This is a genomic window from Leptospira sp. WS58.C1 (genome assembly GCF_040833995.1).
GTDB lineage: Bacteria > Spirochaetota > Leptospiria > Leptospirales > Leptospiraceae > Leptospira_B > Leptospira_B cinconiae.
In genome coordinates this window covers 288358-519043 of record NZ_CP162137.1, presented here as the reverse complement: position 1 = coordinate 519043, position 230686 = coordinate 288358, and the positions used below count along the sequence as shown (strand labels likewise).

Here is a 230686-nt window from a genome sequence, read left to right as displayed (position 1 = left end):
CCTTGTAATGTCTCCGAACGCGTTATATACGAAGGTATCTACCCCTAGATCCGGATCACTTTGTACTTTCAGATTTCCGAAAGCGTCATAGAGTCGATAAAGCTGATTTTTCCCGGAAGTATCCTTTGCTGCAATACCCGAAGAAAGATCCGAGCAATTTAAAGGAGATCCGTTATTCAGATCCGCCTTCTTAACCATATTGCCGGCTGTATCATAACAAAATCCTACTTTTGCTTGGGTCCCGTCAGCTCCGAAATCTTCCACATAAAGGATATCGTCCCCACCGTTATGAATAGTACGCTTACTTGTTCCCCCGCTATGGTATTCTACTGTTTCATACGGATCATTATAGGTTACCGTTGTGTAAGTCGCCTGTGTTTCACCGGCTGCAATCGGAAAGGTCGATTTTTTAATCCTACCAATTGGATCGAACTCGAAGATGGTCGGATTTTTTTCTTCCAAATGAAGAACGAATCGATCCATATCGCCCCCATTTGTCCAATCGGCCTGCCCGACCCGAACTAAACGACCGGCTGCGTCATAAGTCATTTTACCGGAACGAATGTATTTTCCTTCCGAACCGGTTTTAACATTATGTAATGGTCTTCCGAGCCCATCTATATAAGTCTTGGTGGCAAAGTCCGGATCCCCTGATCCGGAAGGAAGTACCGTTTTACCTCCTAAAGGAAATCCGGAATCGTAAGTGTTGATGGAGGAAACAGAAATGCCATTGTCCGTATCCGCACTCGTTTGTACCGTTCTCCCATAAGAATCGTACTGATAATATACCTTGTTCCCGTTTTGATCCCTTACTTCCAAAGGCTCGCCAAAGGCTGCCCCGAAATCGTACGTTGTTTTTGTGGAAAATCCGGTAGATCCCCCGAAATCGACTGTCTCGGTCACAAGCTGGTGTAATTGATTATCGTATGTATATGTCGTTCCTCTCGCAGGAGAACTGCTTACATCCTTTTTTTCCGTTTGGTTCCCATAGGAATCATATTCATATTCTTCGATTTGAGGAGCAACTGCAGGAAGCCCGCTGCCTGTGTAGGATGTTACACTTCGTATACTATTTCCACGAGAATCGTATGTACTTGTCTCTGTTAATTCGGCATCCGTTCCGGCAAATGTAATATTCTTCTTTTCCCTGGTTTGGTTTGTGGAATCTACAGTTTCATATTCCGTAATTTCCGTTACTGTATCGCTAGCATGCGCGGAATCGCGGAAATGGTCTGTTTCCGTTTCTGTTTTTTTGACAACCTTATAACCATCCAACACTACTGAGTCGGTTGAAGTCTCGACCAATACACCTTTCTTATATTTCTGAGTCTTAGTATTTAATGGAAAATACGTAATGATGCTCGGGACAGTTTCTATGTGTTTAATTTCATACGTATTGAATACAGAACCGTATTCCTGGTTATCCGAACCGATTACATGTGTTTCTTTTACAGCGCCGCCAAGAGCTCGGTTATCCATAAAATTTGCAAATGGTTGGCTATAATGTGTTTCTATCGTTCTGGAACCGTAGGCATCTTTTTCTATAAAATTGGTAAATCCGAAGGAATCGGATTCCAACTTTCCGTTTATGAATGCGGAAAAAGCGACTCCTCCGGAATATTCATAGATCTTCGGGATCCGATTCCCGAATCCGTCATCCAAAGTTATTTTAGTACAAGCCCGAAGATTAGCAGGAAGATCCGGGATCTCATCCCCTCCCGTATTGTCGAATTTTGTTGAATTCTCATATTCAAATTCGTATATTCCACCTATCCCGTTCTTGACCTTTTCTATCACATCCGGAACCGATCCGGTAGACATTGCAAAGTACCAAGTGGGTTCTTTTAGATTTATAAATCCGATGTCGGTAAGCCCGTCCCCGTTGTAATCTCCTTGGAGCCATTGAAATACATAAACTTGTTCGATCAGATCGGGACGATCTAAAGATACACTTACCAAATAAGCCGGAGGAACTATAAGTTTACCTTGGGAAAAGTCGAAAATTTTAGTTTGTCCTTCCGATTTCACGATAGGATTACCCAAATGATCGAAACTCCCCGTAAAATTGGCGATAGAAGTCGACTGTATGGATCGGGCGATGGAACTAGAAGTAATCGTAAATTTATAGAAAGAAGTACCGTTATCCGTACTTTTACCGATAATGACGGATTTTCCTCCCGTTCCCTCCGGATAAAGACCATAGGAGATCCCAGCCGGATTAGAAGTATTAAACTCCGCAGCGGTTAAAGGAAAACTAACGTCTCCGGAAAGTTTTTTAATTAGGATCTTATTACCGCTTTGTAAAGTACCCAGATACCATTTATGTGTGCTTAACCTTCTGTCCAGTAGCAGTAACTGAGGAGTTGTTCCGGCAGGTCCTGTAAAATTCCCGGAGAATAAACTGAAATTTTTCCGATTTTGTCTGTTTACAAAATCTCCCGATCGGAAGATCCCTAACAGATTCTCAGAGATTGTTGGATCGCTTCCTTCTGCCAGGGTGAGGATCTTTTTCGTACTAGAGGGTCCTTGTCCGCTAATCAATACAAATCTGTCGGTTCCATCTAATGCCTGGTCGTCTATTGCAAGTAACGATTTATAAGAAGGACTTTCAAAATTGTCGACTACATACCCGCTTTCGTACGCACTAAAATTTGCAAGATCCGAATCTGCAAAAACTGAAAAATTTTGGATCTCGAACGCATTTCCGGAAGTATGCCTAACGCTAAAAAGTCGCTTTCCGCTGGATCCTTCATTTCTATAAAAAAGTATTTCATCCCGATCGGATCTCGTAAATCTTCCCGCTTTGCCTCCATATAAAGATTGAAAAGCGGGATCTTCCGGATTTAAACCGGAAAGTACAGAGTTCGTAAAAGCGCTTCCTTTTTTTAAATCAAAAGTGTTCGCTTTTCTATCGTAAATTAGAAGTTCAGGAGAAGCGGAACAATCGTTTACAGTAAAACACCCAGGATAAACAAGCTCTCCTTTTCCAGGATTAATATTCCCATCATAGGTATAATCTAAACTAACAGTTTTGGAATCGGAAGATGCAAAAAAACTAGCGGAACCTTCCTTTAGCGAAACCTCATCCTTTGGTAGAGGAGTTTTCATAACTCGCTCTTGGCTCGGACCGTATTGCATATCGCTATATGCTTTGTATCTGAATCCGGAATTTGTTGCTTCTCCGATCCAAAACTTACCATCGGTAGCCGAGTAAAAACCTATGTCGGTCCTTCCATCCCCGTTAAAATCTCCCTGGAGCCATCTTGTGATTTCCTTAAATTGAGGAACTTTAGACCAAGTGCGAAAATTGATCGTACCATTTCCGGTCTCTCCTATAATCCAATCTCCTTTAGAGCGATCTAATAGAAGAAAGTCCGAGAATCCATCTCCGTTAAAATCTCCGGAAAAACGATCATTACCGAAAAGCGCTTGTTCGGGCGCGGAGAAAGTTTTGTACAATCTCCATTGCATTTTAAATAAAAGGGGATCCGTTTTGTCTTCGTTTCTATGGTTTTCGCCGACATACCACTTTCCGCTTCTGGCATCGTATAGGGAAATATCAGTCCGACCGTCTCCGTTATAATCCCCTACAAGAAAGTTAACGTTATATTTTCCTTTTCCTTCTTCCGAGGTGTCCGTCGTACTCACACTATCCCAATTAGAATTAGGAGAATAATCCCCTCTGTAAACATTTTGGAATTTTTTTGCAAATTTTAAGAATTCGAAGCGACCGCCCTTATTTAACATTAGGGTCCATTGGCCTGTAGGTTCGTCAAATAGAACGGAATCTGATAGCCCATTCCCGTCATAATCTCCGGAAAACCATTCCATTCGAAAAATATCCGGAGCACTATTCAACATACGTCCGTAGTTCTTAAATTGGAAAATCCGCCCGTCGTGTTCAGCTACGATAAAGTCTCTTGTCTCAGGAAGATAGAATGCTAGATCCGCTCGACCATCCCCGTTAAAATCTCCGCTCACATTTCCCTTAAAAAAGCGGATCTTTTCTTCTCCTTTATATCCTTTATAACGATTCCCATAAAGTTTGAAGTTATAACCGCCCTCTTTCCTTCCTTCTGCAGCTTTCCAATTTCCGTTTTCAGGATTGAAAAATACGATATCGGAAAGGCCGTCCCCATTAAAATCACCTTCGAAATATTCTGTAGAATTAGGAGTAATCTCCGGCTCATTTACTGCTTGGTTCGCAAAGTTTTTCCAGACTAAATATCTGTCTGAAGTTTGGTATTGAAACTCGGGCTTCGTAGTATGACGATTGGATTCTACCGTTTTTAGGATCGGCCTTCCAGAATCGGGAGAGACATCATATACCATTTCATATTCCCAAAGTTTTCCTCCATCCCAGCCGATTTCTATCGTATCCAGCATACGGTCCATTTTCATAAAAAATCCTGAGACCATACTTACGTATGCGTCCTCTCTAGCTTTCGTATGAAAACGAACGTATTGTTTCGGATTATGACCGGTTTTACTGTTTCCAGTGTAGCGGATTTCTTTTAGGAAAAGTGAGCGATTTTCCGAATAGCCGGAAGTATCGTAGGAAACCTGCATATAGTTTCCGTTTAAATCTTCGGACTTACTCAAATACCAAGCATAAGTACGGGTAATTTTTGCCGGATCGTAGATACGGGAAGAAGCGCTATCTCCGTAAACGTTCTTTTTACCGGAAGGCTCTAATACTTCCCAAACACCACCATTCTCTATATTTGATAATTTTAATATTGGACTGTCTCCTCCGGTAATTTCCGGACGATATGTACCGTTCTCGTTGGAGGAAGAACCGGAGACCTTAACCAATCTCTGACCGTTCCAAAGGAAACTATCTCGGTTATCGTAAAACAATGCACCGAATTCGGGGGTTCTCGTAATTCCTCCGAGCCCTATATCCCAACCGACTCCTACCCAGCCGTCTCCCCCGGTCGATGAATAGGAAATGCTCAAATCAGGCTCCATCCCGGCCCTTCCTTCCGGGATATCTAAATCGTAAGATAAGGAAATCGTTCCGAAACTATTTGGCTCAGGAGGAGGAATAAATACTGCACTATCCAAGGGATCCGCTTTTCCTTCCGGATCGTCCACCTCCCCGCTATAATTCGTAGAGATTGAGAAAAGGTCACTTCCTTCCGGAGCAGGAGCAGACCCCGGAGAAAGAAATCCAAACCCAGAAGGAGCTGCATTTGGAAACATCCTAGAAAGGAAGTTCGCACCTCCTTGGCAGGAAGCGAAAAACAAAAGGCTCCCTGTTGAAATCCCAAGGATCATTCTACGAATTTTTGGCGGCATGTATTTCACTCGTTCCTAATTCTCTAATATCACCTTCCGTTCTCTCCTTACTAACGAGTGGATATACTCGCTTTCAGGATATAGTCTCTTTCAATTAAAGGAGCAACGAAGAAGTTATTTTCCTTATATATCAATTTATTCTGATTTTCTAAATCGATCGAAGCGCTTCTTACCACAGGTTTTGCAGGATCAGCAGAAAGCCAGGAAACAAAGACCCCACCCCCAACTGCTGCCCCTTGCCCTGGTATAACGGAAACCCCCGCTGCCGCAGTAGGACTCGTTTGGTCATACTCATTGGAGGCACTCACATATACTTCTGAAATTCCCTCCGGTTTTGTCAGATCCGCTAAACTTCCAAATCTTCCACGAATACTTTTCTTCCCGGAAATTGAATCAGTATGTTCCCAGAAACTGAAGAACTTAGGTGCAGAATTTGTAATGGAATAGACGATACCACCTGACTTCTTAGCGCTCGCACTTGTAGCCATATCCATTAGGACAGGACTTCCGACAGCCGTCGCATCTAGGAAGGAAATCGGTCTCATGTATATGCGATTTCCTCTAGTATAAGAGGCTAACGCATAATCATTACTCACCGTCGTAATCCTGAAGTCGAAGATCTTATTTGTAGAAGTATTGTCCGGATCGATTTGATATTTTGCACCTAAAGCAGAGCCAGCGGTACCTCCTCCTTCAATTAGGGAACGTCCTCTAACCCAGGCGATTCCGTTTCCATCTAACCAACCTGTGATACCGCTCGTATAAGTTTGTAATCTAATTACATCATTCGCAATTAATGTAGTAGGGAGACCTCCGACAGTACAAGAAGAACTACAGGAATCTATTAATAAAGGAGTCCTAATCCCACCGCCAGGAAAGTCCATAAAGCCGGTATTAATATTATAGTTATTCCCTGTAGAAGTCAGAATACTCACCATACCCATATATCCGCTGCTCGCGAAAATTTGAGATCTATTGTAAGCAGTTCCGGTACTCGCAGCGATAGAAATATATGTGCTATTACTCGGAGTATATATAGTAAAACCTCCGCTACCATCCGGACTCAAGAGCCTGTATTGTACTGTTTGAGCGCTTATTGCAGTGGATGCATGATTCCAGAATACAAGATACCTTCCATCAGCACCACCGGCAATATCGATCGAAGAAGTAACATTCGTAGCAGGGTAGATCCTTCCCGTAGTAACCGTACCACTCGTTCCTAAGATGATATAGGTCTGATTATTTGATGGATTATTCGTATCCTCGTACGATTCCACCTTAATCGAATGATATACCAAAGAGCCGTTCGTTGCCAAAACCCCAGTTTCATACATTAACATAACTTCCCCCGTAGAATTGTCCGGGATACTCTTTGCAACGAATTTTCCGGATGCGTTTGCCGTTATGCTGACGACTTCGGAGGAAGTTCCCAGGCGAGGATCATACGCTCTTCCTTTCAACTCCTGTCCTATTTTCCAAATCGTTAATATTTGACCTTTTCCATTTGAAACGTTAATTACTTCCGTAGGAATATTTGCCGTAGAATTCAAACTAAAATCGAAATCCTTATTCGTTGCCTCTATCTTGAATACTTTTCCTGTATTCGAAGTAAGAGCCGGTAAAACTGTTCCTGCGAAATTTGTTAAGTCAGAACCGTCTGCCCAGGAATTCCAATGAGCGACCCCTTTATTATAACCTCCCATCCAGTTGATCACATTGAAGTCCGGAGAGAATCCTAAACAAGCGGAATGAGATGGATTGGTTGAACAAGTAATCGATCCATTTCCAGTCATAAGCTGTAAAAATTGAGGAGTTTCCCATAAACCGTCAGCCGGTAGACTCGTATACTGTGTGTTCCAGCTCTCGTAAAAACCGCTTTCGACAGTTAGTCTCATTTCCGGAGCGGTTAATCCTGCATGCACATATACGGTAGTTGTTCTTTCGGATACTTTCTTGATCGCAGGAGATACGGTAATTTCCGTACAATAAGGCGCCACGGTGCTATTCGGTTCACACGATTTGCTGACCGGACTAGTACTGATCGTATAAGCTTGGCTATCTCCTGGTATGCGCAATACATCATTTTGAGCAAAGGATCCTGCAACTGAAGCATGAATAGTGTCATTTGCTACAAGTATTGTAGTGTCATTGATTGCAATCGGAGCATAGAGATTTCCCTGTACTTTTCTCACTTCCGAATATCTTAAAGGCCATGCGGTTTTACGATATGCGTTATTTAAAGAAGGCCGGATATACAATTTTACGATCGCACCATCTCCGTCTACGAACGGATGTTGTGTAGGCAATTGGAAACAAAGTTTGAATACTTGGGCTTCGAAATCTATACTCTTTCCGCAACTTTTCAGTTTATACGGATCAGTTCCATTGCTCGGTATCAAATCTCTTAAGACATGATACCAGTCTGATCGAGTTCCCCCGAATCCCAAACTTATCTCTATATCTAATGCTTCTTCTGCAGTGAATTTTTTATCCTGCTTCAAAAGATTATATGTAAAATTCGTAAAATACTGCATCAACCCGCTAGTTTGCGGTGTTCCAAAATTCGGAGTAAGGTAGTTGGTGCTGTCCAGCTTTACTTCCAACTGTATTTTTTCCCCAAGTCCAGCATCACCCAAGAACCAAGAACGGCTGTCCGCATAATAAGGGTGTTTTCCAATAGACTTGAGATCCCAAAGACTATTCATTTTGAATGTCTTACCTGTCTCCAAAGGATTCGTCCCAAACTGATTCTGTTTCTGGACCAAGTCCTTTACGGAAACATAAACTAAGTCGTAATTATCCCCCGGCCAAATAATCGAATTGATCCCTTGGAGCATATAAGCGGCATTGGGAGAACTTGCATCGAACTTACGGTTTACTTTTTTTGTAGAATCATTCGGATCTGGATCTTGTATATAAGAGCTAGGGGCATAATATCTTCCTTTGGAATAAACAGCCCAAACCCCTGCTTTATCCATTTCTTCCTGAGTCCATTTGCTTACAGGTTTTTGAACACAGGCTTTACGCACCACTCCATCGGAACCTGTATAGGGAATATAATTTCCTTGTGCATCCTTCTCACATGGGATCGATGTTTGTATTCCCCCGATAGATTTGATTCCTCGCATATGCACCCTGGATTGGCCTAGAGTCGGAGCCACTTCCGTGTAATCGATTACGTAGTCATCAAATTCAATCTCTACTCCTGAACAGGCTATCTTTTGTAGAGCTCTTTCTAGGGTAATCCCTGGGGTTAAACTAACAGCAGAAGTAGTTTTACAAGGATCGGAATTATTTGCGTCACTTGCGTCAAAGGCAGCCACACGGAACATTTCGCGCTTACTTGGTCCGATAATTTTAACTAAAGATGTTCTACCTTTAGCATTCTCTTCTATTATCTTTAAATTATCTCCGGAATAATTTAGTAACGCGGATCTGTAATTCGAATCCTCCACATGGGTCATCTCATAATCTACGATGTAGATCTTAGGAGTAAATCCTCCAGCAATCGCTCTCTCAATCTCGACACTATTCAAGTTGGTTCGTTCGATCACATATGGTCCAAATTCGGATCCTCCATATACTTCGATCTCGAATACACTTCCATCCGCATTATATAACTCGAAACTTTCTACAGGAACTAATTCTCCTGTTGGTGATTCAAACATCAAAGAACAAAGTATATGTTTAAGTTTTACGGGCATATTCACGGATTGATTCTTAATGTACAATGCCGCCCTAACATAACCTCCATTCGGCTGAGTCGTCACTTTATTCTGTGTATTGCCGGATCGATCGGATCTGTATTGCCTTGCCTTTTGGCTGGAAGCATTGGACTTAACGGAAGTCGCATCAGAATCGATATTGTTTTTAAATGGTCTATCTGCCCATTTTGTAGTAGTACTAGACATGGAATTGCTTGCTTCCCAGCTTGCACTATAACTTGCCCCATAATTGGCTCCTCCAGAGGCAACTGCAGTATCCACCGAAACGCTCGCTGAAACACTACCGCTTACACTCGCACCAGCACTAGCCGAAGAACTATATTGATCCTGGAATTGTACGGTTTTTAAATTCAATTCACTCTGATGAATTTTTTCGGTTCCTTCATCTTTAGTGGACTCAATATCATCTGAATTTAATTCGCTCTCAACATTGTTCGCCGTCGTTTGGCCTTCTTCTAAAACGGCTACTTTCATAGTAATTGGCGGAGCAATGAGCGAATCCACCATCGGATAATCGGCCACCCAAACATTGGTAGTAGTCTCGTACTGGTTCAGTATTCCGTCCCCGTCGAAATCGTTTACGATTGTCGTTCCTGTAGGATCGATCGCTCCCATCAACGCAGCAGCTTTCACTTTCGTTCCAGGAGGAACACTAAATAGATCATTGATCGGGATTACCGGAGTCCCTCCACCTGGAATCCCCCCTCTATCCTTGATTAAAGGGACTGTTCTAGTTGCAAGCCAAGTAGCCTTGGATAGATCTACATCTCCTCCTCTCCAAAGATTAAAATCACCGAAACAACTGATCGTGGAAAATATTCCAAAGCCAACGAGAAAACGGGATAAAATTTCTACGCCTAATCCGTATTTATTTAAATTTTTCATAATATTCTAATACCTATTTCAGAGTTTTCTCGTATATTTCAGAAGGACAATTTTGCCTTGAGAGAATATTCCCTTTCAATTAATGGAGAAACGAAGAAGTTGTTCGCGCCGTAAGGAAGGATGGAAGAATTAACCAGATCCAAAACCTGGCCTTTAACAATCCCCGGACTTGTCTCTTGAGACAGCCAAGTCACTAAGGCTTTACGATTATAAGTAACTCCCCCATCTGTTGACCAAATCTTATAACTGGTCACAGGAGAAGTTTGGTCACCTACATTCGAAGTACTTAATATAATTTCAGAAAGTCCCTCAGGCTTCGCAAAGTCGTTTAGCCTTCCGATCCTTCCTCTGATCGTTTTTTTGGATGTTGAAGCATCTGTATGCTCCCAACCCACCAAATATTTCAAATCCGAATAAGCCGTAGACCCGTAGAAGATCATTGTGGAAGTCGGCTTCCTTGAGGAAGCAGTCGATGATGAATCCAGGGCGAGAGCATTAACGAATGAATTTCCTTCCTTAATGTTTATAGGCCTAACGTAAACCCTGGTTCCTTTCGTATAAGTGAGAATGGCCGTTTCCACAAATGACAACATCGCAAGTTGTAAATTCGAGTTTTGCCCTCCCGTAGCATCGCTCAGAACTATATTTGCCGAACCGATTGGTGCCGCGTTCTGGCCGGAAGCCATATCGAATCCTCTTCCGGTGATAATTCCATTTCCATCCAACCAAGCGACAAAGCCTCGATAATATGGGTTAGTGACTACATACAGACCCACGTAAGCTCCTCCAGTTACCAAGCTGGAGATTGAGCCTGTGCCAGATCCTACAGCTACAATCTGCCGATTATATACAGGTAAAAAAGGAGCTGTCCCTGTAGTTAAAGTGACAGGAGGGGAACTGATCAATCCAGCACTGTTAATATCGTTCGTTGAGAAAGCAGCAATCCCATAGGTATTACTTGCAGTAACCTGGGCGTAGGAAATTATTCCAGTATTTGTCCCGTCTAAAGCAGAAGCAGAAATAAGTAATTTAGAGCCGTTTGCTACGTTCCAATTACTTAGGAAAGTAAATTCGGTCCCGGAATTAGGTACGGCATTTCCATTCCCCGCTATACTAACAATCTTACCGTAACCAGAATGATAGGTATTCGAACCACCATTTGCAGCGGTAGCATTCCAAACCAAAACATTATGGTCACCATTCGGAAGAAGATCTATGGAAGATTGAGTCCCAGCAAGATAGGATCGATTGCTCACCATCGTCGCTCCAGGAGTGGTAGCTAATGTACCATCCGGATCGATCTTAATTCTATTCACTATGATAGTATCATTCGGGTTCGTTGTTTGAGATTCATAGGCGACAAGCACGATCCCGTTCGTATTATCTTTTGCCACAACCTTAGAATTCGCCATCAAGGCAGAAGTGTTCAACTGAACCACCGAGGAGAAAGTTCCAGTAGCTATATCATAAACCCTTCCGAATAAGTTGACTCCATTCTTCCAAATCGTAAGACTCTTCCCTCCTATAGTAAGATTGATAGGTTCAGTACCAGTACTAGTACTGATACTGAAATCACTTGAATTCGGTTCTAGTCGATAAGATCTACCAGTATTCGGAGTTACCAGATAAGGAAGGCCTCCTTGCACAAAGCTGCTAAGATTTCCTCCATCCGACCAAGAATTCCAATGAGCTACTCCTAGATTATCTCCACCTAACCAATTTAAAATGGAGTAATCCGTTGTTATTCCTAAACAACTAATGCTAAACGAATACGTGGCGCAATTAACAGGCGTATTGCTCGTAAAAAGAGTAAGGTATTGTGGAGTTTCCCAAAGGCCCGGAGTCGGAGAACTCGTAAAACTTGAATATTGCGTATTCCAATCCGTAAAAAATCCGTTCTCTACGGCAAGTCTTACGTTAGGCTGAGTCAGTCCCGCCAATACATAAACAGATGTAGTTCTCCTAGCAGGTAGCTTAATAGGAGTGCTAGACTGCAGCGTAATGAGTCTGCATAAAGAAGGATTAGAAGTTCCTGGCTCGCATTGAGAATCGGTGGAAGCAACTGCTTGGATTGTGTATGTATTAGAATCTCCGAAAACTCGTAAAGAATCCCCGGCAGCAAACGATCCTCCACCGTCGGAAATAATACTAGACGAAGAGATTAGTAAACTCGTATTATCTTTTGCTATCGGAGCATATAAATTTGCTTGAACCTTTCTTACTTCAGAATACTTCAAAGGCCAAGCCGCTCTGCGATAAGCACTATTCAAAGTTGGACGAATATAGAGTTTCACTAAACTGATTTCTGGATCTGCAGATACATGTTTTTTAGGAAGCTGAATGCAAACTTTAAAAATCTGGTTCGTGTGATCCAAAGATTTTCCACAACTCATTAATTTGTATTTATCTGTTTCGGATGGAGAAGATGTGTAAGGAATTACTCCTTTCCGAATATGCATCCACTCGGACCGTTCTCCTCCAATCCCCAAGCTGATCTCAAAATCCATCGCCTGGTCCATGTCATAACGATCTTCCGTAATTTTTCCGTAGGAATATGAGAAATCCGTAAAATACTGAAATACTCCTGCAGTCTGCGGAGTTCCAAAATTTGCTTGGAGATAATTTGTGCTTTCTAACTTGATTTCAAGCTGAACCTTTTCTCCGAAACCTGCGTCTCCGAGAAATAAAGATTGAGTGCTTGGATAATACGGATGAGCCCCTACTGATGCAAGGTCCCAAGTTGTATTAAGTTTATAAGAAGTATCAATCGTTTCTAAAGGATTTGTTCCGAACTGTTGTTGTTTTTTTAAAAGATCCTTTAAGGCAACATAAACTATATCGTATGTATCCCCGGCCCAAACGGTAGATTCTACCCCTTTCACCATAAAGGCTGGCAAAGTGGTCGCTGAAGCGTCAAAGATACGTTTAGTTTTATTCTGCCCTTCTCCATCGTAATAATACGCAGTCGGAGAATAATACTTCCCCTTGGAATATATCGCCCAGATTCCGGCCTTCTCCTCCTCTTCTTTCGTCCATTGGCTAATAGGCTTCTGAACACAGGCAGTTCTAGTCTGCCCATCCGATCCGATTTTATCCACTCTTGGAGTTTCACAAGGAACTACAGTCTGAATCCCCCCTAAAGATTTTATACCTTTAATATGAAGTTTAGATTCTCCTAATGTAGGAGCAATTTCTGAAAAATCGATCACGTAATCATCGAATTCTATATCCATGATCCCGGAACAAGAAATTCGCATTAAGGCATTCTTCAAAGAAATACCCGGAACTAAAGCACCTGCAGTTTTAACTTTACAAGGATTCGAATCATTTGTATCGATCGCGTCAAAAGCAGTAACCCGATACATTTCTCGCTTATTCGGTCCGATAATTTTAACTAAGGCTGTTCTCCCTTTTGCATTTTCTTCTATTACTTTCAAATTATCGCCAGAGAAGTTTAAGAGTGAGGATTGATAGTTCGAATCCTTCACGTGAGTCATTTCATAATCTACGATAAAAATTTTCGGATTGTATCCGAGAGCGATTGCTCTCTCCACTTCAAAACCGTTTAGTCCGGTCTTTTCGATCACGTAAGGTCCGAATTCGGTATCCCCATACACTTCTATTTCAAACGGACTCCCATCTCCCTTTAACAAACGGAAACTTTCCACAGGGATCAATTCACCAGTTTGTGTCTCGAACATCAAAGAGCAGAGGATGTTTTTCAATTTAACCGGCATATTCACCGAATTATTTTTTATATAAAGGGCTGCACGAACATAACCACCATCAGGCTTAGTGGTCATTTCACTTGCCGTCTTTACTGATTTATCTGCTCTATATTTTCTAGATTTTTGGCTAGAGGCATTCGCCTTTAGATTTTGAGAGTCGGAGTCTAAATTATTCTTAAAAGGACGATCCGCCCATTTAGTCGTGGTTGCAGAGACAGAGTTACTTGCTTCCCAACTGGAGCTTGCACTCATTCCAAAATTCATACCCGCCTCGACCGGACCAACCCCTCCCTTTACCCCGTACTCTACACTAGCACTAACGGAGCCTGATCCTGAGACAGTACTGCTGTATGAATCCTGAAACTGAACTGTCCTAAGATTCAATTCCGTTTGGTGTATTTTTTCAGATCCCTCTGAAATTCCAGATTCAAGATCATCCGCACTAATTTCATTCGCCAAATCATCTTGCAGAGTGGTGCCCTGTTTCCAAACTGCTACTTTCATCGTGATTGGAGGTGCAATAGATGCTTCTACAACTGGATAATCAGCTACCCAAACATTTGTCGTAGTTTCATTAACATTTAAAATACCATCCCCATCGAAATCATCTCCGATGGTAGTTCCAGTTGGATCAATTGCTCCTCCGAGCGAACTAATGCTTACTTTTGTTCCGGGGGCAAACTTAAATAGTTGGCTTACAGGAACGGGCGTCGAACCTCCTCCAGGCAATCCACCACGATCTGTAATTAGAGGAACTTTCTCAGCAACCAACCAAGTCGCTTTGGATAAATCCACATTACCACGATTCCAAAAATTCATATCGCTTAAGCATGATACGAATGGCAGAAAAAAAATAATCAGAAGATAATACCTAGTTATCCTAACAAACTGTTTCATTAACAGGAACCTCCGGTTCTCATCACTTTTGAAAACCAAATCCAAAATACAAAATGCGCCGGACAAATTTCTCAAACCAGGTCTGACTTTTTTGACCAGGTGCAAAATTTTATTCACAGTTCTGCCCGATTCGTCTTTGAACCGAAACATAACTTTGGCGTTTGAATGGACGTTTCGAAAAAGTTCCCTTTTTTGTCTAATTTTTTGTGTGAAACTTAAAAAATATTCTGAAAACGTTTAGAAAATAGGCAGTGATTCTTCTTAAATGAAACTAACGGATAAAATTTTTGGAACTTTTTCTCCCAGTTGGGAGATTCTAGAAAAATTAGAACGTATCCCATAACGGATACTTTATGTTATTCTAATACGGGATATTCCTCCCGGAGATTTCCAACAAAAACAGGAACTTAATATTTTCATAATGTCATTATTGCTGCGTTTGGAAATTATTTATTTATAAAATGATCATGCTGAATACGGATAACTCGGAAATCAAATTATAAAATCCTCCCACTCCTCTTGATCTATAACATGAATATGTTTTTTATCAAACTGTTCCACCTTGAATCCAATCTGTCCCTTATTGGATGGGAATATCTCATTTGGGATAAGGAAAGTTCGCATATAAATCTGAAAATCAGCTTACGTTCCTCGATCATCCAGATGTTAATTTTATAAAAATCAAAAATCCATTGTCTCCACTTATTACTATATAATTTATTTATAATATAACTAAATTATATCAACCCTCTGAGACCGTTATCCGACTAAAAAATGAGACATATCTTTCCTTCATCATTCTTGCGAAATCCAACTATGATCCGTTTAGAAGTTGCGAACAAATGTTCAACAAAAACGAACACTGTTCCAAAGGCGGATATTTCCTGGAATTTTCCTTGTCGGGAATCCGGGCAGAATCCATCTTTTACCAGAACAATCGTTCTACTTTAAACGGATCGAGACCTTTCCAATACGATCCGATGGTTCAAAATTTCGTTATACGAGGACATAAGAGGGATCCAAATGGCAAAACAATTCGAAGGTAAAGTTGCATTAGTCACGGGAGCTGCATCTCCCAGAGGTTTAGGTCGCGCTATCGCCAATACGATCGCAAGAGACGGTGGAGACGTGGTTGTAGTAGACTTAAATAAGGAACAGATCGAGCAGGCTGCTGCCGATATCGCGAAAGAATTCGGCGTTAAAACCTTAGGCTTTCCGGTAAATGTCACTAAGCCGGAAGATTGCGACGCTGCGATTAGCGCCGTTAAAGAAAAATTCGGAAAACTCGACTTCTTAGTAAACAATGCGGGAGTTTTAAAAGATAATCTTTTTATCAGAATGAGCGAGCAAGAGTTCGATTTTGTGATGGATGTGAACGCAAAAGGTGTGTTCCTGATGACCAAAGCAGCATCTAAACTTCTTCTGAAAGCTCCTTCCGGTAGAATTGTGAACATATCTTCTCTCTCCGGTCTTTCCGGTCAACCTGGCCAAGCGAACTATTCTTCTTCTAAGGCTGCGGTAATCGCTCTTACTAAAGTTGCTGCAAGAGAATTTTCAGGCAGAGGTGTTCTTGTAAACGCAGTCTGTCCTGGTTATGTACAGACAGACATGACTGCTTCTCTTCCGGAAGAAGTTCAGAAAAAACTTACCGACCCTATGTTCATTCCTTTGAAGAGACCTGGAACTCAACAAGAGATCGCTGACGCTGTAGAATTCTTCCTTTCCGACAAAGCATCTTATATCACCGGTGTTTTCTTGAGGGTAGACGGCGGCGCCGGTATCGGAATGTAAGGAGTTAGTTATGAGAGAAGTAGCAATCATCGGGGCCTATGAAACGGTCCACGGCAATCATAAAGACAGAACTCTTCGTGACCTAGTCACCGAAGCGGGTAACGGAGCCATCAAGGATTCCGGTATAGACAGAAAGGAAATCCAAGCTGTTTATGTTGGGAATTACGCCGGAAATGAGTTTAATGCGCAAAACACCATGGGATCTTACGCAGCCAACTTACTTGGATTAGGCGATCGTCCTGCGATCCGTACAGAAGGAGCCTGTGCTTCCGGCGGGATCGCGATGAGACAAGGTGTTCTTGCCGTTGCATCGGGCCTGTACGATACAGTTTTAGTTCTGGGTGTGGAAAAAATGAACGGCCTTGATCCCGAAACTACGATGGAGATCGTAGCAAGAGGGCAAGACCAGGATGTAGAAGGCGGTTATTGTATTTCCGGTCCTTCCGGTTTTGCGTTAAATGCGATCCGTCACATGCACGAATTCGGAACCACCAAGGAAATGTTAGCAACCGTTGCCGAAAAAAACTATTTCCATGGTAGCCTAAATCCGTTCGCTCATAAACAAAAAGAGATCTCCTTCAATAATATTATGAGAGCAAGAATGGTTACTACTCCATTCGGTTTTCATGATGTTTCCTTGGTTACGGATGCTTCTGCGGCAGTTGTGATCACTACGAAAGAAAGAGCAAAATCAGTCCGTAAAGACTATGTGGTAGTAAAAGGTTCCGGGATCGGTGGAGATTACTTCAATGTGGCTCTTAAAAAAGATTCCGTTAGCTTCCCCGCTTCTGTGCAAGCAGCTACTGAGGCTTTTAAAATGGCCGGCGTGGAAAGAAAGGATATCGACGTTTTAGAATGCCATGACTGTTTCACTATCACAGAGATCATCAATATAGAAGATCTTGGCTTTGTAGAAAAGGGAAAAGGCGGCCAATTCACCAAAGACGGCCATACTCGATTGGGCGGTAAACTCCCTGTAAACACTTCGGGCGGTTTAAAAGCTAAAGGCCATCCGGTCGGAGCTACAGGTGTAGGTCAGGTTGTGGAGATGACTTTCCAACTCAGAGACCAATCCGAAAAACGCCAAGTTGCAAATGCTCGCACGGCCTTAACCCATGTTTTAGGCGGCCCGGGTGCCGTTAGTATCGTGCATATTCTGCAGAGGGGGGAATAATGGCGGAGATTATGGAAGCTCATTCTTTGACGGGAAAAAAATGTAAGTCCTGCGGATTCGAGGCTACGGATCCCGTAGTATCCTGCACGAATTGCGGATCGGAAGACGTGGAAGTTAAAACTTTTTCAGGAAAAGGAAAAGTATATACTTACACCGTTGTTCATGTCGGATTCGGACATTTGGCTCCGAGAGCGCCTTACGTTCTTGCCGTTATCGAGCTGGAAGAAGGTGCTAAAACAATGAGTATCATCGAAGGAGAATACCAAGGCAAACCGGTCACTGAATCTGTGGCGATCGATATGCCTGTTCTATTCGATAGAACGGAAACTTCGACGGGATTTATTTTTAAACCTGCTTGATCAAAAAAGGAAAGCGGGGTGGGACTTCCCCGCTTTTGTTTTACAAAAAACGAATAAGTCCGATTCTCTCCCATTCTTAGAAATCGATATTAAGAATCAGCTCCGGATAGTTTGACAAAAGTCAACGTACGTCCCCTTCTCCCTGGGAATGAAATTATTTGCGGATTTTCTCCCGACAATACCGTGACAAAAAGTTCTTTGCTTTCTCTTTCTAAAAAAGAAACTTGGAACCAATATAAAGGAGTAATCCATGAAAACTCGGGCAATCCTGATTTCCCTTTTTGTTTCCATTCTCTCCCTCACTTTTTTATTGAACTGCGGAGATAAAGAAAAACCGAAAGAAGAAGCTGCACCTGTAGCAAGCGCAGCAACTTTAAGTCCGGAAATAGAAGAAGGTAAAAAACTTTTTCTTGAAAACGGATGTAACGCATGCCACGGAGATACTGGTGCCGGAGACGGAGCAGCTGCGGCTAGCTTGAATCCAAAACCTAGAAATTACAAGGCGCCGGCAAATGAATGGAAAAACGGTCCAACAGAAGCTGGAATCCTGAAAACTTTGAACAACGGAATTCCAAGCAACCCTGTGATGACTTCTTACAAGTTCTTAGGCGACGAAAAACTTAAGAAAATTGCTAAGTACGTAATTTACCTGAACCAAAATTAATACCGATACTTTGGGGGTCCGAAAGGACTCCCACCTTGATTTTTTCCCACTTTTCTTCTGGAAGTTTTCCACCCCCATTTCAACCTAGCTTTGTGAGCCAATCCACTTCTTTACCACATTGCGATAGTTGCGGAACGGACAGAAAATCCCCTCTTTCGAGAGAGGTGAAAACCTACGGAAATTGGGCCTGGTTTTTGATCCTTTTCGGGATCTCTTCCAAACCTACTACTGTTTCTTTTCAATGTTCCCGATGCGGCCAAATTTTCGACAGACTTTCTCCGGAGGAGCTAGAGCACTACGTTTAACGGACGAGTTCCCTTAAGCAGACGTTTTTCCTCAGGAAACGGGATTGACTGTCTTCGGGAGGGAAGGTCTTTTGTGCTAAATAAGGCAGATGTCTGACGAATTCAAAATAAACGTGGATCTTGAACCCAATGTCCCGGTGATCCATATCTCTGGAGAAATTACTTCCGAGGCGGATGACGAAATTTTAGGGAAATACCAATCCATACCGGAACAACGTAGGACCAGAGTGATTTTGAATTTTCACGGAACGTCTTACATCAATTCCGCGGGACTTGCAACCTTGATCAGTTTGATTACCAAAGCAAGCGAGTCCTCTTCTAAGATCGAGTTTGCAGGCCTAAACGACCATTTTAGAAAAGTGATGGATATAGTCGGTCTTACGGATTTCGTTTTAATCCACAATACTCTACAAGAAGCTCTTAGTTAAGGGATCAGTCCCTTCTTCTTAAAATCTTCCACAACTAATTCCAGATCCTCGGGTGTGTCCACGCTTAATGCGGCACGACTTGTTATGTACACTCCGATAGAATACCCTGCTTCCATTGCTCTAAGTTGTTCCAGTGATTCCGATTCTTCTAACGCGCTAGGAGGAAGTTCCGGATATCCAAGTAAGAAGTCTCTATCGTATCCGTAAATCCCAAGATGTCTATAAGCAGGGACCGTTTTTTTGAATTGGCTAGGGATTGCAGAACGGGAGAAGTAAAGCGCCTTACCGTTTTTGTCTAAAACCACTTTCACCCGATTCGGATCCGAAATTTCCTTTTCTTCCAATCGGACAGCTGCGGTGCTCATCGCCCAATCGGGCCTTTCCAGTTTGAGTTTCGCTACTCCGTCAATGAGTTCGGATTCTATCCCGGGTTCGTCGCCTTGGATATTGATTATAATTCCGGAATCCGGATATTTTAGTGCAACTTCTCGAATCCTATCCGTACCGGAGGGATGATCAGGAGAAGTCATTATCGCCTTACCACCGTTATCCGAAACGATTCGGGCGATTCGTTCGTCGTCGGTAGCAACTACAACTTCGTGAAGAAGAGAAGACTGGACAGAATTCTTATATGTCCAGGCGATCATCGGAAGGTCCCCGATCTTGGCTAACGGTTTGCCGGGAAATCGGGAACTTCCATATCTTGCGGGTATGACCCCTAGGATTTTCGGTTTTGTCATCAGTTGACGATAAATTCTGTGAAGTACACTTCTTGGATCTTTCCGTCGGAGAGAATGTGATTGATCTGAGCCTTAATTTCTTCTCTCAAATCCAACTGATCTTCCACATCGATCAGATCGTCCTTGGTTTTTCTTCCTATGATCAGGTTCACCAAATCCCTCATCTGAGCGATCCTTTCCGCAAGTTCCGCTGTGATCTTTGCGTCGTCTCTTGCCACTCCGAAAGATAATTTCATCTTCACGAAATGTGTCTCTCCCTTATCCGCAGTATTGATCCTGAACTCTTCCTGGAATTGGAAGGTCATGAGTGGCGGAGGAGGTTTTACCAAAGCCACGTTTTTCATCTCACGGAAAGTGCTAGTTGCCGCCTGTTTCGCTACGAACATGGAAACAAGTACAACTATGATAATTCCGAATACGGCACCGGCAATATAGATCAGCCATTTGATGAGCGGAGACGAGCCGGCGCCGGCATCCGCCGCGGGTAAACCGCCTTCTTCCTCGTCTATTTCGGGATCGCCCATGGGTATTCTCCTTTTACTCTTCTATAATCCACTTTCGGTGGAAGTTTCCGAACCCGGAACGCGGCTCTTAGGTAGGCCGAAATTGGATTCGTATTCGCTTCGTTTAGTGGATTTTTCCGTTAAAATTACGATATCAATTCTTCTGTTGAATGCTTTTGCTTCCGGAGTTCCTTGGTTCTCCACAACAAGCGGTCTATAAGATCCAAAACTCACAGCCTGGAACCAACTAGGGTCCAATTTTCCTACACCTACGATATAGTCAGTGGAGTTGATCGCTCTTGCTCCCGCTAGGTCCCAATTATTCAAATAAGTCCTCTCTTCCCTACTGGGATTGGCGCCGGGAAGTACTGCATCAGCATCGCAGTGACCTTCTACCCTAACGAATCTTTCCAATCCTTTGATGAGTCCACTAGCTTTTTTTAATGTACTTTTGATCGGTTCCTGCAAGATCGCGGAGCCGGGATTAAAATAATCCGCTCCTACCAGGCTTATAACAAGACCTCTTTCGTCTTCCGTTACTCGCACTTTCCCTGCTTCAATCTCAGGTTTGAATAATTCCGTGGCAGTCTTTTTGGATTTAGAAAGCGCCTTCCCCGTGGTCATGGAAGGAAGACTTTCTATGTTCATTCCCATCTCTTCCAATTTTCCTTTGGAAAGAGTTTGGCCTCCGTCAAAAAATCCGGTAGTGGTTTTGAACGCAGATAGAATGATCTGCATCTCTATCGCATTCGTTTTACCTGTACGATACAACATGATGAAGAAGCAAAGAAGAAGTGTAACCATGTCTCCATAAGTAAGCATGTACTCTGGAATATTCTGGATACATTCTGGACATTTGGATTTTGCCATATTCTTCTACCGAAATAAATCTTAATCGTTTTCGTCTTTTAATACGCCGCGTTCGCCAGGTGGCAGATAACTTGCGAGTTTATCTTTCACGATACGAGGGTTATCCCCGGATTGGATGGAGAGTGTACCTTCTATCATGATCTGTCTTATTAATAGTTCGTCCGAGGATTTACGCATGAGCTTTTTCATAATGGGAATAGCTATGATATTCGCCCCCATGGATCCGTACAATGTGGTGATCAATGCGGCCGCCATTCCCGTTCCGATCGCACTCGCGTCTCCCGATCCGAGGTTCTTCAACATTTGGACCAATCCGATCAGAGTTCCAATCATCCCGAATGCGGGAGCAAGAGCTCCCCAGTTTTCCCACCAGGATTTTCCGGCATTATGTCTGGAGGCAATATTACTCATTTCGGTTTCCATAATATTCCGAACAAGTTCCGGGTCTGTACCGTCCACGACCAGGGTGATTCCCTTTCTTAAAAATTCTTCCGGAAGTTCGTTCACGTCGTCTTCCAAAGCGAGTAGACCCTCTCTTCTTGCTTTCTCGGAGAAGGATACTAAAGTTTTTATAAGTCCTATGAGGTCGCTTTTTTCTTCTCTAAAAGCCTTACGAGTTACCTTTCCCAAGTCTAAGGTATTTTGCCAAGGGACCGCCATAACCGTACAAGCGGTCGCTCCTCCGAATGTGATCAATACGGAAGGCACGTCCACAATATCGATCGGATTTAGTCCGGCGGAAAGAACCCCGAAAGTGAATACTACGATTGCGGAGCCGAAGCCTATGATTGTAGCTATATCCATTGTAGTTTAATCTGCCCTCTTAAATTGATCCGGCGCGGAACCAAAAGGAAACACCAGCACTCGTTTTTTGAACTCCAAAATTTTTTCGATCACTTCAGGTATACTTTCTTGGACCACATATTTTCTATCATTAGACAAAGTGATCGTTGTATCCGGATTGGCCTCGATACATTCTATATGAGAGGCGTTTAGAACGAATTCATTTCCTTTCAATCTATGTAAAGTAATCAAACGCCCCTCCTTTTTCCAGAGTTCTTGTTTATAGTCTCGACCGTCTTTTGGATTTGGATGATGAATTTTTCCTCCGTAAAACGGTTTACCGAGGCCTGAAAGTCCTTGGATTTCCATTCTTTTCGGTCGGATTCCTCTAAGCTAGCGTTCAATGCTTCGACCGTTTGCTCTCGGAAGAATAGCCCGGTCTTTCCGGAGACCACCGTCTCTAAGGCTCCTCCCTTTCCAAATGCCAAAACAGGGGTACAATAGCCTTGCGCTTCAACCGGTGCGATCCCGAAATCTTCCATTCCGGGAAAAATGAATGTTTTGGCCTTGGCCATATACTCTTGCACTTCATTCCTTGGCCTATGAGGCAAGATCTCCACATTCGGCGGAAGTTCTTTTACGAGTTTCTTATATTCTTGGCCGCTTCCTAAAATTTTTAGAGGTCTCCCGTTCTTTCTGTATGCCTCTATTGCCAAATCGATCCGTTTATATGGAGCAAATGCGGAAACGATCAGATCGAAATTTTCCTTCTTCTCAGTTTTAACCTTAAACCCTTTTGGCAAACAAGGAGGATAAACTACCTTGGAATTCCTTCTATAAAACTTTTGGATCCTTCTGGAAACGAATTCCGAGTTGCATAAAAAAGAATCCACTCTATTGGAAGAAACGGAGTCCCAGGTACGAAGATAATTGGAAACAAATTGGAAGGCAAAAAACTTCAATCCGCTTCTGGCGGGAAAATAATCATAGTACAAATCCCAAACGTATCTCATTGGAGAATGTACATAACTAATATGGATCGCATCAGGATCGGGGATCACACCTTTTGCAACACAATGAGAAGAAGATACTATCAGATCATACCCTCGAAGATCCAAGGATTCGATTGCGGTCGGAAATAAAGGAAGATACCAACGGTATTTGGACTTGAAAGGGAGCCTATCGGTGAATGCGGTTATGATCCTTCTGTTTTCGATCCTTTCGTTTAATTTTCCTTTTTCATAAAAAAGGGTAAATAGATCGGCATCCGGAAATACTTTCAGGATGGAATCGAGTACGATCTCTCCACCCCTCATTCCGTTCAGCCAATCATGGATCACTGCGACTTTCATAGATACTAGGATCGGCAGGACGGCTTAGTTTGTCCTTGTCTTTTCAAGGAGGTTTAAGTCGGTCCAGATAGAAATCGCTGGAAATGTCCCCAATCAAAGTGGTCCTTCTGTACAGATTAATGGAGAATGGAATAGGTGCACTTCTTTCCATCTTACGGTATCCTTCCACGTACCTTCTGGCATCATCTCCTAAAATTCTCATGTCCGTCAAAGTTTCGGCTAGGTTGTCGTACGTATCTATATCGTTGATAAACCTAGGGACCGATCCGCTAGTTCCGTTGAGTTTGTAAGAGATCTCTTTTAAGTTCCCGAATAGCAGATTGATATCTTCTTTATTCTCTCGGATCACGCCGGTGGAAGCCGCAAAAAAGTCGTCATAGTATCTGGCGGAAGGAGCGAAGTCTGGACGAAAACCGTCTTCTTCCTTGTATGTAGGTTTAAAAAACGCCTGCTTGGAATCTTCCTCAGCGTTTCCAGGATTGATGTCGATGGTCCTTCCGGAAAGTACGGTAGCAGTCCTAAAACTTATATCGTAATTTGAATACAGTGTGATAGGTTCAGCTAGGCGGATCGTGATCTCTACCGCCTTTGTCCTGTTCTTATCCAAAAATCTTTTGTCGGGAACTTCTTCGATCCCAACCACATCCACTTCTCTTACGATCCCTCTTTCCAGTCCTAAAATACTGACCGGAGTTCCAGGGCGTATACCTTGGGACTTTGGATAATAAATTTTTAAAGTATAAGGATAATCTTCTTCGGAACCGGATCTTTCGATCACCGATTGGTAAAGAAGAACAAAAAAAGCACAAAAGAAAACGAAACCTAGATGTATGGGAGAAGGGATCGGGAATTTCATACTTTCTTCTATTAGAAACTTCGGCTTTGGATTCGGATCAACTAAATCCCTAACAAATCAAAAATAGATGGGCTAATTTTTAGAGAAATTCCCGATAATTCTAAGGGAAAGGAAGAAAAAACCCTCTCCAAACGCCTATGAGACATAATATAATTGACTTTTTGAAAGAATCCGTTCAAAAAAGAACGAGTTGGTGGCTTCTGGCCTTCCTCTTTCTATTGGCTAGCACTTTAGGCTGGGGATTTAGAAGGGGTTCCCTTCCCCAGGAGTTGAATAAACTCATACTGACAGGACACGAAACTCTTAGAACGGAAGAAATAGTTCAGATCATGGGTATCCAACCGGGAACCTCTTTCGAAAATTACGACCTCGGCCAAATGGAACACCGACTTACCTCACATCCCAGAATCAAATCCGCTCACTTGGAAAAAAAAACGGACGACCAATTGCTCGTAGAGATCACCGAAAGAAAACCGAATTACCTCGTGAACTCCGACGGTCATCTTTTCGAGATAGATCCCGAACTTAAGATCCTTTCCATGGATGATGTAAGAAGCCAAGGACTTACAATTCTTTCCGGGACATTCTCCAGAGAAAAAGGAGAAGTGGTAGGCGCAGCATTCAAGGACCTTCACACTTCCGTGGAGAACGCATTTCGTTCTTATCCCGCTCTGAAGTCCAGGATCTCCGAAGTATCCTTACATGAAGACGGAGAAATTTTTGTCTACGCAGACACTCCTCTTCCGGTTCGTGTGCAGGTAGGGACATTATTCCAAACGGAACAGGTCAGAAAGTTATACGCTGTATTAGCATATCTTGAAAAAGAAAAAGTCCGCCCCAAACTAGTGGACATACGGGGAGAAGACGCGGTCTACCATTAAGAATATGGAATCTTCTGAAAGAATCATAGTCTCTCTGGATCTGGGATCAGCACTTACAAAAGTGGTGGTAGGACGCCCTATCTCCGAATACGAAACTGAAATTATCGGAACAGGGATGTTCCCTTCTTCCGGGATCAAGAACGGTTCCATCATCAATATAGAAGCGACTACTCGTTCCATCATAGAAGCAGTGAGCGAAGCGGAACTCATGTGCGGCCAAGAGATCGGTTATGTTGTGGTAAATGTTACCGGCAAATCCGTTCGTGCGGACAATTCCAAAGGAGTGGTTGCCATCACCAATAGGGATAGAGTGGTGACCGAGCCGGATATAGTCAGAGTGATAGAAGCCGCACAAGCGGTCCGAGTTCCCGCGGACCAGGAAATTTTACACGTTCTTTCCAAAGAATTTTCCGTAGACGATCAAACTTCCATCAAAGACCCGATCGGAATGACAGGAGTACGATTAGAAGCGGAAGTACATATAGTCACGGCAGGTCTAACAGCACTTCATAATTTAGAAAAATGTATTGAAGCAGCCGGCCTTGCGGAGGAGACGAGGGTCCTTTCCAGTTTGGCTTCTTCCGATGCTGTTTTAACCTCCGGAGAAAAAGATCTGGGAACAGCGGTCCTGGATATAGGCGCAGGTATCTGCGATCTGATCGTTTATGTGGACGGAGGGATTGCCTATTCTTCCGTGATCCCGTTCGGCGGTTATAATGTGACTTCCGATCTTTCCATCGGCTTAAAAACCACGATTGAAACCGCAGAACTTGTGAAAAAAAGATTCGGTCATTGTTCTTTAGAAGAAATAGATCCTACGGAAACAGTGGAGATCCCTCCTATCAGCGGAAGACCTGCGAGAACCGTTCTGAGGGAAGAATTAGTCCATGTAATCGAACCTCGTATGAGAGAAATTTTTGAGATGGTCGATGCGGAACTCGTCAAGTCCGGAAAAAAATCCTTTCTTGCCGGAGGAGTTATCCTCACAGGAGGAGGAAGCCTGCTGGAAGGAATAGAAAGTCTGGCAGAAGACGTATTTCGTCTAACGGTAACCCGCGCAAGACCTGCGGGTCTTTCCGGACTTTCGGATAAAGTATCTTCTCCTGAATTCGCCACTGCAGTAGGGCTTATTAAATACGCCTCCAGATTAGGGGACATGGAAAGAAAATCCCAGGATAGAAGCGAAACCTGGGGGAAAAAAATTCGGAGATGGATAGAGGAAAACCTCTAAGGAAGTGAACCATGTTACGTTTCGAAGAAGAAGATAGATCAAACCCTGCAATTATTAAAGTTTTAGGGATCGGCGGCGGCGGAATGAATGCAGTCGCTAGAATGGCAAATTCCAGCCTGAGAGGCGTGGAATATGTCATCATGAATACCGACGAACAGGTATTAAAACGTTCCGAGATAGAAAATAAGATCGCATTAGGTTCCAAGACTACAAGAGGAATGGGTGCCGGTGGCGACCCTGAACTAGGCGCAAGAGCTGCAGAAGAAGACAGAGAAAAGATCGCATCCGTGATCCAAGGTGCGGATATGGTTTTTGTAACCGCCGGAATGGGAGGCGGAACCGGAACAGGGGCCGCACCGATCGTTGCAAAGATCGCAAAAGAGCAAAAATGTCTAGTTGTCGGAGTGGTTACGATCCCTTTTTCTTTCGAAGGAAAAAGAAGAATGGAACTCGCCAAAAGAGGAGTGGAACAACTTCGCTCTTACGTTGATACTTTAATTTTAGTGAATAATGAGTCCATCTTCCAAGTAGTGGAAAGAGATACTCCGATCGACCAAGCATTCAGAGTGATAGACGACATTCTTTTGAATGCGGTGAGAGGGATTAGCGATATCGTTAATAATCCGGGTATCATCAATGTGGACTTCGCGGATGTAAAAGCGATCATGAGAGATACCGGCGACGCGGTCATGGGAGTAGGAGAAGGTTACGGAGAAAACAAAGTCTCAGAAGCCGTGAACTTTGCCATCGATAATGCATTATTGGATTCTCGTTCTATTGCAGGAGCAACTTCTCTTTTGATCAATGTTACAGGAGGAACCGATCTTACAATTTCCGATTGGAACGAAGTATCTCAGATCATCACTTCTCAAGTGGATCCTAACGCAAATATCATCATCGGTTTGACGGAAGACGCTGATTTGGAAAAAAGGATTCGTATCACTGTGATCGCAACCGGGTTTAATAAGAGAGCTGCAGGAATCGGATCTGTTCCTAAGTCACAATCCCAACCTCAAAGAAAAGTGGTAGGGCTTCCTGAAATGGAAGAGCCGCGTCCGACTTTTAAAACCGAACCGGAAAGGATCAGCAATGATCCGGAAGCATACAGGACTCTTAAGTCTAAAAATCCTTCCGGAAACATGAAAGAAGATTATGATATTCCCGCTTTCTTACGAAGAGGAGAAAAAGGAAGAGGGTAATTATTTTTCTTAAAAGTTTACTTCGGACTATTTTTTGGCCGAACCTGATTTTTTAGAGGGGACTGACTTTTTTTTAGAAGAACTTATAGGGTTCTTATTTTCCGAACTTCGAACATAATTCGATTTAGAAAGTACGTTAAAATTTCCGCTGGGCTCTTTTAATAAAGTCTTTCCTGAATTTGCTTTAAGGACTCCTATTTTAATTCTTTTACCTATATTTGCTCTTACTTTAACGGCCCGTTTTTTCTTATAAAGAATAGCGGCCTTTAAAGTCTCCAAAGTAGCACGCTCCTTACCTTCTCCATCAATTACATATGGTAAAGCGCCTTCATGGATCATAGTAAAAAGATTCTGCTTTTTAATACCCGTTTTTTGAGCTATACTTTCAATAGATAAAATTTTAGCGGCGGGGGTAATTAGAGAATCAGCTTCTGCTATTTTTCTAGCCCGAGAAATTTTCAGGATTTTTATAGATTTAATATCCAAAAAACCTTCTCCACAAACCTTACAATATTGACCGCTCAATCCACGCACTGTGAAAGGTCCTGTTCTAGGACTCGAAATTTTTAAGGACTGCGAAATTCTATTTTCCATAGAACCAATCGTACCGCATACCGGACAATCTTTAAATAATTTATCCCTCATTTATCTTCTTCTCCATCTCACTTATACTCATGAAAGGAAATGATCTGTGCGATTACTGCAAATCCCCGGTCATCCAAGCTTAATTTAATATACGCGTCAAAGTGCGCGCCCTGAATTTTCTTTCTATATACGTCGAAAGCCAATCCGTTTTTTCCTTTTGTCTTCTCAGTCAAATGTCCAAATTGAAATTCGCTATCTTCAAGTGATAGAATAACTTCCTTGATTTTATCTATGTCCAAATCAAACAAACTAGACGCATCGATTAAGGCTCTATTCGTGATTCTGAAATACTCTTCCCACTTAGAAAGAACTTCTTTAATTTGATTTAGTTCAAAGTACGGTGCTTGAAAATTCTTTTCAATTTCACTCACACGCCAATATACCAATTGGACATGACAAAATCATAGAAATAAATAATATTTTTTCATACTTTTACTAGAATTTTTATTCCGGGACCGGAGGAGGCGCCATCAATTCCTTCAGCTCTTTTAGATAATCATCTTCCGGGCCGCCTAAACGGATGGCTTCATCGTAAAATTTGATCGCCTTTTGGTAATCCCCTTCCGAAAAATAATACGTAGCTAAATTCGCTTTCGCTGCCCAAGATTTTCCTTTTGCCTTTTGATCCGCTTTTTCCCAAGCGATCTTAGCTCTTTGGAAATTCGGATTTTCTCCGGTAATCTCTTCGTATCCTTCCAAAAGAAGCGCTTCTACTTCCGGATTTTCGTCTTCCGTAAAAATCGAAATATCTTCCGATTCGACTCTTGGAGAAAGTTTTCTTTGAATTTCGGAAATAGATTCATCTAACGCAGTGGAAAGAGAAGGAAGTATACTAGGACAACTAACGTCTCCCACACCGTTATATATGATAGAAGGTTTACTGATGACGGTTTTCATCATCTCTCCGGAATCTATCCGGATCAAATTCGCTTCTATAGGAATAAAAACTTTTCGAACACCTGTAGGTTTTATGATCGGATCCTCAACCAGAGAAGCCGCTGCTCGACTCAATTGCCTGTTTCTATCCTTTCCTGCGGCAGCTACCCTAAGAACAGCCATTCCAAGAGCAAGATAATCCATTTTTCTCTCTACATAACATTGGGACTCGGGTTCTCTGACGGAAACATATAAGACTGCATCCACGTCCAAAACTTCTCCGATCTTCTTCCTGTTCTTTTGTATCCCTTCTATCGAAAGATCTTTTTCTTCCAGAACATCCGGTCTATCTTTCAGGTCTAAAACTTTAAAATAAGAATCTTTAGATATACTTTCATACAATTTCCTAGGAACCAACAACACGAAAGAACGATTACTTTCGTGGATCCAGATTTCGGAATTCATAGGTTCCAGAGAAAATGCGACTGTCTTCACCCCGTTTAAGAATTGTTTTAAGTCCCTTCCCTCTTTTGTGGAAGGATACATAGGATATTCTACGGTTACGGATTGGCAGGTGATAAAAAACGCAAGCAAACAGAATAGAAGGACTGACGTTAGCCGCATATCGGATCGGACCTTTTCTCAATAAATTTTAGATCCCGTTTTTTACGGTTTCTTTTGCGGAATTTGCTGGTAGAAGCTCCAACAAAATCAAATGAGGTCTTGCACCGAATCGAATTCTTGGAGCCACATGACCTTCTGCCCCTAAACCTCTACTGACTATAATATCCGTATTTTCATACGTGTTCAAACCGCCGGCTGCTATATGGCGAGGAACTCTGGAAAGAGTTAAAATAGGTCCAAAAAACGGGACTTGCACCTGTCCGCCATGCGTATGTCCCGCCAAAATCAGATCCACTTTTTCATTCGGTTGGTGCAAAACGGAATCAGGATAATGGCTGATCATAATAGAATAAATATCTTCCGGGATCTCTCTTTTCAAACTCCAGATCAAAGTTTTGTTCCTGTAATCCGGCAAACCTAATCCGATCAAACCGATCTTATTTTTTCCGATCCGGAGAACTTTAGATTTACGATCCAAAAGAACGGATCCGGATTTAGAATAAAAATCGGTATGGCGTAAGATATGATCCACATCTCCGGTAACAAAATAGAATCCATTATTACTTTTGAATTCTTTTAAATATGAAGTTACGATCGGATACAAGGAGGAATGATTCATCACATCTCCCGTAAACAAAATAAGATCGGGTTGAAAACGATTCGCTTCTTCCCTAACTTCCAAATGTAGATCTCGAATATCGTCCGTCTGTAGATCCGAAATATGTACAATCTTTATGGGAGAATGTATCTTCTCCGATTGGATTCGAATACGTTCCACATCTAGAAAATTCGGCTCCCATACTTCTGAATAAAATTTGATAAAAACTAAGGAAATAGAAACGAATAAGAAAATAATTCTTTTGGAAAATACAAAATGCACAAGACCTAATATGGGAAGTGCAATTGTCAAAACAGTCCAAGCGATCCTGACCCGGATAAAAGAACTTATATCCAAAAAGAAGGGAACAGTAGACGCAAGAGCCAAATAGATCAATGTAAGAATTAGAATTCTTTTATAAAAGGAAAGCTCCCATTCTTTAGAAAAAATAAACCTCCTCTTATCCAGTAAGAATACGAGGAGAAATACGGTAAAAGTAATGATTACAAGAACATCTATTTTGAAATTGGTTTTCGAATATACATTTAAATAAAAATTCATATTTGGATCTTCTTCTTTCCATTCCAAAATTCAGCTGCAATTGCACTCAATAAATACATTACAGTCCCGTACATAAGAATAGTAAGTAAGGTCTCACTTTGTTTGATATGAAGTTCCGCAAGAAGTAGGGCCAAGGATAAACTTCTGATCGCGGAAACCATAGACAAGGAAGCTTTGACTTCCTGGGTGGAATTCAATAAAAAGATCCCAGGAAGGAGGGAAAAACAGACAGCTACGCAGGCAGCGATCCACACCAGCCAACCCAGGCTTAGCGCATATTCTCCGTACTGAAAGATCAAGAGTAAGATCGATAATACCAAACAGAAAGTGCTGAATCTTTCTACCCAAGGAGCAATCGGATCGAAAATTTTAGGGAAGAAGTATTTACTCAAAAATCCTAAAAGTAAGGGCAATCCCTGCAAAAAAGTCCCAATCAAAAAAAGTTTTAAGAACAGATCGAAGTTGAATCCGGAATCGCCTTGGTAAATGGAAAAGATTAAGGGTGTGAGGACCGTATTTGCCCCGTTCAATAGTGCAATCAGGATTCCGCCTAACGCAGGATTGCCCTTTGCCCTTAATACGAACAGCCCTCCTGAAGCTCCCCCCGGAGAAGCAGCACAAAGAAAAATTGCCGTAAAGGTAAGTTCGGAAACGCCCAAAAATTTTCCGGCAAAAAAAACGAAAACAGGAAGTATCACGAAATTCCAAAAGAATGCGAATATAAGGATCGGAACAAATTTAGCCCAGGAACCCAGCTCTTTTTTTTCTATCCTTAGTCCCAAACCGTACATAGAAGAAAGGGACAGAAGAATGAGTGCGATTCGTATTAACATTTTTTAATTTTGTGAGAGAATTTTTTTAAGGAAACTTCTCTCTTTAATCGTTTGGGAGATAAAACTGGAAATCGCGAAAAAAAATGCGAATCCTAAGAAAAAGTAAGGGGCTATAGAAACCTGTTCTTGTGGAATATTATTCTGCACTAGCATACCATAGAACACTACCACGAATAAGGCCGCAGGAACAGTCATCACAGAACCTATATTAATGAACAATTTATATTGGATGGAGCCGTTCTCCGCCTTCTCGGCATAACCGAAAGACCATAACCAATTTCTATGTTTTGCCAATTGAGAAGCGTTTTGAAACAGAAGTTTTTCCCCTACTGCTTGGACAACATATCCTGCTTTGCCGAATTGAGAAGAGGCCGAATTCAAATCCGACTTTAATTCTCCGGACAAAATAGCCGGGAAGAAGGAACCGAAATTTTTTTTGGAAAAAGTTTCTTTCTGCTTTCTATCCCAAATAGAAAGAGCAAATACTAGAATGAAGATCAGGATAGGTATTACGTTCAAAATTATGGTAATCATCTGTTTTTTATGCCGCTGTAAGTATAATAGGTCCGAAGTCCGTAACAACTACTGAATGTTCAAACTGAGCAGTAAACGAACCGTCAGGAGTTTTTAAAGTCCATCCATCCGATCCTTCTACAAAATCTTCGGCTCCGGTTGAAACGAAAGTTTCCACCGCGATGACCTGCCCCGATCTTAAAATTCGCTTATCTCTAGGCTCGTAATAATTACAAATATTGAATGGTTCTTCGTGGAGAGATTTTCCCACTCCATGTCCGCATAAGGTCCGGATCACCTTGTATCCATTCCTCTTTGCAGTATTCTCTATGGTTTTGCCGATAGAGTTCAGTTTTTGTCCCGTTCTTACTCCCGAAAGAGCACGTTTTAACGCTTCTGAAGAGACATCCAATAATTTGGTTAAACCTTTCTCATCTTGACCAACTATTAAAGTATAACCGGTGTCTGCAAAATACCCGTTTAATTCCAAAGAAACATCTAGATTCAATAGGTCCCCTTCTTTCAAAATACGATCGTTTGGAATTCCATGAGCAATCTCAGTATTCAAGCTGATACATGTGTTACCGGGAAATTTGTACATGAGTTGGGGAGCACTTTTCGCTCCGAACTTAGAGAAATAAGAATGAGCGATACGGTCCAGTTCTTTGGTGCTGATCCCCGGCTTAGCAGCTTCTCTCATCTTGACCAAAGTCTCGGCAGTAATTCTGCCTACTCTTTTTAATGCTTTCAGATCTTCTTCATTACGAACCGTCATAAATATTAATTCTACAGAGAGAAACGATCTGGCAAACTATAAATATAGGAATTCCTACAAGAACCTAAAGAATCTCAAAGTTTCCGTTTTACTTCCCGGAAAGTATAAAGAAGTTCGGAAGAGATCTGATCGCAAGTTTGCATATATTTCTCTAACGGATTTTCGGAATCGTCAGCAATTTTAGGATCTTCGAATGGAAGAGAGATCCTTGCTTCCGCTCCCGGAACATAGGGGCAGGATTCATCCGCTTGGGAACAAACCAAAACCGCAATGAACTCGGAGACAGGATTCGGAGCATCTTGGAATTTTTTGGAATAAGCGGTTAAAGCAGGAGTCCCATCCGCCCACCAAATTGAATATTTAGGATTGCGAGGGGGGCCTTGGTTCTCCAAACGAAATCCGCAATTTCCTAAAACGTTTACTACATTCGGATGTAGCTCGGTGATACTCGTTCCCCCGGAAAAAGATTTGATCCCGGGAAAATCAAAATAATGAGGAATGCTTGCTGCGAATGCCTGAGCGATCTGGCTCCTTCTCGAATTATGAGTGCATATAAATACTAAATTCGCTTTTTGTTTGTTCTCAAAAGATTGGAGAATAGAATCCGCCAACGAAGAAAGTACCGCCTTTCTTTCCTTAGTGATCTTATCGACCAAAGAAAGTTTTGCATCCAAATATGTTTTTAACGGTTGGAATAAAGGAGACATTCCGGAAACTCTAAGTTCCTTTTTCCATGGAGCAAGCTAGATTTTTCAGGTTTTGAAAGGCTTTGACAGATTTCAGAACTTAGGGGATCTATTGCGAAATCGAAAAGGAAATTAAATGAAAACGAACATCAATCAAAAAACAGCGCTCATTACCGGAGGTTCTTCCGGAATTGGTAAAGAACTTTCTCTCCTATTATACAAACAAGGTTATCAAGTACTAGTGGTCAGCATTTCCAAAGAAGAATTAAAACTTCTGCATAAAGAATGCAAAGACGTAAACCCTTCCGGAAAATTAGAAACCTTAGAAGCGGATCTAACTCAAACAGAAAGTATTCCTAAAATTCTAAAATGGATCTCCAAACTGAATTTAGAAGTAGATGTCCTGGTCAATAATGCGGGATTCGGGCTTTGGGGAAAATCCTGGGAACTTTCTCCGGAAAAAGTGGATTCCATGCTTTTACTAAACGTGAATGCAGTTACCAGACTTTCCAACGAATTTTCTAAAAGAATGATCGAACGTAAAAACGGTTTTATATTGAACGTTGCATCTACAGCTTCTTTGCAGCCTCTATCCTATATGGCGGCTTATGCAGCTAGCAAAGCGTATGTGGTTAGTTTTTCGGAAGCATTGGCTGCGGAACTTTCTCCTTATAGGGTCAAACTTGGGATCTTATATCCGGGAACCACTAAGACAAACTTTCTTTCCGTAGCAGGAATTCATAAAGAAAACAAAAAGGGATCGTTAGGAAATCTTGCCTACTCTATCGCGATGGATCCGAAAGATGTGGCCAAGGTTGCATTTAACGCGATCCAAAACGAGACCAAAAGATCCGTCCCGGGATTTATGAATCAGGCACATTATTATTCTACGAAAATATTTCCCTCTTGGATCGTTAAAAGGATAGCGGATCGGATCTTTAAAAAAGAATAAATTACAGTCTACCCCAAATATAGGTTATCGTTCAATACCAAGTCGCGGACTTCAAGAGCCTGATCTTTTGGGACGGGCTCTTATACTTTTACGTTTACGCCGTAAAACTCTAGAGCATTCGTATATAATACTTTTTGTAATAATTCTCCATCGAAAGTTTCCGTTACGAGATGTAGATCCTCTTCGGTAAAAGGAGCAGGAGAACGAGTGGAAGGAAGATCCGTCCCGAACATCAGGGCATCCGGATTGATATCTGAAATATCCGCTAGGGCCGATCTTATATCCATATTGGTCCGTCCGAAACCTGTAGCCTTGACTCTTACTCCTTTCTCCACCAATCTTAAAGTAGTGGAAAATCCTTGTTTAGATAATCCTAAATGATCTATTGAAACCTTAGGTAGGGACAATAAGACTTCTTCCAAAAATTCGTCGATCTCTTTGGCATCAATATACAATTCCACATGCCAACCGGCTATATCATAGACTCGGGCTCCCATCTCCTTGATCTTGGAAATTTCCTCAGACCCCCCCCTTCTTACGTTAAATCGTACTGCCCTCACTCCCGATTTATGAAGAGATAAAATTTCGGAATCCTTAGTGTTTGCAGGAAGCTGGGTCACACCTACATAATTTTTTCCTAATACGGAAAGCGCATCCAATAAGTAAGTCTGATCGAACGCCTGAAAAGAACCGGAAACGACTGCACCTCCTTTGATCCTGAGCCAATCCGCTTGTTTATTATAGTCCGAAACCGTAAAGGGTTCGGGCAAAAAACCGTGATTTGGCACCAAAGGAAATCTTGGATCTATGATATGGAAGTGAGAATCGAAGATCCGCATTTTTGTAGTATAACATTTACGGAATATGAGTCAAGAGATTGTAGAAAGGAAATTTATTTCATTATTCGGCCATATATCGTCATTCCGCTCTATAACGAAATACCCTGGTCCCTGCAAAAAGGTCGTGTAATGCCGTCCTTTTGTGAGAAAAGAAGATATAAATCAACGAAATCCCATAATATACGATCGAATCCCAAAAGGTAAAATTATCCAAAGGATTCCATTTATTCAAGATCCTATGAACGCCTGCCAATGGCAGACCTTCCATTTCAGCCTGGTGTTCCATGAAAATCCTAGAATCATACACTGCACTCACGATAGTTACTAATGACAAAGCAAGTTCGGGCAAGATCCTGATAAAAGATCTACCCCAACCTAAACGCCCTTTGTTCGAATCGGTAACGATTATCCCCGCAAAGGCCTTACCAAACGTCCTACCGAATAAGGCGTGCATCACGAATCTATACCCTATATACAGGAGGGAATGTAAGGCGGTATAGAACGGAAACACCGCGTATACCATTTTATTATGGTAATAAAAAACAAGGACTTGCGGGATTAAAACAGGACATAAGATCAAAAAATCCAGGAATTGAGCATAAACCCGCCTGCTCAAACTTGCGTAAACCAAATGTCTTTCTTCAATATCAATTTTTTTGAATATACTCTTCATCTGCGAGATAGTTATAGGATATTTCTAAAATGAAAAACGAACCATCTAAGTTCCTTGCCGCTTTCGCAAAGATAAAACCCGTCTTTGTCTTTATGAGATACAACAGGGATATCCTTGAAAATTTCCGCCCAAAATCCATTGGGACAAGGTTCCCACCAGTCCGGTTTACAATTTCCCTGATCAAAATTTTCAGGCCAATCCTTTGGATAAGAATCGAATCTGCGGTTCAACCCTGGATGGTTTTTGAATCGTTCCAAGAGCGACTTCCTGAACTCGGAACTTTCTACCTTATATTTGGAATAAACCACCCAAGATTCTTTATAACCGCAACGTTTGATAAAGTAATTCGTTACACCATTGGGAATACCTAAGACCCCAAACTTCTCCGCCTCTGCCCTTGTTAGGTTCTTAAACTCGAAACGATCCGTAAAGACCGGAACACCCGAACCGTTCCGGAGGAAAGAATATAGAAAAATCCCGAAAACAATAACAATAACCGCGATTCCGCACGTTAGATAAATCTTAGAAAGAGGGTATTTCGTCATTTTTTCGCCGGGATCGGATCGGCCGAATCTTAACGGTAGAATATGGAAACCAAAAGTAAGGAATCAAGGAGAATTTAGAAAAGCATACTCACGCTTCTCCCCGTCTTGAAACGTACACTTTTCAATATAAATCCTTAGTATATCGGAATAAAATCCCGGAGCTCTCTGACCCTTTTTATCCAAGAGCATAAGTTCGGAAAATCCGAAACAGGAAAATGACCTTCTTCCGCCACATGTGTATATGCAAAGAGGGAAATATCAGCAATGCTCGGCTTCTCAAAGCCGAAATATTGATTCTTAACAAGATGATCATCCATGATCTTAAGAGCCTCCAATCCTTTCGTATGATTTCCAGGGATCCTTGGGTCATCCTTTTTATTTTGAAAATGGATCAACCAGCGATTAACGGCAATATATGGCTCGTGACTATATTGTTCAAAGAACATCCATTGTAATATTCTAGATTGGACTAAAAGATCTTCCGGAAAGAAACTACTTTCATTAGCTAAGAAGTATAAGATCGCGTTCGACTCGGAAAGAAAATCCCCGGAGTCCAATTCCAAGAGAGGTACTTTCCCTACGGGATTTTTAAGAAGAAATTCCGGAGTCCTGGTCTCGCCCTTTCTGGTGTCGGTCTCGATCCATTCATAAGGGATTTTCAATAAATGAAGCAATAGTTTAATTTTATAACAGTTCCCGGAAACGGAAGTACCATAAACTTTCATCTGTGATCGCCTAAATAATTTAAATTCCAACGAACCTAAATGTTAAGTTAGGAACCGCAATGAAAAAATTTATTTCGAAACTCCCAACAACTCCAAGGTACGTTTCAAACTCTCTCTTCCGCCCCAAGCTTGATGTCCAGGAACTATGATAGAAATTTTCGGAAACATCTTCTCCAACTTACGAATGGTTTTGGGCCATTCTTTGAGATCCGCGTCCTTAGTGTTACCGATATCATCCGCTTCGACACTTTTTACCAAACAACCCCCGAATAAAATTCGAGATCCGGGAAGCCAGACGACCAAATTATCCTTAGAATGACCTGCGCCGGGGAAAAAAGTCTCAATTTTAGTTTTACCGAATACCAATAGATCCTTGTCTTTTAGGACTTTTTCCGGAACAGATTCACCTTCCTCTTTCAAAATAGAAATAGTTCTTTTCCCGGCATAAGAGGGAATATTTTGTTTTTTTAATATATCTATCCCACCCGCTCTATCCTCATGGAAATGGGTAATAATGACGGCAATCACCGGCTTTTTCAGATTATTAGAGATCCAATCCAAGAGTTCGAAGGTTTGTTCTTCTCCCCAGGCAGTATCCACGAGAACGACACCTTCTCCCGTTTCGATCAAAAGTCCGTTAGAAGGAAAATAACCGTCTTTTAGAAGTTTATAAGAAGTGTGTACGTAAATATTTTTACCGATCTGAGAAACCAGGAGCTTAGGTCCTTCTCCGTAAATCGAAACAGAAAATAGAATTAAGAAAAAACTAATATATTTCATTTTGGATTTTTGGCCAGAACCTGGATATCGTCTTTCCATTGCCCTTCGAAAATCGGATTCCCTTCCGGATCGGATAATTTACCGAAGCCGTTCCTTTTATTCATTTTCCATTCACCTTCGTAAACGGTACCATCCGCATATTTATAAGTGCCTTTGCCTTCTTTATTTCCCCGATCCCATTCCCCGTCGTAAGACTCCACTCCTCCTAATATAAGTTTGCCTTTTCCATGAGCTAGACCATTTTGGAAACTACCGTCATAACGATACGATCCGGACATGATCTTGGTCCCGGTCCCGTTTTTACAATCGCCTGAAACACAACTAGGAGAAAAGAAGTAATACGCGAAAAACAGTACAACGGGGATGATCAGGATAGGATAAAAGTTCTTATTCATTGACCTCAGAAACCGATTCGAATGTTAGGATTCCATAATATGGAAAAATAAACTAATAACATCGGATTTCAATCTTCCGATTTGGAAAATTCTTTAAAATTCCTTTTGCGAACGATCGAGTTTAACCTTTTCAGCAATCTTTTGAGATCGTCCTCCCCCATCGCCTCGGTAACCGCTGCCTGAGCCTCTTCCCAGATCGGATAAGCGACCCTCAAAGCTTCCAACCCTTTTTGGGTTAAGATCACCTTTCGAGCCCTTTTGTTTTCGGAAGGAACATCCGCGACATAGCCTAATTCTTCCAAAGGTGTCAAGTTACGGATCAAAGTTGTTCTATCTAAAACAAGAAGGTCCGCTAATTCGGCAAGGGCAAGACCGTCAGTGGCGCCAAGAGTATGCAATAAACTGAATCTTTGAGAAGTAAGACCCGCTTTCTCCAATTCTCTATCGTAAAATTGAGTGACCGCCCGAGAGGCCCTGCGCAGATTGAAGTTCACACAACTTAAACCTGCGCTAAGCATATCCGCTTTGCTCGGAAATTTTTCGGACTTCCGAGCCATAGTGTTTTGAGACTTCTTGGACATAAAAGATAAAAAAGACTATCAGTCTTGGGAATATTTTCCCTCCGATACTTGTTTTCGCAACTGTTTTACCCTATCTTCGAAAGAACCATCTTCCAAACCGGGCTCATCAAATAAGAAGTTCCCTAAAAAAGACATCATCTCTTGGTCATGACGAACGGGACGCCCTTTTTGAAGATCAATAAAGGAGAACTGAGCTCTCAAAACGGCCTTCAAACGATTTCCTTCCTTATCTAGAAGTAAGTATTCATTATGGATCGTGGCCGGAGTCAGTCTGATCAAACGAGTCACTATTTTCACAACGTCATTCTGTTTGACCGGCTCCAAATATTGGGTCTCCACCTTACTCACCACCCAGGATTTACCCGAACTAGAACCGTATTCATAAAAATCGAAATTAGCGGTCTCTCTCAACTGCTCCGAACGAGCCTCCAAAAAGTAATCCATATACCTTGCATTATTCAAATGGCCGAAAGGATCACAATCCTGAAAACGTATCCTTGCAAAACTATAAGGGGAAAGCACCGGTTTACCTATCGTCAATTCCATACAGAATCTCCTAAGAGAATTAATGTGCACTTGCATATATGTAATTACACATGTGTAATTACATCATTTGGACTTCTCCGGATCTTGGTCAAGGCAAAAAATCCCCTTTCGATATGTTGGAATTCCAACAAAAGACCGTATTTTTTAGCCTTGGCCGCGTCCTTGATTTGCTCGGACCGGGCTCTCACCTCCGGTCAAAAAATCTCTTCCGCGATTTTTTGACCCCGGCTCGATCCCTCGCGGTATGATCTAAAAATTTCAGTCCAACTTTGAAGGTAGGCGATCCAACAATTCGGACCAGTGTGTTTTATCTTCCGGCCCTATTTTCCCTCTTTTATCGTAACGAATATTATAAATTCCGAATTCTCCTCTGTACAATTTGGAAACCTGAGAAGAAGTAGGTTGTTTACCACAACCGGAATGTTCCCAAGAATAAGAAATTTTTCCGGATTTCTCCGATTCCAGGCTCCAAAGAATATTCGGACATTCTTTCTTCTTACCGGATTCCAACAGCGAATAAATTTCAGTAGGGGAAGAGACTCTCACCTTATAAATATGAATGGAAAGCATCTCGCTCCAAAACAATAGAGACTCCTGTTTAGGAATATATTGCAATAATGCCTGATCCATCCTATCCACATCGGAAACCAATTTCCATTCTCTTCCGTCCAAACGAATGAACTCTCCTTCGGCCTCCAAAGAAAGATCTTTTCTAAATTGTTTCTTATCCGATTCGTGGATAGAAATTTCAGTTTGCAGATGAGTGATCTGTCCATTATCGTTTTTTAAAACGATTGCTATCCATTTACGAGTGGTCCCGACTTTTCGGATCCAATCCTTGTTCTCCGGAACTTCTACATTAAATCTTAAAAGAACAGAGCCTACTGTAAGCGGTTTTTCGTGCTGAAACAATAAAGTATCGGAAGAATTTTCATTTAATTCGAATGCTTCCAAACTCGCTAAAGACGGATTTTTTACGGTACCTTTTAGAAAGATCTCGATTTTCCTAGGTTCCGTTTTGTAATAAACCTTCTCTAATTTAAACCATTCGTTCTCAGTTCTTTTTTTGCGGACCATATCCGGAAAACAAGAACCAAACAGGAACATGCAAATAATAGAAATTACTATTTTAGAATATGATTTTCCGAAAGTAAGATACAAAGTTATTCTGCGACAATTCTTCTTCGAATGGAAACAAAATGAGCGAATAGAACGGAAGGAACTATAAAAGAAGGCAGCCATACGTATGGAAATTGGAGAATCGCTCTGTTCGGTATATCAAAGGACAATTTTTGAAATGGCCCCGGTGCGGATAAGATCCCCAGGATCACTATATTCAATAAAAATAAAAGGCCAATTAGATTCCAAAACAAAATCCAATTTTTAGAAGAAGTAGGTTTATTTAAAATGAAATAGGCCGCGATCGGTGCGGTTAATCCGATTAGAATATCGAAATTCCAACCTGCAAACGTCATATTGACGGGCACCAAACCGTACATTGCCAGCCAGTATAAAACAAGCTCCACGGGTATCCTTGCCAGATGTAAGTAGAGTAAATTCTCCCCTGGGATCTGGTCCATCCAAGCCCTGCTAGACGGAAAAATAAAAAGTAAAACTAAGAACAAGATCGGAGGAACCACCATACAAAAAAATCTGGGAGGAAAAGAGTCCGTTACCAAATAAAATCCGGACCAACTTAAGACAGCTTGCAACAAAAGCCAGACAGCCAACGCTAATAGGATTAAAGAAGAACCGATCCAATTTTTTCGAGAGCCTAGTACAAGAGAGAAAAAATATCCCAAAATGGCAAATACCGTAGAACCGAAAACAATGGGAACAAATGGTGGAAGATGAGGAGACATTTACGATATCCGAAATGAGGCTCAAATCATTGGATTTTCGGAAAATTAGGCAATCATTTTCCACGAAATTCCGCCTGATTCTTGCATCTCCTTTTTCACCTAAGCAGCGTATTTTGTTGGAATTCCCAAAAGATTCTCTTCTAATGATAGAATAGAACTAGTTTCCAGGATAATCTATGGCCTTCCAGAATTTCCCTTTTTCGATCTCTCGATCCAAACTTTTTCATATTTTTGCAATCTTACTCATTTCCGTTTCTTTGATCGGTTTACTCGCAGAACCTAAAAAAGGAGTTCAAGAAGACGTTTTCGAATACAAGGTAAAAAAGAATGATACCTTATCCAAGATCGCTAAGGAATTCCTACAAGATCCGAGAAACTGGAAAGAATTATTAAAATATAATGAAATTCCAAATCCTTCCTTGATTAGAGAAGGAACTACACTTTTGATCCCTGGGTTCTTAAGAAAAGATACCATCTCTGCAACCGGAGAAATTATCAAACCGAATGCAGGTCCTGTGGCAGTCGCAGATTTCCAAAAAGGCCAAGTTCAATTCTCCAGAGATTTTACTCCGACAGGACTTCCTGCAAGCTGGTCCAAACTTTCCAAGGACCAGTTATTGAATATGGACGATTGGATTCAGACAGGGCAAGCCTCTTCTTCCAAAATTATCTTCACTAAAAACGGAACCGTAGTAGAGTTAAGAGAAAAAACCTTAACTAAGATCGTAAAAACAAGTTCGGAATCCATTTCAGAATACAAACTGAATAAAGATGGAGGGATTCTGGAACTCAAGTCAGGCTATCTGGAAGCCAAGGTCCCTCCTAAAAAACCGGGTGACGATACCCGCAAATTTATGGTTGTAACTCCTACAGCGGTAGTCGGAGTGAGAGGAACAGAATTATACGTAAACGCTCCTGATCCGGAGAACACTATGGTGGGATGTTACAAAGGAGAATTAGAAGTCTCTGCGGAAGGAAAAACGGTAGCAGTCCCAGCGGGATTCGGTACTACCGTGGTCAAAGGACAGGCTCCTTCCAAACCGGAAAAACTTCCCGAGAAGGTTGAGTTAGAGTGAGAATTCTGGATCAGAATATTATAAAATTAAAATTTTCATTTTTATTATCTTTTCTGCTTTTTCTCCCGGGAGAAACGTTTTCCGAACAACAACGGGTGAGCCTTCGTTGGAAACCCAGCCAAGGAGCCGAAAGTTATCTGATCGAACTTTCGGAAGACCGGGAATTTTTAAGAGTCCACCATTTTTATAAGACCAAAAACTTCCGTTACGAATTTAATTCACAAGATTCCAAATTTTACGTGCGTGTAGTCGGGATCAATGTGGACGGGGTAAGAGGAGTTTCTTCTCCTATCATTTCCTTATCGGAAAAATTCGCCGCGGCTCCGAAAGTTAAGGTGGAAAGACCTTCTACAGTCGTTGCTTCTTCCGAGGAATTACGGATCTCGCTCGGCGATCCTAAAACCGGCGGACCTTCTTCCAATTCGATGGGATCTCCAAATTCTCAAAAACAAGTTCCTGTCTCAACTTATTATAGAGTGAACGGAGGCGAATGGCAAAAGTATGAAGGTTCCATTTCCCTTTCCCAAGAAGGTTGGAACGAGGTGGAATTTTATTCAGAAGATATATTAGGAAATAAAGAAACGCCTAAAAAGACAAAGTATCTGAAAGACACCACTGCCCCCCAGGTCCGTTTAATCGGAGAGAAAAAGGGGCAATCTGGTCTGATAGAGATCAAATCCGGAGCGGAACTTACATTACAAGTTACTGAAGAAGGTTCCGGATTGGAAGAGATCACTATCAACCTTACCGCAAGAGACGGAAGCGGAGCGGAAGTAAATCTAACTCTATCCGGAGAGGAAGCTAAGAAGCCGATCAAAATATCTTCCCTAGGTATAGATGGTCTTTCTATTCTTCGTTGGGAAGCAAATGATAAGGCGGGAAATTATATCCAATCGGAGATACCCTTATTGATAGATGCAAAACATCCAGTATGCGTATTTGCTCCGTCGGAAGGTAAACTCCGAGAAGACGGTATCTATTATTTAAAGGAAAACGGGTTGATCACGATCCGTTGCGAAGATCCGGGAACCGGATCAGGGATTTTCAAATTGGAATATAAGATAGACGATACCGCGGTTCTACCATATCAAAATCCGATAGGATTCAATAAGGGAATTCATACGGTTACGGTTTATACTTCGGACAGAGTTGGAAACCAAGCGGAGTACAAGATCAAAGTGAACGTATTAAAGCCGAACTGGCAAAAGACCGGATCCGAACTCCAGGAAAATTAGTTTATTAGATTTTTATTAAGAGAAAAAGAAGAAGGGACCTGCTTTATTAGCAGATCCCTTTTGGCGGTTTCTAATTTTCTGTGCTTGGTGAATTGGAAGAACTTGTAGGCTTAGCTGCCGGAACAGGAGAGCTCGGTTTGTTATCCACTTTTTGGATCTTAGTTTCAGGAGGAGTGGTATCTACTATAAAAGCGATCTTTTTGACCTCACTTTCGTTACCTACCGAATCCACTGATTTAGCTTCGATCGTATGATTCCCTTGTGCTTCTACGGAAACGGGATCAGAATACGCTTTCCATTCTCCAGAATCCAATTTATAGAAGATCTGTTTAATTCCTGATAATGTGTCGGAAGCCTTGATGGTAAAAGTATTCCCGCTTTTTACGAAAATTTTATCTTTTACGGTCACAAGTGCAGACCCGAAAAGTTCTACTAAAGGTTTTTCTTGATCTACCGTTACTGCCAAAACGGAATCGGTAGAAGAGTTTCCGGACTTATCGGTTGCAGAAAACTTAATAGTATTCACTCCTGCTTTTTCTAACTGTATCGGTTTACCGTCATACACTTTTGGCTCTGAGCCGTTGATTGAAATTTTGATATCCTGAACTCCGGCCAAGTTATCCTGAGCGGTAATAGAGTAAGTCAAACCCTTTGTGGCATAGTTCGTATTCTCATGAACTACAAGTGCGGCACTCGGAGTGATCTTTGTAGAAGGAGGAGTATTATCGACTAAAACGTTAAAATGTTTTTCAGGCTCTTTGTTTCCCGCCTTATCCACCGCCCTATACGTGATCTTAGTCAGACCTTCCTTGACCAATGTAATAGAAGAAACGTATTTATTATAATCGCCCGATCCAATCTTATATTCGATGTAATCCACAGTGGAGCCTTCATCCTTGGAGTTAAACTCGAAGGAAGATTGGGAATTGATATATAGATCCGGTTTTTCTCCGGAAGACGATTCTCTATCTGTAGCGGACGGTTTCGTAGTCTCCGCCTTAGGAATAGTGGACTTAGGAGCGGTTGTGCTTGGTGAAGTTTGAGCGAGAATAGCGCTGGAGACTAGCAAAGTTGCCAGAGGGACCCATAAGGGATTGCGATTCATTCTTTTCTCCATTGGAAAATTAGTGTTATCACTGTTTGACGATAAAAAATCCACGGAATCTTTCCATTTCTTCGTGAGAATTTAGAAAAAATTCCGACTAAATTTCGTCACCTTGACGGAGAAAATTATCTACTTCTTCTTTTCCTTTTGGGAGAAGGACCCAGCTTTCCAAAATTTATAAACCGGTAAAAAACTGCCCAAAACTGGTAATAACATTAAAATAGCGTAGGTTTTTGAAAACAAACTTGTGGTCCCACTCTGGACCACATTAGCGGTGTTATATAAAGTCAGATCAGAAACGATCACTACACATAAATCCTGATTTTGTAATGTAGAATATACGAAATAAACGGGAATATAAGCTAGATAAAAATACAAACAGATCAAAAATGGAAAAGTAACAAGCGCCTGTCCCACCAATCCTCCGGACGGAGTTCCGTACCATACTAAAAAAAGGCATAACATAGAAACTGCGAAAGACACCTGGGTGAATAAAAGAAAAATACTATCATCACCTTGAGTACAGGTTCCGGTTTCTGCTAAAACGATACATATTGGAATGAGTAGGAATAGAAGATCCCCGGACCAGAACAGAATTTTTTTGAGTATATTCATTTATTTCGACAAAAGTTCCTTTAAAGCGATCGCATTATTATATTCCAAATTTTTAAAAGAATATAAAAATGTGATCACTTTTTCAGCCAAGGAAGTTTTTAATTTATTCAGACTTTCCGAATTTGAACTTTATCCGCATCGAGTCGTTTATACGATAAAATCTTTCGGATCTCTTCTGGGACTATAATAGTGATAATCACTTTTTCCCAAGCGAACCAACATTTGGATCTTTTCTCCAGGTTTTAAACTAGCTTCGAATTCTTTTCTGAGAAGATCCATTTCAGAATATTCTTGTAGTATTTGGCTCAATGGATGAAGAGAAAATCCGTTTTTAGTCGCAGCCAATTGAAGACGAAGGTAATCTCTTCCCGCCTGGACCCAATCGATGATCTCGTTATGATCCGTTTTCAAAAAAATAAATCCTTTCGAACTTTCTACCTGAGAAGTAAACATATCCATCCCGGCTTTTTTATTTTCCGGTGAATGCCAACTTTCTGCTCCGGGTTTTAAAAAAAAGTTTCGAGCAAAGTAATATTTCAAACCGGAAACTCCTGTCGCTCTAAGGGAAAGGCCGTCTTTAAATTTTCCGATCTCTTCGTCATTATAACGAAACCAAATTCTGGATTCTTCGTATGTATTATAAGTATCGGTTTCCGCCTGCATAGCGGCGATCAATTGGTTTCTCAATTTTTCTGATCCTGCTTTTGGAACAAATTTCAGTTCGGAATACAAAACTGCGGAGTCTTTGCGAATCTTCTCAAAATCTTGCCAAGTAAGATCTTCTCCTTCATAAATACTTCTTCGAGTTAATCTCTCCGAAATAAATTCCGATAGGGGATTTTGGACCAGATCATCTCGTTTGATCAGAACGATTTTAGCGATCGGTTTTTTGCCTATGTCCGCAATCGTATATTTTCCATCCGGAAAAAGAGAAACTTCTGCAGAATATCCCAATATCTGAATTCCTAAACTTAAGTTCTCTAAAAAGGTACCTTGGCCAATATGGATTTGCCGATACGTTGGATCCGTATCTTTTAATAAACGTTTTTCATCCACATACAAAAGTGCAGAATAATCATCTATAAGTTTGAATTTCCAAGGCTGAACATTATGTGGATTCGGAGCAGTAATCCCGATACGGATCGCTTTCAGAATGGGAGAGATATTTTCGGAAAGAAATTCGGGATCGAAAGGATTTTTTCTTTCGTAATCATATCTATCATTAGGAGAAGTTTTACAATACTGTAAAACTTGAGAAGCAGATAGAAAGATTCCGAAACGAATACCGGATTTCAGAAACGTTTTTCGACTCATGGAAACCATGGCCGAAAAAACTAAGGGAAATCAAGTCCCAGTCAATCCAATTCGAAGGAATTATTCCCAATAATTTATCATCAATTCTTTGGACCAATCCGGCTGAGTGATCCCAGACATTGGTAGGAATTCCCTCATCACAGGTTTAATATCCACAACAGGAGTTCCATCTATCGCATCCAAATATTTTACCAAAAGTTTTTTGCCGTCCCTTCTCAGAAGTTCTACGATCGTAGAACCTAGATGGTTTGGACGATTTTTCTTTCTTTGGACAAAAATCCCTACCTTTGGCCATTTTTTATTTTCTCTGGGGTGTTCGCTGCCTAATATAGGCTCCGATCCGATCGATTTATGAAAGATATAGATGATCTCTAAATGGGAGAATGTTTCGATCCCATCCAAGGACTCAGCGGGAATATTATCTTCTAACTCGATCTCGGAAACAATTTCCGCCCAGTAATCGTCCTGGATTTCTGATCTTGAGTTCGAGACCTTTGCGATCGGCCGAATCGTAAATTCCATAAAAGCCTCTTTCATCTGAAAAGATGTTTTAAGAGACGAATTAAATTACACTTAGGCAAGAAATTAATAAGCGAAGTCGATTAAAATATTGAGAGAATACGGGAACCGACTAATAACGTCGGCCCGCGTTAGGTAGGTTTAGTTTCCGGCTTCCGGTTTTGCAGTTAGGAATTTTTTCAGAGTCTCCAAATCATCTTCCGCAAATGAAATCGTGATCGGCTTAGTCCCAGAATAAAGTCTTATAGCGAAAAAGTCAGAAGCCAATATTTCAGCTTCTTGCTCTTTCGTTAATAAAAATGTCCCAGTGAGTTCCTTATGAGTGCGACTAGTGGTATTCATAGAGGTCTTCGTCTCTGTAGATTGATTTTTGCCAAACGAGCTAGTGGAACTGGAATGCCCTGTGGAATTATTTCCCGTGGTTGTAGTAGTTACGCTTGTGTTATATGTAGTGATCGCTTGAGAATCCAAGTTTCCCAAGACCAAAGTTGAATCTTTAGCTCCAATTCTGATGAATCCGCTTCTCTCCAGAGGATGACTATTCGCTTCTGCGGTAACCTTAAATCTTGCCACTGTTGGATTTATTTTTGTTTCATTAACCTCTCTTGAAAAATCAAAAATAGTATTATATCTTGCCCACGAATCTTCCTCTTTAGACAATTTCCACATTTTCATCGTGATGATATGAGATTTTTTGAAATCATCCTTTATAATGATCACTTTTCCGTAAGTGCTACACCCTACGAGAATTGCGAACAAAAGAAATACAGATATTTTTCTAAACAAGTTGTTTCTCCAATTAGTATATAGAATCCTATCCCCTGCAAATCTGCGACAGGTCAAGAGAGTATTTTTGAAATTTATGATAATAAGTTGAATAAGGAACATTATCTCATTTTGGATAACGTTCCTTTAGTGATAAACGTAGTTAGTTTATTCTAAACGGATAATATAGAACAAGATCATTCCAATTCCATTCCAGGTCGAGCAAGCAAAAAGTTTTTAAGATAATTGGAATTTTTCTGATCGAACGTGAATGTCAAAGGGTAAGATCCCATATATAAGCGAATACTAAAAGGTTTACCTTCCAGTATAGCCTGTTCGTCTTCCCTTTTTAGCAAAAACATCCCACTCTGTTCCTTGCTAGTGTGCGTCCGAACGGAAGTTCTCGTCTGGGTATTTGTTCCTCCAGTCTGCTGGACTTTCGTAAAATCTACAAATCCACCTTTTGCATTCATGATCGCATTTGCATTCGCAGAGCCGATATTCGCAGAATTTACGGAAGTCGTAGTAGTAACGGAACTATTCGTAACTAGTTGACTATCGGAGTTACCGATCACAAGGGGACTGATCTTCTCACCTATTTTCAAAAAACCGGTCTTAGCAATTGGAGCATCGTTAGTCTCGCCATGATATGAAAATCTAATGGAAGTAGGGACCGCCTTATTATCAGGTCCTATCTCCCTTGTAAGATCGAAATAAAAGTAATACTTTAAATAGGTAGGTGCGCCGAAATAATCCAGATACGGTTCGTTTGATAAAAGCAATAACTTCATCTTTACGATATGAGTATTCTTAAAATCGTCTTTAATAATATTTATATGCCCAAAACGAAAAGTCAGGCAACTTTCGAAAAATAGAGCAAAAACAAAGAACCAAACTAAAGTCAAAATCCTAAACAAATTTAAACCCCTTACCTATATTGATACACATATTAAACTTATCTCCTCGTCAAGAGAAACCGGCCAGGTTTCTCAAACGAAACCAGACCCCGCTATTTCATTGACAGGGGATGGGTACCGAGATCCACTCTAATTGTGGACCGAAATCGTATCGCATTAGCAGTCACCTTTGTTGTCACCATTCTCTCCCTGTTCGTCGGACTTATTAATTTAGTTTCCAACGTTTCTTCTTCCAAACTCACGAAAGTGGATGCAGGTTCCGGATTCGGGACCGACAGGTTGGGAGCGGCTCTGATCAAAATAGAAGGAGAGATCCATTCCGGTCATTCCAGCTATGATTCTGCAGGAGCTCAAACCGTATTGGATCAACTTAGATCGATTGAAGATGATTCGAATATCGTTGGCATCTTGGTAGAGATCAACTCTCCCGGTGGATCCGTCGGTGCTTCTCAAGAGATCTATAAAGAACTAATGTATCTCCGAAAGGAAAAAAACAAAAAAGTCGTGGTATCCATGAAGGATATCGCGGCTTCCGGCGGTTATTATATAGCTTCCGCTGCGGATAAAATTTTCGCGTTAGGGGGAACTTTGACCGGCTCTATCGGAGTGATCGCGATCGCACCGAATATAAAAGGACTTTTAGAAAGATACGGAGTAAAGGTCCGTACATTTAAAGAAGGAAAATATAAGGACTCACTTTCTCTTTTTAGGGACAATACTCCGGAAGAAGACGCGATGATCCAAAAAATGCTCTCCGATACCTACGAAGAATTTATCGAAGATGTAGCTAAAGGAAGAAACCAAACCGTAAAATTCGTGGAAGCATTGGCAGAAGGTAGGATCTACTCCGGTCAGGACGCATTCCGAAACAAACTCGTGGATGATATCGGCGGCAGAAGAGAAGCGTTGGCCGAACTTTCCAAACTTTGTAATTACGACGGGACTCTTCCTTTATTCGAAGAAGAAGCAAATCCATGGGATAGGTTCTTCCGATTAATGCAGGCAAAGTCAGGCGGATTTCTCGGCGGAGAAAAAGTATTTCTTCAGGAGCTCAAACGTTCTCCTGTTTTAGTTTTATACCCTCACTCAATGGCATGGTAATTATCCCGTGTTGAAAGAATTATTCGGCAGATTTATAGATCTTTTAGACGCGGTGCTATTCGAACCGTTTCGTGTGGAAAATGTAATTTCTTCTTGGGGAACTTATCCGCTTAAAATAGTCGGTTTCTTAGTTCTGCTGCTTGCTTCCGTAAGCGCAGGAGCGGGTTATGTTTTCATCACTCCTCCGTTCACAGGAAGAAGTTTCGGACAATTCCTTATTGCGGCACTGACTCATTTATTGTTCTTCATACTTTTACCCTATACGATCGCATTCATCGTGGATGGATTAGCCCAATCCAAAGGGAAGAAGGGAAACGCAAATACCACTCTCAGATTTGTGAACCTTTCTCTTTCTATATTTATTTCCAATGCTGCTTGGGCCATTCTACTTGCTCAGCTGGGATTAAAAGGAGGATTTGGAGTTTTTACTTTATACTCGATCCATTACGGATTGTTCATGGTAGTATTGGTTCGAGGGACTTCTTATATTTACGATCTAAAGTTTAAGGATTCCTTATTCATCAATATTTTCACATTTATCGTAACATTCTTCCTGCCTTTGGCGATGTATTCGGCCGTGATCACATCGTTTAATCCTTCTCTTCCGTAACATAGTATATGAATATTCTAATCACTAACGACGACGGGATCTCTTCCAACGGGATCCTTGCTTTGGAAAAAGTTTTAGGCAAAGAACATAATACCTATTTAATTGCTCCTCTTAAAGAACGCTCTGCAACTTCTATGGCATTGAGTATCTACGATTCTTTGAGAGTAGAGAGAGTGAACGAGAATCATTATATCGTAGACGGATACCCTGTAGACTGTGTGAACATCGGACTTCATGGGAAGATTTTTCCTAACATTGATTTGGTTCTTTCTGGGATTAATCGCGGAGTGAATATGGGACATGACGTACATTATTCTGGAACGGTTGGTGCGGCAAGGCACGGCGCTATTCATAATAGAAAAAGTTTGGCAGTCAGTTCCGGAAACTTGGACAAAAACTACGATTATATCAAGGAAGCGGAACTGGTCCACGAAATCCTCGGCTCATGGGTTGAGGAGTTTATCCCGGGAATAGTTTATAATATAAATATTCCCGAAAAATTTGAGGATTCGTTATCTGCTATTGAAATTGCTAAGTTAGGCAGAAGAACCTATATAGACACCTACGAATCTAAACCTATCATAGGAGGTATTTCGGACTTTTTCTTAGGAGGATCCCACTTGGGATATGTTCCTGAAGAAGGTACCGACTTCGATACATTCTTCCGTGGAAAAATACCGATCACACCTTTAAGTTTGGATCAAACTTCTCCACTTGAATTGGAAGAATTCAAAAAAAGGATCCGGGTAAAATCGAAGTAAATGGAAAAGAAAACTTCCAGAAAGATCCCAGCCAAAAGAAGGATTTTTACGGAAATCCTAAAAGAGAATTATACGATCGCACTCACATTGATCGATCGGGAAATGTCCGAAACCGGAAAAGATCCGGAACTACTTTATAATTTTGCAATATGCTGTTCCAGGACCGGAAACCATAAAAAATGTGTCTCCATTATCGAAGAATTGCTGGAAGAATTCCCTAAATTCTCGGAAAGAGACAACGCATTCAGAATGATGATCTATTCTCTTATCAGGACTGGAGATTACAAAACCGCTCTTGCAAAAACGGATGAACGTCTCAAACTTTCTCTGGATGATATCATTCTTCTTTCCCTAAAAGCATCCGCATTGGAAAAGTCCGGCGACACGAAAGCCGCAATCGAAACTCATTTAAGAATTTTACGACTGAGACCGGAACAGAAAAACAGCCTAAATTCGGTGGCATATCTTCTTTTAGAGGGAAAGGAACCGAAACCGGAAGAGCTAAAACTGGCAATGGAAAATATCAAGCGGGCTCTACAATTGGATCCGGAAAATCCTGCTTATTTGGATTCTTTCGGAGTACTTTTGAGCAAATTGGGAAAAATGGAAGAAGCCAGAAAGGCCTTTGAAAAAGCCATTACCAAAGCTCCCAACGAAGATATAATTTTGGAACACCTGAAAAAACTGACCCAAACAAATAGACAAGCGACTTGACACCTCGACCTTTCGCGAAATCATGGACTTCGATCCGGGATGTAGCGCAGTGGTAGCGCATCTGTTTTGGGTACAGAGGGTCGCTGGTTCAAATCCAGTCATCCCGAATCCCTCTTTTACAAAACAAAAGACTCGGTAGCTCAGTTGGATAGAGCAACTGCCTTCTAAGCAGTGGGTCGGGGGTTCGAATCCCTCTCGGGTCACCAAACATGGTGAGCGTAGCTCAGTTGGTAGAGCTCCAGATTGTGGTTCTGGCTGTCGCGGGTTCGAGCCCCGTCGTTCACCCCAAACTCTTCCAAACCATAAAAATCAAATTAACTTAATCGGAAAAATTGGGGATCGAAGCTTTTGCACGCAAGCGTTTGCAGCGATCCATAGAGAGCGTCGCAAACGCGCCGCAAGCCAGGGATGGCGAAGCGAGTGCAAAAGACGCCGTGGAGCCAAGTCGAGCAGGATGCGAGACTGCGTAACGGCGAGCCCAATTTTGCGACCCATAGGAAGCAAAATTCCCATCGGGTGCCGAGCGGAGCGAAGGCAAATCTGGAATGAAACTATCTGCATCCGAATTAACACGAAAGATCGTTCACCCCAAAGTTCTTCCAAACTATAAAAATCAAATTAACTTAATCGGAAAAATTGGGGATCGAAGCTTTTCGCTAACGAGTCAAAAACAGCACGATCGCAGCTATTGTAATATCCGCAAAAAAATGCACCAACACGGGATAATAAATTCCCTTACTCAAAATTCGGATAAGCCCGGTCATCAAACCATAAATTCCGGCAAGTCCGACTCCCACCCAACCTCTTGGAAATCCGTGTAAATGTAAGATCCCAAAACTTAAAGCTTGGAAAACAAGAGCCCAAAAAAGGGGAAGTTTTGCAGTCAATAAGGCCTCGAATAAAATCCCCCTGAATAAAAATTCTTCCGCAATCGCATTCACTATTGCAAAGCCGATTCCTGCCGCAATAAGCAAAGGAATATCTCCCTTTGGAAAATTCTCTTTGATATCGCTGATATCGGGATCCAAAAGATAAAACCAAAGAATCAAAGCGATACTTGCTGATAGAACAAATAGAACGGAAAGTCCTAGGACTTGTTTGGTAACTTCTCCCTTAGCCCACCAACGTAATAACCCTAAATTTCGAATTTTAGAAAAATTCAAAAAGTAAAAACCTAAAGCCACAATCAACGTAGCGGGCCAAAAATTTTTAGCAAAAGGAAAAGTATTAATAAAAGATAATGTAACCAGAGGGATATTTAGATAGAATAAGGACCTCCATTTAAATTGAAATCCGATCAGTAAAAGTAGAAGAAGTACGATCGGAACGATATAAAGACTCCTGATTTCTTCGAAAACGGCTGTCCCGAAAACAACAATGGATAAATAGATAAGATAACTTTCCCAAGTATTTGCTTTGTATTCAGGTACATCGATTCTTCCTGTTTCCGAAAAGTTCATATTATCGCCGGAAGATCTATTCGTAGAGTTGGATATCCTTAATGCAGGAATCCGGCCCAAGGCTTTGGAAAGTCCCCTGCACTGCCCAAATCCAGATCCCATTCGGATATTCTTTTTGAGGGACAGAGCTCCCGTCCTTCTTCAAGGGAACTGTCGCAGTTTCAGACCCGCAAAAATCCAAAACGATCGAACTATATTCCGTATCGTCGGGAAGTCTGGATTCCTTATCCACGTTGATCGCTTCTCTTTCTAAAACTTTAAGAGAAAGAGCCGGAGTATTTCTAGAACACGCGATAACTTTTAATCCTTTCCAGTTGGTCGGAACATAAATCCCGGACTTCAGCCGATGAGAAAGTCGTAACTCCAGATCAAAATCCACCTTCATGGAAGAAGGCCTCAACTTTCTCCACTCCGTATCCAAATTCCCATCCGCCAGATAAGGAGCCTGTGAAGAACGATCTACTAAATAGGAATCAGTGAAATCAAAACGTAAAAAAGGAGGCTCGGATTTATAAGACTCCAACTTGGAATTGGTGGTAGAGTATAGATAAAAATTGGAAAAAACCAGCCCGACAATGAAAACGGCTGCCCAAATTTTTGAAACGGCGTTCAATTTTAAAAAATCCACTGCATCCAAAGATGTCGATTTCCTAACCGAGAAGCAAGAAGGATTTCCTTTCTTCTTGTCGAAAGAAAACCGATTTCGAATCATGATTCTCGGAAAGAAATTTCAAAAAAGGCGGTTCGCGAAATGCTTATTGGAATTACCGGCGGCACGGGACTCATAGGATCCATGTTGGCGATCCGCTTGAAGGCAGAAGGACATAGAGTCCGCATTTTTAGCCGAAGTGGAAAATTGCCGCCTAGACTCCAAAGAATTTCAGAATGGGACGTTCGAATCGGCTCGCTCCCAACCAGAGCGGATTTAGAAGGAGTCAACGTACTCATCAACCTGGCGGGTGAACCGATTGCGGGAGTTCGCTGGACGCCTGAATACAAACAAAGGATCCGTTCTTCTCGCGTAGATTTCACCAGGGATTTAGTCGCAAGACTCACCTCCTTGGGAGAATTCGCTCCCAAAACATTATTCAACTCTTCAGCGATCGGGATCTATGGATCTTATGACGCGGGAACCCCGCCTTTCGACGAAGATAGTCCCGCAGCGGATGACGAGTTAGGCACCCTTTGTAGAGATTGGGAAGAAGAAGCTTTAGAAGCGGAAAAAGCAGGTATAAGGACCGTTCTACTAAGAACAGGAGTCGTATTAACCACGGAAGGGGGAGCACTCGCCACCATGCTCCCTGCATTCAAATTATTCGCAGGCGGTCCGATCGGAAGCGGAAACCAAATCCTTTCTTGGATCCATATCGAAGACCAACTCTCCGCAATCATGTTCCTGATCAGAAAAGAAGAGGCAAGAGGGGCATTCAATCTGGTATCTCCTGAACCTCTTTCCAACGAGCAATTCAGTAAGGTTCTGGGAAAAACTCTAGGACGTCCATCTTTCACAAGAATGCCTTCCTTTGCACTTTCTCTCGCATTCGGCGAAGGAGCCATCGTAGCAACGCATGGCCAAAGGGTAGTGCCTAAACGACTCCAAGAATTGGGTTATAAATTCAGATACCCGAATCTGGAAGCGGCGCTTCGAAATTTATTGGGCTAAAACCTGTTCGGATTCTGAAGCCCGCGCCTCGGGCGGACTAAAAAGTTTTTTGAAAAATTCTCCAAACCTTTAAAAACGGATTGTCCGATCCGATTTAGAATGGGTCTAATCTTTGTATGGAAAACACAATGCCTGGTTCATTCAACGAACTACTCAAAACACATGATAAACCCATCCTAGTGGATTTCTGGGCCGAATGGTGCGGTCCTTGTAAAATGGTAGCCCCTGAGTTGGAAAAATTTGCACAAGCTCACCAAGGGCAAGTCACCGTAGTGAAAGTCAATATAGACGAAAAACCTGAATTGGCTCAACAATACGGAGTTCAATCCATTCCGACCTTGATGTTATTCAAAGGCGGAGAAATCGCCGAAAAGGTGGTGGGAGCAATTCCACAGGCACATATGGAGAAAGTTTTTGCCCCTAAATTGGTTTAAAATTTTGTTCACTCTACGGGAGGAAACTCGCAACGTATTGGAGCGGTTCCTTCCGCAGCGATCTTTTGGGCGACTCCCTCGCTTACCCGAGGGCCGCGCTACTCCGGACTACGCGTTCGCTCCGGTCTCGGCAAATCGCATTCAATATTCTGAATATAGTTCCTATCGGCCGTGACCGCTTCGCGTCCTACGTATCGCTGTCGCGATTACCAATTCACAATCTCATCTACTTCTTCTTGATTTAAACGGAAAGACTCATAGTCTCCCGAAGTTTTAGGAAGAGTCCGAAATAAGAACGCACCGAATCCTTTTGCAAAAGAATCGAATCTGGATCTTTTAGAACCGGATACTCGATCAAACACCGCCTGCTCCAAAAACTCGGAAAGAACCAAAGCGCCATAAGCCTGATCGGAAAGATCCACTCTATACGTTTCCTTCCATTCTCTTGGTTTTTCCTCTATACTCTTATTCCAATCCGATAGGAGATCCTCTCCTAACTGAGAGATCTCTTTTAGCTCGGGATATTTTTTAGCAGAGTCGAAATTCTTCTTCAATTCCGAAACGAAAGAATCTCTGATCTTTGCCCGATTCATAGCGCCAAGCGCATGATCCGTAATGATCAAGTGGGTTCCTTCCCAGGTCTCGTTGATAATACAATCATTATGAAGTCTTGGCAAACAAGTGTAATCCCCGATAATGCCGGAACCGCCCAGAGCCATAATCGCTCTATGAGTGATCTGAGAAGAGAGGGAAGATGATCTATACTTCATCAGAGGAGTGGAGATCTGTTCCGCTAAAACCCCTTTTTGGGTCCAATCTATCCCGCGGAAAATCGGCATAACCAAAGCAGCATACAAGATCCTCATCTCTGCAAGTTCTCTGGAATATGCAGGAAAATCCTGGATCTTCTTTCCGTAAGCAGTTCTATATCGAGAATATTCTCTGGCTTCCATGAAAGCCCTTCTGGACATTCCGGAAGCGGCAAGACCTACATGGACCCGTGAAGTCCGGATCACGTAACGGATCAGGTTTGCGATCCCGTGTGCAGGCCTTCCCAAGGCTTCGGCTTCTAGATCCTCGTAAACGATCTCTACGGTGAGTTTTCCTTTAGAACCAATAATATCTTTTTTTCTTAATATATGATGTCCATTCAGTTCTCCGTTATCCTTTATACGAGGAACCAGGAATAACCCTACCGTTTCGGTATCTTCTATCTTCGCCGTGGTGACCCAAAGATCTCCCGGATTGGAGCAAAACCATTTTTCTCCGTTCAGGATCCATTTCCCATTCTCACCCTTGCGTGCGATCGTGCGGTTGGCGCCTACGTTACTGCCTCCAACTCTTTCGGTCACATACTGTCCCGCCATAAAATGGGAGAAGGAACCTTTTCCTGCCACCAATGGAAGATATTTCTTTTTCTGTTCTTCCGTTCCGATCCCTTGTAGAACTCGGATCATACCTTCGGTCATAGCCAAAGGACAGGTTACTCCACCTTCTCCATTCTGGTTGGCTAGATAAGTTAAAGCCTGTCTATGAAGATCCGTAAAAGGAAACTTCCATTCATCATGAAAATCTAAATTAACAATTCCGTAATCGTAAGAGATCTTTCTGGAAAGTTTTTGTTCGTGGGAATAAACGATCTGGTCTATACGATTTCCCGTTCGATCGTATTTGACTACTTCTCCGTATTTACCTTCCTTATGAGAGGCTTCCGTGAGTTCGTCTAAAATACCCCCGACCAATTCTCCATAACCCTTGAGATGGTCCAACATCGCTTTTTTATGATCCGGTTTATAATCGGAAGAGTACCTTTCCACCACTCTCTGGAGGACCTTGTCCTCTTCATAAAAATTTTTACCTCTATTTCCCTTATAACCGGTTAAGTCGTAAGAAGATAAACCTGGGTTTTCGGCTAAGCGTAATGGATGATTCATATAATTCCCTAATAATCTTACTTAAAACTATATTAGGGTAAATCATACGAACTGCGACTATTTTTTTGAATTTTCTAATATAAGCAAAATTCGTTAAACGTTGTTCGTTTTAAATGGATTGGATCGGTTTAAATCTGCCTTTTTCCAATACGTATTTTTTCTTGTTCAATTCAATTATTTGACCTTCATTCAACTCCATCAGATTTTCCAAATCCTCTTCGATTGTATGAACAGATCCTTTAGTAATTCTAGCTAAATCCAGATATTCAGTATTAATCCCTGCGTAGGAACCGCATAACACTACTCTTACAGGTTTTTGAATTTGGCTCATCAAAGAATAGTCCCGCATATTGGAGAAATTATCCGCAATCAGGATCAGCTCTTTACATTCGGGACAGACTGCCTGTGCTTTGATCAAAGCCTCAATATCATTTTCCGGGCTGTCGCCTCCGTATCCTCCGCTAATGGCAGCTTTCGCTAATTTTTCTAGTTCCTCATAATTTTTCAATTTTTGGAAATAGATCCCTCCGGTCTTTCCGGTTACTTTTTTTTCATCGGGAGTACGGTCTCCATCATTAAAAAAAACGAATGCTCTCTCGATCCTCTTAAGGGTCTGCAATTTAAAATAAAGGAATAATTGCTGTGTGTAAGGAAACATACTTCCGGTAAGGTCTCCAACAATCGCCCCGTTCCATTCCTTCTTTCTTTCCAAAACTTTCGAAACGATTTCGTCTTTTTGAAATTGTGGAGAATGTTTCGATACGGTAACACAAGATTCAGAACGACTTTCGACGGAGATTTCCGGTTTCTTTCCGAATAGGATCTCTTTTTCCTTCTTCCATGTTTCGCCAGACGGTTTTTGTCTGTAATTTATAGCAAAGCCGTGAAATTTATCCGAAGTATTTTCTTTTTCACCGCAAGATTCGTATTTCTTTTCTTTCCATTCCACTAACAAGTTGTTTTCCAGTGTAGGGAATATTCTCAATAATTCTTTTCTTCTTTCCTTATCCAATCTTTGTTGATCGTAAAAAGAATTTTTACAAATCGAATGAATATACGTAACTGTTATGAAGGTCCCTTCCTTTACTTCGGTGGGGATTTTTACGTTTTTGACTTTGGATTTCATAAAATCCATAGAGAGTAAGAATTGTTCCTCGTTCTCCCTTTTCAAAATTAATGGATCTTCTCGTTTTGCCAAATCCTTTGCCGGTTTTGAAGGTAAACTTTCCGGTTCAATACAGGTTGATGTGGGAGATGCGTCCTGGGCCAAAAGAACGATGTGGAAAAAAAAGAAGAATAAAACGGCTAAAAATTTCACTCGAAAACCCTCTAGTATAAGAGTTATTCCGAAATCTTAACTTTAAGCCATGAAAACGATCAGAATTAGGAATAAATAGAAACCGAAAACAAGGAAATAGTCGTAAAAAGCGGAGAAGACCCCGTTTCCCTAGGATTTTAAACCATTAATATTCTAAAACCAAACCTTCATAAGGTGCGATCTCGAATACCACCGGAATTTCCATCTTCTCCGGTTTTCTATGCGTGGAGATAAGTATCTGAGCGGTGCGGTTCGCATTTGCTACGATCTTTTTGGACTCATTCTCAAAGTTCAAAATAATCAGGCATTTTTTCTTTTCGAACTCTCTGGTGTATTGCAGAACTCCAGGAGGAGAATCGTAATCCAAGGCGAGTGACCCTTTTTTCAGGATCTCGTTCCCTTTTCTTAGCCATATTAACTTTTTATAAAAATTTAATAAACTATCGATGGATCTGGATTGGGTTTCCACATTTACGGATTCGTATTTGGAAAAAACGGGAAGCCAAGGTTCACCCTTGCTAAAGCCTCCGTTCACATCTCCGGACCAACACATCGGGAGTCTACAGTTGTCTCGGCTCGGATAAACAGGCCAGTATCTGATCCCTACCGGATCTTGGATGCGATTTTTAGGGACTCGTTCGTCCATCATTCCCAGTTCTTCCCCGTAATATAAGAAAGGAGTTCCTCTCAGGGTCAAAAGCATTAGAGCGGCTATCTTAGCTCTAGCGGTCGTCTCTTTTCCCTTTGAATATCTGGTGATATGTCTGCGGAAATCATGATTACTTAATGTATAATTCGGCCATCCCTTATCTCGGAGATACTTCTCCCATTCTTTGATCACATCCCTGAATTTTTCGGCCTTCCAAGGTGTGTAAAAGAAAGCAAAGTTGAATGCCAGATGAAGTTCGTCCCCCTTCGCTCCGTAATAAGAAGCGGGGAGTGCGCTTGTACCGGGAGGTTCCATCATCACTTCACCTACGGACATTCTATCTCCGTACGAATCCAAAAGTTTTCTGAGGTCTTTCAGAATGTCGTGCATTTCAGGACGATCACGATCGTAAATATGGTTTTGCTGATCGAAAGGTCTTGCGATCCATCTTTTACGAGGATTACTTCTTAATTCCGAATCCTTAATGAATAGATTCACAACATCCAAACGGAAACCGTCCACCCCGAGATCCAGCCAATTTTTGACCATAGAGAAGATCGCTTTTTTAACCTCAGGATTTCTCCAATTCAGGTCGGGTTGTTCCGCTAAAAAGGAATGATAATAATATTGACCTGTGGTTTTGTCCAAGGTCCAAGCCCTTCCCCCGAAAGTGCCCATCCAATTATTAGGAGGTTTTCCATCCACTGGGTCCTTCCAAATATACCAATCTCTTTTAGGATTGTCTTTGGAAGATCTGGATTCTAAAAACCAAGGATGTTGATGCGAAGTGTGGTTCGCAACCAGGTCCATAATGATCCTGATTTTCCGTTTATGAGCTTCTTTTAATAAACGTTTGAAGGTGTCTAAGTCGCCGAACACTGGATCGATACTTTCGTAATCCGAAATATCGTATCCGAAATCATACATTGGAGAAGGATAGATAGGAGAAAGCCAGATGGCATCGATACCCAGAGAATTCGGAGTCCCATCATTTAGATAATCCAGTTTTTGGATGATACCTTCTAAGTCGCCGATTCCGTCCCCGTTTGTATCATGAAAACTTCTAGGATAGATCTGATAAACTACCGCGTTCTTCCACCAGTCGGCGTCTATTTTTTTGCCCCGGCGTGGAGAATTAGGTTTTTTCATCAACCTAACAGATGCCGCGGTTTCTTTTTTTCTTTTAGAAGTGACTGTGGAACGACTACCCGAATCCATACTGGGAACCATTTTTAAAAAACGAGTTCCCCTGTCATCCTTTCCACCGGCTGGATTATCAAGATCTTATCTTCCAAGGATTTTAACAATTCTGCATCTTTTACCTGTTCTCCGTCCTTGGTCTGGAGATAGAATGAGTCATAAGCATAGTCCGCAGAAGTCGAGACCCTCAAATGAGAAACTTTTAAACCGAAATCGAATACTTTTCGTAATATCCGATACACTAAGCCTACCATATCAGGCATACGGACTTCCATAATGGTGGTATCCGTAACATCTTCGTTGGAAAAACGAACGGAACGATTGACGATACTTTCCGGGATCGTCTTACGTGGATTCCACTCCGTTCTTTCGAAAGCGATACTGTCTCTTTGTAATTCTCCGGAAGCCATCAGTCTAAGTTTGCCTTCCATCCTGGAAAGTCTTTCGGAAGAAATATTACCGCTCCCTTGAGAATCCGTTACTTGAAGAATATGGATCTGGAATTCTTCGAAAGTATAACTCTGCATCCCAACCAGATTTAATCCTTCGGAAGAAACGGAACAACAAAGATCCAATAAGATCTCGGGAATATTTCGACTTACTACTTCAACAGTTACGAAAGCAGGGTCTTGTTCCAAGTCCAAGAGTAGATCGGAGTTAAGGTCCTGGCTCAGAGAAGTAATCGATTTAAAATATTTTAATATTTTTCTATTCGACACTGTTTTCAAAAAACTTACCGGGATAACCGAATACGCAAAAGAAGCGATCGTTTTGGCGATCTTAGGATCTTGTCCTTCTTTTTCGGTTAAATATGCAACTAAGTCTTTTGCAAGTGCGATCCGTTCTTCTTCACCATGAGCATCCTCATGGTCTGTTCGATTTGTAAGGAAGAAGTTTATGGAATTTTTATAAAGTTCGCTTAAGATGGCTTTTTTCCAATTCGTAAGAACATTCGTACCGACTGACTTGGTATCGATAATGGTCAGAATATATAAAAGTTTGAGTCTGTCCGGGTTAGAAACAGTTCTCACAAAGTTACGTATCAAGATCTTATCCGAAATATCTCTCTTAGAAGAAAGTTCCGACATCAGGATATGTTTTTCTACCAGGAAACGGAATAGATCCGTATCTTCTTCCGATAGACCTAAACGAGATCCGACAGAAACGGCAAGTTCCGCACCGTATTCCGAATGATCGCCTTCTTTCACTTTTCCGGCATCATGAAGAAGAATTGCCAAAGCCAAAATTTCGGTCTTATCACATTCTCCGTAAACTTCGAGGATCTCTCTGTCTTCGAACTCTCCCTTATCCAAACGATCCAATTCATGTAGGATCAAAAGGGTATGTTCATCCACAGTGAACTCATGATGATAACTAAACAAAGGAAAATTCGTACATGCACCAAACTCAGGCAAAAGCGCTCCGAGCACCTGGCATTCATGCATTAACTTTAATATCCTTCCTCTATCTTTTTTATTCTGTAGAATTCGGATAAATTCCCCGTTCACTTCCGCAGAATATCTGAAGTCGTCGTCCAAAAAGTGAGAAGCGAATCTGATCTCGCTGAGTAATCCGCCGGAAACCTCTAAACCCGTTTCTTGGAACATTCTGAAGGTTAGTAAAAGATCCTTGTATAATGTATGAGGATCCGCGAATAAATTTCCTTCGTTAGGAGGAAAGATCGTATTCCCAATCTTCAAGAATCGGATCCCTTCATATTCGAAATTTTGGGCCTCTTCTTTTTTTTGAGCCGCTAACAAAGAATCCAAATAGATACGAACGATAAAAAATATATTCTTCTGATGGCTATAGAGAGTGTTCATAAACTTCTCTATAGTTTGCATATCTTCTTTTTTACCGAAGCCAAGATACTCAGCCACTTCAGGTTGAAGATTCAGATCCAAACGATCATGTTTTCTGCCTGTAAGAATATGAAGCGCTGTCCGGACGCGGATCAAAAAATCGTAAGCTTCTTCTAGGGCCTGGACTTCTCCACTTTGAAAAAAGGGCAGAACTGCAAGTCCGCCCAAAGAACGGATCGGGCTTCTGGATTTTTCGGTCCAGTACAAATATTGGATATCCCTCAACCCGCAGAGATCCGTTTTTAAATTCGGTTCCGAAAGAAGAATAGGTCTTCCTTCTCTTAAGAACCTTTCCGAAAGTTGCTCCTCTTTAGCCTGGTTGTATCTGGTTGCAAACTTTGGAGGAAGTTTCGCCAAAAATTCTTCCTGGTATTTTTTGAATAATTCCTTGGAGCCTGTCAGGAAACGACTGTCTAAAATCGCATGAAAACTGGACATATCATCCAAATAACGAAACGATTCTTTGATGGTCCTGCATGTATGCCCTACTTCTTTTCCGGAATCGTAAAGGTACGTATTAATGGACGAGATAATCTCCGATAGTTTGGAATCCGGAACTCCATTATGTAAATATAATATATCTACGTCCGAATGAGGCGCCATTTCCATGCGGCCATATCCGCCTAGGGCGATAACCGCGACTTCTTCCCCTTTTTTTAAAATGCCGGAAGACTTTTCAAACCTGGTCCTCAAAAAGGAATCTATAATAAATGTGAGCTGACGAGAGACCAAGCGACCGGAAGCGACCGCCCTACTTTTTTCCAAAAGCCTTTGAAAACTATAGGAGATGTCTAATTCTAAAGGCAAGTCTCGTTCCTACTAGCTGTTAGACTAAGTTTACTTCAATTTATCGCCAGGGTTAGCACCTCTATGAGGCACAAAAAGACTGAGTCTATCGCCTTCACCGGAAGCCAAAAGCATAGCTTCCGAAACCCCGAACTTCATCTTTCTAGGTTTCAAGTTGGCAACCGCAACAATCGTCAACCCTATCAGATCCTGAGGTTGATAAGCGGCTTTAATACCTGCAAAAACGTTCTTAGTTCCAAGAGGACCCAGATCCAATTTTACTTGGACTAATTTATCCGCACCTTCCACAGGACCGGCCTCTATAATTTTACCGACTCTCAGATCTACCTTGCTTAGATCCTCGATAGAAATTTCCAAAATTCCTTCTGCCTTAGTAGGAGCGGACGGAGTTGCAGGTGGAACGGATTTAGTTTCCAAAGCGTTTTCTTCTAACATGGTTTGAATCGATTTTTCCTCTACACGTTTGGTGATCATTTCGTAAGCGGATACTTTTGTTTTTTCCAGATCGGAAGAAAGATCCGCAAACTCGGGCTTTTTATTTAAACCTAAAATTTTATACACCTTCTCCCCTGATTTAGGAAGAACAGGATACAGATAAATGGAAAGAATTCTGGCTGCATTCAAAGCGACGGTTACCGTTTTTCGAGCAGCTTCCGCATCCGATTTAATCTGGATCCATGGGGCAAGATCGTTTACGTATTTATTCGCAATATCCCCTAAACGAGAACATTCCTTCATTACTCTGGTATAATTTCTGGTTTCATACCATTCTTTGATCTTGGATTCGGAGCTTCTAAGTTCGTCCAAGACCTTCTTTCCTTCCGCATCCAAACTACCCAAAGTTCTATCAAGTTTATCTAATATAGAAGTAGCTACCCTGGAAACCAGGTTTACAAAATTCCCTACAAAGTCCGAATTTACCTTCGCAGTATAATCGTCGAAAGAAAGATCCAGGTCGTCCATTCCTTGCCCGAGTTTCCCAGCCAAATAGAAGCGAAGATGTTCCGGATCCAAATGTTTTAGGTAACCTTCCGCCTTGATGAAAGTGCCTCTGGACTTGGACATCTTTTCTCCGTTCACGGTTATAAAACCGTGGACATGGACCTGAGTAGGAGAACGATATCCGCTTCCTTCTAAGGTAGCAGGCCAAAATAAAGTATGAAAATATAATATATCTTTTCCGATAAAATGGGAGATCTCCGCCTTCTCGTCTTTCCAGAAGGAATCGAATTTTTTACGATCCCCCTTGAAATGATTCAAACTGGAAGCCATATAGCCGATAGGAGCATCTAACCAAACATAAAAATATTTTTCGGTCTCGCCGGGGATCTTAAAACCGAAATAAGGCCCGTCACGAGAAATATCCCAATCCTGAAGCCCCGTCTCGAACCATTCTTTCAGTTTTTTACGAACACCGTCCGCAACGTGGGAATCCTTTTCGACCCAGTCGGAAAGATATTTTTCGAAATCACCCAACTTAAAAAAGATATGTTTAGAATTTCGACTAACGGGTGGGTTACCGCATAAGGAGCAATGAGAATCTTTTAGATCCTTAGGAGAATAAGTTGCTCCGCAATTCTCGCAGCTATCTCCGTATTGATCCTGGGTCCCACAATTCGGACAAGTCCCCTTGATAAAACGATCAGGAAGGAACATCTTATCGGTATCACAATAGGCCTGCTCGATCTCTCTTTCCGATATATGCCCCTTTCCCTTCAAAGAAAGATAAATTTCCTCGGAAAGGATTCGATTTTCTTCCGAGTTAGTGGTATAATAATTATCGTATCCCACTAAAAAGCCGGAGAGATCCCGGTAATGTTCCGCTCTGACTCGGTCAATCAATTCTTCCGGGCTAATCCCTTCTTTTCTTGCAGCAAGCATGATGGGTGTGCCATGGGTATCGTCCGCGCAGAAAAAATAGCACTCATTGCCTATAGATTTTTGATAACGAACATAAATATCAGTCTGGATCGCTTCCAGAACATGGCCCAAATGAATGGGACCATTCGCGTAAGGCAAAGCGGAAGTAACTAGGATCTTTCGTTTTGTTTCGGAACTCACATAGTCAGGTTGAGAAAAATTCCCCCAAAATCAACATGGATTTTCATTGCAAAACCGCAGGTTGGGTTAAAATACATCGGAAAAACGGGATCGCCATCGTAAGGAAGGCATTAAAATGGAAAGGGTTTCATCCTTGGCTAGTAAAGTTCTGCCGGGTCATGAGTTTTACGAAAAATTTCAGAAAAGTCTGGATAGAGAGTCCGAGATTTTTCAACTCAAGATGAATTACGCCAAAGTGTTAGTCAGTCTTTGGTCTTATTCTTGTCATGCAGACGGAGTCTTTCATAGAAAAGAAGGAAACCTAGTCGGACAAATGGTAAAAGCTATGTTCGATAAGGATTGTATCTTTGATCATCATCAAGACCAAAAGGCCGAGATCATAGAAGAATTATCCGAAGTGTTCGAATCTCCACTTCCGATTAAGATGATCACTGATTTTGCGGAAGGAAATCCGGTCTTAGCCGCGAATTTTTACGAAGATGCAGTATGTATCGTAACGAGTGACGGCAAATTTACGGATAGAGAAAAGGAATTTTTAGAAGATCTGGCCAAGGAGTTGGAAATTTCTTCCATGGATAAGAAAAACATAGATAATAAATATACGGACGGCGACGAGGACTGACTCAAGTCGCCCTCTCTCCCATGCCTTTTCCGATCCTATTAGTATTATTCGGCTACTTAGGCCTTCAGTTCATTCTAAGCGGCCCAATTTTACAGCTTCTCGTAAATATAATATCGTTTAGGTTGTTCAAGTTCAGATGGTTGACACCCGGCATCATACTGCCGGGACTTTGGGTTTGGGCCAGACATTTCGTACTATTCTTCCCAGGAGAACTCGGAACGGATATCGTTCATGCGAAAGGTAGTTTTGTTCATTTCAGGATCTCGTTTTCCAATCTATTTAAAGGAAAGCTAATATTCAGAGGAGTGAATGTCCGCTCATTCCATATGGATTACACCAACAGAGTAGAATCCCGGAAAAAAATAGAATACCTTCCCAAAAGAGGAAGGATCCAATTCAAACTGGAGAAGGTATCCCATTCCAGTATAGATATAGAGGACAAGACCTTAACTCCGGTATTTAATATACAGATCCGGGACATCAAAATAGAGAACGGGGTTTTGGATGCAGGCTCTCCGTTAGAGATCCTTTTTAGAAGCAGAATGGGCTCTTGTAGGCTCGGAAGAGAAGGACTACTTAGAACCGGAACGCTTAAAGGTGGAGACAGGGGATATCTGACGTTGAGCGGCATCACCTGGGGGGAACTTGCCGGGCTGGAAATTATCCCATTACCTTTATTCAAAAAGCAAGTGCATCTTACTTTAGAATTTCGGCATATAGACGAACATCATACCGACTTCGAAGGCACTTTATTACATACCGGCCTTGGAGAAGAAGAGGAATCCGAATCTTATCCATTCCGATTCGGAGTTGATTGGAACGATTTTAATCTCCCTTTCGATCTGGCCCTCAGAAAATTGATCATGGAATTATTCCTTCAAACCAAGCTGGAAGGTTTGATGGCCAGAACCTTGCAAACGATAGCGAAAGGGATCCGCTTGTTTTTGGGGAAGGATTGATAGTTAAGCGAAATTTTCGCTCTTACCTAACCCTCTGCCCCGCACCCTCTACGATGCCGTTCAATTTAATCAAACCGGAAATCATATCTTTCATAGCGGAACGAAAAGCCTTCTTTTGATCTTCGTCTACTCTTTGTGAAGCTATATCCGCTTTCATGGATTCCAGAGTATCACTCACCAAAGCGATAATGCCATACATAGGCTCATCTTTGTTGGTGGAGTTAATGATAAATTCTATATTATTTTTATACATCTTTTTCCCTTTTCGCCTTATCGAGAATGATCTAGCTCTTTCTCGAAGTAGTTCTTTCCATAGAATCTATTCCTTAGAGAATAAGGATTCAAGCCGAATTTGTAATGTTTGATAAATTTATAAGAATCTGTTTCAGAATCTTTATGAAGCATTTTCTTAGAGTAAATTTTTTGCCTTCCCCTCCGCCTGCACATCCTGTGCAGAGCTCCGGGTCACTTCGCCATCCTGGCTTCGCTCTCAGGCAAAAAATTCACCCTAAGCTACTTTAAAGTATTTCTGAAAGAGATTTTTATAAACTCAATCTATTTGAAATACTATCTTTGGAAGAAGAATCCAAGAAATCCGGAGCCATTTCATCCTTTAGATCCACTCCGGATATACCCCGTTTGAGAGATTCGGAAAGTAAATAAGCCGTTTTTAAGGATGCTTTGTAAAAATCTAAGCCGTCGGGTCGTATATTCGAAATACAATTTCGGCTTTCGTCTGTTTTGCCTAACTTAGGATCAAAGGTCAGATACATTCCTAAACTATCTGCGGAAGAAAGTCCCGGTCGTTCTCCTATCAGCAATACAACCGCTTTGGCCCCCAATATTTCTCCGATCTCGTCTCCGATGGCAACCCTTCCAAACTTTCCTAAAACGAACGGAGCGATCTTGTATTTTTGCTCGGATAAGATCGGCACCAAAACTTGTAAGAATGGTATCAAATTCGAATCGATAGCTCTCGCAGAAAGTCCGTCTATACCTATCAACGCAAGATCGCAGTTTCCTTTTTTGGATTCTAATCTAGACCGGGAAGGTCCCGAGAGCCTACGGCCCAAATCCGGTCTCAGTAAATATTCTTCTCTGCTTTTTGCTAAACTTTCTACACCAATAGTCTCGATCCCTAATGGTTGGAAAATTTTTTCAAGGCCGATATAGATCGTATCAAAATCCGGTTCTTCTAAAACTGCGTCTCTTGCTCTTGCATGATCCAATCTGAATTTTAGAAGTTCAGAAGTAGGGATAGAACCTCCCGACCTTCCGATCCCAATCCTAGCGGAAGTTAAACTTTTCCAAAATTCTTTAGGATTCATCCGGCCTTATCCTCTAATATTTCTTCAAGTAAAAGTTTGCCTGGATTCTCTTTTGGCAAAAATTGTTTCGTTGTTTCGAATAACCCTTTCTCCAAAAGCCAAGATTCGAATTCAGGGGCTGGCCTGAGTCCAAAAACCTGACGCAAATACAAAGCGTCATGAAAAGAAGTACTTTGGTAAGACAACATCACATCGTCCGCACCGGGAACCCCCATAATATAATTACATCCGGCGGCTCCAAGTAATGTAAGTAATGTATCCATATCATCCTGGTCCGCATCCGCATGATTGGTGTAACAAACATCCACGCCCATAGGAAGACCTAAAAGTTTTCCACAAAAATGATCTTCTAATCCAGCCCTTAATATTTGTTTTCCGTTATATAGATATTCCGGTCCGATAAAACCTACCACAGTATTCACAAGTAATGGATCGAATTTTTTTGCGACCGCATACGCTCTTGCCTCTAAGGTTTGTTGGTCTATACCAAAATGTGCTCCCGCAGACAATCCACTTCCCTGTCCCGTTTCGAAATACATTACGTTTTTTCCGATTGTACCTCTGTTCAGTTCCAAAGCCATCTGTCTAGATTCTTCCAAAATACTTAAATTCACCCCGAAACTTTTGTTCAAAGCTTCGCTTCCTCCGATGGATTGGAATACAAGATCGAGAGGAGCACCTTCTTCCATCGCTTTCATAGAAGTGGTCACATGACAGAGAACACAAGACTGGGTAGGTATAGAATATTTTTGAATGATAGAATCCAACATTTTCAAAAGTGCAATCACTGTCGGAACATTGTCCGTCGCCGGGTTGATACCGATCACTGCATCCCCGCTTCCCAAAAGGAGTCCGTCCAATATACTCGCAGCAATTCCTTTAGGATCGTCCGTGGGATGATTGGGTTGCAAACGTGCGGACAACCTTCCAGGAAGTCCTATCGTGTTTCGGAACTTGGTCACCACGGGAAATTTTTTAGAAACCAAGATCAGATCCTGGTTGGACATTAACTTGGAAACAGCGGCAGCCATCTCCGGAGTGATCCCGTCTCGGATCTGGGAAATCAGGTCCGAGTCCGTATTTTCCTTTAACAGAAAGTCGCGAAATTCTCCCACTGTTAAGGAAGAAATTTTAGAAAAAGCCGAACTATTATGCGATTCGAAAATGAGCCGAGTCACTTCGTCCGTTTCTCCAGGGATCAATTCTATATTCAAAAATTCTGATAAAGGCAGATCTGCCAAAGCCATTTGGGCGGCCACCCTTTCTTCCTGAGTGGAAGCTGCGATCCCTGCCAATTGGTCTCCCGAACGAAGCGGGCTCGCCTTCGCTAATAATGTTTTTAAGTCAGGAAATGTGTAAGACCTCCTACCAAGAACGGTTTTATAAGCCATATTGATTTCCTATTGTCTCATATAAGATCTTTGATCGGAATTTTTTCTTTTCTTGATCCGACTTACTCTAATTCCGAAAAATCCCAAATCAAGAAAATTGCCTTTTCATTTTCCAAAAATGGAAGACCTGGCCCAAACCAAGCCGCTTCCTAAAATCAAAACAAAGATCCCGAATAAGATTGGATGTTGCCAGGCAGACACGGCCAAGACGAGCGCAGATAGAACAAGAGCGATAGAAGGTAGGATTTTCCCTCCCGGAACCACAAACGGCCTTTCTCTATCCGGCTGACTTTTTCTGAGCACAAAAAAGCTGATCATGGAACAGAAATATAAGAGCAAGGCTCCGAATGCGGATAATGTGATCAGCTCGGATGTTTTACCTGTGCATAATGCTGCAATCCCGAATGCGGTATTTGCCAACAGTGCATTTGCAGGTGTTTTGAATTTCGGATGGATCTTACCGAAAAATTTAGGAAGAAAATCGGCTCTTCCAAATTCGAAACTGGCTCTTCCCCCCGCCAAAATGATTCCGTGAAAAGAAGCGATAAGTCCGAATAATCCGATGGTGATCAGAAGGTGAAATGCCCAACCGGACTCTCCGTATAATTTCCGTAATGCGAGAGGCAATGGATAATCGGAGGCGGCAGCTCCTTGTTCAGGATACACGATCATTTCCCATCCACCGACTCCGATGGAAGAAAAAAATACCAATCCGCAAAGTACAACCAAAGTGGCTAACGCGGATCCGAATCCGATCAAAATATTTTTTTGAGGATCTTTTGTTTCTTCTGCAACGTTTGCTACTCCTTCGATTGCAAGAAAGAACCAAACAGCAAACGGTAATGAGGACAAGGCACCTGTCCAACCGTTGGGCAATGGATTGGAGGAAAACTTATCCCAAGAAAAACTAGGAAGTGTAAGTCCTGAAAATAAAAGTAATTCAAAAACCGCTAATATAGTAATCCCGAATTCGAAGGAAGCCGCAAATTTTACTCCAAGTATATTCAAACTTGTAAATAGTAGGTAAGCAATAATTGCGATCCAGATCGGATCGATTCCAGGCAAAAACAAGGAGAAGTAGGCGCCAATGGCGGCGGCAATCGCAGGGGGTGCAAATAAAAATTCGATCAACTGAGCGGTGCCTACCAGATAAGCCCAGGCATTTCCGAGAGCTTCTCTACCGTAGTCGAATGCTCCTCCCGCTTTGGGGATCATACATGCGAGTTCTGTGTAACTGAAAGAAAAACAAACATATAGCAGAATGATGAGTAAGGTGGCAATTCCTAAGCCCAAGGTCCCGCCAACCGGTAGGCCCAGGTTCCAACCGAAATACATGCCTGAAATTACGTATCCGACCCCCAAACCCCAGAGTAGCCAAGGCCCCAGGGTTCTACTGAATTCTTCTTTTGATTCCATTCTAGGTTTGATTAGCAAGAAATGTGCCTGCCCCCTCGGAGCTTCCTAACACGATGTAGGAGTTCCACCACTCGGGCGACTAGAGCACAATTTTATACTTACTATACGCGATTCGATCTCAAAACCAACTTAGTTTCTCCCTTAGGAAAAAACTCGACGTCTAAACTTACACCAGGGAGCATTCAATATGCCTCAGTTAAGATCCCGTACTTCCACCCATGGACGCAATATGGCCGGAGCCAGAGCTCTCTGGAGAGCCACCGGCATGAAAGAAGGTGATTTCGGAAAACCGATCATCGCAATTGCAAACTCATTCACTCAGTTCGTTCCGGGACATGTTCATTTAAAAGATCTAGGACAAATGGTCGCTAGAGAAGTGGAGAAGGCGGGAGCCGTCGCAAAAGAATTCAATACCATCGCAGTGGACGACGGTATAGCCATGGGGCATGGCGGAATGTTATACTCTTTGCCGAGCCGAGACCTGATCGCCGACTCGGTGGAATATATGGTCAACGCACATACTGCAGATGCACTTATTTGTATTTCCAACTGCGATAAGATCACACCCGGAATGCTTATGGCAGCGTTACGATTGAACATACCAACCGTTTTCGTATCCGGTGGACCCATGGAAGCCGGAAAAGTAAATTGGAATGGAGAGGTTCGAAAATTGGATTTGGTGGATGCAATGGTAGAAGCCGCCAACGAAAATGTTTCCGACGAACTTGTAGAGCAGATAGAACGTTCTGCTTGTCCGACTTGCGGATCTTGTTCCGGAATGTTCACAGCAAATTCGATGAACTGTCTTACCGAAGCATTAGGACTTTCTCTTCCTGGCAACGGTTCCACGTTAGCTACTCATGCGGACAGAAAACAACTCTTCTTAACCGCCGGACGATTGATCGTAGAACTTGCAAAAAGATATTATGAACAGGACGATGAATCCGTTCTTCCGAGAAACATCGCAACACACGAAGCCTTCCAAAATGCGATGAGTTTGGACGTAGCGATGGGAGGATCTACAAATACAGTACTCCATATTCTCGCGGCTGCAAACGAAGCAGGAATCAATTTCAAAATGCATGATATTGATCTTATTTCCAGAAGAGTTCCTTGCGTTTGTAAAGTAGCACCTGCCACGCAAAAATATCATATGGAAGACGTTCATAGAGCGGGTGGAGTCATCGGTATTCTTTCCGAGTTGGACAGAGCAGGCCTTATTCATAGAGATGTGCCTACGGTCCATTCAGAAACGTTAGGAAAAGCTATAGAAGAATGGGATATCGTTCGTCAGAAAGCAAACTCCAAGGCATACGCATTATTCTCCGCAGCACCGGGTGGAATTCCTACAACGGAAGCATTCTCCCAAGACAAACGTTGGCCTGAACTGGATCTAGATAGGGCTAACGGTTGTATTCGAGACGTAGAACACGCATACTCACAAGATGGAGGACTTGCTGTTCTTTACGGAAATATCGCACCCGAAGGTTGTATCGTTAAGACGGCGGGTGTTGACGAGTCCATCTGGAAATTCAAGGGCAAGGCCAGAGTGATGGAAAGCCAAGAAGAAGCTGTTGCTAAAATCCTCGGTAACGAAGTGGTAGAAGGTGACGTAGTAGTGATCCGATATGAAGGTCCAAAAGGCGGACCCGGTATGCAGGAAATGTTATATCCTACTTCCTATCTAAAATCCAAAGGTTTAGGAAAAGCTTGTGCCCTCCTAACGGACGGAAGATTTTCCGGAGGAACTTCCGGACTTTCTATCGGACATGTTTCCCCGGAAGCGGCAGCAGGCGGAGTCATCGGACTTGTAGAAGAAGGCGATATCATCGAAATAGATATCCCGGATAGATCCATTCACTTAAGGGTGAGTGACGCAGAACTTTCCGACCGCAGAGATAGAATGAACGACAAAGGGAAAGAAGCTTGGAAACCTAAGTCCAGAAAGAGAACAGTTTCCGCAGCATTAAGAGCCTATGCCGCAATGACAACTTCTGCACATACGGGAGCTATCAGAGATGTTAGCCAGGTAGAACATCAATAATTTAATGAGACAAAACTATTCCTAGAGTAAGGGAATTAAAAAATCGATGTCGAATAAAAAGACTGGAAACCGATCTTAAAAGAGAGTATCTTCTACTTATGTCGAAAATTGCCCTTACTCTCCCCTCTGTACAAACTCCCTCGGAACTCATGGATTTTCTCAAAAAGGAATCCGAAAATCCCAACTTCGATCTTTGGTTGGATCAATTATCTGAAAGGGCGAGATCCGGAGACAAACTGGTTTGGAGTTTTTTATACCAAGCGATCAGAGAGGCGGATTCAGGCAGATTGTCCTGGGGATTTCATAAAAGACTACTTTCCGGGATCTTTCATATGCTTTCTCGGATCGGAGACTCTCAGTCTTATCGATTATTTATCAATTACGTAAAGTCCTTGGACAGGACTATTCCGACCGGTGCCTTGGAGCTGATCGGAGATCTGATCCCTACATTCAAAGAAATTGATATAGATGAGATTATTTCCATCTCTTCTCTTAACGATCCGTTCAAATCCGCATTCGGGATCTACGCATTGGCACAAATCGTCCTGGAAGACAGGATTCCAGAGGAAAAGATAGAACAAGTAAAAGCTTTCTTAAGAGATTACCACAACCCCAACTATTATTTGGATCATCTGGTAGAAAGGACTCTTGAATTTTTGGAAAGAGATAATTCGGATATTCTCGCCTTCGTAGAACAACTCGCCAGTTAAGTTACTCGAGTACAGTTTGTTTGATTTCGCTCCGACGGATCGCTCAAAAGGTCCGCTCGATAAAAAAAGGAAGTCTTTCGACTTCCTTTTTTTATTTCACGTTTTAAGAAGGAATTTAAGCCGAATATTGGTCCATTAGGGATTTTGCAATTACCCTAAGAGCCATTACTTCTTCCGCACCTTCAAAGATGGAGAATACACGGGCATCTACGAAATAACGAGAAACTGCATATTCTTCCGCGTATCCCATTCCTCCGTGGATCTGCATTGCTTCTCTTGTCACCCATTCAGCAACTTTAGAAGCATAGAACTTGATGAGAGTCGCTTCCATTTGACCTTCGTGGTTGTCCAAAAGTTTTGCTACAGTGTTCGTGAACTGGCGAGACGCTTGAACGATCATCGCCATACGAGCGATCTTATATTTAGTCAGGTTATAATCGAAGATAGGTTTTTGGAATACTTGTCTTTCTTGTGCGTAACGAAGACCTGCTTCTAAGGCAGCTTGCATCACACCGTTTGCTCGAGCCGCGGTCTGGATCCTTCCTCCGGCAAAACCTTCCATTTGGAAATAGAATCCTTTTCCTCTGCCTGCTTCTCCTCCGATCAGGTTCTCTTCCGGAACAAAATAGTCCTCGAAAGAAACTTCGAAAGAGTGCATACCGCGGTAACCGATGGTTCCGATCGCTTTACCGGAAATTCTTCCGCCGCCATCTTGTTTATAATCGAATTCGTGACCTGTGAAGCTTGGCTTCTCCGCAAGAACGATAGAAAGACCTTTATGTTTCAACTCAGGATCCGTCTCTGTTCTTACAAGAATCAGAAGAAGGTTCGCATATCCCGCAAAAGTACACCAGGTCTTAACGCCATTGATCGACCAACCTCCGTCCACTTTTTTAGCGGTTACGGAAACTCCGGCAACATCCGAACCGTAGTTAGGTTCGGTCACCATGATACCGCCCATCTTCTCTCCGGAAGCGATTAGTGGGAGCCACTTCTCTTTTTGAGCGTCTGTTCCACCTTTTAATAACGCTTTAGAAAGGATTTCAGGACGAGTGATGAGAGATCCTGCGATCCCCAAAGATCCTCTGGAAAGTTCTTCGGTTACGACTAGCATGGAGATATTGTCCGGCTTGTCGTTCGGTTGTAATCCACCGTAAGTTTCAGGAATACAAAGACCGAAACATCCCATGTCTCTTAAACCTTGGATGATCTCTTCCGGAACGATATCGTCGTGACGGTGAACGTGTTCCGCTTTAGGAGCCACTACTTCTTCTGCGAACTGTTTGAAAGTTTGGCGGAACATTTCATGGTCTTCGCTCAGACCGTACGCTCCAAAACTTCCGGTAGAAGCGATCAGGTCGGCAATATGATTATAATTTTCGATCGCACTGGATTCTTCTAAGAACTTGTTAGTGGAGTCGTCGAATAATTTGGAAACCAGTTCTTGGGTGGAAATTCCGTATTCGGAAGCTCTGGAACTGAACTCGGTGCGGATATGGGAAACAACTTCCGCAGCGAAAACTTGCGCCATTAATTTTTCCAGCTCGCCGGTCCCGAGAGAATCGTTCCAAGCGTACTCGATAAAGTTTTCCGCGATCTTTTGCTCGGAAGTCAACCAAGCGATTTGGTATTGTACGAATTGGTTTTGGTCCATCTTGGAAACGGAAACTTTTCCATTGGAGCTACATTTAGCCGCTAAGGCCTTGGTTACTTGTTCGATTATAGCTGAAGACTTGCTTAAAGCCTGTTTTGCCGCCGAAGAGTCCGTCGGAGCTTTCGTTGCCATCATTTGTTCCTACCAATTATTTGGGAATATTACTCAAAATACTATAACCTGGGGCCGTTTCGGCCTGTCATTTAAGTTTTTGAACCCAAGTCTCGGGAAGAAATGAGACAAAATGTCCGGTGGAAGGTCGCTTCTTCTGTCCAATGAAGCCTGTAGGAGTTCCTATATCAACCTTCCATATTGCGGACTAGAGAAGATCTGATCTTCAATAGATTGTTCCGGATCCTTCTCTTTTGGTCCTCTGTCAGAAGTATCTCTTTTTTTTCCGCCCTACCCAAAACCAAACTCGCTTTTTCCACGAACTCGATGGCCGCGTCACTGGCAGATTCCCTCTTTTGTTGTTTTTCCTTAAAAAGATCCAAAGATCTTTGGACCTCTTTTAATTGTTCTGCGACCGAAACGATTTCTTCTACAGGGGAACTCATGATTGCACTCCTCTATTCGTAAAGAACATCGATGTACTTTTTCTTAGCTTCGGCATGTTCTTTAAAACTTTTAGAGAAGTAATGGAACCCGTCCGGTTTTAATAAGAAGAAGAGATACTCGGTCTTGGTAGGCATAAGCGCCGCTTCCAAAGACGGTTGTCCCGGATTAGAAATAGGACCGGGCGGATATCCTTTGTTCATATACGTATTATAAGGAGAAATAATCTTCAGATCCTTTTCGAAAATGCGAGGATGAGGTTTATCAAAAAGGTACTGGATCGTCGCACAAGACTCCAAAGGAATATCCTGTTTGAGACGATTTAAGAAAACACCCGCCATTAAAGGTCTTTCTTCATTTTTTTTGGCTTCTCTTTCTACAACGGAAGCCAGGACCACGATCTCATGTAATTTTTTAGGATCCAATTCCTTAGCGCCTGGGATCTTTTCCAAGCGAACATAAAATCTTTTGATCATCATTCTGACGATCTTATCCACCGGAAAATTCACCGGTACGCTATACGTTTCCGGGAACAGATAACCTTCCGCATTATTTGCGGGAATTTTGAATTCTCTCAATAGTTCCGTTCTGGAAGCTGCATTCAAAAAGTCCGCTCTGGTTTTAATTAAATTTTTCTTAACTAATAAGTCCCCGATCTGGCGGTTATTATAACCTTCCGGGATCGTGAAAGTTACGAGTTTTACTTTTCCTTCCGTGATCACTTGGAGGATCTTGCGCGCATCCATCCCGTCGTTGATCTCATACAGACCTGCTTTGATCTTGCCTGCGGACCTCGTCGCTTTAATTAGAAAAAGGAAATATTTGGAAGACTTTAAAAGTCCGTTCTTGGAAAGATTTTCCGTAACTTCTACCGGAGAGTCTCCAGGTTCAACGATGATGTCCACCTTTACCTGGCCTGCGCCAACCGCTCCCCCTTTGATCTCATCCACAACAAAGAAGGCGACAATCCCTGAAAGGACAAGTATTCCTAATAAAACAACGGATCTTCTCACGAATGTATTTTTAAAAATCATAACCGCATCTGCCTCGTATTTCTATCGGCGAATATTCCTATTTACGGAACCTCTACTTCCCCAAAAAAGGGATCTCCGGAGCTAAGTTTTTGTTCCCGCTTCTATCCTGCTCTCTGAAAAAACAGGAATAGTATCCTTCGTGACAGGCTGCACCTTCCTGTTTTACTTCGTACACGACAAAACTTCCGTCTTTAGGTGCGAGGATCCTTCTCAGTTTTTGGATATGTCCGGAAGTATCGCCCTTTCTCCAAAGCCGGTTTCTGGATCTGCTAAAATAGATTCCCATGGATTCTTTTTGGCTGAGTTCTAAACTTTCTAAAGTGGAGAATGCCTGCATCAAAACAAGACCCTTCTCATCCTTGGTGATCACCGGAATCAAACCATCCGAGAATTTGAGGTCGTCGAAATTCTCGATCTCCATCAATTCCTTTTCCGAAAAATTAGGATGAAAAATTAGTATCGTATCTTCGTCGCAGTCTATATAAGTTTTCACGTTAGTCGGAAGGTCGCGGCGGAGAAGGTCCCATTCTTCTTGGGTCATTCTTCTCAATGCCGAAATTTTTCCGGGTTGTCCCCCGGCCCAAATGATAGTAAGCATCCTTTTCCTACATAAACCAAGGACCGACCAGAACCGTCAAGAAAGGTGAGACCTTGGAAATCCTCCCAAGGCCTCGCCCAGGAGGGTATTACGCCGCTTCTTTTTCTTTTCTATCTCCGAAACTGTCGAATCGGACCTCGTCCGCTATTACTTTGACCTTGGAACGGGATTGGCCTTCCTGATTTTTCCATCGATCCTGTTTTAAATGCCCGATTACCGTTACCTTTTTTCCTTTTTTAAGATACTCGGAACAATTTTCGGCGAGTCTTTCCCAGACCTCCACATCCACGTACGAGACTTCGGATTCTTCTCCTTCCGTTCTTTTGTAGTTATGATTAACCGCCACAGTAAAATTTGTGACCGACTTTCCTGCTTGGGTCCTCTTTAATTCGGGATCAACGGTTAAAAAACCGTCCAGAACTGTGAGTGATAGATTTTTCATAAACATTTTCCTCCTGGGGGAATATAGGAGCTACGTGTAGTAGAATGTTCATTAAGCTTGCAATTTTTTCGAAATTACCGAAGTATCTATCGGAATTTTTATTCCGCAGCGTTCGCACTCCTATTAAGAAAGAATGACGGGCCCAAATACTCGGGCCCGACCTTTTTATTCTTCCAGAGTGGAGAGGTAAGATTCACCTTCCAAAATAGAAGAGACACCAAGATAGTATTCATCTTCCGAGTTGAATTGTCCGGAAAAAGTATACCATCCGATAGAAATGCCTAAGAGGAGAGCGGCCGCTGCCGCCAATACATTTCTAATCGGGAATCGAACCAGCTTTTTAGAACTTTCTTCCTTTATGTATCTGTCGATCACACATGAAGCTAAATTTTTGGACCAGTTCGGATCCGATTTTCTTTTTTCGATCTCTTCCTTCATTGGTAAACAATCTTTTAATATTTTCCCCATACTTCTCCTCCTTCTCTTTTTTCGGAGTTCTGCATTCTTCGCAACATTTCCTTCCCTCTAGCCGCCCTGGATTTTACGGTTCCGGCAGGAACTCCCAGAACTTCGGCGATCTCTTTTTCGGAATATCCGGAAAGATAATATTGGATCACACTTCTATACGCTTCCGGTAGATTGCCGATCCAAAGTTTTGCTTTTTCCCATGTAGGAAGATTTTCTCTATCCTCAGGTTGTTCTCTTTCAAAAACGAAACTTCTGGAATCTTCTTCCGATCTTTTTCCGGCCTTCTCCGCCTTGGTCTCTTCTCTTATCAGATTTTCATTCATCCGAATGGACTCGTTCCGAGCGATAGTGTACAACCAAGTTGTCAACTTAGAGTCTCCTCTGAATTGACCTTTTTGTAATGCCTTATAGGCGCGAAGATATGTTTCCTGTGCGACATCGTCTATCGCGTATGCAAATCGTTCATACAAGTAACGGGAGATCGCCGCTAAGACGATCTCCCTGGTTTCCTCTACGAAGCGGGAAAATTCTGCCTCTCCCATTTTACCTCCGAAGAACTTTGGAAATTAATCCTCGTCTTCCTTATCGAATTTACTTTGGAACTTAAGGATTAGATCCGCCAGTTTCCCTCTTTGTTCGGGGGTTAATACCGCGTGGAATTCCACTGCCTTTTTGGTAAAAAATACTCTAAGAGCTGCTATCTTTTTCTCTCTTTCTTCGCCCAGTTTGTTCCATTTTTCAGGATTCAATTTGTCTGCACGAAGTTCTTCTACTGATTCCTTAGGGAAGAAGTGTCCGCCCAATTTAAGCTCTTTCCGTTTTGCAAGCACGTCCTCTTTAATTTTATCCAAGGCCGCAGCTTGTGTATCCGTTAAATCCAGTTCGGATTTAAGTTTTTTGACGATATAATTGGCCCTTTTTTCATGAGACATCCATTTATGATGGCAACCCTGAGTTAGTAGGGCGGTCGTCCCCAACACCAACAAAATCGCGGTTATTTTCGAAATTTTGCGAAACATTCATTTCTCCTCTTTATACAACTGGGACCGGGAGCTAAAAAGCCGGTTCCAAAAAAATTAAGAAGAAAGTATGAGAATATCTTCTTCCTTGATCTCGTATTTGGAGGCCAGGCGGGTAATGAGGGAACTCAGTATTTCCTGAGACTTTTTGTGGTAATAGAATTCTTCGCCTACTTCGATAAAAAATTTTCGGACTCCCGGGAGTTCTTTCAGGATGAAAGCGATCTCTTGAGCGATTTTCTCGGCATTTTTTTGGAAAGGACAACCGAGCAATTTTACTCCGATCCCATAAGAAACATTTTGAGTCCTTTCAATGGAGAATGGGTATTTTTTTTTGTCCACGATCATTTTCTCGGGGATCTTGAGAACTGAGACGATCTTTTGCAAAAGTTTTTCCGGATCGAAAGGTTTGAGAATATATCCCACAAGTTGTTTGCTATGAGCCGCAGCTACCACATCTTCTTTTTCATTACTCGCAGTCAGAAAGATGATCGGAGTATTTTTATTCAGATCAGGGATCTTGCTTACGAGACGAACACCGGAAAGTACGGGCATCATATTATCCAAAAGGACCAAATCATATTTCGTTTTTCTTAATTTAAGTTCCGCAGCCATTCCGTCCACGACATGGTCCACTTCGAAGTTGAACCTTTCTAAAAAATGAATGAGTAACTCGGCAGAAGTCTCGTTATCTTCCGCAAATAAAATTTTAAAGAAAGGTTGGATCATAAATCTGACATTTTTCCTTAATGAGCCCGCCGGGACCTCCGAATGGGCCGACTTAAAACTTTTATTTTGCGTAAATTATCCGTTTTTATAATGTTTAAGTCGACGATAAAATTTTGACGGATTTGGGGGAAAAATAAAAAAACGGGACCCCGAATTCTCGGAGATCCCGTTTTTCGCGTTGGAGCGGAAAGTAAGTTAGATTATTTTCCGGCTTCCCAATATCCTTCAGAATACTGGTCGGTAAGATTTGCCCAAACTTCCGAAACTCCTTTCGCGATTTTTGCCTCTTGTAGTTTTTTATTCTCGTAAGGAGTTACAGGAGCGGAGAAGTTCCAGCCTCTAGAAGAACATGCGCTCTTTCCGTTTGCCCAATTTCCGGAAGAGTCAGTGATCGCCCAGTTTCCGCTTCCGTCTTTACAAGCGTAACGATAGCTATTAGAACATCTGTTATCGTTCCATCGTCCGCTTCCTACGATCTGGAGGCAATCTTCCGCTCCACCGTAATCGTTAGGCTCCGCATTATCCCAAGACCAAAGCCCTCGTTTTGCAAAATCAGGATTGAATTGGTCTATTCCGAATACGCTGATCCCGCAAGCCAACATTTGAGCAATATTATCGTTTGTGAATACTCCACTTTCTTTCACGCCGTCGTAGATACCGAAATAATTGGTGCTATCGTTGAAAACACGGGTCATGGTGTTATCATATACACTTCGGGACCAGTTGCAGCTAGGATATCCTTGAAAATTTTTAGGGCTGATCGTGTTGCTTCCGAAGAAGATCCTCTTCGAGTATTGGTTCCAAGCCCCTCCGTAACATCCATTACTCATCATCAGGATCCTTCTATTGGATGAAACCATATCCTTGAGTTTAGGCATGTTGGATGCGTTTGGAATATCTCCGCACGAACCGCTGCTATATCTGTAAAGATAAGGATCCAAGTAGTTCCTTACAATTCCTAAAAATTGGTCGGCCCTTCCGTCCAGATAATCCTCGAAGTACAGAATAAGAACTTCGTTCCTGTTTTGAGGGGAAGAGATCCAGTTGCGGATCTCTTCCAATCCTTTACTAGCGGGGCGATCGAATACGTTACATCCTAAATCGTCCGATTTAGCGTGGCAGAGCAAGAAATCATTTTTGAAATTCGTACTCAAATAATAATGAATATCCAATTCTATAAACCTAGCTCCCAATCTCAACTGGTCGGTGATAGAGACCTGTTGGTTCGGGAAAGCGTAAGAAAAGAAAGGTCCTGCATACGCTTTGCTATTATAGGAATTGTGTGTACCGTAAAACAAAGCTTTATGCACAGGTAGGTTTGCAGCCACTTGCACTTGTCTTTGCACAGCGAGCGATTTTGCTTCCGCAGACTTTTCGAATATATCGATCGGACTTTCAGTTACTGCTCCTCTACTTGCAAACAAACTAGTCGAAGACAAGCTTATCAGCAAAACGGTAAGCATGATCAATTTTCTCTTCATATTTCCATTCACCTTTTTTACTTCTGTGGAAACATATTATTTCGAAGGCTTAACTTGTAACAAGCTTCTTCTTATAAGCGGCTTACATCTGTTTATTTTTATGAAAAACGATCGTTATTTATAATTTTCGAATGAATTAGTGGGACCACAAACAAACAGAGTTAAGTGAGCAACCGCTCATACATTATGTTTATATAATATTAATCGATCTTCACAATTTTTATACGCGGAGTATAAAATTGTGAAGATCCTTTTTATAAAACGAATATTCCCCGAAAAAATCTTGTTTGGTCGGAAGGAAGTCCGCAAAATGCGAAACATGCCAGCGAAGAAGAAGGCCAAGAAGGCAAGTTCCTCCCCTAAACAAGGGATAAAATACGAAGATAAATCCCCAGGACAACCGGAACTAGTCCCGATTTTTGAAGAGATCAAGGAGTTAATAAAACCGTATAAAAAGGGAAGCCTCAAAGAAAGAGGAGATACGGGAGGCCAATACGGATTGGTGAGCGAGATGGAGATCGAGGTAGACGGCAAAAAAAAGCCCGAAGTCTATTTCGCTGGCCTACTCGTTCAAAAGGGATATGTTGGATTTTATTTTATGCCTGTATACTCTCAGCCGGAATTGAAAAAATTTTTCAAACCGGAGTTATTGAAATGTTTAAAAGGCAAAAGTTGTTTTTATATAAAGAAAAAGGACCCAGTCCTTCTTTCTCAAATAAAAGACGCTTTGAAATTAGGATACGAAGAATATAAAAAGAAGGGTTGGGTTAAATAAAACCCTTACTTTCCTATGAAAATCTTCAGAAAATATTCCCTCAATTCGGAAGATGGTATGATCTGATAATGAGATAATCCTTTCAAGATCTTAACTCTAGTTTCCGGATTGGATTTTGTTCGAAATACGGAATCGCTCAAAAATGAAAGGCTTGGTTTTTCCACGATACCGTCTCCAATCCAAGAAGACCAGTCCCCTTCTTCTTCCGAAACAAAACTATAGATCTGGTAGGCATCTATCTCATCCAATTCTCCGAAATATTTTTCTTTCCCGTACCTGCCGAGATGTGTACCTTCTTTCCAATCTTCTTCTCGGATAATCCCATGAGAAAGGTCCTTCATTGCTTCACTTCTCTGGTTTCCTATATATCCTACTAACTGCACAGGGAACACAGGCAAAGCTTCCGCCCCAAGCCCCAGCCAGAATCCCACCTTTTCGATATAAGAACCTCCGTCAGGAGAGCTGATAAATAATACTTTTTGAATATTAGAGGAAAGTGGATTACCCTCTTTTCCCGAGGAATACAAAGCGCTTCTAAAGACGAGACCTCCTTGGCTATAACAGATCACGTCGAATTTTTTACTTTTTATATCCGGATCTTCCAGAACCTTTCTCATTAATTCCAAAAGTTTAGATCCGTTGTCAGAGATATGAGCCCCCGGATTGAACCGAAGATAAAAAGGATAATAGTTTTCCCGAATTAGGATCTCGGAGAAAGTTGGCTCCCCATTCTTGATCCAAAGTCCTTCGTCACAAAATAAACCCGGAACACAAAGGATCGGTCTTTTAGATCCGGACTTTTTCCAATCGGCCAATACTTCTTCAGGGCTTACGTCTTTTCCATCCAAACGAAAAGATGCTTGGATCTCGGAAGTGGTAATCATTCCCGCGAATGATTCTCCTACTACGCTGGAAACGGAAATATTCTCGAATACCTTTCTTTGGATCAAAGACTCCGTTTCGCTCAAAGCTTCTAGTGCGGTATGCATTGCTTGTGCGGTCGACTCGAATGCTTTGGAGAGACCTTCTTCCGTTTTACTTCCCGCTTCTCCCAAGGACTTGCCTGTATTTTTCAGAAATTCTCCCAGACGAGTACCGTTTACAGTCGGTGTTTCCGAAATTTGGGATAAACTTTTCGCACACCATTCAAATGAACCGGTTAGTGCGGATTTTACTCCGGACAGAACCCCGAGTGATGTGTCTCTTGCGAATGAAACTGCGAATTTTCCCAGCTTCATGCTGGGTTCTGTAGGTTTGTATGGCATATTTAGGATTCTTAAATGGACGGCGCCGCTTTACTATACGTAAAAATTGCGTGCCGTCAAGGGAGAAAGATAATTAAAATCAGCTATTATGAAGCCGGAAAGGCTTCTTACTTATTCAGATTAGACTAACAGGCCAGTTGGACGAAGCTGATCGCATCGGACTCGCTGAACTCCTCCTCGTCTTCCATAAAACCTAAAAATAGAGCCTGGGCTCTCATTCTTGCTATATGAGCGGAAGGATAGTCCATCACACATAATGTCTGTTTGCCCAAGAAATCTTTTTCCTCTCCGAGAGCAAGTATAGGTTCGCTGGATTTACGGATACCCGCTTCTTCGCCGAAATCCAAGATCAATCTATAAGCTTTTTCCCCGCTATCGAGAACCAATTCAAAACCGATTACCTTGCCGATTTTTAAGTCTAGATTGGCAAAAGGTCTTTCCGAGACTAAGTTTGTATATTCAATCGATTCCATCTTCTAGTATAACCGTTCTTAGATAATTATTTGACAAAAAAATTAAGAAGAAGGTCCAAAAATCGCTGTTAGACCGCGGGTAAATCCAAGAAAAATCGAGTATATTCCATTGGTGCACTTTCGAAAGAAAGAAACCCTCCGTGCTCTTTAACGATCCCTAAGCTGACAGAAAGTCCTAGACCGGTTCCCTTCTCCGCTCCCTTGGTTGTAAAGAATGTATTGAAGATGGACTTACCGATTTCCTGAGGAATTCCGGAACCGAAATCTTCGACAGTGATCCGCACCCAGGACTTACCTCCGATCTCTTCGGGTTTCGCGGAGATGACCATCCTTTTGCTCTCATCATATTCCGGATAACGTTGATTCAATGCATCCGTTCCATTATTGATCAGATTTAAGAGCACCTGAAGTATCTGACCTTCTTTACACAGAACCGATGGAAGATCCGGCTGTACGTCCAGATCCAACTGAATTCGGCTCATTTTTAATCGCTGTTCTGAGATAGAACGTGTCTTGGATATTAAGGCGAACACGCTTACAGGTTCGAAAGTGCCTTTTTCCTGTCTGGCAAATCTTAATAGATCTTTTACCATTACGGAAATTCTCTCTCCTTCTTGTTTGATCTTAGAAGCGATCTTTTGCGCCTTATCTATATCCATCTCTCCTTTGGAGATCAATTGGGCATAATCGATGATCGCCATGATAGGATTATTGATCTCATGAGCCATAGCTCCGGCCAAAAATCCCATCGCTTCCACTTTCTGGCTTTGTCTAAGTTGTTCTTCTATTTCGAACTTCTCTTGCTCTGCTCTTCTTAATGCCTTATGTTCTTCTATTTCTCGGATCGCTCTTCTTAAAGCGGGAACAAGTTTCACCAACCTGTCCTTGAGAACGTAATCCGTCGCTCCTCGTGTCAAAGTTTGAATGGCTGCATCTTCCCCGTATGTTCCGGAAACGAATATAAAAGGAGTAGAGGGACACTGCTCTTTTGCAATGGATAATGCCGATAATCCGTCGAAATTCGGAAGTGAGTAGTCTGAAAAGATAAAATCAGGCTTTTCGTCTATAATTGCTTTTAGGTATTCGTCCCTGTCCTGGACATGTACAGGAATATAATCCACCCCTCCCCTTTTTAGCTCCCTTTGGATAAGCTCTAGATCGGTAGAAGAATCTTCTAAAAAAAGGAACTTTAGCGTCTTCATGTCAATGCACCGATCTATTTAATATACACCAATATTGTCCTATTTCAGATACCGTAACGATCAATTTTTCAAATTCTACCGGTTTGATAATATAACTATTCACACCTAATTTATAACTTTCTACTATATCTTTTTCTTCCGCGGAAGAAGTTAACATTACTACGGGAACCGTTCTCAATTTTTCATCGGACTTTATCTCTCTTAGTACCTCGAGTCCGTCTACTTTCGGCATTTTCAGATCCAACAAAACGAACAAAGGTTTTCCGCCGGATTCTCTATCCTTGTATCTTCCTCTACAAAACAAAAATTCCAGAGCCTCTTCTCCATCTTTCACATGGAAAACTTGATTTACTAAATTATTTTTTCTGAAACCTCTCAAAGTAAGTTCCGCGTCGTTCGGATTATCCTCAGCATAAAGTATATCATAGTTTCCCGATTGGTTCATTCTTCTCTATTCCTTGTTCGGTATTGTAAAATAAAATGTGGCACCTTGTCCCATTTTTCCTTTCGCCCAAACTTTTCCGCCATGTCTCTGTACGATCCGATCCACGATTGCAAGTCCGATACCGGTTCCGTTAAATTCCTCATTGGAATGTAATCTTTGGAATACCTTGAAAAGTTTATGAGAATATTGATCGTCGAAACCAACTCCGTTATCCTTTACGAAAAACGTTCGATTCCCTTCTTCGTCTAAAAAACCGATTTCGACAAAAGGATTTTGCGACTTGGAAGAATACTTAAATGCGTTCGAGATAAGATTCAACCAAACCTGTTTTAACATGGAAGCATCCCCTTTGACCGGAGGAAGTTCCGAAATTTGCACCTTAGGACTCTTGGATCCGTATTCCTGATTTATGATCTCGATCGAATCCGAAACCATATGTTTCATGTTTATGGAATCCGATTTTGGTTCCAGTTTTGAAACACGATAAAATGCAAGAAGGTCGTCTATCAATTGCCCCATAAATTTGGAATTGGTGGCTATCACGTTCAAAAGTCTGAGAGCTTCGGGCTCCAAAACAGCGGAATAATCTTCCAGCATGATCTTGGTAAATCCGTCTATTCCGCGGATCGGAGCCCGCAGATCGTGAGAAACGGAGTAGCTAAAAGCTTCTAATTCTCGATTCGCATATTCTAATTTTCGAATGTTTTCCTCGAGATCCCGATTTAATTGGATTATTCGGAATTCCCTCTCGTTCCTTTCAGTCACATCCAGCCATTCCACGACACTTCCCAATCTGTTACCGGAAGAATCGATTACGGGATCTGCGCTTAGAATAAATTGTCTTCCACCGATAGAAATGGAACTTTTGTGAGTGTCAGTAAATGTAGAAAGGATTTGCCTTTGTTTTTCAGGTTGAGAATGGAAAATATCTATACAGGATCCTAAAAGCGCTTCCGGAGAAAAACTAGGATATTGGTTCCGAATATTCTCCTTTGCTGTTTGGAACATATTTACAACGGAACGGTTCGTATATACCACATTCAGATCGTTATCCGCAATCATAATATTGCTAGACGCACAATCTAAAGCGGATTTGATCATTAATATTTCCTTATAGAACTTTTCCTTTTCGGAAAGTGAATTTTCTAAAAGTGTATTTTTTTCAGATAGGATCTTTTCCGCTTTGATCTTTAGATCGGATTCCTTTTTTAAGAATCTATAAACTGCTATTAAGATAAGAATATTAAACGAAATCGAAAGAAACAATATCCAATCTGTGATCTTTTCATTAGTTTTGGAATCGGAAACTCTTTCCGCTAAAAGTGAGATCTCTTTTTCTTTTAGTCTGTCGATAGAACGACCTATCTCATTTTCCAGAGCGGCGTTTTCCGCTTTCGCTTCTTTGTTTTGGAAAGGGGAATATCCGAATTTTTGGATCAGTTCATCCCGCCTGATAAGTAATTTTTCCAACTCAAGGAGGCCGGTTTGTTGGGTGGGATTATCTCTAGTAATATATTTTAGTTCCCGGAGTTTAAGGAACAGATTCTTTTTTTCAGTTTTATAATATTCAAGGTCCTCTTTTTTTTCCGAAGTCAAAAAGAGCAAAAAACGGATCTTAGTTTCCTTTACCGAAGAAACCAAACCCTCCAATCTTGAAAGTACTCCGAAAGTATGAGATTCCCAGTCTTTCGATTGTGTAAGATTCCTGCTGCTAATCCAGGAAGAAACACCGATGATTAGGCCTAAAAATCCTATCCCGACAATCCCGAATCTCAGTTTAGAATTATAAGAGAGCATGATATAAGGAAAAAGATAAATTAAAAGTTCTTAATCTTCTAATTCTATCTCATGTTTGATCCGCGTATTTTATTTTTTTTGACCTGATTTTGCAAGATATTTACATAGTTTGGACAAAATTAATTTCCTGAAATCATTTTCGATATTTAACCTCTTAATTAAGTCACATTAGATCGAAAGTTTTAGATTTTATCTAAGGCTTGCTTTATCTTTTGGACCTGGGAGTTCTCCGGCTCCAATCTGTGGGCCTCTCTTAAATGTTCCTTTGCTCTTTCATAGTTTCGTAAAGCGATTGATATCCGACTTAGATTAATCAAATTTCTAATATGTTCCGGCTCTCTTAAGAGTAATCTCTCGCCGAAATCCTGGGCTTTTTGGAATTGTCTAGCTCTTCTAGCTACGTACGAGGCGATGAATAATATTTCTTTATCCACGGGACGGATGTTAAGATATTCTTCCGCAAATTGAGAAGCTTTGGAATAGTTCTTTAATCGAATATGATACTTAAGGAGTCCTTTTTTGACCTCTGGTAGACGATTGTCTATCGAGTCTGCTTCTTCCAATAAAGATAATGCTTCTTCGATATTCTTGTTTTGGGATTTTTCTTTAGCTTTTTTGAGAAGTTGCCTTATCTTTTCCTTCTCTTGTATCCTTTCAATTCCACCTTCTTCCTTAAAGGAGATACGAACCAAGGACAAGTCGTCAGTTAAAGAACCTACTTTTTTTATGGATTCGTATATATTGGAAAGTTCTCCTTTTCCTTCTTCGATAAGTCTTAGGAAAAGTTTTTCATCGTCATTGATAATCCTTGCACCTTCCTCGTCGTTCCCGATAAGGATATCGTCCCTTCCGTCCGAACCTGCTATAATTATATCGCCAGGTAATAGCTGGAACGTTTTCACCGAAATTTTTCCATCCATTCCGGTAGTTCCCAACTTTCTGAACATGAGGTCTCGCTCTATAAAATCCGCTTTTCCGTCCCTGTACAACACTGTCCAAGGATGTTCCGCATTAATATAATATAACGTTCCGGAATTTTCATCTATCAGTCCTATCACTGACGATACGAGCATAGAACCTTCGAAACTTTCGAATACTTTATGCAATTCTATAAAGGCATTTTTCAGCCATCTTTCCGGAGACTGTTCCTTCATTGATCCTACTATCCGAGTTCTCTCTATTATGGACTCGCATACGGCTCCTAGAACCAAGGCTCCCCCCGCTCCTTGCATGGATTTTCCCATGGCGTCCGCATTTAAGAACACTATGTAACGTTGTCCTCTCAGCGTGATCTGGTTGGAGATATTCATATCCCCACCTATCTCATCGTTAAATCTTCGGAAGCTGAACTTCTTCTTTTGTTCTATCAGAAAGTCCACTTTTACGTTTTCCGAAACTGCCTTGTTTGCTCCTAAAGGTTTGATCAGAAGTGATGTGAGGAAATAGTCCCCGTCCTGTTGTTGTTTTAGTTCCCTCACTTCTTCTAGGGTTTTTTCCAATTCCTTGGTCCTATCTTTTACTTTTTCTTCCAATTCATCCGCGTATTCCTGGAGTCTTTTTTTAGCGGCTTGGATACTTCTTGCCATCTTATTGAAAGATCTAGCGATAAATCCGATCTCATCCTCCACACGAGGGGTCAGTCTATAGTCTAAATTTCCCGAATTTACTTCCGTTAGTCCGACAACTACTTCGTCCATGGGAACCACGATCGCATTCTGGAAAAAGAACCGGAATCCGATGACGATCACAAAAAAAGTCAGGACCATAGAGGCGACCAAGATAAAACTCGGATCATGATGGAATATTCTATAATCTTTATATTCGAATCCCACTTCGTATATCTTTCCGTTCGGATTCGGAAGAAAATAATAGGATAAATACATCACAGGTTTAGGATCGGAAGGAGAGTAGATCCTTGTGCCACGGTAGATCCTCTCTCCTGCAAAATGTATTGGGGCCAATGAATTTAATACGATCTTCGAAACTTGTTCGGCCGATTTATTCGAATTGACCGCTTGGACTGCCGATTGTTTTACGTAGGCCAATGTCTCCGAGAGGCCTATGTCCGGCGAAAAGAGCAATCCTTCGATAGATTTTTGTTTTTTACGGTCGGGAAGTCGGGAGTATTTATTTCTGATAATATTCAGTTTTCCGTATATACCTCGAAAATAATCCTCCATATCGGAGTCTTTTACAGTCCCATTATTTTTGGATTTCAAGAAAGCAAGAACTCCGATAGCATACGCCTTAAAATCGTTTGGAGAAGATTCCAAAATCTTCTCCGTTTTTTCCAAACGTTCTTTTGCAGGCAAACTTCCTAAATTAGAGATCCTTTGTTTTTCTCTAAAGAATCGGACTTCCAACTCATCTTCTTTCTTAAATCTGGGATCTTTGTTCCCTCGCTCCGATCGGAACTCACCTTTTTCAGGATCATAAGAGACTATATAAGCGAGACCTTGCGGATTTTTTTCTTCCATAACGGCAATGGAGCTGTCTCTTTTTTTCATCTCATCGTAGGATCTTTCGTATCCGTTCAAGATGGAATAACCTACCAACTGATAACATACGAAGAATGTAGCTAAAGAAACCCCGATAATACGGTTTAAGATCGTAGTTCTTTCTTTAGTAGCATTCACATAAACGATCATGATCAGGAACATACCCGTAACCATGCCCAGATTAAAGGACTGCTGGTAAGTAGCACGCGCAACTGATCCGTTACGACTAAGCGCGTTCAATATTCCCGGAACTACAGTAATCACGGCATAACTAAGAAGAATGTAAATTACCGACCTTCTCTCTTTACCTTTCTCAATGATCGCTTTCCATATCCCGATAACAAGATAACATGCTTCGTAGAATAAGATAATATATATAAAATAACTGTAAAATACGTGTGCTTCATAATCCCAATAATGACTTCCTGGCACAAAAGATCTAGGAGCATCCCAGCATATAAATATATAGTATCCTGTGACGACTAACACTCCCAAATATAGAAGCCAATAAAAGATCAAACCTGGTAAGATCCCTTTCTTCCTTGGTTCAGGGAAATATATAAAAAAACCTACCAATTGTGTAAAACTCATCAGTGGTCCTGCAATTGCAATGACCCGATGGAAAATCGTACTTTCGTCAAAGGAGATAAAACCCCAAAAATATCCTACATTATGGAAAACGGTTGTTAAACCGCAAACCCCCAAATGAAAGGCGGCCATACTTCTCTCTTTGATCGTAAGAAAAAAGAAGCCGGCATAGAGGAAGTACAGAACTATTAAGATCGAACCGAAAGAGTAAAAGTTAAAAAATAACGGATCCATTGATTGGTGTTGAAAAGCGGTCCCGGAAGCTTAGAGTAACGATCTGACTCGGATCAAGCGTAATTTATTTCCAAAATTTTATGAGACTTCTGAGATTTGTAGGAATTCCAGTTTAAACTCGTTCAAGGGTTTTTCTAATACTTCTCTCTTCGCATAAAGCACGTTCTAAAAAGGAATCTTCTTGACCCAGGAACCGAAAAACGGAAGCTTACTTGAAATATCGGCCAACCTACTTTCCCCGATTCATGCAAACATCTTCAGACAGAAAACTTCCGCTATATGTAATTTTCCCGATCTTATTCTGCTTAGGATATCTACTGGCAAACCCCGGGTTCTTTAGCCAACCATACCAAGAGACAGGAGATTATGCTGCCAACGCTCTTCAAATCTGGAAGGCTGGAAAGTTTGAAGAAACATTAGGAGCTTACTCCCGTTTTTTAGTGAATCACCCGGGACCAATCGTCTTTTATTATCTTGCTCTTGCGGAAAAAATATTTTTCTTTGTGAGGTCACCTCACGGAGCCCACTCTATCGGGATCGTTTTTTATAATCTCATTTTCCTTCTGATCGGTTTAAAAATTTTTTATAGTTCTTCCCTAACCTTTAGCCGTAGAACAATGCCAATCCCTGGTCTTCAAGAGCCTGGATCTTTTCAAACCGGCTCTGATACAAAATCGGAAGAGAACAGATCAACTGCTCTTCTATTTGCATCCCTGGTAATAGGATTAATCCCACTCTTACCGAATGCATTTTCCAATATCTGGGGACCGGGAGTGGTACTTTTACCCACATTGGTATTGATCCTTTCTTTAACGGATTTTTCCCAAGGTTCTATCCGAAATTTTTTTTGGGTTATAGTTTGCTCGAATATCATCGTACAAAACCAAATTGTCGGTATTTCTTTTATTGTACCGATGTTCGCCGTAGGAAGTTTTTATTTTTATAAAAATAAAGGACTTTCCCGATACAAAACGAGGGAGTTCGGTTTAAACGTCCTGTTGGCGATAACATTTACGATTATCTGTTGGATCCCGCCATTAGTTGAACAATTCACAAATTCTCCCGGCAATTTAAGTAAAATTTTCGGATTAGCTCTTAAGAATTCTACCTTTCACAAATTAGGCCCTACGCTACAATACGTTCTGTCCTACTATGTATCCCCGCTCAGTATTCCGAAACAGATCCCGGCCCTTTTAGTGGTAGGTATACTGTTCGGAATTCCTATTTTCCGGAAGGATAAATTACAAGAATTTGATAGGTCATTACTCAAAATCCTGATCTGGTCATTCTTTATTACGTTATTCGGCGCTTTCAAGATGAAAGGCGGCCAGATTTCCCATATTTATTGGTTCACATATGTTCTGGCAGGACTTCTTTACTATTTAAATCTAAAGGTTATTCTATCTAAATTAGATTTTCCGAGTACTAGAAACTTTCGAATTTACTCTATTTCCATAGTATTCCTTTGTATCGCTATCTACGGTAAAAATACTGAATTCGAGTACGATAATAGACCTGAAAAATTTTTAACAGCACTCTCTCCGCAAAAAGAAAACAAATACAGGATCCTTTGGAAATCGGATCCTAAAGATTTCGGACAGGGAGATTTAGCCTTGGGTATCCTCCTGAGATTAACCAGAGAAGGATACAACGCATGCCTGAATGAAGAATGGCATTTTTTAGTTCCAAGATCGTTCAGATGTCCCGACTCGGAACCTGCAATTACGATCATATTAGAAACCCCGGAAAAAGAAAGTGAAGAGTTTCAACTTCTAAACAAGAACTCCTTTCACTATAAATCCACAATATTAAGGATCATTGAATGAAAGAATATTTCCTTGGAATTTTTAGACCCGATGAAAGGGAGATCGCACCTTTTAACGGAGCAAGGACCATCGGCTTTTTTATGCTGATCTACGGGCATATGTACCGGACAGTTCAGATCTTTATACCGGATATAGATCCCTATTTAAGAAATTTCTTAAACAACGGATCCGTATGTCTGGACTTATTCTTTCCGTTAAGTGGATTCCTGATCGCAAGCCCTTTATTTGCGGAATTAGAATCCAAAGGAACTATCAACTGGAAATTCTTTTATATAAAAAGATCCCTAAGGATTTTTCCTCCGTTCTATATTTTCTTAATATTGCAGTATTTCGTATTCATTCCTGCAATGCTCAAAAGCGCTCCCCCTGAACTTATCCCTCAAATAGAAGCGGCAAAAAGTAAAATTTGGTTCGATTTTCTTTATATATCCAATTACTTCAAAGGGACCATGTTCCATGGTTGGTCCCTATCTCTGGAGGAACAGTTTTATATAGCATTTCCGATCTTTCTATTGGTTATTTTCAGATATATTCCGAAACCTTTTAGATTAGGATCTTTGATCTTTCTTACCGCACTTCCTTTGATCTATCGCGCGATCTTCATGTATACAGTGATCCTAAAAACCTCCGGCTCAGAAAGTGTGGATCTATACAATGCAAATATCTATTATCCGTTTCACGGACATATAGATTCCGTCCTTTATGGGATCATATTCGCATATATATTCAATTTTCATAAAGGATGGGTGGAAAAAGCTCTCCAATTGGGTCCCTGGGCCAATTACCTGCATGCAGGACTTTGGATCGGTTTATTGGCTTACACCGCTCTAGCGAATGAATTCGAAATGGGATTTCATCAGGTCGTTCGTTTCCCAAGTTTTGCTCTGTTGTGGATCGGGATCTTTATTCTTTCTATGAGAAAAGGGGATCCGATCGGAAAATTCCTTTCTTGGAAAGGATTCTCTCCATTTGCAAAATTATCCTATTGCGCATATATCATCCATATCGTAGTGATGGCGCCTATTTCTAGAAAGTTACTTTTTGCGGATAAAAAATTGGAACAACACGAATTCCTGCTCTATACAATTCCGGTCGGGTTAGCAGTTTTCTTTTTCGCTTATTTTTACCATTTGATCACTGAAAAACCGTTTGCAATCCTTAAGGACAAGCTGATTGCAAAATACAAAGTTAAGATGACCTCGCAAGTTTTCAGCGAACAATTGCAGAAGGTCCCTGATCTGAAATGAGAATTAGGGACTTTAAACGACCCGGAGAATAGGGACATAAACGAAGTTTTTTCCCGGGAAATTCGTTAAAAAAGGCTCCTCCCCTTCTTTTTCTAAAATTATTCGAGAAGAAGGGGGAAAGAAGTTCACGAAAGCTTGTTTTTTGCTTGCTATTAAAAAATCGAATATGCACACAAGGTTCGTTACCCACATGGAAATAACGGTTCAAGGCGACATCCACATCATCAAAATTTCCGGATCCATTCTGCAATCCGACAGCGAGGAACTGGACCGCAATCTGAGCGACCATAATTTCGAACCTTCTCCTAAGATCATAATCGATCTTACAGAGGTGAGTCATATTTGCTCGACTGCTCTGGGGATCCTAGTCTCCTACAAAAAAAAGTTCAACTCTGCGGAAGGGGATATCATCATCGTAGTGAACGACGACGATCTTCTTCAACTGTTTGAGATCACAATGTTGGACAAAGTTTTTAAAGTTCTTCCGACTATCGAAGACGCTTTTGACGAGTTCAAATTGGGAAATTGAAATCCCTTTCTTTAGCTTCCAACAATTCCCATAAAGTTCGCGAAATCCGGGCCATCCTTTCTCCTTTAGGGTTCACTTTATCCACCCCGAAGGAGTTAGGGATCGATTTCGGTCCGGAAGAAACCGGTAAAACTTTTACGGAGAATGCAATTCTCAAAGCCAGGGAATTATTCTCTCTTTCCAAATTTCCTTCTTTAGCGGACGATTCCGGAATTTGTGTGGAAGCTCTAGGCGGAGAACCCGGAGTTTATTCCGCTCGTTTCGGTGGAGATGGTTTAGACGACGAGGGAAGAGCTAGACTTCTCCTGGAAAAAATGAAAGGAGAAAAAAATCGGAACGCAAAATACGTATGCGTGATCGCGTTAGTCACTTCGGAAGGAGAATTTACATTCGAAGGAGAATGTCCCGGACTGATCTCCGATTCTTACGATACAAGCGGAAATGGATTCGGATACGATCCTATTTTCTATTACCCGCCCTTCTCAGCACATTTTTCCCAAGTCTCGGATGAGAAAAAGAACTCGGTTTCTCATCGCAAGAAAGCATTGGATGAGTTAGTAAAATACCTGAAAACATATTCATAAAACCGAATATGCTTCGAGCGAATGTATCTGTCTTATTGAGCTTCCGTAAGAACAGGCCCGCCTGCCAAACGTTTATAGAATTCTTGACCTTCTCTTTCTAAGAACTCTTCGTAAGTACCTTTGAAGTCGCGGATACCCTCCGTTGTAACTTCTAAAACTCGGGTCGCGATCGAACTTATAAATTCCCTATCGTGAGAAACGAATAAGATGGTTCCTTCGAACTTGGTCAAAGCATAGTTCAAAGACTCGATGGACTCCAAATCCAAGTGGTTGGTAGGTTCGTCCAAAGCCAGAAGATTGTCCTGGGCCAAGATCATCTTTCCTAAAATGATCCTGGATTTTTCTCCTCCGGAAAGTACCTGGGTCGGTTTTTTAGCCATGTCCCCGCTGAATAACATTCTGCCTAAAATTGCTCGGATCTCTTCCATCTCGGTGCCTGGAGGAGCGTATCTATATAACCATTCTATAATAGAGTCTGCATCTTCTCCAATCCCTTCTCTATGATCCTGAGGGAAGATAGAAGCTTCTACGGAATCTCCGAAAACAACCTTTCCGGAATCAGGTTCGATCTGTTTCATCAGAGTTTTTAAAAGAGTGGTCTTTCCTACACCGTTTGTTCCGATGATCGCGATTTTCTCGCCTTTAGTGATATTGATCGTAAAATCTTTAAAGATAACTCTATCTTCGTAAGCTTTGGTGATATTATCCGCAAGGATGACGTCCTTACCCAAAACCCGTTTCATTTTGAAAACTATATAAGGAAATAACCTGGAAGAAGGTCTGATCTCCGTCATATTATCTTTGATCTTCTCGATCATCTTTTGGCGAGAAGTAGCCTGTTTGGATTTTGCCGCATTGGCGCTAAATCTACTTACGAATTCTTGTAATTCTGCGATTTTTTCTTTTGACCTTTTATTATCGGATTGAGCTCTTTCTCTGGCAGCCTGAGAAGCTTCCATATACTCGTCATAGTTTCCAGGATAAACTGTCATCGTTTGATAATCTAAGTCGCAGATATGAGAAGCAACCGAGTTGATGAAGTGACGGTCGTGGGAGATCACAATAACGACTCCCTTGTAATTTAATAAGAATGATTCCAACCAGTGAATTGTCTTGATATCCAAGTGGTTGGTAGGCTCGTCTAAAAGTAGAACATCCGGTTTTTGGAATAGAACTTGGGCGAGTAATACTCTAAGTTTGAATCCACCTGTTAAAAAGGAAAGTGTCTGGCTGTGGATGTTTGTAGGAATTCCTAAACCTTCCAACAATTCTCCTGCAACACTTTCCGCCTCGTATCCACCCATTTCTCCGAAAGCTTCCTCTAGTTCGGAAACTCGGATCCCGTCTTCGTCGGACATTTCGGGTTTGGAATAAATTTCATCCCTCTCTTTGGCGATTGCCCAGAGTTCCTTATTCCCCATCATCACAGTATTCAATACGGTTTCATTTTCGTATTCGTAATGGTCTTGTTTTAAGTAACCTACTTTGACTCCTACGTCGATGGCAACGGAACCCGCGGCAGCTTGTTCCATTCCGGCAAGGATTTTCATAAAAGTGGATTTACCGGAACCGTTGGCTCCGATCAGACCGTATCTACAGTTTTCCTTAAACTTAACTGTAACGTTTTCAAAAAGAATTTTCTTTCCGAAATTCAGAGATAAACCCGAAACGCTGATCATACAACCTACCTAACACCGAAGGAATCTTAAAAAGAGGGGATAGGACCATAGTTTATAGGGTGCAGTAATTCGCCAAGCGAATCCTAGGCCGGGTCTATTCGCTCAATTTACGTAATTCTTCGATTCCAGGTAGATTCGATAAATCCGGGACGATTACAATTTCTATCCTTCGATTTGCGGTTCTATTCTCCACACTTGTATTCGGTACAGAAGGACGGGAAGATCCCATAGAAGCAGCGCTGATCCGATCTTCCGGCATTCCGGACTTCACCATTGTATGCAATACGGTCAAAGCTCTTGCGGACGCAAGTTCCCAATTGGAATATCCTTTGATACCGGTGGGTACATCGTCCGTATGACCTTCTACTTGGAATCTTCTTCCGTGAAGGGAAGATAAGATCCCTGTAACTTCTTTAATCGCATCCGTTCCTTTTGAGGATAAACTCGCAGATCCTGGAGGGAATAATATATCGGAAGAAAGAATTACTACCATTCTTCCGTCTACGATCCGGATCTTTAGTTTTCCGGAATCGATCATTCCTTTAAAACTTTCTAATAGGCTTCTGTAATCGGCGATCCTTCTTTCCGTTTCTTCCTGGATACGTTTCATATCTTCTACGGATCTTTGAAGAGAAGATTTATCTCTTTCTAAATTGGAAAGCTCCCTTGCTTTTTCCTCGTACATCGCTTGTAATGCGTCGTATTTGGATTGCGAAACGCAATTGGTTAAAAGGGAAACTGAGGCCAAGGCAAAGGTAAGAATACCCAGATTCGTTTTCATGATTCCTCCGAGTTTTTTCTTAGAACAGGGACGCATAATTCACTTATCGTTGTTTTTGGACTTTTCCCAAGGGATTCTCCTCTATTTTCCGAATTATTTTCGAAAAAATCTGGCGAGAATGTGCGATCCAAGTTAGTCTGTTAGTAATCATGCGATCTTTATTATTAGAACTTCCCCGACTTGGATTCTTTCCCTTAATTTTGTTTTTATTCTTAATTATCCAGTCGAGTCCGTACGCCCAAACCGCTCCTTCAAATCCCCCAGCTAATCCTAAAGAGACCATAGCAGGAGGCCCCCCCCCATTCAAAAAATTGGTGGAGGAAGTTAAGATTTCTTTAAAAGACAGAGGATATATCGTAGACCGAAAATCACATTTTACAGGTTCCGTATTCAAAGGGAATACCGTATCATTCAAACTACAATTCCCCGAAGGAAAGGATAGAAAGATCGTTCGCAAGTTAGGAATAGGTCTCGCTCACGAAAATCCTGACCAAGCCGTATTGGTTCATATCTTCCAATCGGATAGCGAAGATAGAAAATTATCTCCTCTATTTACGGGATTTGTAGAACCTTCTTTCGTGTATGAATGGGAAGCTAGATTCGGAGAAAATCATTTCTTAGTAGAGATCAGATTAGATGAATCGGAGTCTAACGTTGCAAACTTCGAGCTTCTATTCGGAAGCCAATTATACACTCCTGCAGCCGCATTCGGGAGAGAGGAAAAGGATCAAAACCTGAACCAACCAGGTTCTCCAGGCAAAAAACAACCGGGAGCCGAAGGAAGACTTCCTGGTACGAGTGAGTTGAATAACTACTTTGAAGTTTTTAAGAAAGAGTTCTGAATCTTCAGATTGCATTTAAGTCGGGTAAGACTAACTTTCCTACAAGATTGACCTAAATAGCATTTCCAAATAAGTTAATGAATTGCGGAATTCTGGCGTTTGTTATATCTTCGCTAATATAGTGAAATTTCTATCCTAAAGGATAGATCTTCCGGCGATTTCGGGATCTTCGATCTTCAGACAAAAAAAAATCATTTCGCCGGATTAATCCTCCTAAAAGAGGTCGGATCGGTGAAAAAGAAGGACGGTAGCCCAGTCTACCCCACAAACGGAGTTTTCAGAAATTCTCGAGAGAGAATTTTAGAAGGCGCTGCGATTGCTTTTGCCCGCAAGGGATTCCATGGAACTTCTCTGAGAGAGATCAGTAGAGAATGTGGGTTGGAGCAACCTAGTATCTATCATCATTTTCATTCCAAAGAGAACCTGTTTAGAAAAGCGTTGGTAGCCACTCATTTGATGATATTGAACGATATCCGAAGCAGAGTGATAAAAGATAAAGGTTTAAGAGAAGAGGTTGTATCCGTATTCAGGGCAATTTCCGATATCGCTAGACAGTTTCCTGATAGAGCTAAACTTCCCTTCAGCTTAGTATATTCTGCGCCGGAAAATCTGGTCCAAGAATATACGAATCATTATGGAGCCCAGTATAGGAAGTTACTGGATGCAGCCGTGGATCGAAACCCCCCGGCTAAGAAGGCGGAACTTAAACTATCCCTTCTCGTGGACCTATTGCATAGTTTGATACTTTCTATCTCCTCAGAGCGATTTTTTGAGGATAGGGTCAGAGGATTGGAAGATAGGATCGATCATATCCTGCTTAGTTAGCCTCAAAAGCTAAGTTAAAGACCCTTTTTTTTCTCGTAAGCCTCGGTCGGTTCTGTTTTCTGGTCCCCATGAGCGCACCTGAAATCGTACCAATTGGCCAACTCCCTCCATTAGGGGTGGTCCCGAAAAAAATGCATGCACAGGTCATCCGACCAGAGCGTTATGGAGACCCGATCAAATCCATCCAACCGGAAGAGATAGATGTCCCAGAAATTGCTCCGGACGAAGTGCTGGTTGCAGTCATGGCGGCAGGAATTAATTATAACAACGTATGGGCCGGTCTAGGCTTCCCGGTAGATGTGATTGCCGCTAGGAACAAAAAAGGCGAGCCGGAGAAGTTCCATATCGGAGGTTCTGACGCTTCCGGAATCGTATATAAAGTAGGTTCCGAAGTTAAGAACGTAAAAGTCGGAGACGAAGTCGTCCTACACTGCGGTATCTGGGATAAAAACGATCCTTGGATCAAAGCTGGGAATGATCCTATGCTTGCACCTTCCGAATTGATTTGGGCGTATGAAACGAACTGGGGATCCTTCGCACAATTCTGTAAGGTCCAAGACCACCAATGTCTTCCTAAACCAAAACATCTTTCTTGGGAAGAAGCTGCTGCTTACATGCTCGTTGGAGCAACGGCATACAGAATGCTTCACCACTGGAAACCGAACGATGTAAAACCGGGGGACGTAGTGTTGATTTGGGGAGGAGCCGGTGGACTCGGAGCTATGGCAATCCAGATCGTAAAAGCAGCAGGCGGAATTCCGATCGCTGTAGTATCTTCCGACGACAAAATCGACTTCTGTAAAAAGCTTGGCGCTGCCGGTGTAATAAACAGAAACAATTTCAAACATTGGGGTGCCCTTACTTCGGATATTAATAAGCCTGAAGTATTTGTAGAATGGACCAAACAAGCCCGCGAATTCGGAAAGGCTATCTGGGACATCGCAGGAAAAGGAAACAATCCTAAGATCGTATTCGAACATCCGGGTGAGACCACCATCCCTACTTCCGTTTTCGTATGTGAAACCGGAGGAATGGTAGTTATTTGCGCGGGAACCACAGGTTATAACGCAACCGTAGACTTAAGATATCTGTGGATGCGCCAAAAACGTCTCCAAGGTTCTCACTTTGCAAACGACGAAAACGCAGCCGGTTTGAACCAACTCGTGATCGACAAGAAGGTAGATCCTGCTCTCTCTCATACGTACAAGTTTGAAGAGACAGCAATGGCTCACCAATTGATGAAAGAAAACAAACACCCTTCAGGAAACATGAGTATCCTTGTGGGTGCTGATAAACTAGGACTAGGTAGAAAGTAAACTACCGCAGAAGGGCTCCTGATCGCGGGAGTCCTTCTACCCTCCGAACTACATTATAAAAGTATAATCAAATGAAAGCGGTCCAACTTTCCTCTTTCGGAAAAGAAAATCTCTCCTTAATCGATCTACCGGAACCGGGCAAGCCAGGTCCTGGAGAAGTTTTAGTCCGTTTCAGAGCGGCTTCCTTAAATTTCAGGGATTATCTGGTGGTTCAAGGAAAGTACAATCCGAATTTTCCCGTACCAATGGTTCCTTGCAGCGACGGATCGGGAGAAATAGTAGAAGTCGGAGAGAATGTCACAGGTATTACGAGCGGAGATAAAATAAACGCAACCTTTGCTCCATACTGGTTATCCGGACATGCAAACAAAAAAGAACTCAGGACCACTCTCGGCGGTCCTTTAGACGGGACTCTAAGACAATATGCAATCCTTCCTGCAACCGGAGTGGTTCCAATGCCTTCTCATCTCAACTTTGAAGAAGCTGCCACACTTCCTTGTGCCGGACTTACCGCTTGGTCTTCTTTTTTTGTGGAAAGCCGACTCAAAAAAGGGGAATCCGTAGTTATACAAGGCACAGGCGGAGTTTCCTTATTCGCATTACAATTTGCTAAAGCAGTTGGAGCCACAGTCTATTTGACCTCTTCCTCCGACGAAAAACTGGAAAGAGGAAAATCCTTAGGCGCGGATTATCTGATCAACTATAAAAGTGTAACATCCTGGGGAGAGAAGATCAGAGAGTTAACCGGTGGAGAAGGTGCCGATCACATAGTGGAAGTGGGCGGAGCCGGAACCTTAGAACAATCCATTAAGGCAGTAAAATTATTCGGCACAATCCATCTAATCGGGATCTTAGCGGGAGCCATCAAGGATCTAAACCTTCTCCCTCTGGTCATGAACCAGATCAAAGTCCAAGGGATCGTAGTCGGTCATAGAGAAGGTTTCCTTGCCATGAACAAAGCAATAGAAGAATGGAAACTGAAACCGGTAGTGGATAAGGTCTACGAACTTTCCGAATTCAAAGATGCATTAGAGTATTTGAAAGACGGAAAACATTTCGGAAAGATCGTAGTTCGTATTCCTTAAACTTGGTTTAAGCGGCAGAACCTGCAGTTTCCCGTTTTTGCCCCTTTGTAGAGCGATACAAATAATCTTTTGCCTTATGGGCCATAAATCTACCGAAACCGTTTTCTTTTCCGATCTCGGGAAGAACGATCCCGTTCTCCACAGCGACTTTTCCGTTAATCAGCACCGCACGGATCGCTTCTTCATTTCTGCGAACCAAACGAACCATTCCGCCGAATTCCGGCATGGGGGTTTCTTGGATGGTTTCCACTTTTTCGTTCAGACCGTTTGGATTTAAAAGAACGATATCCGCTTGAGCCCCTACTTTCAATTTGCCTGTATCTAAACCGAACCAATCAGCGATCTCTCCCGTCACTCTCCAAACCGCCTTTTCCATAGAGAGGAAAGGTTTTCCTTCCAGTTCTGCATCTCTCACTAATTTCAGAAAACGTAATGGAAAATTATAATGAGCCATTCCTCTTAAATGGGCTCCTGCATCGGAAAATCCGATCAACACATCCGGATGACTGACTATATACTTTAAAGGCCCTTTTCGGTCGTTCCCGATCACAGTATACCAACGTATATCGTTCCCATACTCCGCACATAGATCCAAAAATGTTTCGACCACATGTTGTTTTCTTTCTTTGGCGAGTTCGGAGAAGGATCTGCCTACCAGCTTTTGATCAGGACATTCTACAATCTTGGATTCGTTGAAGTCTCTATGAAATACTCGTGGCAAAAACCAATTGGTCCATTGTCTGCGAAACCATTTTCTATACCCTTTATCGAGCAGAAGTTTCCTGCGCTCGGCAAGATCCGCCAAATGAATGGCAGCGGTTCCCGCACCGAATTCTTCGAAGACTACTACATCTACTCCATCCGCATAAAGATCGAATACCGCCGGAACCGCCTGCAAACGAACGTCTCCTTTTAAGATCGTATTCACGATCCGAGTTAAAAACGCTACCAATTTGTAAATAGATCGATTGGATCTTGGATCCATGAGAGAAATGATCGTAGTCTTTAGTTTTTTTCTCAAAATCCCTAGACTTTCCTTAAAGAATAGAAGAACATTATACTTTGTAGAAACGTTCGGCACTCCTTGGAAGATACGCTCTTCTCTACGAACGATTCGATTCAACCTGCTAATCTCGGACCATTTGGCAAAGGTAGACGGAAGAGGTTTACTTCTGAATCGGCTTCCATCCATCTTGTCCCAGGTAAGAGTATTGATAGACAGTCCCAAGTATCCGCAGTCGATCGCTTCTTGCAGAAGTTTCTCCATTTGTAACATTTCCTGCTCCGTAGGTTTTACTCCATGAGAAAGAGATCTTTCCAATCCCATAGAATAAGCTCGGATAGCAGAATGCCCCAAAAATGTAGAAACATTCGGACCCAAAGGAAGCGAATTCAAATGGTCGGCATATTCTTTCATCGAATTCCAAGTTTTCTTTTTTTGTAATAAAGGTAGCACTTGCTCTCTCGGGATTGCCTCCACCCTACTGAACATATCCGCAAGGTCTTCAGCCGTTCCGATACAAAGACTGAGAGAACAACTTCCCATTGTGATGGTGGTCACACCGTGCATTACAGATTCTTTAAGTCCTGGAGAAGCTTCCACCTCTGCATCGTAATGTGTATGAAAGTCAATGAATCCCGGAGTAACCCAAAGTCCTTTTGCGTCATAAATCTTCTTTGCATCACCGGAAATCGATTTTGAGATCTCTACAATAGTTCCATCCAGGACCGCAACATCTCCGATAAAGGATCCGTTCCCTTCTCCATCGAATATTCTTCCATTCTTGATCAGAACATCGTACTTCATAATGATTCCTCTTCTCTATCCTATGTTTTAGAGCTTCGCTACGAAAGTGTATAATAATCCACAGTCAATCTTTTTCAAATTTTTTGAATATAGATGAACGATTGTTCACAGAAAAAGAAAATTGTATATACGATGGGACCGATCACGCTGAGTTCTATCCTGGCATCGGCACATACGCGAACCTTCTCCATGCGCCCTCCGACGCGACCACAGGCAAAAGTACCGGGTAGGCTGATAGCACAAAATTAGAGCATGCTCTACACAAAATCCATAACTCAGCCCTATTCGCCCGCTCCATCCCCGATTGTTCAGAAAAAAATTTCCAAACCAGCGCATCTTCCCCCCAAAATACGTTAGTCGGTCTTAAAAATGGGGATTTTTCAACTTGGGACCTTCTACTCTTAACCCATCCCTAAAAGAATATTTATTAAAAACCGAGCGTTATAAAAAAACATTGGTTCTATATCAAATGTTATTTTATCAGTGCTTTTTTCGAGTGTTTTCTCTTGACAGTTACAAGTCTTGAATTAATCTTCAAAAGCTCGGTATTGTACCGAGTGATACAGATAAAAAAGCGAACAAGTTAAACTAAGCGAATCTCAATCTGAGACCATATAGACAGCAAGAGAATAGTGAAGAGGTAAACTCAAATGCGTAAATTAGGATTAGCAGTATTGCTCCTATTTTTGTGTAGCGGCACAGTGTTCGCTTCCGGTGGAGGATCTTCCTCCAAGCCCCTAGCGGGATCGTATCCAATCGTTCTTTCCCATGGACTTTTCGGTTGGGGAAATGATTCCTCCGGTGTTATCAGTATTTTAAGCTATTGGGGAGGAATGGATACTTACCTTCAATCCCAAGGAGCTACCGTATATGCACCTGCCAAAACCGCGGCTCAATCCAATGAAACTCGCGGAGTTCAGTTAAAGGACAAAATCCTTGTCTATATGGCTGCAAACGGCTTCAGCAAAGTACATATCCTTGGGCACTCTCAAGGTGGATTGGATAGCCGTTACGCAATTTCCAACCTTGGACTTTCTTCTAAAGTTTCTACTCTAACCACTTTGAATACTCCTCATAGAGGATCTCCGATTGCGGACATTATTAATACTGTATTGCCTAGTTGGATTAAACCTTTTGTTAGCACGATTCTTGGGGTTTTCGTTCAGTTAGTATATAATGGTGGAGAGCAAAATGCGATTGCTGCATTAGGCTCTTTGACTACAAGCGGAACTGCAGCCTTTAATACTCGTACTCCTGATGCTCCTTCCGTAAAATATTTCTCTTACGGTTCTTACATCACAATTCCTGACTTAATCCAACACCCTCTGATGGGGTTGATCCAACCTGCTTGTATCGCCGGCGGATTGTTTAATGGACAAGGTGGGACTTGCGACGGACTCGTTCCTTATTCTTCTTTGAAATGGGGAACCTTCAAAGGTGGACCTGATTACGGTCTTCTGGTAACAGGTGTAGACCATATCCAGTGCTCCAACACTCTAAATTCCGGAAAGTTTTGGTACGACGTGGAAGGTTACTTCCTGAAAATGGCATCCAACGCGAAATCTAATCAGTAATTTCGAACGTTGTGTCTGGAAAAGCCGGGCTAATCTCCCGGCTTTTTTTATGCCCAAACCTAAGGGTAGAATAGCGATTTTCTAGTTGGTATTTTTCTAATATTCCTCATTCTTTCCGCTTATGAGTTTTTCCCCGAAATTTGCGATCTTGGGTTCCGGAAGTATAGGAACGTATATCGGCGCGTACTTGTTAAAAGCAGGGTATCCCGTAGTATTTGTAGGTAGAGAAAGATTAAAACAAGAGATCCAATTATTCGGTTTAGGGATCAGTGATTATCGAGGAAATTCCTTCACACTTGCCCCAAGCCAGATCCGTTATGTAACCGATATAAAGGAGGCCAAAGATTCGAACGTATTTTTGATCACTGTCAAAAGTAAAGATACGATAGAAGTCGGAAAATCCATCCGTTCTCTTTTTTCACCGGAAGAACTTTCCAAAATTGTGATCGTAAGTTTTCAGAATGGGGTTCGAAATTCCAAGGAACTAGCTTCCGTTTTGCCGGAGCTAAACGATAGAAATTTAGCGGGTATGGTCCCGTTTAATGTTGTGGCAAAAGGTAAAGGGCAATTCCACCAAGGAACAAGCGGAGAACTCGTAGTTAAATCGAACGAATTCGGAAATAAGATCCATTCTTATCTGAGAAAAGCCGGTTTACCCTCTATCGTACATAAAAATATGGAGGGAGTGCTTTGGGGAAAGCTACTTTTTAATTTGAATAATAGTCTCAACGCACTTGCAGGCATTCCTCTTAGAGAAGAATTATCCCAAAGAACTTACAGAAAAATTTTAGCTTCTATGATCACTGAAGGTTTAGAAATACTCAAACTTTCCGGGATCCAACCTGCAAGTGTAGGAAAAATGATCCCTTGGCTTGCACCAATCATTCTGAAATTACCCGATTTTCTATTTTTCAGAGTAGCCTCTAGTATGGTGAAAATTGATCCGGAAGCAAGATCCTCCATGTGGGAGGACCTTCATCATGGAAGAACAACTGAAATTTCCTTTTTGAACGGAGAGATCATACGTTTAGCGGATGAGATCGGGCATAAGGCACCGATCAATCGTAAAATAGCGTCTTTGATTGCAGAAGCGGAAAGCGGTTCCGGTAAATCTCAATACGATGCGGAAACGCTTTCCAGCCTTTTAGGAGTGAATTAGGTTTCTTTGTCGCCCGGTCCGGAAGCAGTGTCTTCCGGTTTTCCTTTTCCGAAAACGAATCTTCTAATAGCGTAAAAGAGACCGATGGCGGCAGGGATCAGTAGTTTTGCTCCTTTAAGCAAAAATCCTCCGATCACTGCAAATAATCCCGCTTTTTTCAAAAGCCCCCCCGCAATCAAACCTCCGATCCCGTAAGCAGCTAAACTATCTATTTTAGAATCATAATCTGCATAACGGTTTCCTTCGGAAAATTCCACACTTTCGAGGATCCTCCCAACATCGTTCTCCACTCTTTTTAAAACGGAAATATCCCCGAGTACGTTAAGCAGAAGATAACCGCTTCTTCCTAAAACCCGAATATTATAATTGAGAGTGTTTGTTTCGGTTCCGTCGAATTTATATTCTTTTGCCCAATGTAATTTTTTAGCGGCAGAATCATAATAAGGATTAGAGGCCCAGCCTACTAATTCCAATCCGGAATATCCGTCTTTTTTTCTCAGTTCGCTTTCTTCCTTAGTAGAGTCTTTTAGATCGGCTAATAAGTCGTCGTAATTGATATCTTTGGAATCCTCGTCATCCACATGCCCTTCGTCCACATAATCTATTGTAATCGCGTAGGAACCCAAGTCTAAAGGTGTTTCGCTAGAGATGAATAAAATCCCTAGTCCTGGTTCGGTAGTGGGAGGATTTCCCCAAACATCTTCCAACACGATCTTACTGTCTTTTGGGTTCAGATATTTGTAACCTTTCGGAACTTGGATATTTGCGATCACCTTTCCGTCCTTATTTGTAAGGGGTACTAGGTTAGTTTCATACTTTAAGGATTTGATCCATTTTAATAAGTCTGCATCTGTTTCAAATTTTTGAGCGGAAACAGGAAGACTCCATAGGATGGCCGTAAAAAAGAAGGCGGCCAAGAATCGAGGAATCATATAATCTCTCCCGGGATTAAAATCGAGTAACAGATAATATGCCGGTCGGCAAGGAATTCGGACAACTAATAATGTTTAAATTAGAAAAAATATATTGAAAAGAACGAACGTTATAGGACGAGTTTAAGGCGATTTTGCAGCGAACAATCCCACGTCTTTTCTGACATGTTTTAGTTCCCATTCATGCAAACTGATACCTTCTTCTTCCGCTCTTCTAGCCCTGTACGAACTCAATAAGTTATATGTGATCGGATAACCTAGTAAAGCCAGAGGGATCCCGAATGCAAAACCTCCAATAAACATAGGAAGGCCCATCTTATCGAATAAGAAAATTGTCCAATGATACAATCCGCTGATCAGATCCATTGATTCCGATTCTTTAGAGATGGCTAATAACGTGTCAAAGCTGATTTGCTGGAAAGGGATCCCAAGTAAAAGTAAAACCTGCTTTCCTGTCCAATAGAATAGGGAGTAGAAAAACGGAACTGTGACCGGATTTGTGATCCAGATCATTGCGATTGCGATCGGAAGATAAAAACGGATACGGAATAATCGAAGTACCAACCAAGTCCCCAATCCCAAATACATTTGCACTCCTACTAAAGGAGTCATAGACCATAGCAAACCGATTGTGGTCCCTAAACAAACTTCGTGGATCGGAGCGTATGATTCTTGAAAAGGTAAGATGATTTGTTTATGGATGATCCGCCAGATCGTTCTCAGAAAATTCATTATGGCCTGTTTTATTTAGAACTGGAAAGTTTGGAATAATGTTCCCAAGATTTTGAGTATTTCTCCATTGCCGGAAATAATTCGAAGGCTTTTTTTGCGGACTCGCTTGCTGCCTTCGGATTTTTTTCGAAATCGTTTTGTAACTTCGCCAGAAGATAATAGGTTTCCGCCTTAATGATCAAATCCCTGTATTCGGTTTCTAATCCTTTTTTTAAGGATCGGATCGAAGCAGATTTGTCACGATTTAATAGATACACAAAACCGAGTCCATAAAATGCAGAACCTTCCGGCTTTACTTGGATGGATTTATCGTACCAATCCATCGCTTCCTCTCTTTCATCCTGAGAAAGCGCCAAATTTCCAAGATCAGTAAGTAACATAGAACTGTATTCTTTGTCCTTAGAGGCCTGCGCGATCACTAAGGCTTGTTTGTATCTTGTTTCCGCCTTTTCAAAATTCTGTTTATGTTTTTCGATTTGAGCGAGCCCTCGCAGACAGTCGATAGAGTTCTTATTCTCCTTTAAACAAAGTTTATATTCTTTCTCTGCAGAAGAGTCTTCTTTGCGCAAGTAATAGATCCAACCTCTCAAATAATGGACTTGATCCATTTTCCCGGTGGTAAGGGCCTTATCCTTCGCCTTTTGGACCGATTCCGTTAAATGGCCGGAGTCCAATAGATCTCTGATCTCTAGAATGGATGGCTCATCCTTCTCCCCTGAACAAGCGGAATAGAAAGCCAATACGAGTGTAACGCTAGCAAAAATAGGATATTTTTTGGGAAAATCAAAACGGCTCATCTGTAGGTCAATATCGGTCTTTTTCATCATCTTTCGGAGGAGCGACATGGCAACAGGAATTTCCAGGTTTTCACGTGGATCCGGCGAAATACTTCTTTTTTATAAAAAACACCGTATTGGACGTATAATTCTTCGCTTTTTTTCCTCTAATAATCTTTGAAGTTCCCCGAATGAAACTTTAGGGCCGCTTCTTTCGTATTTACGGAATCCAAGCAAAAAGTAGAAGGTCAAATGTTCTAAAGGTGAATTTGGAAATTATTATTTTCCAAAATTCTCCGGAATACTCTTGTTAGTCGGAGAAGGATTGACGAGAAAATATAAACCGATGGAGGATGGTCCCAACCTTCCTGCTCAATGCACACGGCAAAATACTTATTCTTTTTATTAGGACCCATCGGCTTCCTCATTTTCCTTTTGTCTCTCACCCCATGGCATAAGGAAGAAAACTTACGCGCCTACAAAGGAATAATCGACCTCAGAGGGATCCAAAGTGCAAGTTCCGGCCCGGTAGATCTTTCCGGAGAATGGGAATTTTTCTGGAGCCAAGAGCCTGGTAAGATTTTAGAGTCCTTTCATGGGAATATGACGGTTCCAGGTTCTTGGAATAGAGAGACCGAATTACATCCATCTTATGAAAGGTTAGGTTATGCTACTTATCGATTAAAGATACTTTTACCCGATGTTTGGGTGGGGAAGGTTCTTACTCTAAGCGTAGGTACCGTTTGGAGTTCCTATCGGTTATACTTAGACGGAGAATTCTTAGGAGAATCGGGAACCCCGTCTACTTCACCTAAATCCAGCGTTGCCAGGGTGCAGCCTAGATCTTTTTCTTTCGTTCCTAGTTCCAGTCAGATGGAAGTTTCACTTTTCGTTACGAATAATTTCGCTAGGCAGGGAGGGATAAGCTCTCCGATCAAATTAGGTCCCTCCGAAGTGATGTTATCCACAAGAACAAGGACCATCTTTACCGAAATTTTTGCATTCTCCAGTTTAGTGATCATGGGGCTCTATCATATCTCTTTGTATTTGTACTTAAGATCCAGCAAAGCTCCTCTGTATTTCGGTTTTATGAGTATGGCGATCAGTCTTAGGGCCCTTGTTACAAATACAAGGTTACTGATGGAATTTTTCCCATCTATCAATCAAAACGGGATCCAGATGATAGAACAGATCTCCATGATGTGTGCCACCGGATTGTACCTGCTTTTCTTTTACGAAACCTTCAGCGTTTATGCATCCAAACTATACGTACAGATTTCCTTAGCGATCATTTCGCTATTTATTATAATGACCTTATTCGGTTCTTTGGAATTCAATAGTAGTAAGGTTGCCTATTTCCATTTGTTCATAGGGATCACAATCGGATACGTGATCTACGTGATCTTCGGAATCGATTTTGATAAAGAAAGTAATTCTTCTTATATTTTATACGGTTCCGGGATACTATTCTTAGGAGTTGCGATCGATCTATTCTATACTTATATCCTGAAAGTTTCCTCGCATCAGGTCTCTCATATTGCACTTGTACTTTTCGTTTTCTTACAATCTTTAGTGATCGCTTCGGACCGTTCTTCCAAATATAAAGAAGCAAAACTTCTTACCGAAGATCTACAGACCATGAACCTAGAACTTTTCGAAATGAAGGAAAAATTGGTACAAAAGGTAGAAGATAGGACCAGGACCCTAAACGACACTTTACAACAGATCAATAGGGAGTTAGAGATCGCTCAGAACGTACAAAGAAAGATCCTAACTCCGCCGGAAAGAGAGATAAAAGGGATCCGTTTCGATTACGTATATAAACCTTTGGAAAAAGTTGGAGGGGATTTCTTAGACATCTCGGAGATCAACCCGGGACAAGTGAGAGTACTTTTAGCGGATGCCGTAGGACATGGGGTGCAAGCGAGTCTTATGACTATGGCCTTAAAAACGGAATACGAAGAGTTAAAAAAACTAGCCTGCCCTACTCATGTATTAAAAGAATTGAATGGAAGATTTTTAAGAAAGTTCGATACCTTGGAAAGTATTTTCCCTTGTTTTGTTGCCGATATCTATTTGGAAAAAAAAGAAGTGCTCTATGCTTCCGCGGGACATCCGGATCAAGTGCTTCTTTCTCCCGGCGGTAATTACGAATTATTGCACAAAACAGGTCCAATCTTAGGACTATTCGATGATTTGGAGATCGAATTCTCCACTTATAAGTTTCCCTTAGGAAGCCGTTTATTACTTTTTTCGGATGGACTCATCGAGAACAGAAGAAAGGAGAATAGATGGAGCACTGTGGAAACGATCGCATCAAGAGCTTCCACACTTTCCAATGTCGGTCTCCAAAAACTATTGGAAGAATTGGTCGTAATGGAAGAAAAATCCAGAGGAGACGAACAAAGATATGATGATATCACCATCATCGCGATCGAATCCAGAGAAACTCCGGAATACCCTGCGTAAAAAAAATTACGGCTTTTCCTTATTTAAAAGGGAGAAGGTCCAAACCCCACATAAAAATTCGAATCCGCTCGGCAACAAGATCATAGGATGGATCCATCCAAGAGCCACGAATGAAATTAAGACCAAAAACTGGAACGTTCTGGAATGAGTGGTCAATTTTAAGAAAAGACGAACATTCTCCTGACCCATTCTAAAATAAAAATATCCTAATATGATCAGAGTGAGACCGACCACTCTTACCCAAACATCACTTGCACTTAATAGGAATAGACCCAGGAAAAAATTCGGGACCGTGATCAAAAGAAGTCCTTCGATCAATAAGAAAATCCCGAAAAACTGCACACTTTTTGCCGCGTTTATCATGGGCAATAAACATATCTAAATATTAAAGAAGGACAATCTATTTTTGTAAGGAAAAATATCCGGGCATAAAAAAGCCTCCGAGATCCGGAGGCCTTTTAAAATTTAGAAAAACGAAAAGATCAGCAAATAACTACTAATTCTCCGGAAGCTTTTACTTCTCCGGATTCATCAGCAGCTTCAACGGCTACCGTAAGCAGCTTTTCTCCGTTTTCTTCTTTCTTACGTTTGATCTTACCGGAACAAGTCAATGTTTGTCCGGGTTTGGTCATCGCTTTGAAAGTGACTCCGAATTCTTTGATCTGCTTTTGGTCTGCCCAGGAAGTGCAAAGTCTTCCGATCTGAGCCATTACGAACATACCGTGTGCGATCGTTCCGTCCAATCCGGTCTTACGAGCGAAATCCGGATCGTTATGGATAGGGTTAAAGTCGCCGCTTGCTCCCGCATAACGCACTAAATGCGCATGCGTAACCGTATCCACTTTTAAAGGAGGGAGTTCTTGTCCTACTTCGTATTTATCGAATTCAATCTTACTCATCATAATCCTCCTATCACTGTTCCGGTTTACGGATGAAAATGGACATCTCCGCTTCGATCACGGTTTCACCCTTGGCATTACGAATGGTAGTGCGGAAAGTCATCGTATCCATTTTACCGACGGTAACGTTAACACATTCTCCCTGAGAAGAAACTCTGCCAGGGTAAAGAGTTTTAACATAATTATATTTTTCTTTTAGATGTAGGATCCTGGAAGTATCCACTCCCATGTTCTCCATATCTTTCCAAATTTTAGGATATCCCCAAAACTGGATCACTGTGGGAAATGTAGGAGGAGCTGGAATATCCTCGTATCCCGCTTTTTTTGCCGCTTCTAGATCGAAGTATATCGGATTGGTTTCACCGATCGCGAGACAAAACTCTTTGATTTTTCCTCTTTCTACGTCGAATTCGTAGGAGTCGAGTTTTGTGCCGATCAGGTCTTTTGAAATGCCTTTTTCTGCCATAATCCTTTTCCTTGGGATTGGTTTAAAAAACCTTCGAAGTGTCGAAGATCGTTTCTACGGCCCTATTTTTTAGACACCGATCCCACAGGTCCATTGAATTTTTAGTAACGAACGTTCTGTTCACTCAACCAACAATCGACTGAATGGTGTTCATCAAGATGATAGTCGCTTCGCTCCTGAAGCCGCGTTGCGGACTATAAGTGTTGTAAGCGAACCCCTCAAGTAAAATTCTGTCCTTGTTCCTTATGATTTCTTTTGATTCCAAACTTTCTAGAATATTGATCCCGATCTTGTTATGTTATCTTTACACGGATTGTAGGCAAATTTTTCCCGGATCGTTTTCGAAAGAAGAAGAAACCATTATCCCCGTTTGGGACGGACTTCGTTCCTTAAAAAAACCAGGGAGTGTTTGCCGAGGAAACTCGGAAGAAGCTATCCAAAAGATCGCTTATCATTATAAAAAAAATCCGTCCCGTTATTCGGAACTCCCTCTTCATGAGAAATGGAGAAACACCCAGCTTACCATCCTAAAAGATAAACGAACTTTACTGAACGAGTCCCGGGACAGTTTGTTACTTTTCAAAAACGGCGGTTGTGATATCTCGTCCGAGTTCATCATCCCTGGGGCAAAACTTTACGATCTTCAAAATGTCGTTTTGGATTTTTCCACCACTGCGCTTGCTTCCTCAGGGGAGAATGTTCCTAGCTCCGGGAAACTGGTCGTGAAGTTGGGAGATTCGATAGTATTCTCGGAAGATGTACAAAGCCAAGGAAAAGAATGGATCGATCACAAGATCAAGATCCCGGAATCACTTTCCAAGTCCTTGGAAGAGGATCCTTCCATCACTTGGAACTTTGAATGGTTCCCCAAAAATCAGAACGACCTAATGTTTGTAGGACAGCCTACATTGTATTCTTCCGTTGCCGATCCGGAGCTTTGGGGACCTAAAGAAAACGTAATATTGATCGTTGTAGATGCTCTTCGCCCGGATCGTTTAGGTTTCGGCGGATCTCCAGTCCCTACGAGTCCTTATTTGGACGAACTTGCTTCCGATTCCATCGTTTTTGAAAACGCTTTCTCTAATGGAAATTGGACTAAGCCGAGTATGATCTCTTTTTTCACTTCTAAAATCGCATCCGAATTAGGTCTTGGGAATGCCTGGTTCTATTCGAGCAATCTTCATCGAAAAATATTCTATTCTAAAAAACCCGAAACACTTCCGAACCATCTCAGATCCAAAGGGTACCTGACTGCGAGTCTTATGAATAACGTATTCCTACTGGATTATACCGGCGTAGGGGTGGATCTAGGATTTCATAAATTATTCCAACCCGGAAAAGATAAAGACGATACGGAACTTATACTTGCAGAATCCGTCCAATTCCTGAATGAGAATAAAAACAGAAGATTTTTCCTACATATAAACATCAACACTCCTCATTATCCTTATCTGCCCGAAAAAAAATACATGGACATTCTAGCAAAGAAGACGGATCCAAAGATCTGGAACAGTTACGATCCTTATGTCAGAAAGTACATGGCGGAAATCCTTTATACGGACGAGGTTATAGGCAAAATTTTAGAAGAAGCTAAAAAGACTGGGGCTTTCGATAAGTCCTGGATCGCCGTAGTCGCAGACCATGGAGAATTACAATCTATGGAACATTATTACCATCACCATTTCGTGGCGGAAAATCTGCATGCTCACGGTGAAACCCATTACGACGAAGAAATCAAGGTTCCCTGGATCATTCATCCACCTGCATCAGAAAAACAGAATATTCAAAAAAAGATATTCTCCGAACAAGTCTCCTTACTTTCCCTTTTTCCAACTTTAGCAGGGGTTTTGGGATTCCCTTGTGATCCGAATACTTGCGATGGAAACGATTATTCTAAAGCGATTTATGGAGAAGAAGGTCCACAATCCGAAAACTTCGTATATACGGAGGGACGGTTTTCTGAATCGATTCGAACCAAAGAATACAAACTTATTCGCAGATACCCAGGTTACGATTTCGTACGAAGAACCAAAGAAGGAGAACCTCATAAAATGTCCGAGGAATTCTATTCCTTAATGGAAGATCCGGGAGAACTACGAAATCTTTCTTCGACCGATTCGTCACTTCTAACAAAAGCAAGAGAAGAATTGGAAAGTCATAGTTTAAAGAAGAATGTTTTCAAACTTAGATTGCCGGCTTGCGAAAAAGAATGTACTCGCAAAATAGAGATCGGGATCCAAGCCGGTATTTATAAAATACAATCTGACATTCCATTTATAGAGAATAGATTGGAAGCGAAGTCCGCTTCCCTCACAGTCAAACAGGCCCCCGGAAAAGAAAATATCCTCTCTTTTTACACGGTTGAACCTGTTTTTGGATTTCGTTTGTCCGTTTCCAAAGACGGGAAGCAGGAAGATTATAAATCCGGAAAATGGGGAATTCTATCGGAAGCGAGTTCTAAAATTTATAGAGATTCTCCCGAATCTGTGGCTTCTGCAAAAGTTCCTTACGAATTCAAAACTTCTAAATTACCTTATTTTTATAACGATGCCGGTCTTTCCGGAAATTCCGAATCTTCCGAGCAGGCGGCTTTAGGAAAAGAAGTCCGAAAAGTGTTGGAAAGCTGGGGTTATATTCACGAATAGAATCCGTTTTACATAAGAGCCTTCGGCTCTTGAAGCCCGCGATCAACTGTCCTCGACAATTTCATTTTTGGAACGGACCGTAAAGGTTTCTGCTCCCGTTTTTGCCAAAACTCCTTGCTTTTTTTATATCCTTCGTTATGTTATCCGCTTGCTAAACCAAACAGAAATAGGTGAAAAGAATGAAAATTAGAAACCTTGTATTTTGTCTTATTCTAATATTCGGTTTTATATCTTGCGGAAGTAATCCGGTAGAACGATGCCAAGACAGAAGAAAAATAATGAGAGATGCAGTTTGTCAGGCAGTGAGCGCTCACGAACCTGGAACGGAATCCTATAATAATATCCTTCTTTCCTGTTTAACGGAGCATGATCACTACAACGAATGCAAAAATGAAGGTTACTTTTGACCGCCCATTTGTCTAAAAGGGGCAGGAGCCGAAACTTATTCCAAAACGATGGTGATATCTACTCTTCGGTTTTTTGCCCTGCCTGATTCCGTGGAATTTTCCGTAACAGGCTGAGACTTCCCATAACCTCTGTACGACATTCTAGTTTCCTCTATTCCATGAGAATTTCGTAACTCTTGCAGAACCGATAATGCTCGATCTTGGGAAAGTTTTAGATTATATTCTTGGCTTCCTTTATCGTCCGTATGTCCGCTGATCCGAATTTCTCTATCCGGATATTTTTTCAGAACGTCTGCAATCCTTTCCAAAACCTTTTTCGCTTCCGGTTTTAATTCGGATTTATTGTAATCGAAAAGAAGATTATCCAAAGACAGTACAACACCTTCGTTCGATTTTCTGATCTCAACCGGTGCGCGGTCTGCGATTTCTTCTTCCGGATTTCCTTCCCACTCGGGCCATTCTAATCCGTTTCCTTTTTTACCATTCGGTCTTTTTCTAGGATAAGTGCTTCCCTCCGGAAAAGGTCCGAGGATCCTTTTTACTTCCTCCGCAATTTTGTCCTTATCATTCTCGGTAACGGAATTTTGTTTGGAATAAACCCCGTGGATCTCGAAAGACATTTCCTGCGCTATCCCATTCGGAAAAACGAAAGTGTAAGCAAGCTGCACATATTTGTATTGTGGAACGCCTTGTTCGGAATCGAAGAATACTTTTCCCTTTGCGAAACCGTAAATTTTGTACGGTATATTCTGAGCGATAGGATCGGATTCCTTCATTAAGTTATAATTATATTCTATCAGGTCTGCATTCCCTTTTTTACCAGCGTATTCCCAATCCCCTCTTCCTTGATAAATATACTTTGCCTGGACAGGGATCTCTATCCTAGCCGTCGAGAACTGAAAACTTTCGGAAGCAGGTTTGTTCCACTCTTCTCCCGGTCCTACCTCTTTCGAGGAGAATGTAGGCAGCGATCTGAGATTGGGCATACTGTATTCGGGAGGTACCGTATACTGCCCCGTTTCCGAAATATGAAATTTGCTCTTGAAAGTTTTATCTTTATAGAAAGCCGGATCTAATTCGGGAAATTTAATATAGGTATCGAATATCGCGGAAAAATCGCAGCCTTCCTTTTTACAGGAAACGGCCTTCAATAAAATTCGATTCTTATCTTCTCTGTGAATGACTCGAGCGCCTTGTCTGGCTTTTACTCGGTGGTATTCGTTCAATTCGAGATCGTCTCCGGACTTCATTTTCCATCGGAATAATACAGGAGTTTCGGAAAATATATAAGAGGGTATTAAGAAGAAGAGTATGAGGAACCCTCTGAATGCCATACTTATAGTTTCGAAAATTTTCCCTAAAAACTTAGAAAGGAATCCCAAAAAACGAGCCTTCTTTCCGGGAATTTAGACTAAAAACGGCCTAAGTTTTGGTTCTAAATACGATTTGCGGATTTCTATTCTAAACGTAAGAACTTGACAAGTAGAGGATAACATTTCATCCAATTAGTTCGTGGTCCCTCATTTCCATGAGATCGTATTCTTCGGAGTATTATTCTGTATGCTACTCTGCGTGGCATGCCTACTCCGCCCGGAAAAAACCGCCGGCTTAAAGATCTTATCTTTATTATCTTTTTGTGTTTCGATCCAATTCTTGTATGTGTATTTTCTTTTGAAGGGTATTTATTTCGAACCTTCGTTTTTAAATCATCTTCATATTCCATTCGCTTGGTTTTTAGGACCGGGAATGTATAGTCTATATTCTGTTACCGTGCGAGAGGAGAAGTTCACAGCCTTCGAACGGAGTTTTTACCTTCCGGGAATATTTCTTCTTATCGTATTTCCTACCTTATATTTAGTTTTACCTCAAATCTTTTCAAGCCATCCTGTGGATTATTTCGAGAAGGGCTCCACTAGTTGGTCGGATATCCTTCTACTAGGCGCCTATTCCGCGAATTTACTATTTTATTCTTCTATCGTTTGGCAAACAAGAGCCGCATTCCGATTGGAAAGACTCAAAAAAGATGCCGGAGCAAGGATTCTACTGTTCGTTGTGATCGGAAGCGGAAGTGTAACTTCTATCCTGGTCATTTCTTATTTGATCAGAGATATTCATTTATTATTCATTTCTGTTCTAAGTACGGTGGTATATGCGGTTGCCGGTTATCTAGCGCAGATATATGCTCCGGAAGTTTTCAACGAGATGGGACCTTCTATGAGAGATGCTTATCGTAATTCCAGGTTAGAAGGTGTGGATACGACGGATCTGGAAAATCGTCTGGAAAGTTTGATGACAAAAGAAAAAATCTATCTGCAAGAAGATCTTTCTCTTTCCGCACTATCCAATCAGTTAGATATCAAACCATATCAACTTTCAGAATTTCTGAACCAAAGAAAAGGTACCAACTTTGCAAAGTTTGTAAACGGTTTCCGAGTTGCGGAAGCGGTCCGTATATTACAAAAAGAAGAAGGAGCCAATATCCTTTCCGTCGCTTACAGATCCGGTTTCAATTCCAAGGCGACCTTCAACCTTGCATTTAAATCTATACAAGGTGTTTCCCCTCGAGAATATCTGCGAAAATCCAAAGTCTCTTAATTTGAACGAACGTTTTCTTTCGAATTCGTTTAAATAAAAAATTAAGACCTTTTAATTTGTCCAAAATTCGAATCCAAGACGACCCTTACTGATAACTGTCTTATACTCCCTCTTCATAAAATTAGCTAAAAGTCAAAGACTGAAAAAGCGTATGGAGAATAGTGATGAGAAAAATATATCGAACGTTAGTTATGCAATTTTGCATACTGATGCTGATCGTGGGAGGGTCTTTTTACTCTTGTAAAAGTGATTCTTCTCAAAATGCGGAAGCTGCTGCCCTCTTAGCTTCCCTGGATCCAAGCCTGGCTCAAGCTGTAGGAAACAAAAACGTTTCCGAGTTAGAAGATTCCAGCGGGGAGATCCAAAACGCTTTCGCGCAGGAGAGCGACGGAAGTTTCACTTTCGATAATACTATAAAGATAACTGCAAACGACGGAGTGGTATTAGAAGCTAGTCTTTTCGCACCTAATACACCTTCTCCAACAGGAAAATACCCTGCGGTAATTTTCGTAAACAGTTGGGCGTTGAATAAATACGAGTATCTGGTTCCCGCAGCCAAACTCGCTAAAAAAGGATACATCGTTCTCTCGTATAGCACCCGAGGTTTCGGAGCTTCCGGAGGACTCATTGATACTGCCGGTCCAAAAGACAGATCGGACCTGAGTAAAATTCTGGATTGGTTGCTCGCTAATACTCAATCAGATCCGGCAAATATCGGTATTTCTGGTATTTCTTATGGTGCTGGAATTTCTTTGGCAGGTGTGAGCACCGAACCTAGGATTAAAACTGCAGTTGCAATGAGCGGTTGGGGAAATCTCAAACGTTCTCTTTATGGTAACGATACTCCTCGATTGATCTGGGGACTGTTACTAGTCGCTTCCAGTTATATTACGGGAAGACCTGATCCGATCATCGCGGAGAATTTCGGAAAACTTTTACAACATAAGGATATCGATTTTGTGTCCGCATGGGCAGCAGATCGTTCTCCGGAAACTTTCGTAGGACAATTGAATGCTTCTGAAGGTAAATCGGTATTGATCTCTAATAATTTCGAGGACTTCTTATTCAACCCGAATGCGGTTTTGGATTATTATTCTAAGATCACCGTTCCTAAAAAACTTTTAATGAACGAAGGGATCCATGCAAGCGCTGAGCTAACCGGCATTTTAGGTATCTCCGGTTTTGTATGGGATAACGCCTATGATTGGTTCGATTATTGGTTGAAAGGGATCAATAACGGGATCATGGACAAACCTCAGGTTACTTTCCAAAAACGTTTTGCAGGCCCTAGGATAACTCTTCCTTCTTGGCCTTCTCCTACCGTTTCCGATAAAACTTTTTATCTGAAACCTAGAGGTTTATTCACGAACGGTGAATTATCCACGAGCCAGAATACTACCGTTACAAACACAGGAATTCTTTCCGGAGCGGACACTCTCGCCAGCACCGGATTTCCCTTGCTTTCGGACATTCTCGCCGCACATGCTGAAATTCCTGTACAAACTAATTTAGGTTTTGTAAGCAGATTAAACGGCATCGTTTACCAATCTTCTACCTTAAACTCTGCATTGAAGATCAGAGGTAAAATGTTCTGGAACGGAAGGATCTCCTCCAGCTTAGGAAAGGCTAACGTGAACGTTTACTTCTACGATATAAACAAAAACGGCACCGCTACTTTGATCACTCATGGTACTGGAACCATTTTCGACGCGGGATGGTATGAAACAAAAAGTATGTCTATCGATCTAAATGCGGTAGCTTACGATGTTCCTGCAGGAAATAAGATCGCGATTGCAATCGACACTTTCGATTCTCAATACGCTGTGCCTACCGTGCTGATTTATGGTCTGGATGTGAAACATTCCAAAAGCCAACAATCCACATTAGTGATCCAATCGGAGAATTAATTTCGGAATTCCATTCCCTTTTAGACGGCGGGCTTTGCCCGCCTTTTTTATGCCTCTCTTTCCTTTCTCCACTGGATATAATCGGGCAATTCAACTAGTTCTATAAATCCTTCTTCTTCCGGATCGTCGGGAAGCATTCCAATCTCGTAATATCCTATTTCTTTAGTAAATGTATCTTCACCCAAAAGGGTCTCTAATAATAATCCGACTGCTTTTTTGAGATGAGGATTTGATTCTACATTCGGGAAATCCGGGAAACAGATCCGCACTCCGAAACTTTTAGGAAGATTTGTATTTTCTAACGGCAGAAACCAGGTCTCTTCCGAATCCAATTCCAGGCCTTCGTGAAAGATGACTGTACCTTTTTCTTGGTATTGATCTACGGAATATATATCCCAGCCTGAAATTTCAGGCGCGAGGTCGACAAATCTTTCGGCCTCCGCGTATAGATCTTCGTCTCCTGCCGTTACAACGGTAAATTCGTGAGGACTCTCGTCCCCTCCACCGATCTCGAAAAAAAACTCGGAATTCACTTCCTGGAGTCGATCCATCAGATCGTCCAAAAGGCGATCTCTTTCTCTATCTTCCAAGTCGTCTAGTTTAGTGTAATACCGGCTGTTTTGGGAAAACCAGCTCCAAAACTTTTCCGCTTTTTCTTCCATTCATCCGCCTCAGTCACGAATCTGTCGGAATTTCACCAAGAGACCCTATAAAAATATCCGAATGTAGGAAAATATTGTTTAAAGGGAAAGAATTATTTTCTGATTTCCGAATCTATCCAACTCAAATACTTTTGGTTAGCCTCTTTGATTTCCCAGGAAACGATACATGGAACCGTGTAACTATGTAATTCCGAAATTCTTGCTACAACTTTTTCGGCCTCGGAATCTTTGGTTTTTAACAAAAGAACGGTTTCCTGCTCATGCTCCAACCTGCCATGCCATCTATAAACGGATTTCATCCCAGGGATCAAATTGGCGCAGGCGACCAGTCTTTCGTTCACTAAAGTTTCCGCAATTTCCAAAGCCTCTGTCTCGTTCTTTGTAGTGACGTAAAAAGTTCGATATCCCATATTATAATGATACTTCGGGAAACGAACTGTTTCAAGATGATTCTTATGAAATCGAAAAACGAAATCCTAAAAGTTTAGGTAAAATTCTGGACAAAGGTCCCCTCTAAATTAAGAAATTCGTAATGGCTTCCAAAAAATCGCCGAACCTTATTTTTAAAAAATCCTATGACGCACTGGTTTTGAATTCAGCGTTTTTCGGTTTTTACGCTCATTCAGGTTTTTCCCTCGGGCTAAAAGAAATCGGTTTTAAACCGGCTGCAATCACCGGTTCGAGCTCCGGAGCGTTGATCGGTTCCTTGGTCGCCTCAGGACTTCCTCCGGAAGAGATCACAAGATTCATTCTTACATTAAAAAAAAGCGATTTTTGGGACGGGAATATTTTCAGTCAATTCTTGAAACCGATCAGAAAAGGACTTAAAAATTATTCGGGCATTCTTTCGGGAAAAAAGATCAGGACATTATTGGAACCTTACTTAGGAGGTAAGGATATTTCGGAGATGCCCATTAAAATGGGGATCGCAGTTTCTAATCTTACGAAAGGGATCAGAGAATTAAAGACCGAAGGAAATATCATCGATATGATCATGGCCTCCATGACATTCCCTCTTCTTTTTGAAATTCCTAATCTACAAGGAGAAGAATTTCTAGACGGCGGTGTTGCAGACGCCGAACCGATTAAAGAATTCATTCTGGACCCGAGTATCAAAAGGATCGTAGTCCATGATATAGAGAACCGTAAACCTGTTTCGGATAAAGTGCTGATGAGAGCATTCGATTCTTGCGTGAGTGTGATCGCAAGCGAGACCAGAGATCTGAAAGAATTACTAGCCAAGAAATACGGTAAAAAAATAATTAGAGTAGTGACCAATACTCCCTATCTTCATCCGAAAAAAATGGAAAACGGTAGATTGGCGTTAGAACTTGGAAGAAGGTCCGCTCATTTTATGAAGTCCCAGATTTTGGGGACTTAAAAGGTTATAGCAGAAAAAATCCGCAGTTATTCGCAGAGTCCGGTTTAAAAGTGTAGAAGGTCCCTGTAGGAAAATATAGACCACTCGCGATAAAAATTCGAAAGTTTATATAAAATTTTACTAATTTAATATTCTTCTTTTTAGCGGACCATATTTAAAGAGAAGAATTTCGAATCTCTTATACGGAACAAAATCAGTGAACCCATTCGGGTTGTAGAGGAAGGTTTTTTTATTCTGTTATTCTAATTGGAAAGATAATTCCAATAAGAAGTCCGGAAGTCGATGCCGTCCTTTCGGCATTTATGCGATTTTACGATTTTTCTCACTTCTTCTAATCGAATCGTACGTTCTTGACTTGGTACCCTTCCGCTTAGAACCTGTTCCTTAGGGTTTTTTGTCGGGGATATTTTTATCCGGACCGGCTTACCGGACGGCTGTCCTATTATATCCTTTCGAAGATCTTTCGTCTTTTGAAAAGAAACACGATTCATACATCGTGCCCCCCGAAGAAACCCTCACTCCAATTAAGGTTAGTTATAATGGATTTCGCCCTTTCAGACGATCAAAAAGCGCTTAGAGGTCTTGCCAGAGATTTTGCAAAAAATGAGATCCGCCCAAAAGCGGAACATCACGATAAAACGGGAGAATACCCTCTTCAGATCTTGAAAAAGGCCTGGGAAATCGGCCTAATGAATATCCATATTCCGGAAAAATATAACGGAGCCGGAATGCCGGAATTGGATGATGTTATCATTGCAGAAGAATTATTTTGGGGTTGCTCCGCAATGGCGACTGCTATCCTTGCGAATAACCTTGCTCTCGCTCCCGTGCTCATCGGTGCAAGCGACGAGGTTTTGAAAAAATGGGTCCAACCAATGACCGAACAATTCCAACTCTGCGCGTATGCGGTGACCGAACCGGGAGCAGGTTCCGATGTTGCAGGTATCCGCACTACCGCAAGAAAAGTGGGAGACGAATACATCATTAATGGTTCCAAGATGTGGATCACAAACGCAGGTTATGCGGATTGGTTCTTCGTTCTTACTAAGACCGATCCTGCCGCAGGTCATAAAGGTATCACTGGATTTATAGTTAGTTCCAAAACCCCCGGTGTAGTAGTGGGTAAAAAAGAATTGAATATGGGACAAAGATGTTCCGACACCAGAGGGATCACTTTTGAAGAAGTGAAAGTACACAAAAGCCAAATGATCGGTAAAGAAGGTGACGGATTTAAGATCGCGATGGGAGCATTCGACCACACTCGCCCGGGTGTTGCGACGGGAGCAGTCGGCGTTGCAAGAGCTGCCATGGAACATGCATTAGAATATGCTAAAACTAGGACTGCATTCGGGAAACCTATTATAGAAAACCAAGCTATCTCGTTTATGATCGCAGAGATGGCGAGAGATATAGAAGCAGGAAGACTTCTTTGTCACCAAGCGGCCTGGTTGATAGATAACGGTTTCAGAAATACATACCAAGCTTCTATCGCGAAAGCGTTCTGCGCGGATGCATGTATGAGAATTACCACCGACGCAGTACAAGTATTAGGCGGTTACGGTTTTAACTCCGAATATCCGGTGGAAAAACTGATGAGAGACGCGAAAATTTTCCAAATTTACGAAGGTACTTCTCAAATCCAAAGATTGATCATCTCTCGTTACCTGACTGAAGGTAAAGGGATAGAAGGACCGAACCTCTGAAGGAATTTTCCTTAACATACGAAGAATTCCTGGAAAAAACAAAGTCCGGGAATTTGATCCCGGTTTTCAAACAGGTCTTCTTGGATTTGGAAACCCCGGTGTCTCTTTTTGCAAAATGGGGAGGCACCGAGGCCAAACATTCTTTTCTTCTAGAATCGGTAGAAGGTGGAGAGAATGTAGGTAGAAATTCCTTCTTAGGAAAAGATCCCTATCGACTACTGTACGGTAAGAACGGTCTATTCTACGTTTCCAAAAGAAAAGAACCGGAAACCGAGATCATCACTTACGATCCTTTATTCCTTTTGGAATATTCCATGGGAGACGATATTTACGTTCCGGATCATAGGCTTCCTTCTTTCCAAGGTGGAGCAGTAGGATTCCTTTCCTTTGCAGCTGTACGTTATTATGAAAATATCCCGGATACTAAACCGGAAGACGAACCTTCTCCCGATGTTTACTTCGCTTTATACGACGAGATACTGGTTGTAGATCATGTGGATCGCCTTTTAAGGATCGTAGTAAACGCACGTCTTTCAGAATACGAAGATCCCAAAGCTTGTTACGAAGCTACATTAGAAAGAATTGATGCAATCGAAAAAGAGATCCGAGAGGGAGAACTCCCAGGTTGGGTCAAGCATCCATTGGAATCCAAGGAGAAGTTGGAATACACTCCCAATATTCCGGACGAGGATTATAAAAAAGCGGTCCAAAAAGCGAAGGAATATATTTACGCGGGAGATATCTTCCAAGTCGTTCCTTCTAGAAAGTTGGAATTCCGACCGGGAGTTCCTCCTTTCCAAGTATATCGCGGATTAAGAACCGTTAATCCGAGTCCTTATATGTATTTCCTCAAATTGGACGATATTTCCTTAGTCGGATCTTCTCCTGAGATCATGGTAAAATGTAAGGATAGAAAAACGTACCTCCGACCGATCGCAGGTACAAGACCGAGAGGAGCCAATCCGGAAGCGGATAAACTTCTAGAAGAAAATCTTTTAGCGGATCCCAAAGAGATCGCAGAACATATCATGCTCGTTGATCTAGGAAGGAACGACCTAGGCAGGGTTTGTGAAGCGGGAAGTGTTCGAGTTGAAGACTTCAAAATTATAGAAAAATATTCCCACGTAATGCATATTGTGAGCCAGTGCTCGGGTATTTTGGAAGAAGGAAAATCCGTTTACGATCTTCTTAGAGCCACTCTTCCTGCTGGAACGGTTTCAGGAGCACCTAAGATTAGAGCTATGGAGATCATAGACGAATTAGAAAGAACCAGAAGAGGGATTTATTCCGGAGCCTTAGGTTATATTTCCTACCAAGGAGATACTGATATGGCGATAGTGATCCGCACGATCTCTTTTTACGGCGAAAAGGCATTCGTCCAAGCGGGGGGCGGAGTGGTGTATGATTCATCTCCTGAAGGCGAATTAGAAGAGACCAAAAATAAAATGGCCGCTTTACTTAGAGCTGTGGACTTTGCAAGAAACGGATTGAAAGGAGAATGGAATAGATGATCCTTCTCGTAGACAATTACGATTCTTTTACATATAATCTGTATCAGTATTTTTCGCAGATCGGCAACAAGGTAGAAGTTTTTCGCAACGATAAGATAGATCTAAACGAGATCAAAAGATTAGATCCGAAAGGGATCGTATTAAGTCCCGGCCCTGGACGTCCTGAAGACTCGAGAGTATGTATAGACATTTTAAAAGAACTGGCTGGACAACTTCCGATCTTAGGCGTATGTTTAGGTCACCAAGCTATAGGACTCGTCCATGGCGGAAAGATCGTAAACGCTCCGACTATCATGCACGGAAAAGTAAGTCTGATTGAACATGATGGTAAGGATATTTATAAATCATTACCATCTCCTTTTTTAGCCACCAGATATCATTCTCTTGTGATCCAACCGGAAAGCCTTCCCGACGTATTGGAAGTCTCCTCCAAAACGGAAGACGGGATTATTATGGGAGTGCGTCATAAGACAAAACCTCATTTATACGGAGTGCAATTCCATCCGGAGTCTATCATGACCCAAAACGGATTGGAGCTGGTGAGAAATTTTTCTCGAATCGTGTCAGAAGCATAAATCAAATGAAAATTTTTTTCCGCTTAATGAGTTATTCAGTACGTTATAAGTACAGATTTTCATTAGGTATTGCATTCGCCCTTTTGACTGCGATCTTAAATGCAGTCTCTTTAACCTCGATCATTCCTCTTTTCGATACTATGGCAGCGGATCCGAATACTCGCTTCCAATTCGAATTCACGGAAGCTGAACAGGAAATCATCGCAAAAGAAGAATCCAACTTAGAGATCCGTTTAAATCCTGTAGAAAGAGCCAAAAAAGTATTGATAGACGTTAAAAGATGGTCTAACGGACGCACCAAATACATGGAACCTAAGGAAGTGGTTTGGGCGGTTTGTCTTTTAATACTTCCTTTGTACGGGCTCAAGCTGCTCGCGTATCTTGCTTCGGTGTATTGTCTTGCAACTGCCGGCTATTGGGCCGTTAGGGATATCCGACAGGAATTGTTCGAGAAAAACCAAATGCTCCCTCTCACCTTTTTCTTTAAGGAAAAAACGGGACTTTTGATGAGTAGGATTATCAACGATGTAGAAGTGGTAGCCGCCGTGATCTCTTCCAATTTCAGAGATGCTACGATCAACTTTTTCTACGTAATTACTCACCTTCTAGTATTACTTTATTTGAATACGGAACTTCTTCTTATCGCATGCGGGATCGTACCTTTGATCATCCTCCCGGTAACCTTATTTACTAAAAAGATCACAAGATCAACGGAACGATTTCAAGAAAAGATGGCGGATCTGAACGCGAATCTACAAGAGATGATTTCCGGAATCAAAGTGATTCGTGTTTTTAACACGGAAAATTACGAGAAGGAAAAATTCCGAAAGATCAATCAGAACGTTTATCGTAGGAATTTTAAAGGGCAGTATTATCTTCAGATCGCTCCGAGCTTAGTCGAGTTGACTTCCTCATTAGTGGCTCTCGGTTTTTTTGCATTAGGTGCAAAGTATATTCTCGCAGGGAACGTAGGTACCCCATTCACTGTGGGGCAGTTCATGGTATTTCTTCTGACGCTACTTTTCCTTCTTCGTCCTTTAACACAATTATCGCAGATGGTGGGAAAAATTTCGCAAGCAATCATCGCGGGCAAAAGGATATTCGAGATCATCGATCTGGAAACGGAAGATCATAGCGAAGAAGAAAAAGTAAAAGTAGAAAGAGTTACCAACTCGATCCAGTTTAAAGGTATCAACTTCGCTTATCCTGGAACGAATGCGGAAGTATTGAAAGATATTAACTTAAATGTGAAAGTGGGCGAAACGATCGCAATTGTAGGTGCAAGCGGTTGTGGAAAATCCACATTAATGGACTTAATTCCTAGATTCTTTGATCCGAGTGTAGGGTCGATCGAGTTCGATGGACAAAATATTAAGGATCTTTCTCTTGCCGATCTACGCAATAAGATCGGGATCGTGACCCAAGACATTTTTCTATTCCACGGAAAAGTGGCGGATAATATCGCGTATGGAAAACCGGGAGCGAGCAGGAAAGATGTAATCCGAGCTGCGAGGCTTGCTCACGCCCATGACTTTATCAAACAAATGGATAATGGATACGATAGTATCCTGGGAGTGAGAGGTTTAAATCTTTCAGGCGGTCAGAGACAAAGGCTTGTGATAGCAAGAGCCCTATTAAGAGATCCCGAGATCATGATCTTGGATGAGGCCACTTCCGCATTAGACGCAGAGTCCGAAAGATTAGTAAGCGATGCATTCCGTAGATTATTCGCAAACCGTACTACTTTCGTGATCGCTCATCGACTTTCTACAATCAAGGACATCCCTCGTATACTTGTTATGGACAACGGAAGAATTGTAGAGGAAGGAAATCATAATTCTCTAATGGAGAAAAACGGTCTTTATCGTAAACTTACAGACAATCAATACGCCGGAGTGGGGATGCTACCTTGAAACCATTAGTTCTCGTAGTGGACGACAATGATCGTTATGCGAATAATCTCAAAACCTACCTCCAAGCAAACGGATGCGACGTACTTCGAGCTATAGATGCTTCGCAAGGTTGGGATCTTTATCTCGCAAATAAACATAAACTCAAAGCTGTCATCACCGACATCACAATGGAAACCCAGACCTCCGGTCTTTGGATGATCCGCAGGATCTACCAAGATGGATTCGAAGGAATTAAAGTGATCGCCACGACCGGATTCGACGTATCCGGAGTAATGGCGATAAGTAAATATTTCCTTCCTTGGTTTGCAGGAGTGGAATATATGGTGCCAAAAGTCCCGTTAAAAAAAGGAGAAGTCATACTCCTACCCACAAGCGGAGTATTCTCGGATTTTTTAAGCAAACTGAAATCCTAAACCCAAAGATTATATATTCAATTTTTATTATATTCCAGGACAGAAACGACTCAGGCTTTCCGGTCCGGAATATATAGACCCGACCGGAAGATTCCGGATCCCATAACCTCCCCCGTAAAAACACATTGATCCCATTCTTAAATCCGGACCCGACTGCTCCGGTTTCCAACGGGTATTTTTTCCAAACCTGACCCGAAACCGAGGTTTCTCATCAATCGATACAGGAAGGAACCGCAATAAGATCCGCACCTCATAATGCTTTATATTTTATTAATATTATGTAAGCATACGTTCATTTTAATGAAATATATTTACTACAAAACGTAAGCCTTTGAACAATAAACAAACGCCATTAGCGAACGATTGTTAACTAACTTATTTAACTAACGAACGTTCATCAGCATAATATTTATGCATTCATATTATAAATTAGGAAATTACTTATGTATAGCATTTGTTACATCCATCCAAACAGGTGTTCATAATTTCGATTTCTATTTTATTAAGCATAAAAAAATTTTTTCTTGAAATCAAAACGTAACCTCTTCCAGTTCAAATGAAATCTTAACAAATGAAAAATAAAATGGAAGGGTCAATATATGAAAACGAATTATTCAAGCGGAGCTTTATCTTCCGAACAAGCACCATCCATCTTTAAAAATCTTTCCGCTCAATCCGTTAAAACCTTTATAACCTTTAGCGGACAAGGAGCTGATCCGCTTCCTGAATTACGATCTTTCTATGAAGAAGGCCATACACATTCGGAATTTTGGCAAACTGTCTTCTCTTCCATCGAGGAAGAATGTAAAGCAATCCATAAAGACAGGCTGATCGGATCATTACCTTTGGGCTTCCATTTAAAGGACTGGCTCGATCAACCTGATTTAACTCCGGATCATTCTATCTTAAAGAATTGTTCCTATAGTATTCCGCTTATCTTTTTAGCTCAGGCTTCGGCCTTATACAGAGTCCTACAAGACGTATCGAACTGGGAGGCTTTGTTTAACGAAACTTCTGGAATATTCGGTCATTCTCAGGGTGTATATGCCGGTTTCTTATTATCTTCTTCACCTGATAAAGCCACGTTCTTGAAAAATTTATCAATGATACTTAGGAACCTGATCAGTCTAGGCATACGGACCCAAGAAGAATTTCCGATTTTAGAATTGGATGTTTTTGCAAAAAAACTTCTAAAGCAGGATGAGATTGCTTCTCCTATGGCGGTTTTAAGATCGGAAAATGATTTCTTACTGGGAGAAGTATTAGAAAAATTTAATTCAACCAGAAGTTCCGAAGATACAGTATATTTAGGGTTAAAGAACGGACCAAAAGCAAGAGTTGTTTGCGGGTCTCCCGAATCTTTATTAGAGTTCAGAAACTATCTCGCAAATAACAGTTTCCCTAATCCGGAGTCCTGGGCATTTCTAAAAATTTCCGCTCCATTTCATAGCCCTTTATTACGAAGAGTCCCTATTCTTCTGGAAGAGGACGTAAAAAGAATAGGATTCAATCCTAAACAATCCGATCTAAAAATTCCTTTATATGATACAAGAGATGGAAGAGATCTCAGAACGGAATCGGACATTGCTCTTGCATTATCCAGAATGGCGGTAGCGGAAACCTTAGATTGGGAAACCTGTTTAGGAAGTTTAGAAAAAGAAGAAGGTAAAATTTTACTCATCTCTTTCGGTCCGGGGGTAGATGCGGAGAAATTATGCTCTCCCAGTCTGAAAGGCAAATCCTATCTCATTCGAAACTTAAGCAAATCCGATTCGTATAGATCTTTCACCAAAGAAACTAATTTGGAATTTCCTAAATCATGGAAAGAATTCCAGCCTGAGACCGTAGAACTACCGAACGGAAAAGTATTCTTAAAAAACAACTATTCCGTATGGACAGGAAGAGCTCCGGTCTTTGGAGGAGGTATGACTCCTTCTACCGTTGAACCGGGAATTGTGATCGCTGCCGCAAATGATGGATACTTGGTCGAATGGGCCGGTGGTGGACAAGTAACGGAGGAACTATTTCGAAAAAGAATGGAAGTATTTCGAAAAGAATTACCTCCGGGAGTCGGTATAGTTGTTAATCTTCTATACTTAGATGCTTATTTATGGAATCTACAAGTTCCTCTGGTGAAAAAACTCAAGAGTGAAGGAGCTCCAATCGAAGGAGTCACCATCTCGGCAGGAATTCCTGATACGGATGAAGCAATACGAATATTAAAGGATTTTGAATCTCATGGAATCTGGTTGAATTCTTTCAAACCTGGAACCCAAAAACAGATCCGGCAAGTTCTCTCCATAGCAAAACAAATGCCGGATTCAAAAATCCTAATGCAAATCGAAGGTGGAGCCGCTGGAGGCCATCACAGTTGGGAAGATCTAGAAGAATTGGTCCGATCTACTTATAGCGAGATCAGAGATTGTAAAAATATTATTTTAGCTGTCGGTGGAGGAATTGCCGAACCGCAAGACTCCAAGTCTTGGCTATTCGGAACATGGGCAGGTAAAAATCCAATGCCGGTAGACGCAGTTTTCCTCGGCACCAGACTCATGGCTTCCAAGGAATGTGCCACATCGGAAAAAATTAAACAAGCTCTCGTAGAGATCTCAGGATCTGAAAATTGGAAGACCACACAAGATGGTAAGAATGCAGGCGGGGTCATCTCAGGAAGATCGGGCTTAGGTGCCGATATTTATTACGCGGAAAATACTTGGACCAAACTTTCCTCTCTTGCGGAAGAACTCACAAAGGGAAAAGAAACAGAGGAGGCTAAAAAAGCCACCCTGTCCAAAAAGAGAGAATTAATCTCCCTTATCAATTCCACCGCAAAACCGTACTTCGGCGATCTGGAAGAGATGAGTTATACTCAAATCCTTTCTAGATATTTGGAACTTACTTGCCCTGGGAAAAGATTGATCTCTCCGGAAGGGGATTGGCCGGATCATCCGTTCATAGATAAAAGTTTCAGAAATAGATTCATAGAATTAGTAGAAAGATTCGAGGCCCGTATCTCCGAACCGACGGATCAAAATTCTATACTGGAAAAAGTAAACTCCGACTTTGATCCGAATGGTTTTGTTCACGAATGGAAGACAAGATACCCAAGTGCTGATACAATTCTTATATTACCGGAAGATATTATTTTCTTCTTTGATGTTTGTAAAAGACCCGGCAAGCCTGTAAACTTCATCCCCGTTATCGACGAGGACTTAGTAAAATGGGTTCGCTCGGACTCCCTCTGGTATTCTCATTGTGTGGATATGGAACCGGATTCTTGTGCTTGGATCCCTGGACCAAGAGCGATCAAAGGAATTCACAAACCAAACGAGCCGGTCTCTTCTATCTTCCGAAATTTTTTACAAGCAAGTTTAGAAAATTCCAAAGCTAAGAAGATCCCATGGGAGGATCTATTTGATTCAGATTCCCAAAGAAAAAATGTCCTGAATTTAATCTCAGAAGAACAAATCAGTAACAATTCCATCTCTATATTCGATAATCTTGATGTAACTCCGAATGAATGGATCGTTCATTTAGCAGCATTAGGAAAAGGTTTCCTGACTGCAGTTTTACGATCTTCCAAAATCGGACAAAATTCATCCGATCTAAAACTATTCTTCGAACCGAGAGTCGGAAGAAAGTTCGTCTGGGAGACAAGCGATTCAAAAGAATTATTACTGATCCAAGTTTTGGAAGAAAACAAACTAAAAGTAGAATTAAAACTTTCTGAAAAAGATTCTGCGGAGTTGAAGCTATTCTTTTATGATCCAAAAGACGGGGCTGCGATCCCTTTTCAAAGAAAATTCAGTGCAGGAAAAACTTTAGGGGCATTCATAGAGGAAGACCTTACGGTTAGAGAAAAATCGGGTCTGGATCTTTATCTGAAAACATGGGGATTAGATCAAAGGATCGATCTTAATTCTTCCAAAAATATTTCACAAGAATTAGAATCCGAGATCGTAATCGATAAGGAATCTATTTTAAATTTCCGAAAAGCGATCGGAGAATTAAGGAGAACGGATCTTAAATCCGATCCGAATCCTCCTCTTGGAATGAGTACCGCTTTTGCTTGGAAAGTATTACTCGCTCCATTGTTTACATTAGAAAATAAGAATTTATTTAGACTTTTACACTTCTCCCAAAATTTCCAATGGGAAAAAGAAGCCGCCGAATTGATTCCCGGAGATAAGCTAAAGTCCAAAGCAAGACTTGCGAAAGTCCGTAAACTTGGTTCCGGACAGGAGATCCAGATCCTGGGAGAAATTTCAAAAGAAGGAAAGAAGATATGCTCTTTCCAAACCGGGTTTTTGATAAGAGACGTCCATTCTAAATTCGAAGAATTCGATTGTTTACCTTTTGAAAAAAGTATTCTGATCCGATCCGAAGCGGAATCTAATCTTCTAAATTCGATTCCTTGGATCCATAAAAAGGAAGGTCAAAATATAAGTTCAGTCGGGTCTAAACTAAAATTCACATCCGGAAATCGTTTAGTTCGATATTTGGGAGCAAATCAAGAACTTCATAAAGTAGAAGGTAAGATTGAAAAGGTTTCAGGCTCTCATTTCGAAGAATGGGGAGAATTCAAATTAGAAGAAAAAGTCCAAATCGGAATCCCAACATCCTTGGATCGATTCTTCACCAACCTTTCGGAAGGTGATCCTGAAGTTCCACTTGCAAAACCTTATAAGATCATATCCGAAACTTTTTACGCTCCTTCGGATATGAGCGAATATTCGGCTGCTTCCGGAGATACAAATCCGATCCATACGGATATCGATTTCGCAAAATATGCCGGTTGGAAAGACAGGATCGTTCACGGTTTATGGACTTCCGCCAGAGTAATTAAGAAAATCGTAATTGATCTTTGTGAAGGAGATCCTTCCAGATTGTCCGCCTTCGATGAAACTTTCGAGGCCCCCGTATATTTAAGCGAAGAATTACTTTTGGAAGCAATCCATGTTTCTCAAAAGAAAGGATCTCAAATTCTTTCCGTCAGTTTAGTCAACAGAGACGGAGAGAAAAAGTTAAGCGCGAAAGCAATCGTTTCTCCTAAAAAAACAGGCTACGTATTTACAGGACAAGGTTCCCAATCCCAAGGAATGGGAATGAAACTCAGAGATGAATTCCCGGAGGCAAGAAACGTTTGGCAAAGAGCTGAAAATACTACAAGGGACGAATTAGGCTTCTCTCTTTTAAAGATAGTACAAGATAATCCGACTTCATTGAAAGTTGGAAAAAAAGTTTGGAATCATCCTAAGGGTGTTCTTCATCTCACACAATTTACACAAGTCGCTTTGGTCACTAAGTCTATGGCGGATTGGGAGATCTTGAAGGAGAGAGGATTTTTAGATCAAGAGGCTCCGTTTGCAGGACATTCTCTAGGAGAATTTTCCGCTCTATCGGCGAGAGGATTTTTAGGATTAGAGAATGTGATCCGGATCGTGTATGGAAGAGGACTTACCATGCAAAGCCTTGTTCCAAGAGATAAGGAAGGAAGAAGTCCATTCGGAATGAGCGTAGTATTAGGAAATCGGCATGTTGGCTTGGATGAAGAAACCATTCTTAAGGTTGTCGCTCAAATTAAAGAAGAGACCGGACTTCCATTAGAAGTAGTTAATTTAAACATAAGAGACAAACAATATTCCGTAACCGGAGATCTCAAAGCGCTAGCCGAAATGGAAAATCGTTTTAAAGAGATCGTGAGAGGTAAAAAGACTACGATCCGCTTGGAAGGAATAGATGTACCGTTTCATTCAAGGGTTTTAGTAAACGGGGTTGCAGAATTCAGAAAAACTCTGGAAGCGAACGTTCCCCAAATTTCCGGTTTCGAAGAATTAGACGGCAAGTATATCCCGAATCTGGTTGCAAAACCATTCTCCATTGATCAAGAATTCATAAAGTATGTTTGGGAAGTCTCCGGAAGTCCTATCTTAGAAAAGATCCTAAAAGAAGGCAAAAATCTTTCCGAAAAAGAACTCCGAAGAATATTATTGATCGAATTACTAGCTTATCAATTTGCGATGCCGGTACAATGGATCAAGACCCAGGATCAATTCTTCCAAGATCTGAAAGTCCGAAGGTTGATCGATCTTGGAGCTAGGGGTGATCTTGCAGGAATGGCAAGGCAAACTCTGAGGGAATTTCCGGATCCTTCTTCATTCGAAATCCTGCATATAGAAGAGAATCGAAATCTGGTCTTTTCGGAACTAGAAGATTGTGAGACCGCAGAGTTTTCCAAACTAGGAGAAATTGCGGAACCGATAACATCGGAAGTCCCAATCGTACAAGCTGAAAGTAGGATAGAGCCTGTACAAGTTCAGGATACGATCCAAGAACCCCAACCTTTCGGCGGAGAAGAAGTGTCCGTAAATCTAACTAAGAAGGACGCATTATTCGTATTACTTGCTTTAAAAGCAGGAATTCGACCCGAAGAAATTTCGGAAGAGGAAAATATAGACACCCTATTCGGAGGAAATTCTTCCAAACGAAATCAGGTAATGGCGGATCTTGGAGCGGAATTCAAAACGACAAATTTGGACGGCGCTCATGAGAAATCCTTAAAAGATCTTATAAAATCTTTAGAGGAACAATCTGCGTATTCACAACCGGGGCCTTATCTTCGAACTTCATTCGAAGAAACTTTGAAGAAATTTTTTCCGCCTGATTTCGGGAGAACAGAGATCTTTAAACATCTAAAAGAAGAAAGGGGTTTAAGTTCTTCGGGAATTTTTACGGTCAGTATTTTTCTTCCTCTATATGTAAGAGAAGGAGAGTCGTTGCGAAAAGGAGCATTGAGCCCTATTGCATTAAACTCTCGGATCGGAAATGCCAAAGAGGCGTCCAAATGGTTGGACAAAGCAGTGGATCTGTTTGCTCAATCCAAAGGAATCCGGATCGGAAAACTTTCTGCGAATAATTCAGGATCGGCCGGGGGAGCAAAAGTAGATGCTGCCGCATTGGAAGAGCTGGAAAGAAAATATTTCGGAGCGGAAGGAGTTTTCGGAAAGGCGATCAAAAATTTCCAATCTAGACTTTTAGGAGAAGATCCATACGCTGAATTTCTAATAAAAGATATTTTTGCCCTGCAAGAAGCAAGGCAAAAGATCCAGACAGAACCTTCTCCTTTATTCGAAGAAAAGAAAATTGTTCGTTTTTCCAATTCGGAACAATGGGCGAAGAAAAAACTTTTACAAGGCCTAACCAAGATCAGAACGGGAGAATCGGATCATTTCGGTCCTGAAGCAGAAAAGTATTTTGCAAATCATGCAAGCCCTCTGTTGTCCCAGGTTTTACAATACTGGGATCAAATTTTGGAAAAGGACGAGATCCGATTTCCGCAAGAAAAGAAAAGTATTGGATCTAAAAGAGAATATTTAAGATCACTCTCTTCTAAATGGGACCCGAATCGGAAGCCGATCTCTCAAGCAGAGAACTCCGTCTTACGTCCTAAGTTAGAAATCTCCGAAGACGGTAATTTAAACTTTAAAGAAGTAGAATATTCTACCAATTTAAAGGAATACTTCCATGGCAAAATTTCCATATTAACAAGTAAGGACCAAGGAGGAAGTTGGACCGAGAACGATAAAGCGACGGAATCTATTCTAAACTCTATTTTGAGTTCATCCAAAGAAGGGATCACTTTTTCGGGTCTGAAAGTTTTAGTCACAGGAGGAGGTCCAAACTCCATCGCGTTAGAGACCGTCTTCGTACTGCTTGCCGGTGGAGCGGATATTATCCTAACAACGACTTCCTATTCTTCCGAAAAAGTTAAGTTTTATAAAAGGATATTCCAAAAGTACGGAGCAAAGGGCGCATCTCTCTCCTTAGTACCTTTCTCTCAAGGATCGTTCGAAGATATTCGTCTATTATCCGAATGGTTGGTCCAAAAAGACTGGGAGCCTGATGTCCTAATTCCATTCGGTGCAGTCGGAGAAGAAAATACAGGATCACAATTGGATGATTCTTCTTTAACATCATTAAGAGTGATGCTGCTCGGCGTGGAAAAACTGATTGGCACGCTAGGAAGATTGAAGAATACTCCTACGGAAACTTCTCCACTTCACGTTATCTTACCTCTCTCACCGAATCATGGTATCTTTGGAAGAGATGGAATGTATGCCGAAACCAAATTGGGTCTTGAAACTTTGTTCCGAAAAAAATTCTCGGAAGAAGACGATTGGGGAAAACATACAAGGATCCACGGTTGTGTGATCGGTTGGGTAAGAGGGACCGGTCTCATGGAAGCGAACGATCTTGTGGCCCAAACTTTGGAAGAAAGATCGGGTGTGCTTACATTCTCTCGAAGAGAAATGGGACTTCTCTTAGCAAATTTGATCAACACTTGCGTATACCATTCTCCCGAACAAATCACTAAGGCAAATTTTACGGGCGGCTTGGATTCCCAAAGCGAGCTTGGAAAGACCTTAGGCAAGATCCGTGCTGACATTCTTTCGGAAGCCAAGATCAAAAAGGAAACATTCTCTCTTAAAAGCAAAATCCTATTAGAAAAACAGGAAACTCATACAAGAGAGTTCTTGCCTAAAGAAGTGTATAAATATCCTTCCATTCCGAACCAAGCAAGGTTAAATGAGATCGGGTATTTACAAGAATTAGATCTTTCTAAAACGATTTGTGTTGTCGGTTTTGCGGAATTAGGACCTGCCGGTAGTTCCATGACCAGATGGGAATTGGAAAAATCCGGAACACTTTCCTTGGAGGCCGCTCTCGAACTGGCTTGGATGATGGGTTTTATCAAATACCAAGCCGCCGATAAAGGAAGAAGTTGGACTGACTCCGAAACAGGAGAAGCGGTCGCAGAATGGGAAATCAAATCCAAATACGAAGAAAAGATCTTAGCCCATACGGGCATTCGGATCATCGATCAGGAATGTGTCGGATTCGATCCATCTACGTTATTCTCCTTTGTAGACGTGGTTTTAGAAGAGGACTTCTTTATACCTGTTTCGAATTCCAAAGAAGCGGAAGAATTCAAAAATGCAGAACCGGAAGCTACGGAAGTCTATCATGATCCTGAAAAAGACAAATGGTTCGTGAGAAGGAAAAAAGGAAGTACAATCAAGGCCAGAAAAGCTTCCGACTTCAATAGAAAAGTTGCAGGGCAGATCCCGAAAGGTTGGGATCCGGCAAGATACGGACTAACCAAAGATCTAACCGCTCAAGTGGATCCGATCACAGTATATAATCTTTATTGCACATGCGAAGCGTTCTTACGTTCCGGAATGGAACCGATGGAATTGTATCGATTCATTCATCCTGGACTCGTCGGCTCAACGGTCGGTTCCGGTATGGGAGGAATGGGTAAACTCAAAAGAATGTTCCATGACTTCTTACTCGGAAACCAAAGGCAACATGACGCGCTACAAGAATCATTGATAAACGTTACGACCGCTTGGGCACTCACCTCTTATGTAGGAGGTTATGGTCCCGTCCAAACTCCTGTTGCAGCCTGCGCTACGGCGGGGATTTCTTTAGAAATGGCTGCAAGTTTGATCAAAGAAGGAAAAGCAGGCTTTATGTTAGCCGGTGCCTTCGATGATTTCGCGATGGAAAGTCTGGTCGGATTCGGGGATATGCAAGCGACTGCAAGCAGTGTAGAAATGTTGGAACAAGGAATCGACCCGAAAGGAATGTGTCGTCCGAACGATATCCGAAGAGGCGGATTCGTAGAGGCCCAAGGAGGAGGAGTCGTTTTACTCGCAAGAGCGGACTTAGCCCTCGAAGCAGGACTTCCTGTCTACGGGATTTTAGCTTATGCAGGTTCTAAGACGGATGGGATCCAAGCCTCTATTCCTGCTCCGGGATTAGGACTTTTATCTTTAGGAGCTGAATCCGAAAAAGAAAAATCTCCTTTAAGAAACGCGTTATCCACCTTCGGACTCACCGGGGACGACATAGGCGTCGCCTATAAGCACGATACTTCTACAAAAGCGAACGATAAGAATGAAAACAAACTTTTGTATAATTTACTATCCAAGTTAGGAAGAACACCAGGAAACCTATTACCGGTAGTCTCTCAAAAATCGCTTACAGGACATTCCAAAGGAGGGGCCGCCGCTTGGCAGACAATCGGAATATTACAAACTCTAGAAAACGGTATCGTAACCGGAAACCGAAATCTAGAAGAAGTGGATCCGGACATGAACGATTATCCGTTCGTAACTTTTACGGACGAAAGTATTCCATTCGGTAAACATAATATTAGGGCCGGAATATTGACTACCTTAGGTTTCGGACATGTCGGAGCGCTTTGTCTCTTCGTTCATTCCGATTATTTTTTAGCAGCACTCACTCCTGAACAAAGAGAAACCTATCTAGAGTTGAGAAAAAAAAGAGAGATCCGATATCGGAACAGATATCACGAGATCAGAATGGGAATAGGAAAACCTTTGTATGAAAGACATACCAAGTCTTACTTCCAGGAAGATGAAATCGGTCTACTTCTGAACGCGGAATACAGATCCAAATCGGGAGAGAAAAAATGAAACTAAGATCGCAACCTCTTGCCAGTTTTGAATCGATTACGAGTCCTTATGCTTCCGTAGGAGTGGATCTTACTTTTATTCCTGAATTCAAGGAAAGTTTGCAAGATAAGGCTACCTTCTTCTTTAAGATCACTTTTACGGATTGGGAAAGAAAGAAGGGAGAAACAAAACCTGAAAACCAAAGGGCCGGCTTTTTTGCGGGAAGATATGCCGCTAAAGAAGCGTTGATCAAAGCTTTGGACGGATATCGTTTATTCCAAAAACCCGATCTGAATGTGAACTATTCGGAAATAGAAATACGGAATGATGATTATGGCCGTCCCTATTTTCGTTTTTACGGAAACTTTGAAACATATTTGAATAATATAAAGCCGAATTCGATCCGGCTAAGCATCAGCCATACGGGGGATTATGCATTTTCCGAAGTCCTCCTGATCTTTTAGGAGAAAGCGAATGATACCCACAAGAAAGCCAGAACCAGAATCATTTACCCAAGGAATATTAAGTATTCCTGAAATAGATTCCGTCATAAAAGAATTGAAAATCCTAAACCCAGGACGTTCAGAAAAAAAAGAAATTTACCCGGAAAGAAAAGGTGTACTAAAAAAAGTGCTGATCGCAAACAGAGGAGAGATCGCCAAAAGATTTTTTTTAGCGCTGAGAGAAGAAAGTATCCGATCGGTTGCAGTTGTAACCGATCCGGATAGGGAACAATCCTGGTATGAATCCGCAGACGAGATCGTCTACATTGGAAGTTCCGATAAATATACGAACTCTCAGACAATTATAGCCGCAGCTTTACTTTCGGATGCAAACGCAGTTTATCCGGGATACGGATTTTTGTCCGAAGACTTTAGGTTCGTTGAATCTCTAGAGGAAGTCTCCCTCATATATAAAAGAAACATAATATTTATGGGGCCCAAGGCTTCCGTGATGCGAAAAGTTGGAAATAAGCTAGATGCCAGAAAACTGGCTTTAGAGAACGGAATCCCCCTTTTATTGGGGAGCGGGCCTATCACAGGCGGAGAAGAGATCGCAATTCAAGAAGCGGAACGGATCGGCTATCCGATCATGATCAAACTAGACAGCGGCGGTGGCGGGAAAGGAATGGTCATCGTACGAAACTCAAAGGAGTTAATTCCAGCAATCGAGAGTGCGGTTCGGATCGGAGTCCAGTCCTATGGGAACGGTACCTTCTTTTTTGAAAAATATGTGGAGAGGCCCGCTCACTTTGAAGTACAAATTTTCAATTCCACGGCTGTGGGTATCCGGAAATGCGCAGTACAAAGAAGGAACCAAAAAGTCGTGGAGGAAAGTGGAGAAACCTTTTTAGACGATAGGACCTTATTACAATTATTATCATCCGCGGAAAAGATCGCTCATATTTCGGGCTACTCGGAAGGATGCGCCGCGGGAACTGTTGAATTCTTACTGGATTGCGAAACAGGCAATTTCGGATTTTTAGAAATGAACACTAGATTGCAGGTGGAATATCCCGTGACCGACCAATCTCTAGGGATCGATCTGGCCAAATGGCAAATTTTATTTTTTGATGGTAGAGAACAAGAGATCCCTTACGACTCAGTTATCCGTAGGAGATTCTCGGACAGAAATCATTCCATCCAATGCAGGATCTATGCGGAAGATCCTTTTCAAAATTACTCTCCTTCTCCCGGAAAAATAAAAGATCTAGAACTTCCTACATTCAACGGAGTACGTTGTGATTTCGGATTCAAAAAAGGCGATAGAGTCTTAGGTGACTATGATCCAATGATAGGAAAATTGATCACTACGGGAACTACAAGGGAAGAAGCTCTACTCAGAATGGAAAGAGCACTTTCAGATCTGTACATCCGCGGAATTACCACAAACATTGAACAGCTAATCAAACTAGTAAGGCATGATCTTTTTCGTTCGGGAGAATATGATAATTTAATTTTATCTAATAATGAGGAACTTACGAAAGCGGAGAATGAATCGGAAGAAGAAGGGGCAGTCATCTGCTCGCTTGCAGAATCGGTTTTTATGACCGAAAACGATCTGAAAAGGTCTTTCAGAGATCGGGATCTTCCTAAATTACTTCATTCCCAAGAATCGGAGTATTCTCTTTTTGAATTCGAATTGAGATCGGAAACGAAAGCATATAAAACCCGCTTATTCCGAACTTCCATTTCTAGCTATAGAATTCTGCTAAACGGGAAAGATTTCGGATCCATCGGGGTTTCCGTTCAAGGAGAATTTGGAGAAGAATTTTTAGTGGAATTTGCCGGCAGAACGATTCCTGTCCGCGTAGATCGTAGGCCTTCTTTTCACTTGGTGAGATTCCCGGATAGCCAAGGAAAACTTAGATATCTCCGATTCTCTATTTTATCCAAAGACAAAAAGAATAATACCTCCAACGAAGGAGTTTTACGTTCTCCCTTCCAAGGAACATTCGTAAAGATATGCGATAATCCGCAAACGAACAATACATGGAATGAAGGGGAAACTATCCAAGAAGGAGATCCGATCTTAGTAATTTCCGCAATGAAGATGGAAACAGTCCTAACCGCACCAGTCGGCGGAAAACTAGGATATTTATTAGAGCACGGAGATAGGAATAAATTGGTTCGCGGAATGACCGCTTCCGGGATGATCTTAGGCAAAGGTTTAAGTGAAGGGGAAATACTTGCAAAAATTGAAACAGAACAAAGATCCGAACCCAAAAAAGAATTAGATAATTATAATAGTACTGAAGGATCTATCTGGGAGATCTGGCCTTCCTTAGATCCGGATACGGAAGGAAAAATTCCATCGATCCAAAAAAAATCAGGCCCCGATCTAAGAACCTTATTGAGGTCTTGGATCTTAGGAACTTTTAGGGAACAAGACGCCGTAGAAAAGATAGATTTTATACTCTCTAATCTCGAATTTTCCAAACTATCCGATCCAGAGAGCCGCCAATGGGGAAATTTCTATTTAGAACTTTTAAAATTCCATGTATTAGTACGAAGAATATTCTCATCGGATCCGGGAACAAAATTTTCCCATTATGGAGAGGTTCAAAGAGCTCTATCGGAATGGGATACGGAAGGATACAATCCACCTAAGACCACAAAAAAACTCTTATCCAATGCATTTCACTATTACGGTATCAAACCTTGGAATCCTCTTCGAAGGACCAAAAGCCAAAAGGATGCATTCATTTTTTTAGTAAAAGCATACGCGAACCTTAGAGAAGGAAAGGAACTTGTAGCAAAACTTTTGGAAATACTTTCCATTTATGCTCCGCCTACTCCCTCCATAGACCTAGCTTTGAACGGCATCTTATATTTGGAAGAAAGAGAAAAAGAAAGTTCCCTCGAAAAAACAGTCAGAAGAATATTAAACTCGAGAGGAAATCGTCCGCAAAAATTCAAAGGAGGAGATGCGACTATATCTAGAAAACACGTCTTCGATTACGTACGGTTTCTTAAAGCGCCTTGGTCTTCCGTTTCGGAAGAAGGATCCGAGATCTTAGAGGAAAAATTCAATAGGTCTTTTTCCGAAAACTTACCGTTGGTCCCGGAAAACTTCGATGAATCCCTTACTTATCAGATCCGGAAAAAACTGGAATATTGGCAAACCCAAGGGAATCTTAAAAGAATATTCTCCCCAAGCACCGGACATTTCTTATATTTCTTAGAAACGGAAAGAGAAAAACAATATATACTCTTCTCGACATTAAACGCTAAAGCGGAAAAGAAAATCTCCAGGTTCGATCTGGAAACTACCGCGAAAGTGGGAGCATGCATCTTACAAGGCTCTCAAATATTCAAAAATGTTGATATTTTCAGGTTAGAAGTCCTTGTTTCCGGATTTATGATCAAATTCGACCCGGGATCCAACGAAGAAGACGTATTCAATTATAATAATATAATGGAATCTGCCGGCTCCGTTCTACGGTTCTTCTTACATGGGTTGTATAGCCAGTTCACGATGGTTTTCCTTCCGGAAAATGCCGAAAAAACGGTAACACTTTCCTTCTTCTTTAAAGATGGAAAACTTAGGATGGATATAGCCCATTCAAACGATCCTAGATTTCCGTATTGCACGGGAACCGATCCGAAAGACCTAAACGTTTTCCAAAAAGGAAAATGGCCTCTGGAATGTTGGGTTTCCGAGATATTCGACATGGATTCCGTACAAGAGATTACGATCCCGGGAACCGACGGGCTTCTCAGAAAAAATCCTAAAACAGGCAAAGAAGAGATCTATGTTCCGGGAGCGAAAATTTTCGAAGGAAAGATCGGCGGAAAACCTGCATTATGTTTTTTTAAAGATTCCAGAGTAGCGGGCGGAGCCACAGGAGATTTAGAAGGAAGAAAATATATTGCAGCCGCCTACTACGCTTATCGAAAAGATCTTCCTTTATATATCTGGAACGACGGGGCCGGTGCTAACATCAAAGAAGGAATGGTATCATTGAACCGAGCTGCAGAAGGGTTTTTTATGAATTCACTTTTAAGTGCCGGTTTGAAAGCCTCCGATTTCAGGGCTGCAATCGAATCGCATTCGGATCCTATTTTAAAAGAAATATGCTCCGAAACCGAAAAAAAATACGGACCAGAATTCAGAAAATACAACTCTGAAGAAAGACCTAAGTTTTGTTTTACGGTCGCAGTCGGAACGGGATCTTCTACTGGATTGGACGTTTACGGCTCTTCTCAAGCCTCTTTACAAGTCCTTTTAAATGAAGAAGAATCTTATCGAGTTCTAACAGGATCTTCAGTGATCGAATCCGTAACCGGAGAGAAATTCACCAATTACGAGATAGGCGGTGCTAAAATTATGGGCCAAGCTACAGGCACTGTGGATTTTGTAGCAAACGATAAGATCCAGTTTATATGGATTATCAGAAGGATACAAGATTCTTTGTTGGGATGTAAACTTCTTCCAAAAGAAAAAAGCCAAAGAGCTATATCGGAAAATTGGAATGTTCTAGACGAGAACGAACTGACTCATTATTCTGAAAGCGGATTTTTCCTTCCAATCAAAGAAAACTATTCCGGCTCAGGATCTTTAGTTTCCGGGCTCATTCGATTGGGAGAAGCTCCCGTACTCTCCATGGGCCCAAGGACCGATGATGGATTTCACTCCCTTCCATGTATTATCAAAGCGAAAGAGTCCGTTCGGATCGCGGAAAAAACGGGAGCAAGTTTACTTTTAGTCTATGGAAGCAAATGGTTCAGAAGTTCCCATTTGGATGACTATGATTCCTTAAGACCAAGAAGAGATTTTCAAAAATCATTACAAAATTTTAAAGGAGCCTGTTTACATTTTGTAAAAAATCCGGAGGGACTTAGAGTTTCCGAACTTACCTCGAATGCGGACGTATGGCTACTTTTAGAACCGAGCGCAAAAAGTAAATCTTCTGCTCATAAGGAATTCTCGAATAAAAAAAGATGGGCTACCTTCACCGCAAAAGACGAACCGGAGGCTTATGAGATTATCAGAAAATTTTTCCATTTATTAAATCACAGAAAGATCGAAAACTTTCTGCCAAGCGAAAGTGAGATCAAACTTCCAAGCGAGATCACTGTTTCCTACGATATGAAAGAAGAGATCGTCCAAAAAATTTTGGATAAGAACACTTTCCTAGAATTCGGAGAATGGGACCCCGGCTCCAGTTTGATCACAGGGTTAGGACGGATACAAGGTAGAACGGTAGCGATCATTGCCGACCAACCGAAAGGAGGAGGGTCTCCGGACGCTCCAGGGACGGAAAAATTCAGAGTTTTCACCGAGTTTGCAAACAAACATTCCATTCCTTTATTAATGATTTCTGATGCTCCGGGTTTTGTCCCAGGCACCAAACAAGAAAGAGCAAGAATACAGCAAATCGGTGGAGAATCTTTGGATGTAAACATTCTTTCAGAGATCCCCGTGGTTTCGATCGTATTAAGACAAAATTACGGAGGAAGGCAAATACATGCTTTTAGCGGATTCTTAAGACCGGGAATTGCGTACTATTCTTTAGCTGAGGCAACACTTGCAGTTATGGGGGGAAATTCCGCATTCGATCTATTCCAAGGTGCAAAAGTTGCCGCACTCAGAAAAGAAGGAAATATTCAGGAAATCGAATCTATCCAAAAAGAATTTTTCGGATCTTTTACAAAAAAATCCAGAGCTGATTTTGACGCAAAAAATACCGGAGTTTTAGACGGAACCTTCGGATCTGTCTCGGAATTAAGAGAAGTTTTAAAAACAGGTTTGGAAGAAGCGGATCATAAACTTTCTCTTTGGAGAAAAAATAAGAATAAATACTCCGAGGGCGAAGTATATCTTTGTCCTTCCAGTTCAGAAGAAGAATGGAAGGATTTGATCCTTCCATAATTTGAACGATCCGTTTTAAAGGATGGCGTTTTAGGAGTTCCAACATGCGTTAAGTGTATATCGCTTGTTTAGGCTTTTCTCCTACAAGGCCATAAATGAGAACAAGCGGTTCTTATCTTTTCCGGATCGCGATCATCGCGATATCGTCGGAAAGTTTCGAAAACCCGGTCGCGCTCAGGTCTTGTTGCGTATGGGATTCCACATCCGTAACGATTGTCTTGATCAATTCTTCCGGACGTTTTTCTCCGTTTGCATGCAAAAGTTTCGCAAGCCTCTCTCTGGTATACATATCCGAGTTCGGACTTCTTGCTTCATCCAAACCATCCGTATATTCAAAGAAAATATCTCCGGAATCCAAAGTTAATGCCCTCCTCTCAATAGTAGTTTCAAAGAAAGAATTTTCATCCATACCGATCGGCAAACCGCCTGCAGGAAGTTCTTTGATCTTTCCATCGGAAGCGTCGAAGAATAAAGGCTTAACATGGCCCGCAGATATATACTCCAATCTGGAAGTATTGGAATCGAAGATCGCCAAAAAGAATGTGATAAAAATATGATCAGGAGTATCTTCATACAGATATCCGTTTGCCTCGAGCAGGATCTTTTTCAGATCCCTTTCTCCCTTCCGTAGAATGGCCCGGATCTGAGCCCTGAAAAGAGCCATCACGATCGCAGGACCCACACCATGGTTGGAAACATCACCGATACAGATCGCGATCTTTCCTCCGCCTAATTCGATAAAATCGTAATAATCCCCACCTACTCCGGTCATCGCTTTATAGAACGCCCCGAATTCAACATAGTCGTTCAAGCTAGAAGGAAGTTTTTCAGGAAGCAGACGTTTCTGGATCTCTTCCGCCGCCAGAAGTTCCCCTTTCATCTCTTCTCTTTCCTTTAAACCGTGAACCATATCATTCAGAGATTCACTCAATACGCCGATCTCGTCGTAACCCGCAGGAGGAAATTCGACATTCAGATTCCCTTCTCCGATTAACTCTGCATTTTTACTGATACCCCTGATCCTGCGGACCACAAACCAAGCCAAGCCGTACGCCAGAAGAATTGCGATAGTTCCGATGATCCCCGTGTAACGGATCATCTCTTCTCTGTTGGATCTCATCTGACGAACACCTTCGGTCCTATCAATTAGAATAATATTATACCCTAATAAGTCTTTGCGGAGGAGGTCGTAGACTAGCCCCTTACCTTCCTCTTCTCCAGAAAGAACAAGTGGAGTGGAGTCCAGGGCCCACATCATTTCTTCCGCTTCACTTCTACTTCTGACAAGGATACCGGAGTCCCAAGCGATCCCCTTAGGAGTTTTAGGTAGTTCCGTCTCTGAATTTCCGGAAAGGATCCATTCTCTCAAAAGCCTCCATTTGATCCGAACGGACTTTCTTTCATTATCATCTTTATAATATCTTCTAATGCTGGCGGGCCCTGTTTTGAAAGGAATAAATGTGAAATCCTCCAATGCCGCCTCTCTCAGGCCGTAAAAAGCGTCTTCCGCTTTATGTTCGTAGGAGTTACTCCAATCACCCTTAGTCGATTCCAAACGGATTAAAGAATCCTTATATTCTTCTTCCTGAGATTCTAATATCCTGATCTTTTCCTGGATCTCTTCCGGTGAAGTTTTGTTCTCCCCTTCTTTAGGAGGGAACTTCAGCATCTTCTCCCATTCCAAAATTTCCTTGGAAGTACTTGTTATCTTGTCTTTTAGGGATTTATGATCATCAGTCCATTTTTTCTCATTCTTCTCAAAAACCGAAGAATACGGCTGTAACTGTTCAAGCTTAGTATCTCGTTTCTTGAGCATCTGCCTATAGGCCAGAGCCAGATTTTTGAATTCCTTATCGGAAGAAGGTTTAGCTTTTCCGTCCTTGCGAAGTTCCGACATTCTTGATTTCAATCTTTGAGAGATCTCCGCAATCTCTGCGGAAATTTTTCTATCTTCTTCCAGATACTTTGCCCAATCTTTGGGATTCTCAACGATCTCTTCCGCCATGGACCTGGATCTTTCCGCAGTACTTGGGTTCCTAAAAACAGGACGATATATTACTTCGTATTGTCTACCGCCCACTTCATAACTTTCCGCCTCCGATTTGTTTTGGATAACCTCTAAAACGTCGGTATCTCCGAAAAGGGTTTTACGACTTTCCGTAAAATCCGTCTGTGTGAGTAATTTTTTTCCGGTCTCGGAACTTTGAGAGAAAAGTAAACCTGTGTCCAGGGTTTCCTTCCCCGCTCTATCATAAGCTAAAATCCTAATTTTATCCGGAAGAAGTCCTAAAGAAGAAATTCGATCCTTAAAAGATCCTCTGAAAAAATTCTGAAGAGCCTTTGTTAAAGCGGTCTCACCCGATGCCGCCTTCTTCTCTCCGTCCGGGATCGCTTTTTCTGCGGCCTTTCGTTCCTTCTCTAATTTGTCCTTATCCGTAAGATAGGTTTTTTTCTTCTTAGGATCGATATCGGGTTTTGCTAATTCAGAATCTATATCCTTTAACTCTTCCGTAATTTCTTCTATTCTGATCTTAGAAGTTTCCGCACTGATCCTTGCGAGGGCGGTCTTTTCCGCAATGGATCTGATCTTTTCATAAACAGGTGCGTCAATCGGAGCTCCATTCTCTTTTCTTAATTCGTTTCGGACCTTGGATTCGAATTCTTGGATCTCTTTTTCGGAAAGATATCTCGTAAAATAAGTATCAACGGATTTATAAACATTTCCCCTTTTCACGTTCAAACCGATGGATTGACCAAATGCTTTTAACGCACCGAAAAGCCCGCCTTCTTTCTGGACGACCGTCCTTTTAAATTTACTGAGTTGTTTTTTCTTCTCTTTCACTCTGACCTTGAATTCCTCTATCAAGATCATACTTCGGCTCAGGTTTTCCAGATCCAGAACGACAGAGTTCACATATTCCAAAGGAGCTTTTAATTCCGACTCCAACTTCTGTTCCAAAGCCTTTGTCTGTTGGGCATAATGAATTATGGATGTGAAGCCTAATATGGAGATAACCAATGCGGCCGTAAAAAAGGAAAGTTTCGCCCGAATCCCGGGAAGAACCGCTCTCAGGAATTTGTTTTTAATCATCTTATTATCTCGTATGGATCAGAGTAAGTTTGTTACGCGGGGGATTTTTAAGACGTTGGTAACGTACGATCATTATTTTTTTAATGGAACGTAATCCGAAACCTCCATCGGCCCCGCTTTCGTATAATTCCTTCCAGGTTTCGCTTTTTTCTTTCGTGGGATCGAAAGGAACGCCTTGGTCCAGGATGGAGAATTTCCAGCTTCCCTTATTCTTTTTCATTCTGAGCTCGATTTTAGAGGAGTTCGGCTCCGAAAATCCGTGTTCTATTACGTTAGTCATTGCTTCATCCAGGCAGAATACGATCCGGCCTTTGACTATATCCGAACAGTCCTCTCCCAAAAATTCACGGACCTCCCCCCGAATTTTAGAAAGTTCATCCAGGTCTACGGAGTAATATAGGATTTTTTCCGGAGAGGAATCCATGAGAGGATTCAAACCCCGCCTAATGCGTCATCTAAAGAGGGGAATACTCTTACCTTTTTGGTGAAATACATGAGTTCCATCGTATCCTTCACTTCCTTCTTAAGGCTGCAGAAAACGATCTCTCCCGATTTTTCCTTCAGGAATTTTTGGATGGAGTTTAAAACACCGATCCCTGCGGAAGCGATATAAGTAAGAGCGGAACAATCACAGATAATTGTTTTAATTCCGTTCCCTACCGCTGCTTCCAATTTGATCTTTAGATCCGGAGCGGTCTTAGCATCGATCTCGCCCGCGACTTTGAGGATCAACTTGCTTCCTTCCACTTTTTCGTTGAATGTGAGGTTCGCCATTTACACACCCTTCCTTAATTCTTTCATTAAATCCTTCGCTTGGATGATTCCGTATAACTTTCTTTCTAAGGAGTCAATTTCGTAATAATATTTCGTGTTCGGATCCCCTTCGAAAATATGAGCGTATTTCCTTATACCTTGGATCGCCTTCTTTGCATTCCCTTCTAAAATGCCCTTTGTTATGGAAAAGTAAAGTTCTATGGCGAGAGAATCTTTTAAATTCTCCTTGAATCCGACTTCACGTTTTCCTAATGCGTCCAAAAGATTTTCCACCTCTTGTTCGCTATAAGTTTCCGAATCGCTGTAGTTAATTATATATCTGGAAAGTAACTTTTTACAACGGACAAGGTTATTGACCTTTGCCGCAGAAAGTATCTGCTGATACAAGGTATGCACTTCCGAGTCAAGATACACCTTCTGTCTGGTCCCGTCCAATTTCACTGGCTCGAAAGCGGATTTTAATTCTTCTTTAGAGAAATTCTTAATGGAGTCTTCGAAAAGTTTTTCGTTATTATTGCTGGTTACTTTTTCGAATTCTTTTAAAGGTTTTTCTAATACGGCGACAAATTCCAAAGCCTCGGGAGAAGAGGCTATACTACCCGTTTCCTGGATCTTCTCTAAAAAGAAAATGCAAGAGTCTCCCAAAGCGGAAAGACTCTCTATAATTGCCTGAGAGATTAAACGTTTGCAATGATGCGGGATCGTATGCAAATAGGAAGGATTGTTGAAATCCTCTTGGATCTTATCGATCATCTTACTTGCAGCAAGTGCAGAATGGGATTTTTCCTTTTCCCAACCTGCGTAGATAAAGGGATCGTATAGATATTTCTTAAAATTCTTTTTGCCGGACATGGCAAGAAGTCGGATGATTTTTACAAGTTCCTGTGCGAGATCCGAAGGGATCGATGTTCTTTTTTCGGCCATATCCAGGTCAGTGTCATTTTATAAACTCTTAAAAAAAGCATAGCAAATTCCGAAATTCGAATAGAATCCCGCTAAAAGTAATAGGACATAAATAGATTTTAGAATTGTAATATTCGGAGTTGGGCGACTCCTCGCTACGCTCGGACCGGGCTCTACGCTGCAATCAGCGACGCACCATGAACGGTGCATCGCCGGATTTCCGCTGCGATCCCTGTCGCGGTCCTAATGACGGAACTTCATTTATTTTCGAACCTTTTCATCCAATCGAAAAAGTCCGCGTGCCATAAAGCCTGAGCGCCTAATTGGCAATGCTCCGCTCCTCCTGATCCTCTGTCATAGAGTATCGAAGTAACGCTTTTCGCATTCGTTAATTTACTCTTAAAGTCCTCGACTTGTTTGACCGGAATGAAGTGATCTTCCGTTCCTGCGAGGATCAAAACGTCTTGTGTGATCTTTTCTGCAGAATTCGCCAACGTATAAGCCCTAAATGCTTTCAAAGTCTCGCTTGAGGTTCCGGTTTTCATCGTCCATCTTCCATTTTTTACTCCCCAGGAAAAACTGGGAGAAAGGGACGATTTTATCTTCACTAGGAACTCAATTACATTATCATAATTCTTTTTTTCAAGCCAGAGTATGATCCCCGGAACGGAATTCTCGGCCACTTCTCCAAAATCGAACAAAACGTCGTAGGCAACCACTCCGTCAAATCTCTTGTCGTAAGCGGCAGCACGGGGAGCGAAATATCCGCCCAGACTCATACCTACCAGAACGGATTTGCTAGGTTTCTTATGAGAAGCTAAAAAAGTATCCAGTACGGCTTTCGTCGGCTTTTCCCATTCGGGAGTAAAACCCAAATTTTGCTTTCGTAATACGGAACCTTGGCCAGGCCCTTCGTAAGTAAGCACGCTGAACCCTCTCTCATAAGCAGCTCGAACAAGAACGAAATATAATTCTTCTAAAGTCGAATCGAAACCTCCCACGAGAACGATCAAAGGTTTATGATCCGCACCGGAAGGCCCCGGATAATAGATCGCATTTAATTGATATTCGCCGTAAGGAACTTTGATCTTCTCATATTTTACTCCAAGAGTATCCAATCCTTTATGAAAAACTTCCACGGATCTATCGAATGCGGAAGATCTTTTTTCATCCTCAGGATCTAGGAAAAATTCCGCCGTTCTAAGATAATTATGCGCTCTCAGGTATGCTTGCCCCCGGCTCATCCGGTCCTGGATACGATCTCCTCTCTCTAAAACCTTATTTCCCGCATTTTCCCAGGCGGAAAACCAAGATTGAGGGTCCCCTTCCTTGATATTCCGTACCGCCTCGAGAACCTCTCCTGTTTCCGCTCCGTCACTGCGGGCGTCGTTCAAGGCTCTTAAGGTTTGAAAATGATAGGCCTGATCGTTGAAAAAACGCCCCTTTTCGATTTTCCCGCAGTTCCAAACGGAAATTGAAAGCACCATAAAAACCAAAAGATGACTAAATTTCCCTATTATACATCCCATTCGAATTCTCCAAAACATGAACTTTGTTCATATATCAGACGAACTAAAAATAAAATGTAAATTAAAATTTGAACCTTGTTCATGTTTTTTAAAAAATGGAAAATACGCTTGTTAGGCAAAACGGCCGATCTCGAATATTTTCAGAAATGGATCCGAAGAAAAAAACTGTCCGTAATCCTGTACAAGATCGTTCGATAGCCCGAAAAGAAAGCATAATAGATGCTGCCTATAGACTCGTAAAACGTAACGGATATAATGAAACCGGAATACGGGACATAGTGGAAGAAGCGGGTGTTTCCATCGGGACGTTTTATGCTTACTACAAGGATAAGAACGATATTGCTTTAGAAATAGTTCGAAAATATAGCGAAGAATTTTACGGGAATCTTGCCGCGGAAACTATCGGCTTACTTCCTGAAAATGCAGATCTTACCAGGATTATTTTGGAAATTTTAACCAGAATGCGCAAGTCCGCCTTAAAAAACAAAAAACTACATAAAGAATTTGCGATATTGTCTCTTTCGGACCAGGCTCTTGCAAGTGCCGTAAAAAAAATTGAAAGGGAAAGGATCGGAACGGAAGTTTTCAAACTGCTGCAATACTTCGGCAAAGGCCGAAAACTAAGATCCGAACCCTCAGCTCTTTTAGTCGCCCAAAGAGCAATGGATGATATAATAACGTATATGGTTCTACAAGGATTCGATATCCCGGATGAAAAAATCCTAGAAGAGACCGCACTTATGATCGGAAGATATTTAGAGATCTCTTAATTTCTGGAGCCGAATTCAGATCGATATCGTCCAAGCTTAAGTAGATTCTATACTGATTTTTATGACATCCGCCAGATTCCTGAATTCGTCCACGATCTTTAGAATATCGAAATCTCGAGGCATAGCGATCGTAAGTTTGATCTGAGCGTTTTTAGTTTGGTAATCTTGCATAAAAGATTCCGAAACCAATCGTAACTTATTTCTTAATAATAATTCCTTAAACCCTTTTCGGTGGAATTTTTTCTGTTTCAGATCCAGGATCAGGACCTTATATTCGTATTTTCCGAAATATCTTTCTTCTACCAGATCGAATAAGACCAGAATGATCAGAGTAGCAACCGTGGTTAAAAATCCTGCATAATAAAGACCGGCACCGACAAGTAAACCGATGGCAGAGACAATCCAGATAGAAGCTGCAGTATTCAGTCCTTTCACGGTCAATCCGAACTTCATGATCGCACCCGCACATAAAAACCCGACTCCGGAAACCACCTGAGCCGCAATCCTAGAGGGATCTCCTCCCGCTACCGAATAAAATTCCGGAATAAAAATGGATAATAACATCAAAACCGTAGAAGCAAGACCGATCAAGATATGGGTCCTAAAACCGGCACCGTGATTTTTGCCTTCCCTATTCCAGCCTACCACACCCGCAAAAAGAATGATCAACCCCACCCGAAGACTGACCGTGAAGGTATCGATCGTTTTAGAATCCAAAATGGTTAGAAATTCCTGCATATTCCAAGGAATGCTTTAAGGTTTCAGTCGGTAAACTTCTTTTAATAAATCTTGATCTCTGCTTAACAAGGCGGACATTCGGATCTTATCCCATTTCAAAGGCTTGCCTGTTTTATCCAAAGCGATCCCACCTGCTTCTTCCAAAGCAAGAACACCTGCGGCAAAGTCCCAGATCTTGGCACCGCTTAAGTTCATGAAGAGATCCGTTTTGCCTTCCAATAATTCCAAAAACCCTGCGCCTGTCGCAGCCAAGGCACGGGTCGCTAAAGTACTTTTACTAGCGCTCGCAATCCAACGATAGTCCTCGTCTTGAAAAGTATTATTGATCTCAAGAGAAAGAACGGAACGATCCAGACTTCCTCCTTTTTTCAACAGAATCTTTCGATCGTCGATAAAAGTCCCGAATCCTCTTTGAGACGTGAGATACGTATCCAAGGCAGGGAAATAAATACATCCTACTTCAGGAGATCCATCCTCCACGTATGCTAAAATTACGCTGAACTCTTTGATCCCTCTGGAAAATAAAGTGGTGCCGTCTAACTCATCGCAGACAATAAAAGTCCTGGGAAGAGGCTCATAATTATTCTGCTCTTCCATTACCAAAGGAATACCGGTAAATTCTTTTTTGAGAATTTCTTTCAGAACACGATGAGAATCCAAATCCGCTTGGGTCAAAACCTGCATAGGATCCTTCAGATCGAAAGCGGATTTTTTTCCGAATAATTTTAAGATCTCTATCCCGGCAGATCTAGATGCAAATTTAAAAACGGATAGAATTTCGGAAAGATCGGTCATTCTTAAAATAAAATTAGAATATTAATATTTTATTATACAAGTTCGGAAGTCAAGACCCGAATCCATGCGCCGGAGGTAACTCTTAAAAAAATAATGTAAAAGAGGATGTCTTCCTGATAGATCCAATGTCTTAACGAAAAGACGAAACTTTATTGAGAATTCGGATTTTCACTCTGAGTATTTGGAGCCGGATCGGAAGTTTCCATATCGTCCAGGATAGAAGGTTTTTTCGGCTTCCTCTTCTTTTCTTCCTTAGGCATGGAAATAGTCCTGATCTGGATATATTTTCCAAACACCCAACCCTGGACAGTTTCCGTAAATGCATCCTTGTATTTGGTGTTAACCAAAACCTTATAATAAAAGTCCTCGATCCTCTGGCCTTCGATTGGAATGATATAAGCTACGGAATTTTTGCCGACTACCTTACCTACTTCTCCCGCTTCCAGGTCTCGGATCTTAGTAGCTCCGACATAAGGCTCTTTGAGAAGAGGAGTATTATCGGAAATGATGGTCATATATTTTCCGACAGCTTTTAGTTTATACAATCTAGCGCTGATCTCGTTCACGATATCTTCCGAACCGGAATGAGCATTAAGAATTCTTAATAGTGCAAAGATCGCAAAGGAATTTTTCTGTTCCGTCAGAGTATCCAAGATCTGATTACGCAGATTTGTTTTATCTTTGAAAGAATCCTCCAAAATTTTCATAGAAGTCCGGGTTTTATGTCTTCCCAAGGCTTCCACTGCCGCTTTTTGGAATTCCTCGTCTTCCGAATTCAAATATTCTATAAAAATGCGAAGGTCTTCCGGCACTTGATAATAGCCAAGACCTAAAAGTGTAGCCTTAACGATTTCCTTATCTTCCGACTTGAGACCTTTTTTTAAAAGAACTTCTCTTGCGCCGGGATCCAACGTTTTACCCATTCCACGGAAAGAAGCGACTCTGATCTCCCTATCGGAGGACTTTGCACCTATATAAAAATAATCTAATGAACGTCTGGAACCGATATCCGCAAGTCCCTTGTACGCAGCCTGACGAACCCATTCTCCGTCACGATCGATCATACTGTGCAAAATATTAACGCCCGCAGGATTTTTCAATCTCCCTAAAGCCAAAGCTGCTGCTGCTCTAACTCTTGGGATAGGATGTGTGAGTCCGAAGTGTTTTAATCTGCCAAAATTGTAAGTTGCTTCCGCTTCAAAGACCTTCAACAGACCGTTCTTTAAAAGATCGTTGTAACGTTTGGATTCGGGATCCAATACTTTCTTTTTAGGTTTTTTCTTATTGGTTCCTTGTTCATCGGAAGAAGAAGGATCTTCGGTGTCCGAGGAAGTATTTCCCACATCGGAAGGATTGCCGGTATCTTCGGGAGTTTGAGCAAAAGCAGGTGAAAACCAGACTCCAAGGGAGGCGATCAGTAATAAGCCTGGAAATAAAAATCTGAAATTCAATGGGGCAAACATTCTTTTATTCGAAAAGCAAGCTTTGGTCCAAGAAACATTTTCCTGTGCCAGCCTCTATTCTTTTTTTCGACCATCCGTTATCGTGCGTTTACCTTTTTTTAGGCCGGAATCCTCGATTGCAAGTAATGTAACCGTAAAAGTAATAATTTCTTTCCGGAATGGGTTACGGATTTGCCGTTTATACCTTTATATCTATAGAATTCGATCTTCTTGCTCTTTTTTGCGATCGGAACTGCTTGACTCTCTTTTTAGGAAATGGTACCGTCTAATTCTTAGAGAAGAGGCAAATTTATCAGTAAGCTCAGCGGAAACCTTTCCGGACTAAAGTCCAATCAGATCCAAAGACTCAAAAAACTCTCCGAGCGTAGAATTCGGGAAAACGTGATCATCACGCCCGAAGTCTCCAGAACACTCACAGAACTTTCCTTCGAAATTAGCAGACAAATCGGGATCCTCATCGATAGGAACGGATACGTAACCCATGTGATCGTGGGATCGGATAGTTCTATCGATATCCCTTGGCTCGATCGCATCAGAACATCCGAAGCCAGGTTAAGGGGTTTGAGACTGGTACATAGTCATCTCAAAGAAGAAAGTCTGAACCAGGAAGATCTTACGGACTTAGCTTTATTACGTTTAGATTATATAACCGCGGTCACTATGGACGAAAAGGGACTTCCCCGGTCCTACTACTCCGCACATGTAAATCCGGAAGACGAAGATGGAGAACCTTGGACAGTTCTTCCTAAAAAAGTCCCGGGACAATTGGAAGAAGGTATACTGGACGAAATTCTGGACATTGAAGGAAGAATGACCAGATACCGTCGAAATCTAAAAGGCGCCCAAAAAGAGAATAGGGCCTTTTTAGTAGGAGTTTATCCTGAAAATAATAGGGTTCGTCCCCCGGCACAGTCGATCGAAGAATTAAAGGAACTTTGCAGGACTGCAGGGGTTCATGTAGTGGACTCGTTTATTCAAAGAAAAAATCGATTGGATCCTTCTACCGTATTAGGAAAAGGTAAACTAGAGGAGATCGTATTAAAGGCCATCCAAAAACAAGTGGAACTATTAGTATTCGATCTAGAGCTTACACCTTCTCAGGCAAAAAAGATCTCCGACTATGCGGATCTGAAAGTTTTAGATAGAACTCAGTTGATCTTGGACATTTTTGCCAGAAATGCGACAAGCAGAGACGGTAAACTCCAAGTAGAACTTGCCCAACTAAAATATCTGAAAGGAAGACTTTCCGAGTTGGATGATAATATGTCCAGGCTCACCGGAGGAATCGGAGGAAGAGGCCCCGGAGAGACCAAACTCGAGATCGGAAAACGTAGGGTAGAAGAAAGAATTTCCAGACTGGAACAGGAACTTAAGTCCTTAAAAAAACGAAGAGAGATCGCGAGAAGAAGACGGAAAAAAAACGAGATCCCTGTCTGCGGTATCGTGGGTTATACGAACGCAGGAAAATCCACTCTACTGAATGCGATGACAAACTCTTCCGTATTATCCGAAGACAAGTTATTCGCAACCTTGGACCCGACATCCAGAAGAATACGTTTCCCGGAAGAACGAGAGATCATAATCTCGGACACAGTGGGATTTATCCACGATCTTCCGCCGGAACTCTCCAACGCATTCAAAGCAACACTCGAAGAATTGGGAGATTCGGATCTTCTAGTGCATGTTGTGGATGTTTCCAATCCTGAATTCAGACAACAGATGGAAGCGGTCGAAACTATATTAGAAGATTTGAATTTATCCGACATTCCAAGGATCTTGGTATTCAACAAAATAGACGGACTACCTGAAGAAGCGCGCAACGAACTTCTAAGAGAAGGTGATCCGGACACGATCTATGTCTCTGCAATCCAAGGTTTCGGATTAAACACTCTATTGAATCGGATAGAAGAGAGAATTTACGCCCAAGCAGAGGCAAAACTCTCTAACTCAAAACTTTGGGAAGATGACGAGGAATGGGAAGAGGAAACGGAAAAAACCTACGTTTGATGTAGGTTTTGGTTCTTGAACAAGTAGACCTTATACCAGTCCTGCCAATTTTTCTTGGTCTAGAGCTAATCGGATCACGGAATTGATATAAGTTTCCCGATCGGATCTTCCGGTGATATAGTCTTGATACACGGATTGCAAGAGCAAATAAAACATAATCTTTCGGCCCCTAAAAGAATGGTCGGACTGGCTTACTCTTCTCATAAGCCTTTTTTAAGCCTTAGACTTTTTTCTTGCTCCTAGATCCGAACGGGGAAACTTGAATAAAGTGGCCATTCTTTCCGAAATACAGATCCGAGAACTAAAGAATTCCCTAGAAAATTCCGGTCTACCCTACCGGGAAAATCAGGATTTGAGCGTTCATTGCTCCTTTAAGATCGGCGGGATTTCTCCCATAATGGTCGAACCTGAAACCCAGGAGCAAATCCTGGAAACTCTTTCCCTATTCGAAAAACTGGACCTTCCTTGGAAAATCCTAGGGGGAGGTACGAACATTCTCATCTCGGATCATCCGAATGATTTTGTGATCTTAAAACTTTCCGGTGGATTTAAGGAATATAAAGACTTAGGGGAAGGAATCTTCCAAGTAGGAGCAGCAACGAACACTACTCCAGTATTTCGCCAGATCTCTCAGAAAGGATATACCGGGGCGGAGTTCCTAAGCACCATCCCTGGTTGGACCGGAGGAGCAGTCATTCAAAACGCCGGATGTTACGGAGGAGAACTTTTCGATCTTATCCAAGAAGTGGAATTCCTGAGAAACGGAGAAGTCCTCAAAAGAAAACCCTCCGAGATTGAGCATGGGTATCGATTTACTGAGTTTCTAAAAAGAAAAGATTCCATTATTCTTTCCATTCGGATCGGATTAAAACCTGGAAACCTGGAAGAGATCGAAACATCTCTCAAAGAAAAAAGGGACAAACGAAATTCTTCCCAACCTCAGAACAAAAAAAGTGCAGGTTCCATGTTCAAAAACCCGAAGGTATTCGACGAACAAGGAAAAGAGATCAAAGCTTGGCAATTTATAGACAAAGTGGGCTTAAGAGGTTTACAAATAGGTGGGGCTCAAATCTCTCCGGAACATTGTAATTTTATAGTGAATACCGGAGGAGCAAAGGCGTCCGATGTGTATGGACTAGTTAATACTGTCCAAGAAAAAGTGGAAAAAGAAACCGGTGTGATATTACAAAGAGAAGTGGAATACTTCGGTTCCATTCCCTAATTCCAGGAAAACAAAATGCCAGTAGTTCGAGATCCGGAAGATAAAAAAGAAAGAATACTCACCTCTGCCCTGCGATTATTCACCGAAAAAGGTTTTGAAGCAACTCCAATACCTGATCTAGCTAAGGACGCGGGTATCGGCGCCGGAACCATATACAGATATTATAAAAACAAAGAAGAACTGGTAAACGAGTTATATCGTTTCTGGAAAAACAAACTGAGAGAAACTCTCGCGGCAAATTATCCGGAAAAAGCAAAGTCCAAGGACTTATTCATTCATTTGTGGAAGGCACTTGCTACCTTCTACCACCGTTACCCGGAAGCATTCGAATTTTTAGAACTACACTATCATTCTCCTTATCTGGATCAGGCTAGCAAAAAAGCAACCTCCCAAACCATGGAGTTCATTTGTACGTTCTTAGAACAAGCGAAAGCGAAAGGAGACATCAGATCCGACCTAGGCTCCATGGAACTGGTTTCCTTATGTTATGGAAGTTTTGTGGGAATGGTAAAGATGGCCAAAGGTGGATATATTCAACTTTCTCCGGAAACTTTACATGCTTCCGGTTTAACTCTTTGGAAAGCGTTGGCGAAATAAGATCCCTTCTGTTCTAAAATTTATTTCCGAAGACATAAGGATCATTCCAAAGCAGATTCTTAGCAAAAACGGAAACAATATTCCAAATTATATATTCTTAAAATCTCAATTTATCATTTCTCAAATAACATCTCTTTCTAATATGCATATATATTAGATTCTAATGATTTACGGAATCTGAATTCAGATTCCGGTATTATGGATAGGAAATTTATCCAAAGAGGTCTTCCCAAATTAACTTTGTTTTTACTGATCGAAGGCAAATATATTGGATAGATTACAAATTATGTTATTTTGGCCTTTCATCCTTGACAATAATGCTCGTTAGACGGAACTTTCGGCCTTACTTTATTAGGAAGAAATTTAAGAAAAAATAAAATTTGAAAATGGTTACCCGAATGGAAAATAATCCCCCGTTAGAGACCCAAGATATTTCCTCGGATCCAGAGCTCACACCCGATCAGGATCCCATATTTGAAACAGAAAAGGAGCCTCAGGAAGATAGATTAAACAAAAAACAAGACGAGTCCAAAGAGAGGATCATTCGTTCCGCTCTCAAGTTATTTGCAGAAAGAGGATTTTTCGAAACAAGGATTCCTGAGATTTCCGCTTATGCAAAAGTGGGCGTAGGGACAATGTATCGTCATTTCCGGAACAAGGATCACCTGTTCAACGAAACATTTCGGATCTCGGTCCAAGAATTTTCTGAGTTCTTAGATAGATCCGTCTCTAAGAATCTAACTCCAAAAGAACAGTTTTTCGATTTCTGGAAAGGACTCGGACTATTCTCGCAAGGTAAATTCGACCAGTTGATCATGATAGAAAGAAATCTATCCTCCTACATACTGGATGAAGAAAGCACAAAAGAGGCAGCCGCCTTAAAGCAGAAAATTTCAGAATACTTTGCCCCTACCCAGAACGACAAAAATCTTAGACAACTGTATCCTTCTCTCATATTAGGTTCCTTTACAGGGATCCTACGTTTCCATCGGATCCAGGAGAATTATATAGACCCGTCCCTTTTGGAACAATCCGCCGAAATGTTATGGGAAGGATTTTCTAAGGTTCGCCAAGCTCCAACTTCTAAAAAGAAAGAAAAACATACAAAAAAATCCTGAAATCAGGGATGGGATGTTTTTTTTGTCGGAGATTTATCCTAGATAAGATAGGGATAAATAAGAGCCTTGCCCAAAAGGTCCAGGCTCATTGAAGTCTGAGCTTAGGGTTATATCGATAGTCTAAGCGTTCGACCAGGTCGTAAGTGTTAAAAACTTATTTACTAGATGGAAATGGATCATAGGATAATTTCGTCCTTTTGATATTAAACCATTGTTAAGATAATAATATGCGGGCTCGATTTTTATTTTTTTTAGTTGGATTCGGAATGTTATGTAAACCGATAGAAGTGCATAACCCGGCTATCCCATTCTCGGATGCTTGGTGGGAAACTACCTTTGTTCGTTGTATCTTGGGAGAATTGGATGTATGTCTTCCGGGCCCGGCAGTCAGTGGTAGCCTTAGCACTAAATTCGTAAGTAATAATCCTGGAGCAGTTACCTCTTCCGACCTCACATGGAGATCGGACACTGCCGGACCTTACGATATTCGGATAGATTCCAGCTCATGCACAAGTGGCACAAGTTTAACCACAGGAACTGCAATCGCAAACACGGACAATATGACCGCGATCAATGCAAGTCTTCTTCCTTTAGGAGCCAGTTATGTTAGAGTTTGTGTCACCGATCCGGAGGAGGATCTAACCGGTTCCGGGATTTTCAGGATCGTTCGGGATGATACTTATCCGACCGCGGGCACAAATCCCTCGGGTGGGGCCTACAATTCTTCTCAAAATGTTTCTATTATATGTTCGGATACTGGAGGAGCCGGTTGCGATAAGATCTCCTATGTTACCGACACTTCTACTCCGGATATTGATGGGGTGAGCGGAACTATAAATGTAGGGACCCAGTATTCTACTCCTATCAATGTTGCCGCTAATTCTTCCACTTCTTTTAAGTATGTGGCAAGAGATAAGGCGGGGAACGTATCCACCGTTTCTACTTCCGATATCACTGTCGACACTGTGACTCCTACTATATCCGCAGTTACACCGAGTGATGGCACAACAGGAGTTGCTCTTTCTCCCGGATCTCTTACTCTAAGTTTTGCAGAGCCCATGAATACCGGTCTTACGATGAGCATGGCAACGGAAATCTATAACGGAACCTCATGGGTTACAATTCCGAACAGTAATACAATATTCGATTGGCAGGACGCTCAAACCTTAGTTATAACCGTTAGCTGGGTTTATTTTCCGGAAGAATCCCAGATACGTTGGACAATTCCCGCCAGTTCCTTGCAAGACGAAGCCGGAAATGCAGTCAGCCATCAGTCGACTTTTACAACCACTACCGGGGCTCCGGTCTCAGGAGCTCAGGTCTATTCCGGCCCGACGGCTCATGGAATTTATACTTCGGATATCACCACTACGGATTCTTCTACCGGACTTGTTTGGAAAACTTGTTGGGAAGGAAGAGTGGGGCCAGGCTGTGCTTCCGGCTCTGCAACAAATACTTCTTGGGCAGCCGCGTTAGACGCGTGTGCTTACCTAAACACCGTACACGGTCCCGGAATTGGTTACGCCGATCGAGAAAACTGGAGACTTCCCAGAGCGGAAGAATTATACTCTCTTGTCGAAGGGGTCGCTGATCCGTATATCAATACTACCGCATTCCCAAATCCTGTTTCTCCTGCAACCTGGACCGCATCCCGAGGAATTTCAGGCTCTCCAATGGATCAGTTTGCAAGGACCGTAGTATTCATGTATGGGAGCCTAAATCAGTTCGATAAAAGCCTAAGCTATGCAATTCATTGTGTAAGTGACTGATCTTACTTCGTTATTAAACTAGGATGATATCCTTCCGGAGTTTCGTATCCCATAATATCTAAGATTGTAGCCGCAACGTTAGCAAGTCCAGGTTCTTGTAGATCCGTTCTCAGTTTAATCTTGTTCTCAGGGTCCAAAACACTGAACGGAACCGGATTTAGAGTATGTGAAGTTTTAGGGACGGGTTTACCTTCCTTATCCTTCTGCACATTTCCTTTTTTATCCAGCTGGTACATCTCATCCGCATTCCCGTGGTCTGCGCTCACCAATAGAACTACATTATTTTTTTTGCATGCTTCCGCAAGACGGCTCATACATCCGTCCAGGAATTCCATTGCTTTCACTGTGGCCTGGTAATTTCCAGTATGGCCTACCATATCCCCATTCGGAAAATTGATCCTATAAAAGTCCGAATGATTCTCACCTAAAACTTTTTCAAGCTCCGCAGTGATCGCTTGCGCTTTCATTTCAGGAGTTTGGTCGAATGGAATTACATCGGAAGGAATTTCCTTATACTCCTCACTTTTGGGATCGAATTTGCCGGAACGATTCCCGTTCCAGAAGAACGTTACATGTCCGTATTTTTGTGTTTCGGATAACGCATACTGGTTGATCCCCGACTTGGCCATATATTCGCCCAAAGTACGATCGATTGCAGGAGGACTTACCAGAAAACGTTCTGGCAATTGTAGATCCCCGTCGTATTGCATCATTCCCGCGTAACATACTGCGGGGAAATTTCCTCTATCGAATTTGTCGAAATTTTTCTGAGTGAACGCTTGGGAGATCTCGATTGCTCTGTCCCCTCTGAAATTCGTGAATACTACTGAGTCTCCACTTTCAATTTTTCCAACCGGCTTACCGGATTCTTCAACCACAAAGCTAGGAAGATATTGGTCGATTACCGCCGGATCTTCCTTCCTAAAAGTTTCGATCGCAGTCTTTGCATCCGGGAAAGTCCTACCTTCTCCATGAACATGGATCTTCCAGCCTCTTTCCACCATGGCCCAGTCCGCTTCATAACGGTCCATGGTGATTGTCATTCTTCCACCGCCGGAAGCGATCTTTATGTCAGCTCCTTCGGATCGAAGAGAGGTCAGCCATTCTTCGAATGGAATTAAATACTCTAGAGCGGATTTCTCCGGTACGTCGCGTCCATCCAGAAGAATATGCAACCTGATCCTTGGGACCTTCTCTTGTATCGCAGCCTGTATTAATGATTTTGTATGATCGATATGTGCATGAACATTTCCGTCCGAAAACAAACCGATTAGATGCAAAGTGGAATTTTTGGTCTTGGTATTTTCTACAATTTCTTGCCAAGCTTTTCCTTCGAATAACAGTCCTTTAGCGATAGAGTTATTGACTAGCTTAGCGCCCTGATCGAAAATACGCCCGCAACCCAGTACATTATGACCTACTTCGGAGTTTCCCATATCTTCGTCAGAAGGCATACCAACGGCAGTCCCATGCGCTTTCAAAAGAATAGTCGGGGATTCTTTCCAGAGTTTATTGAGGAAAGGAAGATTGGCGCCTGCAATCGCATTCCCGAATTCGGGTCCCTTCGGAGTATAGCCTACTCCGTCTAAAATTACGAATAATAGCTTTTTGGGGGAGAACGGAGTCTTTTTTTTCAGTTGCATTCTATTCCAGGAAAGCTCTCCCGCACGCTTCGTCAAGAGGATTCATATAGCAACTTCGGCATACGTCCTTCGGTTTATATCGGTTTTATCGAAAAAGAAAGAGAATTTAGGTTTTTCGGTGGAAGCGTTTAGAATGCATTATATCATGGTTTTGAGTATCCTTGGGATACTTATATCCTTAAGCGGACACTCTCCGCAAGTATATTCTAAATATTTAATATTAAATTATTCATAAAAAGATGAACGTAAAAGGTCCCAAACCCTTAGATCCGCATACAGGCAATGTAGCCGTTCCTAATTTCTTAAAAGTTAAGAAGTTAAACGAAGTCGTGAGTTACTACATGAACGACAAGATAACTCATTCTGTCTACAAAGCGATTCAGGCAGCGACATCTTTCAAAAACGTAAAAAAAAGACAGTTATTCGAACCGCATCATAGAGTCCCCGAAGTCGGAGAATTAGGTCCGAAGGATATAGATCTTCATTTAAAACGCTTGCTGGAGGATGGTACAGTTTCTCAACTTGCTTACTTAATCAGCGACAGTGCGGAAAAACAGCCGGAAGCACTTCCTTGTTATGCGACTTTTCCCGAATCGGAATCTTTGGATCTAAGTAGGATCTATCTGGAACTTCTGGATTATTCCGTTTCTTCTTTATTAAGTTATCTTGATAGAAAGCCTGAAACGAGCAAGATCCTACTTTGGGAGAATCTAGAATCGGATCTAGAATGGGGAGCCAGGAAGGAAGCTCCATTCCCTCAATTATTCCTGTATTTAAAACAGGCGTTCCATAACGAACATTTCCGAATTCCCGCAAATGCGGAGTTCATTAAGGATTTCTTATTCGAATTAGAGGACGATCTTCATAAGAAAGGAAGAATTATCGACGTTCCCGGATACGGACTATTCGGGATCAAAAATCCGAAAGAAGCAGTTCAGATCATGGACTACGTGGACGACTTTATCCAATCCAAAGGAACCAAACAATTACGTCATGTTCTAATGGACGAGTTCCAAAAGATCGCCATGGAAGAAAAATTATATTATTCTAATACTTCCAATCCCGAGACCACAAAATTCAAAGCGGAAAGAGCTGAAGCTTTTGCCAGAGCTTTGCCGGGCAATCCAAGTCCCGGAACTCCAGGAATGTTAAGTGTAGTTTTAGTTCGAAGCTTATCCGAACTTGCGGAAAAAGAACTTCATAAACAATCTGCGGAAAAAGATAGAAATAGGTTCCATGATATCAAAAAAAATCTTCTCTCGGAATCCGGTTCTTGGGAAAAAAAAGTACTCTTAGTTCCTGACAAGGAATTCAAATCCTATCCGGAAGAATTGAAAAGAATGTTGATGGACGATCTGGAAATCGGTTACTCCACTTGGGAGACCAAAACCAGTACGATCCATGCATTCTTTCATAAAAATGCAAACAGTGTCAGACAGATTATTCTTAGTTTAGGAGCCGCTACAAACGTAGAAACTTGGAAGATCCTATGCATCAGACAACTTGTGGAATCCAACGAACCCCAGATCAAATCGATTTTTAGAGAACCCGATCTGGTCAAAGCTTACGGAAAAGTATTAAGGAAAGGTTATTTAGATTATTTCCCCTGGTATTATACTATTCTTGATCTTCTGGGGATAGGAAGATTATTCCAAGATATGTTCTTTGCCCAAGCAAAGGATAAGATCAAATGGCAGCAAAATCAACTCAAGGCCAGAAACCACGAAACTTCCAAAAAGGAAGAACAGGTAAAGCTCCAAGAAAAGCTCAAAGAAGAGGAAAAGATCCGCTTAGCCGAACAGAAATCTAAAATTTCTTCCGCAATGGACGAGTTTTATTTTAAACGTATTCTCCCGCCTACAGCCTCCGAGATCCAGGGAAATGTTGGAGAATACTCCGCTGATCTATATTACCAAATTTTAGATCGGGAGAAGTTCGTTTTTATCCCCTGGGAAAAAGGGAAGGAAAGAATGGACCAGATCCTATGTTATCCTGCGAACGAATCCTTTAGGAATAAGGCCAGAGAATTGCATAGACTCCTTTCAGAAAGGATGGAAGTCCTGCAAAACAAAGTCCGGACCGCGGAGGAAGAAGACAGCAGAACTAGGATCGCAAAAGTAATTAAGCATGTGGACGAATGGTTCGCTTCTCATAAATCTTCGTCTGACAAAACGACCCCTCACAAAGGAAAAGCAGATTCGGATGATCCTTATGAGTCATTCCGTAAGGAAATCGATAAATTAAGAAAAGTAGACAAATCTTGAGGAATTTTCTTAATAACGAACTCTGTTCGTTCCACCAATCAAAAAGTTTGGAATTTAAACGAATTCATTCGAAATATTTTTTTAAAAAATGAGCAAAAACTCGCAATTTGGTTTGTGATTTTTAAAAAGAAATCAACCGACCCGGAACAATGAATTCGAATCCAAAGATCTTTTTCAAATTTATCCCGATAGTATCGTTATTCTCCTTATTCTCTTTTTGCAATCAGGCAAATGCTATCAATCTGGACGGCAGCAATAGTGCTGCCGGCGTTCTTTTAAACGTAGTTTTACCGAATATCATCGGCGTCCAGGTGATTCCGGAAGGTCTACCGAGACTTTCTTCTAACATCATGTATGATGCGGGAAATACTTATATAGATCTTTCATTTTCGGAACAAAGCTCTGTGAACGAAAACTTTACGATGGCAATCGAAAGTTATACTACCGTATCTTCACCTAGTTTTGTCGGTTATAACACATTCACTCTTCCTGCCAATACAGGAACTTATTCCGTAGGTTTTGCATTAAATGCGGACGACGATAACTGTTTGGATCGCGCAGGAGACAAGTTCAGTTTCAGAATTACGAAAGATTCTACCGGTGATTCTTTCGTATATGATGTAACCGTGAAGGACGGGGATTTTTGTATTTTCGAATCTTCTGCCAAAACCCTGGCTCAATTAGATGGGCTCGGTGCAATGGACGATCATTGTAAAAACCTTGCGAGTGCAAAAGGTCTTCCCAGAAACCCTGCGTATTACAAAGCGATGGTAGGTGCCCTTTCCGCTGCTTACGGAGATAGAAATCCGGGAGAAACCTTATCTTCCACTTCCTTTTTCCGAACGAACAAAAGATACGTTCGTAAGAGAGGGGACGGGACATGGGTAAAAGTTTTTTCCGTCAGTGGCGTCTGGCCCCCTAGCTCGGACTTTGACAATCCATTGATAGATTCGGGACAATATTGGACCGGGATGCATTCAGGCTGGGGAAGAATGGATAGCAATACCTGTTTAAACGGTTCTGAAAGCTGGACAAATACTACCGGTTCCTCTAGCGGCAACTTAGGAACTTCAAGTATTGTTACCGGAGATGCGGCGTATACGACCCTTTCCAGCTGTGATGCCACTTTGGCATTACCGTTTATTTGCGTTTATTCTCCGGATTAAACGAAAAAATCGTTCAATTTTTTTCCGGCCTAACTGTTTTCATATTTTGAGGGATATTTTCCTCTAAGAGATCGGGTTGGTGCAAATATGAAAGGATCTAAATCAATAGGAACAACTTTCATTTTATTATGTCTTACTTTATTGATTTCCAATTGTAATGATGCGAAATCAACCGCCTTAGACGGAAGTAAGCCTAGCTTGGCGGGTGCGATCACAATAGATCCGTCTATTTTTTGGGACTTGTTCGTTACACTTCCCCCATATCCGATAGAACCTCTTCTGAACGAAGGAGAAACCACTTTAACCTTAGATGAAAACGATGCTTCGGATATTCTGTTCGGAATTCAAAATCCTCCTTCCGACGGTAGCACCATTCAATTTAGATTTTATAGAAATGATAATATCACCTTCGCAACGGACTATAACCCGGACCAAGGAGGATATCAGGATTATCTGACCGTGGATTTCGGGCCGAACCCTCAGAATTCCAATTTCGATTATAAGAGCGGATTCCAGATCAATTCCCTGTCCGACGAAAATTGTATTAATAACTATTATGACTTGGTTGCGGTTGACGTTGCATCCGGAATCTCCCAGACATTTAAAGTTAAGGTAAGTGATTCCGATAAATGTGTCTTTGTAGCTACAAATAACGGAGCAGGTTATCCTGGGAACTTCGCGAAAAAAGGAATGGATAATCTAACTTTTGCAGGCCCTGTAGAAGTTGCAGACAATATCTGTAACTCAAATATTCCGGACGGCATTAACAAGGATGTAGGTTACAAGGCGATGATCGCAGTAAGCTACAGCCCGAGCGGAAATTACAGAAATCCTTCCACGGATTGGGTGTTTAGTTCTTTCCGTAAGTATTTCAGCCAGAGCGGTAAAAAGTTGGCATATTCTTTCAATTCTTCCGCTACAATCGGTTTTGCAAATTTGGATCAGTGGACAAATAGTCTTGGGACCAGCGGTAAAATCTGGACAGGCTTCAGTTCTATCGATTGGACAACTGGTTCTCCTACAACAACCCAATGTGCTTCATTACTTCCATCCGGAGCGCCATATTCTTCTTGGTATTCATCGACTGCAACGGGGACTCAAGGAATACTTTCTGCAGTGAATGGAAATTCGATTGCAGAGATGACAACTACGGATCCGGCTCAGGTGATTGAGACTGCTTGCTCCCAAAGACGTTTCATTGTCTGTGTAGGACAATAGTGTTACGTCTGTAACACTTCGTTTGACTTAAACTTTTTATATTCTTTAGAAAAAAGTTTATCAAGATCCTTTCTTATGGGATATATTTGGCCTTGTTTCCGAACGAGGCTTGATATGCGTTACGCTCATTCTCTGCCCTTTCTTTTTCTGATCTTATCATTCACTTCAACTTACTGTAATAAGGCGGATAGTATCGACCTTGATAGTAGCAAAAGTCCGATCACCGGGGCGATCATGATCGATCCCACTTTGCTTGTCGGTATTGGGGCCACTCCTATCCCATTACAATTAGTAAATTCTCCGGGTACGGCCGCGCCGAATACAGTGACGGAACGTTCTACTTCTTCCAACACAGTGATCTTAGAACTTGTTAATCCTCTGAGTCCAGATACGGGAGAAACAATCACATTCTCCTTCAATACAAACGATCCTAGTTCCATCGAGATCAGTAGTATCGCAGGAAGTAACGATAACAGTTATACTTTCAATCCTTCTTTGCAAGCGTATCAAGCAGTGATCTCTCTCTATCTGGATGATGCGGATTGTGTGGAGCAGAAGTATTCTATTATTGCCGTGGATTCGATTACCAACGTTCCGCAGACGATCTCGTTCGATACCAAGGATTTGGATAAGTGCGCGTTCGTAGCCACTAATGATGGAAAAGGCTGGCAGGGAAATTTTGCTTTGGACAGCAAATTGGACGATGATGCCAGAGGTTTTGCTGATGCGGCCTGTAATTCTTCTTCCAATAAGCCGGGTAATTTTCCGAGTACTATGATTTATAAGGCACTCTTAAGTGTGACTGGCCCAAGCAACGGTTCTAAAACCAGAGGCATTCAATACAATGATTGGCCTTTTGCAGCGAATACTTCTTATTATTTCGGTAGCCAAAATAAGAAGATGTTCACCACGGATAGCGGTCGGACGTATAACTTTAATCCCGAACTTTCTCAGGCACTTGGCAGTGGGTTGCTCTGGACGGGTCTATTGAATACTTGGTCGGACGCTACTTCCAAAATACTCAGCGAATGTGCCGGAACAAACCAAGCTGGCGGCCTGGTTTCTTGGTCTAGCAATTCGGTCTCTATTTCAGCCATTGTGGGGAATTTGGCCGCTACAGACTCTAACCTGATCTCTAAGCAGACAGCACTTGGGTTGCCGGATTATAATGCATGCAATAAGTTTAGATACTTCCTATGTATCGGGCAATGACCATTTCCGATACTTTTTAGTAAAAAAATTATTCCATCGAAAAAAAAAAGATCAAAGAGTTTAAGTTAGGTTGTTACCTTTGTTATGGGGAAAACTACCCGAATTTTCCCTTCTTCGCAATGGAGAACTAAAATGAAAAGATTCCTGGATACAAACAAGGCTATAAACGGATTTTATTTAATAATTCAGGGATGTTTTCTTTTATCATTCTTATTGTTACAAGGTTGTAACGATGCCAAAGCTATCAATATAGACGCCAGTTCTTCCGCTATCGGCGCATTACTTTCCGACGGTAATTTTGGAGTATTCGGCAATTTTGGAAACTCAGAAGGAACTTCTCCGGTAAACATTTCTCTCAGCGGGTATGTGGATGTTACTTCCACCGATCTGAATCTTACTCTATCGGATTCGACAACTAGTACGACCCAAACCCTTCAGTTAAGTGCAAACGGTTCTTATTCTTTTTCCACAGAACTCCCAAGTGGAAATTCTTATTCGATAACGTTAGGTTCCTATACCCAAGGTCAGACCTGTAATATTACATCAAATGCAAGCGGTACGGCTGGAACAACTGGAACCGCCACCGTTGTTTGTGAGAGACAATTAGCGATCGCTGCAGGTTGGAAGAACAATAGCTCCGTCCCCGTCTTGAGATTGTTCGGAGTAAATCACTCCTCTTCTCCCTATACGGTAACGGAAAACTTCGCAGTTGCAGTCGGGGGAACACCAAGCTCTGTTGATCCCGAATTGGTCTGGAATGGGACCAATTATCTATTAGTGTGGAAGTCGGCAGACACAACGATTAGAGGGCAACTTTACGATATAACACTTACCGCACTTGCTGCGGCATTCACGATTTATACCGGAGCCGGTGTAACCATCGGCAAGGTCTCTGCTGCATATAATCCGAGCGGGGAATTTGCGATCGTCTGGACAGAATCGGCCTCAACAAGGGCTGCAAAATACCAAAGGATCAATGCTTCTACTGGAGCGCTTATAGGAACTGCGACTACCATTTCTTCTTCCACAAGTACCAGTTATTTTAATGCGGACGTAATTTGGAACGGTAGCAGTTATAATACGGCATTCCGACAAAGAACTAGCGGAGGTGCAAATTCATTAACCGTTTTCAGCTTCTCAACCGGATCAGCTACTTCCGTAAGAACTTATTCTGCCGTAAACGGCACCGATTCACTCGCTTTAGATTATCCTTCTTTACTTGCACAAGGTTCAAATACCTGGTTATTCTTCAGTCAAACGGAAACGGACGGTTCCGGAAATATCAGTGGTTCCACTTTAAAAAGTTCTAAAAATTTCCAGACCACTCCTGCAACTATGAGAACGGAAACAAATCCTTACGGATGTGGCCCAGAAGGCGGAGGAGACCAATATATGATCTCCTCCGCAGCAATAGCAAGTATCACAAATCTTTTGATCTCTTATGACTCGGTATGTGCGGACGTCGGAGGAACTTACAACGAGGTGTCCGATCTTCCTGTTACGATTTCTTCCGGTGCAGTAGGAACTCCTACGGATTATTCTGATTCTGAGATAGGAGCTGGCGGCGGCGGCCCTAGCCCTAGCCAAACTTTAGGGTCTTCCATTACATGTAGAACGAACGCATGCTTTATCAGCGTAGGAAACGAATCGAGTGATGCGATCTTCCTATTTGATCCGGATTTTGGCGGCAATATTATCGGCGGAACTTCTACCATTTATCCTACGGATGCAAGCGGTATAGAATTTCCTGTTACTGTAATCCAGTAACAGGAAAGGATTCTAAATAAAAAAACTCGGATATTTACATAGGTGATCCGAGTTTTTTTATTACTGGATGGAAGTGGGACCTTTCGGTTATAAATAACTTTTATCCAGTCTTTAATATCGGATCTCGTATTTGAGTTCCCCATTCCAACCCAAACCGTTGCCTCCAACAGTCATTGGCTGGTAAGAAGGAGCCAGGCTGAACCGAAAGCCGGAACTGGGTCCTTCTGCAACTCCTTGCTCCGCTTTTACTCCTAAATAATAAGAATAAAAAAGCTGTAACCCGTAGGCGATCCCGAACAAGTATTGGAAGTTATTCGATTCTTCCGCAAGGTTCTGGTAATGATTAAAAGCTCCCTTGTTAATGATAAATGCTCCGATCAAACGTTGAGCGGTATTTGCAGGTAAGGAAAGAACCGGGTCGTTCAGTGCAAATATGAAATAATTTCTAGCATTCTCCTCGTAAGCACTTTTGGCAGCCCCGAAATCGTTCTGAGCCTTCACAGCCAGGTAGGCTGTCCCTAAAACAGCTACAAATGCAGCCGCAGCATGATATTTTTTATCAGCCTTCCAAATTCCCCAACCGGGAACAACTGCGGACCTAAGTGAATAATTCCAGCGAGGCTTATGGTACCATCTTTGGACCAGTTCTTCCTCGGTTTTTTTAGGCTCCTCTTTAGGTTTAACAGGATCCTTTTTCACTTCCGGTTTAGGGGTATCTTTTAAGTTCAATTCGGCAATCTCGGTTTTTGGAATGGTTAGAACCTTTCCATCCACTTCGATCTGAACTTCCGTACGGGTTTGGTTTACTACCTTCCCTTGCAGTACCTTTCCGTTTTTTAAGGTTAGGCTAGAGCCAAAAATGGAATGGGTGACAGTAAGGAAACAAATTGCAAAAAGCCAACGATAAGGCATGTTATCTTAAATCCCTTTGGTTTAGGACTACAGACACTAAAATTGTCTGCCTATAACCGTTTTAAAACGGATTGCTTTCTACAAGAAAAAACCGAATTTACTTGAAAAAAGACCAATAGAAAAAAATTTCTATTCTACCGTGTCTGAAACCTTGTTTTTCGAAAAACTATACAATAAAAACAAGGACCACTTGTTTTCATTTATTCGGCGCTCTGTCCAAGATGAATCCACTGCCTTGGATCTATTACAAGACACCTTTTTGAACTTCTTTAAACATTATTCCGGCAAGGAACTACCGGATGAGCAGGTCTCCAGGATGATCTTATTCAGGATCTCTAGAAACCTAATGATTAACCACGGAAAATCCTATTATCAAAAGAACGTTGCTCTCGTTGGAGAGGAAACTTCTTCTTTATTCGGCTCCAAAGGCCAGGGGCCCGAAAGCCAGGTCCTGGACGAGATGGAAGCCCAGAATCTCGGAAAGATCGTAAGCGAATTATTGAGCACCTTACCGGAAGAACAAAAGACCGCTATAGAGCTGCGTTATTCTCAAGGTTGTAAATTGGAAGAGATTGCCTCCGTTTTGGATTTATCCGTATCCGGGGTTTCCAGGCTCTTAGAAAGGGCCGAAAAGCAACTTTTACAAGAGGGAAAGAAGAGAGGTATTCAACCTTCTTCTTTTCTAAAATCCTAGGATTTTCGCTTATTATGTATTTCGAACAATCAATTCATTTCGTCAAAAAAGCCATCCGAGCTCAAAAAAATGAGCAAGGTACCAACCTTCAGTTTGTTGATCCAACTGAGCGGGCAGGACAATGTGAACTGGCCCGGAACTAAAGGATACGGTAAAGAGGATGGAAAGAATGAACCCTGAATTCCAAACATTCGCAGAGCTCCTCAAAAAGACTCTACCGGATTCTAAGGCACCGGACTTCGATCCAAAATGGATCGGCATGTCTCCTCGCTTCTCTGTGGAGGCAAATATCATGCAATCTCCTACTAAGGACAATGTAGTTCAACTGGGCGGCTCCAAAAATAAAGTATGGTTCTTAGCTGCGGCAGCAATCTTATTCGTAGGGATCGGAGCCGGAACTTATTTTACGATTTTCAAAAAAGAAGCTGCACCGGTTGCGGAAGGCACACTGCTTAAAGCGGCAGTCGTATTCGTTAAAGGTGACGCAAAAAATGTAAAAGAAGCTCCCGTAACATTACATTTAGGCGATATACTTAGCGAAGGCGATAAGATCGTAACAGGTAAAGGTGGATCGATCGATATCGGTCTGACTGATTCTAGTGTGATCCGTTTAAAAGAAAACTCCGAGTTAATTCTCAAAAGTTTAAGACAAACGGACTCTTCTCAAATTAGGATCTCCCTAATGTCAGGTAAGATCCTGAACCTAGTCGAGAAAGAAAAGAAAAACGCAAACTACTTCGTAGATACACCTACTGTGGTTGCCGCTGTTCGGGGAACTTCTTTCGAAGTGAACGCTTCCGATAAAGAATCTTCGGTATTCGTAGTCGAAGGTGCAGTCGAAGTGACCCCATTGATCCACGACAAGACGGAAAGAGCTTTAATTACCGGCGGATTGATCATAGTCACGGATGAAAAAGTGATTTTGGTCGAAGATCAAAAACGCGCTAAAAATGAAGGTCCTGAATACGGCGACATGCGCAAAAACTTGAACGGCTTAGACAAAGAAGTTTTAGCAAGCACTCAAAACTTAAAAACCGCTAAGACCGAACAAGAGCTGGAAGAACTTTATGATAAGAGTATAGAACATATCATAATGAAAGACGGCCGTGAAATAAGAGGTGTTGTGGTTTCTCAGAAAAAAGGAAAGCTGATCGTTCAGACCCTGAAAGGATCTTATATCCTGGATGAGAACTCTGTCGAAAAGATCATCTATTAAGAAAAATTAATAGAACTTCTTAAGTTAAAAACCCGGAATTATTTTTCCGGGTTTTTTTATGCCTGCATACTGCATATAGGTGCCTCTCCGGAAACCCGTATAAAAGACCGGAGTTCGCAGGGAAAGGTTCTTAAACGGACCATTCTCCTAATTTTTTATCCAAAGAGAAAGATCCTGCTCCTCGAAACAAAAGCGAAAGAGCTGCAGAGACCGCCAAAATATGGTATTCGAAACCTTCTCCCCCTTTGTCCCCGAACCAGTTCATAAAAAAGCCGTAATCTTTATGAGTGAAACCTGCAACGATCAAAGTAATTGCCAGTCCTAAGGCCCAGAACCTGGTTAAAAATCCAAAGGCTAAACCGATAGTACCTACGAATTCAAAAACAATAACCAGAATTCCCAAGAAATACGGAACACCTAGGGTCTCCGTAAAATAGTCCATCGCGGCAGAAAACCCGGAGCCTTCGAACCAACCCAGTGCTTTCTGGGATCCATGCGGAAAAATACAAATCGCAAAGCCAAGACGAAGAAATAAGGGTCCTAAACCCTCTTTCGTTTGAAATAAATTATATAACATGCCGAATCTGCATCCTATTGAACTCCAATCCGGACATATTTCCATTCTAATTTATCTTCCTTAAGTCAGGAAGTCTGGGTCAGGACCAAAATAGGTTGTCGAAAGGGGTATTTCCGTAAATTTTGGCAATACGAACGCATCGGAAGGTACCTATGTCTGAAGAGACAGCCGAAAAGAAGAACAAAAAGATCAACAAGATGAGCGCTGGGGAGCTTGACCAAGCTTTAAAGAACGCAGTCGAGAAGATGAACGGGGAAACGAGCAAGTACGTACAACATCTTAAAGCGAGAAAAGAAGAACTCGCTAATAAGAAGTAAGCACTACTTTCAAATCCCGCAAAACCCTCCGCGGACTCGTGCGGAGGGACCTCAATATTCCTTGGAACCATGCTACAATTCATCGATATCAAGCACCGGTTCGGTAGCTCCACACTTTTCGAAAACTTCTCCTGGCATATCAAGCCCGGCTCCAAAATTGCCCTAGTAGGACCTAACGGTTCCGGCAAATCCACTCTATTCAAAATGGCCGTAGGAGAACTGAATCCCGAAGAAGGGATAGTCAGTCGTTCCAAACATACCGAGATCTCCTTATTCCAACAGATCCCTGATTTTAATTTCGACGCAAGAGTGATCGATACTGCACTTTCCAAACATAAACATTATAACGAATATATTAAACGTGCCGAGGACATTCATGCAAGAATGGACCGCACGGATCATGATTCTCCCGAGTTCGGATCATTATTAGAAGAGCAGAGCCAGTTAGAGGAATACGCGTTTACTTACGGTGTTCATGAGCTGGAGGCCCAGGCCAAAAAAATCATCGGCGGATTAGGTTTTTCGAATGATCAAATGGAGAAGAAGGTCAAAGAATTTTCTCCAGGTTATCAACACAGGCTTGGGCTCGCGATCGCTATTTTGAACCCGGGGAATCTTCTTCTTTTGGACGAACCTACCAACCACTTGGATCACGCTTCAAAGGCGTGGCTTGCGGAATATTTAGTGGCTACGAATCGTTCTTTCGTTCTCGTTACCCACGATCCTGAATTCCTGAATTCGACCACCGATACGATCGCAGAATTAAATCCGTCAGGTGTTCTGGAATTTAAAGGCACCTTGGAAGATTACTTCGAACATAAAAACGAACTTTTGGATAAGTTAAGACTTCAGTTCAAAAAAGAAGAAGCTTATTTAAAAAAAAGGACCGAGTGGATTGAACGTTTTCGCTCAAAGGCTACAAAAGCGAAACAAGTCCAAAGTGTGATCAAAAAATTGGAAAAAAGGGAGAGGGTGGAAGAACCAGAAGATTCTTTCTGGAACTCCAAAACCGAATACAGATTCAATTATACCCCTTGCGGAAATCTTTCCTTCAGGATTGAGAACGCCTCCTTTGCTTACGAAAAAACAGGGAATAATATATTCTCAAACGCGGAACTCCATGTTTCCAACGGGGATAAGATAGCGATCATCGGTCCGAACGGTGCAGGTAAATCCACATTTTTAAGAAACATATTAGGAATTCATAAATTAACCGAAGGTTCGGTCACTTTCGGGCCCAAAACAAAGATCGGTTATTTCTCACAGAACCATCATGAACATCTGGATCCGGAAAAAAATCTTTTAGAAACGATTCTTTCCGTTTACCCGGATCTTCCGGATGTGGAAGCAAGAAAACTATTGGGTTATTTTTCCTTCAGCGACGATAGGGTTTTTAAAAAGGTGGGACTTCTATCCGGAGGAGAACAGAGCAGATTGAGATTGGCTCTATTGGTTAGATTCCCCTCCAATACTTTATTTTTGGACGAGCCAACTAACCACTTAGACTTGGTAGTCAGAGATAACTTAAAACGTGCACTCCAGGAATATCCCGGCGCGGTTTTAGTTATTTCTCACGATCCCGATTTTTTAAAGGATCTATGTACCAGAACGGTTTCCGTTTCGAACGGAAAAGTAAAAGATCTGAATACCAGCTTTTCGGATTATCTGAAATTCCCTCCGGAGGAATTGGAAGCGGAAGGGGGATTTACCGTCAAAGCCCCGACCGAAAACACAAGTGCCGAAAACAAGAGTAGGTCCCAAAGGAACGCCGATAAAAATCGGGTTAAAAAAATCCAAAAAGAAATAGAACAAATCGAAGCCAAGATCGCTCTATTAGAAAAGAATAAATCTAATTCGGAAGAACTTCTCGCAGATCCCGAGTTTTATAAAAAACGCAGTTACCAAATGGAATTAGACACTTATAACGAAACTAAAAAAGAGATCTCTAAGTTGACCGAAACCTGGGAAAAACTGCAAATCGAAATGGAAGAACTTACTTCCGTAGTATAATTGATCATATAGGAGACTGAATGAATCCGAAAGAATTAAAAAATAGATTAGATACCAGAAAATCAGGAAACGACGATTTTTACCTCCTGGATGTGCGAAACCCCAACGAGCAGGAAATCTGCACAATCGAAGGAACGGATCTTTTGATCCCTGTCTCCGAATTGCCTGCAAGGATCGGAGAATTGGACTCTTGGAAATCTTCCGGAAAAGAAATTATAGTATATTGTCGTTCCGGAGCAAGATCTGCGAATGCTTGCGGATTTTTAAAATCCACAGGTTTTTCCAAAGTATTTAACTTAGAAGGTGGGATCCTTTTGTATTCCGACGAGGTGGATCCCTCTTTGGCTAAATATTGAAAATTTATTATCTACTTGGATAAAAAGTTAGAAATAGCCGGAAGGACCACTTCCGGCTTTTCTATATGAGGTAGATGCCCGGCATCCTTTACCAAAACGAATTCCGCCTTCAATAAATCCTTTACATACTCTCCTTTTTCTAACGGAGTTGTGCGATCTTGGTCACCCCAAAAAACCAATACTTGTTTTTTGGTTAACGCCAATTTTTCGAATTCAGGTTTAGGCTCGAGAGAAATAATATTTCGGATCGTAGAAAGGATGGCTCTTCCAAAACCTTTAAAACTCAATTGGGTCTCGTATTTTTCCACCCAATCGCTTGGGACTTTGGAAGGATCCACAAAATCGGCGGAGATTCCTTTGGTCAAAGAAGGAATATAAACAACGGAGTTCAAATATTCTCCAATTAAAGGAACATTTAAAGGAAACGTATTCGTTTTCGAAGTAAACGGATCTATTAAGACTATTTTTTTAGTTCGCTCCGGATATTTAGAAACATAATGAGCGACGATAGGACCGCCCATAGATAATCCCATTATATCGAAAGACTCGGTTATATGCAGAAAATTCAATAGATCATTTATCTGAGCAGTAAACAGGTCGAAATTATAAACCGTATCCGGCCGATCGGAATAACCTCTGCCATATAGATCGAAACGTAAAACTCTATAACCCGCATCCGTCAGCGATTTTTGGACCGGATCCCAGATAAAATAAGGAGTGGAAAATCCGTGTACTAAAACTACAAGATCACCCTTTTCCGGTCCGGACAATTCGAAATGGGTCCAACCCAAAGGGAGTTCCGCAAATTGACCGGAGACTCCGGAGCGTACCGATTCGTTTAATTCGATTTTTTCCCGGGAACAGACAAGCGGCAAAGCGGTAAGTACGATGAGTACAATTACCGCTAAGGTTATGAGAAGTTTCTTTCTCATTCTTTATCTAAAAGAATTTTCCGGAAAAATAAAAAGCCTTCGTCCAGTGGATCGCCGATCCCTCTTTTTTTCAACATTCCGGTCATGTCCAAAACAATGATCCCATACATCCAAGAATACATCGTTCGTGCGAGAGAGGGATAATCTTCTTCTTTAATCTTGAATTCTCCCGACCTAACGCCCGCTCGGATAGTTTCCAAAAATACCCGATAACTGGTTGGAAGTTTCGGAAAAGCCTTTCTGTGCATATGCCCGTGAACGGTGTTGAACATTACCTTATGTAATTCTTGGTTATTCCCGGAAAAATCGTAATAAGCTCTTGCAATTAGGGTCAATTTTTCATAGGAATTTTTTCCGTTCAGTCTGGAAGCTCTCAGAGTTTCGGTTAACTGAGCTTCTCCTTGGGAAATGATAATTTTGATGATATCTTGCTGGCTTTTAAAGTGCGAGTAAGGGCTTGCTACACTACAATCCAACTTTTCGGCGATCCTTCTCATGGACAGCCCATCAATTCCTTCTTCGTTCAATATATCCAAAGCCGCCTGGACGATGGATTCTTTATTTAAACTATTTCTAGTGCGCCTTCTAGGACGCGGAGCAGCTACTGCAGTCATATTTTTTGCCTTCGGGACATTCGAAAGCCGAGAACGGCTCGAATATCGTCCCCATTGTCCAGTTATCCCAAAAATAGGCAGGATGTTCAAGAGTTTCCTTTTCAAATTTGGGGATTTTCCTAGGATAGGATAGAAAAAAGATAGAAACGGACCCCCAGAATGAAAGCAACCGCCTCTTCCAAGGTTAAATCAAAGGCTAAAGCCTCAAAAACCACACAGCAATCTCCCAAAAAAGCCACAAATGGTAAGAGCAAATCCCAGTCCCCTAAGAGACATTTTCCGGCCCCCTGGTCATTAACAGGAGAAGGATTCCTGTTCCCGCTATTCGGTAGGAAGTCCTACAATTTTGAAATGGCATTCTTGGATGAAGAAGATCGTAAGTCCTTCAAAGGAGGACTCGGTTCTTTGATGTTAGTGAACTATGAAAGATCCGATGTAGGGCCTTATTATGAACTTTTATACATTCCCGGAAATTTCGAACACAAGGGCACAAATTACAAAAGGATCACCCGCATTTTTGTATCTAGCCAAACTTCTGTAGACGAAGGAATTCGCAACTGGGCAATCCCAAAAGAAAGAGCAGACTTCGTATGGAAAAAAGAAGGCTCAGTAACTAAGATCGAAGTTGCAAGAAACGGAAAATCTTTTTTCAAAATTAAGATCCGCACATTAGGTTTTCATTTTCCGGTAAGCACATCGATCCTTCCTTATGTTCTATTACAAAAAGCGGAAGATGGTTCCAAACTAAGCACTGCGTTTATTGGTACAGGCAAAGGAAAATTCGCAAGGATAGAATCCGTTTGGTCGGACGAAACGATCTTTCCGGACTTTATCAAAGGTGGAGGAATAAAAACAGGAATAGCAGCTTCTCCGTTCCATCTGACCTTCCCTGTTGCAGAAAATGTGGAATAAGCTGAATATTCAAATTTAATGAAATACCCATTATAAAAATCCGCCAGGAGTACTTCCATGAAGAAGTTCCGTTTAACGATTATTCTTCCATTCTTCTTTTTTCTCTTTTCCGGTCCTACTTTTTCCGGAACCGCCAAACCTCAGATCAAAGAATTTAATTTCGAGGCCGGAATGTCCAAGGTAGATATCACAGGACCTCCTATCGGGATCATGTTCTGGGGTTATGCGCAAGAAGGACAAAAAGGAGAAGGTATACATCTCCGGCAATTTGCAAGAGCTTTGGTCGTCAAAGATCCTAAATCCGAAAAAGTATTAGCCTATGTGACAGCGGAATTAGGCGGAGTTCCTCATGAAGTGCAGAGAGATGTTGTAGCCAGATTAAAAAAAGAAGTAGATCCTAATTTTAATTTAGCAAATGTTCTTTTGAACGCTTCCCATACCCATAGCGCTCCGGCAGGATTCTTCCATTATATTCAAAATTCCATATATACTACTAAGTTTTTTCCCGAATATTATTCAGTGATCGTAAACGGGATCTTTCAGGCGATCAAAGAGGCTTATTCCAAGAAAGAAGCCGCACAATTGTTGGTCGGAAGCGCAATTGTAGAAGGAGCCGGAGTCAATCGTTCCTTAACGGCATACCAAGCAAATCCTAAGGAAGAAAGAGACAAATACGATTCCGATACGGATAAAACAATGATCCAACTTTCTATAAATACCAGAAGAGGTGTGATCGGGATCGTGAATTGGTACGGTGTACATACTACAAGTATGACCTTCGATAATCATTTGGTATCGACCGATAATAAGGGATATGCTTCTTATCTTTCGGAATCCGAAGCCGCAAAAAGAGGACAAAAAGATTTTATCGCGATCTATGCTCAGGCAAACGAAGGAGATGTGACTCCCAACCTGAATCTAAATAATACAGGCCCGGGAAAGGATATGTTCGAGAGCACCAAGATCATAGGAGAAAGACAATATCTTTCGAGTTCCAAGATCTTGAATGATAATAATCTCAGAGCCTTACCTTCCGGTCTTAACTATACACAATCTTTTATAGATATGCCTAACTCGATCGTTCGTAAGGAATTTTCGGAAACCGGAAAAGACGAAAGAACTTGTTTGTCCGCATATGGTTATGCTTTGGCGGCAGGTTCCACGGAAGAAGGTGGAGGTCACTGGCTTTTCCATGAAGGAATGAAGGACGAAGATAGAAAATTCTATATTGATTGGTTGGCCGCAAGATTATTGCAAGCTCCAAGCGATGAATTGAGAGTATGCCAAAAACCTAAGGCGATCCTATTCCCTATGGGAGAAACAAAACCGGATCCTTCTCTTTCTCAAATCTTACCTTTGGGGCTTGCAACCATCGGTGATTTTGCCTTGATCATTTCACCTAACGAAGTCACTACGATGTCCAGCAGAAGAATGAAAGAAACAGTCAGAAAAGTGTTAGGGCCTAAGATCAAAGAGATCGCACTCTCAGGATTGACCAACGATTTCGCGGGATATATTACTACTAAGGAAGAATATTCCACACAACAATACGAAGGCGGTCATACTCTTCATGGTCCGTTTAGTTTGGATCTTTTCAGACAAGAATACGATAGACTTGCAAACGATCTTCTACAGAACAAGGTTAGCGCCCAAGGACCCTTTCCTAAAGATCTAAGTAAAACCGTTATAGGTACGGATGTCCCTCACAGAGAGAGGATCTCTTCTTTTGAACCAAAAATAAAAACCCCGAATGAAAATTTCGTAAAGATCGGAGAATCCGTTTCCTGCGAAGTGAGCTCCGTAAATCCGAATATCTCTTATCCGAAACAAAGATCCTATTTCGATGTGGAGAAGAAAGAGGGAGATAAATGGATCACTGTTTATACTGATTCCGACTGGGCTACTAAATTCTATTTTAAAAAATCATTTCTATCTTTGTTTGATGATAAGATCCGATTGGTTTGGGAGACCGATAAGAATGATGCTCCTGGAGTTTATAGGCTCAAACATTCCTCCTTCTATATTAACAAAGAAGGAAAAGAAGTGCCATTCTCCATTGATTGCCCCGAATTCGAATTAAAATAGTATGACTCGGAAACGATGTAAATTGGAATGGTAGTACACCGTATTGATCTGCAGTTAATAACTGCGTAATATTAATATTTTTAGGACTGGAAAAATGGAAGAAGCAGTTTTGTTGGACGGAATCCGCACCCCTTTCGGAAATTTCGGCGGAACATTAAAAGACGTAAGTGCAGTTGATTTGGGAGTATTAGTCTCTAAATCTTTGTTGGAAAGAACAGGAGTCAATCCTTCCGATATAGGTGAGTCTATTTTCGGGAACGTGGTTCCCACTGGAAAAGAAGCCATCTATCTTGCTAGACATATCGGACTCAAAACCGGATTACCGATCACAGTTCCAGCTTTGACCTTAAACAGACTTTGCGGTTCCGGAATGGAAGCAATCATCCAAGCAGCTAAAAAGATCTACTTGGGAGAATCGGAAGCAGTCCTTGCAGGCGGATCCGAATCCATGAGCAATGCACCTTATGTTGTGCGTAACGCAAGATGGGGAGTGAGATACGGCTCCGCAGAATTCGAAGACACGTTAGAGCAAGGACTCACCGACCAATACGTAGGACTCATTATGGGCGCTACTGCGGAAAATCTTGCTGACCAATACAAGATCAGCAGGGCAGAACAAGACGAATGGGCCGGGATCTCCCAAACCAGAGCGGAAAAAGCAACGGTAGAAGGTAGACTAAAAGAAGAGATCCTGCCCGTAACTGTAGGCGGAAAAAAACCGGTAACATTAGAAAAAGATGAATTTATCAAAGGCGCCGCTTCTATCGAAAAACTATCCGCACTTAAACCTGCATTTAGAGACGGTGGAACGGTAACTGCAGGAAACGCATCCGGTCTGAACGACGGAGCGGCAGCGACTATCGTTACCTCCGCTTCTTATGCTAAAAAGATCGGCAAAAAACCTTTGGCGATTATCAGAGGATACGGACACGCAGGATGCGATCCTGCAAAAATGGGGATCGGACCTGCGTTAGCAATTCCGATCGCTCTTAAAAAAGCCGGCTTAAAACTTTCCGACATGAGCCTTGTAGAAGTAAACGAAGCGTTTGCTGCTCAGTATCTTGCCGTCCAAAAAGAATTGGGCTTAAATCCTGAGATCACCAATGTAAACGGTGGAGCAGTCGCGATTGGACATCCGCTGGGAGCAAGCGGTGCGAGGGTGACCATCACTTTGGCTTACGAACTCAGAAGAAGAAAGGCAAAATACGGAGTCGCTTCTCTTTGTATCGGCGGTGGACAAGGGATCGCTCTTATCCTGGAAAACCCGGAAGCCTAATCATAAAAAAGACTAGGTCCCGCTTAGTTTGCAGGACCTAGTCCAGTTCTCACTTCCCTAGTTTACGCTTTTATAATCTTTTTTCTAATTCAAAAGCTTCCGCCAATAGTTCGTAAGAGCGAACTCTATCTTTAAAATCGTATGTGATCGTAGAGACCACTACTTCATCTATCCCATATTCCCCAGTTAGATCTATAATCCTTTTTTTGACCGTATCGGGTGTGCCTGCAATCATTCTTCCGCGATTATGCAATAGCCTGACCCTTTCCAAATCAGAATAAACGTAAGGTTTAATTTCTTCGTAAGAAAGAATACCTTCGCTAATCCCTTTTTCAATATTTAAAAGTTGTCTGTCCATTACCGCCTGTAGTTCGTCCGCCTTCTCCTTTGTGTCCGCGCATAACACAAAAAGTCCCACGCTTGCTTGAGGAGTTTTTAATGATTCTGAAGGTTGGAATCTTTCCTTATAAGCCCGGATACTCGCATATCCTCCGGTAGGATTGATAAACTGAGCGAAAGAAAGAGCCATCCCGAAATGAGCTGCAATCAAAGCGCTTTCTCCACTGGAAGTTAAGATCCAAAGTTCAGGACAGGTTTCCGCAACCGGGATCGCTTTTACCTTCTCCTGGATAGAATCAGGTTCCGCATTGTCCGTCAAAAAATCCCGTAAATCCATCAGTTGTTGGATAAAATCATTTTGGACAAAACTGTTGGAAGGATTCAATATAGCAGCCGTTAGCCGATCTCCACCCGGCGCCCTGCCGAGTCCCAGATCTATTCTTCCCGGAAAGAGCGTCTCAAGCATCCTGAAATTTTCGGCCACTTTGAGAGAACTATGATTGGGAAGCATGATCCCGCCGGAACCCATACGTATTCCTTTTGTTTCTCCTGCAAGATGAGATATCAAAACCTCGGGAGAAGATCCGGCTAATCCAAGAATATTATGATGTTCTGAAACCCAATATCTGTGATAACCAAGTCTATCCGTAAGTTTTGCAAGTTCGATCGTCTCTTGGACCGCTTGGAATGCGGTCCCACCTTTGCGAATAGGAGACTGATCTAAAACACTTAATCGGATCATATGACAAAACCCATTTTATCTATTTGTCGAGTATCCATGTATTGTTTTCCATTACTTAGACGAGGCTAACGAGAGACTAGGCAAAAACGGTTCGGTCCATTATTTGGTCCTAGGTCGGCTTTCGATTCAATCTCAAGATCCTTAGTAAGATATTTTACAGCAATTTTCGGGTTGTGTTAAATTCAAAAATTCTTTTATACTTAGACAAAGAAATGATCCTCAGTAAAGAAATACAATCTCCTATAGGGATACTTCTCGCCGGTGCGGTGGAAGAAGGTATCTGCCTTTTGGAATTCACCGAAAAAGAGAGGCTGGAACTCCAACTCAGTCGGCTCAAAAAAGTTTTCGGCGAGGATATACAACCGGGAGAAAGTAAGTTCTTTCCTCTTTTAGAAAGGCAGCTTCGGGAATATTTCGAAGGTAAAAGAAAAGAGTTCGATGTCCCTCTTGTAATCTTAGGCACTGATTTTCAAAGGAAGGCTTGGGAAGCGCTACATTCGGTCGTGTATGGAAAGACAAATTCTTATGAGGCTCAGGCAATCCGGATCGGAGACAAAAACGCAGTCCGCGCGGTTGCAAAAGCGAATGGAGAAAATCGGATCGCGATCTTGATCCCCTGCCACAGGATCGTGGGAAAAAGCGGAGATCTAACAGGATATGGAGGTGGACTCTGGAGGAAAAAATTCCTGCTCGAATTAGAACAAAAATTTTCCGATTCTCCTACCTTACCTTTTTTCCGAGGTGAATGACTGAAGCTATACTTCCAGGAAAAGTAACACCTTCAAAAGGAGACCATCCGCTCTTACTCTTTATATCTTCTTTTTTGAATGTAGTCGGAGTCTCAAAATCTAGAACCGTAAAACTTCCGCAATAACCTTCCTCGATCTTTCCGAACCCTTTTCCGTATTCTTTCGGTAAAAACTCCGCCACAAAATCGCCGGGATTCTCCGCACAAATTTCGGAAATTTTTTCCAAAGAAATTCCTGCGGTCTTATGCAGCCAAGTCACGAATAAAGAATAAGTATCCAGCTGAGAAATACCGGATGTACCTTTTAGTTTTTCTTCGATAGAATGCGGAGCGTGATCCGTAGCTAAAAAATCGATCCAACCATCTTTGACTCCTCGGAGTAATGCCTCTTTGTCTTCCGGTCCTCGGAGAGGTGGATTCATTTGGAACCAATGGCGGTTCTCGTCCGTAAGCATGGTTCTATCGAAATAGAGATGAGTAGGAGTTACTTCACATTTTACTTTAACTCCCCTATTCTTAGCATCGATGATCTTCTTTAAACCTTCTTCCGTGGAATAATGGCATAACTTTCCGATCAGATCGTATTTTTCGATCAAATAAAGTGCGAAGTCCGTAGCTAAAGTCTCCGCAATAGCCGGCCTTCTGTCCTCATGATAGGTTTCGTTCTGGTTCTTTTCTAAAATTTCAGGATCTTCACAATGAAAACTGACATTACATCCTTTATAATGGCGTATAGTTTCTTCCAACTGCTCATTGGAATAAAAGAATAATTCTCCGATAGAAGGGCCCATGAATGCTTTGTATGGAACATGAACTTTAAGAGGTTTTGTATGAGGACCTATACCCGCGTATAAAGTGATCCGAACAGGAGAATGGTCCGCGAGTTCTCTTTTTTTAGCATAAGTTATATCGTCGGTAGGAGGGATTGGGTTATTGGGCATGTCCGCGATATGGATCACACCTCCGTTGATCGCTGCATTTCCAGCGGATAAAAAATCTTCCTTATATTTATGCTTCCCGGACTCGTCTTCTCTTGCGTGTACATGGATATCGCCGAAGCCTGAAAAGATCACAAACTTGTCCGGATCAAATGTTAGCTCTTCCAAATTAGAAGATTGTAATATTTTGCCTTTTTGAACGGAAAGTATAAGGCCGGTTTTCAGATCCAGTTCCACCGTTCCAATAAAGGATCCTTTGGAATTTTGGAATTTTCCCGAAATTTTTCGGATTTGAGAAGCCATTCGCCCAGTATATCTTAAGCGCCTTTTTTTTCTATCGCATTCAAAAGTTTCGTAACAGCTGCGGAAGGTCCTTGCTCTTTACGAATTTGGATGGCAAGATCACGAGCCTCGTCCAAACGATTTGTATGATAATACATATCTGCGAGATGCAGATTATTTTGTGTATGACTTTGGGAAATGGATCTAAGTTCTTCAGACAAACGGATAGCTTCTTGGATATCTCCCGTTTTTTTTGCACAATAAGACAGGATAAAAAGCATCTCAGGATCTTTCACTATCCCCATCTCTCTCAATTCCTGGGCGGCCAGATAAGCAGTTTGATAATCCTTGATCTTCAAACCGAGTTTCAAAATTAATTTGGAACGAACCGGATGTGACTCGTGGCTTCCTTGCAGATCGGAGAGGAATTTTCTCAATTCGGAAACCGAACTGGTCTTTTTGATCCGATCTGAAATTTCTTTCCAAGAAGAAATTACTCCACTCGGTCTAGATACCGGTTCATTTTGGCTAAAAGAAGAATATTCCGGACTTTCTTCCGTTCGAATAGACTGGATCATTCTATTAAATTGATCCGCTAAACTTCCGATCTCATCCCAAGCTTCCGGATGCAATTCCCTTTGCAGGTCCCCTTCGGTCGCAAGTTCTAAGGCCGAATATAGTCTGTCCAAAGGTTGGATTACGAAGAAGGAGAAAAACGAATTGATCGCTATGGCAAAAAGAAGAAGGCAAATTAAAAACGCGAGAACCGGTTTTTTCAATAATCCTGTCTCGAACGCCAGAAATTCCTGATAAGGAATACCGATCTCTTTTATTTGTGTTTTACCGGGAGATTTCTGGATTACGGAATAGTAATATTCTCCCATCGTAATTCCTTGGATCCTCCTAAAACGAGGCTCCCCTTCCGGGACCAATTCTCTCATTTGATCCAAAACAAAACTCCGTAATGCCTCTCCTTCTGCGGAAGAGTTTCTCACGGAACCGGAAAGTATCTTTAAGAATAAGGCCAACTTCTCCTCTTTTCCATCGGGCGAGATTTGTTCCAAGATCCGGTCCCGAATATCTTTCGGAGGAAGATTTCTGATCTTCTTACGGAACTTCTCTAAATATTTGGAAAATCCTATTAAATTTTCAGAATATTTATCTGAACCCTTCAAAGACTCCGCAACCTTTGCATAAGAAGGGAATTCTTTGTTTAAGGAGGAAGGATTGTTCCAGATAAAGGAAAGGATCAGATCTCTTTTGGATTCTGCAAAAAGCGAAGTCTCCAATCCTCCGGAAGCGGTCAGCACAAATCCGTCATTGTCTTGCACGGAAAGTAAATAAGAATCGGGGGATAGATCTTGAGCCTTTAATCTTTCTTTTACCGTTTCGTTAAAGGACTCCAAACCGGGTTGTAAAAAAAGCCAACTACTTCCTTGGAACACGAATACTAATAATAATATTATCCCGAGTAAAATAGGAGATCGGAGACTAAAAGCTTCTCCAGATGCCCTTAAATGGATCAGCCAAGCTAAGAATAATGCGGTCAAAAAGATAGGGTTCCAAAAAGAAAGTCCGATGGCCCTGTCTAAAGGATACGCAATCTCTTTTAAATGAAAAAGTATCGTAGTCCCAAGAAGAAGCAAAAATGGCACCCAAAAAGAAAGCGCCATCAATTGAACATCCGATCTATGAGCCTGAAATCCTCTCCATGCCCCAAAAAGTAAAATTAGAGAAACATAAAAAATACCGAACCAAAAGATCACTCTTTCGTTCGGTCTATGGATTACGTCGTAGACCCCTCCGCCGAAATCATAAACAGGTTTGGAGAATATTGTCCCTATTATATGAAGGACCAAAATACTTAAGGCAAGAAAATATCCTGCCCCCAATAAGATCCTTCCTGTCTTTTCGGAAGCCTGTGAGTTCAGGAGGAAAAAATACAAACAAAGATGGGCACAAATTAAAAATGCGGAAGGTAAAGAAACCCATCGATGCAAAAAAGAGAGAGGATGAAAAAAAGAAGTCCCGAGTAAAAAGGAAAGCTCGAGTAACGCGGAATATAAGAATACCCAACCTAGGTGCAGGGTTGTTTCATACTTTTCCCTTCTGCTCAAAAGAAAAAAAGCGCAGAGCCCGGAAAGAAGAAATCCGGTAAGATAACTGACGCTGGAAAAAGTTAAAACAAACATGATGTATTTAAAGCATCATTTCACACAAATTACTGCGAATTTGTTTGTGCTTGGACTTGGAGAAAAATCCCCGCTGCTCAAGTTTACCGTCATATAGTCACCCTTGTCTCCGGCTGCACTTGTAGACCAAAATAATCCTATGGTTTTGATCTTTTTGTCCGCTCTTTTGGAGAATGTCTTAAGCTCTTCCTTGTCCGGAAGTCTCTTTTTTCTGGAAGAACAATAACGAACCGCATCTTCCCAGGCTACCGGTGATCCGACTTCTTCGTCCCAACCGTGTTTTCCATAAACAGGGGTCTTATCCAAATATTCCTGAACGATAAAATAACCGAAAAACACGATCAATGCTACCGCGAGAAATCCGATAACTTTTACAAGAGTCCCTGAACTTCCCGCGGATTGAGGTGCCTTCATAGGAAGTTCTTTCATTGTTTCCGAAATTTTAGTCGCTACAGTATGCTGCTGGTGGCGATTTGGACGACCATGTTCCGGCTTTTTTTTCTGCTGATGACCGCGGTTTCCTCCGCCTGGGTGTTTGTGGGAAGATTCTTGTTTTTTATTCCCGGAAGTTTTGCGGGGAGGCTTACGACGGTTCGCCATAAAGTGGGTTATCCTTTCAGTCGATGGATTTGGACCTATTTATTCAAAACGGCCCTGGACGAATTGGAAAATCGTCCGTAAAAGAATCTCTACCAAGACTAGCTCATTTAGTAAAGAAAAAACCGCCAAGCCGAAAGGAAAGCCCCTAGTCATACTTAAAAAAGGTCGAATGTTTCCAGTATGACCGAAAGGATTGTCCCAGAATGCAGACGATTCGAATCGGATTAATTGGCGCAGGGACGGTCGGCACAGGAGTTCTTAAAATTCTTTCGGAAGAATCGGCAAGATTCGAAAAAGAATACGGTATCTCGCTAAACGTACATACGATTTGTACCAGAACTCCCTCCAAAATCGCCCCCATTTCGAAATTATTTTCCAAAGTAACTGTAACGGATGATTACAAACAAGTAGTGGGAAACCCCGAAATCGATATCATTATCGAACTTGTTGGAGGTACAACAATCTCCGAAGAAATCGTATTAACCGCCCTACAATCCAAACAGACAGTAATCACAGCGAACAAAGCGCTTCTTTCCGAAAAAGGAGAGATTATTTATAGAACGGCAGAAGAGAACCAGACCGAAATCGGATTCGAAGCTTCCGTCGGAGGTTCTATTCCGATCATCCGAGCCATACGGAATTGTTTGGCAGGTGATAAGTTCCTTGGGCTTTATGGGATCTTAAACGGAACAACTAACTTCATCCTTTCTAAAATGGAAACAGAAGGTTTAGATTATAAAGAAGCTCTAAAACTCGCTCAGGAGAAGGGATTTGCGGAAGCGGATCCAAGTTTCGACGTAGAAGGAATAGATACAGCCCATAAGATCAGTATTATAGGCTCCTTGGCATTCGGAGAGAAGATCCCTCTACAAAACATAGTGGTGGAAGGTATAACAAAGATTACACGACTGGATATCGCATTCGCTTCGGATCTGGGTTATAGAATCAAGTTACTTGGCCTTGTTAGAAAATTGGACGGTAAGATAGAAGCGAGAGTCCAACCTGTAATGATCCCAAAACATCACGCATTCGCAAGTGTGATGAATGAGACAAATGCGGTGTATTACAAAACCGCATTTGCCGGTCCAGGTCTGATCGTAGGAAAGGGAGCAGGCGCTTTGCCTACAGCCTCCTCCGTGGTTTCGGATCTGATCTATTATGGCTCAAGACGGGGCAAAAATCTTCCGATGGAAAAGAACAGATTTCCAAAAGCATCCATATCAGAAGCGAACCAAACCGAAGCCAGATATTACCTGAGATTTAATACTCTGGACCAACCTGGGGTTTTGGCGGAAATCGCAAAAGATTTGGGAACAAACGGAGTATCTATTTCTTCTGTCCGCCAAAACGAATCGGAAACGGAACCTGCGGAAGTAGTCGTGGTCACACATCCTTGTGTGGAAGCTTCCATTTCCGCATCTTTAGGAAGGATAGACGCTTCCGAAGTGGTTTTAGAACCTTCGGTTGCGATCCGATTGGAAGACAAATTGTAAAATTATGAGCGAATTTCCCTGCACATTATCCTTACATGAAGGATTCGGGGAACCACATTTGGATTTATTTTTGGATATTGACGGAAATTCTCGTCTAATCACCTTCGGAACAGTCGCTTCCAATCGGGATTTGTTTGAGAGTGGGTCGACAATAACTTTTCAAAGAAAGAAAGATCACAGAAGGATCTATCTGGATTTAGAAGGTGAAATCGAAAAGAAGGGACGACTTAGGATACTTTTCCGCGGATCCGCAAAAACGGATTCCAAACCGGATGAAGTCTCCGGATGGACGGAATTGACAGCCACCATCAAAGACGGAATAATGATCTTTTAACGCGGATCGGGATAAAATGGCAAAAACGGAATTCGAAGGCCTGTACATAGAAACTAAAAAAGACTCCGTCGGAGACAAAGAAGTTCTAATCGTCATAATGAACGGAAAAGTGACGAATACGAACGCTTTCGAGATTTCCAGAAAGATCAATTTCGTTTTCGATGAAGGGATCTACGAGATCATATTGGATCTTTCTTCTTTGGAATATATCAATAGTGTCGGGGTTGCAACTCTCTTAACGCTTATCAAGACCGTAGACCAGCATAACGGAAAAATCGTAATCGGAGGATTGAATCATTTCTTAGAGAATGTGATCCGATTAATGGAATTACCTAAAAAAGTGTCGATCTATCATACTTTAGACGAAGCCAAAGCAGTCTTTAAATAATCTTATAATCCGCACCAAAATATAGAGCCTCGGTCAATACCAAGTCCCGGGCATCAGGAGATTGGACCATTTGGGACAGGCTCTTATCTAATACTTTCCTGTTTAGAAAGAATATCCAAATATTCTAAAATACCTTTTGCTATGGTCTCCTTAGAAGCGGGACCGATCTCCTTTTTGGAACCTTCTTTTCCATAAATGATCACGCTGGTATCCAGATCTCCAAAACCCTTGGAGTCTTTTCCCACGTAATTTCCTACGATATAATCCAGATTTTTCTTCCTAAGTTTACCGAGTGCATTTTGGTCCAATAGGTCGGTCTCTGCGGAGAAACCGATACGAAGCACGTCTTTTAGATTATGCGCCTGGATCTTTTCCTGAACCGAAACAAGTATGTCCGGGTTTTTGATCAGCTCCAGAACTAAGGTGTCGTTACCTTCTTCTTTTTTGATCTTGGACTCGTTTGCATTTTTGGGACGAAAATCAGCGGGAGCAGCAGCCATGATAAGAATACAAGAAGAACCCACTTCCTTTAGGACTGCGTCTCTCATTTCTAAAGTTGTTTCCACCTTGATAACTCTCGCACCCTTAGGTTCGGAATATTTCGGTTCTGTTAATCCTCGAATATAGACGATATCTTGAACTAAATGAGCCGCTTCTTGGGCCAAACAATAACCCATTTTTCCGGAAGAAGCGTTTGAAATAAAACGTACGGGATCTATCCACTCTCTGGTGGGTCCCGAACTTATTATAATTTTTGAATATTTATTCAAAGGAAGAACGTCTTATTGAGAAGTTTTTAGATACAATTCCAGGATCTTTTTTTGCATCACCGGAACATCGGCCAGTTTACCGTAACCCTCGTCACCGCAAACCACAACGCCTTCTTGTGGATCTAATATGATTACTCCGTCCTCTTTCAGACGCGCAAGATTTCTTTGTGTGGCTGGATGAGTGAACATATTCGGATTCATTGCAGGAGCGACCAATACTGGACATTTCGCAGCAAGATAGGTAGAAGTTACAAGATCGTCCGCAATTCCATTAGCCATTTTAGCAATAATATTTGCCGTAGCAGGTACAACTGCAATCACGGCCGCACGATTCCTTGCATCGATATGGGCCATTCCTTGCTCGTACTCGTCCACCTGCACCTTTTTACCGGTAAGAGCCTCGAATGTGATCGGACCTATAAACTTGGTGGCGTTCTCCGTCATGATCACGGAAACAGGATAACCTTCTTTGGTAAGATTACGTACTAGTTCGCAAGCTCTAAAAGCCGCGATACTTCCGCTGACTGCGATCAGAATATCCTTTTTGTCCATACTTACAGATCCAAAACCGATCAACTAGATTTACAACTTAAATCGCAAAGGAAGAAGGAGCCGAAAGTCGAGTAAAACGAACGGTCATGATCTTATTCCCATCCATTTTTTCTACGGTTAGTTTACCTTCCGGGATCACAACTTCAGTTCCTTCTTTAGGCATATCTTCTACTTTATCTAAAATAAAGCCGGCAATAGTTCGAATATCGTTCAACTCTTCTTCTTCGATCCCGGTTAGGATCTCTTTTAATTCGTCTAGTTCGGTTTCTCCATCTATATCGAATGCATCAGGAGAATGTGACGGAACGGCATCGATTTCATGATCGTCGGTCTCATCCCGGATCTCTCCGAAAACTTCTTCTACTATGTCCTCCATAGTAAGTAGTCCCGAAACTCCTCCGTATTCGTCGATAACAATAGCCATATGCTGTTTTGCAAGGCGCAACTTCTGAAGGACCTTTTCTATTGACATTCCTTCCGGAACCACGATAGGAGGTTGCATGATTGTAGTGACTTTTGCCTTCTTGTTCCGTTTGGATTCGGAAAGCCATGCAAGAAAAGCCTGAACGTGAACGATACCTACTATATTATCGGTAGTTCCTTCGTACACAGGATACCTGGAAAAATGATGTTCAGCAATAATAGAAAGGACCCCGTCCATTTGGCTGTCCGCAGGGATTCCCACAATACTGAGTCGATGAGTCATCACATCTTTCGCCAAATGTTCGGAGAACTGGAAAGTATTTTGGATGATCTGGAATTCTTCTTGGTCAATATTTCCCTGTTTATTCTGTTCCTGGATGAGGATCATCAATTCCTCAGGAGAATGGATGATCCGATGAGAATCTTCCTTAAACCCGATCATCCTTAATAGAAAAGTAGTCATTCCATTTAAGAAAAACGTAATAGGAAAAAATAAATAATAAAAGAAGAATATAGGTGCGCTTGTCACCAAAGCCATGGTCTCTGTCTTTTGGATTGCAACAGTTTTGGGAAGAAGTTCGCCCAATAGAATATGCAAAAATGTGATCAATGCAAACGAGATCGCGACCGCTACACCATGAATCGTCAAATCCGAGTCGGGATAACCTGCATAATGAAAAATAGGTTCTATCCAACTGGACAGATAACCTTCTCCCACCCAACCTAAAAGTAAACTCGCGATCGTGATCCCCACCTGGCAGACGGAGAGCATATCGTTTAACATACTGGCCGCTTTTTTGGTTAAAACTGCCATCGGTCTTCCGTCTCTAATCAATTCTTCCAAACGAGAAGGTCGGATCGAGACAAGGGCAAATTCCGCGGACACGAAAAATCCATTTGCAAAAATAAGAAGAAGAATTACGAAAAATCCAATCACATCCATTAACGGCAAGATCTTCCGAATGTAAGATTTAGGCGGATTGCTAGATCGAAAGAATAAAACAAGGTGGGAAAAATATGGCTTTGGTCCGGAAAAATCCGGCTTCTACTGTCGGGGTCCATCTATCTGTGATACCATCCATGAAAAACGGTCCATTGTCGAGTGTTTTGGAGCCGAAAAAATGAAAATTTCCCTTTTTACCGAACTCGGTTTAAGTGATTTATTCAGCGTTTCGGACCATTTTTAAGACTCTAGAATTCAGGTTCGGGTCCCCATTTTCGTTCGCGAGTCTTTCTAATAAATTTATGTCGGATTCCGACTCGGGATTCCAGTATTTAACAAAGTAAAGGCGAGAAGTTCCTGCGGATAACCAGAACCTGGCCCAGTCCAGAAAATCCTCGGATTTATCTCCCCAACCGGAACCATTCAGAGAATCCTTAGTGAATGCGATCCTATCAGGCAAATTCCTGAAATCCAATCTGCGCTTTGCTTTTCTGAAAGAAATAGAATCGGATCCGCAAGACCATTCATAGTCCCTAAGACCGTTAGGAGATTTAGAAGTCACCTTCATGTTCCAAACAAGTAACGCTGACTTTCCTTGGAGCAGTTTAGAACCATCATAATATTGTAATGGAAAGGATTGCCAACCTAAATGCCCGTCCCCTTCAGGAAGGATTTTTGGAAAAAGGTTCTCACAAGCTGGGCCGAATACTTTTTTTGCGGAGTCGGATTCATCCCTTTTATCGAATCTAAGGAATAATTTGATCTCCGAATCCGGGAATTCCTTCCTGAGATACTCGGCAGCTTCGACTCCCGGAGAATTCAGATAAATTTGGACCTTGTCTTTTTTGGAAAAGGATTCCATAGTATTTCTTAAGGCAGACTGAGCGGTATAACTGGAAGGATTTTCGGTATTCAATTCCCTTGCTTCCAACTCGGAAGAATCTCCGTCTTTGTGAAATAGAAATACTCTCTTATCTTTCACAAAAATTGCAATCAATGGATGAGTTAACTTTTTGAAATTCGCATTTTTGATTGGGTCGGATTCCTCTCTAATTCGAGCGGATTCCTTGGCTCTCATTTCGGACCAGGCGGATTTCCAAGGTTCTCTTCCAGGGGGATAAAATCCTTTGTATCTAGAGATCCTAATATGGGTCTTGAGAATGGCCAGATCTGGAGGAGAATCGTCCTCCTGAAGTTCCGAATTCTCCTCATAATGGATCATAAACGAAAGTAGATCGTTTGTATATCCATGTCTGATATAAAAATCGATGGCTGAGTTCTCTAAACTTTTACTTCCAAAGGAAGGAGGCAGATAGTTTTTGATCTCGAAAGTTTTATCATCCGTAACACCGGAAGCGGAAATTTTAAGAGCCTGATCTAAGAAACCTTTTACTCCTCGGAGATTCGAGGATTCTTTATGAGAAAGAAATAAGCCGTTCAATCGGATCCATTCTTCTTTATAAGCCGGATCTTCTTTTAAGATTCCACCTGCTTTGGTGAATTCTATGATAGCTTTTCTGAGATTATTCGTCTTTAACTGCAAAAATCCATGGAGTAATGTAGCGGAATATTCTACTCTTCTCCATCCCTTACTCTGTGCTAGAAAGCTTAAATCCATCGCAAGCTTGGAAGCTACCTCTGGCTCGTCTTCGGAAAGTATTTGAATAATCCTTAATTTAGTAAATAGATCGTCTTCGGTTAGATTTTTCGGAGTACTAACCGACTGGAGAGCGTCTACTGCCTTATGAGAATTTTTAGATTTCCAGACGGCCACGGAAACCAAATCACGAGCGCTATTGATCGAGATCGGCTCGCCCAAAAATGGATGAAGTATCTTGGTAGACCAATGTAGAAAGTCGAGATTCAGATAATAATCCAAAGCTCTTGCAGGCTCACCTTGCAAATATGCAAGAGTGCCTAACTTCAGATATAATGAATTTTTGTAAACAGGAGCCATCTCTCCTTGTCTATCAACGACGTATTTTAAGACTTTTTCTGCGGAATTCGGATCTCCATCCACCAAATAATAATACGCCAGTTTTTCGTAGGAATGGGACAACATTCTTCCGCCCAAATTTTCGGAAACGATCCCTATTTTAGAAAATTGGATCGCATCTCTTGCAAATCCCAGCTCGGAAAGATAATCCGCAATATTCGGAAGAAAATTAGATAAGAAAGGAATATGTTTTAGCTCCTTCTCCTCCGGATCGCTGACCCCGGGAAAAGGAGAAAGTATTCTATGTAGATTCGTATATTCCCGATCATGATTCGGATCGGAGAGTTTAAAATCCGCCATATAACTCCCAAGGCGAAGCATTCTACATAGCGAATAATATTGTTTTTTAGGAGAACATTTGATCTTATCCGCAGGTTTCTTATGAAGAAGAACATTACGCGCAGATTCTACCAATTCTTTTTGGTAACTGTCTCCTACAGGAGGATTCCAAGCCTTTAAGAAATTTTCTCCGTTTGTTTTTTTGGAGAAGTAGATATCCTGAAAATAAAGCAGTAGAACTTCCGCAAAGCCTAGATCTTTTTCCTTTCGGATCGTATTGATCAGATTGGAAAATTTTCCGGAATCTTTGTTAAGAAGTAAATATTCTCCAGCCAAAAGTGCAAATTCCGATTTTTGGACCCCATTTAATCCCTCCGGAAAAGAATTAAAATCCGTTTCCTTGGTTAGGACACTTTTGCCGTCCATCAAAAGATAAAAATTTCCCGGAGAACCGGTCCAACCGTAATCATTACGGGACTGCGCCGAAAGTGAAGTGCAAAAAGAGCAGAATGAAATTAATAAAAATGGAATATACTTGAAAATTAGGCTGATGCCGCCTATTTTACGAATATTTAAAATTGCATTTTGCAAGGGAATCGATCGCGAATTAAGTCCGGTTTATAGACCTTCTCTTTTTAAGTCCCGGCCCATTAAATCTCTAACAACCTCCTTCGGATTCTTATGCTCGTAAAGCATTTTATACACCTCGGTGGTGATGGCCATTTCTATACCTAATTTCTGGGATAATTCGAATCCACTTTTAGCCGTTTTTACCCCTTCTGCAACTTCTACCATACCACCCAATATTGAATCCAAACTTTCTCCTTTTCCCAATCTAAAACCTACCGTCCTATTTCTAGAAGCGTCCCCGCAGCAAGTTAAGATCAAATCCCCCATTCCGGATGGCCCCAAGAAAGTTAGAGGATCCGCTCCCAGTTTGACTCCTAGCCTAGAAATTTCGGTAAGTCCTCTGGTGATCAAAGCGGCTCTTGTATTCTGTCCAAATCCCAATCCGTCCGAAACACCTGCCGCGATCGCAATCACATTCTTTAAGGAACCGCCGACTTCCACCCCCACTACATCCGGAGTCCAATAGGTCCTAAAATAAGTGAAACTGAATATTTCCTGCACCTTTCTTGCTGTTGCTTCATTCTTGGAGGCGATGCTCACGATTGTAGGAACACGTTTGACCAATTCTTTCGCAAAACTAGGCCCGGAAAGATAAGATAATTTGCTGTGAAATTTACCGGGAAGTTCCGCCTCAAAAATTTCGGAGACCAATCTGAGGCTTCCGTTCTCTATTCCCTTACTTGCAGAAACGATGGGAGCCTTTTCAGGCAGAAAAGATTTAATTTCTTTTAAAATATCAGTGATCGCATGAGAAGGGGGAGCAGAGACGATCATGTCCTTCTCTCGAACTGCTTCTTCTAAACTTGTACTTCCCTTTAAATTTTTAGGAAGTTCTATCCCCGGCAGATATTTTTCGTTTCGATGGTTCCCATTTATCTCTCGGATCAGGTCTGAATTCCTTCCCCAAATGGTAACTTCATACCCTTTGTCTGCCAAGAGCACGCCTAAAGAAGAACCAAAACTCCCAGATCCGATAACGCCGATTTGCATGAGATATCCTTTCCCCGACTAACCCTAAGGAGTGATGATCCTGACTAGGAAAGCCTAAACGGCAAGAAAAAAAAGGAGGGAAATAAGAAGGCCCGTCTATTCTTATTTTGGCTTAAAAAAGAAATGAAGTTTACCGACCGAATCCGAAGGATTAACTTTGTTCTTCCATGCTCGATTTGCGGAAACTTTCGGGATTCAATCTTTTTGATTTTCTGACGGGGAAAAATTCCTTCGAAGAAAAAGCCTTAAAGAGCAATTACAGGATCGCCGTTTTACTTCATTCTTTGAATAAGGTTCTGCAAAAAAAAGTGGTAGAGGGTACCGAAGATCTGGAATCGCTTGTGATGGATTCCGGTCGGGGCGTTTTATACCTTTCCGGACATTATTCCATCAAAGGACTAACTTGGTCCAAAATTTTAAGAACGAATCATATCAGATACAAACTTTCTTTACGACCTGTGAAAGTAGACGGAAACAGAGTTGTGTTTCGAATAGAAGCGTTTAGACTCTATGATCATAACCCAAGGTCTATAGATCCGATACGAATTTTTTCCAAAGTTTTCAAATTCCATCGAAAATTGATATTAGAAGAGATCGTGGAAGAAATTCCGGAAATATTATCCCTTACGGAAGTAGGAAATGAGATCAGAGTCGATCTGAATTATTTTTTGGCGGAAATTCCGGAAGTTGCAGGAGCTGTTACTGTCCAAAAAGTAATCCCTGAAAAGGGAAATGTATTCTTATTTGTACGCTCCAATACGATCTTAAAACCTCTACTGGATTTTTTTGGACCGGATTATTTGAGAATAGAACCGATTTCGGAGAATGAGGACAGCATGCTCATGCTGTGGAGGGATTAGAAAGATTGGACATTATCACGTGTTTTTCGAGAATCAGTATAGAAAGGGTCGAACGGCTTCAAGTCGTTTAACATAAAAATTAGGATAAGTCCAAATGAGGATCATTTACCTCACCGATATCCACGACGGACTCAGAGGATTGAAAGAAGTCCTACTAGGAACCGAATGCGACTTGTACCTATTCTCCGGCGATATCATCTATAAGGCCTTTTTTAATCCCGAACGTATTATAGAGTTCGTTACTCTCCAAGAGGATATGTATCGTATCATGGATGATATCAAAGAAGATATCAATCCTTACGATTATGCGACAAGAGCTGTACGTTTTCCGGAAAAATACCAGCCTAACGTGGTAGAAAAGTCCCAAGATTATAGAAGATTATTCCACCAAGCCGCTAAAACGATGAAAGAAAAATACGAACTCATCGAAATTATCATCCAAAAATATGCGAAAGCCCCCGTATGGCTACTACCGGGAAATTACGATATAGATCTTCAATATTCCGCGTTATACGAAAGAGACCTCCATAGAAAAACTTTCGATATGGGAGGATTAAAATTTGCAGGTTACGGCGGAGCCCCTGTGATCACTTCAGGTATCCCGGAAAAATTAGCCGTAAAATTCCACGAATACAATCGGAACGGAAAAAATTACAGTGAACCGGAGGACTTTTTTAAGGAAGAAAATCCGGATATAGTTGTGATCCATAATCCAGCGTACGGATTTTTAGATAAGATACCAAGCTTTGGACATGTAGGTTCTCAAGGGATCAGAAGATATTTAGACGATTATACACCTTCTTTAGTCGTCTCTGGCCATGTTCATGAAGACCAAGGAATCGTTAAAAAAGGAAAAACTGTGTTTTTGAATCCTTCTAATTTTGGACCAGTGGATTCGGTTTTCGGATTTCAACCCGGAGGCTTCTTCTCGGAAATAGAATTAGAAAAGGATCTTGTAAAAAAAGTAAAACTGAATAGACTATCGGATCACTCAATTCGCCAACTTATGGAGATCGATTGCTCGGGGGACAAATTGGAGCTTGTCCAGGCAAATAAAGACTCAGAAGTCCAGGCGGAAGATTTCATCCGATAGTTTTATGACTCTTCCGAAACTCAATTCAAACTCTAATATAGTTAAATTTATAGGTCTGAAAAAGTTTTTCAGATCTCATGAGACCGGTGTCTCCAGAGAGAGAATAGAAGATTTCAAAAAATTTAATAAACTTATCAACTTCGGAGGGGACGAAGTCGCATTCGACATCTTGGGTTCCTTAAATTTCGGTCAGGCCACCTCCGATTCCGATACGGACATAGTGATGTATACCAGATGTGAAGAAGGTAAAATGGGAGAATGTGGATTGGAAAATTGTTATAAAATTTCCCTATTCAAACATATGTTCCTGAACCTAGTCACCTTCGAACACAGTTCTCAGGCTTATAAACTGGAAATAGTAGATTGTATCAATCTGAACCAATTGGAAAAAGATATAAAAGATAAAAATGCCGAGTCCGCCTTTCTCATCCGCTTTTGTTTTTACAGATCCATTTGTAGAGGAGTGAATCGTAGACTTCTTCATAAATACGAAAACTTGATCTCGGAAAATCTTCCTCTTTGGGAAAAAATTTCCGAATCGTTAGAAGAATGTTTTGAAGGGATCATCAAATCCTCTCAACATACTTATTCCTTTCATAAATACACAGGAAGATTGGCCGATAAGGGAATTAAATTGCCCGGCTCTATGGCGGAGAAAATAAAGGATTATCTAAAACAATGATCACCTTTCTCACCTTAGTCGCTTGTTTAGCCGCCGCTGCGATCTTCTTCCATGTTCTCTATACAGTGGATACAAAACGTCTGGATAAAAAAGCATCTAGCCGGCCAAAAGACAATGACTACGGAAATCCCAGAAAAGTATACGGTGGGAATTGGGATCCGAATCTTCCCCGCCCTAGACTTTGTCCTGTATGCGGTCGGTTCTTGGATAAGAATGAATACTTATACGCGGTACTTTTCGAGCCCGCGACTCCGGGAGCAAAACGACAAGCGCGGATTTATGGTTGCCGTTATTGTTACCTAGGATTGGATGATTCGAGTTCGGCTCCAGAAGAAGCAGCACAAAATTCTCCTCAACCGAAACCAGTCCAGGATGAAGAACTCGGTCTCTGATAAAAAAAATTCCAACGTTTCCCTGAGCAGCTCCATCGGGGTCATTAGAGGTGTGGGTCCTAAAAAACAGGAGGTTTTGGAATCCGTAGGGATCAAAAGCATCCAAGATCTTTTGGGATGGTTTCCTCGCAGATACTTAGATAGGAACTTAACGGAAAACATTCTGCTTAAGCAGGGAGAATCGGTTACCTTAATTCTAGAAGTAATCGATTCTTATCTGGCTCATGGAAAAAAATCCAGACTAGTAGTTTCCGCAAAAACAAAAAACAACGAACCGATCAGTTTGGTTTTTTTCAGGGGGATCCAATTCTTCCGCAGGGTTTTTCAACCCGGGATTCTCGTAGCCGTAACCGGTAAACTGGAATATTTCAGAGGATTCCAACTATTACATCCTGACTATGAAGTTCTGTCTTATGGAGGGAATTCCGACATTTCGGAAGATGATCTTCCGGAAAGTATCCATACCGGCCGCATCATTCCACTTTATCCTACAACGGAGGCAATGAGGGATGAACATCTCAATTCCAGAGAGCTACGCAAACTCATTCATTTTGCATTAAAACTTTTAGAAGGTAGAATTCCGGAAATTCTTCCCGCACAAGCGGTCAAAAAAAGAAATCTGATGGATCGTGCCCAGGCTTATAATGAGATCCATTTTCCCACGGAAGACGAACAATTAGGAAGAGCAAGGACCAGATTCAAATACGAAGAATTATATTATTTTAATCTTCTGATAGAATACAAACGTTCCAGGAGAGCAAAAGTCCCCAGGCTTTTATGGCCTCTTCCGGAGTCCAAAACCGCAAATGATCTGATCAAAAATTTACCTTTCGAGCTGACCCCGGACCAGAAAGAAAGTTTGGCAAAAATTTCGGAATGGACTAAGTCGGATACTCCAGCCGCTATCCTATTGCAAGGAGACGTAGGTTCCGGAAAAACCTTGGTCGCTCTTCTTACCGCACTCAAATACACGGACAATCAGGTCCAGGTATGTATGGTTGCCCCTACCGAAATTTTAGCCCGACAACATTATCAAACTGTAATGAACTTTTTAGGAAATATGCCCTTCCTACGGATAGAACTTTTAGTGGGAAAAGAACCTAAAAAAACCAGAGCAGAAAAAATATTCAGGATCAAAACGGGAGAGTCCCTATTTATCATTGGAACACATAGTGTTTTCCAGGAAGATGTTACTTTCAAGGATCTCGGACTTGCGATCATAGACGAACAGCATAAGTTCGGAGTGGAACAAAGAGAAACATTAAGAGCCAAGGGAAAAAATCCGGACATTCTTGCGATGACCGCAACCCCGATCCCAAGGACACTTTGTCTCACTCTATACGGAGACTTGGAATTAGTAACCCTAAAAAATCGCCCTGCAGGCAGAATTCCAATTAAAACATTATGGTTCACGGAAAGTAAAAGATCCGGAGTTTATAAATCCATCCAAAAGTATGTCTCCCAAGGAAGACAATGTTACATTGTTTATCCGCTTGTGGAGGAATCCGAAAAATCGGATCTAAAATCCTGTATAGAAGCTTATGAAACATTAAGAAAAGATGTTTTTCCTGAATTCAAAGTGGGACTTCTCCACGGAAAAATGGAAACCTCCGAAAAAGATCGGATCATGAAATTATTCCAACAAAACGAGATCCAGATCTTAGTCAGCACCACAGTGATAGAAGTAGGTGTAGATGTTCCGAATGCCTCCGTGATGGTCATTGAACATTCTGATAGATTTGGGATCTCTCAATTACATCAGCTAAGAGGTCGAGTAGGCAGGGGAAAACACGAGAGTTTTTGTATCTTAATTTCGGACTCCAAAATTACGGAAGAGGCAAGATATAGGATCCAAGCCTTGGTTGATTCCGATGACGGTTTCTTCCTCTCCGAGGCCGACTTAAAATTGAGAGGACCCGGAGAATTACTCGGGGTTAGACAAAGCGGTTTGCCGGACTTTAAGATCGCGGACTTAAGAGAAGATCGGCAATGGATTGAGATTTCCGGAGAAGATGCGAAACAATTCGGGAATTTAGGAGATTTGGAAAAATCGGAAATTGTTTCTAGGTTTTCGGAAGGGGCTTTATTATTTTCGAATTGAAAGAAATGTTTCCCGGCCGGCCGAGATTTCAACCGACCAAAAAACAAGTCTCATTCTTAAGAATTAATAAATAAACGGAATGATTATCGGCCTAGGATTCAAATCGCAGGTAAATCCTCCCAGATCCACAGTCAGCAAGTTGATGATCAACGCTTCGTTCGCACAATCGTCCACATCCGCTTTGTTATAGTATTTATCTTCTTCTACTTTTGCTAATTGAGGAGCAAGAATAGAAAGAACCTCGAAACCGGTAACTGCGGATCCAATAACAGCACTTGTCAGAATTATACTTTTTGCTTCTGTTCCGTCCACGGTGTCCGGATAGGACAGACCGATTGTATCGAATAAAATACAATTAAACGTTAAGAACAGGGGCAGAAGAAGAGTGATGATTTTTTTCATCCAGGGTTCTCCCAATTTGTTTTTTACAAAAAATTTCCAATTAGAGCTTAACTTCAACCGAATTTCCTAGGTAATGCAATACAAATTTCCGGATTTCAAAGCCTTTGCTTGTCATAAGGCCCCGGAAATTTCTGTAGTAGCATTTGTGTCTTAAACAAATCAAGAGTACTAGAAAATCCCTTTTCCCCAATTCGCCGGAGAAGAATATGGAATTATGCCGTTCCTATTCCGATGTTTAGTACTTGTTCTGGTTTTTGGTAGCTTCTGCTTAGTTGCCCAAACGACAGACGAAACCTACCAAGGTGTATCTGAAACTTCTTACCTGATTGGAGATTTTCCAAAAGAAAAAGCTCTCGTATCCTTCACGAATCCCGGCGATCCCAGGCAGTTCTTTCTCCGAAAGGAAACCAAAGCTGCATTTTTAAAATTAAAGGAAGAATATAAAAAGGACTACCCTCAAGAAAGACAAGAGCCGTTCCTAATTTCCGCGCATAGATCTTTTTCGGAACAAAAATCCATCTGGGAAGATAAGTATTCCGGAAAGAAGAAGATGAGGGAACCCGTAAAAGACAAAACTCCTTCTCAAATCATCTCCTTAATTTTAGAGTTTTCCAGTGCACCCGGCACTTCCAGACATCACTGGGGGACGGACATCGATATCAATGCCTTGGAAAACTCCTATTTTGAAAAAGGGGGAAGAGGAGAAACATTTTATATCTGGATGAAGAAGAATGCTCATAGGTTCGGATTCTGCCAGCCGTATTCCCCTAAATCAGAAAGAGGTGGAAAAGGGTATAATGAAGAGAAATGGCATTGGTCGTATGCTCCGCTCTCGAATAAATTCCAAAGAGCCTGGGTTGAAGCTTATAAAAAAGGAAAATTAAATTTTAGAGGAAAATTCCAGGGATCAGACTTTTTGGGAGATCTTCCCCTGGAATATGTAACCTCCATCAATCCTGACTGCGCCAAGATAGATTGAGTAAAACCGCATGTTGGAATTCCAACACGCGGAATATTCGATTATCTGTGGTTCATGACCCCACGATCACTGTCCCTAAAGAACTTAATGATCTGAAGAACTTCAGGCGGATGACCTGATTCCTTCTCCAATTGATCCAAAGCAGTTCTATAATTCATACCTGAATGATAGATTACTTTGTAAGCATTCTTGATCGCAGATCTAGTCTCCGGAGAGAATCCGCCTCTTTTTAATCCTACAGTATTTAAACCGATGATCGTACACGGGTTTCCATCAGCGGTAGCAAAAGGAGGAACATCTTGAACCACTTTGGAACAACCTGCGATCATCGCATAGTCACCCACAAAACAAAATTGGTGAACTGCTACTAAACCCGAGATGAAGGCCTTATTGCCTACTGTAACATGTCCTGCCAAAACAAGACCATGGGTAAGAATATTATCATCCCCTAAAATACAATCATGGCCTACGTGAGCGTTTCCCATCACATAGTTCCTATTTCCGATAATTGTGGGAGAATCCACTTTGGTTCCCCTGTGAATATTGGAATATTCCTTAAAAGTATTATTATCACCTATGATCGTTTTACTCGGAGTGTTAGGATCAAAACCTAGATCCTGAGGACCCACTCCGATCACGGCTCCATGGTGGACTTTGTTGAATTTACCTAATTTAGTACCTGCGAAAATTCGGGCTCCGGTCTCGATCACGGTTCCTTCGCCGATTACCACATCCTTTTCTATAATTGTATATGCACCGACTTCGACGGATTCGTGTAGTTCCGCTTTCGAATCAACGATGGCTGTTGGGTGAATTTTCATTAAGTTTCGCCTCTTAAATCTTCCATAATACGAAAATCGACGTGGATTTTTTATTCAAGCTATAAATAATTGGGGTCGGTAAAGGGTCTATGGCTCCGTCGAATTTTGGGAACCGTATACAATTGCCAAACGCGGTTCGGGAAGGAGAATTCTATGTTAGTGGATTGGTCTCGTCTAGATTCCCTAAAACAAGGCGACGATGAAGATGATATTATTTGGCTGGAAGAAATGGTACGTTCCTTACGTAAGAACATGAACAGCCGTTTAGAGAATATCAAAAGTTTCACTGACGAAAAGAAAAGCGTAGAACTCCAAGCAGAATTACACCAAACAAAAGGAGTGGCGGCAAATTTTGGACTCGCTGGAGTTCAGAAAACCGTTACTGAGGCTGAACAAAAATTGAAGGAAGGAAACTTCGAAGCTTGTTTGGCTCTTTGTCAGGAACTTCCGAGCCTTTGGGAGCAAACCAAAAAAGAATTAGCTCCCAAATTTCCGGAATAAGCCCGAAAACTCGGACTTATTTTTTTCCCTTACGTTCCAAAAAATAAGAATCAACCTTATCCGTGAGAGGTTTGATTTTTTCCTCATAGGTTAAAATAGCTTCTACCGTTTTTTCATATAAAGTCATAAGAAGCGCTTGCGCCGCATCGCACATCTGTTCCTTACGAAACTCTTCTTCATGTAACGTTTCCGTAATGGATCCGTCCGGATTGAACGGAAGAGAAGCAAGTAAATTGGAAACCACAATCTTATCGTCCCCCGCAACATGGCTTGGATCGAAAATCACAGGTAGAATTGTTTGGTTCTTAGCGTGAGTGATCACATTCAGATCCGGAGTGTTACGACAATACCCTTCCTTGATGAAAAGGGTTTTCACTCCTCTTTCACAAAGAACAATATTCAAATTTCCTTGATTAGCGATATATTCCGCTGCAGAAAACCATTCGATAGCTTCATTGCCGAAACCTCTTTTTAAGATCACCGGTTTGCCTGTGCGACCTACCGCTTCTAAAAGTTCGAAGTCTTGCGCGTTCCTTGTTCCGATCTGGATCATGTCCGCATGTTTAGAAACTTCTTCCGCCATGGTATGGTCCATAACTTCCGTTACGTAAGGAAGTCCGGTTTCTTCTTTTACTCTATCGAGTAATTTGATACCGTCCCAACCCATTCCTCTCCAATCAGTCGGACGAGTCCTAGGCTTGAATGCTCCACCTCTAAAGATGATACGATCTAAAATTCCGAATTTTTTACCGATCTCCACCGCTTGTTTCGCGATAGTAACAGTCTGCTCGTAAGTCTGAGGAGAATCCGGACCGACGATAAAGATATGTTTTCCTGTTCCGAACTTACGGACTAATCCGTCTTTTCCGTGAACTTCTACAATTCGATTTTCGCGGTGAACCACTTCTCCGTTTTTACCGGCAGCCGTGCGGGCGATATTTTTATAAGGCAATGATACGTTCCAAATTCTAGTCACACCAGGAAGTTCTTTTACATAACCTTCCTTGTCGGAAATCTTACGGGTATCCCCGATAAAATGAATGGTATCGGATACGACCGCTCCGCGAATGATCTCGGTGGCGTTCCCACATTCGGAGGCCAAAGCCTTAATTTTTGCTTCGGTTTCCGGATATCCCTTCTCCAGTTCGACTATGTCCACGTATCTTCCGTCCTATCTTTGTTCGATTTTGCAATCGGGATTGATTCTCTCTCCAGCCTTTACTTCACACATGGAACGTCAAGAAATCCGCAGAGAAAAGAGTTAATGAGAATGTTCCGGCCCGGGAAAACTTCCATTTCTCACTTCCTGAATATAACTTTTGACTGCGCTCGAGACATCGTCGTATCCATTCAGGAAAGTTTTTAGGAACTTAGGCTTAAAGCCTTTATTCAATCCAAGAAAATCGTAAATTACCAGCACCTGCCCGTCGGTTGCGGCTCCTGCTCCTATCCCGATCGTAGGAATCGGGACCGATTCGGAAATTTCTTTGGCAAGGGCAGAAGGGATTAGCTCGAAAACAATGGAGAATGCCCCCGCGTCCGAGATACCTTTTGCTTCGCTTATCAATCTTGCCTTATCTTCTTCCGCTTTTCCTTGGATCTTATGCCCACCGAAAACGTTCACGGATTGCGGAGTAAGGCCTATATGTCCCATAACTGGGATGCCGATCCTTTCCAATTTATAGATCAGTTCCAAAATCTCGGGCCCACCACCCTCGAATTTTACGGCGTCGCATCCGCTTTCTTTCATTACCTTGCCAGCGGAGCGGATCCCTTCTTCCAAAGAGACTTGATAGCTTAAGAAGGGAAGGTCTACGACTACGAATGTGTTCGGGGCTCCTCTTCTGACTGCTTTTGCATGATAGATCATTTCGTCCAAGGTAACCGGCAAGGTGGTCGGTTGGCCTTGGTAAACAACACCCAGAGTGTCCCCTACTAAAAGACAATCCACACCCGATTCTTCCAAAATACGAGCGAACATAAAATCGTAGCAGGTTAATACTGTAATCTTTTTCTCCACGGGTTTTGGTCCCATTGGAAATAATTTGCTAACATCTCTCATGTCATCCCTCCGAAGGATTCCCGAAAGCTTGGATCAGGGAACCTTCTCCGAGTTCATTTAAAAGTTCTAATATAAAAGGACGAGTAAACAGACTATGATGGGGAAGATGTAATCCTTTCTCATGGATTTTCATATCATCGATGGATAGAATATCTAAATCTATGACACGAGGACCTTTATCTCTCGAACGGACCCTTCCCATTTCTTTTTCAATGCCGAGTAAAAAATCCAAAAGTTCTCTGGGAGATAGATGGGTGGAGATCTGTATTAACTGATTTAAAAAATCAGGTTGATCTACCACTTCAAGCGCTTCCGTGTTTAAAGGAGTTCCTTTTTTCAGGATCCGTATTTCAGGATGGGCACCGATCTTTTGGATCGCATCCGAAAGATATAATTCACGATCTCCTAAATTGGTTCCCAAACAAAGAAATGCGATATGATTATTTTTATCCATCAATGAGTCCCGAAAGCATTATGACTTAGACGATAATCCGGACAATCCAAATGGATTTGTTTTGCCATCTCCATGAGTCTGGAAAAAATCCTTCCTTCCGCTTTGTCCTTCCAATCGGTTGGAGGAATATTCGAAGTGAGAATAGTTACCTTCTCCTCCTCGTATCTTGCATCTATTAGATCGTATAACTGAGAATTTGCCCAATCGGATTCCTTATTTGCTCCGAAGTCGTCTAAAACCAAAACTTCCACATCGGTGAATTGTTTCTTAATGGTTTGCTCCATTCCATGGAGTTCACTTTCTTTTTGATAACTGTCCCGGATTGTGGAAAGAAAGTCACGATTGATCTTTGCATATTTACATTCCAAACCGTAACGAAGAATGAGTTCGTTCAAAATGGCACAGGCTAATAATGTTTTTCCGGAACCGGTTCCACCCCAAAGATAAAGACCTTGTTGGGCTCTTTCTCTTTCTTTCCACTTTACTACGATATCATTTGCCCAGTCATGAGCCGCCAAGAAAGAAAGTTCGGTGGTGTCCATCCGATCCAGGGTTCTGTATTTATATCTCGCAGGAATCCCCGCCTTCTTTACCAAATACTCTACTTTGCCCAGTTCCATTCTAGCGTTATGACAGACGCAAGGTAGCATCCTATTTTGGCTTTCGTCATAGACCATATAGGGAGCCTTGCCGCCGCAAGGGCAGGATTCTCCCACACAGGAACAAAGTAGCAGGACTCCGGAGCTGGAATTCTTTACATTCTCTTCCAAAAGGAATCCGACTCCCGCGCAGAATTTACAACTGGGAGAACCTTCTCGGATCGGGGTTAAATTCTTTAAATTCATGGTCTAGATCCAGACTGAAAGAAAGGGAAGTAATAGAAAGAAAGAAATCTAAGACCATATCATTTCCTAGGAATTCCTAAAAATCTGCTGACAAGTTCTGCTTTAAGCTAGATCCTGGAGGAGTACTTTGAACGGATTTAGGGTACAAAATTAGCGAAAAAGGATAGAATTTCGCTAATGGATATTGTAAAAAGATTCTCGTTTATGTCCCTTGTATAGGAAAAATGGGAAATTTTTTCTAATCCAGGTTTATATCTAAAGGTCCCTGACCGATAGTTAAACAGAAGAAAAGGACTTTGCCGTCCTTTTTCTAAATCCTATCTTTGAAAGAGAAGGCACAGGTGTGAGCACTATGAAGGTGATGAAGACTATATTCGTTCTTCTGGCCGTGGTCGGACTCAACCTCTCCTTGTTCGCACAGAACCAAGGGGGGCAGGATACTACAGATGCTAAAGCGGCAGCTGATAAGATCGACGAACTGCTGAAAGGTGAGCTCGTTCCGGAAGACGACGACAAAAATCTAACGGAAGAAGCTAAGAAACGTAAAAAAGAAATCCAGGAGCAGGAAGCGATCTGGAAGAACCCTGACTTCAAAGGTTACGACAAGAACTTCCAAGAACTCCATCAGCTTTCTAAGGCTTTCGCGAACAACAAGTTCCGCCTGGCCCTGACTAGCTATCAATCCGGAGTGAATACCGTCCTCAAGATGAGGGAAGCTGTTGAGCAGTACCGTAAAGAGGAAGCGGAGAAGAAACGTCTAGACGAAAAATGGTATTGGCAAAAGGTCGACCGTAAAGCTCGCGAAGATCGTGTCGTTTCCCGCCAAAAGTTGGAAGCAAAACAACAAGCATTGAATTATTTCACCAAGGCAATCAACCATTTGGATGAGATCAAGAACCCGGATTTACGTGAACGTGCCGAGTTCAAAAGACTTCTTTCCGATGTATACAGATCTTGGATTGTTACTGAATACGATCTACAAAACTTACCTCAGTGTATTCCTATATTGGAACTTTACATCGAGGTGAATGAAAACGAGAAAGAATACCCAGCTCACAAGTATCTTGCAAGCTGCTACGCTTTCGAGGAAAACATGATCAAGAAATACGGTGGAGCAAGCGAAGACCAGATGTTCAAATTCCGTCACAAGAAAAACATCCACCTTCTCCGCGCTACCGAGCTGAAATATGGAAAGGATTCTCCGGAATACAAACACATCGTTGCTTTGATCAACAAAGACGAAGTGATTTCGGTTCGCCCATAATCCTATCTTTTCATTTCAATGTAGGAAAAAACCCCGGCTTTGAAACCCGGGGTTTTTTTATTTCAAAATGAATTCTAAAATTATTGAAAGATCAGTTTTGCTAAACCCAGGTAGATAGGAAGCACGGAGGTAATGATCACCGCAACCATCCATCTCGTTTGAGAAGCGATTGATTTATGAATATTTGCGATCTCTTTATATACTTCTTTGAATTGTTCTTGGATGCCCGCAAAACCCGCGTGCATTTCTGCTCTAAGTTCTGAAATAGCAATCCATAATTTGCCGGTTTCTTCCTTTAATTCTAAACGAAGCTTGCCGGTCTCTTCCATTAGTCTTCTTTCAAATCTTTCTGAAACGAATTCTTCCATAAACTTTTTTCCTCCCGAATTAGCTTGATTTAAAAGACTGACAAGAGCCTCTGCACCTTCCTCGCCTAAACTGTTCCTAAGTGCTTTGGGAACTAATAGTATTGGTTCAGTCATAATCTATTCATCCTGTAGTTGATTTTCAAGCGCATTGCTTTAGAAGAACCGGTTAGAGAGAGGAAAAGTGGTTCGCACTTTTTGTAAGATTGAAAGGTTCTATGCCGGAATATTGATTCCAAAAGAAAACTGAGAATACAATCAGAATGAAATTCCTTACTGATTCCGGAATTTATTAACATTTCCCAGTATCAAATTCTAAGATCGGACGATCCTTTCCAAAAAAACGAGTATCCTATATTTCCAACAAAACACCGGAGAAACTCCGGAAACATTGTTTAGAGGAGAGAAGAAGAATGGTAGCTCAGACGTTAGAAAGACCGAGCCTCAATCAGAACTCCCAAGCGGAAAAGGTATATGATGTAGTCATCATTGGGACCGGATTCGCGGGACTTTGTATGGGAATCCGTTTGAAACAAGCCGGAATAGAATCGTTTGTTATTTTGGAGAAAGGAAATGGGATCGGAGGAACCTGGAGAGACAATACCTATCCGGGAGCTGCTTGCGATGTTCAGTCCCATTTATATTCCTTTTCTTTTGCTCCCAAATCGGATTGGTCCCGACTTTTCGGCCCCCAAGAAGAAATCCTAAACTACATGAACGAATGCACGGATCGATTTGGAATTCGCCCTTTCATCCGCACAAATTCGGAAGTGAGTGGCGCTTTTTTCGATGAAAAGGCAGGCCTTTGGGAAATTAACACTGCAAGTGGGAAATCCTATAAAGCAAAATCAGTGGTAAGTGGCACAGGTGGTTTAAGTAGACCCGTTCTTCCGAATATCAAAGGAATCAATACGTTTCAAGGAACGAAATTTCACTCCGCCCAATGGGATCATAGCTATAATCTCCAAGGGAAGAAGGTAGCGGTGATCGGAACTGGAGCAAGTGCAATCCAGATCGTTCCTGCTATCGCACCTATTGTAGGAACATTAAAACTTTTCCAAAGAACTCCAGCTTGGATTATCCCAAAACCGGACAGCAATATCTCCGGTTCCGTAAAAGGGATCTTCAAATTTATTCCCCCGTTAAGATGGTTGTTTAGAAAAGCGATCTATTGGATAAACGAAATAGGAGTATTGGCATTTGCAATCAATCCTAAGCTGATGAAAATTTTCGAGAAATTCGCTAAAAGTTTTATCAATAAAAGTATTCATAACGAAGAACTTAAGAAAAAGCTAACTCCGAATTATACGATCGGGTGTAAACGTATCCTCCTTTCCAACGACTATTACCCTGCGTTGAACAGAGAGAATGTGGAATTAATTACCGAAGGTATAGAAGAAATCACCGCTTCCGGAGTAAGAACAAAGGACGGGGTAGAACATAAGGTAGATGCCATCGTTTTTGCCACCGGTTTCCAAGCGGCAGAAGCGGTTTCCCCTTTTAAGATCAGAGGGAGAGACGGAAAACTTTTAGCGGATGTTTGGGAAGACGGTGCGGAAGCATACTTAGGAACCACAGTGTCCGGTTTTCCGAATCTATTCATGATCGTTGGCCCGAATACCGGTTTAGGACATAGTTCGATGATCCTGATGATAGAATCCCAAGTGCAATATGCTTTACAAGGAATTCGTTATCTACTTAATAAAAACATAAAGTTTATAGATGTTCGTAAAGACGTTCAGGATCGATATAATGCGGAGATCCAAAAACGCCTAAGTAAATCCGTTTGGTTGACCGGGGGATGTGTAAGCTGGTACAATACTAGCTCGGGTAGAAACACCACTCTTTGGCCAGGATTCACTTTCGAATTTAAAGCCAGGACATTCTTCCTTCGTCCTAACGATTACGAATTCGTTCGTGCGGACGGAAAAGCAAAAAAACCGGGGATAGGCTCCAGAGTCTCCATGGTTCTAGACGCGACCTTCGGTTAAGCTAAAGGGTCCAGTATACCAAGATTTCCCGGTTACCATCTCTCCCGGTAATCGGGGAATCTTCTAAACCTATTCTTTTACCTTTAATTTCATTCTTCAGAAACTGCAAAAAAGAACGGATCGTTTTCCAACGTATCCAAGGATCTCTTAAGACTCCTTTCTCCAAATTTCTGGACTCTGTTTCGAATTGAGGTTTAAATAGACTGACTATATTCCAACGAACGTTAGGATTTTTAGTTTTGAGCTCGGTAAGAACGGGAAGAACAGTACGAAGAGAAATAAAACTTAAGTCCATAACGAGAAAGATCTCGTCCGGAAACTTTTTCTCCGTTTTTTCCGCCCACAAAGAAGACAATAATTCCCAACTAGTATCTCTGATATGAAATCGATCTCGAACGGAAACCTTCGGGTTCATTGCGATCTTGGAAGCCATCTGTCCGTAGCCCACATCGAAAGCGAATACTAAGTCAGCACCTTCTTCCAAAAGGACTTGAGTGAATCCTCCGGTAGAAGCTCCCCAATCTATACAGAGTTTCCCCTGAACGGAAATATTCCATTTTTTGAATGCAGCTTTGAGTTTATAGGCTCCCCGACTCACATATTTCGGGATGATCTCTCTGATCCGGATCTCAACGGATTCTTCGAATAAAGTGCCTACCTTATCGGACATTCTATCGTTCACGAGCACGGAACCGGATAAGATCAGACTTCTGGCCTTGGAAATATCCTCAGCCAAACCCTTTTTTAAGAGCAGATCATCTAGCCTAATTTTTTCTTTTGCCAATGTTAGAAGGTAAGGATTGAAAGAATTCAGGAAATTCGGAAGTTTCGTTTTTAGAGGAAGAAGAATCCAGATCGGTCCCTAATTCTTCCAACTCTGAAACCAGATCGGAAACCATCCGTTTACAAGTTTCCATTCCATACAAAGAAGGATAGGTGATCTTTCCGGATTTTCCGTCCTTGCCGGGAGTTTTTCCCAAATCCTCTTTTGTTCCTTCAATATCCAAAATATCATCCGTGATCTGAAATAATAATCCTAACTTTGTACCGTATTCGGAGATGGTTACTTCTCTTTCTTTATAGTCTTCTCGCAGACGATTTCCCATCAAAAAGGAAGCCTGGATCAATGCTCCGGTTTTCAATCGATGAGTTTTAGAAAGAAGCTCTTCTTTTGTCCCAATTAAAGAAGAAGGATTTCTTTCTAATAGTAGATCATACATTTGTCCGGAGACCATTCCGGCGGCCCCGGCGCCTTTTGCCAAAGTTCCGACCAAATCTTTATGCAAATTTTTATCGGAAGAAACGATTCGGGTCAGCCAATCAAACGCATACGCCTGCAATGCATCTCCTGCAAGGATTGCCGTAGCTTCCGAAAATTGTTTATGAAGGGAAGGTTTTCCTCTTCTAAAATCATCGTCGTCCATACTAGGAAGATCATCATGGATCAAACTATAGGTATGGACAAATTCTAAGGCAGCTCCAATCGAAAGAGAATCCTGATCTATCCTCCCAAAAGAAGCAAATGCAAGAATAGGTCTTAATCTTTTTCCCCCGGCTCTCAGGCTATATTCCATTGCAGCCGCAAGTTCAGGAGCGGATTCTTTTTTAAAAAGGGGATATACTTCGTCTTCTAAATAATTTTCGAAACGATCCTTGGAACGTTGTAGTAGTAAAGAAAGTTCGTTTGTTTCCGTTCGGTTTGTCATTTTCCGGATTCGACAGTAATCACCACTTTACCAGTAGTATTTCCAGTTTGGAAATGCCGGACTGCTTCCGGAAGGTCCACAAAAGGATATACGGAACCGATATGAGGTGGTTCCAAATTTAATTTTAAAAGAGCTTTAAGATGAACGGTTAGTTCGTCGATTTTTTCGTACAACCAGATTAGGTTGAATCCCATCACAGCCTTATTGTCGGATACGATTTCTAAAGTGTCCACTTTAGGTCTGGTCAAATATCTCCAAGCCAAAGTCAGCCAATTCACCTTATCTCCTTGGCTCATAAAAGAAGCGGAGCCGTAAACCACTATCCGACCCATAGGAGAAAGAGCATCGTAACTCGCCTTGAAAATTTTGCCGCCAATACATTCTAACACCAGATGTAATTCCCTTCCACCAAGTGCAGTTTTTAGCTCTTCCGGAAAGCGAGAAGATCGAATGATCCAAGCATCATAACCTTCTTTCTCCAATAGAGAAATTTTAGAATGGTTTCCAACAGAACCCAAAGTCCAAGCTCCGAATTTTTTAGCGATACGGTTGGCGTAGATCCCTACTCCTCCTGCTGCGCTATGGATCAAAACATTCTGTCCTTTTCTGAGATCTCCTAAGGGAAGAAGAGCATAATATGCGGTAAGTCCTTGGACTAAAAACCCTGCCCCTTGCTCAAAACTCCATTTGGGTGGAAGTGGAAAAATATATCTGGAATCAATATTTATATAATCCGCGTATGCTCCGAATCGGGTCACTCCCATGACCTTATCGTTCTTCTTGAAATTTTTGACTTTCTTACCGACAGCTACTACCTTACCGGAATATTCCAAACCCGGAATAAAAGAACCTTTTGGTGTCGCACTATACAATCCTTGAATCGCGAAAATATCGGCAAAATTCAAACCAATCGCACGGATCTCTACTGTGACTTCATTGTCCCCAGGAGGTGGAAGTTCCTCTTCTCTTCTTTCCAAAGAATCTAAGGAACCTTTGGTATCGACTCGATAAACGGAGCGAATCATGAGGGCATTCTGCTCTTTTAATTCCTATCCTAAAAGGAAAAAACGGATCTGAACGGAGGAAAATTCCCTTCTACTTTAATCAAAAATAAACCGCCCGAAGGTCCAGGCCACCGTGGGTAATATGAACTGTTTGTAATTTGGAATGAATTCCTTTCAAAAAAGAGGACCAGGTCTCTTCATCAGGACAAAGAATAAAACCGGAAATTTCTCCCGGAAGTTCCCACCAAACTTTTAGAGTCTCCGCAATACGTCTGTACAATCCCAGATCGGAACCTTTTTGTATTCTCAAACCGTAAGGTGGATTAAGAGGCATCCAGATCTTTTCGGGTCTTCCTGCGGATTCCCAGACTTCTCTTGGAGATAAGGAAAAGAAGTCCCCTTCTATCCCAATAAATCGATTTTCCGGATTTAACGGAAATTGTTTTATAAATTTCTGATATTCTTCTTTTCGATCGTTTAGATAGGAAAAAATTTCGGGCTCGGAATCATTGTACCAAAATATGTGTTTTTTACTTCCTTCTTCCGGACCGATCTTACGTTTCAAAAATTCCCAACTAGGTGAGGGGAATTCCCTCATCTCTTGGAACATATAGTCTCGATCCAAATGAGGGAAACCTAATTTAAAAAGTAAAGAAGCGGATTCCCAGATAAATGTTCCCGAACCGGCAAAAGGTACCAAAACAGCATCCGGCTCCGGCATCTGCCTTTTTAACAAATGTAAAAGAAAGGCGGCAGTATCTTCCCTGACCGGCGCTGATTTGGATAAAGGTTTAAAATTTCCTCTTTGGAAAATAGGAGCGCCAGCTAAACTTAAAGAAAGTATAATACTATCTCCCAGAGCAAGCGCGTTTAGTTCGGTGTTCTTCGGATTTGGATCTCCGAATTCAGGATACGACTCTTCCCAAAAAGAACGTAGTTCTTCTCTGGAGATTTCTTTTCTTCCCCGCACTTGCGGATGGAAGTTTATTCCCCAACCTTCCGGTAAAATTTCATTTTCTCTCAAAGTTTCAATCAAACCGGAGAAGGTAAATTTTTCATCTAAAGTGAATTTGCCCAGGTTCAAACGAAAATCCCGGATCCAGGGAATTCTCACTAATACTTCCAACGCTTGACGAAAATTCGTTTTTTCTAATACGAACTTCTCCGGAAAGACCTTAAACTCGGGAGTATGATTTCTAGGAAGAAATGGATCGGAAACAATTTGAGAAAGCAAAGTTTCCGTTTCTCTAGCAGAACCGGGAGGAATTAGAAATTCCCATCGGAGAGGTTTGCCCGATTTAAACTTGGAAATTTTCCAATCCATAGAGATATCCTTTTAAAATCGATTCTCCGGGAAAGGGAAAAAGTTGAGAGAGGAAAACTTTGCGCAAGATCAAATCCTCACGCAAAGTCAAAAATTTGATCAGAATTCCGGAGAAACGAACTTGGCCTGGCCTGCACGAGGATGGATTACAAATCTATATTTTCGTTTTGCATTTTGTTCCGGGTTGTACCAACGAACTTGGTAAACTGCCATTCCTTTGCCGGAATTGGAAGTTTTCCTGATTTCTATATCCACTCCCTTATCGTCTACGGGTTCTCCATCCTGAATTAATTCTTTCCAATCGGAAGCACCTTCTTTGTATTCAATAGAAATTAAGGATTCATGTAAGGAAATTTCAGAACTACCCACATCTTTATAACGGAAGACCCAATGTTTTTCCAGATTTTCTTCCGCTAAGATCAGCTCGGGAGAATCCACCAATTCCCTTACTCCTTCCGATTTTTCAGTTTCAGGATAACGATCGGAGCGATCCAATTCGTAATTCCAAGAAGCAGGAAAAGATTCTTTTCCTCCTGCTGCAGGAAGATTTTTGGTCAAGTCTGCAAGATGTGCCTGTAAGAACGGTTGAGTGCCTGGACCATACAGAGTATGACCACCTTCATAATGTTGGCGGGTGTATTCTTCGGCAGTAGTTACATAACCGAAATATCCGTTTGCACAACTGATCACGGATGCGTTTTTGATCGGTTGAGAACTGGATTTTAATGCCTCATCCACAAATCTTTTGCCGGATTCTTTAGTAACTTCGAAAGGAACAGGAAGAAGAAGTGTATCCGCAATTTTCACGGACTGCAAAAGGAGTTTATGAGGGAATTTGGATTTAGGTAAAACGATGGGTTGCAGATATTTGAAACCTACGATCCTTTTATGACCTTGGCAGCCGCCAGTCAAAAACCAACGAGGCCAACCTTCCGCAAAGAATGGCAACCAGTTCAGCACCGGTGTAAGTCCGTCTTCTGCTCCACCCGTTAATGCGGTTCCCACATAAGGACGATCACAAATTTCAGCGTCTCCTATCTTTTGGTTTTCGTATAGATCTACTTCTCTTGTATTAAAGGAAAGATTCACATCCGTACTTAAAGAATTTTGCAAGGAATCGAAAAGTTTGGCCGCTTCTTCTCCGATTGCTTCTCCTATTCTTCGGGATTCTATAAAACCTTGCATGTCTTCGCGATAATCGGGAGAGTTGTCCCCATGCGTGGAATTGTTCAGAGCATGGATCGGATCCCAGCTTGGTTTAAAATCTTTACGTATCTTCTTTTCTAAAATCCGAGTTGGGTAAGCAAACACATCTGCGTTTGCAACATCGTTGGAATCCGGAACTGTGGTCCCATGTACGGAGAATGTGGAGAATGCCCCGAGAGGTTTATATCTTCCGTCTTTGTCTTGTGCATCGATACGGATCATTACTAGATCGGGATTGATTGCTTGGTATTGGATCTCGGGTTTTAATTCCTCGAATCCTGAATTTTTATTAGCGCGGTAGGCATCCAAGGATCTGTTTCTGGTCAGTCCCCAAATAGCTGTTTTTCCGGATGCGATCTTAGCCGGCTTTGCGGACTTGTAAGCTTCTTCTACCCCACTCGTCAAACGATCCAGTACGAACTCGGTCCAACCCTTATCGAATCCAGGTTTATTTGAAGCGAATTCGTTGTAAAAATTATTATCGTAAAAGTTAGCTGGAGCGGAATGAGTATGTGTTCCGGCAAATACGATTCCACCAAAGGAAATATCCGTTTTTGATGCCAAACGTTCCGCTAACAAGTGATGGATCAAAAGAGATCCGGAAAGAAGATCGCTTTGGATCAATACAACAGGTTCATTTGCATCTTTTCTAATATAGAAAATCCTAGCATAAAGACGGGTGCGGAAACCTTTTTCGGTCTCGGCCATTTTGGAATAACCTGCCAAAGGTAAACCGGGAGGAGGAGTTAAGTCCACCTTGGAAATTCCCGCAACCAGTCCTCTGGTTTTGGAGATTACTTCCGGCTTTTTATATGCGATCTTATATTCGGCAACGGTTCCGCAAGAAATAACGGAATAGATTAGAAGGATCGAAATTAGGTAGGGTTGGATTTTCTTCACAATTTGATTCGGGTTCATTCCCCCTCCGGGAATTCTGTATAAATTTTAGCCTCTACTTGCTATCAGAAGGGTACGTTCTTAGCAAGAATTTTCGGATATGAGTATGATATCGATCCGTCTTACAAACCAATTATATTCTTCAAAAATAGCTCGGATTTTTGAGCCTCCTATTAGTTTGGGACAAAATTAGAAATAAAGATCAGGAATCTTCTATGTCCCAACCGGGTTTTTTACAAAGACTTAAATTTCATTTTTTCAATTTCTACCCTCCTTATTTTGGAGCCGGGATCAAGGTAAAAGCCTTGAATAAAGAGAGAACCTTATTCTCCACCACAATGAAACTCACTCCTTTTAATAAGAACTACGTGGGAACACAATTCGGAGGATCTCTTTACTCCATGTGCGATCCTTTTTATATGTTGATCCTGATCGAACATTTAGGACCCGGATATTTAGTCTGGGACAAAGCAGCGACAATAAGATTCCTCAAGCCGGGAGAAGGAACCGTAAGAGCAGAGTTCCATATCCCTAAGGAAAAAATACAAAAGATCAAAGAAGAAACGGATCGCAAAAGAAAAATGGACGTTACTTTCACCGCGCAGGTCGTAGATATAAAGACCGGCAAACTCATAGCTGAAGTAGACAAAGTGATCTATGTCAGAAAAAAATTGAAAGAATGATCTCTTAACTCTGCCGCCCAAATTTCGTCAGTGTGAGATTTGTTGGAGCGCTTACCGAACCCGGGACCTTCTTCTCGAACCGTTCTAAAGAAAGCCTTTAAATCTTTTTTAAAGGGGCCTAAAATTGTTTTTCCCTAGGGACTATGATGAAATGATGGCCCCAAACGCTTATGTCCCAATGGAAAACCACACCTCTGTATGAGGAGCATAAACTTTTAGGCGCTAAGATGATCCCTTTCGGCGGTTGGGATATGCCTGTTCAATATTCAGGAATCATAGCCGAGCATACAGCGACTAGACAAGCTGCCGGTCTATTCGACGTTTCTCATATGGGAGAAATTTTTGTCGAAGGTCCGCCCGACATCACCCTCGGTTTTCTGGAATCCGTTACCTGCAATTCGGTTTCTTCTCTAACGGATGGACAAGTGCAGTATAACGCGATCATCAATGAGAAAGGCGGACTGGTAGACGATATCACCCTCTACAAGTTCAACGATCAAAAATACATGATCTGTGCAAACGCATCCAATGTGGATTCGGTTTACGAGTATCTAAAAAAATACGTTCCGAGTTCCGTAAAGTTAGAGAACCAAAGTGCAAACTGGCATCAGATCGCTATCCAAGGACCCAAAGCGGATCCCATTCTTTCTTCTTATTTCCAATCGGATCTAAGTCATATCGGATATTATAAATTCGTGTTATTCCCCTTTTCAGGAGAGGATCTCATCCTTTCTAGGACAGGTTATACTGGCGAAGACGGATTCGAGATTTATAGCTCCAATGCAACGGGTGTCAAGATCTGGAAGGAACTCTTGGAATTCGGAAAAAAAGACGGACTTCTTCCCGTAGGTTTAGGCGCGAGAGACACACTTAGGATAGAAGCAAAATATCCTCTTTATGGTCATGAGTTGGACGAGAATAGAAGTCCAAACGAGTCCGGCATAGGCTGGATCGTAAAAGAAAAGAAAACACCTTATCCAAAATACCAAGAGATCATCTCAGAAAAAAAAGAAGGACCTAAAAAAAAGGTCGTGGCCTTCGAACTTCAGGAAGCTGGAGTCCCAAGAGAGAATATGCCTGTCTTGGATTCGAACGGTAAAAATATAGGTATCACGACTTCCGGTACCTTCTCCCCTTCCTTAAAAAAAGGAATAGGGCTTGCGCTCGTAGATTCTGAAAAGATCAAACATGGAGAATCGATCCAAATCGAGATCAGAGGACAAGCAAAGTCCGCAATCATATTCACCCAATCTTTCATTCCGGGAAGCATTCGGAAAAATTAAACTAAGGATTTTCAAATGGCAGTAACTAACGCACCTCCGGGCTACAAGTTCACAGAAAAACACGAATGGGTAAAGGTAGAAGGAGATACCGCACTAATTGGGATCTCTGACTATGCCCAAGCGGCACTTGGAGATATCGTTTTTGTGGACCTTCCAAAAGTGGGAAAATCGATCAAACAGCTAGATACATTCGGAACAATCGAATCCGTAAAGGCAGCGGAAGATTTATACGCTCCTATCAGCGGAGAAGTAGTCGAAGTTAATGGCAACCTTTCCAAAAACCCGGCAGCAGTGAATTCGGACCCATTCGGGTCTTGGATGATCCGAGTGAAAGGGTTCAACCCCTCCGAATTGGAGAAATTATTAGATCCCGAATCTTACAGAGAATTCGTGAGCAAACTGGATTAGGAAAATAGAATGAGTACGGCAACTTGGAACGGATCCGGCAAACAAACTGAAATGAAGAACCCTCTCGATCCTTTGGATACTTTTCCCAGAAGGCATATAGGTCCTGATGAAGATCAGACCAAGGAAATGTTGTCCACTCTTGGATTGTCAGCACTGGATGAATTGGTGGCAAAAGCCGTTCCGGAAGGAATTCGTTTGGAAAAAGCCCTGGATCTTCCTAAGGCATCTACCGAAAGAAAGATCTTAAATGATCTGAAAAAGATCGCTTCTAAGAACAAGTTATATCGTTCTTATATTGGTTCCGGTTACCAAGCCAGCGTAATGCCTGGAGTTATACAAAGAAATATTTTGGAAAATCCGGGTTGGTACACTGCCTATACTCCTTACCAAGCGGAAATTTCCCAAGGAAGATTAGAGGCACTTCTCAATTTCCAAACCATGATTATGGATCTAACCGGTTTGGAGATCGCAAACGCCTCCCTTTTGGACGAAGCTACAGCTGCCGCAGAAGCAGTATTCTTAGCTTTTGGAATTCGCAAAAACGAAACATCCAAATTACTTTTTATTTCCGAGTTATGCCATCCTCAAACGATCGATGTGGTTCGCACCAGAGCGCTTCCACTTGGGATCGAAGTTAAAGTTGGAAGCCATTTAAACGCAGAACTAAATGAAGATTATTTTGCCGTATTAGTGCAATATCCGGGAACGGAAGGAACAATATATAATTATGAAAGTTTCTTCCAGTTGGCCCACACTGTCGGAGCTTTAACCATCTGTGCTGCCGATCTACTTTCACTTACAGTTCTAAAGGCTCCCGGAGAATTCGGAACGGATATCGCCGTAGGAAGTTCCCAAAGATTCGGATTACCTTACGGATTCGGCGGACCTCATGCAGGTTATTTTGCTACCAAAGACGAATTTAAAAGAAATATGCCCGGAAGACTTGTAGGAGTATCCAAGGATAGCCAAGGAAATCCGGGACTTAGACTCTCTTTGCAAACGAGAGAGCAACATATCAGAAGAGATAAGGCTACTTCTAATATTTGTACAGCACAGGTTCTATTAGCAGTTCTATCCTCTATGTATGCAGTATATCATGGACCGAAAGGTTTAAAAGATATCGCTCTTAGAGTTCATCGACTCACTGAAACATTGGCAAAAAATTTGGAGAAGGCAGGTTTAGCCATTCTAAACAAAACCTTCTTTGACACGATCGTTTTAGATCTAGGATCCAAAGCTGAAACATACTTGGATGCTGCCTCCAAAAAAGAGATCAATTTCAGAAACTTAGGAAATGGCAGAATTGCCATCGCTCTAGACGAAACTGTAGAAGTTTCCGATCTAGAAGATATTCTTTCCGTATTCGGGATCTCTAAGATAGATCTTTCGCTAGAAGGAATTTCCATCCCGAACGAATTTGTCCGAACTTCTAAATATCTGACACATCCTGTGTTCAACTCTCATCACACAGAAACGAAGATGTTGAGATATATTAGAAAATTGGAATCCAGAGATCTTTCTCTTACGACTTCCATGATCCCTCTGGGTTCTTGCACAATGAAACTCAACGCTACGGTGGAGATGTTCCCTGTAACCTGGCCGGAGTTCTCTAATATACATCCATTTGCGCCTTCATCTCAAACGGAAGGATACAGGAACGTATTCTCCCAATTGGAATCCTGGCTTTCTCAAGTGACCGGATTCCCGGGAATTTCTCTCCAGCCAAACGCAGGCTCTCAGGGAGAATATGCAGGATTACTCGCGATCCGAAACTATCACATTAGCAGAGGAGATAAGAACAGAGATATTTGTCTGATCCCGATTTCCGCGCACGGGACCAATCCTGCTTCGGCTGCGATGGTTGGATTTAAAGTGGTCGTGGTTGCCTGCGATTCCGAAGGAAACGTAGACTTAGAAGATCTGAAAGCAAAAGCAAAAGAACATTCTAAAAACCTGGCTGCATTAATGATCACCTACCCTTCTACACATGGAGTGTACGAGGAACCGATCAAAGAAATCTGTTCCATTATCCACGAGAATGGAGGACAGGTCTATATGGACGGAGCGAATATGAACGCGCAAGTAGGGATCACAAGACCTGCGAATATTGGCGCTGATGTTTGCCACCTGAACTTGCACAAAACTTTCTGTATTCCTCACGGAGGAGGAGGCCCCGGAGTCGGACCGATCGGTGTTGCAGAACATCTGAAACCTTTCTTACCTGGCCATCCTCTGGTAGATAATGGAACGGGCAACGAACATGGGGCGGTATCCGCGGCTCCTTGGGGAAGCGCTAGCATCGTGCTGATCTCTTGGGTTTACATCGCGCTCTTAGGAACGGAAGGATTGGAGCAGGCAACCAAGGCCGCAATCCTAAACGCCAACTATATTGCAAAACGTTTAGAGAATTATTTCCCAGTGCTTTACAAAGGAAAGAACGGATTCGTTGCACACGAATGTATCCTGGACGTAAGACCTTTTAAAAAGACCAGCGGGGTAGAAGTAGAAGATATCGCAAAACGTCTGATGGATTACGGATTCCACGCTCCTACTATGTCCTTCCCTGTACCTGGAACCTTGATGATAGAACCGACGGAATCGGAGTCCCAAGAAGAATTGGATCGTTTCTGTGAAGCAATGATCTCTATTCACGCTGAGATCCAAGAAATCGAACAAGGCAAAGCGGACCCTAAAGATAACCCATTAAAGAATGCGCCTCATACTTCCGCGATGGTCATCTCTGATAATTGGAACCACGCATATTCTAGAGAAAAGGCTGCATATCCTGCTCCTTGGACTAAAGAACATAAGTTCTGGCCTTATGTAGGAAGAATAGATAACGTATATGGAGATCGGAACCTGGTTTGTTCCTGCCTTCCTCCGGAGGCGTATCTTTAATTTTTTCTTAAAGTCCGTAGATAATAAAAAAGACCGGGGTTTTCGCTCCGGTCTTTTCATTTTCAAAAGATTGAAAGTTCAGAATTAGTCGTCTTTCTTTTTCTTTTTGGATTTTTTAGACTTCTTTGAGTCTCCATCATCATCCTTGTCTTTTTTAGACTTCTTAGATTTCTTAGAGTCCCCATCGTCTTTATCTTTTTTAGACTTCTTTGACTTTTTAGGTTTTTTGGAATCGCCCTCATCGTCATCGTCTTTGTCCTTCTTGGATTTCTTAGAATCGGAATCGTCCTCATCTTTATCTTTTTTAGATTTCTTGGATTCCTTATCCTCATCCTTGTCTTTTTTAGATTTTTTCTTTTTAGGCTCGTCTTGATCGTCGTCATCGTCCTTATCTTCGGACTTTTTAGCCTTAGATTTCTTTACTGAATCTCCTGAATCGGATGCCTTTCCAGGTTTCGCCCTGCAATAAGCATCAACATTCGTACCGTCTTGTTTGGAATAGCCGGATACCCAGGTACAATCAGAATCGGATTCACATTGGCCTTTGGATAAACCTTGGCATTGGGACTCGGCAGAAAGAGAAGTTCCACCTATGAGAAGTAGACCTGTAAAGAGAATACTAGTTATAAATTTTAAAAGATATATCGGTTTACGATACATTCTATCGACTCCTAAATCGAATGGTTCGACAAGGATCTATATCGAAAAAGAATTTGCGATCCTGAATTATCGCCGACTGAAAAATATTTTTTATTCCGTTCGATCTCAACCGGACAAGTAAGTTCAATAAAACGAAATAAATTTCCTATATTTCAAAAAAATTATATTAGAATCGTTTTAAAAAGGTGGGTCGGGAGGGGAATTCCTCCCGACCAAGCACAGTCAGGAATCAACCGCCATAGTACATCAACTGGAACCCGAATTTAGGATATAAAATGCCCATCTAATCTAACATCAACTCCCCGGGTCCATACCTTCAGAGCGGTCCGCATTCTACTATCGAGTCTTTAAATCGTCAAGCTTACAAAATAAATACGGTCCAAATTTTGGAAAAAAATTTCATTTGGAAATATCTTTTTTCGAACGGTCGATATTCCATGGATCACATTACATTGATCATATTCACTATTTCTAATAGTCTTTAGGTAGATCGGCCGGGTTCCAAACTTTATACTCCCTGTTCAGAATTCGATAGATACGGAATAAACCGTAATGATATCGACCCATCGAGAATTGTAAGCTTTGATTTTACGGAAGATGTTTGGAGAAATAAAAAAGGCCGGAGATGAATCCGGCCTATATGATTGCGGTAGAAACCCGGCAACGTCCTACTCTCCCACACAGCGAACCATGCAGTACCATCAGCGATGAGAGGCTTAACTTCCGTGTTCGGGATGGGAACGGGTGTGACCCTCTCTCTATAACCACCGAGAATCTATAACCAGTATTTCGGACCAATCTCGGAAGTCCACTTTTTTTCAAAGAAAAAATAGAAGTTTTTAGTAAGTAGAAAAGAGCCGAATTTTCGGGTTTTTACCCAGGCGCAAATTCGGATTTCGAGTTTCAAAACCCTAAAGAAAGTTCCCTGACTTCTTCTCTGGTATACGCATCCGGTTTTTTTAATATTTGGACCAAGGCTTTAAATTCTCTGGGAAGTAGATTTCCCGGATGTTTATTAAAATAATATTTGGAAGATCTATAGATCCCGTTCAGCCCTCTTCCCCAATATACCAAATTCAAATAATATTCCAAAACTCCCTTTTTGCCTAGCTCTTCATCCAATGCTTGCGCGATCCGGATCTCTTTCAATTTGCGGGTTAATGTTTTATCTCTGGATAAAAATAATGTCCTGGCAAGTTGTTGATCCAAAGTACTTGCACCTCTCAACCTCCTGAACAAAAATACGGCCTGTATGATGGAAGATTGAATATCCGCTAAAGAATATCCTCTATGTCTATAGAATCTATAATCTTCTACTTCTACCAAATATTCCAAACTTCCGGGTGGCAATTCTTCCAATCTTACCCAATCGTTTTCAAGCGGGACGGATTCTAAATTCTCCGGTAGGTATATGAGTTTGTTCTCTCTGAATAAGATCCTTTTTTCCGGAAAGGTTTGGTAATAGATTAGAAGAAGGAATACCAATACCAGGACACTTCTGATCCCGAAAAAAAACCATCTATGCAAAAAATGATTTCGCTCGTTCATCGGACTTCCGGGCTAGTTTGTTTGTCGTATATCAAAAATACTTCCTGTTCTTTCAGTTCGGAAGATACCAATTTCCAAATCTCTTGATCAAAGTTATGGTATGCGAATTCTCCTCCCGTGATCGAAGGTAATCCGAATTGCCCTATTAAAAATGGAACAATCGTAAGATAAAGTCTATCCACTAGTCCCGATCTGAAAAAGGAATCGTTCAGTCTGGGACCGCCCTCTAAAAGGATTTTGGTATATCCCCTTTTTTCCAATTCGTTCAGGATGATCTCCGGGGCCAGATCTTCCCCCTGTAGTGTGACTATTTCTGCAAACTCGGATAATTCGGACCTAACCTGGGATTCGTTATTAGAAGTGCAAAATAGCAGCGGTTTTACTTTAGAAAAATGGAATACTTTTTTATCGGAAGGAATTGTTCCTGTTCTGACAAGAAGAATGGCTCTAGGTTCCTTCTCCGATTCCACATATCTGAGGTGAGTTACAGGATCATCGTTGAGTATGCTGTTTTTTCCGAGGATAAGAGCGTCCGCTTCGGAGCGGATCTGGTCCATTCTTCTTTTATCATTTCTGGAAGAAAGACCGTACCATTTACCATCGGGGCGGCATACCTTTCCGTCCAAGGTAATAGCCATATTTACGGATACAAAACGACCGCTCATTGAGGTTTAGAAGCGAGGGTTTCGGAAAGCAATTTGAGAACTCTTCCTCTACAGGTACCACAGCCGGTACAACAATTCGTGTCTCTCATCAATTTACCTAATGTGTCATTCCCTCGACGAATAGAATTTGTTATATCCTCTTCGGATACCTGGTTGCATACGCAGACCTTTCTGGGTCGCATCAGGGCATTTAGGTCTATTTGACTAAAGTCGGAAGAATTCATTAGGCCTTCTAATTATTGGACGCCGAAAGCAAAACCATCACTCAAGCTAAACATAAGAAGGCCCGGATCAAGAGAATTTTTTTTCCATTCGGTACACGAATTATACTCCTGACATCCTGGTCTCAAGAACCTGAACCTTGGAGAAAGGTTCGTATAACGGATTCCAGGAGGGATATTTCTCGTTGACAGCTGGACTTTCAAGCTCATCCTCATGCGGAAAATTCCATAAAGGAAACCTACAGAATGCAAGTAACCAAACGCGCTCCCCTACGGGAAATTTTCGGATGGTGCATGTTCGATTTCGCCAATTCTAGTTATACCACTGTAATTATAACAGTTATCTATTGCAGAGTTTTCGCGGAAGTAATTGTCCCAATCTCCTCCAATCCGGCAAATCCTTATGAAGACGGGAATTTCCTGTTTGGTTTAGCTTTATTTTTTTCTTATTTATTAGTGGTGGCAACCGGTCCTTTATTCGGCGCTATCTCCGACTTCTCCGCGAAAAAGAAAGCGTTTCTCTTTTGGAGTTATATAAGCTGTATAATCAGCACTGCCGCTCTTTGGTTAGTTTCCACTCCTGGTTCTTGGGAATTAGGTTTTGCTCTGATCATTCTTTCTAACTTCTTCTTTGCATCCGGAGAAAACTTTGCTTCTTCCTTCTTACCACATTTAGGTCCAAAGGAAGAATTAGGAAAAATTTCCGGTTATGCTTGGGGTATCGGGTATATGGGAGGTTTACTTTCCGTATTCTTGGTCCAAACTTTCGTGGCGCCTTCTATTGATCCTGCCATCTACGGTTCCTTAAGATACGTAGGACCTCTGACCGCATTCTTCTTTTTACTAGCTGGAATTCCGACATTCTTACTTTTGAAAGAATATAGACCGCATGCGGAAAGACCGGAAGGAAAAAGTTATCTTACGATCGGATTCGGCCAATTGATAGAAACCCTTAAATCGATCGGTTACTTCAGAGATTTAGTCATATATTTGATATCTCTTTTCTTCTCCATGGCTGCTCTTGCAATCGTAATCGCGTTTGCGTTCCTATACGGAAATCAGGAAATTAAGATCACATCGGAACAAGAAACCGCATTATTTATCTTACTCCAATTTTTTGCGATGATAGGAGCGATCTTCTTCGGATTCGTTCAGGATAGGATCGGAGCCAAAAAAACTTTTAATATCACTTTGGTCTTTTGGATACTATGTCTGATCGGAATTTATTTCGTAAGAGAGATTACTGGATTTGTGAACGGACTAGGTGTGGATATATCCGTACAATGGGTGTTCGTGATCTTTGGAACTCTAGCAGGTTCGGGAGTCGGTTCCACCCAATCCGCAAGTAGGGCGATTGTTGGGATCTTCTCCCCTGAATCCAAATCGGGAGAATTTTTCGGGCTCTGGGGTCTTTCCGGAAAATTGGCGGCCGCCATCGGAGTTTTTGCGATCGGTATATTACAGAAAATTTTCGATCTACGAAATGCGTTCTTAGTGGTCGCCGTATTCTTCTTTATTTCCTTGATCATCAACATGTTTGTGAACGAAAAAAGAGGGGTCGAAAAAGCCAAGGAATGGGAGAAAAACGGAGGGCAATAGTTCTCCTTCTTCCAAGCTTTTGCTTGAAAATACGAAACTATACTCTTATACTTAGATCGTGGCTGGCACGGAATTCCATACAGAGGACGAATTCGAAACCCACCAGAGCCAAAGAAAATTGGCTCTGGCGACGATGGACGAATTGACCCAAACAAAATTGGACCTATTGGATGCCGGTAAAGAAATTCCTAAATTTCTGAACTACGCGATCTCGTATTTGAATCGCAAATATCTCACGGAAGAAAAAGTGATCAGTGACCTGATCGTAAGAAGGGACTCCGCGAGTTGATTACTCGTCCTCATCATCCTTTTCTTTTTCCGCTTCTATTCTTATTTCAGAGATCACGGCTTGCGCCTCATCAAACATTGGCGTTAGGGTAGAAGTATCCGAATCTATTTCGCTGACCGTATCTTCCAGATAATAAGTACCTTGTGTGGTTAAAAAAAAGAATCTTACCTGATCCAAGTCAGGATTCGGGGTCCAGCGAACCTTCTTTCCCTCTTTCCAAAGATAAGCATATTTGTGGATCAAACGTATGGAACTTTTTTGGATACTTTCCCTTCCCCCACCGCCAATAAAGGAAGCTCCCGAAGTTAAAAATAAGCTAGCGTCTCCGGAAAGGAATGTGACTAAAGTGACAATCTCTCTTTGGGTGGGCCAATCCATAATGATCCCGTAGACGACCGTTTTTCCGTTCGGATTTTTGATGCCGATATCATCGTATTCCGTTTCGAATGCGAGTTCCCTTAATTCCTTATAAGGCGTTTTATCGACGGACGGAGTACAATAAGTAAGGACCAGCAATATACCGATTATATTATAAAAAATAAATTTGGTTAAAAGGCCCGAAAACTTTTCTGACATGCAAGTATACCGCTTTATTCTCCAAAAGAGAACCTATGGAGAACCTATCCCGATAGATATCAAGAAAGACTTCTTTTTGCAAAAAGAAGTAAGAGAACCTAAGAAAAATTCCTGGATCCGAAAAAATCAAATCCTTCTTATTTCTTTTTAACCTTTTTCTTAGGAGACTTGGATGCTGCTTTTTTCTTGGGTGAAGATTTTTTAGGAACGGCCTTCTTCTTGGAGGGTTTTTTCTTCGGTGCTACCCTTTTCTTACCGTCTTCGCTTGCGGTAAGGCTCGGATCTTTTTCCGTATTCTTAATATGAGAAGTATGCCTGAATCTAAGTGCGGACCAATCATCGTCTATAGAGATCAATCTAACCCCTTCGAAACTGATCTTTCCGAGCGGATCCCACCCCGCATCCCTATGAATGGATACATTATATTTTCGGGAGGTCTTCTTTGGATAGGCCAACCATAAAAGCCCGTCGTCCACCAAGGTAGTCGGTACCATTGAGGCGATATTACGTATCTCGACTTCGGTTTGAACGAAGGCAAGAATGAGTCTGTATCTTTTTCCGGACCTTAGCGCTCGATCTACAGGAGCCCCTAAACTGGAAAGTGCAGGTTCGAATTCATAAGGAGAAGATAAAACACAAATCTCCCCTTCGCCAGGTTTGAATTGTAATTTACCGAAAACGGAATGGATAGCCATCG

200 protein-coding genes, 3 tRNA genes and 1 rRNA gene (1 of these 204 cut by a window edge) are annotated in these 230686 nt (G+C 41.8%); 89 read left to right on the top strand and 115 right to left on the bottom strand.

Annotated features, from left to right (window positions below; translation table 11 throughout):
* From AB3N61_RS02415 to AB3N61_RS02405, 3 genes are all read right to left on the bottom strand, one after another.
* Positions 1-5280, bottom strand: partial view of a GH-E family nuclease gene (locus AB3N61_RS02415; protein WP_412758400.1) — the 5' portion only. Its footprint begins 2355 nt before the window's first position; the window shows 5280 of its 7635 coding nt (coding positions 1-5280); it begins with the start codon at positions 5278-5280; the stop codon falls past the left edge of the window.
* A gap of 71 nt (positions 5281-5351) precedes the next feature.
* Entirely contained in the window at positions 5352-9911 is a 4560-nt protein-coding gene (locus tag AB3N61_RS02410; protein ID WP_367898386.1) for an LIC12048 family lipoprotein, read from the bottom strand.
* A gap of 38 nt (positions 9912-9949) precedes the next feature.
* On the bottom strand, positions 9950-14536 hold the full coding sequence (locus AB3N61_RS02405) for an LIC12048 family lipoprotein (RefSeq protein ID WP_367898385.1): 4587 nt from the start codon (positions 14534-14536) through the stop codon (positions 9950-9952).
* 1023 nt (positions 14537-15559) lie between these two features.
* Here AB3N61_RS02405 and AB3N61_RS02400 point away from each other — a divergent pair.
* From AB3N61_RS02400 to AB3N61_RS02375, 6 genes are all read left to right on the top strand, one after another.
* Positions 15560-16327, top strand: coding sequence for a glucose 1-dehydrogenase (locus AB3N61_RS02400; protein WP_020769635.1), 768 nt, complete (start codon positions 15560-15562; stop codon positions 16325-16327).
* 10 nt (positions 16328-16337) lie between these two features.
* Positions 16338-17501 carry a thiolase domain-containing protein gene (locus AB3N61_RS02395; RefSeq protein WP_020769796.1) on the top strand — a complete coding sequence of 388 codons (1164 nt, stop codon included), beginning with the start codon at positions 16338-16340 and terminating at the stop codon, positions 17499-17501.
* Positions 17501-17860: a Zn-ribbon domain-containing OB-fold protein gene (locus AB3N61_RS02390; RefSeq protein WP_020769698.1), complete on the top strand. Its 360-nt coding sequence runs from the start codon at positions 17501-17503 to the stop codon at positions 17858-17860. The genes AB3N61_RS02395 and AB3N61_RS02390 overlap by 1 nt, the downstream gene beginning before the upstream one ends.
* Before the next feature lie 250 nt (positions 17861-18110).
* Complete coding sequence (locus AB3N61_RS02385) at positions 18111-18524, top strand: c-type cytochrome (RefSeq protein ID WP_020769641.1); 414 nt, start codon at positions 18111-18113, stop codon at positions 18522-18524.
* 92 nt (positions 18525-18616) lie between these two features.
* Entirely contained in the window at positions 18617-18829 is a 213-nt protein-coding gene (locus tag AB3N61_RS02380; protein ID WP_036089569.1) for a hypothetical protein, read from the top strand.
* Positions 18830-18918: 89 nt separating this feature from the next.
* Positions 18919-19257, top strand: coding sequence for an STAS domain-containing protein (locus AB3N61_RS02375; protein WP_020769614.1), 339 nt, complete (start codon positions 18919-18921; stop codon positions 19255-19257).
* Here AB3N61_RS02375 and kdsB read toward each other — a convergent pair.
* The 7 genes from kdsB to AB3N61_RS02340 are packed head-to-tail and all read right to left on the bottom strand — an operon-like array spanning position 19254 to position 24361.
* Positions 19254-19997 carry a 3-deoxy-manno-octulosonate cytidylyltransferase gene (gene kdsB, locus AB3N61_RS02370; protein ID WP_020769889.1) on the bottom strand — a complete coding sequence of 248 codons (744 nt, stop codon included), beginning with the start codon at positions 19995-19997 and terminating at the stop codon, positions 19254-19256. The genes AB3N61_RS02375 and kdsB overlap by 4 nt on opposite strands.
* Positions 19997-20521 (bottom strand): flagellar basal body-associated protein FliL, encoded by a 525-nt coding sequence (gene fliL / locus AB3N61_RS02365; protein ID WP_008591739.1) that lies wholly within the window; start codon positions 20519-20521, stop codon positions 19997-19999. The genes kdsB and fliL overlap by 1 nt, the downstream gene beginning before the upstream one ends.
* 21 nt (positions 20522-20542) lie before the next feature.
* Entirely contained in the window at positions 20543-21370 is an 828-nt protein-coding gene (motB, locus tag AB3N61_RS02360; RefSeq protein ID WP_020769791.1) for a flagellar motor protein MotB, read from the bottom strand.
* Between the two features lie 21 nt (positions 21371-21391).
* Positions 21392-22174, bottom strand: coding sequence for a motility protein A (locus AB3N61_RS02355; protein ID WP_020769716.1), 783 nt, complete (start codon positions 22172-22174; stop codon positions 21392-21394).
* A 6-nt stretch (positions 22175-22180) separates the two neighbouring features.
* Positions 22181-22405 (bottom strand): flagellar FlbD family protein, encoded by a 225-nt coding sequence (locus AB3N61_RS02350; protein WP_020769802.1) that lies wholly within the window; start codon positions 22403-22405, stop codon positions 22181-22183.
* Positions 22402-23505, bottom strand: coding sequence for a glycosyltransferase (locus AB3N61_RS02345; RefSeq protein WP_020769747.1), 1104 nt, complete (start codon positions 23503-23505; stop codon positions 22402-22404). Before AB3N61_RS02345 ends, AB3N61_RS02350 begins: the two co-directional genes overlap by 4 nt.
* Before the next feature lie 43 nt (positions 23506-23548).
* Positions 23549-24361: an MlaD family protein gene (locus AB3N61_RS02340; protein WP_367898384.1), complete on the bottom strand. Its 813-nt coding sequence runs from the start codon at positions 24359-24361 to the stop codon at positions 23549-23551.
* Between the two features lie 137 nt (positions 24362-24498).
* Here AB3N61_RS02340 and AB3N61_RS02335 point away from each other — a divergent pair, with 137 nt between their 5' ends.
* From AB3N61_RS02335 to ftsZ, 3 genes are read left to right on the top strand one after another with little or no spacing between them, the layout of a single operon-like run.
* Entirely contained in the window at positions 24499-25242 is a 744-nt protein-coding gene (locus AB3N61_RS02335; RefSeq protein WP_036089567.1) for a cell division protein FtsQ/DivIB, read from the top strand.
* 4 nt (positions 25243-25246) lie between these two features.
* Positions 25247-26473: a cell division protein FtsA gene (ftsA, locus tag AB3N61_RS02330; RefSeq protein ID WP_367898383.1), complete on the top strand. Its 1227-nt coding sequence runs from the start codon at positions 25247-25249 to the stop codon at positions 26471-26473.
* An 11-nt stretch (positions 26474-26484) separates the two neighbouring features.
* A complete protein-coding gene (gene ftsZ, locus AB3N61_RS02325; protein ID WP_020769833.1) occupies positions 26485-27672 on the top strand; it encodes a cell division protein FtsZ in 1188 nt (395 codons plus the stop codon).
* A gap of 27 nt (positions 27673-27699) precedes the next feature.
* Here ftsZ and AB3N61_RS02320 read toward each other — a convergent pair whose 3' ends face one another.
* The 8 genes from AB3N61_RS02320 to AB3N61_RS02285 all read right to left on the bottom strand — a co-directional run bounded on the left by AB3N61_RS02320 (position 27700) and on the right by AB3N61_RS02285 (position 33804).
* Positions 27700-28317 carry a YgiT-type zinc finger protein gene (locus tag AB3N61_RS02320; protein WP_367898382.1) on the bottom strand — a complete coding sequence of 206 codons (618 nt, stop codon included), beginning with the start codon at positions 28315-28317 and terminating at the stop codon, positions 27700-27702.
* A 17-nt stretch (positions 28318-28334) separates the two neighbouring features.
* Positions 28335-28688: a type II toxin-antitoxin system MqsR family toxin gene (locus AB3N61_RS02315; RefSeq protein ID WP_367898381.1), complete on the bottom strand. Its 354-nt coding sequence runs from the start codon at positions 28686-28688 to the stop codon at positions 28335-28337.
* A gap of 73 nt (positions 28689-28761) precedes the next feature.
* Entirely contained in the window at positions 28762-29817 is a 1056-nt protein-coding gene (locus AB3N61_RS02310; RefSeq protein WP_367898380.1) for a lipoprotein LipL41, read from the bottom strand.
* Between the two features lie 28 nt (positions 29818-29845).
* Positions 29846-30976: a metallophosphoesterase gene (locus tag AB3N61_RS02305; protein ID WP_020769508.1), complete on the bottom strand. Its 1131-nt coding sequence runs from the start codon at positions 30974-30976 to the stop codon at positions 29846-29848.
* On the bottom strand, positions 30973-31809 hold the full coding sequence (locus AB3N61_RS02300) for a bile acid:sodium symporter family protein (protein WP_020769707.1): 837 nt from the start codon (positions 31807-31809) through the stop codon (positions 30973-30975). The genes AB3N61_RS02305 and AB3N61_RS02300 overlap by 4 nt, the downstream gene beginning before the upstream one ends.
* Before the next feature lie 3 nt (positions 31810-31812).
* Entirely contained in the window at positions 31813-32343 is a 531-nt protein-coding gene (locus AB3N61_RS02295; RefSeq protein WP_367898379.1) for a hypothetical protein, read from the bottom strand.
* 7 nt (positions 32344-32350) lie between these two features.
* A complete protein-coding gene (map, locus tag AB3N61_RS02290) occupies positions 32351-33097 on the bottom strand; it encodes a type I methionyl aminopeptidase (protein ID WP_020769623.1) in 747 nt (248 codons plus the stop codon).
* Between the two features lie 74 nt (positions 33098-33171).
* Positions 33172-33804, bottom strand: coding sequence for a hypothetical protein (locus AB3N61_RS02285; protein ID WP_020769765.1), 633 nt, complete (start codon positions 33802-33804; stop codon positions 33172-33174).
* A 115-nt stretch (positions 33805-33919) separates the two neighbouring features.
* Between AB3N61_RS02285 and AB3N61_RS02280 the strand changes: the two genes are divergently transcribed.
* The gene (locus AB3N61_RS02280; protein WP_367898378.1) at positions 33920-34735 is read left to right on the top strand and encodes an SDR family NAD(P)-dependent oxidoreductase; all 816 of its coding nucleotides are present in this window, start codon (positions 33920-33922) and stop codon (positions 34733-34735) included.
* Between the two features lie 80 nt (positions 34736-34815).
* On the opposite strand, the gene AB3N61_RS02275 is transcribed toward AB3N61_RS02280, so the two are convergent.
* The 10 genes from AB3N61_RS02275 to AB3N61_RS02230 form a co-directional block, all read right to left on the bottom strand.
* Positions 34816-35574 (bottom strand): amidohydrolase family protein, encoded by a 759-nt coding sequence (locus tag AB3N61_RS02275; RefSeq protein ID WP_020769470.1) that lies wholly within the window; start codon positions 35572-35574, stop codon positions 34816-34818.
* Between the two features lie 79 nt (positions 35575-35653).
* Complete coding sequence (locus AB3N61_RS02270) at positions 35654-36247, bottom strand: RDD family protein (RefSeq protein WP_367898377.1); 594 nt, start codon at positions 36245-36247, stop codon at positions 35654-35656.
* A gap of 11 nt (positions 36248-36258) precedes the next feature.
* The gene (locus AB3N61_RS02265) at positions 36259-36792 is read right to left on the bottom strand and encodes a hypothetical protein (protein ID WP_020769714.1); all 534 of its coding nucleotides are present in this window, start codon (positions 36790-36792) and stop codon (positions 36259-36261) included.
* 134 nt (positions 36793-36926) lie between these two features.
* On the bottom strand, positions 36927-37517 hold the full coding sequence (locus tag AB3N61_RS02260; RefSeq protein ID WP_367898376.1) for a glutathione S-transferase family protein: 591 nt from the start codon (positions 37515-37517) through the stop codon (positions 36927-36929).
* 69 nt (positions 37518-37586) lie between these two features.
* Entirely contained in the window at positions 37587-38297 is a 711-nt protein-coding gene (gene bla / locus AB3N61_RS02255) for a subclass B1 metallo-beta-lactamase (protein ID WP_036089565.1), read from the bottom strand.
* A complete protein-coding gene (locus AB3N61_RS02250; RefSeq protein WP_020769468.1) occupies positions 38294-38692 on the bottom strand; it encodes an MORN repeat protein in 399 nt (132 codons plus the stop codon). Before AB3N61_RS02250 ends, bla begins: the two co-directional genes overlap by 4 nt.
* Positions 38693-38760: 68 nt before the next feature.
* A complete protein-coding gene (locus AB3N61_RS02245; RefSeq protein WP_367898375.1) occupies positions 38761-39249 on the bottom strand; it encodes a MarR family winged helix-turn-helix transcriptional regulator in 489 nt (162 codons plus the stop codon).
* 42 nt (positions 39250-39291) lie between these two features.
* Positions 39292-39819, bottom strand: coding sequence for an acyl-CoA thioesterase (locus AB3N61_RS02240; RefSeq protein WP_020769668.1), 528 nt, complete (start codon positions 39817-39819; stop codon positions 39292-39294).
* A 258-nt stretch (positions 39820-40077) separates the two neighbouring features.
* Positions 40078-40926, bottom strand: coding sequence for a hypothetical protein (locus AB3N61_RS02235; protein WP_367898374.1), 849 nt, complete (start codon positions 40924-40926; stop codon positions 40078-40080).
* 56 nt (positions 40927-40982) lie between these two features.
* Positions 40983-41681: a hypothetical protein gene (locus AB3N61_RS02230; protein ID WP_367898373.1), complete on the bottom strand. Its 699-nt coding sequence runs from the start codon at positions 41679-41681 to the stop codon at positions 40983-40985.
* Between the two features lie 176 nt (positions 41682-41857).
* Here AB3N61_RS02230 and AB3N61_RS02225 point away from each other — a divergent pair, with 176 nt between their 5' ends.
* Both AB3N61_RS02225 and AB3N61_RS02220 read left to right on the top strand, forming a co-directional pair.
* Positions 41858-42757, top strand: coding sequence for a LysM peptidoglycan-binding domain-containing protein (locus tag AB3N61_RS02225; protein WP_020769613.1), 900 nt, complete (start codon positions 41858-41860; stop codon positions 42755-42757).
* Positions 42758-42852: 95 nt separating this feature from the next.
* Positions 42853-43992, top strand: coding sequence for a hypothetical protein (locus tag AB3N61_RS02220; RefSeq protein WP_367898372.1), 1140 nt, complete (start codon positions 42853-42855; stop codon positions 43990-43992).
* 70 nt (positions 43993-44062) lie between these two features.
* On the opposite strand, the gene ompL47 is transcribed toward AB3N61_RS02220, so the two are convergent.
* Entirely contained in the window at positions 44063-45097 is a 1035-nt protein-coding gene (ompL47, locus tag AB3N61_RS02215; protein ID WP_020769456.1) for a multi-beta-barrel domain surface protein OmpL47, read from the bottom strand.
* A 129-nt stretch (positions 45098-45226) separates the two neighbouring features.
* Positions 45227-45712, bottom strand: a complete 486-nt coding sequence (locus AB3N61_RS02210) for a hypothetical protein (protein ID WP_367898371.1) — start codon at positions 45710-45712, stop codon at positions 45227-45229.
* Between AB3N61_RS02210 and AB3N61_RS02205 the strand changes: the two genes are divergently transcribed.
* Positions 45699-45899: a hypothetical protein gene (locus AB3N61_RS02205; RefSeq protein ID WP_367898370.1), complete on the top strand. Its 201-nt coding sequence runs from the start codon at positions 45699-45701 to the stop codon at positions 45897-45899. The two genes, AB3N61_RS02210 and AB3N61_RS02205, sit on opposite strands and share 14 nt — an antisense overlap.
* Here AB3N61_RS02205 and AB3N61_RS02200 read toward each other — a convergent pair.
* The 4 genes from AB3N61_RS02200 to AB3N61_RS02185 all read right to left on the bottom strand — a co-directional run bounded on the left by AB3N61_RS02200 (position 45860) and on the right by AB3N61_RS02185 (position 49101).
* Positions 45860-47026, bottom strand: a complete 1167-nt coding sequence (locus AB3N61_RS02200; RefSeq protein WP_232421000.1) for an Acg family FMN-binding oxidoreductase — start codon at positions 47024-47026, stop codon at positions 45860-45862. The two genes, AB3N61_RS02205 and AB3N61_RS02200, sit on opposite strands and share 40 nt — an antisense overlap.
* A 60-nt stretch (positions 47027-47086) precedes the next feature.
* Positions 47087-47548 carry an SAM-dependent methyltransferase gene (locus AB3N61_RS02195; protein ID WP_036089552.1) on the bottom strand — a complete coding sequence of 154 codons (462 nt, stop codon included), beginning with the start codon at positions 47546-47548 and terminating at the stop codon, positions 47087-47089.
* Positions 47549-47686: 138 nt separating this feature from the next.
* Positions 47687-48265, bottom strand: a complete 579-nt coding sequence (locus AB3N61_RS02190; protein WP_367898369.1) for a hypothetical protein — start codon at positions 48263-48265, stop codon at positions 47687-47689.
* A 242-nt stretch (positions 48266-48507) separates the two neighbouring features.
* Positions 48508-49101, bottom strand: a complete 594-nt coding sequence (locus AB3N61_RS02185; RefSeq protein ID WP_367898368.1) for a hypothetical protein — start codon at positions 49099-49101, stop codon at positions 48508-48510.
* 261 nt (positions 49102-49362) lie between these two features.
* Between AB3N61_RS02185 and sppA the strand changes: the two genes are divergently transcribed.
* The 7 genes from sppA to AB3N61_RS02150 all read left to right on the top strand — a co-directional run bounded on the left by sppA (position 49363) and on the right by AB3N61_RS02150 (position 52701).
* On the top strand, positions 49363-50328 hold the full coding sequence (gene sppA / locus AB3N61_RS02180; RefSeq protein ID WP_020769551.1) for a signal peptide peptidase SppA: 966 nt from the start codon (positions 49363-49365) through the stop codon (positions 50326-50328).
* Positions 50329-50335: 7 nt separating this feature from the next.
* Positions 50336-50938 (top strand): hypothetical protein, encoded by a 603-nt coding sequence (locus AB3N61_RS02175; protein ID WP_367898367.1) that lies wholly within the window; start codon positions 50336-50338, stop codon positions 50936-50938.
* A gap of 8 nt (positions 50939-50946) precedes the next feature.
* Positions 50947-51699: a 5'/3'-nucleotidase SurE gene (gene surE, locus AB3N61_RS02170; RefSeq protein ID WP_367898366.1), complete on the top strand. Its 753-nt coding sequence runs from the start codon at positions 50947-50949 to the stop codon at positions 51697-51699.
* Positions 51700-52413 (top strand): tetratricopeptide repeat protein, encoded by a 714-nt coding sequence (locus tag AB3N61_RS02165; RefSeq protein ID WP_020769659.1) that lies wholly within the window; start codon positions 51700-51702, stop codon positions 52411-52413. It begins immediately after the preceding gene.
* A gap of 35 nt (positions 52414-52448) precedes the next feature.
* Positions 52449-52520, top strand: a tRNA-Pro gene (locus tag AB3N61_RS02160).
* Between the two features lie 22 nt (positions 52521-52542).
* A tRNA-Arg gene (locus AB3N61_RS02155) sits at positions 52543-52619 on the top strand.
* Between the two features lie 6 nt (positions 52620-52625).
* Positions 52626-52701, top strand: a tRNA-His gene (locus tag AB3N61_RS02150).
* Positions 52702-53069: 368 nt separating this feature from the next.
* Here the strand turns inward: AB3N61_RS02150 and AB3N61_RS02145 are convergent.
* Both AB3N61_RS02145 and AB3N61_RS02140 read right to left on the bottom strand, forming a co-directional pair.
* On the bottom strand, positions 53070-53873 hold the full coding sequence (locus AB3N61_RS02145) for a CPBP family intramembrane glutamic endopeptidase (RefSeq protein WP_020769500.1): 804 nt from the start codon (positions 53871-53873) through the stop codon (positions 53070-53072).
* Between the two features lie 16 nt (positions 53874-53889).
* Complete coding sequence (locus AB3N61_RS02140; RefSeq protein ID WP_412758399.1) at positions 53890-54501, bottom strand: hypothetical protein; 612 nt, start codon at positions 54499-54501, stop codon at positions 53890-53892.
* 123 nt (positions 54502-54624) lie between these two features.
* Between AB3N61_RS02140 and AB3N61_RS02135 the strand changes: the two genes are divergently transcribed.
* Both AB3N61_RS02135 and trxA read left to right on the top strand, forming a co-directional pair.
* Positions 54625-55536: a TIGR01777 family oxidoreductase gene (locus tag AB3N61_RS02135; RefSeq protein WP_020769741.1), complete on the top strand. Its 912-nt coding sequence runs from the start codon at positions 54625-54627 to the stop codon at positions 55534-55536.
* A 128-nt stretch (positions 55537-55664) separates the two neighbouring features.
* Complete coding sequence (gene trxA, locus AB3N61_RS02130; RefSeq protein ID WP_020769684.1) at positions 55665-55970, top strand: thioredoxin; 306 nt, start codon at positions 55665-55667, stop codon at positions 55968-55970.
* A 206-nt stretch (positions 55971-56176) separates the two neighbouring features.
* Here the strand turns inward: trxA and AB3N61_RS02125 are convergent, their stop codons facing one another.
* The 5 genes from AB3N61_RS02125 to metG form a co-directional block, all read right to left on the bottom strand.
* Positions 56177-57904, bottom strand: a complete 1728-nt coding sequence (locus tag AB3N61_RS02125) for an acyl-CoA dehydrogenase family protein (protein ID WP_367898364.1) — start codon at positions 57902-57904, stop codon at positions 56177-56179.
* Positions 57905-58013: 109 nt separating this feature from the next.
* Positions 58014-59222 carry a hypothetical protein gene (locus tag AB3N61_RS02120; protein WP_367898363.1) on the bottom strand — a complete coding sequence of 403 codons (1209 nt, stop codon included), beginning with the start codon at positions 59220-59222 and terminating at the stop codon, positions 58014-58016.
* 145 nt (positions 59223-59367) lie between these two features.
* On the bottom strand, positions 59368-61089 hold the full coding sequence (locus tag AB3N61_RS02115; protein ID WP_020769611.1) for an alpha-glucosidase: 1722 nt from the start codon (positions 61087-61089) through the stop codon (positions 59368-59370).
* A gap of 14 nt (positions 61090-61103) precedes the next feature.
* Positions 61104-63740, bottom strand: a complete 2637-nt coding sequence (locus AB3N61_RS02110) for a bifunctional uridylyltransferase/uridylyl-removing protein GlnD (RefSeq protein WP_367898362.1) — start codon at positions 63738-63740, stop codon at positions 61104-61106.
* 30 nt (positions 63741-63770) lie between these two features.
* Entirely contained in the window at positions 63771-65801 is a 2031-nt protein-coding gene (metG, locus tag AB3N61_RS02105; protein WP_367898361.1) for a methionine--tRNA ligase, read from the bottom strand.
* Positions 65802-65916: 115 nt separating this feature from the next.
* On the opposite strand from metG, the gene AB3N61_RS02100 reads away from it, so the two are divergent.
* Both AB3N61_RS02100 and AB3N61_RS02095 read left to right on the top strand, forming a co-directional pair.
* Positions 65917-66423 carry a TerB family tellurite resistance protein gene (locus tag AB3N61_RS02100; RefSeq protein ID WP_020769606.1) on the top strand — a complete coding sequence of 169 codons (507 nt, stop codon included), beginning with the start codon at positions 65917-65919 and terminating at the stop codon, positions 66421-66423.
* A 20-nt stretch (positions 66424-66443) separates the two neighbouring features.
* The gene (locus tag AB3N61_RS02095) at positions 66444-67382 is read left to right on the top strand and encodes a hypothetical protein (RefSeq protein WP_020769855.1); all 939 of its coding nucleotides are present in this window, start codon (positions 66444-66446) and stop codon (positions 67380-67382) included.
* Between the two features lie 22 nt (positions 67383-67404).
* Here the strand turns inward: AB3N61_RS02095 and AB3N61_RS02090 are convergent, their stop codons facing one another.
* From AB3N61_RS02090 to eat, 4 genes are all read right to left on the bottom strand, one after another.
* Complete coding sequence (locus AB3N61_RS02090; RefSeq protein WP_020769509.1) at positions 67405-67635, bottom strand: hypothetical protein; 231 nt, start codon at positions 67633-67635, stop codon at positions 67405-67407.
* 289 nt (positions 67636-67924) lie between these two features.
* Positions 67925-68710, bottom strand: coding sequence for an ethanolamine ammonia-lyase subunit EutC (eutC, locus tag AB3N61_RS02085; protein WP_367898360.1), 786 nt, complete (start codon positions 68708-68710; stop codon positions 67925-67927).
* On the bottom strand, positions 68707-70101 hold the full coding sequence (locus AB3N61_RS02080; protein WP_367898359.1) for an ethanolamine ammonia-lyase subunit EutB: 1395 nt from the start codon (positions 70099-70101) through the stop codon (positions 68707-68709). The genes eutC and AB3N61_RS02080 overlap by 4 nt, the downstream gene beginning before the upstream one ends.
* Before the next feature lie 105 nt (positions 70102-70206).
* A complete protein-coding gene (gene eat, locus AB3N61_RS02075; RefSeq protein WP_367898358.1) occupies positions 70207-71517 on the bottom strand; it encodes an ethanolamine permease in 1311 nt (436 codons plus the stop codon).
* 187 nt (positions 71518-71704) lie between these two features.
* On the opposite strand from eat, the gene ilvD reads away from it, so the two are divergent.
* Both ilvD and AB3N61_RS02065 read left to right on the top strand, forming a co-directional pair.
* Complete coding sequence (gene ilvD, locus AB3N61_RS02070; RefSeq protein ID WP_367898357.1) at positions 71705-73561, top strand: dihydroxy-acid dehydratase; 1857 nt, start codon at positions 71705-71707, stop codon at positions 73559-73561.
* A gap of 98 nt (positions 73562-73659) precedes the next feature.
* Complete coding sequence (locus AB3N61_RS02065; protein WP_036089535.1) at positions 73660-74271, top strand: hypothetical protein; 612 nt, start codon at positions 73660-73662, stop codon at positions 74269-74271.
* A gap of 115 nt (positions 74272-74386) precedes the next feature.
* Here the strand turns inward: AB3N61_RS02065 and AB3N61_RS02060 are convergent, their stop codons facing one another.
* The 10 genes from AB3N61_RS02060 to AB3N61_RS02015 form a co-directional block, all read right to left on the bottom strand.
* Complete coding sequence (locus AB3N61_RS02060) at positions 74387-76057, bottom strand: acyl-CoA dehydrogenase family protein (protein ID WP_020769864.1); 1671 nt, start codon at positions 76055-76057, stop codon at positions 74387-74389.
* A gap of 167 nt (positions 76058-76224) precedes the next feature.
* The gene (locus tag AB3N61_RS02055) at positions 76225-76482 is read right to left on the bottom strand and encodes a hypothetical protein (RefSeq protein ID WP_367898356.1); all 258 of its coding nucleotides are present in this window, start codon (positions 76480-76482) and stop codon (positions 76225-76227) included.
* Between the two features lie 12 nt (positions 76483-76494).
* Positions 76495-77514 carry an endolytic transglycosylase MltG gene (gene mltG, locus AB3N61_RS02050; RefSeq protein WP_020769732.1) on the bottom strand — a complete coding sequence of 340 codons (1020 nt, stop codon included), beginning with the start codon at positions 77512-77514 and terminating at the stop codon, positions 76495-76497.
* 52 nt (positions 77515-77566) lie between these two features.
* Entirely contained in the window at positions 77567-78112 is a 546-nt protein-coding gene (locus AB3N61_RS02045) for a phosphoribosyl-AMP cyclohydrolase (protein ID WP_020769827.1), read from the bottom strand.
* Between the two features lie 88 nt (positions 78113-78200).
* Positions 78201-78554 carry a single-stranded DNA-binding protein gene (locus AB3N61_RS02040; RefSeq protein WP_020769884.1) on the bottom strand — a complete coding sequence of 118 codons (354 nt, stop codon included), beginning with the start codon at positions 78552-78554 and terminating at the stop codon, positions 78201-78203.
* Between the two features lie 165 nt (positions 78555-78719).
* Positions 78720-79022, bottom strand: coding sequence for a hypothetical protein (locus AB3N61_RS02035; protein ID WP_020769525.1), 303 nt, complete (start codon positions 79020-79022; stop codon positions 78720-78722).
* Positions 79007-79564, bottom strand: coding sequence for an RNA polymerase sigma factor (locus tag AB3N61_RS02030; protein WP_367898355.1), 558 nt, complete (start codon positions 79562-79564; stop codon positions 79007-79009). The genes AB3N61_RS02035 and AB3N61_RS02030 overlap by 16 nt, the downstream gene beginning before the upstream one ends.
* A gap of 24 nt (positions 79565-79588) precedes the next feature.
* Complete coding sequence (locus tag AB3N61_RS02025; RefSeq protein WP_367898354.1) at positions 79589-80041, bottom strand: Spy/CpxP family protein refolding chaperone; 453 nt, start codon at positions 80039-80041, stop codon at positions 79589-79591.
* A 57-nt stretch (positions 80042-80098) separates the two neighbouring features.
* Positions 80099-80770: a response regulator gene (locus tag AB3N61_RS02020; RefSeq protein ID WP_020769781.1), complete on the bottom strand. Its 672-nt coding sequence runs from the start codon at positions 80768-80770 to the stop codon at positions 80099-80101.
* Between the two features lie 200 nt (positions 80771-80970).
* A complete protein-coding gene (locus AB3N61_RS02015; protein WP_198289306.1) occupies positions 80971-82251 on the bottom strand; it encodes a lectin-like protein in 1281 nt (426 codons plus the stop codon).
* 310 nt (positions 82252-82561) lie between these two features.
* On the opposite strand from AB3N61_RS02015, the gene AB3N61_RS02010 reads away from it, so the two are divergent.
* Entirely contained in the window at positions 82562-83026 is a 465-nt protein-coding gene (locus AB3N61_RS02010; protein WP_367898353.1) for a DUF1801 domain-containing protein, read from the top strand.
* 5 nt (positions 83027-83031) lie between these two features.
* Here AB3N61_RS02010 and AB3N61_RS02005 read toward each other — a convergent pair whose 3' ends face one another.
* From AB3N61_RS02005 to AB3N61_RS01980, 6 genes are all read right to left on the bottom strand, one after another.
* Positions 83032-84264, bottom strand: a complete 1233-nt coding sequence (locus tag AB3N61_RS02005; protein WP_367898352.1) for an esterase/lipase family protein — start codon at positions 84262-84264, stop codon at positions 83032-83034.
* Between the two features lie 152 nt (positions 84265-84416).
* Positions 84417-84764 carry a CsaA family protein gene (locus AB3N61_RS02000; protein ID WP_367898351.1) on the bottom strand — a complete coding sequence of 116 codons (348 nt, stop codon included), beginning with the start codon at positions 84762-84764 and terminating at the stop codon, positions 84417-84419.
* 68 nt (positions 84765-84832) lie between these two features.
* Positions 84833-85966, bottom strand: coding sequence for a hybrid histidine kinase/response regulator LvrB (gene lvrB / locus AB3N61_RS01995; protein WP_367898350.1), 1134 nt, complete (start codon positions 85964-85966; stop codon positions 84833-84835).
* Position 85967: 1 nt separating this feature from the next.
* Positions 85968-86411: a response regulator gene (locus AB3N61_RS01990; protein WP_020769672.1), complete on the bottom strand. Its 444-nt coding sequence runs from the start codon at positions 86409-86411 to the stop codon at positions 85968-85970.
* A 6-nt stretch (positions 86412-86417) separates the two neighbouring features.
* A complete protein-coding gene (locus AB3N61_RS01985) occupies positions 86418-88208 on the bottom strand; it encodes an ATP-binding protein (protein ID WP_020769557.1) in 1791 nt (596 codons plus the stop codon).
* Between the two features lie 182 nt (positions 88209-88390).
* Complete coding sequence (locus AB3N61_RS01980; protein WP_367898349.1) at positions 88391-91528, bottom strand: SpoIIE family protein phosphatase; 3138 nt, start codon at positions 91526-91528, stop codon at positions 88391-88393.
* A gap of 212 nt (positions 91529-91740) precedes the next feature.
* On the opposite strand from AB3N61_RS01980, the gene AB3N61_RS01975 reads away from it, so the two are divergent.
* From AB3N61_RS01975 to rdgB, 4 genes are all read left to right on the top strand, one after another.
* Complete coding sequence (locus AB3N61_RS01975) at positions 91741-93354, top strand: hypothetical protein (protein WP_367898348.1); 1614 nt, start codon at positions 91741-91743, stop codon at positions 93352-93354.
* Positions 93351-94601: an acyltransferase family protein gene (locus AB3N61_RS01970; RefSeq protein ID WP_020769579.1), complete on the top strand. Its 1251-nt coding sequence runs from the start codon at positions 93351-93353 to the stop codon at positions 94599-94601. Before AB3N61_RS01975 ends, AB3N61_RS01970 begins: the two co-directional genes overlap by 4 nt.
* A 190-nt stretch (positions 94602-94791) precedes the next feature.
* Positions 94792-95130 (top strand): STAS domain-containing protein, encoded by a 339-nt coding sequence (locus AB3N61_RS01965; protein WP_010514772.1) that lies wholly within the window; start codon positions 94792-94794, stop codon positions 95128-95130.
* Entirely contained in the window at positions 95127-95714 is a 588-nt protein-coding gene (gene rdgB / locus AB3N61_RS01960) for an RdgB/HAM1 family non-canonical purine NTP pyrophosphatase (protein ID WP_367898347.1), read from the top strand. The genes AB3N61_RS01965 and rdgB overlap by 4 nt, the downstream gene beginning before the upstream one ends.
* A 32-nt stretch (positions 95715-95746) precedes the next feature.
* Here rdgB and AB3N61_RS01955 read toward each other — a convergent pair whose 3' ends face one another.
* Positions 95747-97393, bottom strand: coding sequence for an ATP-binding cassette domain-containing protein (locus tag AB3N61_RS01955; RefSeq protein ID WP_020769674.1), 1647 nt, complete (start codon positions 97391-97393; stop codon positions 95747-95749).
* A gap of 94 nt (positions 97394-97487) precedes the next feature.
* Positions 97488-98174 (bottom strand): OmpA family protein, encoded by a 687-nt coding sequence (locus tag AB3N61_RS01950; RefSeq protein WP_367898346.1) that lies wholly within the window; start codon positions 98172-98174, stop codon positions 97488-97490.
* A 149-nt stretch (positions 98175-98323) separates the two neighbouring features.
* On the opposite strand from AB3N61_RS01950, the gene AB3N61_RS01945 reads away from it, so the two are divergent.
* From AB3N61_RS01945 to AB3N61_RS01930, 4 genes are all read left to right on the top strand, one after another.
* On the top strand, positions 98324-99016 hold the full coding sequence (locus tag AB3N61_RS01945) for a hypothetical protein (protein WP_020769876.1): 693 nt from the start codon (positions 98324-98326) through the stop codon (positions 99014-99016).
* 231 nt (positions 99017-99247) lie between these two features.
* Positions 99248-99841, top strand: a complete 594-nt coding sequence (locus AB3N61_RS01940; protein WP_367898345.1) for a TetR/AcrR family transcriptional regulator — start codon at positions 99248-99250, stop codon at positions 99839-99841.
* 68 nt (positions 99842-99909) lie between these two features.
* A complete protein-coding gene (gene ccrA / locus AB3N61_RS01935) occupies positions 99910-101157 on the top strand; it encodes a crotonyl-CoA carboxylase/reductase (RefSeq protein WP_036089522.1) in 1248 nt (415 codons plus the stop codon).
* Between the two features lie 71 nt (positions 101158-101228).
* Complete coding sequence (locus AB3N61_RS01930; RefSeq protein ID WP_367898344.1) at positions 101229-102242, top strand: zinc-dependent alcohol dehydrogenase family protein; 1014 nt, start codon at positions 101229-101231, stop codon at positions 102240-102242.
* A gap of 7 nt (positions 102243-102249) precedes the next feature.
* Here the strand turns inward: AB3N61_RS01930 and AB3N61_RS01925 are convergent, their stop codons facing one another.
* Positions 102250-104049: an N-acyl-D-amino-acid deacylase family protein gene (locus tag AB3N61_RS01925; protein ID WP_367898343.1), complete on the bottom strand. Its 1800-nt coding sequence runs from the start codon at positions 104047-104049 to the stop codon at positions 102250-102252.
* Positions 104050-104699: 650 nt separating this feature from the next.
* Here AB3N61_RS01925 and AB3N61_RS01920 point away from each other — a divergent pair.
* Together AB3N61_RS01920 and AB3N61_RS01915 are read left to right on the top strand one after the other, a co-directional pair.
* The gene (locus AB3N61_RS01920) at positions 104700-105623 is read left to right on the top strand and encodes an esterase/lipase family protein (RefSeq protein ID WP_020769615.1); all 924 of its coding nucleotides are present in this window, start codon (positions 104700-104702) and stop codon (positions 105621-105623) included.
* Between the two features lie 121 nt (positions 105624-105744).
* Complete coding sequence (locus AB3N61_RS01915) at positions 105745-106782, top strand: 2-dehydropantoate 2-reductase (protein ID WP_367898342.1); 1038 nt, start codon at positions 105745-105747, stop codon at positions 106780-106782.
* Here the strand turns inward: AB3N61_RS01915 and AB3N61_RS01910 are convergent.
* The 3 genes from AB3N61_RS01910 to AB3N61_RS01900 form a co-directional block, all read right to left on the bottom strand.
* Positions 106779-107714 (bottom strand): DUF2167 domain-containing protein, encoded by a 936-nt coding sequence (locus AB3N61_RS01910; protein ID WP_020769804.1) that lies wholly within the window; start codon positions 107712-107714, stop codon positions 106779-106781. The genes AB3N61_RS01915 and AB3N61_RS01910 overlap by 4 nt on opposite strands.
* A 123-nt stretch (positions 107715-107837) precedes the next feature.
* The gene (locus tag AB3N61_RS01905) at positions 107838-108446 is read right to left on the bottom strand and encodes a DUF2062 domain-containing protein (RefSeq protein ID WP_020769442.1); all 609 of its coding nucleotides are present in this window, start codon (positions 108444-108446) and stop codon (positions 107838-107840) included.
* 11 nt (positions 108447-108457) lie between these two features.
* On the bottom strand, positions 108458-109243 hold the full coding sequence (locus AB3N61_RS01900; RefSeq protein ID WP_036089665.1) for a tetratricopeptide repeat protein: 786 nt from the start codon (positions 109241-109243) through the stop codon (positions 108458-108460).
* A 354-nt stretch (positions 109244-109597) separates the two neighbouring features.
* Here AB3N61_RS01900 and AB3N61_RS01895 point away from each other — a divergent pair, with 354 nt between their 5' ends.
* On the top strand, positions 109598-111691 hold the full coding sequence (locus tag AB3N61_RS01895; protein WP_367898340.1) for a PP2C family protein-serine/threonine phosphatase: 2094 nt from the start codon (positions 109598-109600) through the stop codon (positions 111689-111691).
* Positions 111692-111697: 6 nt separating this feature from the next.
* On the opposite strand, the gene AB3N61_RS01890 is transcribed toward AB3N61_RS01895, so the two are convergent.
* From AB3N61_RS01890 to AB3N61_RS01880, 3 genes are all read right to left on the bottom strand, one after another.
* Complete coding sequence (locus AB3N61_RS01890; RefSeq protein ID WP_020769643.1) at positions 111698-112054, bottom strand: hypothetical protein; 357 nt, start codon at positions 112052-112054, stop codon at positions 111698-111700.
* Between the two features lie 119 nt (positions 112055-112173).
* Entirely contained in the window at positions 112174-112590 is a 417-nt protein-coding gene (locus AB3N61_RS01885; protein ID WP_020769763.1) for a MaoC family dehydratase, read from the bottom strand.
* Positions 112591-112603: 13 nt separating this feature from the next.
* The gene (locus AB3N61_RS01880; protein WP_020769844.1) at positions 112604-113056 is read right to left on the bottom strand and encodes a MaoC family dehydratase N-terminal domain-containing protein; all 453 of its coding nucleotides are present in this window, start codon (positions 113054-113056) and stop codon (positions 112604-112606) included.
* A 245-nt stretch (positions 113057-113301) separates the two neighbouring features.
* Here AB3N61_RS01880 and AB3N61_RS01875 point away from each other — a divergent pair, with 245 nt between their 5' ends.
* Positions 113302-115701 carry a sulfatase gene (locus AB3N61_RS01875; RefSeq protein ID WP_367898339.1) on the top strand — a complete coding sequence of 800 codons (2400 nt, stop codon included), beginning with the start codon at positions 113302-113304 and terminating at the stop codon, positions 115699-115701.
* Between the two features lie 179 nt (positions 115702-115880).
* Positions 115881-116108 (top strand): hypothetical protein, encoded by a 228-nt coding sequence (locus AB3N61_RS01870; RefSeq protein ID WP_020769580.1) that lies wholly within the window; start codon positions 115881-115883, stop codon positions 116106-116108.
* 35 nt (positions 116109-116143) lie between these two features.
* Here the strand turns inward: AB3N61_RS01870 and AB3N61_RS01865 are convergent, their stop codons facing one another.
* Positions 116144-117442, bottom strand: coding sequence for an OmpA family protein (locus AB3N61_RS01865; protein ID WP_052005221.1), 1299 nt, complete (start codon positions 117440-117442; stop codon positions 116144-116146).
* A 226-nt stretch (positions 117443-117668) separates the two neighbouring features.
* Between AB3N61_RS01865 and AB3N61_RS01860 the strand changes: the two genes are divergently transcribed.
* A complete protein-coding gene (locus AB3N61_RS01860; RefSeq protein WP_367899043.1) occupies positions 117669-118703 on the top strand; it encodes a helix-turn-helix domain-containing protein in 1035 nt (344 codons plus the stop codon).
* A gap of 209 nt (positions 118704-118912) precedes the next feature.
* Positions 118913-120610, top strand: a complete 1698-nt coding sequence (locus AB3N61_RS01855; protein ID WP_367899042.1) for an alpha/beta fold hydrolase — start codon at positions 118913-118915, stop codon at positions 120608-120610.
* Positions 120611-120657: 47 nt separating this feature from the next.
* Here AB3N61_RS01855 and AB3N61_RS01850 read toward each other — a convergent pair whose 3' ends face one another.
* On the bottom strand, positions 120658-121272 hold the full coding sequence (locus AB3N61_RS01850; RefSeq protein ID WP_020769753.1) for a hypothetical protein: 615 nt from the start codon (positions 121270-121272) through the stop codon (positions 120658-120660).
* Between the two features lie 92 nt (positions 121273-121364).
* Positions 121365-121682, bottom strand: coding sequence for a divalent-cation tolerance protein CutA (cutA, locus tag AB3N61_RS01845; protein ID WP_020769589.1), 318 nt, complete (start codon positions 121680-121682; stop codon positions 121365-121367).
* Positions 121683-121804: 122 nt separating this feature from the next.
* Between cutA and AB3N61_RS01840 the strand changes: the two genes are divergently transcribed.
* From AB3N61_RS01840 to AB3N61_RS01800, 9 genes are all read left to right on the top strand, one after another.
* Positions 121805-122653 carry a patatin-like phospholipase family protein gene (locus AB3N61_RS01840; RefSeq protein ID WP_020769489.1) on the top strand — a complete coding sequence of 283 codons (849 nt, stop codon included), beginning with the start codon at positions 121805-121807 and terminating at the stop codon, positions 122651-122653.
* A gap of 539 nt (positions 122654-123192) precedes the next feature.
* Positions 123193-124356: an acyl-CoA dehydrogenase family protein gene (locus AB3N61_RS01835; protein WP_020769779.1), complete on the top strand. Its 1164-nt coding sequence runs from the start codon at positions 123193-123195 to the stop codon at positions 124354-124356.
* Between the two features lie 86 nt (positions 124357-124442).
* On the top strand, positions 124443-125867 hold the full coding sequence (gene trpE / locus AB3N61_RS01830; RefSeq protein ID WP_036089660.1) for an anthranilate synthase component I: 1425 nt from the start codon (positions 124443-124445) through the stop codon (positions 125865-125867).
* Entirely contained in the window at positions 125864-126442 is a 579-nt protein-coding gene (locus AB3N61_RS01825) for an anthranilate synthase component II (protein WP_367898338.1), read from the top strand. Before trpE ends, AB3N61_RS01825 begins: the two co-directional genes overlap by 4 nt.
* A 5-nt stretch (positions 126443-126447) precedes the next feature.
* Complete coding sequence (locus AB3N61_RS01820; RefSeq protein WP_367898337.1) at positions 126448-128355, top strand: ABC transporter ATP-binding protein; 1908 nt, start codon at positions 126448-126450, stop codon at positions 128353-128355.
* Positions 128352-128768 (top strand): response regulator, encoded by a 417-nt coding sequence (locus AB3N61_RS01815; protein ID WP_020769706.1) that lies wholly within the window; start codon positions 128352-128354, stop codon positions 128766-128768. The genes AB3N61_RS01820 and AB3N61_RS01815 overlap by 4 nt, the downstream gene beginning before the upstream one ends.
* Positions 128769-129367: 599 nt before the next feature.
* Positions 129368-139270 (top strand): fatty acid synthase subunit beta domain-containing protein, encoded by a 9903-nt coding sequence (locus tag AB3N61_RS01810; protein WP_367898336.1) that lies wholly within the window; start codon positions 129368-129370, stop codon positions 139268-139270.
* The gene (locus AB3N61_RS01805) at positions 139267-139713 is read left to right on the top strand and encodes a holo-ACP synthase (protein WP_367898335.1); all 447 of its coding nucleotides are present in this window, start codon (positions 139267-139269) and stop codon (positions 139711-139713) included. The genes AB3N61_RS01810 and AB3N61_RS01805 overlap by 4 nt, the downstream gene beginning before the upstream one ends.
* 10 nt (positions 139714-139723) lie before the next feature.
* Positions 139724-145624 (top strand): carboxyl transferase domain-containing protein, encoded by a 5901-nt coding sequence (locus AB3N61_RS01800; RefSeq protein WP_367898334.1) that lies wholly within the window; start codon positions 139724-139726, stop codon positions 145622-145624.
* Positions 145625-145736: 112 nt separating this feature from the next.
* On the opposite strand, the gene AB3N61_RS01795 is transcribed toward AB3N61_RS01800, so the two are convergent.
* The 5 genes from AB3N61_RS01795 to AB3N61_RS01775 form a co-directional block, all read right to left on the bottom strand.
* A complete protein-coding gene (locus AB3N61_RS01795) occupies positions 145737-148715 on the bottom strand; it encodes a PP2C family protein-serine/threonine phosphatase (protein WP_020769677.1) in 2979 nt (992 codons plus the stop codon).
* Positions 148716-148719: 4 nt separating this feature from the next.
* The gene (locus AB3N61_RS01790) at positions 148720-149139 is read right to left on the bottom strand and encodes an ATP-binding protein (protein WP_367898333.1); all 420 of its coding nucleotides are present in this window, start codon (positions 149137-149139) and stop codon (positions 148720-148722) included.
* Positions 149140-149147: 8 nt separating this feature from the next.
* Positions 149148-149489, bottom strand: a complete 342-nt coding sequence (locus tag AB3N61_RS01785) for an STAS domain-containing protein (protein ID WP_020769476.1) — start codon at positions 149487-149489, stop codon at positions 149148-149150.
* Positions 149490-150413 carry a hypothetical protein gene (locus AB3N61_RS01780; protein WP_020769528.1) on the bottom strand — a complete coding sequence of 308 codons (924 nt, stop codon included), beginning with the start codon at positions 150411-150413 and terminating at the stop codon, positions 149490-149492.
* 236 nt (positions 150414-150649) lie between these two features.
* Complete coding sequence (locus AB3N61_RS01775; protein ID WP_367898332.1) at positions 150650-151921, bottom strand: alpha/beta hydrolase family protein; 1272 nt, start codon at positions 151919-151921, stop codon at positions 150650-150652.
* Between the two features lie 146 nt (positions 151922-152067).
* Between AB3N61_RS01775 and AB3N61_RS01770 the strand changes: the two genes are divergently transcribed.
* Positions 152068-152691, top strand: a complete 624-nt coding sequence (locus tag AB3N61_RS01770) for a TetR/AcrR family transcriptional regulator (protein ID WP_367898331.1) — start codon at positions 152068-152070, stop codon at positions 152689-152691.
* Positions 152692-152727: 36 nt separating this feature from the next.
* Here AB3N61_RS01770 and AB3N61_RS01765 read toward each other — a convergent pair whose 3' ends face one another.
* From AB3N61_RS01765 to AB3N61_RS01755, 3 genes are all read right to left on the bottom strand, one after another.
* Positions 152728-153429, bottom strand: coding sequence for an MgtC/SapB family protein (locus AB3N61_RS01765; RefSeq protein WP_367898330.1), 702 nt, complete (start codon positions 153427-153429; stop codon positions 152728-152730).
* 15 nt (positions 153430-153444) lie between these two features.
* A complete protein-coding gene (locus AB3N61_RS01760; RefSeq protein ID WP_367898329.1) occupies positions 153445-154224 on the bottom strand; it encodes an inositol monophosphatase family protein in 780 nt (259 codons plus the stop codon).
* A 149-nt stretch (positions 154225-154373) separates the two neighbouring features.
* Positions 154374-155687, bottom strand: coding sequence for a HEAT repeat domain-containing protein (locus AB3N61_RS01755; protein WP_367898328.1), 1314 nt, complete (start codon positions 155685-155687; stop codon positions 154374-154376).
* A 336-nt stretch (positions 155688-156023) separates the two neighbouring features.
* Between AB3N61_RS01755 and hflX the strand changes: the two genes are divergently transcribed.
* Positions 156024-157694, top strand: a complete 1671-nt coding sequence (gene hflX, locus AB3N61_RS01750; RefSeq protein WP_367899041.1) for a GTPase HflX — start codon at positions 156024-156026, stop codon at positions 157692-157694.
* Between the two features lie 30 nt (positions 157695-157724).
* Here the strand turns inward: hflX and AB3N61_RS01745 are convergent, their stop codons facing one another.
* Complete coding sequence (locus AB3N61_RS01745) at positions 157725-157850, bottom strand: hypothetical protein (protein WP_020769644.1); 126 nt, start codon at positions 157848-157850, stop codon at positions 157725-157727.
* 112 nt (positions 157851-157962) lie between these two features.
* Between AB3N61_RS01745 and murB the strand changes: the two genes are divergently transcribed.
* The 4 genes from murB (at position 157963) to AB3N61_RS01725 (ending at position 162400) form a co-directional block, all read left to right on the top strand.
* Complete coding sequence (gene murB / locus AB3N61_RS01740) at positions 157963-158916, top strand: UDP-N-acetylmuramate dehydrogenase (RefSeq protein WP_367899040.1); 954 nt, start codon at positions 157963-157965, stop codon at positions 158914-158916.
* Positions 158917-158931: 15 nt separating this feature from the next.
* A complete protein-coding gene (locus AB3N61_RS01735; protein WP_020769624.1) occupies positions 158932-159513 on the top strand; it encodes a TetR/AcrR family transcriptional regulator in 582 nt (193 codons plus the stop codon).
* A gap of 398 nt (positions 159514-159911) precedes the next feature.
* The gene (locus AB3N61_RS01730; protein WP_367898327.1) at positions 159912-160631 is read left to right on the top strand and encodes a TetR/AcrR family transcriptional regulator; all 720 of its coding nucleotides are present in this window, start codon (positions 159912-159914) and stop codon (positions 160629-160631) included.
* A gap of 227 nt (positions 160632-160858) precedes the next feature.
* On the top strand, positions 160859-162400 hold the full coding sequence (locus AB3N61_RS01725; RefSeq protein ID WP_020769438.1) for a DUF1566 domain-containing protein: 1542 nt from the start codon (positions 160859-160861) through the stop codon (positions 162398-162400).
* 2 nt (positions 162401-162402) lie between these two features.
* Here AB3N61_RS01725 and gpmI read toward each other — a convergent pair whose 3' ends face one another.
* A complete protein-coding gene (gene gpmI, locus AB3N61_RS01720) occupies positions 162403-164043 on the bottom strand; it encodes a 2,3-bisphosphoglycerate-independent phosphoglycerate mutase (protein ID WP_020769463.1) in 1641 nt (546 codons plus the stop codon).
* Positions 164044-164282: 239 nt separating this feature from the next.
* Here gpmI and AB3N61_RS01715 point away from each other — a divergent pair, with 239 nt between their 5' ends.
* The 5 genes from AB3N61_RS01715 (at position 164283) to AB3N61_RS01695 (ending at position 171670) form a co-directional block, all read left to right on the top strand.
* Complete coding sequence (locus AB3N61_RS01715) at positions 164283-166307, top strand: hypothetical protein (RefSeq protein WP_367898326.1); 2025 nt, start codon at positions 164283-164285, stop codon at positions 166305-166307.
* A 149-nt stretch (positions 166308-166456) separates the two neighbouring features.
* The gene (locus AB3N61_RS01710) at positions 166457-167473 is read left to right on the top strand and encodes a hypothetical protein (protein WP_367898325.1); all 1017 of its coding nucleotides are present in this window, start codon (positions 166457-166459) and stop codon (positions 167471-167473) included.
* 87 nt (positions 167474-167560) lie between these two features.
* Positions 167561-168691: a DUF1554 domain-containing protein gene (locus AB3N61_RS01705; protein WP_367898324.1), complete on the top strand. Its 1131-nt coding sequence runs from the start codon at positions 167561-167563 to the stop codon at positions 168689-168691.
* Positions 168692-168805: 114 nt separating this feature from the next.
* Positions 168806-169903, top strand: a complete 1098-nt coding sequence (locus AB3N61_RS01700) for a DUF1554 domain-containing protein (protein WP_020769660.1) — start codon at positions 168806-168808, stop codon at positions 169901-169903.
* A 132-nt stretch (positions 169904-170035) separates the two neighbouring features.
* On the top strand, positions 170036-171670 hold the full coding sequence (locus AB3N61_RS01695) for a hypothetical protein (protein ID WP_367898323.1): 1635 nt from the start codon (positions 170036-170038) through the stop codon (positions 171668-171670).
* A gap of 111 nt (positions 171671-171781) precedes the next feature.
* Here the strand turns inward: AB3N61_RS01695 and AB3N61_RS01690 are convergent, their stop codons facing one another.
* Positions 171782-172582, bottom strand: a complete 801-nt coding sequence (locus AB3N61_RS01690; protein WP_367898322.1) for an LA_0442/LA_0875 N-terminal domain-containing protein — start codon at positions 172580-172582, stop codon at positions 171782-171784.
* A 139-nt stretch (positions 172583-172721) separates the two neighbouring features.
* Between AB3N61_RS01690 and AB3N61_RS01685 the strand changes: the two genes are divergently transcribed.
* Entirely contained in the window at positions 172722-173276 is a 555-nt protein-coding gene (locus AB3N61_RS01685; protein WP_412758384.1) for an RNA polymerase sigma factor, read from the top strand.
* Between the two features lie 160 nt (positions 173277-173436).
* Positions 173437-174492 (top strand): FecR domain-containing protein, encoded by a 1056-nt coding sequence (locus AB3N61_RS01680; RefSeq protein WP_020769661.1) that lies wholly within the window; start codon positions 173437-173439, stop codon positions 174490-174492.
* A 130-nt stretch (positions 174493-174622) separates the two neighbouring features.
* On the opposite strand, the gene AB3N61_RS01675 is transcribed toward AB3N61_RS01680, so the two are convergent.
* Positions 174623-175069, bottom strand: coding sequence for a DoxX family protein (locus AB3N61_RS01675; RefSeq protein WP_367898321.1), 447 nt, complete (start codon positions 175067-175069; stop codon positions 174623-174625).
* A 152-nt stretch (positions 175070-175221) separates the two neighbouring features.
* On the opposite strand from AB3N61_RS01675, the gene AB3N61_RS01670 reads away from it, so the two are divergent.
* The 3 genes from AB3N61_RS01670 (at position 175222) to AB3N61_RS01660 (ending at position 177752) form a co-directional block, all read left to right on the top strand.
* A complete protein-coding gene (locus AB3N61_RS01670) occupies positions 175222-175386 on the top strand; it encodes a hypothetical protein (RefSeq protein WP_020769532.1) in 165 nt (54 codons plus the stop codon).
* Between the two features lie 69 nt (positions 175387-175455).
* A complete protein-coding gene (locus AB3N61_RS01665) occupies positions 175456-177396 on the top strand; it encodes an ABC-F family ATP-binding cassette domain-containing protein (protein WP_367898320.1) in 1941 nt (646 codons plus the stop codon).
* Positions 177397-177416: 20 nt separating this feature from the next.
* Positions 177417-177752 carry a rhodanese-like domain-containing protein gene (locus AB3N61_RS01660; protein ID WP_020769673.1) on the top strand — a complete coding sequence of 112 codons (336 nt, stop codon included), beginning with the start codon at positions 177417-177419 and terminating at the stop codon, positions 177750-177752.
* Positions 177753-177763: 11 nt separating this feature from the next.
* Here AB3N61_RS01660 and AB3N61_RS01655 read toward each other — a convergent pair whose 3' ends face one another.
* Complete coding sequence (locus AB3N61_RS01655; protein ID WP_367898319.1) at positions 177764-178684, bottom strand: alpha/beta fold hydrolase; 921 nt, start codon at positions 178682-178684, stop codon at positions 177764-177766.
* Positions 178681-179298 carry a TetR/AcrR family transcriptional regulator gene (locus tag AB3N61_RS01650; RefSeq protein WP_020769708.1) on the bottom strand — a complete coding sequence of 206 codons (618 nt, stop codon included), beginning with the start codon at positions 179296-179298 and terminating at the stop codon, positions 178681-178683. The genes AB3N61_RS01655 and AB3N61_RS01650 overlap by 4 nt, the downstream gene beginning before the upstream one ends.
* Positions 179299-179457: 159 nt before the next feature.
* Between AB3N61_RS01650 and AB3N61_RS01645 the strand changes: the two genes are divergently transcribed.
* The 3 genes from AB3N61_RS01645 to AB3N61_RS01635 all read left to right on the top strand — a co-directional run bounded on the left by AB3N61_RS01645 (position 179458) and on the right by AB3N61_RS01635 (position 183571).
* Complete coding sequence (locus AB3N61_RS01645; RefSeq protein WP_020769696.1) at positions 179458-180210, top strand: hypothetical protein; 753 nt, start codon at positions 179458-179460, stop codon at positions 180208-180210.
* Positions 180211-180267: 57 nt separating this feature from the next.
* Positions 180268-182295: a neutral/alkaline non-lysosomal ceramidase N-terminal domain-containing protein gene (locus AB3N61_RS01640; RefSeq protein WP_367898318.1), complete on the top strand. Its 2028-nt coding sequence runs from the start codon at positions 180268-180270 to the stop codon at positions 182293-182295.
* 94 nt (positions 182296-182389) lie between these two features.
* Positions 182390-183571 (top strand): acetyl-CoA C-acetyltransferase, encoded by a 1182-nt coding sequence (locus tag AB3N61_RS01635; RefSeq protein ID WP_020769521.1) that lies wholly within the window; start codon positions 182390-182392, stop codon positions 183569-183571.
* A gap of 70 nt (positions 183572-183641) precedes the next feature.
* Here AB3N61_RS01635 and AB3N61_RS01630 read toward each other — a convergent pair whose 3' ends face one another.
* Positions 183642-184652, bottom strand: coding sequence for an LLM class flavin-dependent oxidoreductase (locus AB3N61_RS01630; RefSeq protein WP_257588041.1), 1011 nt, complete (start codon positions 184650-184652; stop codon positions 183642-183644).
* A gap of 212 nt (positions 184653-184864) precedes the next feature.
* Between AB3N61_RS01630 and AB3N61_RS01625 the strand changes: the two genes are divergently transcribed.
* Positions 184865-185401, top strand: coding sequence for a methylated-DNA--[protein]-cysteine S-methyltransferase (locus AB3N61_RS01625; RefSeq protein WP_367898317.1), 537 nt, complete (start codon positions 184865-184867; stop codon positions 185399-185401).
* On the opposite strand, the gene AB3N61_RS01620 is transcribed toward AB3N61_RS01625, so the two are convergent.
* The 3 genes from AB3N61_RS01620 to AB3N61_RS01610 are packed head-to-tail and all read right to left on the bottom strand — an operon-like array spanning position 185373 to position 189412.
* On the bottom strand, positions 185373-186641 hold the full coding sequence (locus AB3N61_RS01620; protein ID WP_367898316.1) for an amidohydrolase family protein: 1269 nt from the start codon (positions 186639-186641) through the stop codon (positions 185373-185375). The genes AB3N61_RS01625 and AB3N61_RS01620 overlap by 29 nt on opposite strands.
* Before the next feature lie 14 nt (positions 186642-186655).
* On the bottom strand, positions 186656-188812 hold the full coding sequence (locus AB3N61_RS01615; RefSeq protein WP_367898315.1) for a HAMP domain-containing protein: 2157 nt from the start codon (positions 188810-188812) through the stop codon (positions 186656-186658).
* Positions 188813-188827: 15 nt separating this feature from the next.
* Complete coding sequence (locus AB3N61_RS01610; protein WP_020769607.1) at positions 188828-189412, bottom strand: LIC_10572 family protein; 585 nt, start codon at positions 189410-189412, stop codon at positions 188828-188830.
* A 203-nt stretch (positions 189413-189615) separates the two neighbouring features.
* Between AB3N61_RS01610 and AB3N61_RS01605 the strand changes: the two genes are divergently transcribed.
* Genes AB3N61_RS01605 through AB3N61_RS01595 form a run of 3 tightly spaced genes read left to right on the top strand, consistent with a single transcriptional unit; the run spans position 189616 to position 191627 of the window.
* Positions 189616-190905, top strand: coding sequence for a homoserine dehydrogenase (locus AB3N61_RS01605; RefSeq protein WP_257588045.1), 1290 nt, complete (start codon positions 189616-189618; stop codon positions 190903-190905).
* Positions 190906-190909: 4 nt separating this feature from the next.
* Positions 190910-191239, top strand: coding sequence for a hypothetical protein (locus AB3N61_RS01600; protein ID WP_036089511.1), 330 nt, complete (start codon positions 190910-190912; stop codon positions 191237-191239).
* Positions 191240-191255: 16 nt separating this feature from the next.
* Positions 191256-191627, top strand: coding sequence for an STAS domain-containing protein (locus tag AB3N61_RS01595; protein WP_367898314.1), 372 nt, complete (start codon positions 191256-191258; stop codon positions 191625-191627).
* Between the two features lie 83 nt (positions 191628-191710).
* Here the strand turns inward: AB3N61_RS01595 and AB3N61_RS01590 are convergent, their stop codons facing one another.
* The 5 genes from AB3N61_RS01590 to AB3N61_RS01570 all read right to left on the bottom strand — a co-directional run bounded on the left by AB3N61_RS01590 (position 191711) and on the right by AB3N61_RS01570 (position 198210).
* A complete protein-coding gene (locus tag AB3N61_RS01590) occupies positions 191711-192397 on the bottom strand; it encodes a phosphopantothenoylcysteine decarboxylase (protein WP_020769518.1) in 687 nt (228 codons plus the stop codon).
* Between the two features lie 12 nt (positions 192398-192409).
* Positions 192410-192949, bottom strand: a complete 540-nt coding sequence (locus AB3N61_RS01585; protein ID WP_020769834.1) for a phosphopantothenoylcysteine decarboxylase — start codon at positions 192947-192949, stop codon at positions 192410-192412.
* Between the two features lie 37 nt (positions 192950-192986).
* A complete protein-coding gene (locus AB3N61_RS01580; RefSeq protein ID WP_020769848.1) occupies positions 192987-194315 on the bottom strand; it encodes a hemolysin family protein in 1329 nt (442 codons plus the stop codon).
* A 217-nt stretch (positions 194316-194532) separates the two neighbouring features.
* Entirely contained in the window at positions 194533-197181 is a 2649-nt protein-coding gene (locus AB3N61_RS01575; RefSeq protein WP_020769681.1) for a tetratricopeptide repeat protein, read from the bottom strand.
* Positions 197182-197208: 27 nt separating this feature from the next.
* Positions 197209-198210, bottom strand: a complete 1002-nt coding sequence (locus AB3N61_RS01570; RefSeq protein ID WP_257588047.1) for an NAD(P)H-dependent glycerol-3-phosphate dehydrogenase — start codon at positions 198208-198210, stop codon at positions 197209-197211.
* A 167-nt stretch (positions 198211-198377) separates the two neighbouring features.
* On the opposite strand from AB3N61_RS01570, the gene AB3N61_RS01565 reads away from it, so the two are divergent.
* From AB3N61_RS01565 to recG, 5 genes are all read left to right on the top strand, one after another.
* Complete coding sequence (locus AB3N61_RS01565) at positions 198378-199070, top strand: hypothetical protein (RefSeq protein ID WP_020769493.1); 693 nt, start codon at positions 198378-198380, stop codon at positions 199068-199070.
* A gap of 94 nt (positions 199071-199164) precedes the next feature.
* On the top strand, positions 199165-200163 hold the full coding sequence (locus AB3N61_RS01560) for a metallophosphoesterase family protein (protein WP_020769800.1): 999 nt from the start codon (positions 199165-199167) through the stop codon (positions 200161-200163).
* Between the two features lie 4 nt (positions 200164-200167).
* Positions 200168-200845, top strand: coding sequence for a hypothetical protein (locus AB3N61_RS01555; RefSeq protein WP_367898313.1), 678 nt, complete (start codon positions 200168-200170; stop codon positions 200843-200845).
* On the top strand, positions 200842-201237 hold the full coding sequence (locus AB3N61_RS01550; protein WP_020769566.1) for a hypothetical protein: 396 nt from the start codon (positions 200842-200844) through the stop codon (positions 201235-201237). The genes AB3N61_RS01555 and AB3N61_RS01550 overlap by 4 nt, the downstream gene beginning before the upstream one ends.
* Positions 201218-203338: an ATP-dependent DNA helicase RecG gene (gene recG, locus AB3N61_RS01545; RefSeq protein ID WP_020769638.1), complete on the top strand. Its 2121-nt coding sequence runs from the start codon at positions 201218-201220 to the stop codon at positions 203336-203338. The genes AB3N61_RS01550 and recG overlap by 20 nt, the downstream gene beginning before the upstream one ends.
* Positions 203339-203401: 63 nt before the next feature.
* Here the strand turns inward: recG and AB3N61_RS01540 are convergent, their stop codons facing one another.
* Positions 203402-203740 (bottom strand): TIGR04452 family lipoprotein, encoded by a 339-nt coding sequence (locus AB3N61_RS01540; protein WP_036089647.1) that lies wholly within the window; start codon positions 203738-203740, stop codon positions 203402-203404.
* 214 nt (positions 203741-203954) lie between these two features.
* On the opposite strand from AB3N61_RS01540, the gene AB3N61_RS01535 reads away from it, so the two are divergent.
* The gene (locus AB3N61_RS01535) at positions 203955-204719 is read left to right on the top strand and encodes a M15 family metallopeptidase (protein ID WP_367898312.1); all 765 of its coding nucleotides are present in this window, start codon (positions 203955-203957) and stop codon (positions 204717-204719) included.
* 41 nt (positions 204720-204760) lie between these two features.
* Here AB3N61_RS01535 and lpxA read toward each other — a convergent pair whose 3' ends face one another.
* Positions 204761-205540, bottom strand: coding sequence for an acyl-ACP--UDP-N-acetylglucosamine O-acyltransferase (gene lpxA / locus AB3N61_RS01530; RefSeq protein WP_020769608.1), 780 nt, complete (start codon positions 205538-205540; stop codon positions 204761-204763).
* A gap of 153 nt (positions 205541-205693) precedes the next feature.
* Here lpxA and AB3N61_RS01525 point away from each other — a divergent pair, with 153 nt between their 5' ends.
* Positions 205694-206041, top strand: a complete 348-nt coding sequence (locus AB3N61_RS01525; RefSeq protein WP_020769830.1) for an Hpt domain-containing protein — start codon at positions 205694-205696, stop codon at positions 206039-206041.
* A 16-nt stretch (positions 206042-206057) separates the two neighbouring features.
* Here AB3N61_RS01525 and AB3N61_RS01520 read toward each other — a convergent pair whose 3' ends face one another.
* The 4 genes from AB3N61_RS01520 to zapE form a co-directional block, all read right to left on the bottom strand.
* On the bottom strand, positions 206058-207200 hold the full coding sequence (locus AB3N61_RS01520; RefSeq protein ID WP_367898311.1) for an N-acetylneuraminate synthase family protein: 1143 nt from the start codon (positions 207198-207200) through the stop codon (positions 206058-206060).
* 102 nt (positions 207201-207302) lie between these two features.
* Positions 207303-208103: a 3-methyl-2-oxobutanoate hydroxymethyltransferase gene (gene panB / locus AB3N61_RS01515; RefSeq protein ID WP_367898310.1), complete on the bottom strand. Its 801-nt coding sequence runs from the start codon at positions 208101-208103 to the stop codon at positions 207303-207305.
* 1 nt (position 208104) lies between these two features.
* Positions 208105-208557, bottom strand: coding sequence for a 2-amino-4-hydroxy-6-hydroxymethyldihydropteridine diphosphokinase (folK, locus tag AB3N61_RS01510; protein ID WP_020769466.1), 453 nt, complete (start codon positions 208555-208557; stop codon positions 208105-208107).
* The gene (zapE, locus tag AB3N61_RS01505) at positions 208557-209402 is read right to left on the bottom strand and encodes an AFG1/ZapE family ATPase (protein ID WP_367898309.1); all 846 of its coding nucleotides are present in this window, start codon (positions 209400-209402) and stop codon (positions 208557-208559) included. The genes folK and zapE overlap by 1 nt, the downstream gene beginning before the upstream one ends.
* A gap of 352 nt (positions 209403-209754) precedes the next feature.
* Between zapE and fcpA the strand changes: the two genes are divergently transcribed.
* A complete protein-coding gene (gene fcpA / locus AB3N61_RS01500) occupies positions 209755-210666 on the top strand; it encodes a flagellar coiling protein FcpA (protein WP_008589523.1) in 912 nt (303 codons plus the stop codon).
* Positions 210667-210746: 80 nt separating this feature from the next.
* Here the strand turns inward: fcpA and AB3N61_RS01495 are convergent, their stop codons facing one another.
* A complete protein-coding gene (locus AB3N61_RS01495) occupies positions 210747-211148 on the bottom strand; it encodes an LA_3696 family protein (RefSeq protein WP_367898308.1) in 402 nt (133 codons plus the stop codon).
* A gap of 296 nt (positions 211149-211444) precedes the next feature.
* Here AB3N61_RS01495 and AB3N61_RS01490 point away from each other — a divergent pair, with 296 nt between their 5' ends.
* Positions 211445-213022 (top strand): flavin-containing monooxygenase, encoded by a 1578-nt coding sequence (locus AB3N61_RS01490; protein ID WP_367898307.1) that lies wholly within the window; start codon positions 211445-211447, stop codon positions 213020-213022.
* Position 213023: 1 nt separating this feature from the next.
* On the opposite strand, the gene AB3N61_RS01485 is transcribed toward AB3N61_RS01490, so the two are convergent.
* The 5 genes from AB3N61_RS01485 to AB3N61_RS01465 form a co-directional block, all read right to left on the bottom strand.
* On the bottom strand, positions 213024-213806 hold the full coding sequence (locus AB3N61_RS01485) for a TlyA family RNA methyltransferase (protein ID WP_367898306.1): 783 nt from the start codon (positions 213804-213806) through the stop codon (positions 213024-213026).
* Entirely contained in the window at positions 213787-214728 is a 942-nt protein-coding gene (locus AB3N61_RS01480) for a polyprenyl synthetase family protein (protein ID WP_367898305.1), read from the bottom strand. The genes AB3N61_RS01485 and AB3N61_RS01480 overlap by 20 nt, the downstream gene beginning before the upstream one ends.
* On the bottom strand, positions 214725-215753 hold the full coding sequence (locus AB3N61_RS01475) for a zinc-binding dehydrogenase (RefSeq protein WP_367898304.1): 1029 nt from the start codon (positions 215751-215753) through the stop codon (positions 214725-214727). The genes AB3N61_RS01480 and AB3N61_RS01475 overlap by 4 nt, the downstream gene beginning before the upstream one ends.
* A gap of 79 nt (positions 215754-215832) precedes the next feature.
* Positions 215833-217056, bottom strand: coding sequence for a hypothetical protein (locus AB3N61_RS01470; protein WP_367898303.1), 1224 nt, complete (start codon positions 217054-217056; stop codon positions 215833-215835).
* Between the two features lie 99 nt (positions 217057-217155).
* A complete protein-coding gene (locus tag AB3N61_RS01465) occupies positions 217156-219180 on the bottom strand; it encodes a neutral/alkaline non-lysosomal ceramidase N-terminal domain-containing protein (RefSeq protein ID WP_367898302.1) in 2025 nt (674 codons plus the stop codon).
* Between the two features lie 194 nt (positions 219181-219374).
* Between AB3N61_RS01465 and AB3N61_RS01460 the strand changes: the two genes are divergently transcribed.
* The 4 genes from AB3N61_RS01460 to gcvP all read left to right on the top strand — a co-directional run bounded on the left by AB3N61_RS01460 (position 219375) and on the right by gcvP (position 224431).
* A complete protein-coding gene (locus AB3N61_RS01460) occupies positions 219375-219842 on the top strand; it encodes a YiiD C-terminal domain-containing protein (RefSeq protein ID WP_367899038.1) in 468 nt (155 codons plus the stop codon).
* 170 nt (positions 219843-220012) lie between these two features.
* Positions 220013-221125 (top strand): glycine cleavage system aminomethyltransferase GcvT, encoded by a 1113-nt coding sequence (gene gcvT, locus AB3N61_RS01455; RefSeq protein WP_020769573.1) that lies wholly within the window; start codon positions 220013-220015, stop codon positions 221123-221125.
* A 15-nt stretch (positions 221126-221140) separates the two neighbouring features.
* Entirely contained in the window at positions 221141-221533 is a 393-nt protein-coding gene (gene gcvH / locus AB3N61_RS01450) for a glycine cleavage system protein GcvH (protein WP_020769605.1), read from the top strand.
* Between the two features lie 9 nt (positions 221534-221542).
* On the top strand, positions 221543-224431 hold the full coding sequence (gene gcvP, locus AB3N61_RS01445) for an aminomethyl-transferring glycine dehydrogenase (RefSeq protein ID WP_367898301.1): 2889 nt from the start codon (positions 221543-221545) through the stop codon (positions 224429-224431).
* Positions 224432-224515: 84 nt separating this feature from the next.
* Here gcvP and AB3N61_RS01440 read toward each other — a convergent pair whose 3' ends face one another.
* The 5 genes from AB3N61_RS01440 to AB3N61_RS01420 form a co-directional block, all read right to left on the bottom strand.
* A complete protein-coding gene (locus AB3N61_RS01440) occupies positions 224516-225091 on the bottom strand; it encodes a hypothetical protein (protein ID WP_367898300.1) in 576 nt (191 codons plus the stop codon).
* A 655-nt stretch (positions 225092-225746) separates the two neighbouring features.
* Positions 225747-225863 (bottom strand): 5S ribosomal RNA (rrf, locus tag AB3N61_RS01435).
* A 131-nt stretch (positions 225864-225994) separates the two neighbouring features.
* Positions 225995-226639: a biosynthetic peptidoglycan transglycosylase gene (locus AB3N61_RS01430; RefSeq protein ID WP_367898299.1), complete on the bottom strand. Its 645-nt coding sequence runs from the start codon at positions 226637-226639 to the stop codon at positions 225995-225997.
* The gene (locus tag AB3N61_RS01425) at positions 226636-227304 is read right to left on the bottom strand and encodes a RibD family protein (RefSeq protein WP_367898298.1); all 669 of its coding nucleotides are present in this window, start codon (positions 227302-227304) and stop codon (positions 226636-226638) included. Before AB3N61_RS01425 ends, AB3N61_RS01430 begins: the two co-directional genes overlap by 4 nt.
* Entirely contained in the window at positions 227301-227528 is a 228-nt protein-coding gene (locus AB3N61_RS01420; protein WP_081603584.1) for a bacterioferritin-associated ferredoxin, read from the bottom strand. The genes AB3N61_RS01425 and AB3N61_RS01420 overlap by 4 nt, the downstream gene beginning before the upstream one ends.
* Positions 227529-227771: 243 nt before the next feature.
* Between AB3N61_RS01420 and AB3N61_RS01415 the strand changes: the two genes are divergently transcribed.
* Both AB3N61_RS01415 and AB3N61_RS01410 read left to right on the top strand, forming a co-directional pair.
* The gene (locus AB3N61_RS01415; RefSeq protein WP_367898297.1) at positions 227772-229124 is read left to right on the top strand and encodes an MFS transporter; all 1353 of its coding nucleotides are present in this window, start codon (positions 227772-227774) and stop codon (positions 229122-229124) included.
* Positions 229125-229182: 58 nt separating this feature from the next.
* Positions 229183-229413: a hypothetical protein gene (locus tag AB3N61_RS01410; protein WP_036089500.1), complete on the top strand. Its 231-nt coding sequence runs from the start codon at positions 229183-229185 to the stop codon at positions 229411-229413.
* On the opposite strand, the gene AB3N61_RS01405 is transcribed toward AB3N61_RS01410, so the two are convergent.
* A complete protein-coding gene (locus tag AB3N61_RS01405) occupies positions 229414-229989 on the bottom strand; it encodes a hypothetical protein (RefSeq protein WP_020769795.1) in 576 nt (191 codons plus the stop codon). It lies immediately after the preceding gene.
* A gap of 137 nt (positions 229990-230126) precedes the next feature.
* On the bottom strand, positions 230127-230684 hold the full coding sequence (locus AB3N61_RS01400) for a hypothetical protein (protein ID WP_036089641.1): 558 nt from the start codon (positions 230682-230684) through the stop codon (positions 230127-230129).
* Between the last annotated feature and the right edge of the window lie 2 nt (positions 230685-230686).

Coding starts and splice junctions, on each gene's coding strand:
- AB3N61_RS02410 (WP_367898386.1), bottom strand. CDS start 9,911: ATGAAAAATTTAAATAAATACGGATTAGGCGTAGAAATTTTATCCCGT.
- AB3N61_RS02405 (WP_367898385.1), bottom strand. CDS start 14,536: ATGAAACAGTTTGTTAGGATAACTAGGTATTATCTTCTGATTATTTTT.
- AB3N61_RS02400 (WP_020769635.1), top strand. CDS start 15,560: ATGGCAAAACAATTCGAAGGTAAAGTTGCATTAGTCACGGGAGCTGCA.
- AB3N61_RS02395 (WP_020769796.1), top strand. CDS start 16,338: ATGAGAGAAGTAGCAATCATCGGGGCCTATGAAACGGTCCACGGCAAT.
- AB3N61_RS02390 (WP_020769698.1), top strand. CDS start 17,501: ATGGCGGAGATTATGGAAGCTCATTCTTTGACGGGAAAAAAATGTAAG.
- AB3N61_RS02385 (WP_020769641.1), top strand. CDS start 18,111: ATGAAAACTCGGGCAATCCTGATTTCCCTTTTTGTTTCCATTCTCTCC.
- AB3N61_RS02375 (WP_020769614.1), top strand. CDS start 18,919: ATGTCTGACGAATTCAAAATAAACGTGGATCTTGAACCCAATGTCCCG.
- kdsB (WP_020769889.1), bottom strand. CDS start 19,997: ATGACAAAACCGAAAATCCTAGGGGTCATACCCGCAAGATATGGAAGT.
- fliL (WP_008591739.1), bottom strand. CDS start 20,521: ATGGGCGATCCCGAAATAGACGAGGAAGAAGGCGGTTTACCCGCGGCG.
- motB (WP_020769791.1), bottom strand. CDS start 21,370: ATGGCAAAATCCAAATGTCCAGAATGTATCCAGAATATTCCAGAGTAC.
- AB3N61_RS02355 (WP_020769716.1), bottom strand. CDS start 22,174: ATGGATATAGCTACAATCATAGGCTTCGGCTCCGCAATCGTAGTATTC.
- AB3N61_RS02345 (WP_020769747.1), bottom strand. CDS start 23,505: ATGAAAGTCGCAGTGATCCATGATTGGCTGAACGGAATGAGGGGTGGA.
- AB3N61_RS02340 (WP_367898384.1), bottom strand. CDS start 24,361: ATGAAATTCCCGATCCCTTCTCCCATACATCTAGGTTTCGTTTTCTTT.
- AB3N61_RS02335 (WP_036089567.1), top strand. CDS start 24,499: ATGAGACATAATATAATTGACTTTTTGAAAGAATCCGTTCAAAAAAGA.
- ftsA (WP_367898383.1), top strand. CDS start 25,247: ATGGAATCTTCTGAAAGAATCATAGTCTCTCTGGATCTGGGATCAGCA.
- ftsZ (WP_020769833.1), top strand. CDS start 26,485: ATGTTACGTTTCGAAGAAGAAGATAGATCAAACCCTGCAATTATTAAA.
- AB3N61_RS02320 (WP_367898382.1), bottom strand. CDS start 28,317: ATGAGGGATAAATTATTTAAAGATTGTCCGGTATGCGGTACGATTGGT.
- AB3N61_RS02310 (WP_367898380.1), bottom strand. CDS start 29,817: ATGCGGCTAACGTCAGTCCTTCTATTCTGTTTGCTTGCGTTTTTTATC.
- AB3N61_RS02305 (WP_020769508.1), bottom strand. CDS start 30,976: ATGAATTTTTATTTAAATGTATATTCGAAAACCAATTTCAAAATAGAT.
- AB3N61_RS02300 (WP_020769707.1), bottom strand. CDS start 31,809: ATGTTAATACGAATCGCACTCATTCTTCTGTCCCTTTCTTCTATGTAC.
- AB3N61_RS02295 (WP_367898379.1), bottom strand. CDS start 32,343: ATGATTACCATAATTTTGAACGTAATACCTATCCTGATCTTCATTCTA.
- map (WP_020769623.1), bottom strand. CDS start 33,097: ATGACGGTTCGTAATGAAGAAGATCTGAAAGCATTAAAAAGAGTAGGC.
- AB3N61_RS02285 (WP_020769765.1), bottom strand. CDS start 33,804: ATGTCTCCTTTATTCCAACCGTTAAAAACATATTTGGATGCAAAACTT.
- AB3N61_RS02280 (WP_367898378.1), top strand. CDS start 33,920: ATGAAAACGAACATCAATCAAAAAACAGCGCTCATTACCGGAGGTTCT.
- AB3N61_RS02275 (WP_020769470.1), bottom strand. CDS start 35,574: ATGCGGATCTTCGATTCTCACTTCCATATCATAGATCCAAGATTTCCT.
- AB3N61_RS02270 (WP_367898377.1), bottom strand. CDS start 36,247: ATGAAGAGTATATTCAAAAAAATTGATATTGAAGAAAGACATTTGGTT.
- AB3N61_RS02265 (WP_020769714.1), bottom strand. CDS start 36,792: ATGACGAAATACCCTCTTTCTAAGATTTATCTAACGTGCGGAATCGCG.
- AB3N61_RS02260 (WP_367898376.1), bottom strand. CDS start 37,517: ATGAAAGTTTATGGTACTTCCGTTTCCGGGAACTGTTATAAAATTAAA.
- bla (WP_036089565.1), bottom strand. CDS start 38,297: ATGAAATATATTAGTTTTTTCTTAATTCTATTTTCTGTTTCGATTTAC.
- AB3N61_RS02250 (WP_020769468.1), bottom strand. CDS start 38,692: ATGAATAAGAACTTTTATCCTATCCTGATCATCCCCGTTGTACTGTTT.
- AB3N61_RS02245 (WP_367898375.1), bottom strand. CDS start 39,249: ATGGCTCGGAAGTCCGAAAAATTTCCGAGCAAAGCGGATATGCTTAGC.
- AB3N61_RS02240 (WP_020769668.1), bottom strand. CDS start 39,819: ATGGAATTGACGATAGGTAAACCGGTGCTTTCCCCTTATAGTTTTGCA.
- AB3N61_RS02235 (WP_367898374.1), bottom strand. CDS start 40,926: ATGTTCCTGTTTGGTTCTTGTTTTCCGGATATGGTCCGCAAAAAAAGA.
- AB3N61_RS02230 (WP_367898373.1), bottom strand. CDS start 41,681: ATGTCTCCTCATCTTCCACCATTTGTTCCCATTGTTTTCGGTTCTACG.
- AB3N61_RS02225 (WP_020769613.1), top strand. CDS start 41,858: ATGGCCTTCCAGAATTTCCCTTTTTCGATCTCTCGATCCAAACTTTTT.
- ompL47 (WP_020769456.1), bottom strand. CDS start 45,097: ATGAATCGCAATCCCTTATGGGTCCCTCTGGCAACTTTGCTAGTCTCC.
- AB3N61_RS02210 (WP_367898371.1), bottom strand. CDS start 45,712: ATGAATATACTCAAAAAAATTCTGTTCTGGTCCGGGGATCTTCTATTC.
- AB3N61_RS02200 (WP_232421000.1), bottom strand. CDS start 47,026: ATGAGTCGAAAAACGTTTCTGAAATCCGGTATTCGTTTCGGAATCTTT.
- AB3N61_RS02195 (WP_036089552.1), bottom strand. CDS start 47,548: ATGGAATTTACGATTCGGCCGATCGCAAAGGTCTCGAACTCAAGATCA.
- AB3N61_RS02185 (WP_367898368.1), bottom strand. CDS start 49,101: ATGAAGTTATTGCTTTTATCAAACGAACCGTATCTGGATTATTTCGGC.
- surE (WP_367898366.1), top strand. CDS start 50,947: ATGAATATTCTAATCACTAACGACGACGGGATCTCTTCCAACGGGATC.
- AB3N61_RS02165 (WP_020769659.1), top strand. CDS start 51,700: ATGGAAAAGAAAACTTCCAGAAAGATCCCAGCCAAAAGAAGGATTTTT.
- AB3N61_RS02145 (WP_020769500.1), bottom strand. CDS start 53,873: ATGAACTTTTCGGAAACAGGAAGAATCGATGTACCTGAATACAAAGCA.
- AB3N61_RS02135 (WP_020769741.1), top strand. CDS start 54,625: ATGCTTATTGGAATTACCGGCGGCACGGGACTCATAGGATCCATGTTG.
- trxA (WP_020769684.1), top strand. CDS start 55,665: ATGCCTGGTTCATTCAACGAACTACTCAAAACACATGATAAACCCATC.
- AB3N61_RS02125 (WP_367898364.1), bottom strand. CDS start 57,904: ATGAATCATCCATTACGCTTAGCCGAAAACCCAGGTTTATCTTCTTAC.
- AB3N61_RS02115 (WP_020769611.1), bottom strand. CDS start 61,089: ATGGATTCGGGTAGTCGTTCCACAGTCACTTCTAAAAGAAAAAAAGAA.
- AB3N61_RS02100 (WP_020769606.1), top strand. CDS start 65,917: ATGGAAAGGGTTTCATCCTTGGCTAGTAAAGTTCTGCCGGGTCATGAG.
- AB3N61_RS02095 (WP_020769855.1), top strand. CDS start 66,444: ATGCCTTTTCCGATCCTATTAGTATTATTCGGCTACTTAGGCCTTCAG.
- AB3N61_RS02090 (WP_020769509.1), bottom strand. CDS start 67,635: ATGTATAAAAATAATATAGAATTTATCATTAACTCCACCAACAAAGAT.
- eutC (WP_367898360.1), bottom strand. CDS start 68,710: ATGAATCCTAAAGAATTTTGGAAAAGTTTAACTTCCGCTAGGATTGGG.
- AB3N61_RS02080 (WP_367898359.1), bottom strand. CDS start 70,101: ATGGCTTATAAAACCGTTCTTGGTAGGAGGTCTTACACATTTCCTGAC.
- eat (WP_367898358.1), bottom strand. CDS start 71,517: ATGGAATCAAAAGAAGAATTCAGTAGAACCCTGGGGCCTTGGCTACTC.
- ilvD (WP_367898357.1), top strand. CDS start 71,705: ATGCCTCAGTTAAGATCCCGTACTTCCACCCATGGACGCAATATGGCC.
- AB3N61_RS02065 (WP_036089535.1), top strand. CDS start 73,660: ATGTCGAAAATTGCCCTTACTCTCCCCTCTGTACAAACTCCCTCGGAA.
- AB3N61_RS02060 (WP_020769864.1), bottom strand. CDS start 76,057: ATGGCAACGAAAGCTCCGACGGACTCTTCGGCGGCAAAACAGGCTTTA.
- AB3N61_RS02055 (WP_367898356.1), bottom strand. CDS start 76,482: ATGAGTTCCCCTGTAGAAGAAATCGTTTCGGTCGCAGAACAATTAAAA.
- mltG (WP_020769732.1), bottom strand. CDS start 77,514: ATGATTTTTAAAAATACATTCGTGAGAAGATCCGTTGTTTTATTAGGA.
- AB3N61_RS02045 (WP_020769827.1), bottom strand. CDS start 78,112: ATGCTTACTATCATTTGGGCCGGGGGACAACCCGGAAAAATTTCGGCA.
- AB3N61_RS02040 (WP_020769884.1), bottom strand. CDS start 78,554: ATGAAAAATCTATCACTCACAGTTCTGGACGGTTTTTTAACCGTTGAT.
- AB3N61_RS02035 (WP_020769525.1), bottom strand. CDS start 79,022: ATGGGGAAAATATTAAAAGATTGTTTACCAATGAAGGAAGAGATCGAA.
- AB3N61_RS02030 (WP_367898355.1), bottom strand. CDS start 79,564: ATGGGAGAGGCAGAATTTTCCCGCTTCGTAGAGGAAACCAGGGAGATC.
- AB3N61_RS02025 (WP_367898354.1), bottom strand. CDS start 80,041: ATGTTTCGCAAAATTTCGAAAATAACCGCGATTTTGTTGGTGTTGGGG.
- AB3N61_RS02020 (WP_020769781.1), bottom strand. CDS start 80,770: ATGATCCAACCTTTCTTTAAAATTTTATTTGCGGAAGATAACGAGACT.
- AB3N61_RS02015 (WP_198289306.1), bottom strand. CDS start 82,251: ATGAAGAGAAAATTGATCATGCTTACCGTTTTGCTGATAAGCTTGTCT.
- AB3N61_RS02010 (WP_367898353.1), top strand. CDS start 82,562: ATGCGAAACATGCCAGCGAAGAAGAAGGCCAAGAAGGCAAGTTCCTCC.
- AB3N61_RS02005 (WP_367898352.1), bottom strand. CDS start 84,264: ATGAAGCTGGGAAAATTCGCAGTTTCATTCGCAAGAGACACATCACTC.
- AB3N61_RS02000 (WP_367898351.1), bottom strand. CDS start 84,764: ATGGAATCGATTGAATATACAAACTTAGTCTCGGAAAGACCTTTTGCC.
- lvrB (WP_367898350.1), bottom strand. CDS start 85,966: ATGAAGACGCTAAAGTTCCTTTTTTTAGAAGATTCTTCTACCGATCTA.
- AB3N61_RS01990 (WP_020769672.1), bottom strand. CDS start 86,411: ATGAACCAATCGGGAAACTATGATATACTTTATGCTGAGGATAATCCG.
- AB3N61_RS01985 (WP_020769557.1), bottom strand. CDS start 88,208: ATGCTCTCTTATAATTCTAAACTGAGATTCGGGATTGTCGGGATAGGA.
- AB3N61_RS01980 (WP_367898349.1), bottom strand. CDS start 91,528: ATGGATCCGTTATTTTTTAACTTTTACTCTTTCGGTTCGATCTTAATA.
- AB3N61_RS01970 (WP_020769579.1), top strand. CDS start 93,351: ATGAAAGAATATTTCCTTGGAATTTTTAGACCCGATGAAAGGGAGATC.
- AB3N61_RS01965 (WP_010514772.1), top strand. CDS start 94,792: ATGGAAATAACGGTTCAAGGCGACATCCACATCATCAAAATTTCCGGA.
- AB3N61_RS01955 (WP_020769674.1), bottom strand. CDS start 97,393: ATGATCAGCGTTTCGGGTTTATCTCTGAATTTCGGAAAGAAAATTCTT.
- AB3N61_RS01950 (WP_367898346.1), bottom strand. CDS start 98,174: ATGAAAACGAATCTGGGTATTCTTACCTTTGCCTTGGCCTCAGTTTCC.
- AB3N61_RS01945 (WP_020769876.1), top strand. CDS start 98,324: ATGCGATCTTTATTATTAGAACTTCCCCGACTTGGATTCTTTCCCTTA.
- ccrA (WP_036089522.1), top strand. CDS start 99,910: ATGAGCGCACCTGAAATCGTACCAATTGGCCAACTCCCTCCATTAGGG.
- AB3N61_RS01930 (WP_367898344.1), top strand. CDS start 101,229: ATGAAAGCGGTCCAACTTTCCTCTTTCGGAAAAGAAAATCTCTCCTTA.
- AB3N61_RS01925 (WP_367898343.1), bottom strand. CDS start 104,049: ATGAAGTACGATGTTCTGATCAAGAATGGAAGAATATTCGATGGAGAA.
- AB3N61_RS01920 (WP_020769615.1), top strand. CDS start 104,700: ATGCGTAAATTAGGATTAGCAGTATTGCTCCTATTTTTGTGTAGCGGC.
- AB3N61_RS01915 (WP_367898342.1), top strand. CDS start 105,745: ATGAGTTTTTCCCCGAAATTTGCGATCTTGGGTTCCGGAAGTATAGGA.
- AB3N61_RS01910 (WP_020769804.1), bottom strand. CDS start 107,714: ATGATTCCTCGATTCTTGGCCGCCTTCTTTTTTACGGCCATCCTATGG.
- AB3N61_RS01905 (WP_020769442.1), bottom strand. CDS start 108,446: ATGAATTTTCTGAGAACGATCTGGCGGATCATCCATAAACAAATCATC.
- AB3N61_RS01900 (WP_036089665.1), bottom strand. CDS start 109,243: ATGAGCCGTTTTGATTTTCCCAAAAAATATCCTATTTTTGCTAGCGTT.
- AB3N61_RS01895 (WP_367898340.1), top strand. CDS start 109,598: ATGCACACGGCAAAATACTTATTCTTTTTATTAGGACCCATCGGCTTC.
- AB3N61_RS01890 (WP_020769643.1), bottom strand. CDS start 112,054: ATGATAAACGCGGCAAAAAGTGTGCAGTTTTTCGGGATTTTCTTATTG.
- AB3N61_RS01885 (WP_020769763.1), bottom strand. CDS start 112,590: ATGAGTAAGATTGAATTCGATAAATACGAAGTAGGACAAGAACTCCCT.
- AB3N61_RS01880 (WP_020769844.1), bottom strand. CDS start 113,056: ATGGCAGAAAAAGGCATTTCAAAAGACCTGATCGGCACAAAACTCGAC.
- AB3N61_RS01875 (WP_367898339.1), top strand. CDS start 113,302: ATGATTTCTTTTGATTCCAAACTTTCTAGAATATTGATCCCGATCTTG.
- AB3N61_RS01870 (WP_020769580.1), top strand. CDS start 115,881: ATGAAAATTAGAAACCTTGTATTTTGTCTTATTCTAATATTCGGTTTT.
- AB3N61_RS01865 (WP_052005221.1), bottom strand. CDS start 117,442: ATGGCATTCAGAGGGTTCCTCATACTCTTCTTCTTAATACCCTCTTAT.
- AB3N61_RS01860 (WP_367899043.1), top strand. CDS start 117,669: ATGCTACTCTGCGTGGCATGCCTACTCCGCCCGGAAAAAACCGCCGGC.
- AB3N61_RS01855 (WP_367899042.1), top strand. CDS start 118,913: ATGCTGATCGTGGGAGGGTCTTTTTACTCTTGTAAAAGTGATTCTTCT.
- AB3N61_RS01850 (WP_020769753.1), bottom strand. CDS start 121,272: ATGGAAGAAAAAGCGGAAAAGTTTTGGAGCTGGTTTTCCCAAAACAGC.
- cutA (WP_020769589.1), bottom strand. CDS start 121,682: ATGGGATATCGAACTTTTTACGTCACTACAAAGAACGAGACAGAGGCT.
- AB3N61_RS01840 (WP_020769489.1), top strand. CDS start 121,805: ATGGCTTCCAAAAAATCGCCGAACCTTATTTTTAAAAAATCCTATGAC.
- AB3N61_RS01835 (WP_020769779.1), top strand. CDS start 123,193: ATGGATTTCGCCCTTTCAGACGATCAAAAAGCGCTTAGAGGTCTTGCC.
- AB3N61_RS01825 (WP_367898338.1), top strand. CDS start 125,864: ATGATCCTTCTCGTAGACAATTACGATTCTTTTACATATAATCTGTAT.
- AB3N61_RS01820 (WP_367898337.1), top strand. CDS start 126,448: ATGAAAATTTTTTTCCGCTTAATGAGTTATTCAGTACGTTATAAGTAC.
- AB3N61_RS01810 (WP_367898336.1), top strand. CDS start 129,368: ATGAAAACGAATTATTCAAGCGGAGCTTTATCTTCCGAACAAGCACCA.
- AB3N61_RS01805 (WP_367898335.1), top strand. CDS start 139,267: ATGAAACTAAGATCGCAACCTCTTGCCAGTTTTGAATCGATTACGAGT.
- AB3N61_RS01800 (WP_367898334.1), top strand. CDS start 139,724: ATGATACCCACAAGAAAGCCAGAACCAGAATCATTTACCCAAGGAATA.
- AB3N61_RS01795 (WP_020769677.1), bottom strand. CDS start 148,715: ATGATTAAAAACAAATTCCTGAGAGCGGTTCTTCCCGGGATTCGGGCG.
- AB3N61_RS01790 (WP_367898333.1), bottom strand. CDS start 149,139: ATGGATTCCTCTCCGGAAAAAATCCTATATTACTCCGTAGACCTGGAT.
- AB3N61_RS01785 (WP_020769476.1), bottom strand. CDS start 149,489: ATGGCGAACCTCACATTCAACGAAAAAGTGGAAGGAAGCAAGTTGATC.
- AB3N61_RS01780 (WP_020769528.1), bottom strand. CDS start 150,413: ATGGCCGAAAAAAGAACATCGATCCCTTCGGATCTCGCACAGGAACTT.
- AB3N61_RS01775 (WP_367898332.1), bottom strand. CDS start 151,921: ATGGGATGTATAATAGGGAAATTTAGTCATCTTTTGGTTTTTATGGTG.
- AB3N61_RS01770 (WP_367898331.1), top strand. CDS start 152,068: ATGGATCCGAAGAAAAAAACTGTCCGTAATCCTGTACAAGATCGTTCG.
- AB3N61_RS01765 (WP_367898330.1), bottom strand. CDS start 153,429: ATGCAGGAATTTCTAACCATTTTGGATTCTAAAACGATCGATACCTTC.
- AB3N61_RS01760 (WP_367898329.1), bottom strand. CDS start 154,224: ATGACCGATCTTTCCGAAATTCTATCCGTTTTTAAATTTGCATCTAGA.
- AB3N61_RS01755 (WP_367898328.1), bottom strand. CDS start 155,687: ATGTTTGCCCCATTGAATTTCAGATTTTTATTTCCAGGCTTATTACTG.
- AB3N61_RS01745 (WP_020769644.1), bottom strand. CDS start 157,850: ATGTTTTATTTGCTCTTGCAATCCGTGTATCAAGACTATATCACCGGA.
- AB3N61_RS01735 (WP_020769624.1), top strand. CDS start 158,932: ATGCCAGTAGTTCGAGATCCGGAAGATAAAAAAGAAAGAATACTCACC.
- AB3N61_RS01730 (WP_367898327.1), top strand. CDS start 159,912: ATGGAAAATAATCCCCCGTTAGAGACCCAAGATATTTCCTCGGATCCA.
- AB3N61_RS01725 (WP_020769438.1), top strand. CDS start 160,859: ATGCGGGCTCGATTTTTATTTTTTTTAGTTGGATTCGGAATGTTATGT.
- gpmI (WP_020769463.1), bottom strand. CDS start 164,043: ATGCAACTGAAAAAAAAGACTCCGTTCTCCCCCAAAAAGCTATTATTC.
- AB3N61_RS01715 (WP_367898326.1), top strand. CDS start 164,283: ATGAACGTAAAAGGTCCCAAACCCTTAGATCCGCATACAGGCAATGTA.
- AB3N61_RS01710 (WP_367898325.1), top strand. CDS start 166,457: ATGAATTCGAATCCAAAGATCTTTTTCAAATTTATCCCGATAGTATCG.
- AB3N61_RS01705 (WP_367898324.1), top strand. CDS start 167,561: ATGAAAGGATCTAAATCAATAGGAACAACTTTCATTTTATTATGTCTT.
- AB3N61_RS01700 (WP_020769660.1), top strand. CDS start 168,806: ATGCGTTACGCTCATTCTCTGCCCTTTCTTTTTCTGATCTTATCATTC.
- AB3N61_RS01695 (WP_367898323.1), top strand. CDS start 170,036: ATGAAAAGATTCCTGGATACAAACAAGGCTATAAACGGATTTTATTTA.
- AB3N61_RS01690 (WP_367898322.1), bottom strand. CDS start 172,582: ATGCCTTATCGTTGGCTTTTTGCAATTTGTTTCCTTACTGTCACCCAT.
- AB3N61_RS01680 (WP_020769661.1), top strand. CDS start 173,437: ATGGAAAGAATGAACCCTGAATTCCAAACATTCGCAGAGCTCCTCAAA.
- AB3N61_RS01675 (WP_367898321.1), bottom strand. CDS start 175,069: ATGTTATATAATTTATTTCAAACGAAAGAGGGTTTAGGACCCTTATTT.
- AB3N61_RS01670 (WP_020769532.1), top strand. CDS start 175,222: ATGTCTGAAGAGACAGCCGAAAAGAAGAACAAAAAGATCAACAAGATG.
- AB3N61_RS01665 (WP_367898320.1), top strand. CDS start 175,456: ATGCTACAATTCATCGATATCAAGCACCGGTTCGGTAGCTCCACACTT.
- AB3N61_RS01660 (WP_020769673.1), top strand. CDS start 177,417: ATGAATCCGAAAGAATTAAAAAATAGATTAGATACCAGAAAATCAGGA.
- AB3N61_RS01655 (WP_367898319.1), bottom strand. CDS start 178,684: ATGAGAAAGAAACTTCTCATAACCTTAGCGGTAATTGTACTCATCGTA.
- AB3N61_RS01650 (WP_020769708.1), bottom strand. CDS start 179,298: ATGACTGCAGTAGCTGCTCCGCGTCCTAGAAGGCGCACTAGAAATAGT.
- AB3N61_RS01645 (WP_020769696.1), top strand. CDS start 179,458: ATGAAAGCAACCGCCTCTTCCAAGGTTAAATCAAAGGCTAAAGCCTCA.
- AB3N61_RS01640 (WP_367898318.1), top strand. CDS start 180,268: ATGAAGAAGTTCCGTTTAACGATTATTCTTCCATTCTTCTTTTTTCTC.
- AB3N61_RS01635 (WP_020769521.1), top strand. CDS start 182,390: ATGGAAGAAGCAGTTTTGTTGGACGGAATCCGCACCCCTTTCGGAAAT.
- AB3N61_RS01630 (WP_257588041.1), bottom strand. CDS start 184,652: ATGATCCGATTAAGTGTTTTAGATCAGTCTCCTATTCGCAAAGGTGGG.
- AB3N61_RS01625 (WP_367898317.1), top strand. CDS start 184,865: ATGATCCTCAGTAAAGAAATACAATCTCCTATAGGGATACTTCTCGCC.
- AB3N61_RS01620 (WP_367898316.1), bottom strand. CDS start 186,641: ATGGCTTCTCAAATCCGAAAAATTTCGGGAAAATTCCAAAATTCCAAA.
- AB3N61_RS01615 (WP_367898315.1), bottom strand. CDS start 188,812: ATGTTTGTTTTAACTTTTTCCAGCGTCAGTTATCTTACCGGATTTCTT.
- AB3N61_RS01610 (WP_020769607.1), bottom strand. CDS start 189,412: ATGGCGAACCGTCGTAAGCCTCCCCGCAAAACTTCCGGGAATAAAAAA.
- AB3N61_RS01605 (WP_257588045.1), top strand. CDS start 189,616: ATGCAGACGATTCGAATCGGATTAATTGGCGCAGGGACGGTCGGCACA.
- AB3N61_RS01600 (WP_036089511.1), top strand. CDS start 190,910: ATGAGCGAATTTCCCTGCACATTATCCTTACATGAAGGATTCGGGGAA.
- AB3N61_RS01595 (WP_367898314.1), top strand. CDS start 191,256: ATGGCAAAAACGGAATTCGAAGGCCTGTACATAGAAACTAAAAAAGAC.
- AB3N61_RS01585 (WP_020769834.1), bottom strand. CDS start 192,949: ATGGACAAAAAGGATATTCTGATCGCAGTCAGCGGAAGTATCGCGGCT.
- AB3N61_RS01580 (WP_020769848.1), bottom strand. CDS start 194,315: ATGGATGTGATTGGATTTTTCGTAATTCTTCTTCTTATTTTTGCAAAT.
- AB3N61_RS01570 (WP_257588047.1), bottom strand. CDS start 198,210: ATGCAAATCGGCGTTATCGGATCTGGGAGTTTTGGTTCTTCTTTAGGC.
- AB3N61_RS01565 (WP_020769493.1), top strand. CDS start 198,378: ATGCTCGATTTGCGGAAACTTTCGGGATTCAATCTTTTTGATTTTCTG.
- AB3N61_RS01560 (WP_020769800.1), top strand. CDS start 199,165: ATGAGGATCATTTACCTCACCGATATCCACGACGGACTCAGAGGATTG.
- AB3N61_RS01555 (WP_367898313.1), top strand. CDS start 200,168: ATGACTCTTCCGAAACTCAATTCAAACTCTAATATAGTTAAATTTATA.
- AB3N61_RS01550 (WP_020769566.1), top strand. CDS start 200,842: ATGATCACCTTTCTCACCTTAGTCGCTTGTTTAGCCGCCGCTGCGATC.
- recG (WP_020769638.1), top strand. CDS start 201,218: ATGAAGAACTCGGTCTCTGATAAAAAAAATTCCAACGTTTCCCTGAGC.
- AB3N61_RS01540 (WP_036089647.1), bottom strand. CDS start 203,740: ATGAAAAAAATCATCACTCTTCTTCTGCCCCTGTTCTTAACGTTTAAT.
- AB3N61_RS01535 (WP_367898312.1), top strand. CDS start 203,955: ATGCCGTTCCTATTCCGATGTTTAGTACTTGTTCTGGTTTTTGGTAGC.
- lpxA (WP_020769608.1), bottom strand. CDS start 205,540: ATGAAAATTCACCCAACAGCCATCGTTGATTCGAAAGCGGAACTACAC.
- AB3N61_RS01525 (WP_020769830.1), top strand. CDS start 205,694: ATGTTAGTGGATTGGTCTCGTCTAGATTCCCTAAAACAAGGCGACGAT.
- panB (WP_367898310.1), bottom strand. CDS start 208,103: ATGAGAGATGTTAGCAAATTATTTCCAATGGGACCAAAACCCGTGGAG.
- folK (WP_020769466.1), bottom strand. CDS start 208,557: ATGGATAAAAATAATCATATCGCATTTCTTTGTTTGGGAACCAATTTA.
- zapE (WP_367898309.1), bottom strand. CDS start 209,402: ATGAATTTAAAGAATTTAACCCCGATCCGAGAAGGTTCTCCCAGTTGT.
- fcpA (WP_008589523.1), top strand. CDS start 209,755: ATGAAGGTGATGAAGACTATATTCGTTCTTCTGGCCGTGGTCGGACTC.
- AB3N61_RS01495 (WP_367898308.1), bottom strand. CDS start 211,148: ATGACTGAACCAATACTATTAGTTCCCAAAGCACTTAGGAACAGTTTA.
- AB3N61_RS01490 (WP_367898307.1), top strand. CDS start 211,445: ATGGTAGCTCAGACGTTAGAAAGACCGAGCCTCAATCAGAACTCCCAA.
- AB3N61_RS01480 (WP_367898305.1), bottom strand. CDS start 214,728: ATGACAAACCGAACGGAAACAAACGAACTTTCTTTACTACTACAACGT.
- AB3N61_RS01475 (WP_367898304.1), bottom strand. CDS start 215,753: ATGATTCGCTCCGTTTATCGAGTCGATACCAAAGGTTCCTTAGATTCT.
- AB3N61_RS01470 (WP_367898303.1), bottom strand. CDS start 217,056: ATGGATTGGAAAATTTCCAAGTTTAAATCGGGCAAACCTCTCCGATGG.
- AB3N61_RS01465 (WP_367898302.1), bottom strand. CDS start 219,180: ATGAACCCGAATCAAATTGTGAAGAAAATCCAACCCTACCTAATTTCG.
- AB3N61_RS01460 (WP_367899038.1), top strand. CDS start 219,375: ATGTCCCAACCGGGTTTTTTACAAAGACTTAAATTTCATTTTTTCAAT.
- gcvT (WP_020769573.1), top strand. CDS start 220,013: ATGTCCCAATGGAAAACCACACCTCTGTATGAGGAGCATAAACTTTTA.
- gcvH (WP_020769605.1), top strand. CDS start 221,141: ATGGCAGTAACTAACGCACCTCCGGGCTACAAGTTCACAGAAAAACAC.
- gcvP (WP_367898301.1), top strand. CDS start 221,543: ATGAGTACGGCAACTTGGAACGGATCCGGCAAACAAACTGAAATGAAG.
- AB3N61_RS01440 (WP_367898300.1), bottom strand. CDS start 225,091: ATGTATCGTAAACCGATATATCTTTTAAAATTTATAACTAGTATTCTC.
- AB3N61_RS01430 (WP_367898299.1), bottom strand. CDS start 226,639: ATGAACGAGCGAAATCATTTTTTGCATAGATGGTTTTTTTTCGGGATC.
- AB3N61_RS01425 (WP_367898298.1), bottom strand. CDS start 227,304: ATGAGCGGTCGTTTTGTATCCGTAAATATGGCTATTACCTTGGACGGA.
- AB3N61_RS01420 (WP_081603584.1), bottom strand. CDS start 227,528: ATGAATTCTTCCGACTTTAGTCAAATAGACCTAAATGCCCTGATGCGA.
- AB3N61_RS01415 (WP_367898297.1), top strand. CDS start 227,772: ATGCAAGTAACCAAACGCGCTCCCCTACGGGAAATTTTCGGATGGTGC.
- AB3N61_RS01405 (WP_020769795.1), bottom strand. CDS start 229,989: ATGTCAGAAAAGTTTTCGGGCCTTTTAACCAAATTTATTTTTTATAAT.
- AB3N61_RS01400 (WP_036089641.1), bottom strand. CDS start 230,684: ATGGCTATCCATTCCGTTTTCGGTAAATTACAATTCAAACCTGGCGAA.